We start from the raw sequence: 222,879 nt of genomic DNA on the forward strand, positions 1-222,879 counted from the left end.
ACGCTCTTCCGATCTCGACTGCCAGCTCAACCGCGTCCCGGCGGGCGGAGCGACGGCAGCCACCCGCTGCGGCGGAACGCTGATCGCCTGGGTTGCCACCCGGCGCGGCTGGTCGGCCACCGCAGGCTGGCGCACCAGATCGGTCGACGGGCGCACCGGCGCCGGGATCGCGGTGGCAGCGGGCTGGGTCGCTGCGGCCATCGAATAGGTGGGAATGACGACGTTCTGCCCAGAGGCGAAGGGCTGGTTGCCGGCGATACCGTTGGCCTGGGCGATGGCGCCGGCGGGAACGCCATAGCGGCGCGACAGGACGTCGGGCGTGTCGCCCGGCGCCGCCGTGATGGTCGTGCCGCCGGTGGCCGACCAGGCGCCGCGGCCCGGCGCGGCCGAAGCCGCCGCCATTTGCCGCACGGCCGGCGTTGCCGGACTGGAAGAGCCGAAGGGCTGGCGAGGCGTGACGGTTCCCGTGGTCAGACCGGCATCGGCACCCTGGCCGAAGGGTGCCTCCCCCTGCGGGATGCCGGCCGGCGGCTGTGCGACAACGAAGTCGCTGGCGGGGAGCGGCTGCGTTTCGACCCGCGCGACGGGCGCGGCCTCGACCTGTCGGGGCGGCGCGCTGCCGGCCACCTGCCGCGACGTGAAGGGGTTCTGATCAAACCGGGCGACGTCAGCGCTGCAGGCGGCGCCGAGACCGGACACCGCGATGACGAGGACGAGCCGGGACAAACCGGGGAACGCACGAGGACGCATGGCTACTCTCACGCGGTACGCAACAAGTGACGCGCTGATTTATGCCCTGTTCAGGTTAAGGTTCGGTTTGCAACGCAGGGCATCCGCCGGAAAATCACAGCCGGCGGGCCACGCCATGGACGGCCGGGTCGACCTGGGCGACGGCAAAGGCGGTGCGGGCCACCTGCGAATCCGCCTTGCCGGTCCGGACGATAACCCCGGCGGTCAGAGGCACCACCATGACGCCGTCCGGGGCGAGCTGGGCGAGGAGATGCGGCGGCGGATCGGACGCGGCACAGGTCAGGATGATCCGGTCATAGGGGGCGCGCTGGGCGTGCCCGTTGAAGCCGTCGCCGAAGATGGTCTCGACCATGTCATAGCCGAGCGCCCGCAGGCGCAGATGGGCGGCGTCGGCGAGGGTCCGCCACCGCTCCACCGTCACGACGCTGGCCGCCATGCGGCCGAGGATCGCCGCCGCATAGCCCGAACCGGTGCCGATGTGGAGGACGCGATGGTCGGGCGCGACGTCGAGCGCGTCGAGCATGGTCGCCAGCAGCGTCGGCCGCAGGATCGACTGGCCCATGGCGATCGGCAGGGCGACATCCTCATCGGCCAGGGAAAAGTGGCGCTCGTCGAGGAATGGCACCCGCGGCACCTGTTCCATCGCCTTGAGCACGCGGCGGTCCGACAGGCCGGACTGGCGCAGCATGAGGACGAATTCCGCAGCGGCCAGGAAATGATCCGGTCCAGGCGCCGCGTTCATCGCCGCTCTCAGGTGCCGGGGGCGCGGTCGCCGGCGAAGACGGCGGCGAGGCGCGTCATCGTCGGTTCGTCGGTCATGTTGATCTCAAGCGGGGTGACCGAGACATAGCCCTCGGCCATGGCCCACAGATCGGTGCCGTTCTCGATCCGGTGACGGTTGCGGACGAAAGCGATCCAGTAATAGGGGTTGCCGCGGCCGTCATGGCGCGGGTCGATGGTCAGGATTTCCTGGTCGCGCCGCCCCTGCGCCGTCACCTGGATGCCACGCACCTGATCGGGACTGCGGTTGGGAAAGTTGACGTTGATCAGCGAGCCCGGCCGCAATCCCTCCTCGAGAATGGTGCGGATGATGCCGGGCGCATGGGCCTCGGCGGTCTCGTAGGGCACGCTATGGCGGCTCTCGGGCCCATAGGCCTGGGACAGGGCGATCGAGGGAATGCCGAGGATCGTCCCCTCCATGGCCCCGGCGATCGTCCCGGAATAGCCGACATCCTCGGCGACATTCTGGCCACGGTTGACGCCGGAAATCACCAGGTCGGGTCCCTCCCCCGCCATGATGTGCTTCACCGCCATGATGACGCAATCGGTGGGCGTGCCGCGCACGGCATAGCGCTGCTCGCCGACCTCGCGCAGGCGCAGGGGGTCGTTCAGGGACAGCGAATGCGAGACGCCGGACTGGTCGGTCTCCGGCGCCACGACCCAGACGTCGTCCGACAGGGTGCGGGCAATCCTCTCGGCGGCGAGAAGGCCGGGAGCATGGATGCCGTCGTCATTGGTGACCAGGATGCGCATCAGGCTTTCTCGATCAGGGTGAGGCCGCCCATATAGGGCTGGAGGACGGCAGGAACCGCAATCCCCCCGCCCGCCTGCTGGTAGGTTTCCATGACGGCGATCAGCGCCCGGCCGACGGCCGTGCCGGAGCCGTTCAGCGTATGGACGAATTGCGGCGCCGGCTGCCTGCTGTCGGTCGCCTTCGGCCGGTAGCGGGCATTCATCCGCCGGGCCTGGAAATCACCGCAGACCGAGCAGGAGGAGATCTCGCGGAAGGCCTTCTGGCCCGGCAGCCAGACCTCGATATCGTAGGTCTTGCGCGCCGAGAATCCCATGTCGCCGGTGCAGAGCGTCACCACCCGGTAGTGCAGGTCGAGGCGCTTCAGCACCTCCTCGGCGCAGGCGAGCATGCGCTCGTGCTCGTCGATCGCCTGTTCGGGCGCGGTGATGGAGACGAGTTCCACCTTGAGGAACTGGTGCTGGCGCAGCATGCCGCGGGTGTCGCGGCCGGCGGCGCCGGCCTCCGAGCGGAAACACGGGGTGGCTGCGGTCAGCCGCAGCGGCAGCACGTCCTCGGCAACGATCTCCTGGGCGACGATATTGGTCAGCGTCACCTCGGCGGTCGGCGTGAGCCACAATCCCTCGCGCGTGACGAACATGTCGTCCGCCGCCTTCGGCAACTGGCCGGTGCCATAGACGGCGGCGTCCTTCACCAGGACCGGCGGATTGATCTCGGTATAGCCGTGGGTGTCGGTGTGCAGGTCGAGCATGAACTGGGCGAGAGCCCGTTCCATGCGCGCCAGATGTTTCTTCAGGAGGACGAAGCGGGCGCCTGAGAGTTTCGCGGCGGTCTCGAAATCCATCTGCCCGAGGGCTTCGCCGAGTTCGAAATGCTCCTTCGCCCCGTCGATGGGCCGCGGCGCGCCGAACCGGTGGTGTTCGACATTGGCGGCCTCGTCCGGACCGACCGGCACATCCGCCAGCGGCAGGTTGGGAATGATCTCGAGGGCGGCCGTGAGATCGGCACTGGCTGCCTTTTCCGCCACCTCCGCCTCGGCCATCCGGTCCTTCAGAGCGGCGACCTCGGCCTTCAGGGCATCGGCGCGGGCCATGTCCTTCTGGCCCATGGCCTGGCCGATCTCCTTGGAGGCGGCGTTGCGGCGCTCCTGGGCGGCCTGCAGCGTCGAGACCGCCGCCTTGCGGGCATCGTCCAGGGCCAGCAGGGAGGCGGACAATGCGGCGAGTCCACGGGTGGCGAGGCCGGCGTCGAAGGCCTCCGGATTGTCCCTGATCCAGCGAATGTCGTGCATGGTCGTCCCGCAGTCTGCGCGTGGCGGATTCTCGGCCGAAACCACCGTGCAAGCGGCTTAAGCGAGCGCCATCGTCAAGGCAAGCGCGCGTCTGTGCCGTTGCGTCAGGCCTCGAAGGGAAAACGGGCGAGGATGCTGAACCGCGCGGCCCTGTCGATCTGGCGGAACAGGCAGAGGGCATCGACCGCCAGCGGCGCAGCGATGGCACGATAATGCTCTGCCAGGGCCGCCGCGACCGGCTCGCGCCGGGCGTCCTCCAGACGGCCGGTCAGCGTCATGTGGAAGCGGAAGTCGGCGAAGACGTAGGGATAGCCCCAGGCCGCGAGCTGGGCGATCTGCCGGTCCGACAGCGGCGAGCGCATGCGTCGCGCCCGGTCGGCCTCGGTGAGCGGGGCCCGGAAGACATCGAACGCGCGCACGCAATCGGCAGCGAGTGCGTCGAGCGGATCGCAATCGCCGTCGGGGACGAGAGCGACAAAGGCCCCGAGCAGCGCGACCTTCAGCTGCGGGACCGTGAAGGCCTGCCGCCTTTCGGCGAACAGCATGGCGGCCTCGATGAGATCGGCCTCGCCGGCGCCGTCAGCGAGAGCGAAGGGCGCCTTCAGCGTGCCGTGGAACCCATAGCGGCGCGGATCCTCGGTCATCGCCGGCCAGTCGGGCGCATCGCAGGGCGCGCCGGCGGGAAAGGGCCGGTCGGCGGCCGCGGCGGCGTCATAGCCGATGACGGAGGAGCCGAACCGCCAGAGCGGCGTCTCGGGCGCCGGCGCGGCGTAAAGGGCATAACGGGCGGTCATGGGCCGGTGTTAGCGGGCGAAGGCGACCGGCTCAAGACCCTTGGCCGCGCCGGCGTCGCTGCAATCGGACGATCCCGCGAGCGAATGCTTTGCGGCGGCGGCGGCGCAGACTATATAGCGCGCTCAGACGAGAAACCCCGCGCGATGCTCAACAGCCTCGATATCGACAAGCCCCCCGCCGCGACCCGCGTCGTCGTCGCCATGTCCGGCGGCGTCGATTCGTCGGTTGTCGCCGGGCTGATGGCCGAACAGGGCTACGATGTCGTCGGCGTGACGCTGCAGCTCTACGACCATGGCGCGGCGATCCACCGCAAGGGCGCCTGCTGCGCCGGCCAGGACATCCACGACGCCCGGCGCGTCGCCGAAAGCCTCGGCATCCCCCATTACGTCCTCGATTACGAGGAGCGGTTCAGGAAGGCGGTGATCGACCGCTTCGCCCAGTCCTATGCCGATGGCGAGACGCCGATCCCCTGCATCGACTGCAACCGCCATGTGAAATTCACCGATCTCCTCGAAACGGCGCGCGATCTCGGCGCCGACGCCCTGGCGACGGGCCATTATGTGTCGAGCCGTCCCGGCGTCCATGGCCGGCGGGCGCTCTACCAGCCGGTCGATGCCGACCGCGACCAGAGCTATTTCCTCTTCGCCACGACACCGGCCCAGCTCGATCTGCTGCGCTTCCCGCTCGGCACCATGACCAAGCCCGAAACCCGGGAGCACGCGCGTCGCTTCGGCCTCGCCATCGCCGACAAGGCCGACAGCCAGGACATCTGCTTCGTCCCCACCGGGCGCTACACGTCGATCGTCGAGAAGCTGAAGCCCGAGGCGGCGGAAGCCGGTGATATCGTCCATGTCGACGGACGGGTTCTCGGCCGCCACGAGGGCGTCATGCGCTTCACAGTCGGCCAGCGGCGCGGCATCGGCATCGCCGCGCAGGAGCCGCTCTATGTGGTCGGCCTTGATGCCGGGCGACGGCACGTCATCGTCGGCCCGCGCGAGGCCCTGGCCATCCATGCGGTGACCCTGCGCGACTTCAACTGGCTCGGCGACGCAGCGCTGGCCGAGGGCGAGACGCTCGCCTGTTTCGCCAAGGTGCGGTCGACGCGGCCGCCACGGCCGGCGCGGCTGCGCCTGGTCGACGGCGAGGTCGAGATCGTCCTTCTCGACGGCGAGGATGGCGTCGCCCCCGGCCAGGCCTGCGTGCTCTATGACGGCGCCGACGGCATGGCACGGGTGCTCGGCGGCGGGTTCATCCGCCGACGCCAGGCGCCGGACCTGAGGCGTACCGAGACCACGCTTCAGGCCATGATCTGACCGGAGTTTCCATGCCAGCCGCCGAGCTCGACGCCCAGTCCATCCAGAAGGCCTATGCGCGCTGGGCGCCGATCTATGATCCGATCTTCGGCAGGATCACGACCACCGGCCGCAAGGCCGCGGTGGCGGCGGCCTCGCGCGTCGGCGGGCGTATCCTGGAGGTCGGCGTGGGCACCGGCATCGCCCTGCCCGACTACGGCGCCAACTGCCGTGTCATCGGACTGGACCTGTCCTTCGACATGCTGCGCATCGCCCGCAAGCGCGTCGACGAGGGGCTGACCAATGTCGAGGGCATCCTGCAGATGGATGCCGGACGGCTGGCCTTCGGCGATGCCAGCTTCGACTGCGTCGTGGCGATGTACCTGATCACCGTGGTGCCGGACCCGGAAGGCGTGATGGCCGAGCTGAACCGCGTCTGCAAGCCCGGCGGCGAGGTCATCCTCGTCAACCATTTCGCCGCCGAGGGCGGGCTGCGGGCCTGGATCGAGAAGGCCGCCGCGCCCTTCGGCGACAAGCTGGGCTGGCACCCCGACTTCTCCTTCGACCGCGTCATGGGCGAGAAGGACCTGACCCTGGTCGAGAAGAAGCCGGCCGGTTTCGGCGGGCTGTTCACGCAGGTGCGTTTCAAGAAGGCCGCCGCAGCGACCGTCTAGCGCCGCGGCTGCGGCTGGCGGCGCTGCAGCCAGAGGAGATAGGCGAGCACGTCCTGCTTCTCGTTCTCGAACAACCGGAAGGTTGTCATGGGGAAGTGGTCCTCGTGCAGCAGCCGGTTGAAGTAGGCCGCGTCCCGGCCCGGCCGCCTCACGATCGCCTCATAGGACGCCGCCATGCCCGGGCGCGGGGGCTGGCCGGCTCTCAGATGGCAAAGACGACACCATTCATCGACAACCCGCTTTCCGCGTCCCGGCGCGTCCGTGGCGCCTGCCGGCATGATCGCCAGGAGCAGCACCGCGGCTGCCACCATCTTCGTTGTCATGGGTTGTCCCCGTGCCGCATGGGGCGATGATGCCCGCTTTCGGCCGGCCCCCCATTGAGGCGTCTCAATTTCGCGGGACCGGCATCCCGCCTTGTCGGTCACCGCATCAATCGACGTCTCGGGAGCGCTTGACACCCCTTCGGCCCGGACCTTATATCCGCGCTCTCGCGGGCCGGTGCTCCGGTTCGCATGCCCTTTGGGGCGGGGTAGCTCAGTTGGTGAGAGCGCAGGATTCATAACCCTGAGGTCGGCAGTTCGACTCTGCCTCCCGCTACCAAACGGCCATGAGGCCTGACGTCCGTCCAACGGCGGGCCGCGCCCGACAAACCTTCATCAGTTCCGTGGCCCGGCCATGAGTGGCAGCTGAGCCCTCCAGGCAGGTCCCTTCAGGCGACGACTGCGGCCGTCCCGCCGGGGGTCGCTGCGGCGCGGCATGCCAGCCTCGCGGACGGGCTCCGTTTTGGCACAGGCCATCCTTGCCAGTTCGTTAAGGCCCCGTAGCGGCCGCTCCGAAATGACGTGATTGCCATGGCCGAGATAGACAAAAGGCGGCGAAAACAGCCGGATCGCGTCATTTACCCCACGGCGTCGTTCTTGCTGCAGGGCAACCGAGACCGTCGTGATGTCCCTCGGGGAAACAGCGCCCGGCAGGCCCCGCAACGGGCAGCCCGGCGCAACCCTCCCGCAAGGGCAAGCGCGGTTAACGCTATCGGTAATCAAACGTTGATTGCCTCGTTCAAATGCAACACACCGGTCCCGGGAACGGGGATCGGCTCCAAGGAGCGATCCGATATGAACATTCAGATTCGAGAGATCATCGCACGCGCAGTGGAACTGCCGGGTGGTGTCGGTGACCTGGTCGACACCAGCGATCTCTACGAGGCCGGAATGACCTCGTTCGGATCGGTCCAGCTCATGCTGGCGCTCGAGGAAGCCTTCGACGTCGAGTTTCCCGAGCGGATGCTGAACCGCCGGCTCTTCTCCTCCATCGCCACGATCCGCGCTGCTCTCGAAGAGCTGCGTTCCGAGAGCGTCGGGGGCTGATCATGCTCGACAGGTCGGAACCCCGGAGCGTGCCGCAAGGCACTGATTTCGCCGCCCGCAGCAAGCGCGTTGCGCAGGTGGCCGCGTCCCATGCGGATGGGGTGGACCGTGAGGGCCGCTTCCCCCACGAGGCCGTGGCGGCCATGCGCGAGGCGCGCCTGCTCGGCATGATGATTCCGACCCATCTCGGTGGCGAAGGCGCCGATTTCGCCGATGTCGCGAGGGTCTGCACCACGATCGGAGCCGCCTGCTCGGCGTCGGGCATGATCTTCGCGATGCACCAGATCAAGACGTCGAGCCTCGTCCATCACGGGCTGGACAGCGACTGGCACCGTGCCTTCATGGTCAGGCTTGCCGGAGATCAGCTGCTCCTCGCCTCGGCGACGACGGAAGGCGGCATCGGCGGCGACCTGCGCAACTCGATCTGCTCCATCGTGCCCGAGGGCGACATGGTGCGGCTGGAGAAGGACGCGACCGTCATTTCCTACGGGCTGGATGCCGACGCGATCCTGGCGACCGCCCGCCGCGCACCGGATGCCGCCTCCTCCGACCAGGTCATGGTCGTGATCGAGAAGGCGCAGGCGAGCCTCGAACAGACCTCGGTCTGGGACACGCTCGGCATGCGCGGCACCACCTCGCACGGCTTCAAGCTGGCGGCCACCGTGCCGGCCGCGCAGGTCTTCCCGAAACCCTTCGCGGAGATCGCCGCCCAGTCCATGCTGGCGAGCTCGCATCTGTTCTGGGCGTCGCTGTGGTTCGGCATTGCCGGCTCGGCCCTGTCCAAGGCGCAGGCGAGCGTGCGCGCCGCTGCCCGCCGCATGCCGAACGCCGTCCCGCCGGGCGCCGCCCGTCTCGCTGCCGCCGCCGCTGAACTCGCGGCGCTGAAGACCATCGTCCGCGACGGCATCAGCCGCTTCGAGGTGGCGCGCCACGACGAGGCGGCGATCAATTCCATGGCCTTCGCCGTGGCCATGAATGCGGTGAAGATCGAGGCCTCGCGCCGCGCCGTCGCCATCGTCCAGGAGGCGCTGACCATCGTCGGCATCCAGGGCTACAAGAACGACAATCCCTTCTCAATCGGCCGCCAGCTGCGCGACATCCTGTCGGCGCCGCTGATGATCGCCAATGACCGAATCCTCGCCAACACCGCGACCATGCTCCTCATGTCGCGTCTCGACACCGATCTGGAGGACTGAGACATGCTCGCCAAGACCGAGACCGCGACCTTCCTCGACGAACTCTTCGACCAGGGCCTGCTCATCGAAACCGGCGTCGACGGCCTCTATGGCCGCTCCGGCCTGTTCGAGGCCATCGGCGACGGGTTCCAGAACCTCGTCACCCGCTATGGCGGTGCCGACGATCCCGAGGTGGTGCGTTTCCCGCCCGCCATGTCGCGCCAGGTCTTCGAGAAGTCCGGCTACATGAAGAGCTTCCCCCAGCTCGCCGGCACGGTGCACTGCTTCTGCGGCAACCCGGCCGACCATGTCAGCCTGCTGCAGACGATCGAGCAGGGCGGCGACTGGACCGACGGGCAGAAGGCGAGCGAGATCGTGCTGACGCCCGCCGCTTGCTACCCGCTCTACCCGACGGCGGCGAAGCGCGGCACCCTGCCGGCCGAGGGTCGCCTGTTCGACCTGATGTCCTACTGCTTCCGCCACGAGCCCTCGAAGGACCCGGCGCGCCAGCAGTTCTTCCGGATGCGCGAATTCGTCCGCATGGGCACGCCGGATCAGGTCACCGAGTTCCGCGCCGCCTGGCTGGAACGCGGCCAGGCGATGATCGGCGAACTCGGCCTGCCCTTCATGGTCGACGTCGCCAACGATCCGTTCTTCGGCCGGGCAGGCAAGATGCTGGCCGTCAACCAGCGCGACCAGCGCCTGAAATTCGAGCTCCTCATCGCCATTGAAAGCGAGGAGAAGCCGACGGCCTGCCTGTCGTTCAACTATCACCAGGATCATTTCGGCAAGACCTTCGGCCTGACGACGGCGGGCGACGAGGTCGCGCATACGGCCTGCGTCGGCTTCGGTCATGAGCGGGTCATCCTCGCCCTGTTGAAGCATTACGGCACCAACGTGAAGCGCTGGCCAGCCTCGGTGCGCCAGTCGCTGGGGCTTTGAACCATGGCGGCGATCTTTCCCCAGCTCTCGGCGGCGACCTACCGGCGCCACGGCCTGCATGATGCCGGCCGGGCCTGGCCGGAAACCAACTGCCATACCGATCTCTTCATCGAGCTCCTGCACACGCTCGGCCGCGAGCCCGCGGCGGCCCTCGGCATGACCCTCGCGCAGGATTTCGAGGGCGACCAGTTCACCTTCTTCAAGATCCCCAACGGCGATCTCGACGCCCTGTTCGGGCTCGACCTGCAGGAGCTGTCGATCTACCGGCCGCTGGTCGACCATCTTGAGGAGCAGGTCGCCCGCGGCCGTATCGTCCTCATCGAGGTCGACGCGCATTTCCTGCCCGACACCCAGGGCGTGACCTACCGCACCGACCATTCCAAGACGACGATCGCGGTGAACCGCTTCGATCGCGCGGCATCCAGCCTCGGCTATTTCCACAATGCCGGCTATTTCGAGATGGAAGGCGCCGACGTCGCGCATCTCCTCGGCTTCGGCGCCGTGCCGGCGCCACTCCTGCCCCCCTATGCGGAATTCGTGAAGGTGGTCGGCCCGGGCCTTTCGGGTCGGGCCCTGAAGGAGGCCGCCCTCGCCCGCCTTGCGGCGCATTGGGCCCGCCGGCCGGCGGGCAACCCGGTGCGCGCCTACCGGGCGGCGCTGCAGCGCCATCTCGACTGGCTGGCGACGCAGCCGCCCTGCTCCTTCCACCCCTATGCCTTCAACACCGCCCGCCAGTTCGGCGCCAATGTCGCTTTGCTGGGCGACCACCTCGCCTGGCTCCGTGGCCAGGGCGTCACCGGCCTCGACGGTGCGGTTGCGACATGCGACGCCATGGCGAACGGCATGAAGACCTTCCAGTTCCTGCTTGCCCGCGCCCTGGCGCGCAAGAAGACCGAAGCCCTCGCCGCGGCGCTGGACGAGACCGCAGCGCTCTACGACCGGCTCATGGCGGAACTGGCCGAGGCCCTGCGCTTTCCCATGGCCGAAACCCGGACGCTCGTCCGGGCCGCCTCCTGAGGCTCAGATGGATCCGACCTGCAGCGACATGGACGACGACGTCGTCCCGCTCGATGCGGGCTGGATGCTGGCTATCATGGCGCCGGGGACAAAGGTCTCGCCGGCCGAGGCCGAGTCCAGCGGCGACTGGATCGAGGCCGCTGTGCCCGGAACGGCGGAAGCGGCGCTGATCGCCGCCGGCCGCCTCGTGCCCGGCACGTCCTCGGGCCTGCATGACCGCGACGTCTGGTATCGCTGCAGCTTCACCACCGCGGGGCCGGCGACGGTCGGCTTCGAAGGCCTCGCCGGACCGGCCGACATCTTCCTCGACGATGCGCTGGTGCTGGAAGTCCGCTCGATGTTCGCGGCGCATTCCTGCGCCATCGCCGCGGCCGGCCATCATCGGCTCGCCATCCGCTTTCATGCCCTCAACCAGGTGCTCGCCAGTGCCAAGGGTCCGCGGCAACGCTGGCGGCCACAGATGATCCAGCCCGGGGCGCTGCGGCTGGTGCGCACCACGCCGCTCGGCCATATGCCGGGCTGGTCGCCCGCAGTCGCCATCGTCGGCCCCTGGCAACCGGTGACGCTGCGCCATGGCGTCGGCCGGGGTCCGGTCGACGTCAGGCTCGCGGCGCGCCTCGATGGCAGCGCGGGTGTGCTCGATGTCGCCCTGCGCCTCGGGGGGCCCGCGGCCTCGCGGGTTGATATCCTCTGCGCCGGCCATGCCCAGAGGCTGGAGCCGGGCGAAGACGGCCTTCATTCAGGACGGCTGGTGCTGCCGGGGATCGCTCCCTGGTGGCCTCACACCCACGGAGAACCGGCCCTTCACCCCGTCCAGCTTCGCATCGGCGAGCGGCTGTTCCAATGCGGGTCCGTCGGCTTTCGGAGCCTCGCCCTCGACCGGGGTCCTGACGGCAAGGATTTTGCGCTCGTCGTCAATGGTGAGCGCATCTTCTGCCGCGGCGCCTGCTGGATGCCGCCGGATCCGGTCTCGCCGGGTGGCGGCGATCCGGTCCCCCTGCTGACACTGGCACGCGATGCCGGCATGAACATGATCCGCCTCTCGGGGACGGCGACGCCGGAGAGCCGCGCCTTTCACGCGGCCTGCGACCGGCTTGGCATCCTCGTCTGGCACGACCTGCCCTTCGCCAATTTCGACTATCCGGGCGACGATCCCGCCTTCCGGACCGCCGTCGCGGCTGAAACCCGCTCGCTGCTCGGCCGGCTGCAGGGCTCGCCCTCGCTCGCCGTCGTCTGCGGCGGCAGCGAGATCGCCCAGCAGGCGGCGATGCTCGGCCTCAGGCCCGAGCAGGCCACCATGCCGCTGTTCGAGGAGGTGCTGGCGGCGGTCTCGGCCGCGGTGGCCCCACAGGCGATCTACCTGCCGCACACACCCTGGGGCGGCCCCCTGCCCTTCGTCACCGATGAAGGCGTCACCCATTATTTCGGCGTCGGGGCCTATTGCCGGCCGATCGAGGACGCGCGGCGCGCCGATGTGCGCTTCGCCTCGGAATGCCTCGCCTTCGCCAATATCCCGGCCCCGGCGACGCTCGCGCGAGAGGGTCTCGCCTCCCCGCAGGCGGCCGGATGGCAGGATGGCGTGCCCCGCGACGCCGGCGCATCCTGGGATTTCGAGGGGGTGCGCGACCATTATGTCCGCACCCTGTTCGCCGTCGATCCCGTGGCGCTGCGACACGAAGATCCGGACCGCTATCTCGCCCTCGGCCGGGCCGCACCCGCCGAGCTGATGGAAGCCGTCTTCGCCGAATGGCGCCGCGCCGGTTCCCGCTGCGGCGGCGGCCTCGTCTGGTTTCTCAACGACATGAAGCCGGGCAGCGGATGGGGCGTGATCGACCGGCTCGGGCAGCCGAAGACGACCTGGCATGCATTGCAGCGCGCCTTCCGGCCGATCCATCTCGGCCTCACCGACGAGGGGCTCAACGGACTCGCAATCCACCTCGGCAACGAGACGCCGACGGCAAGGCGCGTGCGGCTGACGCTGGCGACCTATGGCGAGGGTGCCCATCCGCTTATGCGCGGCGAGACCACCATGGACCTCGCGCCGCGCTCGCAGATGAGCCTGTCCAGTTTCGCACTGGCCGGGCGGTTCTTCGACACGGCCCATGCCTATCGCTTCGGGCCTCTCGCCCACGATGCGACCCTTGCCCGCCTCATCGACGCCGAGACCGGGACGCTCCTGGCGGAGGCCTGCCACTGTATCGTGGGCCGAGCCGCCACACCCGGAGACATCGGTCTTGCGGTGCAGCCGGTGATCCTGGACGGCCGCCCGGCCCTCTCCATCACGACCGGCCGCCTGGCTCGCTTCGTCACCATCGACCATGCAGGGTTTCGTGCCGCTGACGAGGGTTTCAGCCTGGCACCGGGCGAAGCACGCGTGGTCGCGCTCCTTGGCGGACATGGTGACGCCCTCCCCCATGGCACCGTCTCGGCGCTGAACAGTCACCCCGTGCCCTACGAGTTCGCATCATGATCCCGGTTACGTTCAACGGACTGCTGGGCAAGCTCCATCTGCCGCCCCAAGGCAGGTCCTCGGGCCTCGGCGTCGTCATCGTGCCGCCGCACGGGGTCGAGGCCCTGGCGGCGACCAAGACGCTGCGGCGAATGGCAGAGGGCCTGGCCGCGGCTGGCCATGCCGCCTTGCGCTTCGATCTCCCGGGTACGGCCGATTCCCTCGGCGTCGATACGGATCCCGATCGCGTCGCCGCCTGGGTCGCCGCGACAGGCGACGCGGCGGCCGTCCTGGCGCGTCATGCGGGAGTTGGTGGGGTCGTCTATGCCGGCCTGCGCTTCGGTGCCACCATCGCCGCGATGGCGGCAGCGGATCGCTCCGACCTTGCCGGGCTGATTCTGCTCGATCCCGTCGTGAAGGGCCGACTCTATGCGCGCGAGCTCGCCATGACGGCCCGTGCTCTCGCCGAGGGAGCGCGGCTCGACCCGGACGCGACTGCCACGGAAGCCGGCCTGTCGATCGCCGGGCTGACCACCTCGGCCGAAACCCTGGAGGCGATGCGTGGCATCGACCTGCAGCGACTGACGGTCCCGGGAGCGCCCGTCCTTCTTCTGTCGCGCAAGGGGGCGGCCGATGCGCGCCAACTCGCCGGCGCCTGGGCAACCGGCATGGTCACGGCGGCCGAGGTCAAGGGTTTCGAGGCGATTTCCCTCAGCCCCACCATGGCCGCCACCCCCACGCAGATCCTTGCCGATACGGTGGCTTGGATGAACGGGCTTTCCGGCAAGGACACTGTCCTTCCCGTCCGCCCCCCTCCGGCCGTGCTGGCCGGACCGTACTTCCGCGAGGAGGGACTGGTCTTTGGCGAGGCGCAGCGCCTGTTCGGTGTGCTCTGTGAGCCCGCAACGGCGGCGCCCGGCCGCCCGGTTCTGTTGATCGTCAATGCCGGCCGCAATTCCCATGTCGGCTGGGCAAGGTCCGGCGTCCAGCTGGCGCGCGAACTGGCTGACCAGGGCATCGCCTCTCTGCGCATGGACCTCGCCGGCATCGGCGATGCCGGCGACCGGCCCGGCAGCCCGGACAGCCTCGACAGCGTCCTCTACAACAAGGCCAACGAGGCACAGGTCCGCGATGCGGTCGATCTGCTCGCCGGTCGCGGCTATGGCGACGTGACCCTCCTCGGCGCCTGCAGCGGCGCCTATCTGGCGCTGCACCAGGCGACGCGCGACGAACGGATCGGCGGGCTCATCATCGTCAACATCCAGCGTTTCGTCTGGCGACCCGGCGAGAGCGTCGAGGAAGCGATCGCCTCTGCCTATCCGCTGGCGGCCAGCTATGCCGCGAAGGTCTTCGAAGCACGCGCCTGGCGGCGCCTGCTGACCGGCGAGCGCCAGATCGGGCCGCTGATCCGGGCCTTCAGCAAGCGCGCCACCGACCGTCTGAGGGCGCTGCGCCCGAGCGAGGAGACGCGGCAGGCGCGGGCGATCATGCGCCGGCTCAGCGAGAGACGTATCCCGGTGGACATCATCTTCAGCGAGAACGATGCGGGGCTTGGCGACCTCGCGCTGCATTTCGGCTCCGGCGGGCGGTGGCTTGCCGGCCAGGATAATATCCAGCTGACGATCCTCCCGCAGGCCGACCACGACCTGACGCCGCCTGCGGCGAGGGACATCCTGATCGCCCATGCCGCCGCCACCGCCAAGCGAGGTCGGATCGCGTCCTGACCGGCCTCTCCCCGCGGGGACGTGGCACGGCATCTGCGATGGACCTGCCAAGGGCCCGACCGGCGTCCCCAAACGGGACAAGGCCGGGTACGCGAACCCAAAGGTTCCCGCCATGACTCTGAAACAGCTGGACTTTTCGGCAGATGTCGTCGCCCGTCGCGGCCGAGGCGGCTATGCCTGGATGCGGCTCGCGCTGAAGCTGTCCACGGCGGCGGTCGACTGGCTGATGATCGCGCTGACGAGCTATGTGACGTCTCTGCTCTACAGCCGTATCGCCAGCGGCGAGTGGTGGACCACACCCTCACAGGCGACGCTCGCCATGCTTGTCGCCAGCACCTTCGTCATGCTCAGCGCGGTGCGGAGCCAGTACCAGATCGGGAATTACATCGGCGCGCGACGTGCCTTCGGCACCACCCTGACGCTGTGGGCGGCCACCTTTGTCAGCCTGATCGCCTTCGCCTTCGCCACCAAGACGACCGATGCGTTCTCCCGCGTGGCGGTGATCCTGACCTTCGTGGTCGGCCTGCCGGTGGTTTTCGTCACCCGCGAACTGACGGGACGGCTGTTGACGCTCGGCTCCAAGTTCGGCGTCATTCCAGCCCGGCGGGTCATGCTGGTCGGCCACGAGGATGATGTCACGGATTTCGCCCGGCGCTACCAGCCATGGAATGCAGGCATGCATATCGCCGGCACTGGCCTGCTCTCTCCGGGCGACGGTCCGGTCGGCCGCGATGACATCGCCCGCATCGCCGGGCAGGCGCGCGAGATGCAACTCGACGACGTGCTGATCATCGTACCCTGGTCCCAGACCGAAACCATCGACAGGCTGGTGGACGGGTTCATGCGCATCCCCGTCACCATCCATCTGGGACCGGAGCGGATCTTCGACCGGTTTCAGGACGTTCACATCGCCAAATCCGGCGGCATTGCCAGCCTGCAGCTCGGCCGTCCGCCGCTGACCGCCGGCGAGGTGATGGCCAAGCGCGCCCTCGATGTGGTGCTCGGCTCCTTCGCGCTGTTCCTGCTGACGCCAGTCCTCATCCTCATCGCCATCGCCATCAAGCTCGACAGTCCGGGGCCGGTCCTGTTCATGCAGCGGCGGCTTGGCTTCAACCAGCAGGCGTTCCAGATCGTCAAGTTCCGCACAATGACCGTCATGGACGATGGCGACGTGGTCCGCCAGGCGACGCGCAACGACCAGCGGATCACCCGGGTCGGCCGTGTCCTCAGGCGCCTGAATCTCGACGAGCTGCCGCAGCTTCTCAATGTGCTGGCGGGCCAGATGTCGCTGGTCGGACCACGTCCGCATGCCATCGCCCATGACCGGGAGTTCGACCAGCGGATCGCTCTCTATGCGCGGCGCCACAACGTCAAACCGGGCATTACCGGCTGGGCGCAGGTCCATGGGCTCCGCGGCGAGACCGACACCGACGAGAAGATGAAGGCGCGGGTCGAGCACGACCTCTTCTACATCGACAACTGGTCGATCCTGCTTGATGTCGAAATCCTGTTCCGAACGGTCTTCTCCCGCAAGGCCTACGACAACGCCTTCTGACGAAGGCGCCGCCTGCCCCGGCCGCGCGCCGGCACGACAAGGCTGCGGCTCGCCCAGGGCGCCGCGGCCTTTTCTGCTTCAGCGGGGGATTGTCGCGGCTGGCGTGCCGGTCAGGCCGCCATGACCTGGTCGACGGCCGCCAGCGCATCGCGCCAGGACGCAGCGACGTCGAGGCGGGCGCCATGGCGCGGCAGGGCCGTCGCCTCCTCGACCGCTGCCGCGACCGCGTCCACTGTCGCATGCAGTGGTACCAGCCGGAGCTGGCCGCCGGCGAGCAGACGCTGGTAGGTGGGGTGGTGGTCAAAGGCGCCCGGTCGTTCCGGCGCATTGACGACCACGGGACGGCCAGACATGGCACAGGCGAGCACGCTGCCGCGCCGGCTGGTCAGGCCCTCGGCGAAGAGATAGGCGAAGACGTCGACCTCGGCGAAGAGCGCGAAGAGATCGGCATCGCTCGCGACATAGCCGGTGACAAGGACGCGGTCGGCGATCCCGAGGCTGTCCGCCCGTGCCCTGAACTCGTCCTCGACCCGGTCCTGGCCCTTGACGAAAGAGCCGATGAAGACCGCGAACGGGTCCTCGCCGCGCTGCTTCAGCGCCGCCGTCAGGTCGAGGATCTGCGTCGACTGCTTGCGCGGATAGATGGAGCCGAAGTGGCCGAGTACGAGCTGTCCGCCGCGACGCGCCTCGGCGAGGCGGCGGGCCGTCGCGTTCATCGGCAGGGTGTCCGGAGCAACCACGTTGGGCGGGATCGGAACGATGCCGCGCCGGCGCGGCGCGAGGCGCGACAACGGATCTGCGGCCAGCTGGTCGGCGACCTCGGGCGAGGAGACCAGGACGGCGGTGGCGAATGGCAGCAGCGGCGCGTAGCTGGCGCGGCGTTTCCAGTCGAGATCGGCCCATTCGTGCAGGATGACAAGCACGGGCCGGCCCTGCGCCCTGGCTTTGGCGGCGGCGAGGACCGGATCGGCAAGCCGGCGTTTCCAGGCGACCACCGGAAGGTTGATCACCAGGACGCCGTCGCCGCGCCCATGGCCGAGCTGGCGCAACGCGGCCCGGTCACCGGCGGTCGCGGCCAGCCTGCGGGCGAAGGCCTCCACGCCGCAGGGTGTCTCGGTGTCGGAGACGAGAATGTCGAGCCGGGCCTGTCCGCGGTCAGTCAGCGACATGAGGGCGCCTCGCCAGAAAATGCAGTCCGAAGACCGCGAACAGGAAAGTGATCCAGATCGGGTCGAAACGGACGAAAAGGAAGCTCTCCAGCACGGACAAATAAATCCCGAACAGCCAGATCTGCATCAGCATCAGCAGGAGCGCCGGATCGGCGCCTCTGGCGCGGGCGGCGAGAAAGTTTCGCAGCGGCCAGACCACGAAGACCGCCACGACCAGCACGAGACCGGGGATGCCCATGTTGAGCGCCGCATCGATATAGCCGTTATGGGCATGGGCCGCGAGACCGCCCCACTGGGTGCTATCCTCCTGGCCGAAGCGCGTCGATTCCAGCGCCCAATAGGCGGAATAGCCGAAGCCGGTCAGCGGCCGTTCGCGGATCCGGTCGAGGGCGAGTTCCCACACGTCGGCGCGGCCGGTGAAGGTGGCATCGACCGGCAGCATGCGGACGATGCCGGCGATCGCGTCGCTGACGACGGTGCCGGGCCCGAGGATCAGAAGAACTGCCAGCGGGGTGAAGGCGACGACGCCGGCCCGCCAACCGCTCCGGATGCGGCAGACCGCCAACGAGACCAGCAGGCTGACCACCAGGAGCATGGTCGAGCTCTTGGCCCCCGACATCAGCACGATGAGCAAGCAGAGCACGAGGAGCACGGATCCGCCCGGCACAAGGCCGGTGCGGATCGCGAAGATCATCATGAAGATGGTCATCGCGAAGATCGCGCCCGCCGTGTTCTTGTGCGCGAAGACGCCGCGCCAGTCGCCGGCGAGCTGGGGTTCGTTGATGTCGGAAAGCTGGTGGACGGCATATTCGGGAAAGAGCGCGATGCCGACCAGCGAGAGTGCGACGAGAACGCCCACCGCGACCATCAGCAGTCCCGCGAGATCGCGCCGGCCCTTCGGCATCAGGAAGAGCGATGCGGTCAGCGCGGCGATCAGGCCGAACAGGATGAAGCGTCGCAGCGACAGCGAAAAATCCGCCGAGGTGAGAACCGTGAAGGACAGCCAGGCCGCGAGCGCGATCCACAGCGGATGGATCAGCGTCGCCACGGCCCTGGGCTGCGTCAGGATCGCGATGACGGCGGCGATGCCTGCGAGGATTCCATAGGCCGCATAGGCGGTGCCCTCCTGGCCGAAGGCGAATTCCAGCGAGGCGTTGTTGCCGAGGTCCGCATAGGGCTCCAGCGTCACCCAGGCGAGCAGGAACGCACCGACGAAGACAAGCACCCGCGCCCAGCGCATCAGCTGGGCCAGATCGTCCGACGGCAGGCTGCGTGCCGAACCGGTGTCCGCGGCAGTGGTCATGAGGCGTTTCCTGCCCTGTAGGGCTGCTGCTCGACGCCGGCCCAGGCGGCGATGCGGCCGGCCGAGACGGCGAGCGGATGGGCGGCGACGACGGGGTTGCCGGTGCGGATGAGCGTCCCGACCGAACGCAGCACTGCGAGCGGCACGATCGCCATGTCCTTGGCGATGATCCTGAGACGTCCGGAGAGGCCTGGCGCATGTTTCAGGTCGACGGCCCGGTTGATGGAGCCGATCCGCATGCCCCGCCGCAGCACCCAGGCGATGCGCGCCCGATCGGCCGGCACGGTTTCGGTGATCAGTGCCTCCTGGACCCAGAAGGCGCGCAGCCCGGCCCGGCGGCAGCGGGTGAAGAAATCCATGTCGCCGCCGCCGAGAAAATTGAAGCGGGGATCGAGCGGCCGGTGCCCCAGCCGGTCGAAGACCCGCCGACGCATCAGGCAATTGCCGGTGCCATAGATCATCGGAACCGGACCCGAACGGTTATGGCTCGGCCAGAAGACCGGATGGCGGGCGAGCAGGCGCGGCGCGTCCTCGCGGAAGCGCGGCACGACGGGGCCGCCGACGACGTCGGCATCTTGTCCCTCGGCAGCGGCGACCATGGCGTCCAGCCAGCCGGGAGACGCGACCTCGTCGTCATCAATCATCAGGATGTGGTCAGCCCGCGGGAAGGCCGCCATGGCGCGGGCGAAGCCGGCATTGATCGCGTGGACATTGCCCTGCGCGGTCTCGACGAAAGCCAGGCCCTGGAGGCCGCACTCGGCCAGCCATTTGCGCGCCACGGCGAGCCCGGCACGGCCGGCCGCGTCGTTCTCCACGACCACCACCGCGAAGGGAACCGCGGTGCGCTGGGCAGCGAGCGAGGCAAGCGTCTCGGCCAGCATGGCGGGGCGCCGGAAGGTCGGGACGACGACGACGGCCAGCACCGTCTCGGCGATCAGCCCCGGACTCTGGAACAGTTCCGCCCCGGCGGACGTCTCGCTGCGGGACAGTTCCATGGGCACAGTCTCAACCTGGTTCACGATCAAGGCCTCACGCGGGTGCGGACAGGGATGGCTGCCCTCCCGCAGCAAACCGCTTGCCGCCGGAGGCCCGCCTGCACGCAGCCCTTTGCCAGACTGTGGTGCGGCTCTTGCCAGTCTGCGCCCGTTGAGCCGGTCCAGGGGCGACTCTGTCCGGAAACAGGCCAGTTCGCAGGAGGTGGGCGTGATCGAGGACAGCCGCAAGGTGGCGACGAATCCCGCGTCGGGGCAACAACGCCCCCAAGACAGCCAAGATGCGTCCACCGGATCTGACGACGTCGGCGCTGGCGGCCTGCTCCCGCGCCTCAACCATATGGCCGGTCGGCGCGTGCCGTTCCGCACGGCGACCCTCGGCCTCGACCAGCCGGTTCTGTCCGTCACCTTCGACGACTTCCCGCAATCGGCCTTCGATCCCGGTGCACGTATTCTCGACGACCACGGGGTCCGCGGCACCTTCTACGCCGCGTCCGGCCTGTTCGGGCAAACGAACAGCCGCTGGACGGTCGCCGGGGCGGACAAGGTCGCCGCTCTCCACGCGCGCGGCCATGAGATCGGGCTGCATGGCCACGCCCACAAGCCTGCCAACAGGATGCGGACCGCGGCCTTCGCTGCCGATCTCGCCGCCAACCGGGCAGCCTTGCGGCGCATTGTTCCAGGTCTGACGCGCGAGAACTACGCGTTTCCATACGGTCTTTGTGGCCTGATGCAGAAGAGACACCTGGCCGCGACGGTCAGAACCTGCCGCTCGGTCCAGCCGGGGGTCAATGCCGGACGCATGGACCTTGACTTCATCAAGGCCGTCGAGGTCAGCGTCCGCGGGCTCACAGCCGACAATCTGGAGAGCTGGCTGGACGCCGCCGAGGCCGCCAAAGGCTGGCTTGTCCTCTTTACCCACGACGTCTGCGACGCGCCCAGTCCCTATGGCACGACCCAAAAGGTGCTTGCCCGCGTCGTCGCCCGGGCCCTCGAGCGGCGCTTTGCCGTCCTGCCCGTCGATGCGGCGCTGGACCGGGCCGGTATCGCCTGAATCGATACAGCCCCCGGTGGTCCCGTCCTTGCGGAGCAACAGCACGAACGCAGTCCCGTGTTCCATTCCGGGACGCCTCACCCGCCGAGGCGATCCCGGACAGGCCCCAGAAAGGACCCGACCGTGTATGACGATGGTCGCCCCGAACGCCGCGATCCGCCGATTCAGGCGCCTGCAGCAGGCGCTCCGCTGTCCTCAACCGGTCTGGTCGCCGCCATTCTTCCGCACTGGCTCTCGATCCTGCTTCTCGCATTGGTCGGCACCGGGATCGGCTATGCCACCTCGCGCATGATGACGCCGCGCTTCATGGCGACCGCGCAGATCTTCGTTGATCCCCGCGGAATCCAGGTCTTCGACAACGAACTGACGCCGCGCCAGCAGGATTCCAACGCGGCGATCAACTTCGTCGAGAGCCAGGCGCGGATCGTCACGTCGCAAAGCGTGCTGTCGCGCGTCATCGACAGCGAGCGGCTGACCGACGACCCCGAGTTCAACGGCCAGGGTGGCGCATCCTGGGCCGTCAGCCTGCTCCGCTCGTTCGGCCTGCGCCAGGCCAGCGAGGAAAGCCTGCAGAACCGCGAGCGGCATGCGCTCAACGCCCTCTACGACCGTGTTGTCGTGCGGCGTCCCGAGCGGACCTTCGTCATCGAGGTGACGGTGCGCGCGGCCGATGGCGAAAAGGCCGCCCGGCTCGCCAATGCGGTGTCCCATGCCTATATCGACAGCCAGACAGCCGCCCGTGCGGATGCGGCACGCCGTGCCACCCAGTCCCTGACCAACCGTCTCGACGAATTGCGCAGCCGCGTCCGGACCGCCGAGGAGCGGGCGGAGGATTTCCGCCGCCGCAACGGCCTCGTCGGCACGCGCACGCAGCTCGTCAGCGAGCAGCAGCTGACGGATGCCAACAGCCAGCTCGCCCAGGCGCAGGCACGGGTGGCCGAAGCCCAGGCGCGCAGCGAGCAGATCCAGACGTCGCTGCGAACCGCCAGCCAGGCCGGCGCCCTGCCGGAGGCCGTGATGTCCCCGACGATCGCCGCCCTGCGCGGTCAGCAGGCCGAGGCGCGCCGCCGCCTCGCCGACGCCCAGACGGAGTTCGGCCCGCGCCACCCCACCGTTCGCAACGCCCAGGCCCAGGTGAGCGATCTCGACCGCGCCATCGCCGACGAACTCGGCCGTATTGCCCAGGCCGCCCGCGCCGATCTCGACCGTTCCCGCGCTGCGGAGCTGACCCAGCGCCGGACTGTCGAGCAGTTGACCTCGCTCGCCTCGGAAGCCGGACAGGCCTTCGTCCAGTTGCGCGAGCTGCAGCGCGAGGTCGACGTCAACCGCAACCTGCTCAACGCCTTCCTGGCGCGGTCCCGTGAGACCAGCGAGCTGGAGCGGCTCGACACCAGCAATGCGCGGATCATCACCGTGGCCCAGCCGCCGCGGGACCGTGTCTTCCCGCCGCGTGGCGTGGTCATGGCCTTTGCCGGCTTCGTGGTCGGCGCCGGCCTCGGCGTCGGCCTCGCGCTCCTGCTGGTCCTCCTCAAGGGGGGCAGCGGCCAGCCGGCATCGGTCACGGTCGCCCGCCAGTTCACCGCGCGCCGTCCCCTCGCCCGCCTGGTGCATTGAGATGAGCCAGTCCTTCGACACCGCCTTCGCCGCCATCCCGACCGTCACGGTCGGCGATGTCCCCATCGCCGTCCTCGACCGGGCGACAACCGCCGACTGGATGATCCGCGCAGCCCGCGAACGCCGCCGCGGGCGGCGGCCGCTTTACCTGACCTCGGCCAATGGCGAAGTGCTCGCCCGTGTCGCAGCGGAGCCGGACCTCGCGGCGCTGGTGCGCGCGGCCGACCAGATCGTCGCCGACGGCCAGCCGCTGGTGGTGGCCTCCCGCCTGCGCTGCCACACACCGCTGCCGGAGCGAGTGGCGACCACCGATCTTTTCCACGATGTCGCCCGACGCGCGGAGGAGACCGGCGTCAGCTTCTATCTCTTCGGCGCCACGTCCGAGGAGAATGCCAGGGCCGTCGCCAATGTCCGTCGCGCCTATCCGCGGCTGAGGATTGCCGGCCACTGCCACGGCTTCCTCGCCGGCGCGGCGCTTCAGGCGAAGATCGCCGAGATCGATGCCCTCGCGCCCGACATCCTGTGGCTCGCCATGGGCGTTCCCCATGAACAGCGTTTCGTGGCGACCCATGCCGACCGGCTGACCCGCGTCGGGATGATCAAGACCTCCGGCGGCCTGTTCAATTTCCTCTCCGGCACCAATCGCCGGGCGCCGGCCTGGATGCAGCGGGCCTCGCTCGAATGGGCCTACCGGATCTGGCTGGAACCGCGGCGCCTTTTCTGGCGCTATGCGGTCACCAATCCGAAGGCGATCTACCTGATGGCCCGGCGCTCGGCCTGACACCCATGACCTCATCCGGTTCGACTGGTTCCCCTGACGTCTCGCCTGCCCTTGCCGCCCGCGCGGCGGGTGCAGCCTCGAGCCAAACCCGCGCGCGCGTCGCGGTGACCGGCACCCGACCGGTCATGCTGCCGGACTTCACCGACGCCCGGCGCCAGCCGACGCGCCCGCCGGAGGCGCGCGACGCCGACTTCACCGTCAAGTTTGACGCCGAGACGCTGTTCTATGACGCCTTTGTCGGAACACGCGGGCACATCGTGCTGGCCGGCCCACCTTTCCTCAACCTGAAGCCCGCCCTTGCAGCGGCGACGATCGTGGCCCAACCCTCCGGCGCGGCCTGTCCCTTCACGCTGCGCGAACTAGACCGTCATGGCCAGATCCACGTCGCCGCCCCCGACGGGACGCGAGCGTTGACCCTGACCTCGGCGCTCGGGACGGTCACCATTGCGGTCCAGGCGAGCGAGGCCGACATCTTCGCCGGACGGCGTGTCCTTTTCACCCAGTCACGCGACAATGACCTCGCATGGATCCAGGACTGGGTGCGCTTTTCCCGGGACGTCCATGGCGCCGACGCCGTGCTGATCTACGACAACGCATCCACCCGCTACACGCCCGGCGACCTCGCCGAGGCCGTCGGGGCCCTTGCCGGAATCGCAGCCGTACGCATCGTCGACTGGCCCTTCAAATTCGGGCCGCAGGGGTTCGACGCCCGCAGCTACTGGGATTCGGACTTCGGCCAGCACGGCGCCTGGGAACATGCGCGACGCCAGTTCCTCGAGGCGGCCGCGAGCGTCCAGGTCTCGGACATCGACGAACTCATCCTGACCGAGGACGGGTGCAGCCTTTTCGAGGCGGTCGAGGCCTCGCCCTTCGGCCTGCTGCGCTACGAAGGGCGCTGGGTCGTCGGCCGCGAAGGCGCCACGGCTGACGGGGATGCCGCGCACCGGCGCCATCGCGACTATACCGTGGTCCTGCGCCAGCGGCCGGTGAAGCGTTTCGGCATCCTGACCGTCGACGGCGACCGCTGCCCGCCGAAATGGAGCCTCGTCCCGTCGCGCATTCCCGACAGCGCGCAGTGGAAAGTGCATTCGGTCGGCGGCTACCTGCCCTCCCGGGGCCTGACGCGGCGTTTCGGCTATCGCCACTTCCGCGAGATCACCAACAACTGGAAGTATGAGCGGACCAGCGCCGAGCAGTTCGACCCGGCCCTTCACGCAGTGGACGATCGCCTGAAGGCGCATTTCGACCGGGTCGACTGGACGTCGTGAGCCTCCCCCGGGCGCGCCGCCGCGGCCGCCGGTTCATCTCTTCACCACCCAGCGTCCCGTTTCGTCAGGACGGATCGCCGCCCGGGCGGATGCGCTGCATGACCAGCGTGCGCACGCCGGCGAGGTCAAAGGCGAAGGCCGCCGCGGCATAGGCGAGGACGCCCGTCACCACGGCGGCCGCGAAGGTCGCGATATCGCCATGGGCTCCGGTCCAGCCGACGAGGGTCGTCGGGACGGCCATCACAAGCACCGCCGCCACGACCTTCAGGACCGGCCGCCAGGTGAAGGGCAACGGATGGGCGCGGCGCGACAGCAGGTATCCGGCGACAACGCCCGACGCTTCGGCGATCACCAGCGACCATGCGGCGCCCTTCAGGCCGAAGGAGGGCACGAGAAGGGTCATGGCGACGACATTGACCACGAGGATCGCGGTGCCGTGCGCCACCATGAGCGAGGGCTTCTTGGCGAGGTGGAAGCTGATCTGGACGAATTGCTGCGACACGGCCTGGAACAGCCAGGCGAAGACGAGGATCGGGACCAGGACAGCGGCGGTATCGCGGAATTCCGGGCCGAGAACGAGAGCTGCGAAATGCGGGGCGACGATCGCCAGCCCGATCACGGCCGGCATGACGACGGCGAGAAGCAGTTCACCGCTGCGGGTGAGATGGGCGTCTGCGGCTGCCGGACCGTCCTCGGCCAACGCTCGGATGGCGAGCGGAACCACCGCCGATCCCACAGACAGCGCCGGAAACAGGATGATCTGGCGAACGAGATCGGCAGAAGCGCCATAGACGCCCGCAGCCGCATCGCCGAGCAGATAGGCGACGAGAAGCCGGTCGAGGGCCGAGTGGAGCGCGAAGACGCCGCCGGACAAGGCCATCGGCACGCCGAAACCGAGCATGGCGCGGAAGGTGACGGGATCGACGGGCTTGCGAGGGCCCTTCCAGATCGCGGGGGAAAAGGCCAGGGCTCCGATCACATAGGCACAGGCGACGCCGGCCACGAGACCGAACCCGCCCCAGCCCGCCTGAACCAGCGCAACGGAGATGCCAATCGCAGCGAAGGCGCGGACCACGGTCGCGCGCATGTAGGAGGTCGAGTCGAGCCGCGCGCGGAGGATTTCCTGGCCGAGTTCGAACAGGCCCAGCGCGGCCGCCAGCGCGATCGCCGCCAGCGCCTTGTCGAGGGGGACGGCCAGGGCCCAGACCGTGACGCCGAGGGCCACGGGGAGGGTCGCGGCCGAGGCGCCGTAGGCCAAGAGGGCGGTCAGGCGGATATCCGTCGCCTCCCCCTCCGATTCGAATCGCAGGACCGACAGCCTGACCCAGGTGAAGAGCAGCGCCGAGATGATGCCGGCGACCGACAGCGCCACGACGTAGATGCCGTATTCGGCCGGGGTCAGCAGGCGCGTGAAGAGAATCACCGACAGGAAGCCGAGGGCCGACGAGGTGCCGTGGGCCACCATGTAGGTGGACGTCTGCCGGATCAGCATCAGCGGCGGTCCCGCAGGAAATGGGCAATGACCTGCATCATCGGCTTGGGCTGATAGGCGGCGTCGAGCGGCAACGGACGGTTGATGAACCCGTCGGTGCGCTTGAAATAGATCGGCACCCAGGTGTGCTTGTCGGTAATGCCCCAGGTGAGGATCGAATCGAGCGGCGCGGCGACGCGGATCGCATCGAGGAAATCATAGACGCGCGACGCGACGAGGATGTCCCGGACTTCCGGGGGGCCGGGCAATTTGTCGTCGATGACGTCGAGTTCGGTGACCAGCACGGCGAGGCCCATGGCCCGGCATTCGGCGATGAAGGCGGAGAGCCCTTCCTTGTCGATGGCGAGCTCGCCGCGCAGGTGTCCCTGCAGTCCGACGGCATGGAGCGGCACGTTGCGCAGCTTCAGGTCGCGGATGAGCCGCAGGAAGGCCTCGCGCTTGCGGCGGAACCGCGCGCCGACGAACTCGATGTCATATTCGTTGATGACGAGCTGGGCGCCCGGGTCGACACGGGCCGCGGTGCGCAGGGCCAGCGCGATATGGCTCTCGCCGAGGCGCTGCTGCCAGATCGACGGCCGGATGTCCGAGCGGCTCGCGGGATCATCGGGGATCGCCTCGTTGACGACGTCCCAGCTCTTGATGCGTCCGCGATAGCGCCCCATCACCGCCTCGATATGGCCGACCAGCAGCCTCTCGGCCTCGGAGGCCGAAGCGATGGACTTGGTCCAGTCGGGCATGGCGCCGTACCAGACGAGCGTGTGGCCGCGCAGCGTCATGCCGTGGGCGGTGGCGAAGGCCATATGCTTGTCCGGCGCCGTATAGACGAACTGCTCGCGCGTCGGCCGGAGGTCATACCATTTCAGGCCGCCCTCCCCGACGATCTGGCTGCAATGGCGCACCAGCGCGGCGCGGTAATCGGCTTCCTGATCGAGGGGCCCGTCGCGCACCGCAGCGCCGTAAGGCAAACCCGCAACTGGCGAGGCCGCCTGGGCGGCGGCGTTGCCGGCGAGCAGAGTCCCCAATGGGGACGAAGCAGCAAGGCCAAGTGCGGTGGCGGCCTTCAGGGAGGACAGGATCGTTTCGCGACGGGACAGCATGGCGGCTCCTCGCCGATCCCTCGCAAGAGCCGTTCCCACAGCCGCCGGGGTGACAGCATGTCGCCGCGCCGATCGGCGCCCAGGACCCTTCGCCGGCAAGAATGACAGGTGACGGAAGAGGTTGGAACGCATTACAACGTCTTCAAACGCGGCAACCGCCTGTCGGAACGGCAGGTCCCTTGCCGCATTGGTGCAGGACCGGCACGACAGAGGGAATGGCGACATGGTGAAGGCGATCCGCATCCACAAGACCGGCGGACCGGATGCGTTGGTCTATGAGGACGTGCAGGTGAAGCCGCCCGGTCCCGGCGAGGCCTATATCCGACAGACCGCCATCGGCGTGAACTTCATCGACGTCTATTTTCGCAGCGGCCTCTACAAATTGCCCGCCCTGCCACATGGGATCGGCATGGAAGCGGCGGGCGTGGTCGAGGCCATCGGGCCGGGGGTCACCGAAGTCGCGTTCGGCGACCGCGTCGCCTATGCCGGCGGCCCGCCCGGCGCCTATGCCGAGAAGCGGATGATTCCGGCAGCGCAGCTCGTCAAGCTGCCGAAGACGATCGACGACAAGACCGCCGCGGCGATCATGCTGCAGGGCATGACCGCACGCTATCTCCTGAAAGAGACGCATCCGGTCAAGAAGGGCGACACCGTGCTCATCCATGCCGCGGCCGGCGGCATGGGCCTCTGGCTCTGCCAATGGGCCAAAGCGCTGGGCGCGACCGTCATCGGCACGACGTCGAGCGCGGAAAAGGCCGCCCTCGCCAAGAAGAACGGCTGCAAGTTCCCGATCATCTACACGGAGGAGGATTTCGTCGCCCGCGTGATGGAGATCACCGGCGGCAAGGGCGTCCAGGTCGTCTTTGACGGCGTCGGCAAGGACACGTTCCTGAAGTCCCTCGAATGCCTCGCCGTGCGCGGCCACCTCGTCCTGTTCGGCACCGCCTCCGGCGTGCCCGACCCCGTCTCGCCGGCAGCACTGGCGGCGAAGTCGGCAAGCCTGACGCGGCCCGGCCTCTACCATTACATCGCCACCCGCAAGGACCTCCTGGCCAATGCCAAGGACGTCTTCGAGGCTGTGGCCAATGGCACGGTGACGATCCAGAAGCCGAAGGAATATGCGCTCAAGGATGCCGCCAAGGCGCACAAGGACCTGGCCGGCCGGAAGACGACGGGGTCGATCATCCTGATTCCCTGACCGATCCTACCGGTTCGAGACAGATGAACGCCCGGCCGAAAGGACCGGGCGTTCGCCGTTCAGGCACCCCTGGTCAGCCGCCCTGCTGTTGCGGTGCACCGGGCTGGCCGCCGATGGCCTGCCCCCCCGCCGGGGGCACCGCCGCACGGCGGCGTTCGCCGAGGAGCTTCAGGCCATAGGCGCCGGCGATCCCGACAACGATCAGGATGATCGACATGATCGGACGGTGCCAGAACCAGGCGATGGCGAAGGTCGGCAGTGCGACCACCAGCGTCAGGGCCAGGGCGACGATCCCGGCCCCGGCAGCCATGGCCGATCCGAACAGCGGAATGACATCGGCGAGCACGACGAAGGGCCGCAGGATCATGTTGAAGCCCATCCACATGGCGATCAGCACCACGACCCGCAGGATCCAGGTCAGCATGCTGTTGGATTCATGGGCATGGGCATAGAGTTCCTGGGCCGTCTTGGTGCCGGTCTCGCCGAGGAACACCTCGCGGCCGTTCGATGCCTGGTAGGGACCGAACCCCTGGCCCACCTGGCGGGCGACCACCGTCACCGGCCCTTCGGGCAGGATCGTATAGGAGATGCGGACATCGCCGACGGCGGGGTTGCCGGTATCGTAGCCGACATAGACATTGCCGTCGCTCAGGCGGGCCTGGCTGCCGAAGCGCGACTGGTAGGACCGCAACTGGCCATCGGTGATCTCGAGGCGACGCTCGGTCGAGGTTCCGAACAGGCCGATGACACGGCTGTCGGCACGAAAGGCGCCAAGGGTGGCGTTGCCGGCCGTCTGACTGCGACCGGTCACCGTCATGGCCGGGTTCTCGTGGCCGTCCCGGCGGCGGAAGCGGCTCGAATCGATGGGGCGGTCGGACCAGACCCGGGTGTACTCATAAGTGGTGGTGCGCGTCTGCGAGCCGCCGGCATTGCTCCGCGTCTCGGTCCGCTGCTCCTCCTTCCACTGGTACATCTCGACCTTGCGGACGAGGCGCACCGCCTCCGTGGTGATCTGGAAGTCGCCGTCGGTCAGCCTGCCGCCGGCGCGCAGATCGCCCGCGACATGGACGAGCTTGCCCTCGTTCGCCGGATCGACGCGGGTCGGTGCCACCGTCAAGGTCACGCCGGCACCTTCGTTGAGGGCCCGGGTGGTTCCGATCGCCCGTCCCTCGTTCCAGAAGATGCCCCAGATCGTCGCGGCGATGAGCGCCAGACCGACGAGAATGCCGGTGATCGACTGCCACAATCTCTCAAGAAACCCGATATGCTCTGTGGTGACGTCGCCGCCCTCCGTCGGTCCCGTGCTCCACCCGTCCGAGTCCGTGCCCATTCCGATTTCCCCTTCCGTTAGGTGAGGGAAAAGGACCATGCCCGTGTTTCAACCCGCCCGCACACCGGCGGGCCACTGTTTCAAACACGCAATCAGGGGGTCGCGATCAGTCGGTAGCCGATGCCGCGGACAGTCTGCAGGTGCAGCGGATTGGCCGGATCAACCTCGATCTTTCGGCGCAGGCGGTTGACCTGGACGTCGACGGTGCGTTCGTTGATGTCGCCGCCGGGCGCCGCCAGATCGTAGCGCGGCACCGTTTCCCCGGGCTTCACCGCGAGCACCTTGAGCATGTCCTTCTCGCGATCGGTGAGGCGCACCACCTCGTCGCCCTTCCTGAGTTCCAGCCGGCTGATGTGGAAGTGGAAATCACCGAACTTCACCGCCTCGACGATCGGTTGGGGCGCGCTCATCGCCCGGCGGAGAATGCCGCCGATGCGCAGCAGCAGTTCGCGCGGCTCGAAGGGCTTGGGCAGATAGTCGTCGGCGCCGATCTCGAGGCCGGTCAGCCGGTCGGACAGGTCCGCAAGCGCGGTCAGCATAAGAATGGAGACGTCGCGGGACGGCCCTGCCGCGCCCCCCCGAATGGCCTTGGCGAGTTCGAAACCGGTCTCGCCGGGCATCATCACGTCGAGGATCAGCAGGTCGAAGGTCAGGCCGTTGAGCTTCTTGCGCGCGGCCGCCGCGTTGTTCGCCGTGGTGATGCGATAGCCGTTGTTCGTCAGATAGCGGGCGAGTGTCTGGCGGATGACGCGGTCGTCGTCGACGATCAGCAGGTGCGGCGCGTCGTCGGCCGGAGGCTTGGGCACGGCGGTCGACATGGCCTCAGCGCTCCTTGCCGCGCAGGGCGCGATCGGCCTGGGTGATCATCCGCGTCACGTCCTCGCGCCGCTCCGGATCGATCATCGCATAGAGGAAGCGCACCGCTTGGTCGCGCGTCGTGCCCGACTGGGCGATGGCGCGGGCGAATCGCTCCGTCTGCAGCTTGGCCAGTTCGAGGGCGAGCGCCTTGCCCTTGTCGGTCACGGCCAGCAGACGCTGGCGGCGGTCGACTTGGCCCTCCTTCTGAAGGATGAAGCCCTGATCGATCAGTTCCTTCAGGACCCGCGCCAGGCTCTGCTTGGTGATCTTCAGGATATCGAGCAGATCGGCGACCCGGATCTCGGGATGCCGGAAGACGAAATGGAGGACGCGGTGATGGGCGCGGCCGAACTGGTAGCGCTCCAGCACGTGGTCGGGATCGCCGACGAAGTCGCGATAGGCGAAGAACATCAGCTCGATGAGCTCGTAGGCGGGTTCACGACCTGCCGGTTCGGTTCCCGACGCCGCGGTGCCGGAAAGGGGCCGGCGCTGGGCCGGTGAGACATTTATGTCAGCCATGTTGACATATTCGATGCCGATTGTTACTCATCTGCCCGCATTCACGAAACGATCGTACCCAAAGGCTGCTCACCCCGTCGGGAATCGTCGCTCAGCGCCGCGTCTCCGACGACAAGGTTAGCCGGACCCGGCCCAGTTCGCAAAACGCGATATGGACGCCCGCGAAGCCCGGAGAGTACAGGAGGAAGACATGTCTCTGGTCCCGTTCCACGACCGCGATGGATTTATCTGGATGGACGGCAAGCTCGTCCCCTGGCGCGACGCGCAGGTCCACGTGCTGACCCACGGCCTGCACTATGCCTCCGCCGTCTTCGAGGGTGAGAGGGCCTATGGCGGGACCATCTACAAGTGCACCGAGCACTCGGCCCGGCTGCGCAAGTCCGCCGAACTCCTCGATTTCGAGATCCCCTTCTCGGTCGCCGAGATCGACGCCGCCAAGATGGCGACGCTGAAGGCCAACGGCCAGACCGATGCCTATGTGCGCCCTGTCGCCTGGCGCGGCTCGGAGATGATGGGCGTCTCGGCGCAGCACAACACGATCCACCTGGCTATCGCCACCTGGGAATGGCCGAGCTATTTCGACCCGGCGACCAAGATGAAGGGCATCCGCCTCGACATCGCCGATTACCGCCGCCCGGATCCGGCGACGGCCCCGTCGACCTCCAAGGCGGCCGGGCTCTACATGATCTGCACCATCTCCAAGCACCGGGCCGAGAAGAAGGGCTATGCCGACGCCCTGATGTTCGACTGGCAGGGACGCGTTGCCGAATGCACCGGCGCCAACGTCTTCTTCATCAAGGACGGCCAGGTGCACACGCCGATCGCCGACTGCTTCCTCGACGGCATCACGCGGCGGACGGTCATCGACCTCTGCCGCAAGCGCGGCTTCGAGGTGATCGAGCGCCGGATCATGCCGGAGGAGCTCGCCAGCTTCAACGAGTGCTTCATCACGGGCACGGCGGCGGAAGTTACGCCGGTCTCGGAGATCGGCCCCTATCGTTACACGCCGGGCAACATGTCCAAGACCATCATGGACGACTACACGGTCGAAGTGACGCCGAAGGCCGCAGCGGCCTGAGCGAGGCCCAACCGGAACCGCAGGGAGTGGCCGGGCGCGTCCCGGCCATTTCGTTTTGCGGGCGTCAGAACAGCCGGCCGCCGCGCGGCACGGCATGGCCCGGCCCGATCAGCACGACCTCGCCGTCGGCATCCGGCACGCCAAGGGTCAGCACCTCCGACATGAACTTGCCGATCTGCCGCGGCGGAAAATTCACCACCGCCAGAACCTGGCGACCGATCAGCGCCTCGGGCGCATAGTGCCGCGTGATCTGGGCGGAGGATTTCTTGCGGCCGATCCCCTCGCCGAAATCGATCACCAGCTTGATGGCCGGCTTGCGTGCCTCGGGAAAGGGTTCGGCCGCGACGATCTCGCCGACCCGGATGTCCACCTTCATAAAATCGTCGAAACCGATGGGCGGGCTGGGTTGGGTCGGCAACATGGGGCTCTCGTGACAAAAAGGCCGGGACGGACCTGGCCTTTCTCGCCCATCCCGGCGGAACGTCAAGCCGTGCTCAGACCGGCGTCACCTTCGGATCGCGGAAATCGTCGCCGCGCCAGCCGCGCTCGGGCCCGTCGCGCTCCGGTGTCGCTCCGCCCCAAGACGACGAGCGGCGGCGCCAGGACAGCGGCGCACAGAGGAGCGACCTGAGCGGCGCCGTGAGCTGCTCGACGGATTTCAGTGTCTTCGCCGCCCGGCCCGCCTTGACCAGTTCCTCATCGAGGACCCGCATGGTGCGCGCGAGCGCCGGATCCTCGTCGTCGAGCCAGGTCCGCACCACCTTGGCGAAGGCGATGGCCAGGCCCTGGGCGCGGATCATGCCGCCGGCTCCCGGCACCTCGACGCCTGCGGCCGCCAGCATCCAGCGCTGCGAGCGCCGGGCCACGCCGTTGAGGGCGAGCGCCAGCGCCGGATCGCGCATGGCGGCCCGTGACAGGTTGCGGATCGCCGTCTTGTGGGGGGCCAGCAGGTCGAGACGGCGCATCAGCACGTCGAACAGCCGCTCCTTGGTGTCCTGGTCGGCGAGATCGGCGTCGATCCCGTCGAGCACCGCCTTGTCGATGCCGGCGACGAAGGCCTCGACGATGGCGAAGCGCGAATCGAAGGCGGCGCGGATGTCGCCGAGGGACAGGCCCGAACGGTTGGCGATGTCGGCCAGCGTCACGGCATCGAAATCACGGTCGGCCAGCAGGCCCATGAAGGCCGCGACGATGGCGCCTTGGCGGTCTGTCCTGGCTTCGGTCCCGGTCGTGTCGGTCATCGCCGTCTCCCTCGCAAAGAATGCCTGGGGATAGAGATAGGTCGCCGGCGTCAGCCCGCCAGTTCCCGCGAGCGTTTCGTCGCAGCCGCGATGGCCTCGCCAAAGGCGGCATCGATGCCCTTGGGACCCATGAGGACCTGCAGCGCCGCATGGGTGGTGCCGTTGGGCGAGGTGACATTCTGCCGCAACGTCGCCGGCTCGGTGTCAGGCGACCGGAACATCAGTTCGCCGGCGCCCTCGACAGTAGCACGCGCCAGGCGGGCGGCGAGTTCTGCCGGCAGGCCCGCGGCGGCACCGGCCCGGGCCATGGTCTCGGCGAGAAGGAAGACATAGGCCGGTCCCGATCCGGACACGGCCGTGACGATGTCGATCCAGTCCTCAAGCATCAGCCATTCGACCCGGCCGACGGCGGCCAGAAGCGTCTCGACCGCGACGCGCTGCGCGGTGGTGACCTGGTCGTTGGCGGCGGCCCCGGTGATCCCGCGGCCGACCGCTGCGGGCGTGTTGGGAATGGTGCGGACGACGGCCGTGCCCGCGCCGAAGACCTGCTCAAGCCGGGCGATGGTCTTGCCGGCCATGACCGACACGACCACCGTCTGCGGGCCGACGACGTGGCGGACCCGCGGCATGACCTCGTCGGCGATCTGCGGCTTGACGGCGAGGATCAGTTCGTCGGCGATGGCAGGATCGGGGGGGTTCAACACGATGCCGCTGCCGTCGATGATCGCCTGGACATTGGCCGGCGGTCGCGGATCGATGACGGTGATGCGCGCCGGCGGCAGCCCGTTGTCGAGCCACCCGCGCAGCAGGGCGCCCCCCATCTGGCCGGCGCCGACGAGCACAACGTGGCCGGTGAAATCGGCGATGGAACGGGAAGCGGTGGCAACGGTCATGGCGTCCTCGGGGCTCGTCAGAGCCAACCGATAGCGGTCCGGGCGCCGGCTGTCACGCCTCGCCGGCCGTCTCGAACAAGGCGGAGTCCATCGCTTCGCGCGCCGACTTTCCAGCCCAGACGACGAACTGGAACGCCTGGTAATAGCGATCGCAGGCCTCCATCGCCGCGTCGAGCTGCGCCTCGCATTGGCGGCCCGAGGCCTCGGCTCCGCCGGCCAGCAGCAAGGCATGGCGGAACATGACCACCCCTTCCTGCGGCCAGAGGTCGAAGTGACCGAGCCAGAGCTGCTCATTGATGAGCTGGACGAGTTCCTTCACCTCGGCGCGGCGGCGGTCCGGCACCTTCAGGTCGAAGGCGCAGGCCAGATGGAGCGACTCGATATCGTCCATCCAGGTGAAGGAGGCGTGATAGTCGGACCAGCGGCCGGTGACGGACAGCGTGATCTCGTCATCGCCTGAACGGTCGAAGGACCATTCGTTCAGGGCGGCGAGATTCTCCACCAGATCGACGGGATTGACCTGGCGGTCGGTACTTTCAATATCGGTCAAGGACATTCCGCCCCCGTGCGGTTCGCTCGGTTGTCGGACAGACGCAACGGGACACAACTGGACCTGAGACCAACTGACAGCCGGCTACGACAGCCACCTGCAAGCTTTTGATTCGACTGTTCGAATCGATCTCTGAGCCAGACCCTAACGCAGGATGGCGGCGCTGCCTACTGACCCGACAAGCGATCTTGGATTCGTCATCGGGCCGCAATCGGGGCGGCGTCCTTATCCACACGGAAGGGCGATCGGTGGCCGGTCCTCCACCGTTTGGAATGTCCGCGCGGGAAACGGAGATTGCCGATTTTGCTCAAAATGCGGGCATGATGCTGAGGCGTGCGGCACGTGAAATCCAGCCATGCGCCCATTCCGGTTGTGCGCTGCACACGAACACGCCATGTTGGGAACGTCGATAGCGTTTTTTGGGGTCACGTCCTCCCTGTGATCTTCGCGTTGCTGTCGGCGTTCCCCTCTGGAAGGCGGCTTCCAGGTGTTCGTCATCGGAAGCCGAAACTCATAAGGCCGGGCTCCTGGAGCCCGGCCCTTTTTTTCGCGCGAACGAACCCGAGGCGCTCAGGCGGCTCGGCTCTGCACGATCCGCTCCGCCTCACGCCCGGTCAGTTCTGCAAGGTGATCGAATGCTGCGGTGAACGAGCCAACTCCCGCGGTGGCCGAACGGATATCGATGATCAGGTCACCGATCTCGGCCTCAGGCAGCAGGGCGGAGACCACGTCCCATCCGGGCCAATGTTCGCGGCTGTCGAAGCCGAGGATCTGGCCGCGCCTCGCCGATACGATGGCATTGATCCGCGCCGTGGCGTCCGAGGGCACTGCCACCGCGACCTGATGGATCGGCTCCAGCAAGACCGGGTGGCAGGCCCCGAGCGCCTCGTGAATGGCGATCCGCCCCGCTTGCTGGAACGCCATGTCGGAACTGTCGACGGTATGATAGCTACCGTCGGTCAGGGTCACCGCAATGTCCACCACCGGGAAGCCGAGCGGCCCCTTGCGCAGACCCTCGGCCACGCCGTCCCGCACGGCCGGAACGTAGTGTCGCGGCACCACGCCGCCGGCGATGGTCTCGTCGAACAGGAAGCCGGCGCCGCGCGGAAGAGGCTTCACCGCGATGACGACATCGCCGAACTGGCCGTGGCCGCCGGACTGCTTGCGGTGGCGGCCGCGCACCCCCGCGACGGCCTTCTTGATCGTCTCGCGATAGCCGATCGCGGGGCGCGTCTGGTCGACCCGCACGCCATGGCGGTTCACAAGCTTGGCAAGGGCGACGCGCAGCTGCATCTCCCCCTGCCCCGCCAGAACCATGTCGCCGCTATCGCCTCCATGGCTCACGGTGAGCGAGGGATCCTCGTCGCACAGCTTGGCCAGGGCGAAGCCGAGGCGGGCATCGTCCTTGCGGTCATGCGCCGACAGGGCGACGGACAGGACCGGCTGCGGCGACGCGACGGTGGTCAGTGGCACAGGCGCGACACGGCCCGTTGTGACCGTCTCGCCGGTCGAGACATGGTCGAGCCTGCCAAGGGCCACGGTCTCACCGGCCGTCGCCTCGCGCCGTTTCTCGACGCCGGGGCCGAAGAGGCGAAACAGGCCGGATGTCCGCTCCGGCATTCCCGCGATCCCGGTCAGCACGGCGCCTTCCGGCAGGCTTCCGGAGAGCAAGCGGACCACCGACATCTTGCCGCCATGGGCGGTATGGATGGTCTTGATCACCTGTGCGACCGTCTCGCCCGGGGGGACGCCGAGGCGGGCAGCCGCCGCCTTGACCGGCGGCACGTCGTGGCGAAGCGACTTGAGAAGGCGCAGCACGCCGTGAGTCTGGAGCGCGGATCCGAACAGCACCGGGACGATGAGACCGGCGGCGAGTTCCCGGCCCAGATCGTCGAAGACGCGGTCACGCGGCGGCTCGAGGTCCGACAGGAGCGTTTCCATCAACACGTCGTCATGGTCCGCCAGCGTCTCGAGCATGGTGAAGCGGGCTTCCTTCTCCCGGTCGAGATCGGCTCCGTGCAGGGGCACGACCTGGGATGCGGCGTGCTCGCGGTAGACGAAGGCCCGCTCAAGAGCGAGGTCGACAAAGCCGGAAACGATGCCGTTCGACCAGATCGGGATCTGGCGCAGGAGCAGCGGAACCCGGGAGGCGGGCCGCAGCACTTCGAGCGTCTCGCGCAGGCGGCGGCTGGCCCTGTCGATCTTGTTGATGAAGAGAATGCGGGGAATGCCGCGTTCTTCGAGTTCGCGCAGGATCAGCCCGAGGGCCGGCACCTTCTTCTCATCCGCCTCGCAGACGACGATGGCGGCATCGACCGCTGGGCAGACCGCCCGCATCTCGTGGAGGAAATCGACGGATCCTGGACAATCGATAAAGGTGTAGTCGTCGCCCATGAAGGTGGTCGTGGCGAACCCCGCCTCGACACTCATCTTGAACTGGCGGGATTCCGCGCTGGAATCCGAGACCGTGGTGCCATTCTCGGTGGAACCCATCCGCGCGATGGCGCCGGTGCGCTCCAGCACCGCCTCCAGCAAGGTGGTCTTGCCGCTCTGGAACGGGCCCACCAGCGCAACGCACCGGGGACCCGACTGTCTTCTGCCGGCTTGATCGCCCATGTCTGCAACCCCTCGTGTCGGGGCCCGGGCGAGAAGGTCGACCCGGAAGTGACAGGCCAAACGGAGGATCTTGTTGGTGGACCTCGCGTGGGGTCCATGCTCCACCCGCGCGACGTCACATGCAAGGGAGCCATCTCGCGCTGCAGCGTCGGGCCGACCCAGGTCAGCGCGGCGGCGGACGCCGGATCGTGCCGGTCCGGATGTCATCGTCGGCATGCGGCATGCGGGCGGTCTGCATGCCATCGGCGAGGTCCTTGGAACCGCGGTCGATGAACTGCGCGAGGACGACCGAGGCGGCAGCCACGGCGAACAAAACCCAGCGGGACATGAAAACCTCGGAACCCAACAACGCCTGACGACGTTTTGTCGCACAAGCGTGGTTAAGGTTGAGTTTCAAGCATTTGCCGTCCTTCAGGGCCGCCTTTGTCGGTTCCTTCACAGAACAGTGAGGCGCTGCCGCATTTTCGCCCGGAACCATCGCGCTACGACCATGGTTGCGGTCATTCTGAAACGCTCATCAGGCGGCGGGATCGGCAGTGATTCCCGCGCGCCTCCCCTGAGTTGAGGTCGACACATTGGGACGGAGTTGTTGAATGCTTCATTCACCGCAATCCTTCCGCATCGGTGCTCCCCGGGCGGGTTTCGGTCGCGGTTACCCCCGCGTCCCGACCATCGTGTCGGCTGGCATCGTCGCTGCGCTGATCCTGGCGCTCGTCGTGGCGGGGATCTCTCTTTCCACCGAGCTCGTCGGCCCCGCGGGACTTGAGGACGGCGCCGACGCCGAGACCCTGGTCCTCTCCGGCACCGTCGCGCTGCTGACCCTCGGCCTAGTCGGGTTGCTTGTCGCCATCCTGCGCCGCTATGTCTCGGTGAGTCAGGACCGTCAGGATCCGCCCTTCGCCGCATGAGCGGGAGAACGATGCCGACCGATCGCCTTCATCGCCGCGCTGTCCTGGCTCGGGGCCTCGCTGCTGCCGCCGTCGGCATGGGCGCGCTGAAACCCCGGCCGGCGTCGGCCCGCAGCGTCCGTGCCGATGCCCCCGGCCAGGCGCTCGCCGTCACGACCGTCGCCTCCGGGCTCGAACACCCCTGGGGGGTGGCGTTCCTGCCCGACGGATTCATGCTAGTGACAGAACGGCCCGGGCGCCTCCGGCGGGTGACACCGGACGGAACGGTGTCGCAGCCGCTGTCCGGCCTGCCCCAGGTCCATGCCGTCGGCCAGGGCGGGCTGCTCGGCATCGCCCTCGATGCTGACTTTGCCCGCAACCGGCGCGTCTATCTCAGCTTTGCCGAGCCGCGCGGCGGTGAGACCAACGCGACCGCGGTGTTCCGGGGTACGCTCAACGCCGCCGCCGACGGCCTCGACGCCGGGCGGGTCATCTGGCGTCAGCAGCCCGCCTTCGCCAGCCGGCACCATTTCGGCTCGCGGATCGTCATCGATCGGTCCGGGCATCTTTTCGTCACCACGGGCGACCGCTTCGGCCAGATGGACCTGAGCCAGAACCCGTCCAACACGATCGCCAAGATCGTCCGCATTACGACGGAGGGAGAGGCTGCTCCCGACAACCGGGCCGTCGTCGGCAAGGAGGGCTGGGACCCGGCCGTCTGGGCCATCGGCCTGCGCAACGTGCAGGGCGCCGCCCTGCATCCGCAGACCGGTCTCCTCTGGGTGAGCAACCACGGTCCGCGCGGTGGCGACGGCCTCTATGCCGTCCGGCCGGGCGAGAATTACGGCTGGCCGCTCATCTCCTGGGGCACCCATTACGATGGCCGGCCAGTCAATGGCGGCCTGCGCGAGCGCGCCGGGTTGGTGCAGCCGCTCGCCCACTGGACGCCGTCGATCGCGCCCGCCGGTCTGACCTTCTACACCGCCGACCTGATGCCGGGCTGGAAAGGCAGCGCCTTTTCCGGAGCCCTCGCCGGCCGGATGCTGGTGCGCCTCGTCCTCGACGGCGAGACGGTGGTGCGGCAGGAGCGGCTGCTGACCGATCTCGGCCACCGCTTCCGCGACGTCCAGCAGGGCCCTGACGGCGCGCTCTGGCTTTTGACCGATTCCCGCGAGGGCGCCCTCCTGCGCCTCGCGCCTCCGGCCTGAGTCCGCTTCAGACGTCGGCGATGCGCGGATGCGGCGTCAGCACAACGCAATGGTGGCCCATGGCATCACCGCCGAGGACGAAGTGCTGGGCCGCGAAGCTCTGCATCAGGTCGGCCTCGTAGAGCCTGACCGCGTCGCGCCGGCAGATCAGGAATTTCGGCGCGGCGACGATGTCCTCCCGGTCGATGACGCACATGACGCACATGTCCGGATGGGCGACGAGATAGGCATGCACCGTCACCACCAGGAACGGGTAACCGGGGTGGAGCATGTCGTCGAGGCAGATCAGGCCCTGCGGGTGCAGCCGCTCATGGGCGAGCGCAAGGTCATGGCTGAGCGCTTCGGGCGAATGCTCGCCGTCGATATGGATGAAGCGCAGCGGCCCGCGGCCGGTGAGCCCGGCGAACTCGTCGGTCGACAACGTGCCGGTATCGAAGGGGCGCGGCGTGAACCGGTCCGATGGCAGGCCACAACGGGCGGCATTGGCGACGAAGCGGTCGAGCACATGGTCGTCCGGCCAGGAGAAGATGTCGAAGCCGTAGGCGTGTTCGCCGGGGGCGAGCGCATGGCCCATGGCGATGAAAAACCGCCCTTCGAAGGTGCCGATCTCGGCGACGCTGCCGCGGATGCCCATTTCGGTCTGGCGGCGCAGAAGATGGCCGCAGATCGTCGCCGAAAAGCGCGACGACATGCCACGCACCGTCTCGAACCCATCGGCCAGATAGGCGTCAAGCGCCGGAATGCCGCTGTTGAAAGGCGTCATGCGGCCCTCCCCTGAAAGATGAAAAACGCGCCGGCCGCGATCAGGGAAAAGCCGATGGCATGGTTCCATGACAGCTGTTCCTTGAGCACCACGACCGAGAAGACAGCGAAGACGAGAAGCGTGATGACCTCCTGGATCGTCTTCAGCTCGGCAGCGCTGTAAACCGCATGGCCGATCCGGTTGGCCGGCACGGCGAGGCAGTATTCAAAGAAGGCGATGCCCCAGCTTACCAGGATGACGACAGCCAGCGGCGCGGCCTTGAACTTCAGATGGCCGTACCAGGCGAGGGTCATGAAGACGTTCGAGGCGAGCAGCAACAGGATCGGCGAGACGAAGGGCGAGGTCAGCGACGCCATGGGGTACTCCGACAGGTCCCTGCATGGCTAGCACGAAGTCGCGGCCCATCGCACGAGTCTCGGCATCGGCGCAGGCGGGTGAAGGCCGCGATCCGCCGCACGGCCTCAGCCGTATCTCAGCTTGAGACCGACAATGAACAGTTGCAGGCCGAGCGTCACCGTGTTGGACAGGATCAGCGGCAGGTCGCCCAGCGCGATACCGTACATCAGCCACAGGGCAATGCCGGCGGCAAAGGCGCCGTAGGCCGGCAAAGAGATCGCCCGGGTGTCGCGGGTCCGGATGATGCGGATGGCCTGGGGCAACCAGCAGAAGGTCGTAACGAAAGCGGCGGCGAGGCCGATATAGGGAACGAGGGTCTGCGGCAGCACGTGGGCCTCCAGGCGTCAAAGGGTCGACTCGCCATAGCGTGATTGGATGACTGGCCACTCGGCCTATAGCTTGTCGGAAAGACGAAGGGAGCCCCCATGCTGATCAAGTCGAAACGCGGATGGGAATTGCCGGAAACCGCCGTGACGCCGGAACATATCTTTCTCTCGCGCCGGACCATGATGGCGGCGGGCGCGGGCGTTGCCGCTGCTGCCCTGGTCGGGCGGGCGGAGGCACAGGCCGCACCCGACCCGACCGCCGATCTCTATCCCGTCCGCCGCAACGAGACCTACAAGGTTGATCGGCCGCTGACGGCGGAGAACGTCGCCGGCAGCTACAACAATTTCTACGAATTCGGTACCTCGAAGCATGTCGCCCATGCCGCCCAGGCGCTGCCGATCCGCCCCTGGACAGTGAAGATCGACGGCCTTGTCGAAAAGCCCCAAACGATTGACATCGACAAGCTCATCCGCTCCATGCCGCTCGAGGAGCGGGTCTATCGCCTGCGCTGCGTCGAGGCCTGGGCCATGACGGTTCCGTGGACGGGATTCCCCCTCAAGGCGCTGATGGACATGGTCCAGCCGCTGGGTTCGGCCAAATATCTCCGCATGGAGACATTCGACACGCAGAGCTGGGCACCCGGCATGCGCTCGCCCTGGTATTCGTGGCCCTATGTGGAGGGCCTGGCCATCGACGAGGCGGCCCACGACCTCGCCATCCTCGTCACCGGCATCTACGGCAAGCCGCTGCCTCGCCAGCACGGGGCGCCGCTGCGGCTGATGGTGCCGTGGAAGTACGGCTTCAAGTCTCTCAAGTCGATCGTTCGCATTTCCTTCACCGAACAACGTCCGCAGGGCTTCTGGGAGCGGATGCAGGGCAGCGAGTACGGCTTCTGGGCCAACGTTAATCCGGCGGTCGCCCATCCCCGCTGGAGCCAGGCGACGGAAGAGCTGATCGGTGGCGGCGGACGCGTGCCGACCCAGCTGTTCAACGGCTATGGCGAATATGTCGCATCGCTCTATCGCGGCCGCGAGCGCGAGCGCCTCTGGGCTTGAGGGGTCAGCCCTCGCCCACCGGAGCACAGCGGAACCCCTCGCGCCAGGACCTTATCCGTCCGACCGATGGCGAGGGGAAATGGGCCATGCAGCACAGGGTCTCGGTGTCGCAGTAGCGCTCCAGGAAGGCGCGGCGGGTCCGCGCCGCCTCCGCCTTGTCGACGTCGAACCGGGTCGACAACTGCGGATGGAGCGCCTGCAGCGGCGAGTGGATGAGATCGCCGGGCGCGACCGCCACGTCCCGCCCCTTGCCGAAGACGATTGACACATGACCCGGCGTGTGGCCGGGAGTCGGCATCAGGCGGATATGGTCGCCGATGGCGTGATCGCCGGCGACGATGTCGGCCCGCCCCGCCGCAACGACCGGGAGCACACTGTCCTGGAAGGGGAAGACCGGAGCCCTTTCGTCCGCCGCCCGCCAATGCTCGAATTCGCGGGCCTCGAAGATGTAGCGGGCCTTGGGAAAGGTCGGCACCCAGCGGCCGTTCTCCTGCCGCGTGTTCCAGCCGACATGGTCGGCATGCAGATGGGTGCACATGACGAAGTCAACCTCGGCGACCGACAGATCCGCTGCTGCCAGTCCGTCCATGAAACGGCTGTCACTCTTCCCGTGCCAGTCCGGACGGGTCGGCCGGTGCTTGCCATTGCCGATGCAACTGTCCACCAGAACGACATGGTGGGGCGTGCGCACGACATAGCTCTGAAAGGCCAGGCTGAGGCGATCATCGGCGGTCAGCGCCCCCGCGGCGGTCAACCAGTCGCGCTCGACGGACAAGGTCTCCGCGGAGAGATCGGGCAGCATGTCGAAGGCATCGAGGAACCCGCCCTCCTGCTCGACGATGCGATGGATGGTGAGATCACCGATGGTCCAGGCATGTGACATGGTGGATTGGCTCCGGCCGCTCGGGACAGGACATACGGGCAGGAGGGTGGCTGTCAACGCCGGCTCCACCGTGGCAACTCTCGCCAACGGCGTGCCGCAGATTGTCATAGCTCATAAGCTGTATTATCGGTGAGGCGCGTGGCCGCGTTGCCGGGCGAGATGGAAGAAGCCCGGCCGATGCGGCTGCCATGACCCGTCAGGATGGTGTTTTTATGCGACGTTACCTCTTCTGTGCCCTGGCCATGGTCGGCCTGGCCGGTTGCACCCCGGATCTCACGCTGGCCACCGCGCAGCCGTTTACGCCGGAATGGTGCCAGGCTGCCAAGGCTCAGACCAACAGCGCCAGTTCACTTCACGCCGTGGCGCGGTGTCACGAGCGCAATGTTCCGGGTTTCGCTCAGGACGAAAACATCATCGTCTTTTACCTGAACGAGGCCGCTCGTCGCGGGCATGTCGAGGCCGGCGCCGCCCTCGCCGCCAGAGGACAGCCCCTGCCCGACGACGATCTCCGGCGCGAGGCCGTCGCGCGCGCCGAGGCCGAGCGCAACCGTCAGGCGATGATCACGGCGCTGCGGCCGCCGCCGCCCCGCCAGCGCAACGATTCAATGATCTTCCGCGGCGGGCCTCCGAACATCATTCCGACCCGGGTGACGCCGACCCGCCCGACGCCGACCCCAATGGTGACGCAGCCGCCATCGCGGCCGATGACGGGCTTCACCTCGGTGCGCGAGAACAGGACGACGTCCACACGCCGCAACTGCGTGAACAACGTTTGCCGCATCGAGACGACGACCTGCGTCAACGGAAGCTGCACGACCAGCGTCTCGCAGTAGCGCATGACCACCGCCCGGGCATGGGGCCTCGCCACCGGCGAGAGCCCCATTCCCGTCTCATTTCGTCTCTAGTTTCTACCGTCGCTTGGCGTCTGGTGCGACTTTGTCCCAGCCGCTGGAACCCACCCGCGATCGGCCGCGTTGGCCTCCCGCGAGCAGAGACCCCCATCATGACATCCAGGCTTCGCTTCGCGGCGATCGGCGCCGCCTTGTTCGTCGTCGCCCCTGTCGGAGGGGCTCGCGCCGCTGAAGCGGTCGGCCTCGCCTCCTGGTACCAGTTGCCGGGGCGGACCGCCTGCGGCGGGCGGCATAATCCCGAGGCGATGACCGCCGCCCACCGCACCCTGCCTTGCGGCTCCACCATCAAGGTGACCAATCTGTCCAACGGCCGTTCCGCGGTCGTCACCATCGTCGATCGCGGCCCCTTCGTCCGCGGCCGCATCGTCGACATCTCGCGCGGCGCCGCCCGCAAGATCGGGCTGATCGACCGCGGTGTCGGCCGGGTGAGCATCGTGCGAAACTGACGACCGACCGCCTCAGGCATCACATGAAAAAGGCCCCGCAACAAACTGCGAGACCTTTGTTTTTTACATCGAGTACCGAACAACAGCGGTCCGGCCCATGAACCCGGACCCCTGTGGATAACGCGGATAACCCGCAGGGCGGTCCCGCGTCAGGCGGAGGCCTTGGCCTTCTCCATCATCGCCACGAAGCGATCGAACAGATAGTGGCTGTCCATCGGGCCAGGGCTCGCCTCGGGGTGATACTGGACCGAGAAGGCCGGCTTGTCGGTGAGCGCAATGCCGGCATTCGACCCATCAAACAGGCTGACATGAGTCGGCCGGGCATTGACGGGCAGAGTCGCCTCATCCACGGCGAAACCGTGGTTCATCGACGTGATCTCGACCTTGCCCGTATCCAGATCCTTCACCGGGTGGTTAGCCCCGTGATGGCCCTGATGCATCTTCATGGTGCGTGCGCCGACGGCAAGGCCGAGCATCTGGTGACCGAGACAGATGCCGAAGGTCGGGATCTGCCGGTCGAGAACCGCCCGGATGACCGGCACCGCATAGGTTCCCGTTGCGGCGGGATCGCCGGGGCCGTTCGACAGAAAGACGCCGTCCGGCTTCAGCGCCATGACCTCGTCGACCGTGGCGCTGGCCGGGACAACGGTGACCTTGCACCCGGCATTGGCGAGGAGACGCAGGATGTTGCGCTTCACGCCGTAATCCAGCGCGACGACATGGAACCGCGGCTCACCCGCTGTGCCGTAGCCCTCGTCCCATTCCCAGATCGTCTCCGACCAGGGATAGCGCTGCGACGAGGTGACGCCGGGCACGAGGTCGAGCCCGTCCATCAGGGGAAGGCCGGCGGCGCGGCGCTTCAGCGCATCGATGTCGAATTCACCGCTGGGCGCATGGGCGATGACGGCATTGGGCATGCCCTTTTCGCGGATCAGCGCGGTGAGCGCGCGGGTATCGACGCCGCACAGGCCGACAATGCCACGGCGCTTCAGCCAGAGGTCGAAATGGCTGCCCGAGCGGTAATTGGACGGGCTGGTGATCGCGGCCTTCAGCACGACACCGCGGACGCCGGAAGCGGCCGCCATGTTGACGGTCTCGATATCCTCGTCATTGGCGCCGACATTGCCGATATGCGGGAAGGTGAAGGTGATGATCTGCCCGGCATAGGAGGGATCGGTGAGGATCTCCTGATAGCCGGTCATGGCGGTGTTGAAGCAGACTTCGCCATCGGCGATGCCGTCCGCTCCAAGGCCGAAACCTTCGATCACCGTGCCGTCTGCGAGCACGAGCAGGGCCGTCGGCTTGGGATCCGTCCAGCCGGATTCGTCTTGTCTGTCTGTCATGAGGCGCCTACATAGCGACGACTTGGGCGGCGGTCAAAAGGAATGCGGGCTGTCGCCCCCCGAAATCCACTGCCGCCCGGCCCGCGATCCCATCGGCCCCTGCCCGCCACTCGTGAGCCCGGTCGACCCCTGCCTGCCCTAGCGAGGACTTGCCTGCCATGCTGCGCGACCGTTTCATGAGCGATCTGAAGGAAGCCATGAAGGCCGGCGAAAAGCCGCGCCTCGGCACGATCCGCCTGATCCAGGCGGCGCTGAAGGACAAGGACATCGAGGCACGGGGCGCCGGCAAGGGGCCGATCCCGGACGACGAAATCCTGCAGCTCCTGCAGAAAATGGTGAAGCAGCGCCAGGAAAGCGCCAAGATGTATGGCGACGGCGGCCGGCCGGAACTGGCGGATCAGGAAAACGCCGAGATCGCGATCATCTCGGTCTATCTGCCGCAACAGATGGACGAGGCCGAAAGCCGTGCCGCCATCGCAGCCGTTATCGCCGAGACCGGCGCGGCCGGGGTGAAGGACATGGGCAAGGTAATGGCCGCGTTGAAGGCCCGCCATGCCGGGCAGATGGATTTCGGCAAGGCCAGCCCCCTCGTCAAGCAATTGCTCGGCTGACCCATGGTGGAGGCGCTGGTCGGGCTGCTGGCCGGTCTCGGCCGGGTCAGCGGCGTCACCCTCTCGACGCCCGTCTATGCCGCCGCCTCGGCCCTGCACGTGGTGGGCATCGCCCTGCTCTTCGGCCCCATCGTGCTGGTCGACCTGCGCCTGGCGGGAGCCTTGCGGTCGCTCGATGTTGCCGCCCTGGCGCTGCTGCGAACCACCGGCACGATCGGTGCCGGGCTGGCCGTGCTGACAGGCATCCTCCTCGCCTCGGCGCGGCCGGACGAATATGTCGTCAATCCGACCTTTGTCGCAAAAATGGTGGTAGTGGCCCTCGCCCTGGCCCATGCTCTGGCGTTCGAGGTTGCGGTGCGGCGGTTCGGCCTCCCGGCCCTGCTGGGCCATGCGGCGGCCCGGGCCAGCGGCATCGCCTCGCTCACCCTTTGGCTCGCCGCCATCGGGCTCGGGCGCTGGATCGCCTTCACCTGAGTTCGACGCGCCGGCCGGCAATCTCGACCCATTCGGCCCGGTAGACATCGGGATTGCCGCGGTTCTGATAGGCATAGACCCGCAAGGTCTTGCCCGGCGCGATGTCCTCGGCGGTCAGGCCGCGGGCCTGCATGCGCGATGTCGGCGCCAGCTCGATGATCAACTCCCGGCCGTCCTTCTGCATGAACAGTGTCCCATGCGGGTTTGCATAGGTCGAGCGCGCCACCGGGCCGGAATGGTCGAGAACCTTGTCGCGGTCGAAACCGCCCCAGCCGTGATGGGCGGCGGCGGCCCCCGAAAGGATGACGGTGCCGGTGGTGGCAGCGGCGCCGAGGAAAGTGCGGCGGTTCAGCATGGTCAGTCTCCCGTTGAGCAGTCCGCCACCAGTCTAGCCTGCGGACCGGGCGGCGGGAGCACCCGGTATCCTCACGCCTGCGTGAGCGCGCCGTTCAGCGGCCGATCCGCAGGCGTGTCTGGGCGATACTCACCATCGTGTTGTAGTTGTTGACGATCCACATGCGCTCGTGGCCACCGGCACGGCGGGCATCGCCCCGGGCGCGGGCCAGTTTCTGGCGGTATTCTCGCAGGCTGCCCAGCCAGGAGCCGGCCTGGCTGTCAAGGATCGAGGCGCCGCCCGGATCGCTTTCCTTGAGCCTGTCGAGCTCGCGCAGGGCCGCCGAATAGCCGGCGATCGCCGCGTCGAAGGCGACGAGATCGACAACGGGCCGCGCTTCGGTGGGCATGAGGTCCATGACGCCGCGCGCCGCGATCATGACGTTGCGGATGTTCCAGCGGGCGGAACGGCCCTCGCGGCGCTCGATGTCGGCGAGTTCGCGCAGATTGAGGTCAGCCCGGAAGGCGCGCATGTGCAGTTCGACATCGGCGCGGTCCTTGAGGAAGGCCTGCGCCGCCGGAACGAGGTCACGGTGCAGTTCGCGGCCGAGCGCGGCGCCGTCATCCTGGTAGTCCTTGCGCTCGTAATAGACATTGGCGCGGGTGATCAGCGGCGCCAGCGCCGCATAGGACTGGATGTAGCGGCGCATGGCGTCATCCAGATCCGGCAGAGCCGGCTCCTGGACGACCGCCTGTTCGGCCTTCTGAATCTCGCTGCGCACGTCGTAGAGGCTGTAGAGCCCGTAGGTGATGTAGCGCTCGCGGCCCGTCGGCCCGCGCTGGATATTGACCCAGCTGCGGTAGCGGTCCCAGGATTCGACGGCCCTCAGGGTGCGATTGAGCAGTTCCGTATAGGCGTTGGACTTGGCGATAGCCGCCTGCAGTGCGGGATCCGGGGCGGGACGCGCCGGGGCCTGCGCCAGCGCTGGAGCAGCGGGAGAGAGGGCGGCAGCGGCGAGAGAGAACAGCAGGGCCCGGCGGTCGGGGCGAAGGGCGTGGCATGGGCGGGTCATGGCGGGTCCTCCTTCCATGACAGGGAGCCTCGCCGGCCGGCGTTTCAATCCGTCGGCGAGAGACCGTCCGCATCGTTTCAGGGCACCGGCGCGGCGCCGCAAAGCAAAGGCGCCGCCCGGCCGGGCGACGCCTTGACCATGCCGAACGGATCGGGCCGCTCAGCCCCAGCGGATCTCAAGGACCTCGTAGCTCTGGGCGCCCTTGGGCGTGTTGACTTCGACCACCGTGCCGGCCGACTTGCCGATCAGGGCGCGGGCCAGCGGCGAGGAAATCGAGATGCGGCCGGCCTTGGCGTCCGCCTCGCTGTCGCCGACGATCTGCCAGACGCGCTCTTCCTCGGTGTCCTCGTTGACGAGCTTCACCGTCGCGCCGAACTTGACGGTGTCACCCGAGAGCTTGGTGACATCGATCACCTCGGCCCGGGCGATCAGGCTCTCGAGCTCGGCGATCCGCCCCTCGTTGAGCGACTGCTGCTCCTTGGCCGAGTGGTATTCGGCATTCTCCGAAAGGTCGCCATGGGAGCGCGCCTCGGAGATCGCCGCGATGATGCGCGGGCGCTCGACTCGCTGGCGCTCCCTCAGTTCGGCTTCGAGCTTGGCGAAACCGCCGACGGTCATCGGAACCTTTTCCATGATGCTCGCCCTTGCCTTTCAATGACGAATAAAGGTCCGCGGGCCGAGGACGCCGGCCCCGCGAACCTTCATGGTGAAACCTTGCGTGTCCCGGCAGCGGCCGCAGATCAGGCCTTGCCGAAATAGCTCTGCAGCGCGCGCACCTCGAGGTCCCCCTCAAGATAGGCCTTGATGCCCTGTGCGGCCGCCACAGCGCCTGCAAGAGTGGTGTAATAGGGAACCTTCTGCAAGAGGGCCGCTCGGCGGAGCGACCGCGAGTCGGAGAGGGCCTGGGCGCCTTCGGTCGTGTTGAAGACGAGCTGGACCTCGCGATTCTTCAGTGCATCAACGATATGGGGCCGGCCTTCCAGAACCTTGTTGATCTTGCCGCAAGGAATTCCCTGTTCGACGAGATAGCGCTGGTTGCCGGAGGTGGCGATGATCTTGAAGCCGAGCGTGTGCAGCATGCGGATGGCTTCGAGGATGCGCGGCTTGTCGTCGTCGCGCACCGATACGAAGACCGTGCCGGATACCGGAACGATGGTCCCTGCCCCGAGCTGGCTCTTGGCGAAGGCGGTGGCGAAGGTCCTGTCGAGGCCCATGACCTCGCCGGTCGAGCGCATTTCCGGCCCGAGCAGGACATCGACGCCGGGGAACCGGGCGAAGGGGAACACGGCCTCCTTGACGCCGACATGGTCGAGGACCTTCGGCTTCAGACCGAAGGAGGCCAGGCTTTCGCCCGCCATGATGCGCGAGGCGATCTTGGCGATCGGCTCGCCCACCACCTTGGCGACGAAAGGCACCGTGCGGGAGGCGCGCGGATTGACCTCAAGCACGTAGATGTCGCCGTCCTTGATGGCGTACTGGACGTTCATCAGGCCGCCGACATCGAGAGCGAGGGCCAGCGCCTTGGTCTGGCGCTCCAGCTCGGCGAGCATGGATTCGGGCAAAGAATAGGGCGGCAGCGAGCAGGCGCTGTCGCCGGAATGGATCCCCGCTTCCTCGATATGCTCCATGATGCCCGCGACATAGCTGGTCTTGCCGTCGGCGAGGCAGTCGACGTCCACCTCGATGGCGTCGGACAGGTAGCGGTCGAAGAGCAGCGGATTCTTGCCGAGGACGGTGTTGATCTGGCCGGTCTTGTCGTTGGGGTAGCGGGCCTTGACGTCGGCCGGCACCAGTTCGGGAAGCGTGCCGAGGAGATAGTCGCCGAGCTGGCCCTCCTCGCGGATGATCTGCATGGCGCGGCCGCCGAGCACGTAGGAGGGCCGCACGACCAGCGGATAGCCGAGCTCGCCGGCGATCAGGCGAGCCTGTTCGACCGAATAGGCGATGCCGTTCTTCGGCTGCTTGAGGCCGAGCTTGTCGAGCAGTCGCTTGAAGCGGTCACGGTCCTCGGCAAGGTCGATGGCATCCGGCGAGGTGCCGAGGATCGGGATGTCCGCCTCTTCCAGCGCGCGGGCGAGCTTCAGCGGCGTCTGGCCGCCGAACTGGACGATGACGCCCTTGAGCCTGCCGTTCTGCTTCTCCCGCTCGAGGATCTCGATGACGTCCTCGGCCGTCAGGCTCTCGAAATAGAGCCGGTCGGAGGTGTCATAGTCGGTGGAGACCGTCTCCGGATTGCAGTTGATCATGATCGTCTCGAACCCGGCGTCCGAGAGCGCAAAACAGGCATGACAGCAGCAATAGTCGAATTCGATGCCCTGGCCGATCCGGTTCGGGCCGCCGCCGAGGATGACGATCTTCTCGCGGTCGGTCGGACGCGATTCATCGGCAAGAGCGCCGCCGAAGGGGGCCTCGTAGGTCGAGTACATGTAGGCGGTCGGGGACGCGAATTCCGCTGCGCAGGTGTCGATGCGCTTGTAGGCGGGGCGCACGTTGAGGGCGCGGCGGGCCTTGGCGACCTCCGCCTCGGTCTTCTGCGTCAGCACGGCGAGGCGCGCGTCCGAGAAGCCCATGGCCTTGAGGCGGCGCAGCGCGCCCGCGGTCTTCGGCACGCCCTTGGCACGGACCTCGGTCTCGACATCGACGATGCCGCGGATCTGCTCAAGGAACCAGGGATCGATGCGGCAGTAGGAATGGATCTCCTCGTTGGAAATGCCGAGGCGCATGGCCTGCACGACCTTGAGCAGGCGGTCTGGAGTCGGGGTGCCGAGCGCGGCGCGGATGGCGTTCTTGTCGTCGCCCTTGCCAAGCCCCTCGATCTCGATCTCGTCGAGCCCGGTGAGGCCCGTTTCCAGCCCGCGCATGGCCTTCTGCAGCGATTCCTGGAAGGTGCGGCCGATCGCCATGACCTCGCCGACCGATTTCATCGACGTGGTCAGGACCGGGTCGGCGCCGGGGAATTTCTCGAAGGCGAACCGCGGCACCTTGGTGACGATATAGTCGATGGTCGGCTCGAAGGAGGCCGGGGTCGCGCCACCGGTGATGTCGTTCTTCACCTCGTCCAGCGTGTAGCCGACGGCGAGCTTCGCCGCGACCTTGGCGATGGGGAAACCCGTGGCTTTCGAGGCGAGCGCCGAGGAGCGCGACACGCGCGGGTTCATCTCGATGACGACGAGGCGGCCGTCGGCCGGATTGACGGCGAACTGCACGTTCGAGCCGCCGGTTTCGACCCCGATCTCGCGCAGGACGCGGATCGAGGCGTCCCGCATCATCTGGTATTCCTTGTCCGTCAGCGTCAGCGCCGGCGCGATCGTGATGGAATCACCGGTGTGAACGCCCATCGGATCGAGATTCTCGATGGAACAGACGATGATGGCATTGTCCGCGTGATCGCGGACGACCTCCATTTCGAATTCCTTCCAGCCGAGGACACTCTCCTCCACCAGAACCTCGGTGGTCGGAGACGCATCAAGGCCACGCTCGCAGATCTCGATGAACTCGGCCTTGTTGTAGGCTATGCCGCCGCCGGTGCCGCCCATGGTGAAGGACGGGCGGATGATGGCGGGCAGGCCGATATCATCGAGAACGTCGATGGCCGCGCCGAGCGACTGGACGACATGGCTCTTCGGCGTCTGCAGGCCGATCTTCGCCATGGCCTGGCGGAACCGCTCGCGGTTCTCGGCCTTGTCGATGGCGTCAGCCTTGGCGCCGATCATCTCGACGTCGAACTTGGCGAGAACACCCATCTCCTCGAGCTTGAGGGCCGTGTTCAAGGCCGTCTGGCCGCCCATGGTCGGCAGCAGGGCGAAGCCGCCGGGAAGGACGTTCCGCTCCTTCTCGATGATCTTGGCGACAATCTCGGGCGTGATCGGCTCGATATAGGTCGCGTCCGCCATGTCCGGGTCGGTCATGATCGTCGCCGGGTTGGAGTTAACCAGGACGATCCGGTAGCCCTCCTCCTTCAGCGCCTTCACAGCCTGGGTGCCCGAATAGTCGAACTCGCAGGCCTGGCCGATGACGATCGGGCCGGCGCCGATGATCAGGATGGAGGAGATGTCGGTGCGTTTCGGCATGAGGCTCCGGCCCTTTGAAGGCTCGTCTGGATCTTCGGGGCCGCGCGGCGCAAAAAAAGAGGCCGGACCCCTATCGAGCCAGCCTCCCGCAACCGCATCCCCTGAACATCGGTTCGCGTGATTAGGCGGCCCTATAGACGTCTTTCCGACCGATGGGAAGCCGCGATGGCGCCCGGCACGACGGCCGCGCGGCAATGACAGGGGAAAAGAGCGCGGCATTCGCCGCAACGACGGGAAGCGGCATAACGAGAGGGATCCGCAGGCGGCCACGTCCTGCCCTGCCCCTTCACAGCCGAATCGCCGTCGATAGCCGTCATCCCTGGTCGAGGCGCTGAGCCCGCCCCATTCGCCAGCGCTGAGGATCCGTCAGGGACGGGTCGCGATCGCCCGCGGCGACAGTTTCTCGGCGAGGGTGCGGCCGATATTGACGCCGAGGCAGTGATAGCTGCCATCGATCAGGTGGTCGCCGGCGTTGGGCAGCATCTGGTCAAGACGCAGGCGGCCGGTTTCCATCAGGAAGCCGAACATCTCGCTGCGGCGAAAGACCGGCGTCTCGGTTTCCGCGGCGACCTCGTGGAGGGCGGCGACATAGCTGCCATAGGCCGGGAAGCGATCCGCACGCGGCAGGGGCACCTGATCCACGAGCATGACATCCGCACCGCCGTCACGGATCCTGGCGATGCCCTTGCGCAGGATCCGCTTGAACTTCTCGATGCCGATATCGTTGATCGCATCGAAGACACCGGTCTGCCAGATGACGAGGCGCGGCTGCTCGGAGAGCACGTCGGCATCGATGCGCTGATACATCTGGTGGGCGGAATTGCCGCCGACACCGGCATTGACGACATCGATCTCGTGCCCGGGCAGCAGACGCGCCAATTCCTTGCGCAGCACGGTCGGATAGGAGCGCTCCTCCGAAGAGGCGCCCGCGCCCAGCGTCGAGGACGAGCCCAGGGCGACGATTGTCAGCTTCTGGCCATCGGCGATGGCCGCCCGGGCCAGGGGCAGATCGGCCGCAAAGCCGCGCAGCGGCTCCGGGACGCTGCAGGTCGCATCCACCGGCAGGCGGCCATCGGTAGCGAGGGCCGGCTGACCCGCGAGAGCCAGCAGAGCCAGGCACGCACCGAAAAACCGGATGGACCGGGTGTGTGTCACGCCGCCTTCACCTCGCCGACGCTTGGCAGAGCCTTGGCCGGCGCCTTCGCTGTTGCACCACGATACCATTCAAGCACAGTCGCCGTACCGAGCAAGAGGGTAATGCCGACAACGTTGACGGCTACCTGCATCAGGGGGCCACGGCCGATCTCGGTGAGGGCGAAGGTTCCCAGCAGCGACAGGATGATGCCGAAGCAGAAGAGCGGAAGCGAATGGCGGCCGGCCTGTTCGAGCTGCCGCGCCACGGCTGAGCCGAGCCAGGCGGCAGTGCGCGGCACATGGGCGGCGATCAGATAGGCCAGCGACAGGGCATGGGCGAAGCGCCACAGCGAAAGATTGGTCTTGTCGAGGTCAAGGCGCCAATCGTCAGGCAGGATCAGCCCTTCCATCCCGGCGATGATGGCCCAGGGCGCCGCGCTGACGAGGCCGAAGAGGACGACGGCGATCGCAGCGGCGGTCAGGAAAGGCGAGCGCGGCAGCGCCACGCCGCGCAGAACCGCATGGCCTGCGACCAGTCCGACGGTGAAGATCAGCTGCCAGGCGAAGGGATTGAAGAACCAGACACCGGCGGTCGACATGTTGGGGATGGCGAGTCCGAGCATCCAGGCGGCGCCGTAGAGCCCCGCCGAGGCGGCGAGCGCCAGGACCGGCGCGACGCGCGCCAGCAGCCACAGCAGCGGCAGCATGGCCAGAAGCACGATGTAGAGCGGCAGAATGTCGAGATAGTTTGGCAGGAAAACGAGGGCGACGGTCTGCAGCAAGGTCGTGGCCGGGTCCTGGAAGAACGGCAGGATCGCGACATGCTCGTAATAGAGCGGGTTGCCGAAGCGCACGGCCATGAAGGCCACGGCGACGGCAGTGAAGACGAAGAGACCGAGATGGGCGAGATAAAGCTTCCAGATGCGGGCGACGATCTGGGCGGTGCCGGTCAACAGGCTCCGCCGGTCCATCACCGTTCCGTAGGCGAGCGCCGCCGAGAAGCCGGCGAGCAGCACGAAATATTCCGCCGCGTCGGAAAAGCCGAGAGAGGTCGGGGTGACGCGGATCAGGACGTTGCCCGCGACATGGTCGATGAAGATGATCAGGAGAGCGAGGCCGCGGAACACGTCGACGCGGACGTCCCTCTCCACACGCACCGGAGCTTGCGGTGACGCGCCGAGCCAGAACCAGGAGCCAAAGGACAAATGGGCGGACATGGAGACCAGAGCTTGAGGGACAGAACAGTGCGCAACTGCGCTTTTGCACTGCACCATCCCCTAAGCGAAAAACGTGGCTAAAGTTTTGATGACGCGATCACGAAAACAAACGGCCAATCACGACTGCGCGAGCGCTTCACGGAGCACGTCACGGACGCGGTCGGGGCGCTCCATCGGGAAGAAGTGCGAACTGTCCGGCAGCGTCTCGACGGGGATGTGGGGAGCGACCCGGGCGATACGCGCTGCGCCGCCATAGACGGTGGAGCGCATGCTGCCGGCGAGAATTTTCACCGGCACCTGCACCCGCTTCAGCGCCCCCCAGGGATTTTGGGTCTGCGCGGCGAAATTGGCGGCCTCCCAGGCCGGGGCGCAGGCGAGGCGGACGCCTTCGGACTCATCGACGAAGCCCCCGGCGACATAGCCCTCGAGGAAACCCGGCTGCCACGAGGCGAAGGTCTTGCGGGTGCGGTAGGTGGCGACCGCCTCCTCCCTGGAGGGAAAGACGGCGCGGCGCTTGGCCGCACCGAGAGCGAGATCGGAAACGCGCAGGCGGGCCGCGCCCCAGGGCGTGCGCGCGAAGAGCCAGAGCCAGGGATGCATCATGACGGGGTCGAGGAGAACGAGCCCGCGCACGCGGGCGGGCCGGCGCACCGCCGCCAGCAGGGCCGTCACCGCTCCCATCGAATGGCCGGCGAGAAGGGGCGGAGGAGCCCCCACTGGCACGATGCGGTCAAGCACCGCGACGAGATCATCGGCATAGGCGTTCCAGTTGGTCATCCGCGCCGGTTCGGCTGGCAGGGTCGACGATCCATGTCCGCGCATGTCGAGGGCGACGATACTCTGCCCGGCCCCCAGGGGCGCGAGCAGCGGGGCATAGGTGGCGGCATTGAAGCCGTTGGCATGAAGAAAGACGAGATCGGGATGCATGCGCTCCGGCCCCCAGCGCAGGCCGGACATGGCGCCGTCCGGCAGGGCGATCGACAGGCGGTCACCCGGGTCGGCGAAGGTCGTCGTCATCATGGCATCCGTGCTGTTCGCCCCCCGGCCCTCAGGCGGCAGGCGCGATCTCCAGTGGCACAGCCGCCTCGTCCTTCACCTGGCCGAGGGTCAGGACGGTGCGCACGTTGCGCACATTGGGCGTCGCGGTGAGTTCGGAGACGAAATGCTGGAAGCTCGCCAGGTCCGGCGCCACGCATTTCATGACAAAGTCGAAATCGCCCGAGACCGTGTGGCACTCGCGGATGACCGGCCAATGGCGGACCCGCTCGGCGAAGGCGTTGAGGTCGGCCTCGGCCTGGCTCGCCAGATGCACCATGGCGAAGACAGTGACGCCATAGCCGAGCTTGTCGCTCGCCAGCAGAGCGCGATAGCCGCGGATGACGCCCATCTCCTCCAGCGCGCGCACGCGCCTGAGGCAGGGCGGCGCGGAGATTCCGACCCGGCTCGCCAATTCCACATTGGTCATCCGTCCGTCGGACTGGAGTTCGCGCAGAATCTTCCAGTCGATGGCGTCCAGGCGGGCCTTCACGGGGCAGGTCTCCACGGCGGCGGGTATTTCAGCCGGATAGCCCAGACCCCCTGGTTGCGCAACAAAATTTCGCGCGATCACCGCTGCACCGGGAGCGCGAGGCGGAGATCAGCGCCAATGCCGCGCATGGACAAGAGCGGCCAGGCAACGGCAAAGAGGGTTCCGACGCGCGGAGCGACGCCGGTCATCCGCTCCCTCGCACTACCACGCGCCGATCCCGTCCTCGCCACCGAGCCAGGGCTCCACGGCTGCATCGCAAGACGCCCCGTCAGTATCGCTTTGCGATACATCTCATTCAGATTTGTGAGCGGTCCCATCAATCCATTTCGTTGACAAGATGATGAAGTCGGTGGAATGAGCCTTGCGGCAAGCGCATAGCTGTTCCAGATTGTCGGCCTGTTGGGCGTTTTTGGCGCCATCTTCGAGCTTCCCCGGCCGGACATCATGGTCATCCATCGCGAGCGCGTCGTCATCATCGGTTCCGGCCCGGCCGGCTATACGGCCGCCATCTATGCGGCCCGTGCCATGCTCAATCCGGTGATGATCCAAGGCATGCAGCCCGGCGGCCAGCTGACGATCACCACCGATGTTGAGAACTATCCGGGCTTCGCCGACGTCATCCAGGGCCCCTGGCTGATGGAGCAGATGGAGAAGCAGGCCGCCCATGTCGGCACCCGCATCGTCTCCGATCATGTCGCCGCCGTGGACCTTCAGCAGCGCCCCTTCCGCATCACCTGCGAATCCGGCGATGTCTACGAGGCTGAAGCGCTGATCATCTGCACCGGCGCCCAGGCCAAGTGGCTGGACCTGCCATCGGAGCAGAAGTTCCGCGGCTTCGGCGTATCTGCCTGCGCGACCTGTGACGGCTTCTTCTACCGGAACAAGGAGGTTCTGGTCGTCGGCGGCGGCAATACCGCCGTCGAGGAAGCCCTTTTCCTCACCAATTTTGCCTCCAAGGTGACCGTCGTCCATCGCCGCGACGCCTTCAAGGCCGAGAGGATCCTGCAGGAGCGCCTGTTCGCCCACCCGAAGATCGACGTGGTTTGGGACAGCGCGCTGGACGAGGTGATCGGCCGCGACGAGCCGACCGCCGTCACCCGCGTACGCCTTCGTAACGTCAAGACCGGCGAGACGCAGGAGCGCCCGGTCGACGGCGTCTTCATTGCCATCGGCCATGCCCCGGCCGTCGAACTGTTCGAGGGCCAGCTGCGCAAGAAGCCCTCGGGCTATCTGTGGACCGCCCCCGATTCCACCGCCACCGACGTTGCCGGCGTTTTCGCCGCCGGAGACGTCACCGATGACACCTACCGCCAGGCGGTTACCGCCGCCGGCATGGGATGCATGGCCGCCCTCGAAGCCGAACGGTATCTCGCGCACCACGCGACCATCCGCCAAGCCGCAGAATAAGACGGACACAGCAGCCGCCTCCGGGAGACTTCGATGGACTGGGACAAGCTGAGGATTTTTCACGCCGCTGCGGCAGCGGGCAGCTTCACCCATGCGGCCGATACGCTGGGACTGTCGCAGTCAGCCGTTTCCCGCCAGGTGTCGTCGCTGGAGCAGGACCTGAAGGTGCCCCTGTTCCACCGTCACGCCCGCGGCCTGGTGCTGACCGAACAGGGCGAACTGCTCTACCACACGGCGCAAGACGTGCTGATGAAGCTCGAGAGCGCCAAGATCAAACTGACGGATTCGAAGGAGCGGCCGAACGGCGAGCTGAAGGTGACGACGACCGTCGGCCTCGGCACCGCCTGGCTGGCGCCGCGCCTCGGCGAGTTCCTCGACCTCTATCCCGACATCCAGATCAAGATGATCCTCACCGACGAGGAACTCGACCTGTCGATGCGCGAGGCCGATGTCGGGATCCGCGTCCGCCAGCCGGTTCAGCCGGACCTCATCCAGCGCAAGCTGTTCCAGATCAAGTTCCACGCCTTCGCCTCGTCCGACTATCTCAAGCGCCACGGGTCGCCGAAGAACGCCACCGAACTCGATGGCCATCGCATCCTCGCTTTTGGCGGGCGGGCGCCAAACTACATGCAGAACGTCACATGGCTGTCGACGGCGGGCCGCAACGGCATGGTTCCCCGGTCCTTCGCCATGTCGATCAACAATATCTCGGGGCTGGTGGCGGCGGTGGAGAACGGCATCGGCGTTGCCGTCCTGCCGGATTATCTCATCCGCGACGGCTCGGGCCTGGTGCAGATCCTCGACGACGAGGAGATGCCGGTTCTCGACGCTTGGTTCGTCTATCCGGAGGAGTTGAAGTCGGTCGCCCGCGTGCAGGTGTTCCGCGACTTCCTCGTTGCCAAGGCGCAGCGCTGGCCGGGCTGACGGGCTCGCGCAGCCGATCCCCGCACCCGGTGCTGTGCAAGATCCAACGGCGTCCTTTGAGGCTGGCTGCCAGACGCAACTGCGGAATGCCGGGAAACCCGCTTGGGGTCACCCAGCAGACAGCCGAGCTTCCAGCGCCGCGATGCGGGCCTTCAGCGCCTCGTTCTCCTCGCGGGCCTTGACCGCCATGTCGCGCACAGCCTCGAACTCCTCGCGGCTGGGCAGGTCCATGTCGCGCAGCAGGCGCTCGGCCTGTGTCTTCACGAACGTGTCGGCCTCGCGCTTCATGCCCTGGGCGAAGCCCGCGGCGTCGGTCATGAACTTGGCGAACTCGTCGGCGATGCGGTCGCTGGTCTGGGTCATGGGGTCTCTCCGCTGCTGGGGAGGGTATGGGGTCGGCGCGGTCCCAGCGCAAGAGCCGGCAGGGGCTGCTTGACCTTCCCGGCCGGCGCGGGCAAACCCCGGCCATGGCCCTCCTCGCCCTGCCCTTTCCTGTCATTGACCCGGTTCTGATTGCCGTCGGCCCGCTGGCGATCCGCTGGTACGCACTGGCCTATATTGGCGGTTTCCTGCTCGGCTGGTGGCTGGCCAAGAAGCTCGTCGCGACAGATCGCCTTTGGCCCGCAGGCAGGGCGCCGTTTGCCCCCGCCGTCATCGACGACGCCATCGTCTGGGCGGCACTCGCTGGCATTCTTGGTGGCCGCCTCGCCTTCGTCTTCGTCTACAATCTGGACTATTACCTCGCCAACCCGGCGGCGATCCTGGCGGTCTGGGAGGGTGGGATGGCCTTCCATGGCGGCATCGTCGGAGCCGTCGTCGGCCTGCTCATTTTCGCGCGGCGCAATTCCCTGCCCCTCCTGCCGCTGATCGACCTCGCCGCCATCGTCGCGCCGATCGGCATCGCCCTCGGCCGACTCGCCAATTTCATCAAGCCGGAACTCTGGGGCCGCGTCACCGACGTGCCCTGGGGCATCATCTTTCCCGGCGCCGGGCCGGAACCGCGCCACCCCAGCCAGATCTACCAGGCGCTGACCGAGGGCCTGCTGCTGTTCGCAGTGCTTCTCCTCATCGCGCGTTCCGGCGGCCTGAAGCGGCCGGGCCTGCTCGCCGGCTGTTTCGGTATCGGCTACGGGTTAGCGCGCTCTTTCGGCGAACTGTTCCGCCAGCCAGACCCGCAACTGGGCTTTCTCTTCGCCGGTGCCACCATGGGCCAATTGCTGTCGGTGCCGCTGATCGGCATCGGACTCTGGCTGGTGCTCCGATCACGGCGCCAGCCGGCATGACGCCGCTGGCGGCGGAACTGAAGGCGCTGATCGCCACCGAAGGCCCCCTGCCCGTCGACCGTTTCATGGCGCTGGCGCTCGGTCACCCCCGCCACGGCTATTACATGACGCGCGACCCGTTCGGCCCGGCGGGCGATTTCGTCACGGCGCCGGAGATTTCCCAGGTCTTTGGCGAGTTGATGGGTGTCTGGGCGGCCAGCGCGTGGGAGGCCATGGGTCGGCCGGAGGCCGTCGCCCTTGTCGAGTTCGGGCCAGGGCGCGGCACGCTGATGGCGGACCTGCTGCGGGCTGCCGCGGCGCTGCCTGCCTTTCGTGCGGCTCTGGCCGTTCATCTGGTCGAGACCTCGGACCGGCTCGCGGCGCGCCAGCAGGACAGGTTGGCGGTCGCCAGCGTTCCCTGTACCTGGCATCGCGACCTGTCGACCGTCCCTGACGGACCGGCCATTCTCATCGCCAACGAGTTCCTCGACGCCTTGCCGATCCGGCAGTTCATCATGACGGCGTCAGGATGGCGCGAGCGCGTGGTCGGGCTCGTCGACGGCGCGCTTGCCTTCGGTCTTGCTGGCGACCCCGTACCCCCGTCCCTGGTTCCTGCGGCGCTGCGGCAGGCCGCACCGGGAGCGGTGATGGAAATCTGTCCTGCCTTCGGCCCTCTCGCCGCCGGCCTCGCCGCGCGGAATGCCCCGCTCGCCGGACTCTTTATCGATTACGGCCATGCTGCCTCCGCCCATGGCGAGACGCTGCAGGCCATGCAGGCGCATCGCTTCACCGATCCCCTTACCGCGCCCGGCGAAGCCGACATCACAGCCCATGTCGATTTTGCGGCCCTGGGCCACGCCCTCTCCGCCGCAGGCCTGTGCGCCGGTGCGCCGGTGAGCCAGCGCGCGCTGCTCTTCGGGCTCGGGCTGCGTGAGAGGGCCGAGCGGCTGGCGCGATGCCAACCGGACGCATTCGAGACGCTGCGCGCCGGCGTGGAGCGACTGATCGACCCGGCCCCTGCCGGTATGGGATCGCTGTTCAAGGCCATGACCGTCGCCTCGTCCGACGGGCTGTTGAGGGCCTTGCCGGCCGCCACCTGATTGTTGACCGTACCGCTCAACTTTTATACAAGATAACAGCCTCGTTTCGAGGCCCGCGCCAGCCCGCCAGCATCCTGCTCCGCCAGCCAGCCGCCCTGATAGCGCCCAAAGGTTGGATGATGACGATGTTGAAGGCTGAAGCCACCATTCCCACGACAGCAGGCCTCTCCTATGTCGCAGCGGTCTGCGCCAGGCTGGCGCAGTCGGATTTCGACGCGCGTGCCGAGGCGGGCCGCGGGCGTGTCGCCCTGGTCGATGACCTTGGCACCGGGACGCTGGAGGCTGCGCCCGACCGGCTTCATGTTCGCCTGGAATCACGGACCGAACAGGGCCTTTCCGTGCTGAAATTCCTGCTCAGTGCGCAGATCGAGGAGGTCGCCGCGGCGGAACATCCCGAGGTCGTCTGGAGCGGCGACGGTTGCGACAGCGCGGACCTGCCCAGCTTGCGCGAGATGACCGTGCGGCGCGTCGCCGATGTGACGCCGCATGTGCGCCGTATCACCCTGACCGGTCAGGATCTTGTGCGCTTCGAGGGGGACAGCCTGCACGTCCGCCTGCTCTTTCCACCCGAGGGCGTGCATCCGCCGGAATGGCCGAAGCCGGGAAAGAACGGCCGTCCGGTCTGGCCGCCCGAGGATCGTCGGCCGGTGCAGCGCGTCTATACGATCCGCCGCATCGACGCGTCGGCCGGAGAGTTGGACATCGACTTCGTGCTGCATGCGGCGCCGGGCATCGCCTCGGGCTGGGCGGCGGGGGCGCGACCGGGGGCGGTGATCGGTCTGATGGGGCCCGGCGGCCGCGAGGTCCGCCCGGCGGCCCATGTGCTGCTCGCCGGCGACGAGACCGCCATTCCGGCCATGGCGCGAATCCTCGCCCGCCTGCCGGAGGATACGGCCGGACAGGTGCTCATCGAGGTGGAGGACGAACGCGAGGTGCAGAGCCTTGCCCATCCCGCCGGCATCACGTTGCTCTGGCTGTTCCGCCGCGGACGGGAGCCGGGACGCAACGACCTCCTGGCCGACGCCGTCATGTCGGCGCCTTTGCCGGAGCACGGCGACGTCTTCTGCTGGCTGGGTGCCGAAGAGGCCATCGCGCGCCGCATTCGCAGCTACTGGCGCGAGGAAAAGGGCCTCGACCGGGCCAGGTGCCTGGCAGTCGGCTACTGGAAGCACGCGCTGACCCTGGACGAGGGCGGCTGAGTCCTGCCGATTGACAGCGGCGGGCGAAGCAGATTTCGCTTCGCCCATGTTTGTCACCTCCCCCGCCCTGACCGCCCTGCCCGGCATCCGCCATGCCTTCTTCACCCGCGAGGGCGGCGTGTCGGAAGGGCTCTACGCCTCGCTCAATGCAGGGCTTGGCTCGGGCGACGACGGGGATCGGGTTCGCGAGAACCGCCGCCGGATGGCCGCGGCGCTGGGCGTCGCCGACAATGCACTGATCTCCTGCTTCCAGATCCATTCGCCCGACGTCATCGTCGCAGACCGGCCTCATGACGGCGGCGACCGGCCCAAGGCCGATGCGGTGGTGACGCGGGTGCCCGGCATCGCCTGCGGCGTCGCCGCAGCCGATTGCGGACCGGTGCTCTTCGCCGATGCGGTTGCCGGGGTCGTCGGGGCCGCCCATGCCGGCTGGAAGGGGGCCATCGGCGGGGTGCTGGAGGCGACGATCGCTGCCATGGAAAAGCTCGGCGCCGACCGGGCCCGCATCCATGTCGCCGTCGGCCCGCTCATCCGTCAGCCGAGCTACGAGGTGTCCCAGGCCTTCGTCGACCAGTTCCGCGCCGCGGACGAGGCCTATGGGGGTTTCTTCGCTCCCGGCAGGCCCGGCCATGCCCAGTTCGACCTGCCGGGGTTCATCGCCGCCAGACTGTCGGCCGCCGGCATCGACCGGATCGACGATCTCGGCCTCGACACCTATGCCGACGAGGCGCGGTTCTATTCCTACCGGCGGACGACGCATCGCAAGGAGCCGGATTACGGCCGCCATATCGCCGGGATCGCGCTGGTCTCCTGACCCTGATCGTATCGCATTGCGGCACGACGCGGCCTTTTTCGCGTCACCCCGGTGTCACAGCCTGTTGATGGCCTCGTGCGGGAGGCGCGCGCGGCATTGTGGCGCGGTAGTTCGGTTGCTATGAGGGCGCCTTCATTGCCGCCCCGAGAGCTGCCTCATGTCGCGAAAACCCGGGATCAAGATCGTTTCCGGCAATTCCAACCGGCCGCTCGCCGATGCGATCGGGGCCTATCTCAACACGCCCCCGGCCAAGGCCTCGGTCCGCCGCTTCGCCGATATGGAGATCTTCGTCGAGATCCAGGAGAACGTGCGCGGCGAGGACGTCTATGTCGTCCAGTCGACGTCCTATCCGACCAATGACCACCTGATGGAGCTGCTGATCATCTGCGACGCGCTGCGCCGCTCCTCGGCCAAGCGCATCACAGCGGTGATCCCCTATTTCGGCTATGCCCGCCAGGACCGCCGGTCCGGCTCGCGCACGCCGATCTCCGCCAAGCTGGTCGCCAACCTGATCACCCGCTCGGGCGCTGACCGCGTCATGACCCTCGACCTTCATGCCGGGCAGATCCAGGGCTTCTTCGACATCCCGACCGACAATCTCTTCGCCGCACCGCTGCTGGCCAAGGACATCCGCGAGACCCGCAGCATCCAGGACGTCATGGTCGTCTCGCCCGATGTCGGCGGTGTCGTCCGAGCGCGCGCGCTCGCCAAGCGCATCGACGCCCTTCTCGCCATCGTCGACAAGCGCCGCGAGCGGCCAGGCGAGAGCGAGGTGATGAATGTCATCGGCGATGTCGAGGGCAAGAGCTGCATCCTCGTCGACGACATCGTCGATTCCGGCGGCACGCTGGTGAACGCCGCCGAGGCGCTGCTGGCGCGCGGCGCCAAGGACGTCTCGGCCTACATCACCCATGGTGTGCTGTCGGGCGGGGCTGTCGCCCGCATCACCGCCTCCAAGCTGAAGGAACTGGTGATCACCGATTCCATCCAGCCGACGGAAGCGGTCCGGGTCGCCCGCAACATCCGCACCCTCTCCATTGCCAGCCTGATCGGCGAGGCCATCGCCCGCACGGCGAGCGAGGAGAGCGTGTCGAGCCTGTTCGACTGAGGCTCAACGCAGCGCCGCTAGGCGTTTCTCCACCTTCCCGACAAAGGCCATCCGCTGATCGGCGGTGGCCCCGTCGATGCCGTGCAGCGCCAGCCAGAGCGTGCGGCAGCGCGGGTTCACCAGCGGCCTGAGGCCGCGCAGCAGCGTGCGGCGGCCTGGCTCGGACATGACGAGGCGCCACCACCACCAGGGCGAGCCGAGCGTCGATACCGCGCCGATGAACCGGATGTTGGTCAGCACCCGGCCGATGGGCTTGCCCGGTTCCGGCATCGTGAAAGTGGCATGCGGGATCCAGACACGGTCGAGCCAGCCCTTCAGCATCGCGGGAAGTCCGTACCACCAGGTCGGATAGACGAAGAGCAGGCCCTCGGCCCAGCGCAGGGCTTCGAGATGGGCGGCGACGGGCACCTCGTTGGCGCCGGCAGTGTGATAGGCGCGCCGCTCGTCGCTCCCCATGACGGGATCGAATCCCTCGGCATAGAGATCGATCAGCCGTGTCTGGTGACCCGCGGCGGCGAGGGCCGCCAGCGCCCTGTCACGCAGGGCGGCGGTCAAGCTCTCGGGACAGGGATGACAGTAGATCACCAGCATGCGCATGAGGGGCCCCGGCGGGAGAATCGTCAGGTGCCAGCGTGCACAGGTCGTCCAAGGATGCTAGACGGCGGGCCATGGCTCCTCCACTCCTGCAACTCCAAGACATCGCCCTCACCTTTGGCGGCACGCCGCTCCTGACGGCGGCCAACCTTTCCGTCGAGGCCGGCGACCGGCTCGCCCTGGTCGGCCGCAACGGCTCGGGCAAATCGACGCTGCTCAAGATCGCCGCCGGCCTGATCGAGACGGATGGCGGCAGCCGTTTCGCCCAGCCGGGCGCCACCATCCGCTATTTGTTGCAGGAGCCTGATCTCTCGGCCTTTCCGACGACTCTCGCCTATGTGGAGAGCGGGCTCGGGCCGAGCGACGATCGCTATCGCGCGCGCATGCTGCTGGAGGATCTCGGCCTGACCGGCGACGAGGGCACGACGGCCCTGTCCGGCGGCGAGGCCAAGCGCGCGGCGCTGGCCCATGCGATTGCCCCGGAACCCGACATCCTGATTCTCGACGAGCCGACCAACCATCTCGACCTGCCCGCCATCGAATGGCTGGAGAAGACGCTGAAACGACTGTCCTGCGCCATCGTGATGATCAGCCATGACCGCCGCTTCCTCGAGACGCTGTCGCGCGCCACGATCTGGCTCGACCGCGGTACGACGCGGCGGCTTGACAAGGGCTTCGGCCATTTCGAGGCCTGGCGCGACGAGGTGCTGGAGCAGGAGGAGAAGGACCAGCACAAGCTCGACCGCCAGATCGCCCACGAGGAACATTGGCTGCGCTACGGCGTCTCGGCCCGGCGTAAGCGCAATGTGCGCCGCCTTGGCAATCTGCAGGCCCTGCGCAAGGATTTCCGCGAGCACCGCAAGGCCGTTGGCACGGTGTCGATGACGGTGAGCGAGGCGGAAGTCTCCGGCAAGCGCGTCGTCGAGGCCCGCGCCATCTCCAAACATTACGGCGAGCGGACGATCGTCGACGATCTGACGATCCGGATCCTGCGCGGCGACCGGCTGGGCATCGTCGGCCCGAACGGCGCCGGCAAGACGACGCTGGTTCAGTTGCTGACAGGAACGCTGGCGCCTGATTCCGGCACGATCACGCTCGGCACCAATCTCGCCATGGCGACGCTCGATCAGAAGCGCGAGGACCTCGATCCCGCGATGCCGCTGACGGAGGCCCTGACGCGCGGCCGCGGCGACTATGTGACGATCAACGGCGAGAACCGCCATGTCATCGGCTACATGAAGGATTTCCTCTTCTCGCCTGAACAGAAGGGTACGCCAGTCGGCGTGCTGTCGGGCGGCGAGCGCGGCCGTCTCCTGCTGGCGCGCGCCCTCGCCTCCCCCGCCAATGTCCTGGTGCTGGACGAGCCGACCAACGATCTTGACCTCGAGACGCTAGACCTGCTGCAGGAAATGCTCACCGACTTTCCCGGCACGGTCATCCTCGTCTCGCATGACCGCGACTTCCTCGACCGGGTCTGCACCTCGGTTCTGGTCAGCGAGGGCGACGGGCGCTGGGTGGAATATGCCGGCGGCTATTCCGACATGCTCAACCAGCGCGGTACCGGAATCGCCGCGCGTACCGTCCAGAAGGCCGGAAAAGGCGAGGCAACGTCACCGGCGGCTGCCAGGACGGAACCGCAGGTCGAGCCCGCGCGACGGAAAATGTCGTTCAAGGACAAGCATGACCTCGACACGCTGCCCGCCCGGATGGAGGCGCTGCAGCGCGACATCGCAAAGCTGCAGGCGATCCTCGCCGATCCCGTGCTCTATGCGCGCGACCGCTCGGCCTTCGACAAGGCGAGTGCTGCCATGACCAAAGCGCAGGGAGCCCTGTCCGCCGCGGAAGACCGCTGGCTGGAACTCGAAATGCTGAAGGAAAGCCTCGAGGCATGACGCCGATCAGGCTGCTGCACCGCCGAACCGCTCGTTGAACGAGTAGCCGGAGCCACGCACCGTGCGGATCGGATCGATCTCCCGACCGCGCTTCACCGCCTTGCGCAGGCGCCCGATATGAACGTCCACGGTGCGCTCGTCGATATAGACGTCCCGGCCCCAGACGCCGTCCAAAAGCTGTTCGCGGGTGTAGACGCGGCCCGGCGACTGCATCAGGAATTCGAGCAGGCGGAACTCGGTCGGACCGAGATTGATCTCGCGGCCGGCGCGATGGACGCGGCGGGTCTCGCGGTCGAGCTCGATATCGCCGGACTTCAGCAGGCTCGACAGGTGTTCGGGCTTGGCCCGGCGCAGCAGGGCCCGGACCCGTGCCAGCAGTTCCGGCACGGAGAAGGGTTTCACCACATAGTCATCGGCGCCGATGGCGAGCCCCCGCACCCGCTCACCCTCTTCGCCGCGGGCGGTCAGCATGATGACCGGCAGGCGCTCGGTCTCGGGGCGCAACCGGATACGGCGGCACAATTCGATTCCGGACAGGCCAGGAAGCATCCAGTCGAGCAGGACGAGGTCGGGAACCGCCTCGCGGAGCCGGACCTCGGCCTCGTCGCCGCGGCCGACGACCTCGACCTGATAGCCCTCCGCTTCGAGATTGTAGCGCAGAAGGACCGTGATCGGTTCCTCGTCCTCGACCACCAGAATGCGTGCGGTCATGGAATAATCCCTGTCGTGCCTGGTGATGCGGTCAGAGGCCGACCGTTGCCATCGTGGTGGTGTCGAGCTTCGGACGCTCGTCGGCCAGGGTGACACCCTTGACCATGTAGTGGATCGTCTCGGCGATATTGGTGGCGTGATCGCCGATCCTCTCGAGGTTCTTCGCGCAGAACAGGAGATGGGTGCAGGAGCCGATATTGCGCGGATCTTCGAGCATGTAGGTGAGGAGTTCGCGGAACAGCGAGTTGTAGAGCGCGTCGATGTCGCCGTCGGCCTTCCAGACATCGAGCGCCGCCGTAACGTCACGCTGGGCATAGGCGTCGAGAACCTGCTTGACGCGCTCGAGGGCGAGGCGGGCCATGGCGTCGAAGCCACCGGTGACCTTCGCCAGCGGCGCTGACCCGCTCATGGCGGTGACGCGCTTGGCGATGTTCTTGGCGAGGTCGGCGATCCGCTCCAGGTCGGAGGCGATGCGCAGGGCACCGACGATCTCGCGCAGGTCGATGGCCATCGGCTGCCGCTTGGCGATGATGAGGATGCCGAGTTCCTCGATCTCGCGCTGCAGGGCATCGATCTGCGGATCGACCGCGCGTACCTGGTTGGCGAGTTCGAGATCGCTGCGGATGAGGGCGTCGATGCAGCCGACGATCTGCTTCTCGGTCAGCCCGCCCATCTCGGCGACGCGCTGCGCCAAGCCCTTGAGCTCGTTCTCGTAAGCGCTCACGGTATGTTCGGTCATGGCAGGCTCCTGCGAGAGGGCGAAGAGGGACTTGTGGAATAGCCCTGCGCCGCGACGGTTCTATGCCCGTCAGGTGACGCATCAATGACATTCATTGCGTCGATGTTTCAACATGTTGTCGATGTTGCGACAGAATGGCGGCAGACCTTGCCCGCCACCCCGGGGCGCCGGGCGGTCACGAAGCCGTCGGGACGGGCGCGTGGGCATTCTCGCCACGGTCGGCGGCGTCTATCCGCACAGTGAAGGTCGCTCCTTCACCCTGAACGCTCTCGACGGCAAGTCGGCCGCGGTGACGGTTGAGGATATGCTTGACCAAGGCGAGGCCGAGGCCGGTGCCGCCCTTCTCGCGGCTTGAGGCGACGTCGGCACGGTAGAATCGCTCCGTGAGGCGCGGCAGGTGCTCGGCGGGGATTCCCGGGCCGTGGTCGCGCACGCTCACCACGGCCTCGGCGCCGCGGCCGTCCCGGCTCTCGCGGGCGAGTGTAATGTCTACGCGTCCTCCCTCGGCACCATATTTGATGGCGTTCTGCACGAGGTTCTCGAAGAGGCGGATGAGTTCGTCCTGATCGCCCTTGACCGGCAGGGTCGCTTCTCCTGCCGCAATTTCGACCACCACGCCCTGGGCCTTCGCATAGGGCCCCAGCGTATCGCGCACGTGGCGCAGGAGCTGCACGAGATCGACCACGGTGACGGGCTGGACGTGCTCGTTGAGCTCGATGCGCGACAGCGAGAGCAGGTCGTCGATCAGGCGCGACATGCGGCGGGCCTGGGCCAGCATGATGCCGAGGAAGCGCTCGCGGGCATCGGGATCGTTGCGGGCGGGGCCCTGGATGGTCTCGATGAAGCCGACGACGGAGGCGAGCGGCGTGCGCAGTTCGTGGCTGGCATTGGCGACGAAGTCGGCACGCAGCTGTTCCAGCCGGCGTTCCTCGGTGAGATCGCGCAGCGACAGGAGGATGAAGTCGGCCCGGCCGCCGTCGCGTGCCTCCGGCGTGACAACGACCGGCGTCGCCTCGACGCTGAACCAGCGCGCCACCGGCACCCGCTCGGCATAATCGATGACCTGTACACTGTTGCTGGCAAGGGCCCGGCGCACGACCTCGACAACCTCGGGCGCCCGCAGCGACAGGGCCAAGGGCTCGCCGCGCCTGAGGCCAGGCAGCAGCGAGGCGGCGCGCGCATTGTGAGTGCGCACCGCGAGTTTCGGATCGAGCAGGATGGCGGGAACGGGCAGCGCCGCCATGAGGCCCTCGACCGACAGGTCCGTCAGCCGCGCGGCACGGCGGGCCATGACCTCGTCCTCCAGGGGCGCGCGCACGGGGGGGCGTCGGCGCATGAGCGTGCCGGCCCCGACGAGAGCGAGCCCGCCTCCCGCGGCGAGGGGCCAGGCGAGGTCTCCCCATGCGCCGAGGACCAGCGCGAGAAGGGCTCCGGACCCATAAAGGAACAGGGTGCCGCCCCACCGCTCGTTCCAACCGGCGTCGATGTCATCACCCACGTGTCAGCCCTGCCTTGACCATGCCGACGGCGAGACCACGATCGCGGGGGCCATCTCAATCGCGCCGGAAGACGACGCTCGCAGCCCATCCCGTGAACAGGGCGAGCATGGCGGCGGCAAGGCCGTAGAGAACCCCGTGATCGCGGGCCGCATTGGCGACGAAGGCCTCGAATCCGGTCTTCGTCACTTCGAAATTCGTACTCTCGCGGGCGAGGATAACCCCGCCTGACATCAGAAAGATGTCGACCTCGAAGGATCCGACCGGGGTGTTGGGCACGACGGGAATATTCGCCCGGAACAGGTTGGGGGTGAGAAAGGTGACGCCGGTCGGGTTCTCGCGATAAAGACCCTTGGCGCGGTTGATCCGCAGCAGGGCATCGCGAAAGGCCGGAGTTGCCGCGGGATCGGGTCCGAGCCGCGGCGTGATGGCGGTGATGGCGTCGACGCCGATCTGCTGGCGCGCCAGCAATTCGCGGTCGGCCAGAGCGGCCGCGGGCTTGTTCGACAGCAGCGCATAGAAGGACGGGATCTCGACGAACTGGCGGGAGTCGGTGTTCACCCAGATGCCGAAGACGCGCGTCTTCTGGCGCGTCACCATGAGCGCGCGGGGGCCGCGGACGACCACCGCGAGGTCATAGCCGCCGGGGCGGGAGATCGTCTGCGCATCGCGTTCGATCGAGCCGAACAGCACGATCTCCGATCCGACGAAATTGGACGTGATCTGCAGCCGGTGGGTGGAGAGAGAGGTCACCATGGTCTCGGCCCGTGCAGGCAGGACGGCGAGCAGGGCCAGGATGACGATGACGATGCGGCTCATGCCCGCACCACCCATTCGAGGACGGTGTTGGAGAAGGGATCGTCAGGCCGCACGACGAGATCGATGAGGAAGCGCATGCCGACCGCCAGCACGACGAGGCCGAGCAGCAGGCGGAGTTCCTCGCCCTTCATCGACAGCGAGGTGCGGGCGCCGAACTGGGCGCCGACGACGCCGCCGATCATCAGCAGCAGGGCAAGGACCACATCGACAGAGGCATTGGTGGCGGCATGGAAGACCACGGCCATCAGCATCGTCACCAGCGTCTGCAGGCTGGACGTGCCGATCACCACCGCGGTCGAGACACGCAGGAGATAGACCAGCGCCGGCACGAGCAGGAAGCCGCCGCCAATACCCATGATCGAGCCGAGGAAGCCGATCCCGAGCCCGATGGCGATGACCGGGATCGCCGAGACGGTGATGCGCGAGCGCGGGAAATGCATGACGAAGGGCAGCCCGGTGCCGACCCGGCGATCACGGGCCGGCAGCAGCTTCGGCGGCTCTCCCGAACGCGACCGGGCAATGGCCCGCAGGCTCTCGACCACCATCAGCATGCCGATGCCGCTCAGAAGCGTCACATAGGACAGGGCAATGAAGAGATCGAGCTGCCCCTCGCGCCGCAGCAGCGAGAAGGCAGCAACACCACCGGCCGTGCCAATGACGCTGCCGATCAGCAGCACCCCGACCAGTTTGGGATCCACCGCGTTCTTGCGCCAGTAGCTCAGGGTACCCGACAGGGACGAGGCGGCGATCTGGCCGGAGACGCTGGCGACCGCAATGGCAGGGGGAATGCCGATGAAAATAAGGAGCGGGGTCAGCAGAAAACCGCCGCCGACACCGAACATGCCGGAGATGAATCCGATCGCCAGTCCCATGCCCAGAATGAGGAGCATGTTGACGGGCAATTCGGCGATCGGAAGGTAAAGCTGCACGGTTGTCCCCGGCCAGGGTGTGCACCCATCGAAGGCCGGAAAACAGCCGTCGCGTCAAGGCCCCCACGGCGGCCGCGCGCGCATTTCGGCGCAGGGCTAGTATGACCGTGGCATGCCAAGCACATGCTCGCCGACATAGGCGAGGATCAGGTTGGTGGAGATCGGCGCCACCTGGTAGAGCCGCGTCTCGCGGAACTTGCGCTCGATATCGTAATCGGCGGCGAAGCCGAAACCGCCATGGGTCTGGATGCAGGCATTGGCGGCCTCGAAGGAGGCGTCGGCCGCCAGCAGCTTGGCCATGTTCGCCTCGGCGCCGAATTCCTGGCCGGCATCGCAGAGCGCCGCGGCCTGGAAGCGCATGAGATCGGCCGCGCGGATGTTCACATAGGCGCGGGCGATGGGGAACTGGACGCCCTGGTTCTGGGCGATCGGGCGGTCGAAGACGATGCGCTCCGAGCCGTATTTGCGGGCGCGGTCGATGAACCAGTAGCCGTCGCCGATACATTCGGCGGCGATCAGTGTGCGCTCGGCATTGAGGCCGGAGAGGATCGTCTTGAAGCCCCTGCCCTCCTCGCCGATGAGATTCTCGGTCGGGATTTCGAGATCGTCGAAGAAGACCTCGTTGGTCTCGTGGTTGACCATGTTGCGGATGGGGCGGACCGTCATGCCGCGTCCGATGGCCTCACGCAGGTCGACCAGGAAGACGGAGAGACCGTCGGACTTCTTGCGCACCTGGTCGATCGGGGTCGTGCGGGCGAGCAGCACCATGAGATCGGAATGCTGCACCCGGCTGGTCCAGACCTTCTGGCCGTTGACGACATAGCGGTCGCCCTTGCGCACCGCCGTCGTCTTCAGCTTCGTCGTGTCGGTGCCGGTCGTCGGCTCGGTCACGGCCATGCTCTGCAGGCGCAGCTCGCCAGCCGCGATCTTGGGCAGGTAGCGCGCCTTCTGCGCGTCGGAGCCGCCGCGCAGGATCGTGCCCATGTTGTACATCTGGCCATGGACGGCGCCGGAATTGCCACCGGACCGGTTGATCTCCTCCATGATGATGGAGGCCTCCGTCAGTCCAAGGCCGGAGCCGCCATATTCGGTCGGGATAAGGGCGGCGAGCCACCCGGCGCGCGTCAGTTCCTCGGTGAAGGCCTCGGGATAGCCGCGTTCCTCGTCGATCCCGCGCCAATAGGCATCGTCATAGCGGCCACACAGGTCGCGCACGGCGTCCCTGAGGTCGGCATGGTCGGCGGCGTCCGGGATGGTCAGCGGCATCGGAGATCTCCAGCGGCTGGGTTTATGGGTCGCTTCGGCGGGACTGGAAAGCCCCCCGGAGGGAGGACGGCGGCGCAATCCTTGCTTGCGTGAACCGGGCGTCCCCATCTCTGCCTTTGACCGGCCGGTCGTCACCCTTTACCCATCATTGCCATGGCCATTCTTGCGAAGCTGCATCACGTCACGCGATATCTCTACGACCGCCCGGTCATGCTGGGCCCGCAAGTGATCCGCCTGCGCCCCGCCCCGCACAGCCGCACCACCATCCCGAGCTACTCCCTCAAGGTGCTCCCTGAGCCGCATTTCGTGAACTGGCAGCAGGACCCGCACGGCAACTGGCTGGCGCGCTTCGTCTTTCCCGAGAAGACGACCGAGTTCTCGGTGACCGTCGACCTGGTCGCCGACATGGCGGTGGTCAATCCCTTCGACTTCTTCATCGAGAGCTATGCCGACACCTTCCCCTTCGCCTATGCGCCGGCGCTGGCCGAGGAGCTGGCCCCCTATCTCGCTATCGAGCCTACCGAGGCGCCGTTCGAGCGCTACCTCGCCGGGATCCCGCGCGGGCCGAAACAGACCATCGATTTTCTCGTTGCCCTCAATCAGCAGCTGCAGCAGGACATCCGCTACATCGTAAGGATGGAGCCGGGCGTCCAGACGCCCGACGAGACCCTGGAGAACGCGTCGGGCTCCTGCCGCGATTCGGCCTGGCTGCTCGTGCAACTGGCCCGGCGTCTCGGCCTCGCTGCCCGCTTCGTTTCCGGGTACCTCATCCAGTTGAAGCCGGACCTCAAGGCGCTGGACGGGCCGGCGGGCACGGACAAGGATTTCACCGACCTCCATGCCTGGACCGAGATCTATATTCCCGGCGCCGGCTGGATCGGCCTCGATCCGACATCTGGGCTGCTCTGCGGCGAGGGCCATATTCCTCTGGCGGCGACGCCCCACTACCGCTCGGCCGCGCCGATCTCCGGCGCCGTCGAGCCGGCGGAGGTGTCCTTCGCGTTCGACATGCGCGTCGACCGGATCGACGAGCGCCCGCGCGTCACCGCGCCCTTTTCCGACGACGCCTGGCAGCGCCTGGACGCCCTCGGCGAGCGCGTCGATGCCGATCTCGTGGCCGGGGATGTCCGCCTCACCATGGGCGGCGAGCCGACCTTCATCTCCATCGACGATTACGAAGGCGAGGAGTGGAACACCGCCGCCGTCGGACCGACCAAGCGGGACCGGGCCGACGCCCTCATCCGGCGGCTGCGCGACACATTCGCGCCCGGAGGCTTCCTCCATTACGGCCAGGGCAAATGGTATCCCGGAGAAAGCCTGCCGCGCTGGACCTTCGCCCTCTACTGGCGCCGCGACGGCAAGCCGGTCTGGCGCGACGAAAGCCTGATCGCCCGCGAGGCGGCGGCAACGCCGGCGACGATCGACGGCGCCGGGGCGCTCGCTGCAGGGATCGCCGAGAAACTCGGCCTCGACGGCGAGGCGGCGCTTCCCGCCTATGAGGACCCGGCGCACTGGGTGATCAAGGAGGCCGAGCTTCCGGTCAATGTCGATGCGCTCGATTCCAAGCTCGAGGATGCCGAGGCCCGCGCCCGCATCGCGCGCGTCTTTGCACGCGGCCTGACCCATCCCTCGGGCTATGTCCTGCCCATCCAGCGCTGGAACGCCGCACCGGCCAAATCCAACTGGATGACGGAGAAGTGGAAGCTGAAGCGCGAGAAGCTTTTTCTCGTGCCCGGCGACAGCCCGGTGGGCTACCGCCTTCCCCTCGCCTCCCTGCCCTATGTGCCGCCGGCCTCATATCCCTATGTCGTCGCCGCCGATCCCTGGACCGTGCCGGCCGACCTGCCCGATCCCCGCGAGATCGAGGGGCGGATAGCCCAGCGCGTCTCGGGCGAGCGCGAGCGCGAGGCGGACCGCACAGAGCAGGTCGAACAGGTCCTGACAGAGGACAATTCGGTCCGCACCGCTCTGGCCGTCGAGCCGCGCGACGGACGGCTCTGCGTCTTCATGCCGCCGACCGAGCGGCTGGAAGACTATCTCGAACTCCTGACCGCCACCGAGGCCACCGCCAAGGAGCTCGGCCTCACCGTCCATGTCGAGGGCTATCCGCCGCCGACGGATCCCCGTCTCAACGTCATCAAGGTGACGCCCGATCCCGGCGTCATCGAGGTGAACGTCCACCCCGCCGCCTCCTGGCGCGACTGTGTCGCGATCACGCAAGGCCTCTACGAGGAGGCGCGGCTGGCGCGCCTCGGAACCGAGAAATTCATGCTCGACGGCCGCCATACCGGCACAGGTGGCGGCAATCACGTCGTGGTCGGCGGGGCGCGGCCGGCCGATTCCCCCTTCCTGCGGCGACCCGATCTCCTGAAGAGCCTCGTCCTCTATTGGCAGCGTCACCCCTCGCTGTCCTATCTGTTCTCCGGGCTCTTCATCGGCCCGACAAGCCAGGCGCCGCGGGTCGACGAGGCCCGCCATGACGGGCTCTACGAGCTTGAGATCGCCATGGCCATGGTGCCGAAGCCCGGCGAGGGCGATGCGCCCGCGCCATGGCTGGTGGACCGGCTGTTCCGCAACCTGCTGGTCGATTCCACCGGCAATACCCACCGCACCGAGCTGTGTATCGACAAGCTGTTCTCGCCCGACAGCCCATCGGGCCGGCTCGGCCTCGTCGAGTTCCGCGGCTTCGAAATGCCGCCCGACCCGCGCATGAGCCTTGCCCAGCAGCTGCTGATCCGCGCCCTCGTCGCCTGGTTCTGGAAGGAACCGCAGGACGGACCGCTGGTGCGCTGGGGCACGGCGCTGCACGACCGGTTCATGCTGCCGCATTTCGTCTGGGAGGATTTTCTCGGCGTGCTCGGCGATCTCGGCCGCGCCGGCTATGCCTTCGACCCTGCCTGGTTCGAGGCGCAGTTCGAGTTCCGCTTCCCTCTGGCCGGCCAGGTCGACCATGCGGGGGTCCGCATGGAGATCCGGCAGGCGCTGGAACCCTGGCACGTGCTCGGCGAGGAGGGAGCGATCGGCGGCACCGTGCGCTTCGTCGATTCCTCCGTGGAGCGCCTGCAGGTGCGGCTCGTCGGCCTGCAGCCTGAACGCCACACGGTTACCTGCAACGGCCGGCCGGTGCCGCTGACCGCCACGGGACGCAGCGGCGAGTTCGTCGGCGGCGTGCGCTACAAGGCCTGGCAGCCGCCGTCAGGGCTGCATCCGACCATCCCTGTCCATGCGCCGCTGACCTTCGACATCGTCGATGTCTGGGGCCGCCGCTCGATGGGCGGCTGCGTCTATCACGTCGCCCATCCCGGCGGCCGCAACTACGATACGTTCCCCGTCAATGCCTATGAAGCCGAGGCCCGCCGCCGCGCCCGGTTCCAGGATCACGGCCATACGCCGGGCCTGGTCGATCCGCCGCGCGGCGAACGGTCGGGGGAGTTTCCCGCGACCCTCGACCTGCGGCGTCCACCGGTGCATTGAGACACCATGACCTTCCGGAGCCAACGCACGACCGATCACCGCGCCGAGCGCATCCTGGCGATGCTGGCGCGCTATCAGCCGGTGCCGGGTGTCTATGACGAGATCCTCGATGAGAAGGGTGAACCGCGCGCGCATTGGAAGCCGGTGCTCGCCACCCTCGCCGATCTCGGGCCGCGGGAACTCGAGAAGCGTTTCGCCGGCGCGGACCGCTTCATGCGGGATTCCGGCGTCTATTACCGCGTCTATGACGACCCGCAGAGCGGCGAGCGGGCCTGGCCACTGGCCCATCTGCCGCTGGTGATCGCCCCCGACGAGTGGAAAGCCCTCTCGGCAGGCTTGCGCGAGAGAGCCGAACTGCTCGAACTCGTCGTGAAGGACCTGTTCGGTCCCGCCGATCTTGTGCGCGACGGGCTGGTCCCCGGCGCGACCATCGCGGGATCCCCGGATTTCCTGCGCCCGCTGGTCGGCACCCCGCCGCGCGGCGGCGCGCATCTGCTCTACTATGCCGTCGATGTCGGCCGCGGCCCGGACGGCCGCTGGTGGGTGCTCGGCGACCGGGCCCAGGCCCCGTCGGGCGCCGGCTACGCGCTGCAGAACCGGCTCGCCATGGCGCGCTCGCTCCCCGAGATCTATCGCAACCTGCCGGTGGAGAGGCTCGCCGGCTTCTTTCAGGCGCTGCGCTCGGAATTCTCCTCGCATGCGACCGCGACGGATTCGCGCGTCGCGGTGCTGACGCCCGGGCCGCTCAACGAGACCTATTTCGAACATGCCTTCCTGGCGCGCTATCTCGGCTTCCTCCTGGCCGAGGGCGCCGATCTCACCGTGCGTGACGACACCCTCTATGTCCGCACAGTGTCGGGCCTGAAGAAGCTGGAAATGGTTTGGCGCCGCCTCGACGCCGATTTCGCCGATCCGCTTGAGCTCAATCCGCGCTCGCAGCTCGGCGTCGCCGGCCTCGTCCACGCCATCCGCTCGGGCAAGGTGACCCTGGCCAATGCGCTGGGATCGGGTGTGCTGGAGGCGCGATCCCTCCTCGCCTTCCTGCCCTCGGTCGCCCGCGCCCGCCTCGGCCGCGACCTCGCGATCCCGCATGTCGCAACCTGGTGGTGCGGCCAGCCGCTGGAGCGTGGCGCCGTCATCGCCGATCTTGACTCCTTCGTGATCGCGCCGGCCTTCACCCAGACCATTCCCGGGCTGCTCGACGAAGGGGCGGTGCTGGCCTCCAGCCTGTCGCCGGAGCACCGCCTGCGGCTGGCCGAGGAAATCCGCCTGCGCGGATCGGACTTCGTCGCCCAGGAGGTCGTCAAGCTCTCGACCATGCCGGTCTGGAACGACGGCTATCTGGAGCCGCGCCCGTTCATCCTGCGCCTGTTCCTGGCGCGGGTGGGTGACGGCTGGGAGGTGATGCCCGGCGGTTTCTGCCGCATCGGCGACCGGGTCGATGCCCGGGCCGTGACGATGCAGCGCGACGGCCGCTCGGCCGATGTCTGCGTCCTGGCTGAGGGGCCGGTCGCCGAGACGACGCTCCTGCCGACGCCCGACAAGATCGAACTGAAGCGATCGACCTCGTCCCTTCCCAGCCGCGCCGCGGACAACCTGTTCTGGCTCGCACGCTATATGGAAAGGGCCGAGGGGACCCTGCGCCTCCTGCGCGCGCTCGGCGACCAGGTCGGCAGCGGCGAGACGACAGGGCCCGACATGCTCAAGCGTCTGGTCGATCTGCTGGTGACCTGGGAGGCCCTGCCGAAGGACACCGTGCTCACCGAGCCACAGGCAGTCGCTGCAGCCGTGCTGCATGGGCGCGCGCCGGGCGGGCTGCTGTCGCTGGCGCGGGCGGCGCATAATGCCGCCTCCGTCATCCGCGACCGGTTCTCGCCCGACGCCTGGAAGACCATCACCGACATGGTCCATCTGGCGGAAAGCGACGATCGCCTCGAGGCCGGCGCCCTCGACCGGGTCGAGACCGGGCTCAGGCTTGCCGCCGTCTTTTCGGGCCTCACCCAGGAGAACATGAACCAGCTCATCGGCTGGCGCTTCCTGAAGATCGGCAAGCGGATCGAGCGGGCCCTGGCCATCTGCCGGTTCGGACGCAATTTCGGCGACGCGCGGTCGGGGACGGCGGGGCTCGACCTGCTGCTGGCCCTGGCGGACAGCCAGATCACCTATCGGCGCCGCTATGTGATGATCGCCGCCCGGGCACCGGTGCTGGACCTCATCGTGCTCGATCCCAACAACCCCCGCTCCGTCGCCTTTCAGGTCGAGCGGATCGCCGACCATCTCGCCCACCTCCCCGACCATGCCGCCGACGGACGGCTGAACGTGCCGGAGAAGCTGATCGCCCGGACGCGTGTCGACCTGCAGACGGCGGATGCCCATACGCTCGACAGCAGACAGATCCTCGCCATCGAGCAGCGGCTGATGGCGATCTCCGACGAGGTCTCCGAGCGTTACTTCACGCATCGCGACGGGGCGCCCCCCGTCGGTGCCGCCGCCAGTGATCTGTTCTGATGCGCTACCAGGTCCGCCAGGTCACTGATTACAGCTATGCCCGCCCGGTGGCATTCGCTCAGCACGTGCTGCGCATCGTGCCGGTTGACCGCCCGGGCCAGACCGTCTCGCATTGCGATATCGCCATCACCCCGAACCCGGCCATGCGCCGCGACGACACCGACTTCTTCGGCAACCGGCGCATCTTTCTCGATTTCGACCACCCGCACCGGGCCCTGACGATCGAAATGCGGGCGGACATCACCGTGGCGGGAACGAGCCGTCCGCTGCCCGGCATGGACCCGCCCTGGGAGCGCGTGCGCGAGACCGCCTTCGCCAGCGCCGACATGTCGCCGTCTTCGCCGGTACACGCGCTCTTCCCCTCGACCTACGTGCCGCGCGACCCGATGATCCGCGCCTATGCCAGCGCGTCATTCCCGCCGGGGCGGCCGGTTCTCGAAGCCGCCTTCGACCTGGCCAAACGCATCCGCGACGACTTCACCTATGCGCCGGGCACCACCGATACCTCGACGCCGGCCGCCAAGGCCTTCGCCATGCGCCGTGGCGTCTGCCAGGACTTCACCCACATCATGATCTCGGGCCTGCGCGGCCTCGGCCTGCCGGCGGCCTATGTCTCGGGCTTCCTGCGCACGATTCCGCCCCCGGGCAAACCGCGCCTGGAAGGCGCAGACGCGACCCATGCCTGGGTGTCGCTGTGGTGCGGACCTGAACTGGGTTGGTGGGGGCTCGACCCCACCAACGGGCTGATCGTCGGCGAGGACCACATCGTGCTGGCCATCGGCCGCGACTTCGTCGACGTCGCGCCGAATGGCGGCGTGGTCATCGCCGCCGGTGACCATGACATCGCGGTGGCGGTGGACGTGAAGCCGCTGGGGGCGTGAGCCGGATCCGGCGTCGCCGTTAACCCGCTGGTCGACATCGCATTACATCCTCATTTCCCTTCTATTTTCGCGTTTGTTTTATGGATTTTTGCGAAGATCATCTCGAAGGGAGGGTCTCGCAATGTCCCTGCTTCTGTCGCCGACCGCCATTATGGGACTTCCGGGAAAGGCCGCGCCGCAGCCGTTGCTCAGCGAACCGGATGAAGCGCCTCGCCACAGCGAATTGCTCAAGCGGCTGGGCATTCACAGCTGGTCCATCGACCTGAAGACCGAGCGGGTGCGCTGGGAGACCGTCGGTGCCAACGCGCGGACCGTCGTCATCAAGGCGACGCTCACGGATCTGCTGAAGCAGGCCCATGACGAGGATGCCGCCAAGTTCCGCGCCCATCTGAAACAGGCGATCGATGCCGGCAGCGCAGGGCCCGATCGATTCCGCTTCGACGACCTCGACCATGCCGGCAGCGAGATCGAATCGGTCTGCGTGCTGAAATGGCTGTCGGGACACCCGGTGGTGGTAGGCCTCTATCGCAAATGTGAGAAGGAAAGGCGCCAGGCCGCAATGGTTGGCGCCTTGCGGACCAGTCTCGACACTCTCATCGCCGAATCCACCAGCTGTATGGTTGTGCTCGCCCGCGACGGCACGATCCTCAACTGCAACGCCGCCTTCCTGAAGTGCCTCAATGTACGGGACCGGCGGATGGTGATCCGCCAGAACGTCCTCGGACTGGTCGAGAGCCTGTCCGAACGGCTGGAAGCCATCATTCGCGGTGCGCTGCTCTCGAGCGAGGCGCTCGCCGGCCAGTCCGTCATGACCTTCTCGGGCGGCCAGGTGCGCAATGTCCGGTGGAAGGCTTTCGGAATCGGCTTCCTCCGCGGAGACGGAGCGACGCGGGTCTTCTCCTTCGACCTGCGCCGTGTCGAGGGCGACGACCTCCTCGACTAGCCCGCCCGTCCCCAGAAAGCGCGCCAAGACGCCGGCAGGGATCCGGATGCCGGCCGGCCCGCCTCAGGATTCAAAGGTCATGCTCAGGCGCCGCCGAAACTCCGCATAATCACGCACGACGACCATCCGTGATGGCACCACCAGATGGGCGATGGTCGCCTCGTGGGCGCCAATCCAGATGGGAATATCCTCCGGCAGCCCGCGGTCCAGCCAGACCAGGTCTTCCTGCAGGGAACCGCCGGGCACGCTGTGCACGGCACTGATGACGAGGAGCGCGGCCGCGGACTCGGCCACGTCGACGGCAAGCGCGCGCGCCGGCATTCCGGCACCGAAATAGATCATGCGATGGCCGAGTGATGCGGCGAGATAGGCGCCGGCCAGAAGGCCGAGCTCATGGCGCTCATCGCCGAGGGTGGCGAAGGCGATCGGACGGCGATGGGCCGCAGGCGCCAGGGCGCTGGTGGCGGCGGTGAGGATGTCCCGCGCCTTGGCCGACAAGCGGTGCTCGCCGCCGACCCCGAGCTGGCCGTCCTGCCAGCGCTGACCGATATAGCGGACCGCATGGCCATAGACATCGACGGCCAAGGCCGGTGGGGATGCGGCGAAGACGAAGCGCAGGACCATGCCGAAGGCATCGACGTCGCAGTCGTCGACAGCCCGTTCGAGCTTGAGGACGATGTCCCGGTCGAAGGCACCGGCGCGGGAGATCGCGGGCTGCAACTGCTTCAGCTCGGCGATGGTCAGGCCGCGCAGTTCGGACAGCCGATGCCCGACGGCGATCAGATCCTTGACCAGCATGAGCCGCTCGACATCCTCGGCCGAATAGAGCCGATGACCGCCGACCGAACGAGACGGTGTGATCAGCGCGTGACGCGATTCCCAACTACGCAGGGTCGAGACGTTGACGCCCGTGAGCTGCGATAGCCGCGATATGTCGATGACCCTTCTCATGGGGTGCCCCGGACGCCGTTCAAATATACAAAAGCCGATGCGCGATTCTGCATGACCCTCATGACCGCTCCGCTCGCCGCGCAGCATCTGTACAGGTTCATACTGCACAACGAATACACATTTTACCACAGGAGTTGGACTGTCCCCGAGGAGTGCGCGCTGGTTGTCGTAACGTCACATAATGTGGTTTTTTGCGCCCGTTCGATTTATATTTTGTTTAATTGCGACAGCGATGAATGGCGCCAGGATGTACGCCAATACCAACCGGGAAACGTGATGACGCTGTTCCGTAACGACGCTTCTAACAAACTCGCAGCCATTGACCGCTCGCAGGCGGTGATCGAATTCGAACCCAACGGCAAGATCATCACGGCCAACGAGAATTTCCTGAAGACGGTCGGCTATCGGCTCGACGAGATCCGCGGACAGCACCACTCGATGTTCGTCGCTGCCGACGAGCGCGACAGCCATGAATATCGTCAGTTCTGGGACAATCTTCGCGCCGGCAAGTTCCAGGTCGCGGAGTACAAGCGCATCGGCAAGGGCGGCAAGGAGGTCTGGATCCAGGCCTCGTACAATCCGGTGATGGATTCCCGCGGCCGGGTCTACATGGTCGCCAAATATGCGACCGACGTCACCGAGCAGAAGCTCCGCAGTGCCGACATCGAGGGACAGCTTGCCGCCATTCACAAGGCGCAGGCGGTCATCGAATTCGACCTCGATGGCAAGATCATCACGGCGAACGAGAACTTCCTCGGCGCCGTCGGCTATGGCCTCGACGAGATCCGCGGGCGGCACCATTCGCTGTTCGTCGCGCCGGCGGAAGCGCATTCCAACGAATACAAAGCCTTCTGGGCCTCCCTGGCCCGCGGCGAGTTCCAGGCAGCACAGTATAAGCGTATCGCCAAGGGCGGCCGGGAGATCTGGATTCAGGCGACCTACAACCCGATTCTCGACATGAATGGCAAGCCGTTCAAGGTGGTCAAGTTCGCCACCGACATCACCGCCATGATCAAGGAGCAGGAACGCCGCGGCAATGTGCAGCGTCAGATCGACGGCGATCTGGGCAGCATCGGTGAAGCCGTATCCCGCGCCAAGCATGAGGCGACCCAGGTCGCCGCCGCCTCGATCCAGACATCGGGCAATGTCCAGGCGGTCGCCGCAGGTGCCGAAGAGCTGGCCGCTTCCGTCGGCGAGATCAGCCGTCAGGTCACGAGCGCCCGGGAGATTTCCGGTGGCGCGGTCGAGCAGGCGTCGCGGACCGGCGAGATCGTTTCGGGCCTGTCCTCCGCCGCTGCGCGGATCGGCGACGTGGTACAGTTGATCAACAACATTGCCGCACAGACCAATCTCCTGGCCCTCAACGCCACGATCGAGGCGGCGCGCGCAGGCGAGGCCGGCAAGGGATTTGCGGTGGTCGCAGCCGAGGTCAAGAGCCTCGCCACACAGACCTCGCGCGCCACCGAAGAGATCGGGGCCCAGATCGCCTCGGTCCAGGCCTCCACCGAGGGCGCGGTCAGCGCCATCGGCGACATCTCCACGACGATCATGCGGATCAGCGAGATCTCGACGGCCATCGCCACGGCGGTCGAGGAACAGAGCGCGGTGACCGCGGAGATGTCATCGAACATGCGCGTGGCCGCCGAAGGGGTCCAGGCCATCTCCAGCAGCATCAACATGATCGCCCGGTCGTCCGGCGAAATCGACGAGGCGACCGCCAAGGTCCGCACCGCGTCGCGCTCGCTCGCCTGATCGACTGCCCCCCGACAATCGCACCTCGGCCGCTCAGGCCGGGGTATAGAGCCGACCGATGTCGAAGCGCGCCATGTCGTCGAGCAGCTTGACGAATTCGGCCGCCTGCCACGCCGCGGTCGCCCTGCCCTTCCCGGCATTGGCGAGCGTCGCGTCCCCCGCCGCGCCATCCGGGTTGATATCCTGGGCCATCCAGCCGAAGGCGTGATTCAGGGTCGGCCGGAGATAGGTGAAGTCCTTTTCCATCGACACCATGACCGGCTCGAACAGCCTCGCCGCCCCCATATCGACCAGGTCGGGCCGGAAATGCAGCATGAGCGAGGTCTCGACATCGCCGGCATGGATGCCGTGCTTCACGTCGAGATCGCCGTAGAGGCCCGGCGGCCGGCCGAAAGCGGTCCAGCTCGTCACCACCGCAAGCTGCCGGAAGCGGATGCGTAATTCGCGCGCCACGACGCGCATCGGATCGAGATTGCCGCCGTGCGAGGTCAGGAGCACGATCTTGTCGATGCCGGCGCGCTTCACGCTCTCGCCGATCTCGATCCAGCCCTTCAGCGCGGTCTCCGCCGACAGGGTCAGGGTGCCCTTGGAGTGGAGATGCTCGTTGGACTTGGCGACCGCCTCGATGGGCAGGAACAGGGCCGTCACCGCCGCACCGACCAGCGGAAAGGCGGTCTCGATCATGCCTTGCATGATCGATGTGTCGGTAGAGACCGGCAGATGCGGCCCGTGCTGCTCGATCGCCGCCAGCGGCAACACGGCGACGGTCGTCGCCGGATCGAGGCGATCGAAATCGGTGGTCTTCAGGTCACCCCAGTGACGGGCCGGCATGGGAGGTCTCCGCAAGGCTCATGTCACGGCTGTTGGCAAGCCGCGCTCCGGCGCGCAATGTGCGCGCCGGACAAGGGCCGCGCAATGCACCGGCCCGGCCTTTCCAGCAAGCGGAGCCTTCGATGACTTTCGACCTGATCCTGCGCGGCGGCCGCGTGATCGACCCCTCGCAGAAGATCGACGGGGTGCGCGACGTCGCCTTCAGCGGCGGCAAGGTGGCTGCGGTGGGCAAGGATCTGAAGCCGACCCCGGGGACCGAAATCCGCGATGTTTCGGGCTATATCGTCACGCCGGGCCTCATCGACCTGCACACCCATGTCTATTGGGGCGGGACCTCGCTCGGGATCGATGCCGAAGAGTTCTGTCGCACGTCGGGCGTCACCACGGCCATCGATACCGGCTCGGCGGGACCTGGCAACTGGATGGGCTTCCGCAAGCATGTGATCGAGAAGAGCGAGGTGCGCATCCTCGCCTATCTTCATGTCAGCCATGCTGGCATCTACGGGTTCGACAAGAAGGTCATGGTCGGCGAGAGCCGCGAGATCGACATGCTGAACCCGTCGGACTGCGCCCGCGTCGCCGACGAGAACCGCGACCTGATCGTCGGAATCAAGGTCAGGGTGGGCCGGAATTCATCCGGCACAAATGGCGAGGCGGCCCTCGACATGGCGCTGCAGGTGGCGAACGAGGTGGGCATGCCGCTCATGGCCCATATCGACCATCCCCCGCCCTCCTATGAGCACGTCATCGGCCGCCTGCGCCCAGGCGATGTCCTGACCCATGCCTTCCGTCCGTTCCCCAACGCTCCCTGTACGGCCCAGGGCGCCGTGAAGCCGGAGGTGATCGCCGCACGGAAGAAGGGCGTCATCTTCGACATCGGCCACGGCAAGGGGTCGTTCTCGTTCAAGACGACGCGCGCCATGCTGGCCGGCGGCTTCGAGCCGGATGTCATTTCCTCCGATGTCCACACCCTCTGCATCGAAGGCCCCGCCTTCGACCAGGTCACGACGCTGTCGAAGTTCCTGTGCATGGGCATGCCGCTGGACCGGGTCATCGCGGCCTCGACCGTCAATGCCGCGATGGCGCTGAAGCGGCCCGAACTCGGCAGCCTGAAGCCGGGTTCGGCGGGGGACGCGACGATCCTGTCGATCAAGGACGGCAAGTTCGACTATGTCGACGTGGTCGGCGAACATCTGATCGGCGACAAGAAAATCGTCTCGGAAGGCACCGTGGTGGCCGGAAAATGGTGGCACCCGAAGCGCTCGAACAAGTTCCGCAAGCTCGCCACGGCCTGAACACGCGCCCCTGAATGCGAAAAGCCCGGCGTCTCCGCCGGGCTTTTCTGTCGTCTGGCGCGGCGCGCGGATCAGGCGGCGCGGATGCGGCCGAGGAAGCCGGCGACGGCGCGGTCCAGCTGGACGGAACCGTCCTTCAGGTGACGGGCAGCCTCGTTCATGGCATTGGCCGCCGCGCCGGTCTCGTCGGCGGCGCGGGTGACGCGGCCGATATCGGTTTCCACCGAGCGGGTGCCGGAGGCGGCGTCGGAGACCGAGCCGGCAATGCCGTTGGTGACGGCGGACTGCTCCTCGACAGCGGCCATGATCGAGAACGACACCGAGTTGATCTCACCGATGGTGCGGTTGATCGCCTCGATGGCCGACACGGCATCGCCGGTGACCGCCTGGACGGCGCCGATCTGGCTGGCGATTTCCTCGGTGGCCTTGGACGTCTGGGCGGCGAGGCTCTTCACCTCGGTGGCCACCACGGCGAAGCCGCGGCCAGCCTCTCCGGCACGCGCCGCCTCGATCGTCGCGTTCAGCGCCAGGAGATTGGTCTGTGCGGCGATGGCGTTGATAAGGTTGACCACGTCGCCAATTTTCTGGGTCGAGGTGGCGAGGGTGGCGACGATCTCGCCGGTCCGGGTGGCCTGCTGAACCGCCGAAGCGGCGATATGCTGGGCCTGGGCGGTCCGGCTGGAAATTTCGCCGATGGACGAAGCGAGCTCCTGGGCCGAGTTGGCGGCGCTCTCGACGCTCTGCGTCGCACCGGCCGAGGTGGCGGCGACCGTCTGGCCGAGATCGGAGACGTTGCGGGCGACCAGACCAACGCGGCTGGCATTGCCGACGATCTCCTCGGCGGAGCGGGTCACCGTGGCGACAACCGACTGGACCGTACCCGAGAACTCGTTGGCCAGGGCCTCCATCTCGCGGGCCCGCTGGACGCGGTTGTCGTTCTCGCGCTCGGCCTCGGTCGCCTTGAGGCGCTCGACCTCGCGGACATTGTCGCGGAAGACGAGGACCGACCGGGCCAGGCCGCCGATCTCGTCCTTGCGGTCGGTGTCGCTGACTTCGGCATCGGTCCGACCGTCAGCCACCGCGTCGACGGCGCTGGTGAGGCGCGAGAGCGGACGGGTGACGCCGGTGAGAATGGTCCAGAAGGCGGCAAGGCCGGCAAGGACGGCGAGGCCCACCGTCAGAGCGATGAGCCAGGTCAGCGTCTGGCGGGTCTGGTCCACTTCCTGAGAGAGAGCCGCGACACGCCGTGCATTCGACTGCGCGAAGGCGGCCATCTCGGCGTTGAGCCGCGTGCGGGTCTGCCGGTTGGCGTCATTGTCGCCGATCAGACGCGCGGCCTGGTTGCCGCTGGCGCGCCCTGCCTGCGCGAGCTCATTGCGCAGCCTGATGAAGGCTTCGGTCTGCTCGAGGAGGCGGTTTTTTAGAGCCGCGTCATCGGGATGGGCCAGGCCGGCCCATTCAGTGATCACTGTGCGGAGCGACGCGAGCTCGCGATCCTGGTTGGCGGCGAAGCGCTCGAGGGCTTCCTTCTGGGACGACATATAGATGCCGCGCGATTCCATGACGACCGCATAGATCAGGCCGTTGGCGCGTTCTGCGAGTTGGGTGACCCGTGCCGTGCGCTGGTTTTCCGTGACCGCGTGCTGATAGCGCTGAAAGCCATAGCCGGCGACACCCGCGACGATCAGCGAGGCGACCGTCAGACCGCCGACGATGGCGAACAGTTTCGTCTTAATCTGCATGAATAGTGCTCCCCAGACATATGCCGTGACGATACTGCATTATTAATTGTCGTAGCGTTAACGCATACGGTCTCTGGCCATTAACGGGCCTCACGGCATGACATGTGCCGCCGGAAGCGCTAGAGCCTAGCGGTTTGATGGCGAGACGAGCGACCCGATGAGACAGGAAGCACACCCTCCACGCGCCGAAGTGGACCTCGATGGGCTGCTGTCGCTTCTCGGTGACGTGCCGACCATCACCGAGCCGACCCTGGTGCGCCGGAAATCGCGCGACTTCTTCTGGTACTCGCCGATCCTGGCCGAGGCGCTGAAGCAGGTTGCTGCGGACATTATCGTTCGGCCCCGCGACGAGGCGGATGTGATCCGGACCGCGTCAGCCTGTGCTAGACTGCGTGTTCCGCTCACCGTCAGGGCCGGCGGCACCGGCAATTACGGCCAGGCCATGCCGCTGGCGGGCGGCGTGCTCCTGGACATGACCGAGATGACCGGAATCGTCTGGCAGAAGCCGGGATCGGTACGGGTGCGCGCCGGCACGAACATCCTGGCGCTCGACGAGGCGACGCGGCCGAACGGCTTCGAGCTCAGGATGCATCCTTCGACGAAGCGCACCGCCACCATCGGCGGCTTCGTTGCCGGTGGCTCGGGCGGGGTCGGATCAGTGGCTTATGGCGGCCTGCGCGAGCCGGGCAACATCCTCGCCGCCCGCATCGTCACCATCGAGGAGGAGCCGCGGATCCTCGAATTGCGGCAGGACGCCGCACAGAAAGTCAACCGCGCCTATGGCACGACGGGCATCATCACCGAGCTCGAAATGCCGACGGCGCCGGCCTGGCCGTGGATCGACGTGGTCGTCGCCTTCGATACATTCATGCAGGCCTTCGCAGCCGGGCGCGACATCGCCCATGCGGACGGGGTGGTGAAGAAACTCGTCACGCCGATCGCCTGGCCGATTCCAGCCCAGTTCACCGCCCTGAAAGACGCCTGTCCGGAGGGCAAGGCGATCCTCGTCTGCATGGTCGCCGGACCTTTCATGGAGAGCTTCCGCGCCATCCTCGGTGGACGCGGCACGATCACGCGTGAAGCGCCGTCACGCGAGGAGCCGACCGAGACCCCGCTCTACGAATATGCCTGGAACCACACGACCCTGCAGTGGCTGAAGACCGACCGGTCCATCACCTATCTGCAGTTGCTCTATCCGCATGATCGGCTCGAGGAGAGCGTGTGGGAGATGATGGAGCGCTTCGACGGCGAGGTCCTGCCGCATCTCGAATTCATCCGCTTCGCTGGCCGCATCACCTGTTCGGCCCTGCCGATCGTTCGCTATTCGACGCCCGAGCGGCTCTTCGCCCTCATCCGCGCGCATGAAGACAGCGGCGTCATGGTCGCCAACCCGCATGTCTTCGGCCTTGAGGGCGGCTCGCGCCACAAGCGGGCGGAGGCCGACCAGCTCGGGTTCAAGGCCGAGGTCGATCCCATGGGCCTGCTCAATCCCGGCAAGATGGAGAGCTACGTGCCGGTCCGCTGAGGACGGGCACGGGACTTGCTATCTGTGCCGCACCGCCCCTTCATCCGGTTTCTCCATGCGCGTGCTCTACCTTTACTGCCACCCCCTCCCCGAAAGCTTCCACGCCGCCATCCGCGCCGAGGCGCTGGCGGCGCTCGCGGCGGCGGGCCACGCGGTCGACCTGCTCGATCTCTATGCCGAGGGTTTCGACCCCGTTCTGTCCGAGGATGGCCGTCGCCGCTACCATGACGAGAGCCGCAACCAGCAGGGCCTGGAACCCCTTATCGTGCGTCTGCGCAATGCCGAAGCCCTGGTGGTGCAGTTTCCGACCTGGAGCTTCGGCCCACCGGCCATGCTGAAGGGCTTTTTCGACCGCATGTTCATGCCGGGGGTGGGGTTCGACATTTCCGATCCGGCCGCGGTCAAGCCGCTCCTCGGCAACCTGCGCTCGATCACCGGCATCGTCACCTATGGGCGGCCGTTCTGGTACGCGGTCTATATGGGCGACCCGCCGCGCAAGATCGTCATGCGCTATCTGTGGTGGTTCACCGGCTGGAAGGCACGCCGCCGCTATCTCGCTCTCTACCACCTGAATGTCGCCAGCGCCGACAAGCGCGCTGGCTTCATCACAAGGGTGAAGGCGGCGATGGCGGGGGTGTGAGCCGCCGAAGGATCAAGGCGCCGCCGGGCTGATGCCGGTCATTGATGCGCTGGACACCGCCGACGGAAGCGAAGGCGTCGATGCCCGGCGCAAGGCCGGGCACGCCTGATGCGGGATGCCCCTCAGTTCTCCCGCTTCAGGGCGCTTTCGTGCCAGCGGCGCAGGAGCAGATGCGATATCCAGCTGATCGTGAGGAAGATGGCAATGCCGGACATGGAGATCATGATCAGCGCCGCGAACATGCGCGGGATCTTGAGCTGGTAGCCGGCCTCGAGGATGCGATAGGCAAGGCCCGAGGCCGAACCGCCCGAGCCGGCGACGAATTCGGCCACGACCGCGCCGATCAGGGCGAGGCCGCCGGAGATCTTCAGCCCGCCGAGGAAATAGGGCAGCGCTGCCGGCAGCCGGAGGTAGCGCAGGGTCTGCCAGCGCGAGGCGCCGTAGAGTTCGAACAGGTTGCGGAGGTTGTGATCCGCCGAGTTGAGGCCAAGGATGGTGTTTGACAGGATCGGGAAGAAGGCGACGATCCAGGCGCAGATCAGCAGCGACAGGTTGATGTCGCCGACCCAGATGATGATCAGCGGCGCGATGGACACGACCGGCGTCACCTGCAGGATCACCGCATAGGGAAAGAGCGACTTTTCCAGCCATTTCGACTGGGTGAAGAGCACGGCCAGACCGACACCCAGGGAGACGGCGGCGATGAGCGCGGCAGCCGTGATCCTGAGCGTCACCCACAAGGAGGCCGAGAGCGTCGCCCAGTCGGTGACCAGGGTCTTGGCGATCAGCAGCGGGCCGGGCAGGATGAAATGGGGGATTTCCCGCCACCAGACGATGAACTCCCAGGCGGCGAGCGCCAGGATCCCGATCCCCAGCGGCGCGAGAATTCCCGGCCAGGCCTCGGTGGAGATGCCGAGCACCTTGCGGTCCTCGCGGAAGATCGGGCGGGCCTCGGCATCGGTGCCGTCATGGGGCACGGCGGCGGGGGACAGCGTCGCGTCGGTCATGCCGAAATCGCCTCCTTCAGCTTCTCCGATGCGATCCGGCACCAGTGTGCATAGTCGGCGGAGGTGCGGAACAGGTCGTCCCGCGGATAGGGCGCCTCAACCCTGAGATCCGCCATGACCCGCCCGGGGCGCGCCGCCATGACGACGATGCGCTGGGAGAGATAGACACTCTCGAAGACCGAATGGGTGACGAAGACGGCGGTGAACTGGTTCGCCTCCCACAGGCGCAGGAGATCGTCGTTGAGCTTGTGGCGGGTGATCTCGTCGAGCGCGGCGAAGGGCTCGTCCATCAGCAGGATCTTCGGATGGGTCACCAGGGCGCGGGCGATGGAGACGCGCATCTTCATGCCGCCGGAAAGCTCGCGCGGATAGCTCGTCTCGAAGCCCTTGAGACCGACGAGGGCCAGCATCTCGGCGCCGCGGGCCTCGGCCTCGCCCTTGTTCGTGCCGGACAGTTTCAGCGGCAGGATGACATTGTCGAGGGCCGTGGCCCAGGGCATCAGCGTCGGGTCCTGGAAGACGAATCCCAGTTCGCGGGCCGGCCTGCCCCAGGCGTCGTGATTCATCGTCGCCCAGTCGATGGTCCCGACGCTGGGATCGCCAAGGCCGGCGATCATGCGCAGGAGGGTCGACTTGCCGCAGCCGGAGGGCCCGAGCAGGCTGACGAACTCGCCGCGCGCCAGATCGAGGTTGACGTCGCGAACGGCAATGGTGCCGTTCGCGAACTGCTTGGACACATGGCGGACGGCAACGAGTGTTTTCGCGCCCTTCGCCGCCGGACGGTCTGCTTCAGCAAGGTTCACGTCAGGCCCTGCCCACACCCTTGTTGACGAAGCGCAGGTCATAGGCCCGCTTGACGTCGATCCCGGCCGGGAAGACGCCGGCGTCGCGCATCTGCACATAGAAGGCCTGCCAGCGAGCGTCTGTCATGGCACCGATGCCGAGCGTCGTCGCGTCGCCGGACATGACGATGCCGTTCTCGGTCATGACCTTGATCGCATAGTCGATCTTCTTCTGATCCATGTCAGGATTGTCGCGCATGATCAGCTTGTTGGCCTCGGCGATGGCCGGCCCGCCCTTCATGTATTCGGCCCAACCCTCAAGCGAGGCGGTGACGAAGCGCTGCACGACGTCTGTGCGCTCGTCGACCATCTTCCGCGAGATATTGATGGTGGTGTTGTAGTTGGCGAAACCGGCATCGGCGATGAGATGGACCAGCGGCTTGACGCCGCCCTGCTGCTCGATGGCGAAGGGCTCGGAGGACAGGAAGCCCTGCTGGCAGATGTTCTTGTCGGCAAGGAAGGGTGCCATGTTGAAGGTGTAGGGGCGCACCTGCTCATCAGTGAAGCCGAAGCGGGCCTTCAGATAGGGCCAGAACGACGTCCGCCCGCCGGCGCCAACCAGGATGGTCTTGCCCCTGAGCGCGGCAAGGCTGTCGTTGCCGACGCCAGGGTGGCAGATGATGACCTGCGGATCCTTCTGGAAGATCGAGCCGATGCACAGGAACGGCAGGTTCTCCTGCACGTAGCGGACGGCCTCGAAGGAGTTCGACATGATCATGTCGACACGCCCGCCGAGGAGGAGCTGCGAGGGGTTCTGCTGCGGGCCGCCCATGCGGATGTCAGCCTCGATCCCGTACTTCCGGTAGATGCCGGCGGCGACAGCCTGGTAGAAACCACCATGCTCGGCCTGGGCGCGCCAGTTGGTCTGGTAGGACACCCGGTCGAGGCCCTGGGCCGTGACGAGGTCCGACCGCATGAGATAGGCGGCGGAAACACCTGCGCCGAGCGCCAGCGCGCGGCGGCGGGTGATGCGGTTGGCGGGGGACGTGACGGACATGGCGACCTCTCCTGAAGCGGGCCTCGCAAGACCCTTGAAATCCATGACGGCGACCGGAGCAACGGGCGTGCCGGTTTATCCTACGATATCGTGAAGGCGTCCGGTTCGGTGTGCATAATTTTTGTGCACATCAACAGTTTGCAGGCGCAAAATGTCATCGTTCGAACGGCTCCCCTGGCAGATGACGGCATGGCGCCCGGCGATTCAATTTGGCACTGTGTCGCTTCATCGAACGGACAGAAACCATGAGCGCTCTCGACGACCTTCGGGCCGACCTTGCCGGCATCACCCTTGCGGAGGATGCCGCGTCCGTGCGGATGGCCAGCCGCGATTTCTTCTGGTTCTCGCCGATCCTGAAGCCTGAGCTGGAGGGCAAGGTCGCCGATCTCGTCGCCATCCCGGCGGATAAGGACGAACTCAGGCGGATCGCGGCGACCTGCGCCCGCCACCGCGTTCCCCTCGTCATCCGCGGCGGCGGCACCGGCAATTACGGCCAGGCCGTGCCGCTGGCCGGCGGGCTGGTGGTCGACATGCGCCAGCTCAACCGCATGATCTTCGCCCGGCCTGGCGGCGCCCGGTTCGAGGCGGGCGCCAATATGCTGGACATCGACAAGCTGCTGGACCCGCATGGCCAGGAACTGCGGTTCCACCCCTCGACGCGGGCGCAGGCGACCATCGGCGGCTTCGTCGCTGGCGGCGCGGCGGGCGCCGGCTCCTGCACCTGGGGGCAGATCGACAATCTCGGCGCCGTCACCGCGCTCGAGGTCATGACCGTCGAGGAGACCCCGCGCCTGGTCGAGTTGCGCGGCCGCGAAATCCTCAAGGTCATGCACGCCTATGGGGTCAACGGCATCATCACCGAAGTGGAGGTGCCGACCGCACCCGCCCATGACTGGGCCGAGCGCATCGTCACCTTCGACAGTCTGATGGCGGCAGCCCGGTTCGGCCAGGCCTTCATGGAATGCGACGGCATCGCCAAGAAGCTCGTCTCCGTCCACGACCCGCGCATCGTGCCCTATCTGAAACGCCTCGCGCCCTACCTTCAGGACGGCCGCGCCTTCGCCATCCTGATGGTCTCGGAGCCGCAGGCCGATACGCTCGACCTGCTGATCGGCGACCACAAGGGTGAGGTCACATTCCGGCGCGGCGCGGCCGAGGCCAAGGCGGTCGCCTTCGGCACGCACCGGGAACGCGGCGGCCCCGGCCCGCTTTACGAATACACCTGGAACCACACGACGCTGCACGCTCTCAAGATGGATCCGTCCATCACCTATCTGCAGCTGCGCTTTCCTGCCCCGAACAATCTCGCGCTGGTCGAATGGGCGGCGAAGGAGTTTGACGAGGACGTCTATTTGCACCTCGAGTTCCAGCGCCGCGAGGGCAAGGTCATCACCTCGTCGCTGCCGCTGGTGAAGTTCACCACGCCCGAGCGCCTGATGGAAATCATGGCCAGGGCGGCGGAAGGCGGCGTCCAGCCGTCGAACGCCCACAGCTTCGTCCTCAACAATGCCGGCTGGAAGCGGATCGACGCGCCGCAGCCGGAGTTCAAACGGCAGGCGGACCCGCATGGCCTGATGAACCCCGGCAAGCTGCTGGGCTGGGAGGCCGAGGCGCAGCAGGCGGCGGAGTAAGCCACTACCCGCCCGGGCCCACGGCGCCTCTCTGGTCTACGATCCGCCGGTACTGGTCCGGCTGGCGATGCATGTCGAAATTGAAGGTCGTGGCCTTGTAACTCCGGGTCAGGTCGAGGTCGCAGCGCGCGACGACGAGTTCATCCTCTTGCGTCAGGGCCTGGCCGATCACCTCGCCTGTGGGCGCGATGATGGAGGAGCCTCCAATCATTTCGCAGCCCTCCTCGACGCCGCATTTGGCGACGCCGACCACCCAGGTACCGTTCTGGTAGGCGCCGGCCTGCATGACCAACTGGTTATGGAATTCGCCGAGGCGGTCGTGGTCGGGGGCCGGCGGATTGTGGCGCGGCGTGTTGTAGCCGAGCAGGATCATCTCCACCGACTGCAGGCCCATGACGCGGTAGCTTTCCGGCCAGCGGCGGTCGTTGCAGATCATCATGCCCATATGGCCGCCTAGGGCGTTCCACACGCCCCAGGAGAGGTCGCCGACCTCGAAATAGCGCTTTTCGAGGTGCTGGAAGGCCCGCCACGGCTCGTGGCCAGCATGGCCCGGAAGGTGGATTTTCCGATATTTCCCAACGATCTCGCCGGACTTGTTCACCAGGATCGCGGTATTGAAGCGCCGCCCCTCGGGCGTCAGCTCGGCATACCCCATCGAGAAGCCGATGCCGAGCCGCACGGCCTCGTTGAACAGGGGCGCGGTCTCGTTGGAGGGCATCTCGCGCTCGAAGAAGGCGTCGATCTCGTCCCGGCTCTCCATCCACCAGCGGGGGAAGAAGGTCGTCAGGGTCAGTTCGGGAAAGACGACGAGATCGCAGCAGTGCGAGGCCGCTTCGCGCATCAGGTCGAGCATCCGGACCACGACCTCGCGGCGGGAATGGGCCCGCTGGATGGCGCCCATCTGGGCGGCGCCGACGGTGACGATACGGCTCATGCGGTCTCCTTCTCGACCTCGGCGGCATCCCTGCCGACGATCTCGCGGTAGATGGTGGGGTCGGTTGCCCCCTCGGTGCCGATGCACAGGATGCGCGAGGCTGCATCGAGCCCGAGAACGGCGCGCGCCTGTGGATCGGAGGCGGCAGCCACGAGGCCGGCAAGGCCGGCGACGCCGGATTCACCGGCAGCGATGCGCTCCTCCGCAAGCCGCCGCATCGTGTCGGCGGCGCGACCGTCGGGAATGGCCATGAAGGCGTCGGCGCCGGGCGACAGCAGGGCCCAGGCGAGCTCGGAGGGCTCGCCGCAGGCCAGCCCCGCCATGATCGTGTCGAGATCACCGCCGACCGTGGTCCAGCGCCGGGCCGCGGCACTCTCCAGCAGGCAGGCGGCCTCGTCCGGCTCAACGACGACCAGGACCGGGCGGTCGGCGCCAAGGCTCTCCCAGGTCCACGACAGGATGGCGGCGGCGATGCCGCCGACGCCGCCCTGGACGAAGATATGGGTCGGCCGGGCCCCCTGCGCCTCCGCCTCGATGCCAAGCACGGCATAACCCTGCATGACGTCGCGCGGGATGAGATCATAGCCCGGCCATGACGTGTCGGAGACGATGGTCCAGCCGTTTGCCGCGGCAGCCTCGGCGGAGGCGCGCACGGCGTCGTCGTAATTCCCGGGTACGCGGCGGACCTCGGCGCCATAGGCTGCAATGGCGTCGGCCCGGCCCTGGCTGACGGTCTCGTGGACATAGATGACTGCGCGGACGCCGAGGCGCCGGGCGCCCCAGGCAACGGCGCGGCCATGGTTGCCGTCGGTGGCGCAGGTCACCGTCAGGCCCTCGGCCGAACCGCGGGTCGCCACCAGTCGCTCGACCGCATAGGCCCCTCCCAGCGCCTTGAAGCTCTTCAGGACGAAGCGGTGCGCCTCGTGCTTGTAGAGGATGGATCCGACCCCGGCCTCGCGCGCCAGGGCGGCGAGCGAGAGGAGCGGCGTTGGCCGGTAGCCCTCCCATGCGGCGATGGCGGCATGGGCGGCGCGAGCCCCTTCCAGCGAGAGGATGGCGCGTTCCGCGGGTCCATAGGGACGCGCGCGGTCGAGATCCGGATTGGCGAGGAGGCGGCTGTCACCCGCGACTGTGAGGATGTCGGACATGCGGGGGGACGATCCTTCGCGCGGTTCAGCCGGCATAGCCAAATCCGACGGCGGGGGCCTCGGCGGTCTCGACCCAGACGCTTTTGGTGGTGGTGTAGGCGTGGAGAGCCTCGATGCCCGACGAGCGACCATAGCCCGACTGACCGAAGCCGCCAAACGGACTCATGACACTGATGGTCTTGTAGGCGTTCACCCAGAAGGTCCCGGCCCGCACCTTGGCGGCGACACGGTGGGCGCGGCCGACGTCGCGCGTCCAGACGGCGCCGGCAAGGCCGTAATCGGTCGCATTGGCGATGGCGACAGCCGCCTCCTCGCAATCGAAAGGCGTGACCGCCACGACCGGTCCGAACACCTCCTCGCGGGCGATGTCCATGGTCGGGCTGACGCGATCGAGCACGGTCGGAGCGTAGAAGAACCCGGCGTCACGGCCGGCGGGTCGACCACCACCGGCGGCCACCACCGCCCCCGCGTCGACACCGGCCCTGACCATGGCGTCGATCTTTCCCCACTGGCCGCCATGGACGATGGGGCCGATCTGGGTCGCGTCGTCGAGCGGATCGCCGACGGGGATCCGCGGGGCGGCCGCGGCCAGGCGCGCGACGAATTCGGCATGGATCGACCGGTGGACGAGCAGGCGCGAGCCGGCGACGCAGGACTGGCCGGCGCCGGAGAAGATCGCCGCCTGGGCACCGAGCACGGCGCGGTCGAGGTCGGCATCGGGGAAGACGATGTTGGCCGACTTGCCGCCGAGTTCGAGCAGGGTCGGGACGACGCGCTGAGCCGCGGTGGCGGCGATCCGGGCGCCGGTCTCCCGTGACCCGACAAACACGACAAGCCGGGTGAGCGGGTGGGCGACAGCGGCGGCACCCGTGGTGGCGCCATAGCCGGCAAGGACGTTGACGAGGCCGTCGGGAACCCCGGCCTGTTCGCAGATCACCGCCAGGGCGAGCGAGGTGAAGGGCGTCAGCTCCGAGGGCTTCAGCACCACCGCATTGCCGGCGGTGATGGCGGGCGCGATCTGCCAGCCGGCGGTGAAGATCGGCGCGTTCCACGGCGTGATCTGGACGACCGCACCGAGAGGCTCGCGCCGCACATAATTGAGGTGCGAGGTCGGCACGGGAATGACATCACCATGCAGCTTGTCGGCCCAGCCGGCATAGTACTCGAACATTTCCGCCACCTTGGCGACCTCGACCCGGGTGTCGCGGATGGGTTTGCCGGAGGCGAGCGTCTCCAGCTCCGCCAGCGCTGCGGCCTTGGCCCTGACCCCCTGCCCGATCGCCCAGATGATGCGACCACGCGCCGAGGCCGTCATGGCGGACCAGGCGGCCAGCGCATCGGTTGTCGCGGCCAAGGCCTGGCCCGCAGCCGCCTCGCCTGCGTCACGATAGCTGGCGAAAGTGAGGCCCGTGACAGGATCGACCAGGGTGATGGTCTCCCCCCGCCCCTCCAGCGTTGCACCGGCAATGCGGCTACCGACCACACCTCCAGGGACGAGTGCCGCGTAGAGATCGGCCACGCGGCTGGCGGTATCCGGACGTTGAAGAGCGGTCATGTCTGCGGCTGGTCCTGAACGATGCGGTTGAAGTCCTCGCCGTCGGCGAGCCGCGCGGCGCTGTCGGCCCACAGACCGGCAACCAGGCTGCTCACCGGCAGGTCGATGCCGACCTCCGCCGCCAGGGCGGCGGCGAGCCGCACATCCTTGCGCATGAGGCCCATGGTGAAGCCTGAGTCGAAGGCGCCGTTCAGGACCCAGCGTGGATAGTTGACCTCGGATACGGCCGAGCGCCCGGAGGCGGCATTGACCACGGCGAGCACATCCGCGGCCGGGACGCCGGCCGCCTCGGACAGGCGCACGGCCTCGGAAACCGTCAGCAGATGCGCGCCGACCAGAAGGTTGTTGACGAGCTTGGCGACATTGCCGGCACCGGGCGCGCCGACATGCAGGCGCCTGGCACTGATCGCCTCCAGAACCGGCATGGCGCGCGCGAGATGGTCGGCCGAACCGCCGATCATCATGGTGAGCGTGCCGGCCTCCGCCCCCGACGGGCCGCCGGAGACCGGGGCGTCGAGGAAGCCGAGCCCCTTTTCCGATGCGATGGCAGCAAGGCGGCGCGACACCCCCGCCTCCGAGGTGGAGGTGTCGACGAAGACGGCACCGGGCGGTGCCTGGGCGAGGAAACCGTCAGCAGCCTCGACCACGGCGCCGACGACCTCCGCCGTCGGGAGCGAGGCGATGACCACGTCGCTGGCGGCGAAAAGAGCGGAAAGGCTCGCCGCCTCCACGACGCCCTTCGCGGAGGCCAGCGCCATGCGCTCCGGCGCGTGGTCGCTGCCGAGCGTGCGGAAACCCTTGGCGGCACTGTTCGCGGCCATCCCGAGGCCCATCCGACCGAGACCGACGACGCCAATGGTCAATGCGCTCAACGCGAGACCCCTTCCCTGACTGCGAGGCATGCGCGGAACGGATGACCTCCGCGCCGCTGCATCCGTGGAAAAACACGCGCGCCCATGAAAGGGTCAAGGCGAAACGTTGGGCAGACCCTCGGGGGACACGGCAGCCATGCGCATCTTCACGGCCAGCATCGCGACGGAGACCAACACGTTCTCGCCCATCCCCACGGCAATGGACAATTATCTGACGTGCGTCGCCTATCGTCCGGGGGAACACCCGGTCGAGCAGCCGACCCTGTGCAGTGCACCGCTCTTCGTGGCCCGCCGCCGCGCCACCCAGGAAGGGTTCACGCTGGTGGAAGGCTCGTGCTTCTTCGCCCAGCCGGCCGGTCCGACGACCAGGCTCGCCTACGAGACCATGCGCGATGAGATCCTCGGCCAGCTACAGGCCGCGCTGCCGGTCGACGGTGTGCTCCTCGGCATGCATGGCGCGATGGTGGCCGACGGCTTTGACGACTGCGAGGGCGATGTTCTGGAGCGCGTGCGTGCGATCGTCGGACCGGATTGTGTCATCGGCGTCGAGCTCGACCCGCACAACCACATGACCAGGAAGCGCGTCGCTCTCGCCGACATCATCATCTGCTTCAAGGAATATCCGCATGTCGATATCGTGCCGCGCGCCGAGGAACTGGTGACGCTGGTGCTGAAGACGATCCGCAAGGAGATCAGGCCGGTGGCCTCGCTCTATGACTGCGGCATGATCGCCTTCTATCCGACGACCTCGGAGCCGAACACGTCCTTCGTCGCCCGCCAGAAGAGCTTCGAGGGCCAGGACCGTGTGCTCTCGGTCTCCTTCGTCCATGGCTTCCCCCATGCCGACGTGCCGGAGATGGGCTCGCGCATGCTGGTCTATACCGACAATGCCAAGGCGAAGGGCGACGCGCTGGCGGTCCGCCTCGGCGAGGAGATCGTCGCGCTGCGTGGCAAGACCGCGCCTCCCAACCTCGACTTCGTCGACGCCCTCGACCAGGCGTTGGCCACCAATACGGCGAGCGGCCCGGCCATCATCGCCGAGCCGGCCGACAATGCCGGCGGCGGCTCGGCCTCCGACAACACGCTCTCTTTGCGCACCCTCGTCGCCCGCGGCGTCGAGAATGCCGCGGTTGCGCCACTCTGGGATCCCCAAGCCGTCGCCTTCTGCCATGCCGTCGGTGCCGGGGCGCGACTGCGCCTGCGGATCGGCGGCAAGACATCGGAACTCTCCGGCGATCCCTTCGATGCCGATTGCGAGGTGCTGGCGGTAGCCAAGGACTGCCACCAGAGCTTCGGCGAGGCCAAGGGGCCGCTCGGCGACCTTGCGGCGGTCAGGATTGGCTGCGTCACCGTCATCATGAACACCAACCGCGCCCAGGCCCTCGGACGCGAGCTCTTCACGGCCCTCGGCCTCGACCCGGCCTCCTATCGGCTGCTGGTGCTGAAATCGGCGCAGCATTTCATGGCCGCCTATGGGCCGCTGGCGTCCCGGGTCTTCTATTCCGAGACGCAGGGCCCCTCGACCCAGCGCTACGAGAAGCACAGCTACAGCCGGATCGCCCGGCCGAAATGGCCGATAGACGCGCAGGCGTCGGGCGCGCTGATCCTCTGATGCGGGCTCAGCGGACCCTTTCGGGGTTCAGGTCCTTCTCGAGGCGCTGCGAGTAGCGGCTCATCGTGTAGCAGGCGATGAAATAGACGAAGGCCGCGTAGAGATAGGCCTCGGTGGCGAAGCCGAGCCAGTTCGAATCGCCCAGAGCCGAGCGCAGCGTTGTGAAGAAGTCGAAGATGCCGATGATGAGGACCAGCGTCGTGTCCTTGAACAGGCCGATGAAGGTGTTGACCTGCGCCGGTATGGTGATCTTCAGCGCCTGCGGCAGAACAATGAAGCGCATCGCCTGGGCATAGTTCAGCCCCAGCGAGTCGGCGCCTTCGAACTGACCCTTGGGAATCGCCTGCAGACCGCCGCGGAAGACCTCCGCCATATAGGCGGCGGCAAAGACGATGAAGGCGATCTGGGCGCGGATCAGCCGGTCGATCTCGACGCCCTGCGGCATGAAGAGCGGCACGATGAAGGTCGCAATGAACAGGAGCGAGATCAGCGGCACGCCGCGGATGAACTCGATCCAGGTGACCGACAGTGCCCGTACGATGGGGCGTTTCGAGCGACGGCCAAGCGCCAGCATGATGCCGATCGGATAGGCCATGGCGAGGCCGAAGACCGACAGGAAGATGGTCACCAGCCAGCCGCCCCAGAGCCGCGTTCCTACCGGTTCGAGGCCGGGGATCGGAATGCCGAGGACCGAGCCGCCCATCAGGCCCCACATAACCGCGAGGACGGCGAACCACGCATAGACCAGTTCGCGCCGCCAGAACAGGCGCTGGGTCGAGAGGGCCACCATGACAGCGAAGATCACCAGGACGGTGGCCGGCCGCCAGCGCAGCTCGAAGGGGTAGAGGCCGAATACCGAGAACCAGAACTTCTCGCCGATGAAGGCCCAGCAGGCCCCGCCGGCCTCGCGGCACTGGGCGGCGGTGCCGGTCCAGGTGGCGTTGATGAAGGCCCAGGACAGGAACGGCGGCAGGGTCCAGGCAAGGATGGCGACGCATGCCAGGGTGATCACCGCAGTGCCGGGGGTGCCGAAATAGGTTCGGAACAGCGCCAAGGGCAACGGCGGCAGAACGCTGGCCGGCGGCTTCAGGTCGGCCAGCTTTTCACTGGCGACATAGTGGACGAGGGCGTCCGGTGCGACGGGGCGGTTCATGGCATCAGCGCTCCCGGATCGCGACACGGCCGTTGTACCAATTCATGAAGGCCGAGGTCAGTAGCGAGATCGTCAGGTAGACCAGGGCGAAGACAAGGATCACCTCGACGGCGCGACCAGTCTGATTCATCGTCGTGTTGGAGACGTGCACGAGATCCGGATAGCCGATCGCCACAGCCAGCGACGAGTTCTTGGTGAGGTTGAGATACTGGCTGGTGAGCGGCGGGATGATCACCCGCAGCGCCTGTGGCAGGATGACCAGACGCATGATGCGCGGCGCCGGCAGACCCAGGGCCCGGGCGGCCTCCCACTGGCCCTTGTAAACCGAGACAATGCCGCCGCGGACGATCTCAGCGATGAAGGCGGCAGTGTAGAGCACGAGGCCGAGCAGAAGGGCGACGAATTCGGGCGAGAGTTCGATGCCGCCGGTGAAGTTGAAGCCCTGGAGGACCGGAACGCTCAGGGTCGCGGGGAAGCCCTGCGCAGCCAGTGCCAGGAACGGCAGACCGATGATCAGCGCGGCGGCGATTGGCAGGGTCGGCGGCGCGTCACCGGCGGCCTCGCGGCGCCGCCGCAGCGCGCGGGCCGCGATGAAGGCGCCGATGATGCCGGCGACGAGGGCCCAGATGACGGGCCAGAGCGCAGGCGACCATTCGACCCACGGCACCTTCATGCCGCGGTTCGACAGGAACATGCCAGGCCCCAGCGGCAGGGCCTGTCGCGGGCCCGGCAAGGTGTTGATGATGGCGTACCAAAGGAAGAGCTGCAGCAGCAGCGGCGTGTTGCGGACGACCTCGACATAGCCGGAGACCAGGCGCGCCAGCAGCGGGTTGGAGGACAGGCGCATGACGCCGAGCGCGACCCCGAGCAGGGTGGCGAGAATGATCCCGACCACCGCAACGCGCAGCGTGTTGAGAAGGCCGACGATCACGGCACGGCCATAGCTGTCAGTCGGCGCGAAGGGAATCAGACCCTCGCCGATGGCGAAATTGGCGGGGCGGTCGAGGTAGTCCCAGCCAAAGATCAGACCACGCGCCACCATATTGGCGGACATGTTGTTCCAGGCCGCCCATACGACGACGAGGACGAAGACGACGAGAACCGTCTGCAGTGCCAGCCCGCGCTTGACCGGGTCGTTCCAGAACGCAGTCTTGGTGGCTGGTGGGGTCTCGATCGTGCTCATGAGGACTTCCATGGTGCCGTGGCACGGAAGGAGGAAGGCAAGAGCCATGCCCGGCAAAGAGGAACCGGGGCGCTTACGCGCCCCGGTGGGTCATGGCTGCCGAAACTCGGCGAAACGGCCGATCAACGGGCCGGCGGGGCGTAAAGCAGGCCGCCTTTGGTCCAGATATTGTTCTGGCCGCGCTCAAGGCCGAGCGGCGTGTTGACACCGAGGTGACGCTCGAACATCTCGCCGTAATTGCCGAAGGCCTTGATGATGGTGCGGGCATACTGGTCGTTGGCCGCGCCGATCGCCGTGCCCATGCCGGGCTCGACGCCAAGCAGGCGACGGATGCGCGGATCGGTGGCGGAACCAGCGATCTGATCGACATTGGCCTGGGTGATACCGAACTCCTCGGCGTCGATCAGGGCAAAGACCGTCCAGGCGACGATGTTGGTAAACTCTTCATCGCCCTGACGGATGGTCGGGCCGAGGGGCTCCTTCGAGATGCGCTCCGGCAGGATCACGTGGTCGCGCGGGTTGCTGAGCAGCGTGCGCTGCGCGGCGAGCGCGGCGAAGTCGTTGGTGAAGAGTCGCAGCGGCCCTGGTCATAGGCGCGGCGCAGTTCGTCCAGCGCCTCGATGACGACGGGGCGGAACGTCATGTTGTTCTGGCGGAAGAAGTCCGCGAGGTTCAGTTCGGTCGTGGTGCCCGGCTGGACGCAGACGGTGGCGCCATTCAGCGCGCGGGCCGAGGTGACGTTGAGGCGGCGCGGCACCATGATGGCCTGACCGTCATAGAAAATGATGGCCGGGAAGTTGAAGCGGTTGACGCCAGTATCGCGGGTCAGGGTCCAGGTCGTGTTGTTCGACAGGACGTCGACTTCGCCATTTGTCAGGGCAGGGAAACGCGACTGCGTCGTCACCGGTACGAACTCGACCTTGGACGGGTCGTTGAAGATGGTGATGGCGATGGCACGGCAGACCTCGACGTTGAAGCCGCCCCAGACGCCCTGGGCGTTCGGCACACCGAAGCCAGGGTTGGACGGACCCTGCACGCCGCAGCGGAGCGTACCGCGGGCCTTGATGGCGTCGAGGTCGCGGCCGGCTTCGGCGGCCGTCGGGCCGAACACGAAGGCCGCAGCCGCGAGGCCCGCCAGGACGAAATTCCTGATCATTCGCTACTCTCCTGTGAAGACCTGCGGCCGACCGGATCGGTGGGCGCAGGGGAAACCTCTCGCTCCCGGGACGTCCGGCAGCAGCACGCAGTTCTGAAATCGATCCTTTACCTTTTCAACGGGGCCATCAATATCTGTGACAATTTGCATCAGGTCTGTTTATCGATTGCGCAGGACAGCCCGCATCTGCCGCATTGAGCGGCAAACGCTGTCAACGTTCGCCCCGAGGCGCGAAGCCTTCGCGGTTATCCGGCACGTTAAGCCGCAATAGCATGCTCACTGAACGGGCAGCGCAGCCGGCAACTCCCGGCTGGACCACGACCCTCGCGGCGATTGGTCGCACCTGTTGAGCGTGGCGCCATCGCTCACGGCGCAGGCGCAGGCCCTCTGCGATAGGCCCGAGCGTGGAGGCCGTGGGCCTTCAGACGCGAAGCTAAGGTGGTAGGGCGGATCCCGAGCCGCTCCGCCGCGCCACCCGGGCCTGAGACCTTGCCCCCCGCCAGTTCCAGCGCGGCGACAAGGTTGTGGCGATCGCGGAGCCGACGATGGTCATCGGTGAGAATTCCGGGGCCGGCAGTAAGGGCGAGGCCGGGCGACGGCAGGCGGACCGCTGCACCCGGCAGGTCGATCGACAGGCGGCCGTTGCGGGCGAGAATGGCCGCCCTTTCGATAACGTTCTGCAATTCGCGTACATTGCCGGGCCAGCCATAGCCGGCAAGGCGGCGGACATCGGCCTCGGACAAACCGAGTCCTGAGGTCTTCAGCTTGCGCTCGGCATGGCGGAGGAAATGCAGGGCGAGTGGCGCCACATCGTCCGCCCGCTCGCGCAGCGGCACCGAATGGATCGGGAAAACGTCGAGGCGGAAATAGAGATCCTCGCGGAAGCGCCCTGCCCTCACCTCGGCCCGAAGATCGCGGTTGGTGGCGGCGATGACGCGGACATCGACGCTGCGGGTGCGCTCGTCGCCGACGCGCTCGAACTGGCCCTCCTGCAGGATCCGCAGCAGCTTGCCCTGAAGTTCCAGCGGGATCTCGCCGACCTCGTCGAGGAAGAGTGTGCCGCCGTCGGCGAGTTCGAAACGGCCGACACGGTCGCGCAGCGCGCCGGTAAAGGCGCCGCGGACATGGCCGAAGAATTCGCTCTCGAAGAGTTCGCGCGGGATGGCGGCGCAATTGACGCGAATGAGTGGCCGGTCGCGCCGGCCACTGGCCTCGTGGATGGCACGGCCGATCAGTTCCTTCCCGGTGCCGGATTCGCCGGTGACCAGGACTGTCGCGTCGGTCGGGGCGACGAGGTCGATCTGGCGCAGGATCTTCTGGATCGCGGCCGAGCGGCCGATAATGCCGCGATGGTTGCTTTCCAGGCGGATCTCCTCCTGCAGATAGGCATTTTCCCGCTCCAGCCGCTGGCGCAGAGTATCAACCTCGGCGAGGGCCTGCCGCAGCTTCTCCTCGGCCTCGCGGCGCTGGCTCACGTCGCGAAAGACGATGACAGCGCCGATAATGGCGCCGCGCTCGCGGATCGGCGTCGAGGTATACTCGACCCAGAGCGGCGTGCCGTCCTTGCGCCAGAACACCTCGCCCGCCACGGTCTGGACGGCACCGTTGCGAAAGGCCGCATAGATCGGGCAGTCGTGGTTCGGATAGGGCGAGCCGTCAGCACGTTGGTGGTGCACCAGGGAGTGCATGTCCTTGCCGACCAGTTCCTCCGCTGTCCAGCCGAGCAGAGCCTCGGCGGCCGGGTTGACGAAGGTCGTCTTCCCGTCGGCGTTGACGCCGTAGATGCCCTCGCCGGCTGCCTTGAGGATGAGCTGGTTCTCCTTCTCGATCGTGTGGAAGAGCCGCTCGACCCGCTTCCACTCGTCGATGCCCTGGCGGAGCGTCCCGTCGGCGTCGGCATCGACGTCGCGGCGATGGCGCGCCGCCAGATCGGCCATGGTGAGAAGAACCAACGGGCCATCGGCGGCCTGCAGGACTGCGCCCGCATATTCCAGCTTCAACTCGCCGCCGCCGGCCTTCAGCGGCGTCAGGCTGCGGGTGAAGGCCCGGCCACGGTGCAGGACCTCCTCGGTGAAGACGACGAGCGCGGGACGCTGGCCACGGTGGAGATCGGTGATCTTCAGGGTGCGCAGCACGGCGACGCGATAGCCGAGCAGATGCTGCGCGGCGGCATTGGCGTCGCGGATCGCACCCGACCGTGGATCGACCACGATGGCCGCATCGGTCAGGCTGTCGAAGGCTGGGCCAAAAGACGACAACGCCGCAAGGGACTGTGCGGCGGATAAGGATGCAGCACTGGCCATGCGCGGGTCTCCCTTTTTCACGAATATTCGTGCTCTTGATCCCGATCTTTCGTCAATGATGATTTTTCGTTAGATCGGAAATCGTGAGGAATCCGTCATTTTGTCCGCTTTCGCACGGTCCCGCGCACTGGCCCCAACCTTGCTTAACCATCGTGAGTGAAGCCGAGGCGCCGAACGCCGGAACCCTGAGGACGACCCATGGCTCTGTTCGACAATCCCTTCAATGCCGCCAAGACATTCCTCAAGGGCTGCGTCTGCGGGCGCCACGCCTCCGCTAGCGAGCACGCGGCCGCGATCAAGGCCGAGGCGGTCGCCGTCGAGGCGGCCGGCGAGGAAAGCCGCTATCGCCGCATCGTCGAACAGGCGGTGATGCGGGCACTGTTCCCCCAGGACCACCAACGCCGTGCCTTCCTGAAGGCGGTGGGTGCCACCACGGCCGCAGCCGCCATCGCGACCTTCTTCCCCATCGGCGCGGCGACCGAGGCCCTCGCCCAGACCGGCCCGATCGAAAAAAAGGATCTCAAGGTCGGCTTCATCCCGATCACCTGCGCGACGCCGATCATCATGGCGCATCCGCTTGGCTTCTACTCCAAGCACGGGCTGAACGTCGAAGTGGTGCGCACTGCCGGCTGGGCGGTCATCCGCGACAAGACCATCAACAAGGAATATGACGCCGCCCATATGCTGGCGCCGATGCCGCTCGCCATCACCATGGGCGTCGGCTCCAACCCGATCCCCTATTCGGTCTCGGCCATCGAGAACATCAACGGCCAAGCCATCACGCTGGCCAACAAGCACCGGAACAAGCGCGACCCGAAGGACTGGAAGGGCTTCCGCTTTGCCGTGCCCTTCGACTTCTCTATCCACAACTATCTCTTGCGCTACTACCTCGCCGAGGCAGGGCTGGATCCTGACCGCGACGTGCAGATCCGCTCGGTGCCGCCGCCGGAAATGGTCGCCAACCTGCGCGCCGACAACATCGACGGCTATCTCGGCCCCGATCCGTTCAACCAGCGGGCGGTCTTCGATGGCGTCGGCTTCATCCACATCCTCTCCAAGGAACTGTGGGACGGCCATCCCTGCTGCGCCTTCGCGGCCAGCCGCGAATTCGTCACCACCATGCCCAACACCTACAGGGCGCTGCTGAAGGCCATTATCGACGCGACCGCCCATGCGCAGAAGGCGGAGAACCGCAGGGAGATCGCCGCGGCCATCGCCGCTCCGAACTACCTGAACCAGCCGGTCACGGTCCTGGAGCAGGTCCTGACCGGCACCTATGCCGATGGCCTCGGCCAGGTGAAGCGCGACCCGAACCGCATCCAGTTCGATCCCTTCCCCTGGGAAAGTTTCTCGGTGTGGATCCTCACCCAGATGAAGCGCTGGGGTCAGATTCGGGGTGACATCGACTATGACGGCATCACCCGTCAGGTGTTCCTGGCGACTGACGCCGCGGCGATGATGCGGGAACTCGGTCTCACGCCCCCGACGGCGTCAACCAAGACCTTTGCCGTCATGGGCAAGCCTTTCGATCCGGCGAAGCCCGAGGAGTATATCGCCTCGTTCGCCATCAGGCGGTGACGGGCACGCCAGGGACCATGCCCATGACCCGGCCTCCCGTTCCACCCTTCACGCTGGAAACGGCGCGCCAGAAGGTGCGCGTCGCCGAGGACGCCTGGAACACCCGCGATCCCGAGCGGGTGGCGCTGGCCTATACCGAGGGCAGCACCTGGCGAAACCGGTCGGATTTCTTTTCAGGGCGCCCGGCGATCCGCAGCTTTCTCGCCGCCAAATGGGCGAGGGAAAGGGACTACCGGCTGATCAAGGAGCTCTGGGCCTTCCACGAGAACCGGATCGCCGTGCGCTTTCAGTACGAATGGCACAACGCTGGCGGGGCCTGGTTCCGCTCCCACGGCAACGAACAATGGCAGTTCGACGCCGAAGGCTACATGGAGCGGCGCGAGGCCAGCATCAACGACGTCCCCATCGCCGAGGCCGACCGCCGCTTCACCTGGCCGCTCGGCATCCGCCCGGCCAATTGTCCCGGCCTGACGGAGCTTGGCCTGTGACCCCTTCCCTTTTCCGTCGCGAGACCCGGCCATGACCCGCTCCATCGGCGTGCGCGCCCTCGTCCTCTCGCTGGTGATTCTCGCCGTTTTCCTCGCCGCCTGGCATATCGCCGTCAGCGGCGGCGGCGGCGGCGGCCAGGCGGTGGATCCGGAATATGCCCGCCTCGTCGGTGCCGCCGCGGCGACCGGCGGGCAGACCCCGATGCCCGGGCCGATCGATGTCGGCAAGGCGATCTGGAAACACCTGTCCGACCCGTTCTATGTGCGCGGCACCAACGACATGGGCATCGGCATCCAGCTCGGCTATTCGCTCGCCCGTGTGCTCCTCGGCTTCGGCATCGCTGTGGCGGTCGCCGTTCCTCTCGGCTTCCTGATCGGCATGTCGCCGCTCGTCTATCGAGCCCTCGACCCCTTCATCCAGGTGATGAAGCCGATCTCGCCGCTGGCCTGGATGCCGCTCGCCCTCTACACGATCAAGGATTCCTCGCTCTCCTCGATCTTCGTCATCTTCATCTGCTCGCTCTGGCCGATGCTGATCAACACGGCCTTCGGCGTCGCGAGCGTCCGCAAGGACTGGCTGAACGTCGCGCGGACTCTCGAGGTCGGTCCATTGCGCAAGGCCTTCACGGTGATCCTGCCGGCAGCCGCCCCCACCATTCTCACGGGCATGCGCATCTCGGTGGGGATTGCCTGGCTGGTCATCGTGGCGGCCGAGATGCTCGTCGGCGGTACCGGCATCGGCTACTTCGTGTGGAACCAGTGGAACAACCTGTCGCTCACCGACATCATCACGGCCATCCTGCTGATCGGCCTCGTCGGCATGGTTCTGGACCAGATCCTCGCCCGCCTCACCCGTCTCGTGACCTATCCGGAGTGATGCGGATGGCCCGTTCCTACATCTCCATCGAAGGCATCGCCCGCCGCTTTCCTGCCCCCGAGGGTGGCCGGACGACGATTTTCGAGGACCTCTGGTTCGCCATGGAGCGCGGCGAGTTCGTCTGCGTTATCGGCCATTCCGGCTGCGGCAAGACGACGGTGCTGAACATCCTCGCCGGCCTCGACGAACCAAGCGAGGGGGCAGTCATCATCGACGGCAAGGCCATCGAGGGGCCGAGCCTCGACCGGGCCGTCATCTTTCAGAGCCATGGCCTCCTGCCCTGGCGGACCGTGCTCGGCAATGTCAGCTATGCCGTCTCGTCCAAGTGGCGCGACTGGTCGAAGGCCAAGGTCGAGGAGCATGCGCGCAAGGCGATTGCGACGGTCGGCCTGACGGGGGCCGAAATGAAGAAGCCGGCTCAGCTTTCGGGCGGCATGAAGCAGCGGGTCGGCATTGCACGGGCGCTGTCGATCGAGCCAAAGATCATGCTGATGGACGAACCCTTCTCGGCCCTCGACGCCCTGACGCGCGGCACCCTGCAGGACGAGGTGCGCGGAATCTGCCGCAATACCGGTCAGACCGTCTTCATGATCACCCACGATGTCGACGAGGCCATCTACCTCGCCGACAAGATCGTACTGATGACCAATGGACCCGACGCACGGATCGCCGAGATCGTCGCCAATCCTTTGCCGGCTGATCGCTCGCGCAACGAGGTGCACAAGCACCCGGCCTATTACCCCCTGCGCAACCACATCATCGATTTCCTGGTGGCGCGGTCGCGGAGCTTTGCCGAGGAGCTCGCCCAGCCCGGCAAGGTCTGGAACCGCCGCGCCCCGCCGATCGTCACCCCCGGCGCGCCCGACACCCCACCCCCGCTGGTTCGGGCCGTCTGAAGCCCGCCCCCCTTCCCCGTTGTACCCAAGGAGACGGACATGATCCGCGAAGAGCTCACGGAAAAGATTCTCGACATCAAGCGCGAGAAGGGCTGGACCTGGAAGCACATCACTGACGAGATCGGCGGCATGTCGCCGGTGCTGATCATCGGCGCGCTGCTCGGCCAGCACAAGCTGGTGAAGCCGCTCGCCGCCAAGGCAGCGGCTCTTTTCGGCCTGACGCCGATGGAGGAACGGATGCTCAACGAGGTGCCCTATCGCGGCACCGGAACGTCGATGCCGCCAACCGACCCGCTGATCTACCGCTTCTACGAGCTGGTACTCGTCAACGGACCGGCCTGGAAGGCGATCATCGAGGAGGAGTTCGGCGACGGCATCATGTCGGCGATCGACTTTAACATGGAATTCGAGCGCGAGCCGAATCCGAAGGGCGACCGGGTTAAGATCACCATGTCGGGCAAGTTCCTGCCGTTCAAATACTACGCCAACGAGCAGGGCATCCCCGACTACGGCTTCAAGGAGGCCTGACCGGCCCGGTGCGACGGCGGCGGCGGGAGACCGGCGCGGCCGTCGGCCGCCGCTCAGAAGCCCGCCTGGACCGCGATGATCGTCTCGCCGCGGATATCCTCGGTGAGCTGTTCCTCCAGGCGCCCGAAATCCGGTGTCGTTTTCAGCTTGTAGGACCGCGGGTGGGCGAAGGGGATGGTCACCTCGCTCTTGAAGCGGCCTGGCCTCGCGCTCATCACCAGCACGCGGTTGGCCATGAACACCGCTTCCTCGATATCGTGGGTGACGAAGAGCACGGTCTTGCGGTGCGTCTCCCAGATCGACAGCAGCAGTTCCTGCATCAGCGAGCGGGTCTGGTGATCGAGGGCACCGAAGGGCTCGTCGAGCAAGAGGACCTTCGGATCGTTGGCCAGCGCACGGGCGAGCGCGGTGCGCTGCTGCATGCCGCCCGAGAGCTGCTTGGGATAGTGGTTGGCGAACTGGGTGAGGCCCACCTGCGCCATCAGCTTTTCGGCGGTGGCGCGGCGTTCGGCCGCCGCCACGCCGCGTTCGCGCGGGCCGAACTCGATGTTCTCCACCACCGTGAGCCAGGGAAAGAGCGTGTAGCTCTGGAACACCATGCCGCGATCGGCGCCCGGACCCGGCACGGGCTTGCCGTCGAGGGTGACGGTTCCGGTGGTCGGCCGGTCGAGACCGGCGACGATGCGCAGGAGCGTGGACTTGCCGCAGCCGGAAGGCCCGAGGATAGCGACGAAATCGCCCTCCCCGACCGTGAGATCGACCGGTGCCAGGGCCTGGACCGGATCGCCGCCGCGCACCGACGGGAAGGTGCGCGAAACGCCCGAGACGACGACGCCGCTCATATCGTGCTCCAGGGAAACAGCTTCTGGTTCACCGCCTTGAACAGGAAGTCGGAGATGAGGCCGATGACGCCGATGACGATGATGCCGAAGATCATCTGGCCTGTGGCGAGCAGCGCCTGGCTCTCGATGATCATGTGGCCGATGCCCGAGGAAGAGCCGATCAGCTCGGCGACGATGACATAGGTCCAGGCCCAGCCAAGGACGAGGCGCAGGATCTCAGCGATCTGCGGCGCCGCATAGGGCACCATGACGCGGCCGACGATGCCCTGGTCGCGCGCGCCCAGGGTGAGCGCCGCCTCGACCAGATCGCGGCGGATCGAACCGACCGCCACAGCCACCATCAGCACGATCTGGAAGACCGAGCCGACGAAGATCACGAGCAGCTTCTGCTTCTCGCCGACGCCGGCCCAGAGGATGAAGAGCGGGATGAAGGCGGAGGCCGGCAGGTAGCGGGCAAAGGAGACGAAGGGTTCGAAAAAGGCCTCGACCGGCTTGTAGGCGCCCATGGCGAGGCCGAGCGGCACAGCGACGAGGGCCGCCAGGATAAACCCACCGACGACGCGCCAGACGGTGACGCCGATATCGACCAGGAAGCCGTGGTTGGTGATGAGATACCAGCCCTCCTGCAGCATCGTGACGGGATCGGCGAGGAAGATCTTCGGCACAAGGCCGCCGAAGGTTACCGCCGCCCAGGCGGCGAAGAAGATGACGAAGAAGGCGATGCCGAGGCCGACACGCGCGGTCGTCGATACGGGCTCGAGGGGTTTCATGGGGTTATCCGAAGGACGAAGGAAGCAGAGACGGCATGGAAAGCGTCATGGCTTGGAAAACGTTGTCGTCGCAAAAAGCGCCATGGCCGGGCTTGCCCCGGCCATCAACGACTTGATCACGACCTGGCAGGAATTCGTGGATGCCCGGCACGAGGCCGGGCATGACGTCGTGGGCGGTCGCGGCTTTCGCGCATGACCGCCACCTTGATCCGCCCCTACTGGATGAAGCGCGTGTCAACCATCGTGTCGAAATTCGGCTTGTTGCGGATGATGCCGAGCTCCAGCAGCAGGTCGGCCGCCTTCTCGGAGAAAGTGCGCCACTCGCCGGCGAAGAAGGTCCGGTTCGCCTCGCGGTCCTGCCAGCGCAGGTACTGAGCGGAATTGCCGAACTGCTCGGCCGTCTGGCGCACATCGGCGCCCATGATCCGAAAGGACTCAGCCTGGTTGGTCTTGATCATCTCGAGCGCCTCGAAATAGCTCTTGGCGAGCGCCCGGACGGCGGCCTCGTTGGCCTGGATGAAGGCCGGCGTGCAGCCGAACGTGTCCATGACCATGGGATAGTCGAGGGTGGTGGCGATGATCTTGCCAGCCTGTGGCGCATTGCGCACCGAGGACAGGAAGGGCTCATAGGTCATGGCGGCATCGTTCTGGCCGGCAACGAAGGCCTGGGCGGCGGCTCCCGGCTCCATGTTGACGACGGTCACGTCACGGATGGAGAGGCCGTTTTCCCGCAGCATCCAGGCGAGGGTGAAATAGGGCGCAGTGCCCGGAGCCGAGGCCGCCACCGTCTTGCCGCGCAGGTCGCGGATCGAGTTGATGCTGTTGCGCACGGCCATGCCGTCGGCGCCGTAGCTCTTGTCGAGCTGGAACAGCTGGGTGGTGGCGATGCCGTTGGCGTTCCAGACGATCCAGGTTTCGACCGTCGTGGCGGCGCACTGGATGTCGCCCGAGGCGATGGCGAGGTGGCGGCTCGCCTGCGGGATCTTGCGGATCGTCACATCAAGGCCGTTGCGGGCGAAGATGCCGGCTTCCTTGGCCAGTGTCAGCGGCGCGAAACCGGTCCAGCCGGAAATGCCGATATTGACCTTGGTCTGGGCGCTGGCAGGGCCGGCGAGAACCAGGCCGAGCGAAAGGGCCGCGCCGGCCAGAAGGCCGCGCAGGGTGGACGGTTGCAACATCGTCGTTCTCCTCTGGCGGCCCTGGCGAAGAGGACCGCATCTGATATCAGTCTAGGGGTGCTGTTCCACGGCGTGGCATACGGACATCTACGTAAGATACGCAGATTCCTGTGCAGCGCAGCACGAGGCGGCGCTGCCGGTCAGGACCTGGGGGCGCCGGCGCCGCCGGCACCCGGCTGAATCAGCTCTTCACCCAGCTCGGCGCGGCAAAGCGGAACTGGTCGAGGGTGTTCTCGGCGATGCGGAACCACAGGTTCGAATCGTCGGTGAACTTCTTCCAGCTGTCGTAGACGGTCTTGAATTCGGGGCTCTTGGCAGCGAAATCGTCGAGCGTCTCAACCGTCGCCTTCAAGCAGGCGTCGAGAACCGGCTTGGGGAAGGCGCGCAGCTGGGCACCGGCGGCCACCAGACGCCGCAAGGCTGCCGGGTTCTTGGCGTCGTAATTGGCCATCATCTGCACACATTGCTCGCTCGCCGCGGCCTCATAAGCGCCCTTGAAGGCGGGCGGCAGCTCGGCCCATTTCGCCTGGTTGACGAAGGAGGTGATCTGCGCCGCGCCCTCCCAGAAGCCGGGCGTGTAATAGAAGCGCGCCACCTTGGCGAAGCCGAGTTTCTCGTCGTCGTAGGGGCCGATCCATTCAGCCGCGTCGATGGTGCCGCGCTCAAGGGACGAATAGATGTCACCGGCGGGGATCTGCTGGGGCACGGCACCGAGCTTGGAGAGCACGCTACCACCGATGCCGCCAATGCGGAATTTCAGGCCTTTGAGATCCTCGAGCGTATTGATCTCCTTGCGGAACCAGCCACCCATCTGAACGCCGACATTGCCGCAGGGCACGGAAACCAGGCCGAACTTGGCGAAGACGTCGCGCATCAGCTCCTTGCCGCCGCCCGCCACCATCCAGGCCTGTTGCTGGCGGGTGTTGAGGCCGAAGGGCATGCCGCCGTCAAAGCCGATGGCCGGGTTGCGCCCGAAAAAGTAGCTGGAGAGCGTGTGGGAGCATTCCACCGTGGCATTCGACGTCGCGTCGAAGACCCCCAGAGCCGGCACGATCTCGCCGGCGGCGAAGACCTGGATCTGGAACTTGCCCTCGGTGATCTGGCTGATGCGCTCGGCCATCGCCGTGGCCGAACCGTGGATTGCGTCGAGGCTCTTTGGCCAACTCGTCACCATGCGCCAGCGCACAGTGGGAGTCTGGGCCAGGGCCGGCGCAGCGATCGTCGCTGCGACAGCGCCCGCCGTGCCGGCCAGAAAATGACGTCTCTTCATGATGGTCTCCCGTGTAATCGGCGTCGGTGGCACTTTCCCGTGCCTTCCTCGACGTTCCCCCAAAGACTGGTCGTGCGATGCGTCAGCGGCCGCCCTTCTTGTCGATGACCATGAAGCAATGGACATAGTCCATGGCGTGGCCGGCGGGGTTCTGGGCGACGTCTGCCTCGTAGGCGCCGTAGAAGGCGTCGATGATGGAGCCTCGCTCGTGCGCCGACCGCTTGGCGTCAAGAGCACCGGCGAAGACGGTCTCGGACCAGGAGCGCAGGGTCGGGACATAGGCGCTGGCGAAAGCCGCAGCGTCGCCGTGCCTCGCGAAATCGGCCGCATAGGGGCAGGCGGTCACAGCGGTTGAAAGATGCTTGAGCCTGAGGCCGGCGCGAGACACGGCCGATCCCTTGTCGCGGAAGGGCGCGGCGAATTCGTCCGGCGTCTTGTAGAACTGCTGGAAGGTCGCGCCCCGATATTCAGCCTCGGTGATGCGGCCCTTGGTCCAAAGGTCGCGCCAGTGGCGGGCGAAGGCGTCGAACATGTTCACGCCGCCGGTATGGCCGAGATAGCGGCCCTGCTCGTCGGCGCAGAAATTGGCAAGGACCAGCTTGCCGCCGGGGGCGAGTTCCTTCGCGCGGGCGAGCAGGATCGTGTCCCAGTCGGCCATGGCCTGGCGGCGGAACAGCGCCTGTTCGGCCACCGTCGCGCCGACCGCCTGGACATGGTCGGCAATGAGCCCAGGTCGCTTGCTCAGCCAATGCATGGCGGTGGCGGAAAAGCCGAGATGCAGCGAGCCGTCCGGAACGATCTGCTTGTAGAAGCTCGTCCCCGAGCCGGCGATATAGAGGTTCGGCGTCTCGGCGAGCGGCGTTTTCGACTGGTCGCCGAGAAGCCCCTGGGTGAGCCGGAACAGCGCCGAGAAATCGTTATGCGGCAGGTCGGTATAGGTGATCTGGATGGCGCGGTCGGGCGCCCTTTCCCGGACCTTCTCGACGAGTCGCCGCATCATGTCGAGGGAGGTGCCGCCGTCGGCAGCGCCATAGTCGCAGACCGAGAAGGCGGTCTTGGCCGGCTTGATCGCCATGCTCCCGAGGGCCGCGACGACGAGGTCGCCGGCCTTGTCGATGACGGCCTTGGCACCCACCGTATTGGAGGAATAGTAGCCGGCGCCGCGCATCGCGATCACCTGGGCCGAAGCCTTGCCTGCCATGCGCATTCCCCTTGGAGCGGCTTTCGAAGAACAGCCTATCTGCAATGCTTGCTGACGCAACGCCAAAACGTCTTCGGTATTCTCCGGATCAATCGTTGTCGGTCAGCCCTGCCCCGGCCCCCAGGACCCGCGAGCGCGCCGAGGCCGGGACATAGGTCCTGGCAGCCAGTGCCTCGAGTGCGGCGAGGATTGCAGGTGCCACGGCGGCGCGTGTCGCCTTGCCCTCGTCCAAAGCCTGAATCTCCGCCTCAAGCCGCGCCAGAACCTCCGCTTCCAGCGCCGGGGCGCCGGCCGCGGGGCTGTCGAGGCCGAGCACGAGAGATGGCCAATCGCCGCCCGCCCTGGCGATCCGGCGCGCCGCCCGGCCGATTTCCTCCGCGCCGCCCCAGGACAGCCCCGCCCCCCGTGCCGCTTTGGCAGCGAGTGTCTCGACCTCGTTGAGCGACATATCGATCAGGCCTGCCGTCACGAAGACAACCTCATGAGGCCATGCGCTCAGTTTCGCGCCTGCAGATATCCTCCGGGAAAGGCGCATCGGCGAAGAGGGAGATTCGCAGCCAGCGGTCGGAGCGCGGGTCGAAGCGGCTGGCGCCGAAAAAGGCGAGCTTGGCCCGCAGCAGATCGACCGGACGCATGGTGGCGGCGACGAGATTGTCGCGCACCTCGGCATAGGGGTGGGCGATCGCAACCTGCACCCGCCGCACGACATAGCGGAAGCTGGGATGCCGCATCAGAAAGGCGGCGACCGGTTCGTCGTGAGGCGCCGCCAGAAGGGCGGCCTCGAGCCGGCTCACGTCACGGGCGACCGCCAGGGGCTGCTCGCGATCGGCTCCATCCTCGGCGCCGCGCTCACCGAGCCGCGGCTCCAGTTTCTCCTCCGAGACATACCAGAACCTGGCCTCGCTGGCCGGATCGGAGAAGTCGAACCGTCGCACCCAGCCGTAATGGACGGCGAGCCGGGCAACGAGCGCGCCGACAGTCATGGTTCCGTCGATGCGGAAAACACTGTCCTCGTCGGCCTGCATGGTCTCGGCCAGATCGTCGACCAGGGCGCCGTGCGGCTCGAGCACCAACGCCACCACCGCTTCCTGCGCTTCCACGGAGAGGCCATCACAGGCGTGGCGATAGAGCGCATCCCAAGGCGTGGCGCCGGACAGGAGCCGGCGGGCAACAGCGGCCAGCGCGGCGAGGTCATCTGCCAGCACCGCGACCCGCGGCGCTTGAACCGGGTCCTCCGTGTGCCAGCGGCTCACGGTCTGGCGCATTGCCTCCAGCGCCGCAAGGAAAGCCGCCTGTTCGGCGGGGCCGGCGGCGGCCAGCCCGCGCACCCGCGCCAGGGCCGTCTCGCGGGCATGGAACCAGCGGTGGACCAGAAGGGGATGACGGACCAGGAAGGGCGCCATGCCGAGGCCGGTGGAGTTGCCGACTCCGAGGCTTCGCCGCAAGGCCGGATCGAGAGTGGTTGCCCGCGCCCCGCCCTGCGCCGCGGCAACATGTTCAACGAGATCGAGCGTGAATGCCCGGATCAGCCACACGGCGAGCATCTCGGCGCGGAAGGGGCCGGTCAGTTCGGCGCGACCGGCGATGCGGTCGCGGTCGGCGATGCCGAACTTTCCATTGCCATAGACCGCGGTGGTGCGCATCAGATAGCCGACGCTCGCCAGCAGATCCGCATCCGGCTGATGGCCGTTCGCGAGGCTTTCGGCCACATGAGCGAACAGACGGACGCTCTTGTTGGCGCGGGCCAGAACCAGATCCCGCTCGGTGAAGCGACCAGCCTCCTGGCGCGGGGCATTGGCGCGCAAACGGGCGATCTCGGCGGCGTCGGGGATGCCGTCATAGAGGACATAGCTCGTGTCCCAGGCCTCGGCGATGACGCGGTCGGTGCGCATCTCGTCGGCGAGCGGCGTCGAGAAGGCGACCAGCGAATAGGTGTTCGCCGGCGCGACGACGGTCAGCACGGCATGGCCGAAGCCTTCCGCGTCGATCTCCCAGGCGGCGCAACGATATGACCAGCCCTCCCCTTCCACCCGCCGCAGCAAGGCGCGCAGGAAGCTCAGACGCGTCGGATGGGCGGCACCAAGGCGGTTGAGCCGCATCACTTCGTCGGGCGGGCGGAGGTCCACCGTCATGCGCCCTGCCCCGCCAGCCGGAGCAGCATGGTTTGCGTCGCCTCGTCGACCTCGACGCCCTCGGTGGCGATGCGGGCACGCGCCGCGGCCCGCCGCCCACCGGGGAGCCGCCCGCCGGTCTCGGCGCCCAGCGCCTCCACAACGATGCCGAGCCGGTCGGCGAAGGCGCCGCCGGAGGAGATCTCAGGCGCCAGCGCGATGAAGAACTGGCCGGTCTTCGGCGGCCCGCCCGCGGGTCCGGAAAAGGGGCTCGCCTGGATGCCAGGCGTCGCGCCCGCGAGGCAGGCGGCGAAAACCTCCACCAGCAGCGCCGCTCCGACTCCCTTGTAGCCGCCCGAAGGCACCATCGTGCCCTTGAGGCCTTCCACCGGATCGGTGGTCGGCCGCCCCTCCGCGTCCAGCGCCCAGCCCTCGGGTATGGCCTCGCCGGATTTCGAACGCTTGATGACCTCGCTTTTGGCGATGACGCTGGCGCTCTGGTCGATGACGAACCGGGCGCCGCCGGCGCCATCCGGAACCGCCAGGGACCAGGGATTGGTGCCGAGCACCGCCTTGCGGCCGCCCCAGGGGGCGATCGAGGCCGGTGCATTGGTGAAGCCGAGACCGACGAGACCAGCCGCGGCGATCCGCTCGGTATGATAGGCGAGGATTCCGCAATTGTAGGAATTGCGGATGGCGAGGCTGGCGATCCCGTGGCTGCGCGCGGTGGCGATCAGATCAGGGAGGCCGAGGTCGATGGCGGCATGGGCAAATCCCGAGCCGGCATCGACGACTAGGCTGCCCGCGGCCTGCCGGGAGAGAACCGGCGCAGCCATGCCGACCACCTTGCCGCAGGTCAGATGTTCGCAATAGACGGGCAGATACATGAGGCCGTGGGAGCGGATGCCGTCACGTTCGGCGCCGGCGAGGCCGGCGGCCAGGGCCCGCGCCTGCGCCTCGCTCGCCCCGTGCCGGCGAAGCGCCGCGGCGGCAAGAGTTTCGATGGCATCGACTGTCATGCGCGGCATGTCATTCCCTCAACCCCTCGGGGGCCGGCAGCCCCACTGGCCGCCGCAACCCGCATGCATGGTCCGCGCCAAGGTCACCCCGGCGCAAGGGCCCGCCCCAGGAAGGCCATCCAGTTCTCGCCCATGATGCCGTCGACCTCGTCCTGTGCAAAGCCCGCGGCGCGCAGCCCGGCGGCAATGCCCGGAAAGTCGGCATTGCCACGAAACCAGACGGGCTGGGCCGGAAAGACCGGCGGTCCGTTGGGATTCGACGCGGTCTCGAAGGTCCAGCGCCCGTCGCGCATCCAGGCGACGGCGGAATCGGGCTGGTCCTGGCAGAGGTCGGAACCGATGCCGATGCGCTGCGGGCCGATCCGCTCGGCGAGCCGCGCCGCCATGGCAGCAAACTCGGCGAGGGTGCAGGCTGAGCCGCCGGCCAGGTGGTGCGGATAGAGCGACAGACCGAGGAGCCCGTCATGGGCGGCCAGCGCGTCGATGACGCGGTCAGAGACATTGCGTGGCGTGTCGCGCCACCAGCGGGGATTGGCGTGGGAGACCGTCACCGGCCGGGCCGAGCGTTCGAGTGCCTCGATGGTGGTGCGCTCGCCGGCATGGGACATGTCGATGACCATGGCGAGGCGGTTCATCTCGGCGATGACCTCACGGCCCATGCGGGTAATCCCGCCGTCCTCGAATTCCTGCCAGCCGGCACCGAGGAGCGACTGGTTGTTATAGGTCAGTTGGAGAAAGGTCAGGCCGCAATCGCGCAGCACCTCGATCAGGCCGAGATCGGCCTCGATCGGCGAAGGGTTCTGCATGCCGAAGAGGATAGCGGTGCGGCCGCTGGCCCGCGCCGCCGCGATATCGGCGACGGAGCGCGCCTTGACGATGAGATCGGCATGGTCGGCGAGCCGCCGGTTCCAGGCGACGAGCAGATCGACCGTCGCGCGGAAGTTCTCGTGGTAGCCGACGGTGGCATGGACCGCATCGACGCCTCCGGCCCGCATCTCCTCGAAGATCCGGCGTGACCAGTTCGCATATTGGGCACCGTCGACCACGAAGGGTCGCTGGCGGGAGGGTGGAACCGGCATGACGGAGGCCCGTTGGACTGGCGGGGACGGCAAGACGCCGCCACGTTAGAACGGTGCGCGCCCGGCAGACCAGTGCAGGACCTGCGGGTCAGGTCCCGTGCCGACGAGGTCCTCGAACGGCGGTGGTCGCCGGACCCGCCGTCAGACTCACTCGACAGCGCCCTGCCCTTGCGGCTTACTCCAACCGCCTTCGGGCACGGCCGGCATCGCGCCGCCGCGAACACTATCGAGGACAGATTATGGACATCCGCCGCTGCGGTTCGATCGATTCCCGCCGTCCCCCGGCCGACTGGTTCACCGGGAGCGTCTGGCAGGACCCCATCGTGGAGGCGGAAGCGCCGGCCCGCGTCCGCGCCGCGGTGGTTCGTTTCGACCCCGGCGCCCGCACAAACTGGCACACCCATCCGCTTGGCCAGACCCTCTTCGTCATCGAGGGCAGTGGCCTCGCCCAGACGCTGGGCGGGCCGATCCAGGAAATCCGGGCCGGCGACACGGTCTGGATTCCGCCGGGCGAGAAGCACTGGCATGGGGCGGCCCCCGGCACGGCGATGACCCATATCGCCATCCACGAGGCGCTCGACGGCAAGCATGTCGACTGGATGGAGCCGGTCACCGACGCGCAGTACTCCGGAAGCTGAGCCCGCAGCAGCGGTTCGCCGTTTCAGTACGGATTGCGTCCGTCGCCCTCGTCGACGTCGCGCGGTAAGGCCTCGTCCGGCCTGCGCGTGCGGTCCGGCACGCCGGCGGGCTGGTCGGTCGCCTGCCTGCCGCCGCCGGCGGGCCTCACACCCGGCCGGCCCGGCCTCTCATTCTGATTCCGGTCCATGGGCTGGTCGTCGTTGTCGCGACTGATCGCGTCACGCGGCTGGGTCATGGTCGCCTCCTGCTGTGGCAGGTAAACGGCCCCTGGTGTGCCGGGGTTCCCTCTCCGCAGCGGCCGCGGACCGGTCTCAGCCGAAACCGCAAGCCTCATCGGCCGGTGGGAATTGGCGGCCCCGGCAGGACTCGAACCTGCGACCAACAGCTTAGAAGGCTGTCGCTCTATCCAACTGAGCTACGGGACCGGACCCGGACGCCGCCTGCACCCTCAATGGGTCCAGGCGCCGACCCGGTTGAACTTGAAATTGTCGGAATAGGCAGCGAGCCGGCGCTTGGGTGCCTCGGCCTCGAAGAGCTGGTAGGCGATGCCGTTCTTCTCGGCATAGGCGATCGCGGCCTCGCGCGTCTCGAAGGATAGGCGCACCTGCTGGGCCATGTCGGTGGAGCTGGTATAGCCCATCAGCGGCTCCAGCGTTCGCGGCGTCTCGGGCTCGAATTCGAGACGCCACTGGTCGGTCTTGGCGAGACCGGACTGGGTGGCGGTCCTGGCGGGCTTGTAGATACGGGCGACCACGTCATTCCTCCGGATCTGGTCGGGGCGACTGGATTCGAACCAGCGACCTAGAGTACCCAAAACTCTCGCGCTACCAGGCTGCGCTACGCCCCGTCAGGCTTGGCAATAGCCGAGGGATGAGGCAGCGGCAAGCACGATGCGGATGGCTCAGCCGCGGAAGAAGGGATGTTCGACGCGGTCGCCTGCCGCGATGCCAAGGCGGCGCGACGTTCCGCCGATGACCTCGAGCACGCCCTTGACCGGACCGTTGGAGGAGATGGTCGCCTCCGACAGGGGTGTTGTGTTCTCGGCGATGTGGTTGATGACGCCATTGGCGCGGATGAAGATCATGTCCAGCGGGATGTAGGTGTTCTTCATCCACATGGTGACCTCGGTCTCGCGGGTGCCGAAGTCGAAGAGCATGCCGCGGCCATCGGGCAGTTCGCGGCGGAACATCAACCCACGCGAGCGGGTCTCGGGGGTGTTGGCGATTTCCAGCACGAAGGGATGGCTGGCACCGGCCCGCGTCACGATGGTCAGGCGGCCCGTATCGGCGCGCGCCAGGGCCGGGGCCACCGGCAGGACGAAGGCTCCAGCGAGCAGATTGCGGCGGTCGATCATCATGGCCGCTGTTCTAGCCCGTCAGTGGGAGGCTGGAAAGGGCGCTCCGTCCGGACGCACCTCAGCGGCCATCAGTCCCTTGGAGCCGTCGCCGAACCGGACCAGGACCCATTGTCCCGGCCGCAGCTCGGTCATCCCGTAGCGGCGCAGCGTCTCCATGTGCACGAAGATGTCCGGCGTACCCGGTCCACGGGACAGGAAACCGAAACCGCGCAGACGGTTGAACCATTTCACCTCGGCGCGCTCCAGTCCGCTGGTCGGAACCACAGCGACATGGGTCCGGGCCGGCGGCATCTGGGCGGGATGAATGGCGGTCGAATCGTCCATGGAGAGGACGCGGAAGGCCTGGAGCCCGCGGGCCCTGGCCGTCGCCTCAACGACGATGCGTGCCCCCTCGTGGGCGGTCTGGAAGCCGTCTCGGCGCAGGGTCGTCACGTGCAGGAGCACGTCCGATCCACCCTCGTCGGGAACGATGAAGCCGTAACCCTTGGCGACATCGAACCATTTGATGGCGCCTGAAATCTCGACCAGATCGACGGGTGCGGCTTCCGCAGCGGACGAAACCTCCGCCCGCATCGCCAGCGCGCCCTTTCCGCCGAGGCCGTCTGCATCGGAACCGTCCGACGTCATCACTCTCACCGCCGCGCTATCGGGATCGTGGCCTCGATCCCGCCCCACCTGATTCTTGGGACAAAGGATAGCACCCGTCCGGCGTCGGCAAAGCCCAAAATGCAGCCGTCGCGGGTCTTCCCCATCACTTTGGTGGATGAGCTGTTGATGACGTTACGACAGGTGTTCAATGCCGAGGCGACGGGCGAGACCTTGGAGGACTTCGCCGATATCGGCGCGGATGACGAGATGGGCTGCATGGTCGAGCGGCGTCTCCTCGCGATTGATGATGACGAGGTGAGCGCCGCTATCGCGGGCCGCGACCGGCAGGCCTGCGGCCGGATAGACCACCAGCGAGGTGCCGATGGCAAGGAACAGGTCGCAATCGATGGACCATGCGGCGGCCTGGCGCATCTTTCGTTCCGGCATGGCCTGGCCGAAGGAGATGGTGGCCGACTTCACCGGCCCGCCGCAGGCCTCGCAATCCGGCGGCTCGCCACCCGTCGCCTCGAAGCGTTGGCGCACCCAGGCGAGTTCATGGCGCCGGGTGCATGACAGGCAGGTCGCATAGGTGCCGTTGCCGTGAATCTCAATCAGATGGGCGTCGGAGACCCCCGACTCCTGGTGCAGGTTGTCGATGTTCTGGGTGATGATGCCGGCGAGCCGGCCGGCGCGGATCATGGCCGCGAGGGCCAGGTGGCCGCGGGCGGGCGCGGCGCCGCGATAGCTGTCGTCCATGGTGAACTTACGCCGCCAGGCTTCGGCCCGCGCCTCGCGGCTCGCGATGAAGGCCTGGAAGGGGATCGGCTTGTTCTGCGTCCACAACCCGCCGGGCGAGCGAAAATCGGGAATGCCGCTCTCGGTGGAAATGCCCGCGCCGGTGAAGGCCACCGCGCGGCTGGACTGCCGTAGAAGACTTGCCAGATGGTCCGTGGCAGTCTTCAACTCCGCTTCCGTCATCGACACCTCCGGCAAGAACGAGGGTTCCCCATGCGCTACCTGCACACCATGGTCCGCGTGACCGATCTCGACCAGTCGCTCGACTTCTACTGCAACAAGCTCGGCCTGGTTCAGGTGCGCAAGAACGATTTTCCGCAGGGAAAATTCACGCTCGTCTTCCTCTGCGCCCCGGAGGACAAGGCGGCGGCGGAAGCGGACATCGCCGCTGGCCGGCGCGACGCGCCCATGCTCGAACTCACCCATAACTGGGATCCGGAAGCCTATACGGGCGGGCGGAATTTCGGCCACCTCGCCTATGAAGTTGACGACATCTACGCCACCTGCGAGCGGCTGCAGAAGGCCGGCGTCACCATCAACCGCCCGCCGCGCGACGGCCGCATGGCCTTCGTGCGCTCGCCCGACAACATCTCCATCGAGATCCTGCAGAAGGGCGAGGCCAAGCCCGCCGCAGAGCCCTGGGCCTCCATGGCGAATACCGGGGTCTGGTAATCCCTTGCTGCCGCTCAACGTCAACGTTCTCGATACCGGCACGCCGCCGATCCCGGCGGCACGCGCCTGGATGACCTCCTATGACGGCGCCGCCGGGCTGCCGATCGACCTGTCGCAGGCCGCGCCGGGATCGCCGCCACCCCCTGCCCTGCTCGAACGCCTGGCAGCGGCGGCGGGTCGGCCGGACGTCGCACGCTACGGCGCCATCCTCGGCGATGCGCCGCTGCGCGAGGCCTATGCGGCAGAAGTCGCCAGCCTCTATGGGGGCGATGTCTCCTCCGCCGACATCGCCATCACCGCCGGCTGCAACCTCGCCTTTCTCGCCACCGTGCTGGCAGTGGCGGAGCCGGGCACCTCAGTGATCCTGCCGTCGCCCTGGTATTTCAACCACCAGATGACGCTGCAGATGCTCGGCATCGGCGTCCAGCCTCTCGCCTGCCGGCCCGCGGCCGGTTTCGTGCCTGACCCCGCGGCTGCCGAGGCGCTGATCGACGCCACCACGCGCGCCATCGTGCTGGTGACCCCGAACAATCCGACCGGCGCCATCTATCCGGAAGGCGTCGTCGCCGCCTTTGCGGCTCTGGCCCGCAGGCGGGGGCTTGCCCTGATCGTCGACGAGACCTATCGGGACTTCCTCGCGGCCGGAACCAACCGGGCCCATGGCCTCCTGGCCGCTTCCGACTGGCGCGAAACCGTCATCCAGCTCTATTCCTTTTCCAAGGCCTATGCGGTGCCCGGCCACCGCATCGGTGCAATCACGGCAGGGCCCCAGGCCATGGGACAGGTCCTCAAGGTTCTCGACAGTTTCCAGATCTGTGCCGCACGCCCGGCCCAGGAGGCGCTCGCCTGGGGGATTTGCGGCGTCGCCCAATGGCGGGCGGAGACGCGGGCGACGATCAATGGCCGGATCGCTGCCTTCGAGACCGTCGTTAAGGCCTGCGCGGGCTGGACCATCTCGTCCATCGGCGCCTATTTCGCCTATGTTCGACATCCCTTCGCAGGAATCGGGGCGGAACGGGTGGCCGAGGCGCTAGCCCGGGAGCGCGGCGTCCTCGGCCTGCCGGGCAGCTATTTCGGCCCCGGCCAGGAAGACCACCTGCGCTTCGCCTTTGCCAATGCCGACGAGGCCGCGATCGCCAGCCTCCCCCATCGGCTCGCAGGCCTTTCGCCCTGAAGGTGCCTACATCTCCATGACCGCCTGGACGCCGGGCACGGCCTTGATGGCGCCGGCGATCTGCGGCGAGACCGCGAAGCGGCCAGGCAGTTTCACCTCGACCTCGCTGCCGGCATCGGCAAGCCGGATGACGAGGCTCACCTCACCATCGCCCTTCACCGGCAGGCGGCGGGCGATCGAGTCGATGGCTCCGAGATCCTCGACGAAGACGCGGAAGCCCTTCTGGACACGCACGGCCGCGGCATCAAGCGGCTCGACCGACTGGATGCGCACGCGCACGTCATCGCCCTGCAACTCGGCACCGACGGCCAGCAACACCGCCTTGCCGGGCTCGAGCAGATCGCGATAGAGCGCCAGACCCTCCGAGAACAGCACGCCCTCGTAATGGCCGGAGGGATCGGAAAAGGTGACGATGCCCATCTTGTTGCCGGTCTTGGTGCGCCGCTCCTGTCGCGACGTGACGACGCCGGCCAGCCGCCCGGCGCTGGCGCCCTGACGGACGCTGCGGGAAAATTCCAGGAACGGCTCGATGCGCAGGCGCTTCAATGCTGCCTGGTAATCGTCCAGCGGGTGGCCCGACAGGAAGAAGCCGATGGCCTTGTATTCCTCGTCCAGCTTCTCGGCCGGCAGCCAGGGCTCGACCTTCGGCACGCGGATGAGCGGTGCGCCAGAGCCGCCGAAGAGCTCATCCTGGCCGAGCGCCCGCCCCTCGGCCTGACGCTGGGCTTCCGCCAGCACCTGGTCGATGGCGGCGAAGGCGGCGGCGCGGTTCGGCTCCAGATCGTCGAAGGCGCCGGCGGAGGCGAGGTTCTCCAGTGTCTTGCGGTTGAGCATCCGCGGGTTGATGCGCTGGGCGAAGTCGCCGAGGTCGCGGAACGGCTGCTCGCTGCGCGCCGCCACCACGGCCTCCACCGCCTGCTGGCCGACACCCTTCACCGCCGCCAGGGCATAGAGAATGCGGCCCTCGGCCACCTCGAAATGGACACCCGAGCGGTTGATGCTCGGCGGGTCGACGGGAATGCCGAGGCGCACCGCCTCGCGGCGGAATTCGGACAGCTTGTCGGTGTTGGACAGGTCGAGCGTCATGGAGGCCGCCATGAATTCGACCGGGTAATTCGCCTTCAGATAGGCCGTATGATAGGAAACGAGGGCATAGGCTGCCGCGTGGCTCTTGTTGAAGCCGTAATCGGCGAATTTGGCGAGAAGATCGAAAATCTCGTCCGCCTTGGCCTTGGGGATCGACCGCTCGACACAGCCGGAGACGAAGCGCTCGCGCTGCTTGTCCATCTCCGCCTTGATCTTCTTGCCCATGGCGCGGCGCAGGAGATCGGCCTCGCCGAGCGAGTAGCCCGACAGGATCTGCGCCGCCTGCATCACCTGCTCCTGGTAGACGATGATGCCGTGGGTCTCGGAGAGCACCTGCTCGAGCAGCGGATGGGGGTATTCGGCCTTTTCGTGGCCGTGCTTGCGGGCGCAATAGACCGGAATGTTGGCCATGGGGCCCGGGCGATAGAGCGCGACGAGGGCGATGATGTCCTCGAAGCGGCTCGCCCGCATCTCGACGAGGGCCTTGCGCATGCCGGCGCTTTCCACCTGGAACACGCCGACCGTCTCGCCGCGGGCCAGCATGTCGTAGGTCCTGGCATCGTCGAGCGGGATGGTGGCGAGGTCGATGGCAATGCCGCGCCGGGCGATCAGTTCCACCGCCTTCTGCAGCACGGTGAGCGTCTTCAGGCCGAGGAAGTCGAATTTGACCAGCCCGGCCTGCTCGACCCATTTCATGTTGAACTGGGTGACCGGCATGTCGGTCTTCGGGTCTCGGTAGAGCGGCACGAGCTCGACCAGCGGCCGGTCGCCGATGACAAGGCCGGCGGCGTGGGTCGAGGCGTGGCGGTTGAGCCCTTCCAGCTTGGTGGCGATGCCGAAGAGGCGGGAGACGACGGGGTCCTCGTCGCGGGCCGCCTGGAGCTTGGGCTCGCCCTCGATGGCCTTGTCCAGCGTGACCGGAGCCGCCGGATTCTGCGGCACGAGCTTGCAGAGCTTGTCGACCTGGCCATAGGGCAACTCGAGGACGCGACCGACATCGCGCAAAACGCCGCGGGCCTGCAGGGTGCCGAAGGTGATGATCTGCGCCACCTGGGCGCGACCATAGCGCTCCTGGACGTAGCGGATCACCTCGTCGCGGCGGTCCTGGCAGAAGTCGATGTCGAAGTCCGGCATCGACACACGCTCAGGGTTCAGGAAGCGCTCGAAGAGCAGCGCAAAGCGCAGCGGATCGAGGTCGGTGATGGTCAGGGCATAGGCGACGAGGGAGCCAGCGCCCGAGCCACGGCCGGGACCGACGGGAATGTTCTGCGCCTTGGCCCATTTGATGAAGTCCGCCACGATCAGGAAATAGCCGGGGAACTTCATGCCGGCGATGATCGAAAGCTCGAAATCCAGGCGGTCGCGATAGTCCTTCTCGGTGAGGCCCGGGGCCGGTCCATGGACGGCGAGCCGCCGGTCGAGCCCCTCGCGGGCCTGGCGGGCCAGTGCGGCGGCCTCGTCCAGCACTGCGCCGCCGGCCTCCTCGGTGAAGCTCGGCAGGATCGGCTTGCGGGTCTTCGGCCGGAAGTGGCAGCGGCGGGCGATCTCCACCGTCGAGGCCACGGCCTCCGGCAGGTCGGCGAAGAGGGCCACCATCTCCACCTGGGTCTTGAACCGGTGCTCGGGCGTCAGCTGGCGCCGTTCGGAATCGCCCAGCACTCGCCCCTCGGCGATGGCGATCAGGGCATCATGGCTCTCGTAGTCTCCCAGCGAAGCAAAATAGCACTGGTTGGTGGCGACCAGCGGCAGGCCGCGCGCATAGGCCTCCTGGATGAGGTCGGGCTCCACCGCCTTCTCCTCGTCGAGGCCGTGGCGCTGCAGTTCGACATAGAGCCGGTCTCCGAAGATCGATTCGAGCCGGTCGAGGCGGCTGCGGGCGAGGTCTGCCTGGCTGTCGCGGAAGGCCTGGTCAACCGGACCGCCCGGGCCGCCGGTCAGCGCAATCAGTCCGTCGCCATGGGCGGCGAGCACGGCGAGCGAAATGCTGGCATCGCCGACATCGGCGCTCTCCATGAAGGCCCGAGACGACAGCGCCATCAGGTTCAGATAGCCCTGCTCGCTCGCCGCCAGAAGGGCGATGCGAGGTTTGGCCGCCTGAAGATTGGGCCGTTTGGGATCGACGGCCCTGTCGCCGCAGTCGAGACCGAGGGTGAGGCCGATGATCGGCTGGATGCCCTCGCCTTTCATTTTCTCGGAGAATTCGAGGGCGGCGAAGAGATTGTTGGTGTCGGTGACGGCTACTGCCGGCATCCGGTCATGGCCGGCCAGCTTGGCAAGCTTGCCGATGCCCAGCGCACCCTCCAGCAGAGAGAAGGAGGAATGGACCCGCAAGTGGACGAAAGCCTGTCCTGCCATCCAATCCCGTGTCCCTGCCATGGCTCGCCCGCGCCGAGTCGCTAGACGGCCGACCTTGGCGGTTAGGCGCCCTCTCTCGCAAGGGGTGAGGCGCCCTGGTCACCGCTATGCACAGGCCGGTGTCGTCATCCCTGAAGCGCTTGCGCCCAGACGGTGATCATGCCGGTGAAGAGACCCAGGGCGACCAGGGCGGCGGCGTCTTCGATGAAGCTGCGGATCATAATGTCCTCCCGCGTTTCCGAAAGCCAGGACATCATGTTCTCATTTTGTTCACGGAACAATAGACCGGAACAAAATCGGAACAATCGGTGTTAACGGACCGTTACCAGCCTCACAACTCGACGATGAGGCCGTCGCGGATGGTCACCCGCCGGTCCATGCGGCCCGCGAGGTCCATATTGTGGGTGGCAACAACCGCGGCGAGGCGCGAGGCCCGCACCAGTTGCCCGAGCGCCGAGAAGACGTGGTCGGCGGTCTTCGGGTCGAGATTGCCCGTCGGCTCGTCCGCCAGCAGGAGGCGCGGCGCATTGGCGACAGCGCGGGCGATGGCGACGCGCTGCTGCTCGCCGCCGGACATTTCCGCGGGACGGTGAGTCTGGCGCTCGCCTAGGCCGAGATAGGTCAGGAGTTCGCTCGCCCGGGCCTTGGCCTCCTTGTAGGAGAGGCCGCGGATCATCTGCGGCAGGATGACGTTCTCCAGCGCCGAGAATTCGGGCAGCAGGTGGTGGAACTGGTAGACGAAGCCGATCTCCAGCCGGCGGATGCGGGTGCGATCCTTGTCGGCGAGCTTCGAGGTCGCGCGCCCGCTGATATAGACCTCGCCGCCGTCGGGGGCTTCCAGCAGGCCGGCGAGGTGCAGCAGGGTCGACTTGCCGGTGCCGGAAGGAGCGATCAGGGCCACGGTCTCGCCGGGCCAGATGGCGAAATCGGCACCCTTGAGGATTTCGAGCGGCGCGCCGGCCTCGGCATAGCGGCGCTCGACCTTCTCCATCCACAGGACGGGGGCCTCTTCGCCGCCAGCGGCGGCGACCGGGGCTTCGGCGGTCACGACATCACTCATAGCGCAGCGCCTCGACCGGATCGAGCTTGGCCGCCCGCCAGGACGGGTAGAGGGTGGCGAGCAGGGACAGGACCAGCGCCATGAACAGCACGGTCAGGGTCTCGCCCGTCGACATGTCCGCCGGGATCTGGGTGAGGAAGCGCACGGTCGGGTCCCACAGGGTGGTGCCGGTCAGCCAGGAGACGAATTCCTGGATCTTCTCGATGTTGAGGCAGACGACGACGCCAAGGATGAACCCGGCGATGGTGCCGACCACACCAATGGAGGCGCCGGTGATGAGGAAGATGCGCATCACGGCGCCGCGCGTGGCGCCCATCGTTCGCAGGATGGCGATGTCGCGGCCCTTGTCCTTCACCAGCATGATCAGGCCGGAAATGATGTTGAGCGCCGCGACGAAGACGATCAGCGTCAGGATCATGAACATGACGTTGCGCTCGACCTGGAGGGCCGAGAAGAAGGTGGCGTTGCGCTGCCGCCAGTCGACGATGAAGACCGGCCGCTCGACGCCTTCCGACACGGCGCGGCGGTATTGTTCGATACGGTCGGCATTGTCGGTATAGACCTCGATGGAGGAGGCATCGCCGTCGCGATTGAAATAGGCCTGCGCCTCGGTGAAGGGCATGAAGACGAAGGCGGAATCATATTCCGTCATGCCCACCTCGAAGATGGCCACGATCGGATAGGCCTTGATCCGGGGCGTCATGCCCATGGGGGTGGACGAGCCCTTCGGCGAGACGAGGGTCAGGCTGTCGCCGAGCCGGAGCGAAAGCTGGTTGGCGAGCCTCTGGCCGACCATGACCCCTTCACTCGTGTCGAAATCCTCAAGGCCGCCCTGCTTGATGTTGGTGGAGATCAGCGGCAGGCGGCGCAGGTCCTCGGCCCGCATGCCGCGCACGATGGCGCCGCCGGCATTGAAGGCGGAGGAGGCCAGCGCCTGGCCCTCGATGACCGGGGCCGCCAGCCGCACGCCCTGAATGCGCATGAGGCGCTGGGCCACCTCGACATAGTCGGTCAGCGGCGTGTCGATCGGCTGGAGAACCATGTGGCCCTGGACGCCGAGGATCTTACCGAGCAGTTCCTTCCGGAAGCCGTTCATCACCGCCATGACGATGATGAGCGTCGCGACGCCCAGCATGATGCCGATAAAGGAGAACCCGGCGATGACCGAGATGAAACCCTCCTTGCGGCGCGCCCGGAGGTAGCGCAGCGAGAGCATCCATTCGAAAGCGGAAAAGGGGCGTGTTCCGGTGGCTTCTGACATCGACCAATCATGGGGTTGAACCGCAGGGCGCGGGTCAGCCCACACAAACTATCTGATTCAGGCCTTCTCGCGACGGGGGAGCGGCGGAATTTCCGGGGCCCGGCGCTTCACGCCGCATTGACCCGCCGAAACCTGTTGAAAACGGCGAAGGCGGCGCCCGACAGCAGCACGTCGACATAGCGCAGCGACTGGAAATACCCGTTCAGCGAGACGCGTGGCAGGGCGGTCAGGTGGTCGCGGTGCTCGGGGAAGAGCAGACCGGGGCGGGTCGTCACGGCGGTCTTGAAGCCGAGGTCGCGGGCCATGGCGAATTCGCGCGGGCCCGCCGAAGTCGGATCCCCGACGGGATAGGCGAAATGATCGATCCTGCGGCCGAGCTCGGCCTCGATGCGCTCGCGCGAGGCGGCCATTTCCCGACGCACCGTCTCCTCAGGGAACTTGGCGAGCATCAGGTGGTCGATCGTATGGGCGCCGAAGGTGACGAGCGGATCGGAACCGAGCGCCCTCACCTCGTCCCAGGTCATGCACAGGTCCCGGCAGATATCGCGGAAGTCGATGCCGTGGCGGGCCGACAGGTCGCGGACATAGGCGCGCAATTCGGTCTCGGGCAGAGAACGCAGCCACCAGTAGATTTCGCCGAAGGCCTCGCGCTTGAGCTGGGCGTTGGAACAGTCGAAATGCACGGTCTGGCCAGCGATCGACGCGGTCACCGCCCGCTGGGTGCGGACCGTGTGCTCAAGAACCAGCCACCAGAGCTCGCCCTCATGGTCCATGAAGGAGGTGGGCAGATAGATGGTGAAGGGTACGCCGTGCTTCTTCAGGATCGGATAGGCGAATTCGGCATTGTCGCGATAGCCGTCATCGAAGGTGAAGGCGACGAAGGGCCGGCCCTCTTCGCCCGCCGCCAGCCGGTCATGGGCCTCGTCGAGGGTGACGATGTCGAAGCCACCGGCACGCACCCGCTCGACGACGCCCTCGAGATAGTCGGGAGTGATCTCGAGAAGCGCATTGGGGGCGAACTCCTGCTGCCGTGCCGGACGCACGTGATGCAGCATGAGGATGGCGCCGACGCCGCCGACATAGGGGCGCATCAGGCGGTGGGCGCTGGTGAGGTAGAGCGCTTCCAGACCGACCTTGAAGACGTTCATCCGCAGGCCGCTCATTCCTGGACTCCTCCTCGACCTGGCATTCCATGCGCAAAATCACGGACAGAGTGCCAACCATTTCTTGAGACTTCTTTGACAACCTCGTTCCTTCGACCGAGGCGCCCAGATGACTTCCATCGCCGAGACGTTGTCGCCCCAGCCCGCGCCGCAGGCCGGCCTGCAGACGTCGTCTTGCGCTGTCGGCGTGCGGGTCTTCGACCATTTCGACGCGGTTCGCGCCGACTGGCGCGTGCTCGAGGCCGAGGCACCGCACAGCGGCTACCAGCGTCTTGGCTGGCAGGAGGCATTCCTGCGCCATCTCGGTCCCGGCGAGGTCCCCTGTCTGGCGCTGCTGGACGATGAGGCCGGCCAGCCTCAGGCTCTGCTGCCCTTCGTCGTCAGGCGCCGGGCGGGCGTAACCATCGCCAGTTTCATCGGCGGCAAACACTCCAATTTCGGCATGGGCCTGTGGCGACCCGCCTTCGCGGCCAGCCTGACGGCGGCTGGCCTGATGGCGGCGCTGCGCCAGATCGCCCGGCAGTCGCCGATGCCCATCGATCTCTTCACGCTGACCAACCAGCCGCTCGCCTGGGGCGGGCACGCCAATCCCTTCGCGCTGCTGCCCCACCGCCCCTCCCCGTCCTTCGGCTATCATCTGGCGCTCGGACCCGATGGCGATGCGGTGCTCGACCGGGTCGTCTCCTCGTCATCACGCCGCAAGATCCGCCGCAAGGAACGCTCGCTCGCCGAGATGGGAGCGTTGTCCTTCGTCGTGGCGTGCGAGCCCGCCGCCATTGTCCGGTTCACCGACACGTTCCTCGCCTACAAGGCGACGCGGTTCGCCGAACTCGGCATCGCCAATGTCTTCGCTGTCAGCGGCATGCGCGACTTCATCATCGACGCCGCGTCTGGCGAGGCTCCGGCCCTCGAACTCAGTGCCCTCATGGTCGGCGACGAGCCGGTAGCGCTCTTCGCCGGCACCATCGCCCAGGGGCGCTATTCCGGCATGTTCAATGCCATGATCCCCGGGCCGATGCAGAAGGACAGCCCGGGTGAATTGCTGCTCCACCATCTGATCCGCGACTGCTGCGCCCGCGGCCTCGCGGTTTTCGACCTTGGGGCCGGCGAGGCTGGCTACAAGTCGCACATCTGCGATGGCATCGACCCGCTCTTCGATCAGGCGATTGCCACGACCGCCAAGGGTGCCGCCCTGGCGGCGGCGCTCGGAGCGCTGGGGCATGCCAAGCGACGGGTCAAGCAATCGCCTTTCCTGTGGTCGCTGGTCGGAAAGCTGCGCCGCCTGCGCGCCAAACCGGCGGCCCGGGATAACGCGGCCTGACTCAGGCGGCCGCCATCTCGTCGTCGATGGCGAGCATCACCACGACCGGCCGAAGCCCAGCACCCGTCAGCCGCTCATAGGCACTCTGGACACCGGCATCGCCAGCTTCGCCTTCGCTGACCACGACTGCATCATCCGCGAGGGCGACGAGGTCGTCGAAAGCGGCCGCAGCGGCGGGCAGAATGCCGCCCGACAGCACGATCGCGTCATAGCCGTGCGCCAGGGCCTCCACGGCGAAGGCCGCCATGTCCGCTGCGGGCGCGCCCACCGTGCCAACGGGGACGATATGCGCCGGCGATTGTGAATCGCGATGGATGATGTCGCCGAAGCCGGCGCGTCCGGCGGCGAAATCCGAGAGGCCGGCGGCCCGGAACCCCGCCATAGTCGACAGGAAAGCATTCTCGTCATCGAGATCGATCATCACCACGCGGCGGCCGGCGACCGCCAGCTCCCGCCCGAGCGCGAGGGTGACGCCGGATGCGGAGAGGCCGTCCCGGGTCGCGACCACCAGCGTGCGGCGGCAAGCGGCCTCTCCGGTGCCGGGGTCGAGCAGATGGGCAAGCGCGGCGATGCTCTCCGGTGCCACCGGCGTGAGGGTCTCCGGGAAGACCGATTGTTCGGCTGAGGCGGCGAGCGGCGGCGCCTCGACCTGCCGTCGCACATCGGCGGCCGGCGCCGCCGTCCCTTCGGAAGGGTCATCGCTTGCCGAAAACTCTGCGGGAGGCGTTCCGACCAGCAACGCCAGTGTCGCCACCGCGGTAATCGCCAGGATCAGTGTACCGAGGGTGACGATGAGGATGGTTGGAAGCTTCTTCGGGAAGGCCGGGACATTGGAAAGGAGGGCGCGCGAGATAACCCGGGCGTCGGCCGGCAGAGCGGAGAGTGTATCGCGGGCGGAGGCATCGCGGTAGCGGGCAAGAAGCGTCTCAAGCTGGTCGCGCAGCGACTTGGCCTCGCGATCGAGGACGCGCAGCTGCACCTCCTGCTCGCTGGCCTCCCCGGCCTGCCGCTTCACCTGATCGAGGTTCTGCTGCAGCGCCTCGACGCGAGCCCCGGCGAAGCGGGCATCGTTCTCCAGCACCCGGACAAGCTTTTCGGCCTCGGAGCGGATCTGCCCATCGAGATTGAGGCGCTGGGCCTGCAGCTCGGCGATGCGCGGATGGCGCGGGCCGAGGGTGGACGATTGTTCGGCCAGCTGGGCGAGCACGGCGGCGCGCTGCTCGTTGAGACGGCGGATGATCTCGGAATTGACGATTTCGCCCGATTCGATCGGCCGGCCGGACCTCAGGAAGTCACGCAGCAACCGGGCACGGGTCTGCGCGTCAGACTGCTGGGCCCGGGCGGCGGCGATCTGACTGTTGACCTCGGCGAGTTGCTGGGCGGTCAGGCTGGTATTGTTGGTGCCTACGAAGAGATTGGCGCGGGCCCGGAAGCTCTCGACACGGCCCTCGGCCTCCTCGACCTTGCGGCGCAAGCCGTCGACCTCGCCCGAGAGCCACTGACTGGCATTGCGGGTCTGGCTGCGCTTGTTCGCCTGCTGGGCCTCGATGAACTGGGCGGCGACCATGTTGGCGGCCTCGGCGGCGAGCGCCGGGTCCTGCGAATCGAACTGGATGGCAATGATGCGCGACCTGTCGACCTGATAGGCCGTCAGCTTCTCGAAATAGCTGCGCAGCACCCGCTCTTCGGCGGTCATGCGCATCGGATTCTCGGCAAGACCGAGGAAGATCAGCACCTGTTTGACGGGATTGAAACTGCGCAGGGCGGGATCGAATTCCGGCTTGCGGGCGAGGTCGAGCTTCTGCGCCACGGCCTTGGCGACGTCACGGGAGAGAATCAGCTGGACCTGGCTGAGAACGGCCTCCTGGTCGACGGCCGCGCGGTCGGCGCCACCGGAGCGATCGCTTTCCGGGCGGGTAAAGGAGCTCTCGCCGTTCTCGACGAGAATGCGGGCCTCGGAGCGATAGGTCGGAGCGGTCAGGCTGACGGCGGCGAAGCTGATGGCGAGCGCGGCCAGGGTCGGAGCAATGATCCAGAAGCGCGAAGCCCAGAGGGCGCGGGCCAGACCCGCGAGGTCGAGATCGACCAGGGAAGCCCTGTCGCGACCTGACGGTATCGTGTCTCCTGCCCCGACCATGATGCCGCCACCTCCTGCAACGTCCACGCAGGCTGAATAGAAATCATTAGGGTTGCCATCGGGTTAATCAGCCGAGGCCGGGACGCGCCCAGTCAGTCTTTCTTAACCACGCTGGCCGATGATCGCCGCCATGATCACGAGAGGTTTCGAGGTGCAGCCGTGAAGCGCTCTTTCCTGCTGGTTGCGGCGACAGCGCTGGTTCTGGCTGGGTGCGCCGGCCGTCCGGGCGCCGGCCCCGGCACGCTCGTCGATACGACGCGCGGTACGGCCGGGCCCGTCGGCCCGGAAGGCGCGCTGGTGCCGCACGAGCAGATCATGCCGCGCGGCCCCTATCTCCTCGACACCGGCGACCGTCTGCGGGTGGTGGTCTTCGGTCAGGAGGGCCTGACCAACTCCTATGCTGTGGATGCCACGGGCTCCATCGCCATGCCGCTGATCGGCCTCGTCCCGGCAGCCGGCCGCTCGACGGACATGCTGGCCCGGGACATCGCCGCCAAGCTGCGCGGCGGCTTCATTCGCGAGCCGAGTGTTTCCGTCGAGGTCGAGACCTACAGGCCCTTCTTCATTATGGGCGAAGTGACCGCCGGCGGGCAGTTTCCATTCGTCACCGGGATGACCGCGCAGAACGCCATCGCCATTGCCGGCGGGTTCACGCCGCGCGCCAACCGCTGGAATATCGAGGTCACCCGCAAGGTGAACGGCCAGCTCTACCGCGCCGACGTACCGCTGACCCACCCTCTCGCCCCCGGCGATACCGTCGTGGTGCGCGAGCGCTGGTTCTGACGCCTTTGTCCTTATCGAGCCTTGCGATCCTCCATGTCATGCGCGCGCCGGTCGGCGGGCTGTTCCGGCACGTGGTCGACCTTGCGGCGGCGCAGGCCGCCCGCGGACACCGCGTCGGCATCGTCGCCGACGCCTCGACCGGCGGCGATCGGGCGGCAGCGGTCTTCGAGGGCCTGAAGCCGGTGCTCGCCCTCGGCCTCGCCCGGGTGCCGATGAGCCGCGAACTCGGCCCGGCCGATTGGTCCGCCGGCCGCGGCGTCGCGCAGATCCTCGCCGCGAAGGACATCGACGTCGTTCACGGCCACGGGTCCAAGGGCGGCGCCTTCGCCCGTCTTGCGGGTGGCTCACGCCTCAAGGTCTACACGCCCCATGGCGGCAGCCTCCACTATTCGCGCACGACGCCCGTCGGCTTCGTCTACCTGACGCTCGAACGCCTGCTCGCGGCCCGCACCGACCTGTTCCTGTTCGAGAGCCTGTTCGGCCTCAACGCCTTCGCCGCCAAGGTCTGCAAGCCCCGCGGCGCCGTGCGCGTCGTGCATAACGGCGTCAGCGAAGGCGAGTTCTCATCCGTGCCATCGCGGCAGGGCGCGACCGACCTCCTGTTCATCGGCGAGTTGCGGCACCTGAAGGGCATTGACGTGTTGATCGACGCCATCGCCCTCCTGCGCGGGCGCGGGCGCGTTTTGACCGCGACCATCGTCGGTGACGGTCCCGATGCCGGCCACTTCCGCCAGAAGGCCGCGGATGCCGGCTTAACCGACGCCGTGACCTTTACGGGCGCGCTTCCCGCACGCGAAGCCTTTGCCCGCGGCCGCCTGCTCGTCGTGCCCTCGCGGGCGGAATCGCTCCCCTATGTGGTGCTGGAGGCCGGCGCGGCGGGACTGCCGGTGCTGGCGAGCGCCGTCGGCGGCATCGGCGAGATCTTCGGACCCGACGCGGACAGGCTGGTGGCGCCCAGCAGTGACTGGGCGCTCGCGGGTGCCATAGCCGCCGCCCTCGACGATCCCAACGAGACCCGCGCCCTGGCCGCGCGCCTGCGCGAGCGCATCCAGGCCGGCTTTTCCGTCGACGCCATGGCCGAGGGCGTGCTTGCCGCCTATGGCGAGGCCCTCGCACTGCGCCGCGCCGCCTGAGCACCAGGACGGATCAAGCGAAAAGCAACCTTTTGCGATTAAAGCTGGCCGCAGGGACGTGACGCGCACTGCGCGGGCGCGAAGGAGACAACCACATGCTGGGATTTACCGGCCGCGACATCATCAAGGAGGCGGAAGCGGCGCGCGCCAGCCAGCCGGCCAGCGACAACCGCCGCCCCTTGTCGGATCTCGCTGAGCGTATCGCCGGGGAGACGGTCGGGACGGTCTATTCGCCGGTCGTGCTGTCCGGCCTCGTCAGGCTCGCCGAGTTCGTCATCGTGATGGCACTGGGCGCGACGATCTATCTGGGATGGGTCTTTCCCCAGCATGGCGTGCAATGGCCCTCGCTCCTCGGCCTCGTCGGCGTCGCGGCGCTGGCGCTCGCGGCCTTCCAGGCGGCCGGGCTCTATGACGTCCACGTCTTCCGCACCCATGTCGCGCAGTTCAGCCGGCTGTTTTTCGCCTGGACCATGGTCTTCCTGGTGGCGATGGCCATCGCCTTTTTCGCCAAGGCCGGCGATTCCTTCTCGCGGGTCTGGCTTGGCTCCTGGTATCTGAGCGGCCTCGTCATCCTGATGGGTCAGCGCGTCGGGCTCGCCCAGTTGGTGCGCACCTGGTCGCGCGCCGGGCGGCTGCAACGCCGCGCCGTCGTCGTCGGCGGCGGCGAGCCGGCGGAGGAACTGATCCGCTCCATCCTCGCCCAGTCCGACAGCGACGTGACCATTTGCGGGACATTCGACGACCGGACCGACGACCGCTCTCCGGCTCATGCGGCTCATGTGCCAAAGCTCGGCACGGTCGATGACCTGCTGGAATTCGCGCGCCGTACCCGGGTCGATCTCGTCATCGTCACGATCCCGATGAGCGCCGAAAAGCGCGTGCTCGACATGCTCCGCAAGCTGTGGATCCTGCCGGTAGACATCCGCCTCGCTGCCCATACCGCCAAGCTGCGGTTCCGCCCGAGGGCCTATTCCTATATCGGCAACGTTCCCGTCCTCGATGTCTTCGACAAGCCGATCCAGGACTGGGACATCGTGCTGAAATGGGTGTTCGACAAGATCGTCGGCACCGCCGCGCTGATCGCCCTTTCGCCGATCTTGCTGGCCACCGCCATCGCCGTGAAGCTCGATTCGAAGGGGCCGGTCTTCTTCCGCCAGAAGCGTTACGGCTTCAACAACGAGATGATTGAGGTTTTCAAGTTCCGCTCCATGCATACGGAGATGAGCGACGCCACGGCCTCGAAGCTCGTGACCAAGGGCGACCCGCGCGTTACCCGCGTCGGCCGGTTCATCCGCAAGACCTCCATCGACGAATTGCCGCAGCTCTTCAACGTCGTCTTCAAGGGCAACCTGTCGCTTGTCGGTCCACGCCCGCATGCCGCCCATGCCAAGGCCGCCGACAAGCTCTATGACGATGTCGTCGACGGCTATTTTGCCCGCCACAAGGTCAAGCCCGGCATTACCGGCTGGGCCCAGATCAACGGCTGGCGCGGCGAGACGGACACGCCGGAGAAGATCCAGCGGCGCGTCGAGCACGACCTCTACTATATCGAGAACTGGTCCGTTCTCTTCGACCTCTATATCCTCGCCAAGACGCCGATCTCGCTCGCCCAGCATCGCGAGAACGCATTTTGACCCTCGCCCTCCCCGCGCCCCGCGCCGGGGGGATGCTCCAAGGCGGTGAGCCGTTCCGGCTCGCCGCCCTCTGGCTCATGATGGTCGGAGGTGCCTTCGTCTTCGCCGAGCCCTCGCCCTACGAGATCGGCGCGCTTGGGGCCATAATAGCTTTTGCCGTGACGGGCGGCCTACGGCTGCGGGCGGCACACGGCCCGTTGCTCATCGTCCTCGTCGTCTATTGCCTCGGCCTCACGATTGCGGCGATTCCCGTTCTCGGCGCGCCCCAGGTCGCGCCCTGGGTCGCCGTCTCCTGGTATCTTGCGGTCACCATGGTGTTCTTCGCCATCGTGGCGGTCGACAATACAGAAGCGCGGATGCGGGTGATCACCCGCGCCTGGACTCTGGCGGCACTGATCGCCGCCGTCGCCGGGATTGCCGGCTATTTCCGGTTGTTCCCAGGCGCCTTCGACCTCTTCACGCTCTATGGCCGTGCCAAGGGCACTTTCAACGACCCGAATGTGTTCGGTCCGTTCCTCATCCTGCCGCTCCTGGTCGCGATGCAGGCCTTCCTGCGTGCCACCTCCGGGTCGCTCATCCGCGCGGGGGCTGTCTTCGCGATCTTGCTCGTCGCTCTGCTGCTGTCCTTTTCGCGCGGCGCCTGGGTCCATTTCGCCCTGTCCGCGGTGATCATGGTCGGCCTGATGGTACTGACCGCCGAGACGGCAGCCCAGCGATTCCGGATCCTTCTCGTCGTCGCCGCTGGCTTCGTGCTGCTGATCGCCTTCGTCGGCGCCCTTCTCAGCATCGACAAGGTCGCCGAACTGATGCGGGAGCGGGCGAGCCTCACCCAGAGCTACGATGCCGGTCCGATGGGACGATTCGGCCGTCACGCCTATGGCTGGCAGATGGCGCTCGACGAGCCGCTCGGCATCGGGCCGCTGCAATTCACCCGATTCTTTCCCGAGGCCCCGCACAATGTCTATCTGAATTCCGTCATGGCCGGCGGCTGGACGGGCGGAATCGCCTATATCGTCCTGGTGGCGGCGACGCTGCTGGTTGGGCTGGTCGCAGCCCTCGGCCGGACGCCCTGGCAGCCCTTCACCATCGCCGTTTTCGCGACGTTCTGCGGCCTCGCCTTTGAAGGACAGATCATCGACAGCGACCACTGGAGGCATTTCTGGGTGCTGGCGGGCCTGCTCTGGGGACTGGCCATCACCAAGCGGGTTGCGGCGGCGCGCGAAACGTCCTAAATGCCACGCACGGTCGGAGTGTAGCGCAGCCCGGTAGCGCACTTGCATGGGGTGCAAGGGGTCAGAGGTTCAAATCCTCTCACTCCGACCAATTTTCCACCAATACTGGATTTCGCCCCGGATCTCGTTCGGTTGTGCAGGTGCCAGCTGTTTGGCGCCATGACCGGCGCTGTACTCAACCCGATGTCTCTTTACCTATCGATGGCACGGAACCGCAGTCCTTCCGGCAGGTTCATCTGGCAGGAGGATACCTGTCATGGCCCATATCGACCCCAACGACGACCGCCTCACTGTGAAGCCGACCCGGTGGGACAGGGAGCCGCGACCAGATGTCGACCCGCCGAGCGATCCGCGCATAGCGCGAAACACCTATGGCAACTGGGGCCTGATCGGCGGCGTCGCCGCGGTCCTGGTGCTCGGCATCGTCATTTTCGCGATGATGGGCGGCAATCCGAGCGGCCAGACCACGCGCGAGCAATCGCAGACGACCGTGCCACGCGCCGATCCGACCACCACCGGCGCGACGCCGCCTGCAGCCGCTCCGACGGCGCCCGGTTCTGCGCCGCCTGCGACCGCTCCCATGACGCCCGGCTCCACGCCGCCGCGGCAGTCGCCGTAACCCGGCCTTGCCACGGGTTCGCCTCTGCCCTTCCCGCGGGCCGGAGAGGCGCGAGATGGCTGGCGAGGCCGGCCTTTACCGAGAGCATGCGCGACGCGGCCGAAAAGCGGTTCATGTCGATCTGAGTACCGATCAGCGCATCCCCGTCTTGGGGCTTGCGCCTGACATGCCGACGCCCGCCCCGCCACCGGCATGCAATGAGTGGCGCTTGCAGGCTGCTACCGCAGACGCCAGCCGCAGACGCAAGCGGCCGGGCCTTCGCCAATGGTGCAAACGGCCTTGCCGCTGACCCTGTCCTCGTCCCACACTGATGCGAACGAGGCAGTCGAACGGGATCGGCGATGCAGCTCAACACGCGGTTCAGGCCACGGCTCGGTGGATGGCTGGGCATCGCCGTCGTCCTGCTGCTGCCGCCGGCCATCGGCGCCGCCTATGTCGGCGCGCTCAATGCCGCGACCTTCGACGACCGCAGCCTGTTGTGGCAGCTCACCATCGGGCTGCTGCTGTTCGTTCCGGTCGGGCCGCTGCTCATCCTGTACGGCAGCGAATGGGTCACGCGTCCCGATCCGGAGGCCCTGGCAAAAATCGACAAGATCATTTCCGAGCTCGAATTCGCCAATGTCCAGGCAGGGGAACTGGAGCGTGGTCTCGAGCCGGTGCGGGACGTCGCGGACCATATGCGTCGGCGCATCGAGGAAGCCGCCAAGGCGCCACCGCCGCCGTCACCGACCCCGAGCTGGCGCCGCTAGGCGATCAGCGCCCGTCGAAGGACGCATCAAGCCGCTTGCGGCATTCCAGGAGTTCATAGAGCGCGGCCTGCAGGCGACGGACATCGTCGGCGGCGAGCCGGGCAACCGCCGGCACGACCGGCGATGCCGGCGGGGATGGGACCGCGATCCGCATTGAGGGCATATCCACGACCGGGCGGACCTGCGGCGGGAGTTCCGGCACGGCGATGGGCATCGGCACCCGTGCGACAGGCCTTTCCGGCTCGGCCTGCACCGGCATGGGGCGCTGGACCAACGGATGGGCTGCAGGCGACGGGCGCGGCGCGATGACGGGTTCGCGCCGTCCAGGGTCGTATCCCGCATCATCGGGATCGTCGTCCTCGTCCTCCGGCGCGGCCGCCCGTGCGAAGGGCGGCGCGCCATAGGACGACGCGGCGAAGGCCGGAGGGCCGCCGGAGGCAAGGGCAAGAGGTCGGCCGTCGGCGGTTTCGTTCTCGTCGTCGTCCAGCAAGGGATCGATGATATCCGGACCCTTAGGCTTCGGCAGGGTCGCGGCCCCCTCGCCGCGCCCCAGTGCCTGAATCGCCTTGACGCCACTCTCCTTGATGATCCGCTGCACGCCACGGATCGTGTAGCCCTCGCCATAAAGGAGATGGCGTATGCCTTTCAGAAGGTCGATGTCGTCGGGACGGTAGTAGCGACGGCCGCCGCCGCGCTTCAGCGGCCTGATCTGGCTGAAGCGGGTTTCCCAGAACCTCAGGACATGTTGCGGCAGATCGAGGTCGTCGGCGACCTCACTGATCGTGCGATATGCGTCGGGGGCCTTGTCCACCACAATTCCGGCTCTGTGTGAGAATGCGCGATAACGCGATGGCATCGGGCAAAATCACGGTGGCGGATTCGTGGCGCGGCGGCAACCGCGTTGCGTGTTGCCGTCAGTCGCGCATGCCCTCGACGCTCTGGCCGTTGATCTTGGCCTTCAGGATGTTGGAGGGCTTGAAGACCATGACGCGGCGCGGTGCGATAGGCACCTCCTGCCCGGTCTTCGGATTGCGGCCGACGCGTTCCCCCTTGGAGCGGACGACGAAGGAGCCGAAGGACGAGAGCTTGACCGTCTCGCCATCGGCCAGGCAGTCGGTGATCTCCTTCAGGACCAGCTCGACAAGTTGTGCGGATTCGGTCCGCGACAGCCCCACCTTCTGATAGACGGCCTCGCAAAGATCAGCGCGCGTGACTGTCTTGCCCGCCATGTCGATCCCCCAACACTTGCCACTGGATATGGCGGCCTTGCTCCGGGCCGAGGCACCGAAACCGCTCTTATCACTCTGATTTTACTATCACTATGGGGTCAACTGGCAACGGTCAACCCATTGTAAGCGGAACAGGATGCCTCACCAGCGGATCAACGCGGAGCCCCAGGTGAAGCCACCGCCCATGGCTTCCAGCATGACCAGATGGCCCGGCTGGATGCGCCCGTCGCGAACCGCCACGTCGAGCGCGAGCGGGATCGAGGCGGCGGAGGTGTTGCCATGGCGGTCCACGGTGATGACGACCTTTTCCGGCGCGATCTTCAGCTTCTCGGCCGAGGCGTCGATGATGCGCTTGTTGGCCTGGTGCGGGACGAACCAGTCGAGATCGGCCGAGGTCGTGCCGGTGGCGGCATAGGCGTCGTTCATCACGTCGGTGATCATGCCGACGGCATGTTTGAAGACCTCGCGGCCCTCCATGCGCAGGTGACCGACGGTCTGGGTGAGCGAGGGCCCGCCGTCGACATAGAGCTTGGTGGTATGGCGTCCGTCGGAGCGCAGATGGGTCGTCAGGACCCCGCGGCCGGCGAGGCCGTCGGGCTGCTCCTGGGCCTCGAGAACGACGGCGCCGGCCCCGTCCCCGAAAAGGACGCAGGTGGTGCGATCGGTCCAGTCGAGGATGCGGGAGAAGGTTTCGGCGCCGATGACCAGCGCCCGTCTGTGGCTGCCCGAGCGCAGGAACTTGTCCGCCGTCGACAGGGCGAAGACGAAGCCCGAACAGACGGCCTGCAGGTCGAAGGCGACGCCGTGCCGGATGCCGAGGCGATCCTGGATCGTCGTGGCACTGGCCGGGAAGGTCCGGTCCGGCGTCGATGTCGCCAGGATGATGAGGTCGATGTCCTGGGCATCGAGGCCGGCGGCAGCGAGCGCCGCGCTGGCCGCGGCGAGGCCGAGGTCGGAGGTGGTTTCGCCATCGGCGGCGATATGGCGCTCACGGATGCCCGACCGCTGGACGATCCACTCGTCCGAGGTGTCCACGAGCGTCGAGAGTTCGGCATTGGTCATGACGCGGGCGGGCAGATAACTGCCCACACCGCGCACCACGGAACGAAGTGTCACGATGCGGCCTCAAGAGGGGCGACCGGCGGCGCCGGACGCGAAGCATGATAAGCGTCCAGCATGGAGCGGATCTTCGACTGGAGATCGTAGCGGGCCATGTCGTAGGCGAGATCGACAGCGCTGGCAAAGCCTAGCGGATCGGTGCCGCCATGGCTCTTGATGACGATGCCGTTCAGGCCGAGGAAGACGGCGCCGTTGCTCTTGCGCGGGTCCATCTTCTCACGCAGCGTCGAGAAGGCATTACGGGCGAGGAGATAGCCAAGCTTGGCTCGCCAGGTGCGCGACATGGCGGAACGCAGATACTCGCCAATCTGCTTGGCCGTGCCCTCGCCGGTCTTGAGGGCGATGTTTCCGGTGAAGCCCTCGGTGACGATCACGTCGGTGATGCCCTTGCCGATATCGTCACCCTCGACGAAACCGCGATAATCCAGCGTCTTCATGTCGGCATCGCGGAGGATCTGGCCGGCCTCGCGGATGAATTCGAGGCCTTTGACCTCCTCGACGCCGATGTTGAGGAGGCCGACGGTCGGCCGCTTGAGATCGAAGACGACGCGTGCCATGGCGGCGCCCATCACCGCCATGTCGACGAGGGCGGCGGCATCGGCGCCGATAGAGGCGCCCATGTCGAGGACGATCGATTCGCCGCGCAGCGTCGGCCAGAGGGCGGCGAGCGCCGGGCGTTCGACGCCGTCCATGACCTTGAGATTGAAGGCGGCCATCGCCATCAGCGCGCCGGTATTGCCGGCCGAGACGGCGGCCTGAGCCCGCCCGAACTTCACCTCGTCGAGGGCCCGCCACATCGACGAGACGCGGCGGCCATAGCGCAGCGCCTTGGAGGGCTTGTCATCCATGCGGATGGCAACGTCGGCATGGACGATCTCGCAACGCGCCCGGACGCGCGGATTGGCGGCGAGGAGCGGCGTGATCTGCCGCTCGTCGCCGACCAGCACGAATTCGATGTCGCCGTGGCGAGACAGCGCGATCTCCGCGCCCGGCACGACGACGGAGGGACCGAAATCGCCCCCCATGACGTCGAGGGCCAGCCGTACCTTCTCGGACATGCACCTATCCGTATGACCGACGCCCGAGGCCGGGGGCCCCGATGGACCGCGAGCCCCGACGGCGCGAGGAGCCGGGACAATAGCGTCTGGCACCGCCTGCACAAGGGGCAGGCACGCCGAACACCGAACCGGCGCCTGTTTAGGTGCCGCGCTTCAGTTTGGAAAGCCCCGCAAAGGGCGATGTCTCGCCACCATCGTCGGGCGGCTGAAAGGCGGCGTCGGGCTTGCGGGGATAGGGATCGACCCCGAGGGCCAGGAACTCGGCGGCGATGGCGGCGGCGTCGATGACGCCGCCGATGAGGGGATCATCCGCCGCGACCGCAGCATCGATGGCGAGGCCATCCTCCTCGTCATGGATGAGATGGGCTTTCAGCTTGTCCTCAGGACGGAAGCTCGCGTCTACATCCTCGGCGATGGTGTTCTCAACCGGGTCGAGGGTGACGACGCAGGTCTGCGTGACGGTCGCACTGACCCTGCCGGTGACCACCAGACCATCGCCGCGATAGGGTTTGACATGGATGTCGAGGTCGAAGGCCGACATCGCGTCGACACCGATGAAGGCTGCGAAGGTCGCGAGATCCTGATCCGCAAGCTGGCGGCGTCGAACATGGACGCCGGATGCCGAGACATCGACCAGCCGAATGGGCCAGAGCGGCAGCGGCGCACCTGGACGCCGCCCGCCATCGGCACGTTCACCGGTCATGACGCTCTCCGGGAGGCACGGCCGGAAACGCGATGTCTCCGGCGAGAAACAGTTCGTAGGGCTGCGCGGCGAGCGCCGCCGCCGCCTGGCGGACATAGGCGGCCAGGACATGGGTGTCGGCTGAGAGATCGGCGAGGACGTTGCGGGCGAGCGCGGCTTCGAGGGTTTCCCCATCCCCGCCGGCGAGGGCCTTGTCGTAGGCCTGGACGCGTCCATAGAAGGATTCGCCCATCTCGCGAATCTTCTTCGGCACCTTGGTGTCGGAGACGCCGAGTTCGCGCAGGCCGCGGTCGAAATCGAGGAACAGCATATCGAAGAGCGCCTGGCCGAGCTGGCGGCGTTCCTCGCTCTCTTCCTTCAGCCGGTGAAGCACCAGAAAGGCATGGAGCACCACCATCTCGAAACGGCCATGCACGGTATCGGGAACGCCATGGTCGCGGAAGAAGAGGGGATTGCGCGCCTGCGCCACGATGGCGCCGTAAAGCGTCTCGATGGTCGGGTCCTGCTTCTTGCGACGGAACAGGCTCAGAATCATCGGTTTTGCCGCCTTCGGGTTGAAATGGTTGCGGACGGGAGTTAAGTCAACGCGCCGGCGTCTTCAAGCGGCGGTTTACCGCCCTCGCCGGCGGCATCGGATTGAGAAGGTCGGCAGAGAATGATGCGCGTTACGTCACGTCCCGCCAAGGCAGCGCTTGTCGCAGGTCTCGCGGCACTCCTGTCGGCCTGCTCGCAGGGACCATCCGTGTCGTCCCTGACACCGAGCCTGCCGACTCCGACGCAATTCAGCATCGGCGAGACCTTCAACCGCGGCTATGTGGTCTCCGAGGAGGCCCTCGCCCAGGTGAAGGAAGGCAACAGCCAGGATCAGGTGCTGATCGCGCTCGGCACGCCGACGACGATCTCCACCATTAACGGCGACGTATTCTACTATATTTCAGAGAAGCAGACGCGAACCTTCACGTTCCAGCAGCCGCGGACCGTCGAGCGCAACGTGATGGCCGTCTATTTCAATTCCCGTCGCCAGGTTGAACGGGTCGCCAATTACGGGCTGCAGGACGGCAGGGTCTTCGACTTCATTTCCCGCTCCACCGTCACCGGTGGCGAAGAGGCCAACCTCCTGCGGCAGATCATCGCGGGCCCGCGCAGCTGATCGATCTGCTCGGGGTCATGTCCGTTTAGGTGTGTGGCCCCGCTCCAGCGGGGCCTTTTGTTTGTGCCCCGGCGCCCGGCATGGAAAAGCCCCGCGGGATCGCTCCCGCAGGGCTTTCTGTCACAGTTAGCGGCACTCAGCGGGCGAGGATCGCCAGCAGCAACAGCGCCACGATGTTGCAGATCTTGATGGCCGGATTGACGGCGGGGCCGGCCGTGTCCTTGTAGGGGTCGCCGACGGTGTCGCCGGTGACCGAGGCCTTGTGCGCTTCGGAACCCTTCAGATGGGTGACGCCGTCCTTGTCGACGAAGCCGTCCTCGAAGCTCTTCTTGGCATTGTCCCAGGCGCCGCCGCCCGAGGTCATGGAGATGGCGACGAAGAGGCCGTTGACGATGACGCCGAGGAGCGAGGCGCCGAGCGCGGCGAAGGCCGAGGCCTTGGAGCCCGACAGGGCCAGCACGCCGAAATAGGCGACGAGCGGCGCCAGGACCGGCAGCAGCGAGGGGATGATCATCTCCTTGATCGCCGCCTTGGTGAGCATGTCGACGGCGCGGGCATAGTCCGGCTTGTCGGTGCCGGCCATGATGCCCGGCTTTTCCTTGAACTGGCGGCGGACCTCCTCGACGACCGAACCGGCGGCGCGGCCGACGGCGGTCATGGCGATGCCGCCGAAGAGATAGGGAATGAGGCCGCCGAAGATCAGGCCGGCGACGACATAGGGATCCGACAGGTCGAAAGTGACCGGCGACATGCCCTTGAAGTAGGAATAGGTCGTCGCTCCCGCCTTGTTCGCCTCGGTGATGAAGTAGTTGAGGTCGTAGCTGTAGGCGGCGAAGAGCACGAGAGCGCCGAGGCCGGCAGAGCCGATGGCATAACCCTTGGTGACCGCCTTGGTGGTGTTGCCGACGGCGTCCAGGGCATCCGTCGAGTGGCGCACCTCCTTGGGCAGTCCGGCCATTTCGGCGATACCGCCGGCATTGTCGGTGACAGGGCCGAAGGCGTCGAGGGCGACGATCATGCCGGCGAGGCCGAGCATGGTGGTGACCGCGATCGCCGTGCCGAAGAGACCGCCAAGCTGGAAGGTGGAGATGATGCCACCGACGATGACGATGGCCGGCAGCGCGGTGGATTCAAGCGACACCGCGAGGCCCTGGATGACATTGGTGCCGTGTCCGGTGACGGAGGCCTGGGCGATGGAGACGACCGGGCGCTTGCCCGTGCCGGTGTAGTATTCGGTGATCCAGACGATCAGGCCGGTGACGGCGAGACCGACGAGGCCGCAGGCGAAGAGGGCCGAACCGGTGATGGTCTTGCCGCCGACGACGCCGATGGACCCCCAGCCGGTGACGAACTGCGTCGCCAGCGCCAGACCGCCGATGGACAGGACGCCGGTGACGATGAGGCCCTTGTAGAGGGCACCCATGATCGAGTTGTTGGCGCCGAGCTTCACGAAGAAGGTACCGGCGATGGAGGTGACGATGCAGACGGCGCAGATGGCCAGCGGATAGATCAGCGCCGATTCCAGCGCCGGGGTACCGGCGAAGAAAATGGCGGCGAGAACCATCGTGGCGACGACGGTCACCGCATAGGTCTCGAAGAGGTCGGCGGCCATACCGGCGCAGTCTCCGACATTGTCGCCGACATTGTCGGCGATCGTCGCGGGGTTGCGCGGATCATCCTCGGGAATGCCGGCCTCGACCTTGCCGACGAGGTCGGCGCCGACATCGGCGCCCTTGGTGAAGATACCACCGCCGAGACGGGCGAAGATGGAGATGAGCGAGGCGCCGAAGCCGAGGGCCACCAGACCGTCGATGACCGTACGGCTCGTGGGGGCAAGGCCTCCCGGACCGGTCAGGGCCCAGAAATAGATGGCGACACCGAGGAGCGCGAGGCCGGCAACCAGGAGACCGGTGACCGCACCGGCCTTGAAGGCGATGTCGAGGCCGGCGGCGAGCGACTTGGAAGCCGCCTGGGCCGTGCGCACATTGGCGCGGACCGAGACGTTCATGCCGATGAAGCCGGCGGCCCCCGAGAGGACGGCACCGATGAGGAAGCCGATGGCGACGATCGTGCCGAGCAGCCAGGCGACGAGCAGGAGGATGGCGGCGCCGACGATCGCGATGGTGATGTACTGGCGCTTGAGATAGGCGGATGCGCCTTCGGCGATCGCGCCGGCGATCTCCTGCATGCGAGCCGACCCCGCATCGGCAGCCAGGAGCGACTTGGTCGCCCAGGCGCCATAGACGACGGACAGGAGCCCGGCGCCGATGATGACCCACAATGCTGTATTCATCGATGTTTCCTCTGTCGCGGCGCCCCGTGGGGCGGCCGTCCAATCCCCGTGGAACTGGATGTCCCTGCTCGTTTCTTGTGTGGTGGTGATGGGCTGACGCCCGCCCCACGACGAGTCCGACGCATTTCTGCCAAAGTCCCGGGTCCGAAGCAACGGATGGGAGGGCTGCGCGGCTCGTCCTTTCGGCTGTAATCTGTGTTTTCCGGCGCATTCCGGCCGTGGGACGTCAGGCCAGTCCCGGTTTCGGCCGGGAACCCACGGCGAGCGCCACGGCCGCGATCGCGACGATGGGGAACACGACCCAGTTCACCATGTCCCAGCCGTAGGTCGTCACGATCTTTCCCGAGGAGAAGGAGCCGATCGCCATGACCCCGAAAACGCAGAAATCATTGACGGACTGGATGCGGGTGCGCTCCTCCGGCCGGGCCGTCGCAGCCACCATGGCACTGGCGCCGATATAGCCAAAGTTCCAGCCGAGACCGAGCAGGATCAGCGCGACGTAGAAGTGCGGGACGGTAATGCCCATCAGCGCCACCACCGCGGAGATGGCGGTCAGGGCGAGGCCGAGGGCGACGATTCGCGGCGCGCCATAGCGGGCGATAAGGCTGCCGGTGAAAAAACTCGGCGCATACATGGCGATGACGTGCCACTGGATGCCGTAGGCGGCATCATCGATGGAGTGGTTGCAGCCGATCATCGCGAGTGGCGCGGCGGTCATGACGAAATTCATCAGCATATAGGTGGCGGCCCCGCAGATCACGGCGGTGACGAAGGCGCGGTCGCGGAAATAGGCGGAGGTCGGCCGCGTCACGGTGCCGATCGGCGGCGCCTTGGGCTTGGGAATGTCGACGAAGGACAGGATCACGCCGGCCATCAGGGCCACGACCGCCTGGCCGATATAGGTGCCGGCGAAGAGCACCGGCGGCACGGCGTCCTTGGTCCAGACCACGAGTTGCGGTCCGACGACGCCGGCGAGGACGCCGCCCGTCATGACCCAGGAGATGGCCTTGGGCCGGAAGGCGTCGGAGGCGGTGTCGGCAGCCGCGAAACGGTAGCTCTGGGCGGCTGAGGCGTAGAATCCGGCGCAGAAGGTGGCGAGGCAGAAGACGGGAAAACTCGCCCACATTACCCCGAGATAGCCGAAGAGGCCGGTCAGGACACCGGCGCCGGTGGCGATCTGGTAGGCGGTCCGGCGACCATAGCGGCGCACCAGCATGCCGACCGGCAGCGAGGCCGCCGCGAGACCGACCACGAAGATCGAGATCGGCAGCGTCGCCAGCGAGCGGACCGGTGCGAGTTGCGCGCCGACGATGGCGCCGGTGGCGAACATCACGGTCGTGTTCGCGCCGGCCAATGCCGTCGCCAGCGCCAGGATGAAAGCGTTGCGCTTCGCGAGCCTGTCGCCGATGGCCAGGTCTTCGGGTGTGGTGCTGGTCATGGCGGCTTCACGCGATCAGGAAAGGCGGTCTCTCCGGCGGGCAGTCGGCATAACAAACGTACCGACGATCGTCATTGCAGGAGAAGCGCCGTCTCAATAGCCCGCTTTACCGCCTTTCGCCATCGATCCTGCGACGTGCAGGCCTGCAAGGCAGGCATGAGCGATCCGCCTTCCGCGCCACAGGGCTTGCGCTCCGCAGGGCTTGGCAGACGTGCCCTGCGCCCCAGGTGCTTGCCTAGGGGAAGCTGTTGCTGTCCCCTCGCCTTGTCCTTCCGTCTCAGAGACCGTCATGAGCCAGCTTTTCTCGCCCCTCGCCATCGGCCCCGTGACGGTGCCCAACCGCATCGTCGTGGCGCCGATGTGCCAGTATTCCGCCGATGATGGCTGCATGAACGACTGGCACCTCCAGCACCTCATGAACCTCGCCATGTCGGGCGCGGGCATGGTGGTGGTCGAGGCAACAGCCGTCGAGCGTCTCGGGCGGATCACCCATGGCTGTGTGGGCCTCTACAATGACGCTAACGAGCGGGCGATACGGCGCGTCATCGACGCGGCGCGCGCCGTGGCCCTGCCGGGCACGACCTTCGGCATCCAGATCGCCCATGCCGGCCGCAAGGCCTCGTCCGAGCGGCCCTGGGAGGGCGGCGGTCCGCTGAAGGACAATGCCGACCCCTGGCCAACGGTCGCCGCTTCGGCGACCGCCTTCGACGAGGGCTGGCATGTGCCGCGGGAAATGACCGGGCCGGACATGATGCGGATCGCCACAGCCTTCGTCGCGGCGGCGAAACGGGCCGTGCGGATCGGCTTCGACTCCGTCGAGCTGCACATGGCCCACGGCTATCTCCTGCACAATGTCATGAGCCCGCTGTCCAACATGCGCACGGATGGCTTTGGTGGCAGCCGCGAGAACCGCTTCGCCTGGCCGCTGTCGATCGCCGCCGCGGTCAAGGCGGCGGTGCCCGCCCATGTCGCGGTGGGGGCCCGCATCACCGGCCAGGACTGGACCGAGGATGGTCTTCAGGTGGCCGATGCCGTGGCGCTCGCCGCCGAACTCAGGGCCGTTGGCCTCGATTTCGTCTGCGTGTCGTCGGGCGGCGCGCATCCGCGCGCGCGGGTCCAGGTGAAGCCGGGCTACCAGGTGCCTTTTGCCACAGCGGTGAAGGCGGGATCGGGCATCACCACGCGCGCCGTCGGCCTCATCAACACGCCGTCGCAGGCGGAGGAGATCATCGCCAGCGGTGCGGCGGATCTCGTCGCCATCGGCCGCGGCCTCCTCGACAATCCGCGCTGGGGCTGGCACGCAGCCGAAGAACTCGGTGCCGAGCTGACCTATCCGCCGCAATATGCCCGCGTCGCGAAGAGGCTCTGGCCGGGTGCGGTGCTGGCACGGCCGTCATAGCTGCCGCCATCCACACCCGTCCCTTTGCTTCCGCCGCGCATGCGCCTATAAGGGCGCGCCCGCGGGCCTTTCCGGCTCCGTGGGTCGCAGGCGATTCACGGACCGATCGGTCCGGATCGCGGCACGGACCCTCGGAGCGGATCCAAGACCCCGGCGCATGAGCACCGTCCTCATCCTCAACGGCCCCAACCTCAACCTGCTCGGCACGCGCGAGCCAGCGATCTATGGCTCGACGACGCTCGCCGATGTCGAGGCACTGTGTCGCGCCGAGGCGGACAAACACGGCCTCGTCGCCGATTTCCGCCAGTCCAATCACGAAGGCGTCCTCGTCGACTGGATCCACGAGGCCGGCCGCGCTCATGCCGCCGGCACGCTGAAGGGCGTCGTCTTCAATGCCGGTGCCTATACCCATACCTCGCTGGCGCTGGCCGACGCCACCCGCGGCACCGGCATTCCGCTGATCGAGGTCCACATCACCAATGTGCACGCCCGCGAGGCGGTGCGGCATCATTCCTTCCTGTCACCCGTCGCGCGCGGCATCATCGTGGGGCTCGGCCCCATGGGATATGCGCTCGCCATCGCCGCCGTCGCGGCGCTTCCGGCCAAGGCGTGAGCGGTCCCCGCCGCGCCAAGCCACATGAGGGCCCTATGCTCAAAGGCAAATCTTCCATCGACACGGCGATGATCCGCGAACTGGCGCAGGTTCTGGCCGATACCGATCTCACCGAGATCGAGATCGAACTCGAGTCGCTGAAGATCCGCGTCGCCCGTCAGGTCACTGTCCATGCGACGGTGGCGGCGCCGGCGCCTGTCGCCGCGGCCCCGATGGCACCTGTTCCGGCCGCGCCGACGCTGGCGCGCCCGGCACCCGCCGGCGACGACGATCCGCGCAAACATCCCGGCGTCGTGCCATCACCCATGGTCGGCACCGCCTATCGCCGCCCCTCGCCCGACGCCAAGCCGCTGGTCGAGGTCGGCCAGGTCGTCAAGGAGGGCGAGCGCCTCTGCCTGATCGAGGCGATGAAGACCTTCAACGACATCGTCGCGCCGCGGTCCGGCACGGTGACGCGCATCCTGTTCGACGACGGCCGGCCGGTGGAATACGGCGAGCCGCTGATGATCATCGAGTGAGCGCCCCGATGTTCAACAAGGTGCTGATCGCCAACCGCGGTGAGATCGCGCTGCGGGTCCTCCGCGCGTGCAAGGAACTCGACATCGCCACCGTCGCCGTCCATTCGACGGCCGACGCCGACTCGATGCACGTAAAGCTCGCCGACGAAAGCGTCTGCATCGGCCCGCCCTCGGCCCGCGAGAGCTATCTCCATATTCCCTCGCTGCTGGCGGCCTGCGAAATCACCGGCGCGGATGCCGTCCATCCCGGCTACGGCTTCCTGTCGGAGAACGCGCGCTTCGCCGACATCCTCGAGAGCCATGGCATCACCTTCATCGGCCCCAAGGCGGAGCATATCCGCATCATGGGTGACAAGATCGAGGCCAAGCGCACGGCCAAGCGCCTCGGCATTCCCACGGTTCCCGGATCCGAGGGCGGCATCTCCGACGACGAGGAAGCCAGGGCTGTGGCCCGGGAGATCGGCTTTCCCGTCATCATCAAGGCGGCTGCCGGCGGCGGCGGGCGTGGCATGAAGGTGGCGCGCTCGGCGGACGAACTCGAAGTGGCCCTGCAGACGGCCAAGACCGAGGCCAAGGCGGCCTTCGGCGACGACGCCGTCTATATCGAGAAATATCTCGGCAAGCCGCGCCATATCGAGATCCAGGTCCTCGGCGACGGCCAGGGCAGTGCCATCCATCTGGGCGAGCGCGACTGCTCGCTGCAGCGCCGCCACCAGAAGGTCTGGGAGGAAGGCCCCTCCCCGGTGATCACGCCAGCGCAGCGCGCCGAGATCGGCGGCGTCTGCGCCCGCGCCATGGCCGACATGGGCTATACCGGGGCCGGCACCATCGAATTCCTCTATGAGGACGGCCAGTTCTTCTTCATCGAGATGAACACCCGCATCCAGGTCGAACATCCGGTCACCGAGATGATCACCGGCGTCGACCTCGTCAACGAGCAGATCCGCATCGCCTCGGGGCAGAAACTGTCGCTGAAGCAGTCAGACATCGTCGTCGAGGGCCATGCCATCGAATGCCGGGTCAATGCCGAGAACCCCGCGACCTTTCGGCCTTCGCCCGGCAAGCTCAACCTGTTCCACACGCCCGGCGGCATCGGCGTGCGCGTCGACAGCCACGCCTACCAGGGCTATACGATTCCGCCCTATTACGATTCGCTTGTCGGCAAGCTGATCGTCCACGGCCGCACCCGCACCGAATGCCTGGCGCGCCTGCGCCGTGCCCTGGACGAGTTCGTGGTGGACGGCATCGAGACGACATTGCCGCTGTTCCGCACCCTGGTCCGCAATCCGTCGATCATCGCCGGCGAGTACGATATCCACTGGCTGGAGAAGTTCCTGGCCGGCGAGGCGGCCAAGAACGCCTAAGGCGTCAGGTCCGCCACAGGCCCTTCAACACCACCGGCACGTCCTCGTAGGCACCGACGAGGGCGTGGGGCCGCGACCCGAGCAGCGCCCGTGGTGCGTGATAGCCCCAGGTGACGCCGATCGCGGCGACGCCGGCGGAATGGGCCATGTCGATGTCATAGGTCGTGTCGCCGATCATCACCGTGTCCTCGGGACGGGCGCCGACGGCCGCCATGGCCTGTTCGATCATGGCGGGATGGGGCTTCGACGGCGCGTCATCGGCGGTCTGGATGGTGGCGAAACGCTCCAGCAGCCCGTGATGGGTCATGACGATGCGCACGCCGCGCTGCGACTTGCCCGTGGCGATGCCAAGCGCGATCTCCTGCCCCGCCAGCCATTCCACCACCTCGCGGGCACCGTCATAGAGCGGCTCGGCATGTCCCGCCTTCTGCCGCTGGGCGTGGAAGGCACCCTTGTAGGCCTCGACGAGCACCGGAATATCCGCATCGTCAGCGCTCGTCAGTGCGGCGAAGGCTTCCGCGAGCGACAGGCCGACGATGGAGAGCGTCGCCTCACGCGCGGGCGCGGGGCGCCCCAGTGTGGCGAAGGCCTCGTTCATGCAGGCCATGATGAGATGCTGGCTGTCGACGAGGGTGCCGTCACAGTCGAAAATGACGAGTTTCACTGCACAGGCGCTCCGGGACCGGAGCGCCTTGTGGGTCATCCGCGCCTTCAGTTCAAGCGCCGAACCGGCAGGACCTGACAGCCATGCGGAATTCCGGTGTGCGGGGCATGTAGCCGCGCCCGCGCACGGCATCGCGGCACTGGACGATGCGGGCGAGATCCGGCCGGCGTGCCTGAAGGCAGGCGATCACGGCGCCGCGGACCTCGGGCCCCCGATAGCCGCGGGCGCGGGCTTCCTGGCGGCACTGGAAGCGCTCGGCGCGCAGTTCGGGATTGCCGGGGCCCATGCCCGGCCCCGGACCATCGCCATAGGGCTGGGCGGCGAGCGGCGAGGCGGCCAGTAGCGCGAGCATGCACCCAAAGGCGAGGCGTTTCATGGCAATCTCCGGTCGAGGGCGCGGCGAACGACCCTTGACGACCGGCCGCTGAGCCCCGGGTGAAGACCGGGTTCAGCCCTGGCGCCGCTCCAGCGTCTCGACCCGCGCCTCCAGCGCCGCAATGCGCTTCTCGGCGAGGTCGTTGGCCCGCCGCAACTCACCGACAAGATCTTTCATGGCCCGGCTGTCGCCGCCCGGCACGGTGCGGATCACCCGGCGCGTCACCATGACGATGAGCACGAGAATGATAGCGAGCACCACAGCGGTGACATAGATCCAGCCGGTCAGGGACATCACTCCTCCGGAGCCTCGACGATGGGATCGTAATGCGACACGTCCCATCCCAGCAGGTTGAAGGTCTGCTCCATATGGGGCGGCAGCGGCGCCGACACGTCGATCGTGCCCTTGCCGCGCGGATGCGGCACGACGAGACGGCGGGCGTGGAGATGCAGCTTGTGCTGGATGCCGCCGGGAATCTCCCAGTTCTCGACATCGAAATATTTGGGATCGCCGAGGATCGGATGGCCGATCTCGGCGGCGTGGACGCGCAACTGGTGGGTGCGGCCCGTCACCGGCTTCATCGAGAGCCAGGAGAGCTTCTGCGCCATCGTGTCGATGACGGCATAATAGCTCACCGCATGGCTCGCACCCTTGTCGCCGTGCCTGGCGATGCGCATGAAGCTCTCGTCCTCGCGCTCCTCCTTGGCGAGATAGGTCGAGACGCGGCCCTGCCGCGGCTTCGGCACGCCGGCGACCACGGCCCAGTAGATCTTTCGGGCGGAGCGGGTGCGGAAGGTCTTGGCGAGGGCGGCCGCGGCGAAGCGCGACTTGGCGACCAGCAGGCAGCCCGACGTGTCCTTGTCGAGACGGTGGACGAGGCGCGGCCGCTGCCCGTCCTCGTCGGTGAGGACCGCCAGCATGCCGTCGAGGTGCTTCTTGGTGCCCGACCCGCCCTGCACGGCAAGCCCGGCAGGCTTGGCCAGCACCATGACATCGGCATCCTCGTAAAGCGTGATGGAGGCGAGGAACCCGGCGACGTCCTCGCCGACCTTGGCGGACATCGGCCGCGCCTGGTCGAGCTTGAGCGGCGGCACGCGCACCGCCTGACCGGCCTCCAGCCGGTCCTTGGTCTCGACGCGGCGGCCATTCACCCTGAGCTCGCCCTTGCGGACGATGCGCTGGATGTAGCTGAACGAGAGCTGCGGGAAGCGGGCGGCGAGGAAACGGTCGACGCGCATGTCGGCCTCGTCCGCGGTGACGGTCAGGGTCTGGACGCCGGTCTGCAGCGTGTCGGTGGCTGCGGCCTTCAATTCCGCCCGGGTCGGGCCTGCGGGGGCCGCCACCGGTGCACGGCGCGGCGGGCGCGGCTCGGCACGCCCATCGGCTCGGACAGGTCCGCGACGGGGTGCCTCATCGCCAGCCGCCCTGTCACGCGGGGCCCGTGAGCGCACCGCACGGTCGGCGGCCCGGGCCGGGCGGCGCTCGTCCGATGCGGGCTCGCGGCCCATCCCGCGCGGTTCCTGGATGGCATCGATGTCGAGATCGGCCTCGGGCACCCAGGTCGCATTGTCGAGGTCCCAGTCGTCGGAGCGGCCCCGCCGCGGCGACCCGTCGAAGGAGCGCAGTTCCGTCGGCTCGCGCCGGACGCGCTCCCGGCGCGGGCGTTCCGAGCGGCGCTCGTCGGCATCGCGCTCCTCGGGGCGGCGGTCCTCGAAGCCGCGCTCCTCGCGCCTTGCGAAGGGACGGCCGCTGCGCACCGGACCGCGGGGCGTGCGCTCGGCCTCGGCGGCGAAGGGGGGGCGCTTGGCCGGCGGGCGGGCGCCCATGCGCGGCGTCTCGCCGGCTGTACCGGCGCTGCGCCCACGCGCAGGCTTGCCCGGGCCCTTGCCGGGTCCTTTGGCGAATCCTTTGGCCGGTCCCTTGGCCGCACCCTTGCCGCCGGAGCGCTTGGCGCCGCGGTCGACCGGTCCGTGACCGGGCGGTTTGCCCCTGCCCTTCATGAGAAACTCCTGATGACGGCGAGGCCGACCGCGACGGCTGCGATCGAAAGAAACACCGAAAGCACCACATAGAGGGCGGCGGCCCCGTAGTCACCCCGCTCGATCAGCGTCATGGCATCAAGGGAGAAGGCGGAGAAGGTGGTGAAGCCGCCGAGAATGCCGGTGGTCAGGAAAAGACGGAGCTCCTGGCTCCACGGCACGGAGACGCGGAAGGCGAGCCAGCCGGCGATAAGGCCCATGGCCAGGCCGCCCGCCAGATTGACGATGAGGGTGCCGGCCGGAAAGCCCGGCCCGAAAGCCTTCAGGGACCAGACGTTGACGCCGTAACGCGCTGCCCCGCCGATGCCGGACCCGAGAAAGACGAGGAGGAGCTTGGTCATGACCCAAGGGTTAGCGGATGTCGGCAGCGGCGTGAAGCGTCACCCACCGCGCTCCCGCCTGAGCTTCGCCCACCACTCCATCCGCTTTCCGATCTCGCGCTCGAAGCCGCGCTCGACCGGCCTGTAAAGCGACTGGCGGCCGATGGCCTCGGGCCAGTAATCCTGACCGGAGAAGGCGTCGGGCTCGTCGTGGTCGTAGCGATAGCCCTCGCCATAGCCTTCCGATTTCATCAGCTTCGTCGGGGCGTTGAGGATGGTCTTGGGCGGCGTCACGCTGCCGCGTTCCTTGGCCAGCGCCATGGCGGCCTTCCAGGCGGTGTAGGCGGCGTTGGATTTGGGCGCCGTGGCGACGTAGAGCACGGCATTGGCGAGCGCCAGTTCGCCTTCGGGACTGCCGAGGAAGTCGTAGGCGTCCTTGGCGGCATTGGCGACGACGAGGGCCTGCGGGTCGGCGAGGCCGATATCCTCGACCGCCATGCGGACGACGCGGCGGGCGATGAAGAGCGGGTTCTCGCCGGCATCCAGCATGCGCGCGAGGTAGTAGAGCGCCGCGTCGGGATCGGAGCCGCGCACCGTCTTGTGGAGCGCGGAGATGAGGTTGTAGTGACCCTCCTGCGCCTTGTCGTAGATCGGCGCCCGGCGCTGGACGATCTCCGACAGGCCGGCCGTGTCGAAAACCTCGCCCGCGCCGGCGGCCCGCCAGACCTCTTCCGCCAGCGTCAGGATGGCCCGGCCGTCGCCATCGGCCATGCGCACGAGCGCGAGGCGCGCATCGGCGTCGAGCGGCAGCGCCCTCGCCTCCAGCGCCTCGGCGCGGGCCAGAAGCTTCTCCAGCGCGTCGTCGTCGAGGGAGCGGAAGGTGAGCACGCGGGCGCGCGACAGCAGCGCCGCATTGAGTTCGAAGGACGGGTTCTCCGTCGTCGCCCCGACGAGGGTCACGGTGCCGTCCTCGACGACGGGGAGGAAGGCGTCCTGCTGCGAGCGATTGAAGCGGTGGATCTCGTCGACGAAGAGCAGCGTGCCGCGGCCCTGGACGCGCCGGGCGCGGGCCTGTTCGAACACCTTCTTCAGATCGGCGACACCTGTGAAGATGGCGGAGATCTGCTCGAAGGCGAGATCGGTCTCGCCGGCCAGCAGCCGCGCCACCGTCGTCTTGCCGGTGCCTGGGGGACCCCAGAAGACGAGAGAGCCGAGCGAGCGGGTGCGCAGGAGCCGTGTCAGCGCGCCGTCGGGGCCGGTCAGATGGTCCTGGCCGGCGACCTCGGCCAGGGTCTGCGGGCGGAGGCGGTCGGCGAGCGGACGCGGCGCCTTGGGATCGGGGCCGGCGGCCTCGAAGAGGTCCACGCCCTCAGCCGCCCATCATGGAATTGATGATCTGGCCGCCGCGGTCGATCTGGAAACGCCAGAGGCGGGCGCGCTGCGCGGTGGCCTCGCGCAGGTCGGCCGGCGTCCTGATCTCGCGGCCGTTGACGGCGACGACGACGTCGCCGGGCTGCAGACCCACCTGCCCCGCCGCCGAATTGGGCTCGACCGCCATGATGACGACGCCGTCGGTGCGATGGGCGACGCGCAACTCGTCGGCCATGCCGGGAGCGAGCGTCGCGACCCGCGCGCCGGCGAAGGGCGAGGGTCCGCTGAGGGTTATGGCGTCCTGGCCGCCGGGCGGCGCCGGTTGCAGCGCCACCGGCACGACGAGATTGCGGCCATTGCGGGTGACGGCGAGGCTGGCCATGCCGCCGATCGGCTTGACGCCGAAGCGGTAGCCGAAACCGTCGGGGTCCTCGACCACCTGGCCATCGACGGCGGTGATGAGGTCGCCGGCGCGCATCCCGGCCCGGGCGGCGGGCGAATTCGGCACCACCGACACGACCAGGGCCCCGGTCGGACGGGCGAGCCTCAGGCTTTCGGCAACATCGGCCGTGACGGTCTGCAGGCGACCGCCGAACCAGGGCCGCTGCACGGTCTGGCTGCCGGACCTCGCCGATTCCACCACGAGGCGGACCAGCGCGGTGGGGATGGCGAAGCCGATGCCGTGGCTGCCGCCGGACCGCGAGAAGATCGCCGTGTTGACGCCGATGAGGCGGCCGGACATGTCGACCAGCGCGCCGCCGGAATTGCCGGGATTGATGGCGGCATCGGTCTGAACGAAGGACTGATAATCGGCCACACCGACCTGGGTGCGGGCGAGAGCCGAGATGATGCCCTGTGTGACCGTCTGGCCGACGCCGAAGGGATTGCCGATGGCCAGCACGATGTCGCCCACCTCGAGCCCGTCGGACTCGCCGATGTCGATCACCGCAAGGTCGGTCGGCGGGTTCTTCAGCTTCAGCACGGCGAGATCGGTGCGCGGGTCGCGCAGGACGATGTCGACCTCGAACTCGCGCCGGTCGGCGAACGCGATCTTCACCTCCGTCATGTTCTGGATGACGTGATTGTTGGTGATGACGAGACCGGAGCGGTCGACGATGACGCCGGAACCGAGCGAGCGGGCGACCTCGGCGCGGCCGGGGCCCTGCTGCGGCCCGCCGCGGTCACCGAAGAAGCGGCGGAAGATCGGATCGTCGAAGAAGGGATGGGCCTGCACCTGCTCAACGCGGGCGCCATAGACATTGACCACGGCCGGTGCGGCGCGCTTCACGACGGGCGCGAACGACAGCTGCATCTCGGCGCGGCTCTGCGGCGCCTGACGCTGGGCCGATGCGGGCGAGGTGGCGAGGGCCGCGAGAGCGGCGGCAAGAACGAGGATGGTGAATCTGGTCATGGCCGCAATATAGCGACGGCGCCGCCGTCCCGGAAGGGAATGCAGGCGGCCGATGCACGCGAACGGATTGACCGGCTCCGGGCCAGCGACCACCCTCGGGTCAGAGGAAACGCGGAGACCCCCATGACACCGATCGACTTTGCCGCCGGCAATTACCGCTATGTGCCGAGCGTGTTCCAGTATTCCGCCGGTGCCGCCGCCCTGCCCGGCTATCACGTCGAGCGCGTGATGTTCCGCAACCCCGTGCCGCTGAAGGATGGCTTTGCCCGTATCGCTGCAATGATCAAGGGAGCCGGGCGGCCGCTGACCGCCTTCTGTGCCTGCGAACTCAGATCGCCCGCCCCCTTCGACGATGCCGGCTTCAAGGCCTTCAACGAGATCTATGTCGGGACACTCGCCGAATGGGGCATCTATGACCCCGCGACCAAGGCCAATCCCGTGGCACGGTCGAATGTCTGTCCGGAGATCGGCGGCCCGCCGGAGCCGTCCTTCCACGCCTTTTCCTATATTGCCGCGGGTGATGCCGGCGTGCCGCAATTCGTCATTTCCGGCTCCGGCGAGGCGCGCGAGGGATCCGGGCCCTATGCCGAACGCATCGTCCGCCTCAACGACACCAGCCCGCAGGGCTTGCGCGAGAAGGGCATCTTCGTGCTGGAGCAGATGGAAAAACGCATGGCGGCCTTCGGCCATGGCTGGTCGGTGACGACCGCGGCACAGGTCTATTGCGTGCACGACATCCACCCCTTCCTCGCCGACGAGATCGTCCGGCGCGGGGCGGCCCGCTGCGGCCTGACCTGGCATTTCAACCGGCCCCCGGTCGTCGGGCTCGATTACGAGATGGATTGCCGGAGCGTCGCCATCGAGCGCAGCATCTGATGCCACAGGCCTGGGGCTGGCGCGACTTCTTCGCCCCGGTCCTCGCCGGCTATTGCGGTCTTCTCATCGGGGTGGGCATGGGGCGCTTCGGCTATCCCCCGCTCATCCCCGCCATGGTGGAAGCGGGCTGGGCGAGCCCGACGACGCTGCATCTCGCCGGGGCCTTCAACCTCGCCGGCTATATCGTCGGCGCCGGAACGGCCCTGGCCACGGCAAGGGCGCTCGGGGTCCGGCCGGCGATCACGGTCGCGGCGGCATTCGCAGTGCTCGCTTTCGCGGTCTCGGCGACCCCGCTTCCGGCCTGGGCCTTCATCGCGCTGCGGGCGCTGTCGGGGGCCACCGGCGGCGTGTTGATGATCGTCATCCCGCCGGTGGTCGCCAATGTCGTGGCGCCCTCGCACCGGGGACGGGCCAACGGCCTCGCCTTCGCCGGGGTCGGAACCGGTTTCGTGCTCTCGGGGACCGCCGTACCGGCCTTTGCCGCAGGCGGGCCTGCCGGCGCCTGGCTCGCCCTGGCGGCGGCGCTGGCCATCGCCAGCGTCGTGATGATGGCCTTCCTGCCGCGCTCGGCTCCCCCCGTCGCCGCCAATCGCAACGCTCCAGCACCGGCCTGGCGCCGCGATCCCGCGTTCTTCGGCCTCGCGGCCGCCTATTGCGGCGCCGCGGCGGGCTATGTCCCGCATACGATCTTCTTCGTCGATCACGTGGCGCGCGATCTCGGATTCGGCCTGGCAGTGGGAGGCTGGATCTGGGTGGCAGCGGGCATCACAGCCGTCCTCGCCCCCATGGTTGCAGGGCTCGCCGCCGACCGATTCGGTTATGGGCCGGTGCTGCGCGTCATCGTCGCCCTGATGGCCATCGGCGCGGCCATTCCCGCCCTCACCCACAATCTCTTGCTGCTGACGCTCTCCGCCATGATGGCGGGAGGGCTGATGATCGGTTTGGGATCATCCACCTCCGGGCGCACCCGCGAGATCGTCGGTCCGGCCGCCCACACCGCCGCCTGGGCGCTGCAGACGGTCGCCTTCGCGGTCGTCCAGGCGGCGGCGGCCTATGGCTTCACGGCGCTGCTCGTGGCGACCGGCAGCTACGCCCTCGTCTTCGCCCTTGCCGGCGGCATCATGGCGACCGGGCTGGCGCTGGAATTGATCACGGCCCGCCGCGGCCGCGCACCGTCCCCTGACGCTCAATGAAAAAGGGCAGCCCCGGGGCCGCCCTTCCTCGGACCCGCCGCAAGGGCAGGCCGCCAAGCGACCGGCAGGATCAGGCCGCGGCCTGCTCCGGCTTCGCCTGGACCGGACCGGAATCCTTGCCCTTGGCGTCGACGTCGCGGTCGACGAACTCGATCACCGCGACCGGCGCATTATCGCCGTAGCGGAAGCCCGCCTTCAGCACGCGGGTGTATCCACCCTGGCGCGACTGGTAGCGGGGGCCGAGAACCTCGAAGAGCTTCTTGACCATGCCGAGGTCGCGGATCTGCGAGACCGCCTGACGGCGGGCATGCAGGTCGCCGCGCTTGCCGAGCGTCACCAGCTTCTCGACGATCGGACGCAGGTCCTTCGCCTTCGGCAGGGTGGTAACGATCTGCTCGTGCTTGATGAGCGCAGCGCACATGTTGGCAAACATCGCCTGACGATGCTCGGCCGTGCGGTTGAACTTGCGGTGGGCTTTGCCGTGACGCATCGCCTTGTCCTCCGGTGGATCGCGGACCTCACGGTCGGCGAGAATTGAAAAATCAGTAGTGGTCCTCGAAGCGCTTGGCGAGCTCTTCGATATTCTCCGGCGGCCAGCCCGTAACCTCCATGCCGAGGTGGAGGCCCATCTGGGCAAGCACTTCCTTGATCTCGTTCAGCGACTTGCGGCCGAAGTTCGGAGTGCGGAGCATTTCCGCCTCGGTCTTCTGGATCAGATCGCCGATATAGACGATGTTGTCGTTCTTCAAGCAGTTGGCCGAGCGGACCGACAGCTCCAGCTCGTCGACCTTCTTCAGCAGCGCCGGGTTGAAGGCCAGATCCGGGATCGACTCCTGGACGACTTCCTTGCGCGACTCCTCGAAGTTCACGAAGATTTCCAGCTGGTCCTGCAGGATGCGCGCCGCATAGGCGATGGCATCCTCGGGCGAGACCGAACCGTTGGTTTCGACCGTCAGGGTCAGCTTGTCGTAGTCGAGCACCTGGCCCTCGCGGGTCGGCGAGACCTGGTAGGACACCTTCTTGACCGGCGAATAGAGGCTGTCGACCGGAATGAGCCCGATCGGCGCGTCTTCGGCGCGGTTCTTCTCGGAGGGCACGTAGCCCTTGCCGGTGTCGACGGTGAATTCCATGCGGATCGCCGCGCCCTCGTCGAGGGTGCAGATGACCAATTCCGGATTGAGGACCACGACGTCGCCGACGGTCTGGATGTCGCCGGCGGTGACGACGCCCGGACCTTCCTTGCGCACGACCATGCGCTTGGGGCCGTCGCCCTGCATCTTGATAGCGATGTCCTTGATGTTCAGGACGATGTCGGTGACATCCTCGCGCACGCCCGGGATCGACGAGAATTCGTGCAGCACGCCATCGATCTGCACGGCAGAGACGGCCGCGCCCTGGAGCGAGGACAGGAGAATGCGGCGCAGGGCATTGCCCAGCGTGACGCCGAAGCCGCGCTCAAGCGGCTCGGCGGTGGCAGTGGCAATGCGCTTGGGGTCATCGCCGGGAACGATGTGGAGCTTCTCCGGCTTGATCAGTTCCTGCCAGTTCTTCTGGATCACGGGGTCTACCCTTCGCTTGGATCTGGCCGCTGTCTCGTCCCCTGCAGGACCCTGACGACCGGTTCCCCTCGCCGCGCGGCGGGGGATGGAAAATCGAGGACCGCCACAGGCCGGACCTCGATTGCGAGACGTGAAAACAACTCAGACGCGGCGGCGCTTGCGTGGGCGGCAGCCATTGTGCGGGATGGGGGTCACGTCGCGGATGGAGGTGACGGTAAAGCCGGCGGCCTGGAGGGCGCGCAGGGCCGATTCACGTCCCGAACCGGGACCCGACACCTCGACCTCGACGGTGCGCATGCCGTGCTCGGAGGCCTTGCGGGCGGCATCCTCGGCGGCGACCTGGGCGGCGTAGGGGGTCGACTTGCGCGAACCCTTGAAGCCCATGGTGCCCGACGAGGACCAGGCAATGGTATTGCCCTGGGCGTCGGTGATGGTGATCATCGTGTTGTTGAACGACGCGTTCACGTGGCAGACGCCGGAGGCGATGTTCTTTCGCTCGCGGCGGCGAACGCGGTTGGCTTCCTTGGCCATGGTCTGGTCCTTGTCCTTCAGGCGCGCCCGTAATGCCAGGCGCTCGGGAAACGAGCCGGAGCGCTAGAGGCGCCCCAGGTCATGATCACTTCTTCTTGCCGGCGATCGCCTTGGCCGGGCCCTTGCGGGTGCGGGCATTGGTATGTGTGCGCTGGCCGCGGACCGGCAGCCCCTTGCGGTGCCGCAGGCCGCGATAGCAGCCGAGGTCCATGAGACGCTTGATGTTCATCGAGACTTCGCGGCGCAGGTCGCCCTCGACCATGTAGTCGCGGTCGATGGTCTCGCGCACCGCGAGGATTTCCTGGTCGGTCAGCTGATTCACACGGCGCTCGGCCGGGATCTTGACCTTCTCGCAGATCTCGCTGGCGTATTTCGCGCCGATGCCGTGAATGTACTGCAGCGCGATTATTACGCGCTTGTTGGTCGGGATGTTGACACCCGCGATACGAGCCATATCTCGTCTCCATGTGATCCGCGTTGCCGCGGTGAGAAATGAACCCATGCGCCGGTGGAGGCCGGCCCTTGCATGGTTGTCCTTGAAACGGTTCGATCCGCCTGCACAGCAGACGGATCGAGATTACCGTCGATCGGACGAGATGGGGCGCATAGCCTGCCACCGCCCGCCCGTCAAGCCGAAACTGCCGGAAACCTCAGACTCCGAGGTGGGCCGCGATGGCTTTCGTGACGTCGTCGATCGGCGCCATGCCGTCGACCGTCTTCAGAGCCCCCTTCGAGGCATAGTAGTCGGAGACCGGTGCGGTCTGGGCGCGATAGGCGTCGAGCCGCTTCTTCAAGGCCTCGGCATTGTCATCGGCCCGTACCGCCTCGCCGCGGGCCGTCATTTCGGCGACACGCTTCTCGATACGGCCGACCAGGATGCCCTCGTCGACCTTCAGTTCGATGACCGCGTCAAGCCCCATGCCGGACTTGGCCAGCATGGCATCGAGAGCCTCGGCCTGGGCGACCGTGCGCGGGAAGCCGTCGAGGATGAAACCCTTGGCGCAATCGGGTTCGGCGATCCGATCCTCGATGATGCCGACGACGATCTCGTCGGAGACGAGTTCGCCGCGTGCCATGACGTCCTTGGCCTTCAGACCGATCGGCGTTCCCGCCTTGACAGCGGCCCTGAGCATGTCACCCGTGGAGAGCTGCACGAGCCCGTGGTGCTCCACCAGACGCTGTGCTTGGGTCCCCTTCCCCGCTCCGGGAGGCCCGAGCAGAATCAGCTTCATCGACGTTTCCCCCTGAGCTGCGACTTCTTGATCAGCCCCTCATACTGGTGGGCCAACAGATAACCCTGGACCTGCGCGACCGTATCGAGCGTCACGGTGACGACGATAAGCAGCGAGGTGCCGCCCAACAGATAGAAGCTTTGTCCAAGCTGGCCAATCAGCACTTCGGGCAATAGGCAGACCAGGGTGATATAGGCGGCGCCGACGACCGTGATGCGGGTCAGGACGTAGTCGATGTATTGCGCGGTCTTCTCGCCGGGCCGGATGCCGGGAATGAAGCCACCATATTTGCGCAGATTGTCGGCCGTTTCCGTCGGGTTGAACACGATGGCCGTGTAGAAAAAGCAGAAGAAGATGATCAGGAGCGCATAAAGCGCCATGAACAGCGGCTGCCCGTGGCCGAGAAGCTGGGCGGTCAGGCGCAGCCATTCCGCCGGATCCGTTTGGAACGACAGCGCGGTGGTCGGCAGCAACAGCAGCGACGAGGCGAAGATCGGCGGAATGACGCCGGCCGTGTTCAGCTTCAAGGGCAGATGGGACGAGTTCCCCTCGAAGACCTTGTTGCCCTGTTGACGCTTTGGATACTGGATCAGCAGCCGCCTCTGGGCCCGCTCGAAGAAGACGATCACGACGATCGTGAAGGCGATCAGCACGAGCAGCCCGAGGAGAAGCGGCGTCGCGATGACGCCCTGACGGCCGAGTTCGAAAGCCTGGGCGAGGACGCTCGGCAGTTCGGCGACGATTCCAGCGAAGATGATCAGCGAGATGCCATTACCGACGCCGCGCTGGGTGATCTGCTCTCCGAGCCACATCAAGAACATGGTGCCACCGGTCAGGGTGATCACGGTGCTCATGACGAAGAACAGGCCGGGATTAGCGACGACCGTCCCGGAGGACTGCAGGCCGACCGCGATGCCCCAGGACTGGAACACGGCAAGGACCACGGTCAGGTAGCGGGTGTACTGGTTGATCTGCTTGCGGCCCTGCTCGCCCTCCTTCTTCAGCTTCTCGAGCTCCGGCACGACGGCGGTCAGCAGCTGGATGATGATGGAGGCGGAGATGTAAGGCATGATGTTCAGCGCGAAGATCGCCATGCGCCCGACGGCGCCGCCGGCGAAGACGTTGAACATCGCCAGAACGCCCTGGTTGGCGTTGAAGATCTGACGCAGCGCTTCCGGATCGATGCCTGGCAGCGGGATATAGGTGCCGAGGCGATAGACCAGCAGAGCGCCGAGGGTGAACCACAGGCGCTTCTTCAGGTCCTCGGCCTTGCCGAAGGCACCGAAATTCAGATTGGCGGCCAGTTGTTCCGCTGCCGATGCCATGGTGGCTCCGATGCAAGAGGGACGGACGCGTCCATCCGGAAAAGTCGCATTCACTTAGCGGCCCGGGGCCGCCTTAGCCAGCCCCCCGGCGTCGCAGGGCGACGCGGGGCGGAAGGCTCGTACAGATGAAGAGGGGCCGGTCCTCGTCGAACCGGCCCCTCGAACCTTGAACGTCGCGCCCGGATAGGGAGGACCGGCCGGCCGTCAGGCCGCGGCCTCTTCCTTCGGCGTCAGGAGGGTGACGGTGCCGCCAGCCTTCTCGACAGCCGCAACGGCGCCGGCGGAAGCGCCCGTGACGGTCAGCTCGATCTTCGACGTCAGTTCGCCGGTGGCCACGAGGCGGATGCCATCGCGCGAGCGACGGATGACGCCGCTCTCGACCAGGGCGGCCTCGTCGATCTTGCCGGCCTTCAGCTTGCCGGAGTCGATCGCGCGCTGGATGCGGGCGAGCGTCACTTCGACGAACGAGAGGCGGAAGATGTTGTTGAAGCCACGCTTCGGCAGGCGGCGATGCAGCGGCATCTGACCGCCCTCGAAGCCTTTGATGGCGACGCCGGAGCGCGACTTCTGGCCCTTCACGCCGCGACCGGCGGTCTTGCCCTTGCCGGACCCGATGCCACGACCGACGCGCATCTTGCGATGCGTTGCGCCGTCGTTGTCCTTCATGTCGGTGAGTTTCATGAGATCAATCCACCACTTTCACGAGGTGAGCGACCTTCGCGATCATGCCGCGGACACTCGGGGTGTCCTCCAGCGTGGCACGACGGTGCAGCTTGTTGAGCTTCAGGCCGACGAGGGTCGCTTCCTGCGACTTCTCGCGGCGGATCGGCGAGCCGATCTGCTCGATGGTGACGGTTGCTTTATTGGCCATGGATCCGATCCTTACGCGTCACCCTCGCCTTCCTCCTGGCGGCGGGCCTGGAGGACCGACACCTTGAGGCCACGGCGAGCCGCGACGGAGCGCGGGCTGTCCTGGTTCTTCAGCGCGTCGAACGTGGCGCGCACCATGTTGTAGGGATTGGAAGACCCCATCGACTTGGCGACCACGTCGGCCATGCCGAGCGTTTCGAAGACGGCGCGCATCGGACCGCCGGCGATGATGCCGGTACCCGCCGGAGCTGCGCGCAGGATGACCTTTCCGGCGCCGTGACGACCGTGCACGTCATGATGGAGGGTGCGGCCCTCGCGCAGAGCGACGCGGATGAAGCCGCGCTTGGCCGATTCGGTCGCCTTGCGGATCGCTTCCGGCACCTCGCGGGCCTTGCCGTGGCCGAAGCCGACGCGGCCCTTCTGGTCGCCCACCACGACGAGCGCAGCAAAACCGAAGCGCTTGCCGCCCTTCACCGTCTTGGAGACACGGTTGATGTGCACGAGCTTGTCGGTGAATTCGCTGTCACGCTCTTCGCGGTTGCGCTCGCGTTCACGTTCCCGAGCCATGTTCTGTCCTTTCGGCGGTGAGAACCGCCCGTATCCGTTAGAAGCTCAGGCCGCCCTCGCGGGCGCCGTCGGCGAGCGCCTTGACGCGCCCGTGATAGAGATAGGCGCCGCGGTCGAAGACCACGGTGGAAACCCCCGCCTGCACTGCGCGCTCGGCGATGAGCTTGCCGACGGCAGATGCCGCGGCCTGATCGGCGCCGGTCTTCAGCGAAGACTTCAGGTCCTTCTCCAGTGACGAGGCACTCGCAACCGTCACGCCCTTCGAATCGTCGATGATCTGCGCATAGATATGCTTCGACGACCGGAAGACGCTCAGCCGCGGACGCCCATTCGCCGTCGAGCGCAGGGCCCGACGGACACGCGCCTTGCGACGCTCCGTTGCATCCTTAAAATTGGCCATAGCCAGCTCCTTTGATCGGATGCGCGCCTGACAGGCCACGCATCCCGGAAGACGGACAGGCCCCGACCCGGGGCCGCCCGCCTTACTTCTTCTTGCCTTCCTTGCGGAAGATGAACTCGCCCGCGTAGCGGACGCCCTTGCCCTTGTAGGGCTCCGGACCACGATATTCGCGGATCTCGGCGGCGACCTGGCCCACCTGCTGCTTGTCGTTGCCGGAGATGACAATCTCGGTCGGCTTCGGCGTCGCGATGGTGATGCCTTCCGGCACGGGATAGTTGATGTCGTGGCTGTAGCCGAGTGCGAGGTTGAGAACCTTGCCCTGCGCGGCCGCACGATAGCCGACGCCGGTGATCTCAAGCTTCTTCTCGAAGCCCTTGCTCACGCCGACGGCGAGGTTCGACACACGGGTGCGGGCCATGCCCCACATGGAGCGGGCGCGCTTGCCTTGGTCGCGCGGGTCCACCTTGATGACGTTGCCGTCGATCTTGACGGTCACGTCCTCCGGGCAGGTGAACGAGAGTTCACCCTTGGGACCCTTCATCTTCACGGTCTGGCCAGACACCTGGGCGGTAACGCCCTGCGGCAGGTCGACCGGCTTCTTACCGATACGAGACATTGGATATCGTCCTTTGTCGTGAGGGAGCCCTGCCAGGTCAGAAGACCGTGCAGAGCACCTCCCCGCCTACATTCTGTTCCCGGGCATCGTGGTCGGCCATCACACCCTTGGGGGTGGAGATGATCGTGATGCCGAGACCGTTGGACACGCGCGGCGTGTTGCCGACGCCGGCATAGACCCGGCGGCCAGGCTTGGAGACGCGCGAGATTTCGCGGATGACCGGCTCACCGTCGAAATACTTGAGCTCGATCTCGAATTCCGAACGACCGTTCGGATGCGTGACGGTCATGTAGTCGCGGATATAGCCTTCGGACTTGAGCACCTCGAGCACGCGGGCGCGCAGCTTCGAGCCCGGCGTCAGGACGCGGGTCTTGCGGCGCATCTGCGCGTTGCGGATGCGGGTCAGCATATCACCGAGCGGATCGTTGAGGGCCATGATCTGTCTCCTCTCACCAGCTCGACTTCACGAGGCCCGGAACGAGCCCCTTGTTGCCGAGGTCACGCAGAGCCACGCGGCTCATGCCGAGCTTGCGATAGAACGCCCGCGGACGGCCGGTGACTTCGCAGCGGTTCTTGATGCGGACCTTGGCGCCGTTGCGCGGCAGGCTCGCAAGCTTCACGGTCGCCGCAAAACGCTCCTCGATCGAGATCGACTGGTCCATCACGGTCGCCTTCAGCGCAGCGCGCTTCTTGGCATCCCGCGCGACCAGAGCGCGGCGGTGGTTGTTCTTTTCGATGGAGCTCTTCTTCGCCATCGGTTTCTCCTGGTTTCCGCGTCTGAGACGGGCTTCTAGTTCAAGAAACCCGGCTCACTGCCGGAACGGGAAGTTGAAGGCCTTGAGGAGAGCACGGGCTTCCTCGTCGGTCTTGGCGGTGGTGCACACGATGATGTCCATGCCCCACATCTGATCCACCTTGTCATAGGAGATCTCGGGGAACACGACGTGCTCCTTCAGACCCATGGCGAAGTTGCCACGGCCGTCGAAGCTCTTCGGGTTGAGGCCGCGGAAGTCACGGACGCGCGGGAGCGCGATCGTGACCAGGCGGTCGAGGAACTCGTACATGCGCTGCTTGCGAAGGGTGACCTTGCAGCCCAGCGGCATGTTCTCGCGAACCTTGAAGTTCGAAATGGCCTGACGGGCCCGGGTGATGACCGGCCGCTGGCCGGTGATCAACGCGAGATCCGCTGCGGCGACCGTCGCCTTCTTGGAATCGGCGGTGGATTCGCCGACGCCCATATTGACGACGATCTTTTCGATCTGCGGGATCTCGAAGGGGTTCTTGTAACCGAACTCCTCGGCAAGCTTCTGCCGGACCACGCTGTCGTAATGCGCCTTGAGGCGCGGGGTGTATGCCGCCTCAGCCATCGATGGTCTCCCCGGACTTCTTGGCCACACGCACCTTCTTGCCGTCGGCGAGAACCTTGAAGCCGATACGCGTCGGCTCCCCGGTCTTCGGGTCGGCATAGGCCAGGTTCGACAGATGGATCGGGCTCTCCTTGGAGATGATCCCGCCTTCCGACGTCTGGCTCTGGCGCTGATGGCGCTTCACGATATTGACGCCGCGCACGAGAGCACGGCCCTCGGTCGGCATGACCTGGATCACCTCGCCGGTGCGACCCTTGTCGCGACCGGTGAGAACGACGACCTTGTCGCCCTTCTTGATCTTCGCAGCCATCACAGCACCTCCGGCGCGAGCGAGATGATCTTCATGTGGTTCTTGGCCCGCAGCTCGCGCGGAACCGGTCCGAAGATACGGGTGCCGATCGGCTCCTTCTGATTGTTGATCAGAACGGCCGCATTGCGGTCGAAGCGGATCACCGAGCCGTCGACGCGGCGGATGTCCTTGGCGGTGCGAACGACGACCGCCTTCATGACGTCGCCCTTCTTCACGCGGCCGCGCGGAATCGCTTCCTTCACCGACACCACGATGATGTCGCCGACATGGGCGTAACGGCGCTTGGCGCCACCGAGCACCTTGATGCACATGACGCGGCGTGCGCCCGAATTATCCGCCACATCGAGATTGGTTTGCATCTGGATCATGACGCAACCTCTTCCTTTCGCGCCCGTCTCGGGTCTCCCCGACGGCGGCGCGCTGTTCTAACGATCACCGAAAGCTCACGCCTTCGGCAGCACGACCCAACGCTTCAGCTTCGACAAGGGCTTGGCCTCCTCGATGCTCACCACGTCGCCCGCCTTGAAGGCATTGCCTTCATCGTGGGCGTGATAGTTCTTGGTGCGACGCACCGTCTTCTTCAGCAGCGGATGGGTGAAGCGACGCTCCACCTTCACCACGACCGTCTTGTCCTGCTTGTCGCTGACGACGATGCCCTCGAGCACACGCTTCGGCATATGCCCTCTCCTTACTTCTTCTCGGCGCGCTTCTGCGCGGCGATGGTCTTGACGCGGGCGATGTCGCGGCGGACCTGACGGACGCGCGCGACGTTCTCGAGCTGACCGGTGGCCTTCTGGAAGCGCAGGTTGAACTGCTCCTTCTTCAGGTCACCCAGCTGGCCCTCGAGTTCGTCGAGGGTCTTGGTCCGGACTTCTTCGGCCTTCATGACGCCTCTCCTCACTCAGCGATGCGCTGCACGAAGCGCGTCTTGATCGGCAGCTTGGCAGCGGCCAGTTCCAGCGCCTTCTTGGCGACGTCGACGGGAACGCCGTCGAGCTCGAACATGATGCGGCCAGGAGCGACCTTGGCGGCCCAGTATTCGTTGGCACCCTTGCCGGAGCCCATGCGGACCTCGGCGGGCTTCTTCGACACCGGCACATCGGGGAAGATGCGGATCCAGACACGGCCGGCGCGCTTCATCTCGCGGGTCATCGCGCGACGGGCGGCCTCGATCTGGCGCGCGGTGATGCGCTCCGGTTCCATGGCCTTCAGGCCGAACTGGCCGAAGTTCAGGTCGGTACCACCCTTCGCGGCGCCGCTGATGCGACCCTTGAACTGCTTACGGTACTTGGTTTTCTTGGGCTGAAGCATGGTTCTAGACCTTCATCCTCACGCCGCGTCGCGGTCTTGACCGCGGGAACGGCGGGTCGATCCCTCGCCCTCGGACAACTTCTTGTCCTGGGCCATCGGATCGTGCTCCATGATTTCGCCCTTGAAGATCCACACCTTCACGCCGCACGTCCCGTAGGTCGTGAAGGCCGTGGCAACGCCATAGTCGACGTCGGCACGCAGGGTGTGCAGCGGCACGCGACCTTCGCGATACCACTCCAGGCGGGCGATCTCGGCGCCGCCGAGGCGGCCCGAGCAGTTGATGCGGATGCCTTCAGCGCCCAGACGCATGGCCGACTGAACGGCACGCTTCATGGCACGGCGGAAGGCGACGCGACGCTCGAGCTGCTGGGCGATCGACTCGGCCACCAGGGTCGCGTCGGTCTCGGGCTTGCGGATCTCGACGATGTTGATGACGACTTCGGCGTCGGTCATCTTCGAGACGGCCTTCTTCAGCTTGTCGATGTCGGCGCCCTTCTTGCCGATCACGATGCCCGGGCGAGCCGAGTGGACCGTGACACGGCATTTGCGGTGCGGACGCTCGATGACGATCTTGGAGACCGCCGCCTGCTTCAGCAGCTTCATCAGTTCACGGCGGATCTTGAGATCCTCGTGCAGCAGCTTGCCGTACTCGCCCTTGTTGGCGAACCAGCGGGAATCCCACGTCCGGTTGATGCCGAGGCGGAAACCGATCGGATTGATCTTCTGACCCATCGTTCTCTCCTCAGGCCTTGGCTTCCTCGACCTGACGAACAACGATCGTCAGGTGCGAGAACGGCTTTTCGATCCGGGCGCCGCGACCGCGGGCACGGGCGTGGAAGCGCTTCAGCACGAAGGCCTTGCCGACATGGGCCTCGGCGACGACCAGATCGTCGACGTCGAGGTCATGGTTGTTCTCGGCATTGGCGATGGCGCTCTCGAGGCACTTCTTGACGTCGCTGGCGATCCGCTTGCGCGAGAACTCCAGATCGGCGAGCGCGGTGTCGACCGGCTTGCCGCGGATCAGCGCGGCAACCAGGTTCAGCTTGCGCGGCGAGACCCGAAGCATGCGGGCGACCGCCTTGGCTTCGTTGTCGGCCAGCGCGCGGGGTGTTGCGGACTTACCCATGGCTCACTTCCGCTTCGCTTTTTTGTCGGCCGCATGGCCGTAGAAGGTGCGGGTCGGCGAGAATTCGCCGAACTTGTGGCCAACCATCTCCTCGGTGACCTGCACCGGGACATGCTTCTGACCGTTGTAGACGCCGAAGGTCAGCCCCACGAAATGGGGCAGGATCGTGGAGCGACGGCTCCAGATCTTGACGACCTCGTGACGGCCCGACGAGCGGGCTGCCTCGGCCTTCTTCAGGAGGTATCCGTCGACGAACGGACCTTTCCAGACGGAACGTGCCATGACGGGCCTCTGTTACTTCTTCTTCGAATGACGGCTCGACACGATAAACTTGTCGGTCCGCTTGTTCGAACGAGTCTTCTTGCCCTTGGTCGGGAAGCCCCAGGGCGTGACGGGGTGACGGCCGCCGGAGGTGCGGCCTTCGCCGCCGCCGTGCGGGTGGTCGATCGGGTTCATGGCGACGCCGCGGTTGTGCGAGCGCCAGCCAAGCCAGCGGTTACGACCGGCCTTGCCGATCGATACGTTCATGTGGTCCGGATTCGAAACCGCACCGATGGAGGCGAGGCAACGGCCGTGGACGAGACGCTGTTCGCCGGAATTGAGGCGAAGGATGACATAGCCCTCGTCACGGCCGACGATCTGGGCATAGGTGCCGGCGGATCGGGCGACAGCGCCGCCCTTGCCGATCTTCAGCTCCACGTTGTGCACGATCGTGCCCACGGGGATGTTGGCGATCGGCATCGCATTGCCGGGCTTCACGTCGGCGCTCTCGGCCGAGATGACGCTGTCACCAACGGCCAGGCGCTGCGGCGCCAGGATGTAGGACAGCTCGCCGTCGGCATATTTGATCAGCGCAATGAAGGCCGAACGGTTCGGATCATACTCAATCCGCTCCACCACGGCCGCCATGTCCGTCTTGCGGCGCTTGAAGTCCACGAGACGGTAGGAGCGCTTGTGACCACCGCCGCGGAACCGCGAGGTGATGCGCCCGAGATTGTTGCGGCCGCCGGTCGAGTGCTTGCCTTCCGTCAACGACTTGACAGGCTTGCCCTTGTAGAGGTCCGAGCGGTCGACCAGGACGAGCTGACGAAGGCTCGGCGTGATCGGCTTGAAAGTCTTGAGTGCCATGGTTTACCCCTCGCCTCACAGACCGGTCGTGATGTCGATGGAGTGCCCCTCGGCGAGGGTCACAACCGCCTTCTTCACGTCGGAGCGCTGGCCGAGCATGCCCTTGAAACGCTTGGTCTTACCCTTCTGGACGAGCGTGTTAACGCTCTTGACCTTGACGTCGAACAGCTTCTCCACCGCCGCCTTGATCTGCGGCTTGGTGGCTTCCAGGGCCACCTTGAAGACGACCTGGTTGTTTTCAGCGACCAGCGAGCCCTTCTCGGTGATCAGCGGCGCCTTGATGACGTCGTAGTGACGCGGATCGACGGTGCTCATTTGAAGCGCGCCTCCAGTGCGTCGACGGCCGCCCGGGTCAGGACCAGGGTGTTCCGGCGCATGATGTCGTAGACGTTGATGCCCTGCACGGGGAGGACATCGACGAGCGGGATGTTGCGGGCCGCGAGCGCGAAGTTCTTGTCGACCTCGGCGCCGTCGATGATCAGCACGCTCTTGAAGCCGAGCTTCTCGAACTGCGCCTTCAGCGACTTGGTCTTGGCAGCCTCGGTGGAGGCCTTTTCCAGCACCACGAACGAGCCGGCCTTCACCTTGGTGGAGAGAGCATGCTTGAGGCCGAGGGCACGGACCTTCTTCGGCAGATCGTGCTCGTGGGAGCGCGGGGTCGGACCGAAGGAGCGACCGCCGCCGCGGAAGAGGTTGGCACGCGCCGAGGAGTGACGGGCGGAACCCGTTCCCTTCTGCTTGTACATCTTCTTGCCGGTGCGGTGGATCTCGGCGCGGTTCTTGACGTCGTGGGTGCCGGCGCGGCGCTTGGCGAGCTGCCAGCGAACGACGCGGTGGAGGATGTCGGCACGGGGCTCGAGGCCGAAGATCTCATCCGAGAGATCAACGGAGCCGGCGTCGGCGCCTTCCAGGGTCTTGATTGTCAGTTTCATCTCAACCCTCCGTGGTTTCGGCGGCGGCAGCCGGAGCGGCGTCGGCACCCGGCAGCTTGAAGCCACCCGGCAGCGGCGCGTCCTTCGGCAGCGGCTTCTTCACCGCGTCGCGGACGAGAATCCAGCCACCCTTGGAGCCGGGGACAGCGCCCTCGACCATGATCACGCCGCGCTCCACGTCGGTGCGCACGACCTTGAGGTTCTGCGTGGTGACACGCACATCGCCCATATGGCCGGCCATGCGCTTGTTCTTGAACACCTTGCCGGGGTCCTGGCGGTTACCGGTCGAACCGTGGGAACGGTGCGAGACGGAGACGCCGTGGGTGGCGCGCAGACCGCCGAAATTGTGGCGCTTCATGGCGCCGGCAAAGCCCTTGCCCTGGCTGGTGCCCGTCACGTCGACGAACTGGCCGGCAATGAAGTGATCGGCGGAGAAGCGGGCGCCGACCGGCACGACCTCCTTCTCGCCGACACGAAACTCGACGATCTCGTGCTTCGGCTCGACCTTGGCGATGGCGAAGTGGCCACGCTGGGCCTTCGTCGTGTTCTTCACCTTGGCAAGCCCGGCGCCGAGCTGCAGCGCCAGATAGCCATCCCGCTCCGCCGTGCGGTGGGCAACGACCTGGCAGTCGTCCAGCAGAAGCACCGTCACAGGGACGTGCTCACCGCCATCGGTGAAGATGCGGGTCATCCCCATCTTCTTGGCAATCACACCGGAACGCATCGCGCGCATTCCTCGTTTTGGGGTCGTCCGTGCCCTGAGGGCGGACCGGAGAGGACCCGGGTTCAACGTGAGATGCGCCGGTCAACGGTGCATCGGCATATTTGTCGGCAGGCCGTCATCGGCCTGTCGCAGGACTCAGAGTTTGATCTCGACGTCGACACCGGCGGCGAGATCGAGCTTCATCAGCGCGTCTACCGTCTGCGGGGTCGGGTCCACGATGTCGAGAAGCCGCTTGTGGGTGCGGATCTCGAACTGCTCACGCGACTTCTTGTCGATGTGCGGCGAGCGGTTCACCGTGAACTTCTCGATCCGCGTCGGCAGCGGAATCGGCCCGCGGACCTGGGCACCCGTGCGCTTCGCCGTGTTGACGATCTCGCGCGTCGAGGTGTCCAAGACCCGGTGGTCGAACGCCTTGAGGCGGATCCGGATGTTCTGGCTCATTGGTTCGCCCCTTTAAGGCAAAGCGGGGAAGACGCGCGGCACGCCGCGCGTCCTCGGGAAATAAATCACTCGATGATGGCGGCGACGACGCCGGCGCCGACGGTGCGGCCGCCTTCACGGATGGCGAAGCGCAGCTTCTCCTCCATGGCGATCGGCACGATCAGGCTCACCGTCATGGCGATGTTGTCGCCCGGCATCACCATCTCCGTCCCCTCGGGAAGGGTCACGATGCCCGTCACGTCGGTGGTGCGGAAGTAGAATTGCGGACGGTAGTTGGTGAAGAACGGCGTGTGGCGGCCGCCCTCCTCCTTCGTCAGGATATAGGCCTCGGCCTTGAACTTCGTGTGCGGCTTCACCGAACCCGGCTTGCACAGAACCTGGCCGCGCTCGACGTCCTCGCGCTTCGTGCCGCGCAGCAGCGCACCGATATTGTCGCCAGCCTGGCCCTGGTCCAGCAGCTTGCGGAACATCTCGACGCCCGTGACGATCGTCTTCTGCGTGTCGCGGATGCCGACGATCTCGATTTCCTCGCCCACCTTCACGATGCCGCGCTCAACGCGGCCGGTCACCACCGTGCCGCGGCCCGAGATCGAGAACACGTCCTCGACCGGCATCAGGAACGGCATGTCAACCGGACGCTCCGGCTGCGGGATGTAGCTGTCGACGGTGGCCATCAGCGCCAGAACGGCGTCATGGCCGATCTCCGGATTGACATTGTCCAGAGCCGCCTTGGCCGAACCCTTGGTGATCGGGATGTCGTCGCCAGGGAACTCGTACTTCGACAGAAGCTCGCGGATCTCCATCTCGACAAGCTCGAGAAGCTCGGCGTCGTCGACAAGATCCACCTTGTTCATGAACACCACCAGCGCGGGAACGCCGACCTGGCGGGCCAGAAGGATGTGCTCGCGCGTCTGCGGCATCGGACCGTCAGCCGCCGAAACCACCAGGATCGCGCCGTCCATCTGCGCCGCGCCGGTGATCATGTTCTTCACGTAGTCGGCGTGGCCCGGGCAGTCGACGTGGGCGTAGTGACGGTTCGCCGTCTCATACTCCACATGCGCCGTCGAGATCGTGATGCCGCGCGCCTTCTCCTCCGGCGCCTTGTCGATCATGTCATAGGCCGTGAACGTCGCGCCGCCAGACTCGGCAAGGACCTTCGTGATCGCCGCCGTCAGCGACGTCTTGCCGTGGTCAACGTGACCAATCGTGCCGATGTTGCAGTGCGGCTTATTCCGGTTGAACTTTTCCTTGGCCATGACGGCCTCCTTCAATGTTCGCGATGCCGGAGGATCAGTGGACCCGGTCCGGCAAGAGACCGATGTTTACGCGTATTTGGCCTGAACTTCGGCGGCGACGTTGGACGGCGCCTGCTCGTAGTGGCTGAACTGCATCGTGTAGCTGGCGCGGCCCTGGCTGAAGGAGCGCAGCTGGTTGACGTAGCCGAACATGTTCATGAGCGGCACCTTGGCCTGGATCACGTTGGCATTGCCACGCATGTCCTGACCCTGGATCTGGCCACGGCGGGAGTTGAGATCGCCGATGACCGAACCGGTGTACTCCTCAGGGGTGACGACCTCGACCGACATGATCGGCTCGAGCAGCACCGAAGCGCACTTCTGAAGCGCCTCGCGCATGGCGGCGCGGGAGGCGATCTCGAAGGCGAGGACCGAGGAGTCGACGTCGTGGTAGGCGCCGTCGATGAGGGTCGTCTTGACGTCGACCACGGGGAAGCCGGCGATGATGCCCGCCCCCATGACCGAGTCGATGCCCTTCTCGACGCCCGGGATGTACTCCTTGGGAACCGCGCCACCGACGATCTTCGACTCGAAGGCATTGCCGGCGCCGGCTTCGTTCGGCTCGACGATGATCTTGATCTTCGCGAACTGACCGGTGCCGCCCGTCTGCTTCTTGTGGGTGTAGTCGATCTCGGCGCGCTTGGTGATCTTCTCGCGGAAGGCCACCTCGGGAGCGCCGACCGTGACGTCGACCTTGTGGGTGCGGCGCAGGATGTCGACCTTGATGTCGAGATGGAGCTCGCCCATGCCCTTGATCCGGGTCTGGCCGGACTCGGCGTCGGTGGAGACACGGAAGGACGGATCCTCCGAGGCCAGCTTCATCAGCGCCAGGGCCATCTTCTCCTGGTCAGCCTTGGTCTTCGGCTCGACGGCCATCTCGATGACCGGCTCGGGGAATTCCATGCGCTCGAGGATGACGGGCTTCTGCGGGTCGCAGAGCGTGTCGCCGGTGCGGGTGTCCTTGAGGCCGACGAGAGCGACGATGTCACCGGCATAGGCCTCGGCGATTTCCTCGCGGTTGTTGGCGTGCATGAGAACCATGCGGCCGACACGCTCGTTCTTCTCGCGGGACGAGTTCATCAGGGCCATGCCCTTCTCGAGCTTGCCCGAATAGATGCGGCAGAAGGTCAGGACGCCGTACTGGTCGTCCATGATCTTGAAGCCAAGGAGCGACAGGGGCTCGGAGTCGGACGACTTGCGCTCGATCTCGGCCTCGGTCTTGGGGTCGATCCCCTTGATCGCCGGCACGTCGACAGGCGACGGCAGATAGTCGACCACGGCGTCGAGAAGCGTCTGGACGCCCTTGTTCTTGAAGGCCGAGCCGCAGAGCACGGGGAAGAAGGCCGAGGTCAGGACGGCCTTGCGGATGAGGCGCTTCAGAGTCGCTTCATCCGGTTCGTTGCCCTCAAGATATGCTTCCATCGCGGCATCGTCGAGCTCGACGGCGGCCTCGACCAGCTCGTTACGATACTCGGCGGCCTTCTCCTTGAGATCGTCGGGGATCTCGAGATTGGCGTCGAAATCGGCGCCGAGCGACTCGCCCGACCAGACGACCGCCTTCATGCGGACGAGATCGACGAGGCCCTTGAAGTTGGATTCCGACCCGATCGGCAGCTGAATGGCGATCGGCTTCGCACCGAGGCGCTTCTTGATGTCCTCAAGGCACATGTAGAAGTCGGCGCCGGTCTTATCCATCTTGTTGGCGAAGACGATGCGCGGGACCTTGTACTTGTCGCCCTGGCGCCAGACCGTCTCGGTCTGCGGCTCGACGCCCTGGTTGGAGTCGAGGACGCAGACTGCGCCGTCGAGCACGCGCAGAGAACGCTCGACCTCGATGGTGAAGTCGACGTGGCCGGGCGTGTCGATGATGTTCAGGCGCTTGCCCGCCCACTGGGCGGTCGTCGCGGCGGACGTGATGGTGATGCCGCGCTCCTGCTCCTGCTCCATGAAGTCCATGGTCGCGGCGCCGTCGTGGACTTCGCCGATCTTATGGGACTTGCCGGTGTAGTAGAGGATCCGCTCGGTCGTCGTCGTCTTGCCCGCATCGATGTGGGCCATGATTCCGAAATTGCGGTAGTCCTCGATCGCGTGCGTGCGCGGCATGATCTCAGTTCCTTCGGTTCCGGATGAACCGTGACAGTTCGTTACCAGCGGTAATGCGAGAAGGCGCGGTTGGCTTCGGCCATCTTATGGGTGTCTTCGCGCTTCTTGACCGCGTTGCCGCGGTTGTTGGCGGCGTCCATGAGCTCGGACGAAAGCTTGTCGACCATGGTCTTGTCGTTGCGCGACCGCGCCGCCTGGATGAGCCAGCGGATCGCCAGGGCCTGGCGACGCTCGGGACGAACCTCGACCGGGACCTGATAGGTGGCACCGCCGACGCGGCGCGACCGAACCTCGATGGCCGGCATGACGTTCTCCAAGGCAGACTGGAACACCGTGAGGGGCTCCTGCTTCGCCTTGGATTCAATCTGGTCGAAGGCGCCGTAGACGATCTGCTCGGCTACGGACTTCTTCCCTTCGTACATGACCGAATTCATGAACTTGGCCAGCACGACATTGCCGTACTTCGCGTCCGGAATGACTTCCCGCTTTTCGGCCCGGTGACGACGAGACATCGCTCTCTCCGTTGATCCTGAAAGCCACCGTCCGCTCCAACCCGGCGCCTACGCGCCTCGGCCAGGAGCGGCCGGTGGAAACAATTCTTACTTCGGCCGCTTGGCGCCGTACTTGGAACGGCGCTGCTTGCGGTTCTTGACGCCCTGCGTGTCGAGAACGCCGCGCAGGATGTGGTAGCGCACGCCGGGAAGATCCTTGACGCGACCGCCACGGATCATGACCACGGAGTGCTCCTGGAGGTTGTGCCCCTCACCCGGAATGTAGCCGATGACCTCGAAGCCGTTGGTCAGTCGCACCTTGGCAACCTTGCGGAGCGCCGAGTTCGGCTTCTTCGGGGTCGTCGTGTAGACACGCGTGCACACGCCACGCTTCTGCGGGCAGCCCTCCATATGGCGGGACTTCTCGCGGTAGGTGCGCGGCTGACGCGGCTTGCGGATCAGCTGGTTGACTGTCGGCATCGGCGGCCTTGTCCTTGAACCATTGAGGCCCGGTCGCCCGGATCTCGTGTAAAGCCTTGCTGCGCCTGTCCCGTTGGCGGAACAGGCAACCGGGCGCTCGGTTTGCCCCGAAAGACAAACTGCGCCCGGCGAAAACAGAGGATCGCCAGTCCTTGCGGGCGGGCGATCGTGCGTTTCGATCTGACTGACGTCAGGCGATGCGGTCTCGGTTAGCCTCGGTCGGAACCGGCTTGAAGCCGTTCCCAGGACCGCGTGTGCAACCGACCTTCATCGGAAAGTCGGGTGGCAATACACGCTGAGTCGAGCCCCGTCAAGCACGACAGCCTATCCGGTTCTGCAAAGACCACATGTTTCGCGGGTCCCGCGCAATGCGACAGAAACATTCCCGTCCACACCCGGCATGATCCGTCATTATCGGGCGCTTAAGTCATGATCCGGCACCGCGGGACCGTCACCTGCACCGCCGTCCCCTTGCCAGTCTGACCGGGAATCGGAGTATCGCAGACGATGTGACTCGGGGGGGCATCTGTCGGACCGGGGGCAACCTGAACGTTTCACACTGTTGTAGTGATCTGACGTGAACTGGGTGCATTTGTGCAGCCCAAGATGAAAAGGATGAAGACCATGGCGTTCAGGAACGTCGCATTCGCAGCCATCGCCGCTGCCACTCTCGTCGGCGCCTTCGGTCTGCCGGCCCAGGCGCAGACCGACCGTGACGGTCAGCAGCGCTGGATCAACATCGTCAACCGTTCCGGCGTTACGATCCGCGAGTTCTACATGACCGACGTCGACACCCGTGGCTGGGGCGACGACCGTCTCGGGCAGAACGTGGTCGAGCCCGGCGACTCGCTCCGGGTGGTTCCGACCCCGCGCCAGCGCTCGCGCGGCTATTGCCAGTACGACATGAAGGTCGTCTTCGCCAACGAGCGCACCGTTGAGCGCCGCGGCGTCAACCTGTGCCAGACCACCAACCTCGTCTGCACCTCGACGGGGTCCTGCCGCGTCAACTGACACGGCCAGGCTCTTCCCTGCCGCAAGGCCGCCCGGACGGGCGGCCTTTTGCGTTTCGGGGCCGGATCACGGCCGCTGGCGCATGGGATGGTCGTCGATGTCGGGGATTGCACCGCCCTGAGCGGCCCCGTCCCCGCAAGCAAAAGGGCCGCCTTTCGGGCGGCCCTTTTCGTATGTCCAGGACAGGCAGGGGGTAGGCCCCCTGCCCTCGCCCCGCATCAGGGCTGCGGCGCCTCGATCACGGCCACCTCGGCGGGAGCACCGGCCGGCGTCCCCGCAGCCTTTTGCTTCTCGTCGAGGATGAGATCGTCGCGCTTCAGCGCGATCTCGCGGATACGGCTGATCATGGCACCGGTGCCCGCCGGGATGAGGCGGCCGACGATGACGTTCTCCTTGAGGCCCTCGAGCGTGTCCGACTTGCCGTTGACGGCGGCTTCGGTGAGCACGCGCGTGGTCTCCTGGAAGGAGGCCGCGGAGATGAAGGACCGCGTCTGCAGCGAGGCCTTGGTGATGCCGAGCAGAACCGGCGTGCCGGTAGCCGGCCGCTTGTTCTTGTCGTCCGCCATGGCGAGGTTCGCCTCTTCCATCTCGGAGGCGTCGACCTGGTCACCCTGGATGAGATCGGTGTCACCGGGATCGGTAATCTCGACCTTCTGGAGCATCTGGCGGACGATGACCTCGATGTGCTTGTCGTTGATGACGACGCCCTGGAGCCGGTAGACCTCCTGGATCTCGTTGACGAGGTAAGCGGCAAGCTCCTCCACGCCCTTGATCGCCAGGATGTCGTGCGGCGCCGGATTGCCGTCGACGATGAAGTCGCCCTTCTGCACCTCGTCGCCGTCCTGAAGGTGGATATGCTTGCCCTTCGGGATCAGGTACTCGGCCGTCTCGGCATCGGCCTCGAAAGGCTCGATCGTCAGGCGACGCTTCTGCTTGTAGTCCTTGCCGAAGCGCACGACGCCGGAGATCTCGGCGATGATCGCGGCATCCTTCGGACGGCGCGCCTCGAAGAGTTCGGCGACGCGCGGCAGACCGCCGGTGATGTCGCGGGTCTTGGCGCTTTCCAGCGGGATACGGGCGATGACGTCGCCGGCATGGATCTGCGCACCCGGCTCGAAGCTGATGACCGCATCCACCGCAAGCGCGTAGCGGGCATCCGTCCCACGCGGCAGCTTCTGAAGCTTGCCGTTGGAGTCGCGGATGACGAGCGACGGCTTGAGGTCGGCCGAACGGGTCGAGGTGCGCCAGTCGGTGACGACACGCTTGGTGAAGCCGGTGGCCTCGTCGGTGGTTTCCGCGAGGGACTGGCCGTCGACCAGATCCTCGAAGCCCAATACGCCGTCGATTTCCGAGATGATCGGGCGGGTGTAGGGATCCCACTCGGCGATGCGCTGGCCGCGCTTGACCTTCGTCCCCTCGTCCACACGCAGCTTGGCGCCGTACTGGATACGGTGCGTCGCGCGCTCGGTGCCGTCCGCATCGGCGATGATGACGGCCATGTTGCGGCCCATCGCGATGAGTTCGCCGTCCGAGTTCTTCACGATCGAACGGTTGCGGATCTTGATCGTGCCTTCGAAGGTCGCCTCGATGAACGAGGTGTCGACGACCTGGGCAGCGCCGCCAATGTGGAAGGTGCGCATGGTGAGCTGGGTACCCGGCTCGCCGATGGACTGCGCCGCGATGACACCGACCGCTTCGCCGATATTGACGGGCGTGCCGCGGGCGAGGTCTCGGCCATAGCACTGGCCGCAGACGCCGACCTTGGTCTCGCAGGTGAGCACCGAGCGGATCTTCACCTCCTGGATGCCGGCGGCGGCGATCGCCTCCACGTCCTTCTCGAGGATCATGGCACCGGCCTCGACCAGCACCTTGCCCGAGGACGGGTCGGTGACGGTGACGGCGGCCGAACGGCCAAGGATGCGCTGGCCGAGCGTCGCCACGACCTGGCCCGCATCGACGATGGCGCGCATGCCGATACCCTTTTCGGTATGGCAGTCACGCTCCGTGATGATGCAGTCCTGGGCCACGTCGACGAGACGGCGCGTCAGGTAGCCGGAGTTGGCCGTCTTCAGGGCGGTGTCGGCCAGACCCTTGCGGGCGCCGTGGGTGGAGTTGAAGTACTCCATCACGGACAGACCTTCCTTGAAGTTCGAGATGATCGGCGTCTCGATGATCTCGCCCGAGGGCTTTGCCATCAGGCCGCGCATGGCGGCAAGCTGGCGCATCTGGGTCGGCGAACCACGCGCACCCGAATGCGACATCATGTAGATCGAGTTGATCGGCTTGTCGCGACCGTTCTCGTCCTTCTTCACCGAGGAGATGCGTCCCATCATCTCCTGGGCCAGACGGTCCGAGCACTTGGCCCAGGCGTCGACGACCTTGTTGTACTTCTCGCCATAGGTGATGAGGCCGTCGAGATACTGCTGCTCGTAGTCCTTGGTGAGCGTCCGCGTCTCCTCGACGATCGGCCACTTGTTGTCCGGGACGACCATGTCGTCCTTGCCGAAGGAAATGCCGGCCTTGTAGGCGTGGTAGAAGCCCAGCGCCATGATCCGGTCGCAGAAGATCACCGACTCCTTCTGGCCGCAGAAGCGGTAGACGGTGTCGATCATCGCCGAGATCTCCTTCTTCGTCATCAGCTTGTTGGCTGCGTCGAAGGGAACCTTGGGCGACTTCGGCAGGAGCTGGCCGAGCAGGACGCGGCCGGGCGTGGTCTCGTACATGCGGCGGACATGGTTGCCGTCCGCATCGAGGCCTTCCCAGCGGTACTTGATCTTGGTGTGGAGCGTGACGACCTTGTTGGCCAGCGCATGCTCGAGTTCGCCGATATTGGCGAAGGCTTTGCCCTGACCGGGCATGCCGTCGGACATCAGCGACACGTAATAGAGGCCGAGAACGATGTCCTGCGAGGGCACGATGATCGGCGCGCCGTTGGCCGGATGCAGAATGTTGTTGGTCGACATCATGAGGACGCGCGCTTCCAGCTGCGCCTCAAGCGACAGGGGCACGTGCACGGCCATCTGGTCACCGTCGAAGTCGGCGTTGAAGGCCGAGCAGACGAGCGGATGCAGCTGGATCGCCTTGCCCTCGATCAGCACCGGCTCGAAGGCCTGGATGCCGAGGCGGTGGAGCGTCGGGGCGCGGTTGAGCAGCACCGGATGTTCGCGGATGACCTCGTCAAGGATGTCCCAGACTTCGGGACGCTCCTTCTCGACCAGCTTCTTCGCCTGCTTGACGGTGGCCGACAGGCCCTTGGCATCGAGACGGGCGTAGATGAAGGGCTTGAACAGCTCGAGCGCCATCTTCTTCGGCAGACCGCACTGGTGCAGCTTCATTTCCGGACCGACGACGATGACCGAACGGCCGGAATAGTCGACGCGCTTGCCGAGCAGGTTCTGGCGGAAGCGACCCTGCTTGCCCTTCAGCATGTCGGCGAGCGACTTCAGCGGACGCTTGTTGGCGCCGGTGATGACGCGGCCGCGGCGGCCGTTGTCAAACAGCGCATCGACCGCTTCTTGAAGCATGCGCTTCTCGTTGCGGATGATGATGTCGGGAGCACGCAGCTCGATCAGCCGCTTCAGGCGGTTGTTGCGGTTGATGACGCGGCGGTAGAGGTCGTTGAGGTCGGACGTTGCGAAGCGGCCGCCATCCAGCGGCACCAGCGGACGCAGGTCCGGCGGGATGACCGGAACGACGGTCAGGATCATCCATTCCGGCTTGTTGCCGGACTGGATGAAGGCCTCGATGATCTTCAGGCGCTTGGCGAGCTTCTTGGGCTTCAGCTCGGTGGTCGCCTCGGAGATCTCCTTGCGGGTATCGGCCGCCAGCTTCTCGAGGTCGAGGCCGCGCAGCAGCTCGCGGATCGCCTCGGCGCCGATCAGGGCAGTGAACGAGTCGTCACCGAACTCGTCCTGCGCCTTGATGTACTCCTCTTCGGACAGGAGCTGACGCTCCTTCAGGGAGGTCAGACCCGGCTCGATGACGCAGTAATATTCGAAATAGAGGATGCGCTCGAGGTCCTTGAGCGGCATGTCGAGAAGGAGGCCAATGCGGCTCGGCAGCGACTTCAGGAACCAGATATGGGCAACCGGAGCGGCAAGCTCGATATGGCCCATGCGCTCGCGACGGACGCGCGAAAGGGTGACCTCGACGCCGCACTTCTCGCAGATGATGCCCTTGTACTTCATGCGCTTGTACTTGCCGCACAAGCACTCGTAGTCCTTGATGGGGCCGAAGATCCGCGCGCAGAACAGGCCGTCACGCTCAGGCTTGAACGTGCGGTAGTTGATGGTCTCCGGCTTTTTGATCTCGCCGAAGGACCAGGACAGAATCTTCTCCGGGCTCGCGATCGAGATCTTGATCTGATCGAACGTGGCCGGCTGCGTGGTCGGATTGAAGAGATTTGCGATCTCTTGGTTCATCGCCGTCTCCTAAGCCCGGTGTCCCGGGGGGAAGTTCGGGGCCGGAATACAATTCCCGGCCGATGAAAGCGTCGTCAGGTGGAACGTCGGGGGAGCGGACGGACCCGATCCCCTAAGCAGGCACGAACGCCTTACTCGGCGGCCTGCTGTCCCACGTCGTCGTTGTCGGTGCGCACGGGCTTGGAGGTCGCCAGTTCGACATTGAGGCCGAGCGAGCGCATTTCCTTGACCAGCACGTTGAAGCTCTCGGGAATGCCAGCCTCGAAGGTGTCGTCGCCGCGGACGATCGCCTCGTAGACCTTGGTGCGGCCGGCCACGTCGTCCGACTTCACCGTGAGCATTTCCTGCAGCGTGTAGGCGGCACCGTAGGCCTCGAGGGCCCAGACCTCCATCTCGCCGAAGCGCTGGCCGCCGAACTGCGCCTTGCCACCCAGGGGCTGCTGGGTGACGAGCGAGTAGGGACCGATGGACCGCGCGTGGATCTTGTCGTCAACGAGGTGGTGCAGCTTCAGCATGTAGATGTAGCCGACGGTGACCTGGCGATCGAACTGCTCGCCCGTCTTGCCGTCGAACAGCGTCACCTGACCGGAATTGTTCAGGCCGGCCATGGACAGCATGGTCTCGATATCGGCCTCCTTCGCGCCGTCGAAGACGGGGGTCGCGAAATGGACGCCGCGCCGCGTGTTGCGGGCGAGTTCCACCAGGTTGTCCTCGTCGAGCGCGCCGATCTGCGGGTCACTGCCATAGATCCTGGTGAAGGCCTCCTTCAGCGGCTTCACGTTCTTCGACTTCATGTAGGCGTCATAGGCCTGGCCGACCATCTTGCCGAGGCCGGCGGCGGCCCAGCCCAGATGAGTCTCCAGGATCTGGCCGACATTCATGCGGCTGGGCACGCCCAGCGGGTTGAGCACGATGTCCGCATGGGTGCCGTCCTCGAGGAACGGCATGTCCTCGATCGGCACGATGCGGGACACGACGCCCTTGTTGCCGTGACGGCCGGCCATCTTGTCGCCCGGCTGGATCTTGCGCTTCACGGCAATGAAGACCTTGACCATCTTCATCACGCCCGGCGGCAGTTCGTCGCCACGCTGCAGCTTCTCGACCTTGTCCAGGAAGCGCTGCTCGAGGCGGCGCTTCGACTCGTCGTACTGCTTCCGCATCGCCTCGATCTCGGCCATCAGGGCGTCGTCGGCGACGCCAAAGGCCCACCACTGGCCGCGCGGATACTCGGCCAGCAGGTCACGGGTGAGGACCGTGTCCTTCTTGAACGCCTTGGGGCCCGAAATGCCGGTTTTGCCGTCGAGAACCTCGGCCAGGCGGCCGTAGACGTTGCGGTCGAGAATGGCCTGCTCGTCGTCGCGGTCCTTGGCGAGACGCTCGATCTCCTCGCGCTCGATCGCCATGGCACGCTCGTCCTTGTCGACGCCGTGACGGTTGAAGACGCGGACCTCGACGATGGTGCCGGTGACCCCCGGGGGCACGCGCAGCGAGGTGTCGCGCACGTCGGAAGCCTTCTCGCCGAAGATGGCGCGCAGGAGCTTCTCCTCCGGCGTCATCGGGCTCTCGCCCTTCGGCGTGATCTTGCCGACGAGGATGTCACCCGCCTGCACTTCCGCGCCGATATAGACGATGCCGGCCTCGTCGAGGTTCTTCAGCGCTTCTTCCGACACGTTGGGAATATCGCGCGTGATCTCCTCCGGACCGAGCTTGGTGTCGCGGGCGGAGACCTCGAACTCCTCGATATGGATCGAGGTGAAGACGTCTTCCTTCACGATCCGCTCGGAGAGCAGGATGGAATCCTCGAAGTTGTAGCCGTTCCACGGCATGAAGGCGACGAGGACGTTGCGGCCGAGTGCCAGATCGCCGAGATCGGTCGAGGGGCCGTCGGCCAGGATCTCGCCCTTCTTGACGATGTCGCCGACGCGCACCAGCGGACGCTGGTTGATGCAGGTCGACTGGTTGGAGCGCTGGAACTTCATCAGGCGGTAAATGTCGACGCCCGACTTGGTCGGATCGAGATCCTCGGTGGCGCGGATGACGATACGGGTGGCGTCCACCTGATCGACCACGCCGGTGCGGCGGGCGGCGATGGCGGCGCCGGAGTCACGGGCGACGACCGATTCCATGCCGGTGCCGACGAAGGGCGCATCGGCCTTCACCAGAGGCACAGCCTGGCGCTGCATGTTCGAGCCCATCAGCGCGCGGTTGGCGTCGTCATTCTCGAGGAACGGGATGAGCGCGGCTGCGACCGACACGAGCTGCTTCGGCGACACGTCCATGAAGTCGACGCGGTCCACGGGCAGCAGCAGCGTCTCACCCGCCTGACGGCAGATGACGAGGTCTTCCATGAACTTGCCGCTCTCGTCGATCGGCGCGTTGGCCTGGGCGACGGAGTACTTCCCTTCCTCCATGGCCGACAGATAGATCACCTCGTCGGTGACCCGACCGTCGCGGACCTTGCGGTAGGGCGTCTCGATGAAGCCGTACTTGTTGACGCGGGCGAAAGTGGCCAGCGAGTTGATCAGGCCGATATTCGGGCCTTCGGGCGTCTCGATCGGACAGATACGGCCGTAATGCGTCGGGTGCACGTCGCGCACCTCGAAGCCGGCGCGCTCACGCGACAGGCCGCCCGGTCCAAGCGCCGAGAGACGGCGCTTGTGGGTGATCTCGGACAGCGGGTTGGTCTGGTCCATGAACTGCGACAGCTGCGAGGATCCGAAGAACTCGCGCACGGCGGCGGCGGCCGGCTTGGCGTTGATCAGATCCTGCGGCATGACCGTGTCGATCTCGACCGAGCTCATGCGCTCCTTGATGGCGCGCTCCATGCGCAGCAGGCCGACGCGGTACTGGTTCTCCATGAGCTCGCCGACCGAGCGCACACGGCGGTTGCCGAGGTGGTCGATGTCGTCGATCTCGCCCTTGCCGTCGCGCAGTTCGACCAGCGTCCGGACCACGGCGAGGATGTCATCCTTGCGGAGGATGCGCACGGTGTCCTCGGCGGTGAGGTCAAGGCGCATGTTCATCTTCACGCGGCCGACGGCGGACAGGTCGTAGCGCTCGCTGTCGAAGAACAGCGAGTGGAACATCGCCTCCGCGGTCTCGACCGTCGGCGGCTCGCCGGGGCGCATGACACGGTAGATGTCGAACAGCGAGTCCTCGCGCGTCATGTTCTTGTCGGCGGCGAGCGTGTTGCGGATATAGGCGCCGATGGTGATGTGGTCGATGTCGAGCGTCGGCAGGGCTTCGTAGCCCTCCGCCACCAGCATCTTCAGCATCTTCTCGGTGATCTCCTCGCCGGCCTCGGCATAGATCTCACCGGTCTTCATGTTGACCATGTCCTCGGCGAGGTAGCGACCCGCCAGTTCCTCGGTCGACAGGCGGAGCGCCTTCAGGCCCTTCTCGGCGAGCTTCTTGGCCTCGCGGACCGAGAGCTTCTTGCCGGCCTCCAGCACGACCTCGCCGGTATCGGCGTCGATCATGTCATTGGCGGCCTTGAAGCCGCGCATGCGGGCGGCGTCGTAAGGCACGCGCCAGCCGTCCTTCTTGTCCTTCGTCACCAGAATGTGGTTGTAGAAGGTCGCCAGGATGTCCTCGGAGCCCATGCCGAGGGCATAGAGCAGGCTCGTGACCGGAATCTTGCGGCGGCGGTCGATGCGCGCATAGACGATGTCCTTGGCGTCGAACTCGATGTCGAGCCAGGAACCGCGATAGGGGATGATGCGGGCGGCGAAAAGCAGCTTGCCCGAGGAATGGGTCTTGCCCTTGTCGTGGTCGAAGAACACGCCGGGCGAGCGGTGCATCTGCGAGACGATGACGCGCTCGGTGCCGTTGACGATGAAGGTGCCGTTCGAGGTCATGAGCGGGATGTCGCCCATGTAGACGTCCTGCTCCTTGATGTCCTTGACGGACTTCGCGCCGGTATCGGCGTCCACATCGAACACGATGAGGCGCAGCGTCACCTTGAGCGGAGCGGCGAAGGTCATGCCGCGCTGACGGCACTCGTCGACATCGTATTTCGGCGGCTCGAACTCGTATTTCACGAACTCCAGCATGGCGCTGCCGGAGAAATCGGTGATCGGAAACACCGATTTGAACACGGCCTGCAGCCCCTCGTCGGAGCGTCCGCCCTTGGGCTCGTCGACCATCAGGAACTGGTCATAGGACGACTTCTGAACCTCGATGAGGTTCGGCATCGTCGCGACTTCCCTGATCTTGCCGAAGAACTTGCGGAACCTTTTGCGGCCGGTGAAAGTCTGAGCCATGTCGCCTCTCGCTTGGGCCGCCAGGCGTCGGCGGCGGCCCTGGTTCCAGCGACGGGCGGGCTTGATGAAGCCGCTCCCGTCGCAGACGCCTGACCGGACGGTCCACAGGCGGGTCGATAGGCGACCCTGGACCGTCCGGTCAAACGCTGACAACCCCTGTTATCCTCGCGGTGCCGTGAAGCCCCGCATGCGAATGCACGCCCGCCTGACGGCGGTCCCGCTCCGGTCACCCGGGGCGGATAAGCCCGCACGGGCGGCCCGAAGACCGCCCGCGCGGAGCCTGATCACTTCAGTTCGACCTTGGCGCCGGCGGCCTCGAGCTGCTTCTTCAGCTTCTCGGCCTCATCCTTGCTGACGCCTTCCTTGACGGCCTTCGGAGCACCCTCGACGAGGTCCTTGGCTTCCTTCAGGCCGAGGCCGGTGATGGCGCGGACTTCCTTGATCACCTCGATCTTCTTGTCGCCGGCGGCGGCAAGCATCACGGTGAACTCGGTCTGCTCCTCGACCGGGGCAGCGGCGGCGCCGGCACCCGGGCCAGCGGCGACGGCCACGGCGGCGGCGGCGGAGACGCCCCACTTCTCTTCGAGCATCTTCGCGAGCTCGGCGGCCTCGAGAACGGTGAGCGACGACAGTTCGTCAACGATTTTGGCGAGATCAGCCATTTGCATTTTCCTTTTGAACGGTTCGAACCGGGTTGGGTGAGAGGTGCCTCACGCGGCCTTGTCTCGGTCGGCATAAGCAGTGAACACGCGCGCGAGCTTTGCAGCGGGCGCGGTCGAGAGCTGGGCGAGCTTGGTCGCGGGAGCCTGGATGAGGCCCACGAGCTTGGCGCGCAGTTCGTCGAGCGACGGCAGTGTGGCGAGTGCCTTCACACCGTCCGGGTTCAGAGCGGTCGTCCCCATGGCGCCGCCAAGGATGACAAACTTGTCATGCAGCTTGGCGAATTCCGAGGCGACCTTCGGTGCCGCGACCGGATCCTGGCTGATGGCCAGAATCGTGGGGCCCTTCAGCAGGGCTCCGATGGACGCGACGTCCGTGCCTTCGAGAGCGATCCTGGCGAGGCGGTTCTTGGTGACCTTCACTGACGCGCCCTGGGCCTTCATCCTGCGACGAAGGTCCTGCATCTGCGCGACCGTGAGGCCGGAATAGTGAGCGACGACGACGACGCCGGAGGTCTTGAAGACCTCGTTGAGCGTGCCGACCAGCTCCTTCTTTTCCGTGCGATCCACGTTTGCTCTCTCTGGTCGGGGCCTCCTCGCGGAGAGCCCCGGGTTGCACCTGCCGATCATCGGCGCCGGCGAGCCGGCCTCCGAACGATCGACGTTCGGCCCTGTCCCCTCTGGAACACCGCGGGATGAAATCCCTCGGCCGAGGTGCCTTGAGTTCGAACCCTTCCCTCGGCGTTGCCGCCGGTGAAATGGTCTTCACCCGTCTGTGCAGGCTTTGGCGATTAAGAGGGGGTAACCCCTCGCCTGCAGTCTCGGACAGGACGATCCGGTCTCGCGATCCCGGGTCCTCGGACCCTCGTGGGACAACTCCACCGGCCTTGCCGCGCGGGTTTCCCTGCGCGGAAGCTCTTCACAAAAAACTCTTGCGGACTCCTGATCAGGGTCCGGGAACCGCTCCCGGCGTCTCCTGTGTCGACCGCGCCTCCGAAAAACGGCGAATCGCGATCCTTGGGCCAAACGCAATGAGGGCGTGGTTGCCCACACCCCAGCCGGCGTCGTCTAGCAAAGGCTGTTCCAGTTGCCAAGGGGGGCAGGCCATTTTTTTGGCCGGTCCTCCCTGGCATGCAGGGCTGCATCCCAGACACACGACGGAAGGAGGCGCACGCGCAATGCGTGCGCGCCCTGTCGGCATCAGGCGTTGAGCACGCTCGACGGATCGACCTTCACGCCGGGGCCCATGGTCGAGGAGATCGCGATCTTCTGCACATAGGTTCCCTTGGCGCCGGTCGGCCGGGCCTTCACGACGGCGTCGGCGAAGGCCTTGATGTTCTCCACCAGCTTGCCGGGCTCGAACGAGACCTTGCCGACGGCGGAGTGGATGATGCCGGCCTTCTCGACCCGGAACTCGACGGCACCGCCCTTGGAGGCGGCCACGGCCGACTTCACGTCCATGGTCACCGTGCCGACCTTCGGGTTCGGCATCAGGCCACGCGGGCCCAGCACCTTACCGAGGCGGCCGACCAGGCCCATCATGTCCGGCGTGGCGATGCAGCGATCGAAATCGATCTTGCCGCCCTGGACGATTTCCAGAAGGTCTTCGGCACCGACGATGTCGGCGCCTGCCGCCTTGGCCTCATCGGCCTTGGCGCCGCGGGCGAAGACGGCAACCCGCAGGGTCCGGCCGGAGCCGTTCGGCAGGTTGCAGACGCCGCGGACCATCTGGTCGGCGTGGCGCGGGTCGACACCGAGATTCATGGCGATCTCGATGGTCTCGTCGAACTTGGCCGTGGCACGCTCCTTGACGAGCTTCACGGCGTCGTCGAGCGCATAGGTCTTGGCGGCGTCGATGCCCTCGAGGGTCTTACGATAGCGCTTTCCGCTCATGGCTTACCCCACCACCTCAAGGCCCATGGACCGGGCCGAGCCTTCGATCATCGACGCAGCCGATTCGACCGTGTCGCAGTTCATGTCGACCATCTTCACCTTGGCGATCTCGGCGATCTGGCCGCGCGTGATCTTGCCGATAAAGCCCTTGCCGGGGGTCGTGTGGCCCTTGTCGATCTTGGCGGCCTTCTTCACCCAATAGGTGACAGGCGGCTGCTTCATCTCGAAGGTGAAGGAGCGGTCCTGGTAGGCGGTGATGACGACCGGAATCGGCATCCCCTTCTCCATCTGCTGGGTCTTCGCGTTGAAGGCCTTGCAGAATTCCATGATGTTGAGGCCGCGCTGACCGAGAGCGGGACCGATGGGCGGGGCGGGGTTAGCGGCCCCGGCCGGCACCTGCAGCTTGATGAATCCGACGATTTTCTTCGCCATGATGTCCTCCTGACGCGCCCTGTATCGGGCGGCCGGTTGGGTTTCGTGGTCGGGTTCGAAGCGGATGGCGAACCGCCGCTCCTCGCCTCCCACGGGTGAAGGAGGACCGGCGAACCGCCCCTCCGCCGCCAGCCCCAGGGGGCGGCGGTTGTCGCTGCCGGCCGATGGCCGGCGGCACGTTCAGGTCAGAGCTTGTCGACCTGACTGAATTCCAGCTCCACCGGCGTCGGCCGGCCGAAGATCGAGACGGCGACCTTGACGCGGGCGCGGCCGTCGTCGACCTCCTCGATGAAGCCCTCGAAGGAGGCGAAGGGACCGTCGTTGACACGGACCTTCTCGCCGACCTCGAAGGTGATCGTCGTCTTGGGACGGTCAACGCCCTCCTGGACCTGCTGGGCGATGCGCATCGCCTCGGCCTCGGGGATCGGCATGGGCTTCTTGTCGGCACCGAGGAAGCCGGTGACCTTCGGGGTGTTCTTGATCAGGTGATAGGCCTGATCGGTCATGTCCATCTTCACCAGGACATAACCGGGGAAGAACTTGCGCTCGGTGTCGATCTTGCGGCCGCGTCGCACCTCGGTGACGCGCTCCTTCGGCACCAGAATGTCCTCGAACAGTTCCGACAGGCCGCGCTGGGCCGCACCCTCACGAATCGCCTCGGCCACCTTGTTCTCGAAATTCGAATAGGCGTGGACCACGTACCACTGCTTCGCCACGGACGGGCTCCCTCAGCTGCCGAGCGAAAGGAGCGTCTGCACGCCCCAACGGATCACCGTATCGGCGATGAAAAAGAAGATCGCCGAGACGATCATGAAGATCACAACCATGATCGAGGAGATGCCGACCTCCTTGCGCGTGGGCCAGGTGACCTTGTTGGCCTCCTGGCGGACCTGCTGCATGAATTCGACAGGATTGGGTTTCGCCATGGTGAGAATCCGGACAGGGCCGCACACCGCTCCCACCCATGAGGGTGAAAGCCGGCGCGTCGGCCCGGAAAAAGGAAACGCGTCCCGCCGGATGTCCGTCACCGGGCCGGCAGGGAGTGGCGTCTGCTACCCGAAACGGGACGGGTCGTCAAGGAAAGCCGGCCAGGGGCTGCAACGAGAAAGGCCCGGCGCTTGCCGCACCGGGCCTTGTCGAAATTGGCAGGGGCTGGGGGATTCGAACCCACGACCTGCGGTTTTGGAGACCGCCGCTCTACCAGCTGAGCTAAACCCCTAGAGGAGAGCCGAGGATATAGTCCGCCCCGGCCGTCCGATCAATCATTGATCACTCGATGATGGCGGCGACGACGCCGGCGCCGACGGTGCGGCCGCCTTCACGGATGGCGAAGCGCAGCTTCTCCTCCATGGCGATCGGCACGATCAGGCTCACTGTCATGGCGATGTTGTCGCCCGGCATCACCATCTCCGTCCCCTCGGGAAGGGTGACGATGCCCGTCACGTCGGTGGTGCGGAAGTAGAACTGAGGACGGTAGTTGGTGAAGAACGGCGTGTGGCGGCCGCCCTCCTCCTTCGTCAGGATATAGGCCTCGGCCTTGAACTTCGTGTGCGGCTTCACCGAACCCGGCTTGCACAGAACCTGGCCGCGCTCGACGTCCTCGCGCTTCGTGCCGCGCAGCAGCGCACCGATATTGTCGCCAGCCTGGCCCTGGTCCAGCAGCTTGCGGAACATCTCGACGCCCGTGACGATCGTCTTCTGCGTGTCGCGGATGCCGACGATCTCGATTTCCTCGCCCACCTTCACGATGCCGCGCTCAACGCGGCCGGTCACCACCGTGCCGCGGCCCGAGATCGAGAACACGTCCTCGACCGGCATCAGGAACGGCATGTCAACCGGACGCTCCGGCTGCGGGATGTAGCTGTCGACGGTGGCCATCAGCGCCAGAACGGCGTCATGGCCGATCTCCGGATTGACATTGTCCAGAGCCGCCTTGGCCGAACCCTTGGTGATCGGGATGTCGTCGCCAGGGAACTCGTACTTCGACAGAAGCTCGCGGATCTCCATCTCGACAAGCTCGAGAAGCTCGGCGTCGTCGACAAGATCCACCTTGTTCATGAACACCACCAGCGCGGGAACGCCGACCTGGCGGGCCAGAAGGATGTGCTCGCGCGTCTGCGGCATCGGACCGTCAGCCGCCGAAACCACCAGGATCGCGCCGTCCATCTGCGCCGCGCCGGTGATCATGTTCTTCACGTAGTCGGCGTGGCCCGGGCAGTCGACGTGGGCGTAGTGACGGTTCGCCGTCTCATACTCCACATGCGCCGTCGAGATCGTGATGCCGCGCGCCTTCTCCTCCGGCGCCTTGTCGATCATGTCATAGGCCGTGAACGTCGCGCCGCCAGACTCGGCAAGGACCTTCGTGATCGCCGCCGTCAGCGACGTCTTGCCGTGGTCAACGTGACCAATCGTGCCGATGTTGCAGTGCGGCTTATTCCGGTTGAACTTTTCCTTGGCCATCGGTCGTGGTCCTTCGGCTGCCAAAATACGGGCGTGCCCGCGGTGGGCGGTCGGTTACGGGTTTTCGCGGCGCTGTTCAAGTGCAAATTGGCAGCACCGCCGCGACATGGCGCGCGGGCGAAGCGCCGACAGGCGGCCGCAAGCCTTCGGCAGCGCGTGCCGCCGCGCCCAAGCAGTTGATCAGGAAGGCGATGATGGCGATCCCGGTCGCGCCGGCGCCGTGCTTGCGTCGCGGCGGCCGCCTCTTCAAGATCGTCGCGCCGGCCACGCCGGTCGCTCTATCGCCTCGCTGCCGTCCGCGTCCCGCAAGGCCGCAGACCGGCTCCCATGCCCTTCCACCGCCACGGACCCGCCATGACCGCGCCCGCCGCGCCCCGCGGCACCAGGCCCCCCCGTATCGGCGCCATCGCGACCCTTCCGCTGTTCCACAAGCTGCGGGGGCGCCGGGTGGTGCTGGCCGGCGACAGCGACGGCGCGGCATGGAAGGCCGAGCTGCTGGCGGCGACCGGCGCCGACCTCCACGTCTTTGCTCCGGATGACGCGGCGCGGTTCGGCGACCTGGCCGCGGCCGAAGGCGGTACGGTCAATGTCCATGGCCGGCGCTGGATCCCGGCCGATCTCGACGAGGCCGCCCTCGCCGTCGCCGATGTCAGTTCGGACGCGGAGGCCGCAGCCTTCGTTGCGGCGGCCCATGCCGCGGGCGCCGTCGTCAATATCGTCGACCGCCCGGCCTTCTGCGATGCCCAGTTCGGCGCGCTCGTCAACCGCTCGCCGCTGCTCGTCGCCATCTCCACGGACGGCGCGGCGCCCGTCTTCGGCCAGGCCATCCGTGCGCGTATCGAGGCGCTCCTGCCCCCGGGCCTGCAGGCGTGGGCGCAGGCGGCGCGCGACTGGCGCGCGCGCGTGCAGGCGCGCGAGGCGCCCTTCGCCCTCCGCCGCGCCTTCTGGCAGCGCTTCACCGACCGCGCCCTCGCCGATCCGGACCGGCCGCCGGGCGAAGCCGACCGTGATGCGCTGATGGCCGATCTCGACCGGCTCGAGGCGGCGCCGCGCCGCGGCCGGGTGCTGCTGGTCGGCGCGGGGCCCGGCGACCCCGACCACCTCACCCTCAAGGCGCTGCGCGCGCTGCAATCGGCAGACGTCATCCTCTACGACAACCTGGTGACGCCGGAGGTGCTGGAACTGGCCCGGCGGGAGGCGCGGCGGGTCGCGGTCGGCAAGGTCGGCCATGGTCCCTCGGTCAGCCAGGCCGACATCAACGCGCTGATGATCCAGCTCGCCCGCGACGGCCAGACGGTCGTGCGGCTGAAGAGCGGTGACCCCGCCATTTTCGGCCGCGCCAACGAGGAGATGGCGGCGTGCCGGAGCGCCGGCATCCAGCTTTCCATCATTCCGGGCATCACTGCCGCGCAGGGCGCCGCGGCCTCGCTCGGCCTGTCCCTCACCGATCGCGATTTCGCCCAGCGGCTGCAATTCGTCACCGGCCACAGTCGCAAGGGGGAACTGCCTGATTCGATCAACTGGACGGCCGTCGCCGACCCGGCCGCGACCACCGTGATCTACATGCCGCGGCACACGCTGCGCCGCTTCGCCGCAAGGGCCCTCGACTCGGGCCTCGCCCGGTCGACGCCGGCGCTCGCCATCGCCTCAGCGACACGTGCCGAAGAGGTGCATGTCACCGCTGCGATTGCCGATCTGCCCGACCTGGTGGAAGGCCTTCCGGCCGCCCTCCCCGTCCTCGTCATCGTCGGCGAAGCGGTCCGCGGTCTCGCGAATGCCACGGCGGATCTGCCCGTCGCCGGGATCGACATGCAGGCGTGACGGCGTTCCGGCAAGGGCGGCGCATGGCAGGCGGCTGCTGATGGCAGGCGAATGGAGCGGGTAGCGGGAATCGAACCCGCGTATTCAGCTTGGAAGGCTGCTGCTCTACCATTGAGCTATACCCGCGCCGGAAGCGCGAGTGACCACATTTGCGCGCCCCGATCAAGAGGCGCCGGTCTGCCGTGCGCGCAGATCGCTTGCGGCGGTGCTCCGTTGCCGGCTTCATGACCGTCCCCTCCGCTCAACCGTCGACGCGCGCGGCACCCGATCTCCTTCATGCATGAACCCGTCCGCCCGAGGCCCGTCAGCGCCCATCTGCTCCTGCTCGCCACGCCCCTGGCGCTGACGCAGATGATCGGCTGGGGCACGACATTCTGGCTGCCGGCCGTGTTGGTCGGGCCGCTCATCCGCGATCTCGCCATCTCCTCCGAGGCGGTTTTCGGCGGCATCACCATCATGCTTCTCGTCAGTGCCGCGGTCGGACCGCGCTTCGGCCGGATCATCGATGGCGGCGGGACACGCTGGGCCATGGCGGCCGGCTCGGTCTGCCTCGCGCTCGCCATGGCCATCCTGTCGGTGTCACAGGGGCTCGCCGGCTATGTGCTGGCCTGGATCCTGATCGGAATCGGTACGCCGCTGGCGCTGACCCAGGCGGCCGCGGCAGCGATGGCGCAACTCGCCGGCCCGAACGCCCGGCAAGCCATCGGGATGCTGATGCTGCTCGGCGGTTTCGCCTCCACGGTCTTCTGGCCGCTGACCGCCTTTCTCGACGCCACCATCGGCTGGCGCACCATGTGCCTGGTCTTCGCCGCCCTGCACCTTGTCGTCTGCGCTCCCATTCACGTGATCTTCCTGGCGCCGCGCGACGAAGAGGAACCGGTACGGTCGCACCTGTCGCGGAGACCGGCCGCTCTGCCGCTCAATGCGGAGCGACGCCGTTCGGCCTTCATCCTGATGGCCATCGCCTTTTCGCTCCAGGGATTCGTCACCTGGGGACTGCCGCTGCAGGTCATCGAGATCCTCAAGGCTTATGGTCACACCGTGGCCTTCGCCATCTTCGCCGGCAGCCTGATGGGCCCGGCCCAGGTGATCTCGCGGCTGGCGGAGGTTGTTTTCGGACGGACGACCGGCATCCTCGCCGTCGGAGTAGTGACGGCCGCCGTGATGCCGGTGGCCGTCGTGCTGCCGGTCATCAGCCCCGGCTCCGCCATCCTCTGCGTTGGCTTCGTGATCGGCTACGGCATCTCGGCCGGCGCCATGACCGTCGTGCGCAGCGTCGCGCCGCTCGCCCTTTTCGGGCGGGAAACCTATGCGACGATGAACGGCTGGCTCAGCCTGCCGCAGAACCTCGTCTTTGCCAGCGCCCCGATCGTCTATGCCTTCGTCATGCGTCACTGGGGTCCGACGCCGACCCTGCTGATGTCCTTCGGTGCCGCACTCGTCGCGCTCGGCACCATGGTCATGCTGGAGCGCCGCTTCCGTCACGACACCAACGGCTGAATCCGCTCCCGCGCGAAACCGGAACGGGCTTCGCGTTTGACGATAGTTGCGGATGCAACTAAACAGGAGCGACGATAAGAACCGGAGGACGCCATGACCCTGCAATATGTGACGGGCTTCGTGCCCACCGACGGCCGCGGCGGCGGCACGCTCCAGTACATGTCGGGATTCGGCAATTCGTTCGAGACCGAGGCCCTGCCCGGCGCCCTGCCGATCGGGCGGAACTCGCCACAGAAGTGCAATTACGGCCTCTATGCCGAACAGCTCTCCGGCTCGCCGTTCACGGCGCCGCAGGCCACCAACCAGCGCTCGTGGCTCTACCGCATCCACCCCTCGGTGAAACATTCGGGACGCTACCGGAAGGTCGACAGGGGCCTGCTGCGCACCGCGCCGGAGGCCCGCGGCGAGAGCGACCTGCCGATCAACCAGTTGCGCTGGGACCCGACCCCGATCCCCGCCGAACCCGTGACCTTCGTCAACGGCCTGTGGACGGTGACAACGGCGGGCGATTCCGACACGCAGGTCGGCATGGCGGCCCATGTGCTGGTCATCAACCGCTCGATGACCAACGAGTACATGTTCAACGCCGACGGCGAGTTCCTCGTTGTCGCCCAGGAGAACCGGCTGCGCTTCCGCACGGAGTTCGGTGTCATCGAGATCGAGCCGGGCGAGATCTGCATCATCCCGCGCGGCGTCGTGTTCAAGGTCGAGCTCGTCGACGGCCCGGCCCGGGCCTATGTCTGCGAGAATTATGGCGGCGCCTTCACGGTGCCCGACCGCGGGCCGATCGGCGCCAATTGCCTCGCCAATTCCCGCGACTTCCTCACCCCGGTCGCCGCCTACGAAGACCGCGAGGAGCCATCGACCCTCTATGCCAAATGGGGCGGCGAGCTCTATGCCGCGTCCATTGGCCAGTCGCCGCTCGACGTCGTCGCCTGGCACGGCAACTACTATCCCTACAAATATGACCTGCGGCATTTCTCGCCGGTCGGGCCGATCCTGTTCGACCATGCCGACCCGTCGATCTTCACGGTGATGACGGCGCCCTCGGAGACGCCGGGCACGGCGAATATCGACTTCGTCATCTTCCCCGAGCGCTGGATGGTCGGCGAGAACACGTTCCGCCCGCCCTGGTATCACCGCAACCTGATGAGCGAGTTCATGGGGCTCATCTACGGCGTCTACGACGCCAAGCCGGAGGGCTTCGTGCCCGGCGGCATGAGCCTGCACAATTGCATGCTGCCGCATGGTCCGGACACGCCCGCCTTCGAACATGCGAGCAATGCCGAGCTCAAGCCGACCAAGCTCACGGGCACCATGGCCTTCATGTTCGAGACACGCTTCCCGCAGCGGGTGACGCGCTGGGCGAGCGAATTGTCGACGCTGCAGCCGAACTACACGGACTGCTGGAAGGACCTGAAGAAGCACTTCGACCCGACCCGCAAGGAGCCGAAGTGACGCGCCGGTGACGATCGGCCGTGGGACTGCACGCCATGCCCGGGATACGCCCGGACATGGCGGATCAGGCCGCGGCCCTTCCCCTCAGCTGACGACGGGCAGGTCGACGATGTCATAGGCATGGGCGATGGTGCGCTTGAGGACGGGATCGATCAGTTCCATCTCGAAGCGCGCCGCCGGGCGGATGCCGCCGATGGCCCCCAGCGTGCCGCCGAACATCAGGGTGGCGGGCAGCAGCGTGTCCCGGCCGGTCCATTTGCCGATCAGGTCGGCGGGCGGACGCAGCTGGGCGAGCCGGCCTTCCTGGTAGAGCACGCGCTCGCCGCCGATCACCGCATGGGCACGCAGCAACAGATCGTCCCAGTGCGGCGCGACCTCCTCGTATTTCCACAGGATGGTGCCGACCGGCTTGGCGCACATCTGCTTCGACAGGGCGATGCCGTAGGTCTCCGCCTTGCGATCGGTATGGTCCGAGCCGACCGTCACCCAGAGCCCGTCGGCCAGCGACAGGATGACCGGCTCGATCTCGCCGGAGGAATCCGGCCCCAGCACCTCGACGCGCCGGCTCTGCGTCACCAGTGCTGCGGCACCCCGGTAGAAGACCGGCACGGACGAGGGCGGCGGCACGCCGATGGCGGCGAGTTCGTGGATGTGGTGCTGGATCGCCGCCTCGTCGCGTCCGGCCCAGCCGGCGACGACCAGCGTCTCGAGTTCGATGGAGATGCGGTCTGAGCGGCCGGCGGCATGGCGGGTGAAGGTCAGCATGGCGGGAGATGTCCTCGAACGGGCGTCAACGACCGATAGCGCGAGACGGGCCGCGCCGCCATGCCTCCCCACGCGCTGCGCCCGTCGCAGGACTGCAAGGCAGGCCCGCTAAGCTTAACGACGGGCGGCGGTTGCCGTCGCCGGGGTCATGCGGTTTGATCCGCGCCGACGTCTTTCAGAAGGGACACGACAATGCAGCCGATGAGCGCCGGCATCACCAAGGCCGGAACCGGGATGGACGGGATCGTCTGGAACATTCTCGGCCAGACCTACGTGCCCAAGCAGGTCAGCGAGACCTCGATGTCCTGGCATGCCACCTTCCCGCCCGGCACCTTCGTGCCGCCGCACATCCATCCGACCCAGGACGAGTTCATCTACATGCTCGAGGGTCGCTTCGATCTCGTGCTGGAAGGAAAGGAATTCGTCGCGACCACCGGCGATCTCATCCGGCTGCCCATGGGCCTCGCCCACGGGATCTTCAACAAGACCGACCAGCCGGTGAAGTGCTTCTTCTGGGTCGCGCCGACGCGCAAGCTCTACGATCTGTTCTGGGGCATCCATTCCATGCCCGAGCAGAATCCGGACGCCGTGGTGGCGCTCTCCGCCAAGCACGAGGTGGTGTTCCTGCCGCCGCCGCCCGGCGCCTGATCAGGCGCGCTGCGCCCGCGCCTGCGCATAGGTGACGAGGGCGACACCGGCGACGACCACGACCGCGCCCGCCCATGTGGCGGGCGCATAGCTTTCGCCGAGGATGAATGTGCCGGCGACAAGCCCCACCGCCGCGGCTGCATAGCCGACCTGGCTGAGATAGACCGGCCCGCCGACCTGCTGCAGGCGGAAGAACATGGCGAGGTTGGCGCCCGTCGCCACCACCTGCGCGGCGATCAGCGCCGGCACGGCGAAGACCCCGCCGATTCCGGCCAGCCCCTCTCCGCTGGCGAAGACCGCCGCCAGAAGCACCCCGGTCGCGACGATGTTGATGGCCGAGGCCAGCGCCAGGGGATCGGCACCTTCGGGCCAGTTGTGCGACCGGTAGACATTGCCGGAGGCGAGGCAGACGGGGATGCAGAGGCCGAGCAGGACCCAGAGCAACGAGGCGTCTGCGCCGCCGCCATCGCCGCGGGAGGCGATGATGACCAGGACGCCGGCGAGGCCGACGGCAATGCCGACGACGCCGAGCAGGCCGGGCCGGCGCCGGGCGACGAGCGAGGCGACGGTCAGCGTCAGGATCGGCGACAGGGCGAACATGACGCCGGTCAGGCCGGCGCCGATCCTGGGGATCACCACGAAGACGACGAGATTGGGGACGACGAAGGAAACGAGCGCGGCGACGAGGTAATAGACCCGGTGGCGGGTCGAGGGCGGCCGGCCGGCCAGGACGGCGCCGATGGTGAGCAGGATGCTGGCCCCGAAGGTCGATACGAAGACCCAGGAGGCGGGCTGGACGCCCGCGGCCGCCGCCAGCTTCTGCAGGGGGAAGGTCGCGCCGAGACAGAGACCGCAGCCGAGAAGCAGGAGTGCGGCCTCGCGCATGCGGGCATTGGCGATCATGCAGGGTCCGTCCGGGAGCACGGCGCCCCCGACACTATCGCGGAATGTCAGGCCGCCTTGCGGTTGACCTTGTCCTGCGAGAAGCCAGCCGTCGAGGCATAGCCGCGCACGATGGCCTTGCGCTCCTCGAAGGACAGGACCGTCTCGATGTCGGTGAAGCCATCGGGCGCCCGCTCCTCGACCGCATCGATGACGCCCTCGGGGCCGCCCTTGCGGTTCATGCGGACGATCTCGGCGGTCGGGGGCAGGCGCGCGCACTCATAGGCCCAGAGCGCCTGGACGGGATGCTCGGCCGCGACCAGGAGGTCGGCGAGGCAGCGGGCATCGAGGATGGCCTGCGAGGCGCCGTTGGAGCCGACGGGATACATGGGGTGGGCGGCATCGCCGAGCAGCGTGACGCGGCCATGGCTCCAGCGCGGCAGCGCATCGCGGTCGCACATGGGATATTCCCAGAATTCCGGCGTCGCCTCGATCATGCGCTGCGCGTCGAGATAGGGCAGCGAGAAGCGCTTGAGATAGGGCATGATGTCCTCAAACCGGCCAGGACGCGACCAGTCCTCGCGGCGCGGCGGCGTCGCGTTGTTCTCGCCGATCTTGGCGGCGATAGCCCAGTTGGTCAGCTTTCGACCGGGCGCGAGGCCCTCGGCGATCGGATAGATCACCAGCTTGGCGCTCATGCCGCCGGCGATCACCATGGAACGGCCGGTGAGGAAGTCCGGCCAGTCCAGCGCGCCGCGCCAGAGCATGATGCCGTTCCACGCCGGCGGGCCTTCGTTGGGGAAGAGCGAGCGGCGCACGGTGGAATGGATGCCGTCGGCGCCGATCAGCACGTCGCCATGCGCCGTGCGGACATGGCGGCCATCGCGGTCGAAGAACCAGGCGGTGACGCCGCTGTCGTCCTGTTTCCAGGCGCCGAGGCGGTGGCCAGTGAAGATGCGGCTCTCGCCGAGCCGCGCCCGGACCGCCTGGTAGATGACGGTCTGCAGGCGGCCGCGGTGGATGGAGAATTGCGGCACGTCGAAGCCGGCCTCGATCCCGCGCGGCTCGCGCCAGATCTCCTGGCCGAAGCGGTTGGTATAGATCAGCTCGTGGGTGCGGATGGCGACGTCGTCAAGGCGCGGCAGCAGGCCGAGCCCGGCCAGTTCCTTGATCGCGTGGGGCAGCGTGTTGATGCCGACGCCGAGCTCGCGGACCTCGGGCGCCTGTTCATAGACCTCGCAGCCGATGCCGCGCGCGGCGAGCATGAGGGCGGTGGTCAGTCCCCCGACACCGCCGCCGACAATGATGGCCTTCATGGAACACTCCCCGACGCGAAGGCGAAAAGACGAGCCGGGATCATGGCTTGGGCCGGTCGGAGAGGCAAGGCCAGCGGCGCTTCCCGCCCCGTTGCGGCGGCCCTGCGGCGATGCGACCTCGCGGTAAGGTTACGCCGATGGCGCCGGCCGTCTTCCGCGGCGTCCCGGCCCCGTGTAGAGACGCCGCATGACACGTTCTCACGCTCTGCCCGACGACCCGGCCCTGTGGCGCGACCACGAGGGGCGGCCGACCTTCCGCCATCGCCCGAAGCTGATCGCTCCCGAGATCCAGGTCACCATTGAGGACCGGGATCTCGCCTGGTCGGACGGGCGCCTGATCGGCCGGCTGCCGCTGCACCAGATCGAGAGCGTGCGCCTCGTCTTCCGCCCTGCCAATCTCTACACCCGGCGCTACCGGGTCGAGGTCCGCCAGCGCATGGGCAAGAAGATCTGGTTCTCCAACATTTCCTGGCGCGGCATGGTCGAGATCGAGGCCCATGACGCGGCCTTCGCCGCCTTCGTGCGGGCGCTCTGTGCCAGGATCGGCCAGACCTCGCCGAACGCCCGTTTCATCGCCGGCGAGCCGGCCTGGCGCTACGCGGTCATTGTGGCGATGACCGGCGGTCTCGCCCTGTCGCTCGCCTATCTGGCGGTCCAGGCCATCAGCGCCGTCAACTGGGGGCTGATGGGCCTCGTCGTCTTCATCGGCGGCTACACGATCTGGCAGATGTCACTGTGGCTGACCAAGAACCGGCCCGCCAGTTTCGACCCGCTGGACCCTCCGGCCATCCTGCTGCCCGAGGTCAGTCCGCCTCGGGCCTGAGGGCCATGACCGAGCAGGTCGCATGGCGGACCACATGGGCGGCGTTGGAGCCGAGCAAGTAGGTCGCCAGACGTGGCTTGTGCGACGCCATGACGATGAGATCGGCATGGCAGGCCTGCGCCTCTTCCAGGATCTCGTGATAGGGCCGGCCGATGCGGACCCGCGTCTTGACGCGCTCCTGTGGCAGGCCGGACTTGGCGGCGATGCTGTCCAGGGTGGCGCGGGTCTCGGCCATCTGCGTCTTGTGGAAGTCGGCGGGCAGGTATTCCGCCGCCATGGCCGGCATATCGGGGACCACGGCCAGCAGGGTGATCGCGGCTTCGCCGGCCTCAGCCAGCAGCTTCGCGACTGCGAGGGCCTTCTGTTCGAGGCCAGGCTCGGTGGGGTCGATGGGGCAGAGAATGGATCGGAACATGGCGGTTCTCCCGTGCTGCCCCGTGACATTGCCCGTAAAGACCTTCGCGCTCCTTGATGCCGGTCAAGCCGGGTCCTGCGCCGCACCGCGCAGGGTAAGGGCGTCGCCGACGAGGTCGCGCACGTCCGGGCGCGGTGCGGCGATATAGGGCAGCGGCCGCGATACCGCGATGGCAGTGATGCCGAGGCGTGCGGTCAGAAGCCCGTTCAGCACCCCCTCCCCCAGCTTGGCCGAAAGCTTCGCCGCGAGGCCATGGCCGACGATCTGGTCCAGGACCGTGTCGCCGGCTGCCATGCCACCTGTGACAGCCATGTGGGCCAGGACCTGGCGGACCAGCTTGACCATGCCGAACGTGCCGGGCCGGCCACCATAGACCTCGGCGATCCGCCGGATCAGCCGCACCGCCGTAGCGAAGACCATGGCGAGATCGACCGCCGCCCGCGGACTGACCGCGGTGACAACGGAAACCCTGCGGGCTGCCTCGGCAACAAGCCGCGTCGCCTCGCGGTCGAGCGGCTCAAGAAGCTCGCGCTCGACGATGCGCAGGCGCTGGGCGCCATCGACGATGCCCTCCGCGAAAGCCGCCTGAACGGCAGTCCGGCCGCGTGCCGTGCGGGCATTGCCGGACATGGCGGCGAGGAGATCCGCGGCGACGCGGGCGGCGGCGCGGTCGTCCTTGTCGCGCAGCGCCTGCGCCGCACTTTCGCGCAGGCTGTCGAGCCGGGCAAGGCTGCGCAGGGCGACGATCTCGCGCAACAGCAGGGCGAGTCCGCCCGTGAGGAACAACGCCAGCGCGGCGATCCCGGCCCAGCCGAGCCAGGCGGCGCGGGTGAAGAGGTCATCGATGAGGGAGGAGACCGCGATGCCGAAGGCGAGCGACAGGAGGCCACCGAGACCGGCCCAGAACAGCCGCGTCCACAGGCTCGCCCGGGCGGGCGGCGGCGCGGCTTCTGCGGCGATCACCGCCTCGGTTCGGCGGTCCTCGACCGGCGCATCGCTCGGCGGCGCGATCTCCACCGCGTCGGAATCGAGCCGGAAGACCTGCGGCTTGGAGGTCGGGGCCTTGCTCATGCCAGGCGGTCTCCGATGAGAAACTCGACCGCCCGGTCGAGGCGGATATGCGGCAGGGCCTGGGCGGGATCGGCCTTCGGCGGCAGGAAGCGCACGAAGCGGTAATCCTCGCCACGGAAGGCCTCGGGGCCGGCGAAGAGCCCCGCCGGATCGACTGGCAACTCGCCGGGAAAGACCGCGACCTCACGCAGGCCGTCGAAGGTCTCGCCACCCGCCTGTTCGCTCGGCATCGGCGTTCCGACGATGCAGGCGAGGCTCCGGCCACGCTGGGTGACCGTCGTCTCGCGTGTCGCGCGCAGCGAGGCGAGCGCGATCGGCTCGACGCGCGCGCCGGCGAATTCGGCGCGGCGGATGGCCCGGTCGGTCAGGCGCCTGAGCAGCCCCTCGAGACGGTCATGGCTCGTCTGGTGCAGGTGGTCAGCCTTGGTGGCGGCGAAAAGGATGCGGTCGATCCGGCGCGCCAGCAGCGAGGACAGGATCGAATTGGCGCCGGGACGGAAGGCCGTCAGTACGTCGGCGAGCGCCAGATCGAGGTCGGACAGCGCCGCCGGACCGGCATTCAGCGCCGCGAGTGCATCGACCAGCACCACCTGGCGGTCGAGGGTGGCGAAATGATTGGCATAGAAGGGCATCACCACCAGCCGCTTGTAGCTCTCGAAGCGCTTGTCCATGAGAGCGGCCAGGCTGTCGCCGGCCGGCTCGCGGCCAGCGAGGTCGAGAGGGGCGAAGGTCAGAGCCGGCGAGCCCTCCATCTCTCCCGGCAGCAGGAAACGCCCCGGCGGCAGGGTGGACAGGGACACCCGTTCGTCCCGGCAGGATTTCAGGTAGCGCGTGAACCGGTCGGCGAGGCGCCGGGCCTCGGTCTCGTCGGCCTTGCCGAAGGGATCGGTCTCCGCAGTCGCGGCGAGCCATTCCTGCGCCAGGGCCGCGCGCGGCGGCCGCCGCGCCGCCTCGACGCTGCGCCGCGACCATTCCGCATAGGACTGGGCGAGCAGCGGCAGGTCGAGCAGCCATTCGCCGGGATAGTCGACAATGTCGAGGGTGAGCGTCTTCTCGGTGCCACGCATGAAACCGGAATTTGACGCGAAATCAATCGCTAACCTGATTTCGCTAATGCGCTTTGTTCCCTCGGGCCACTCCCGCGGACCGGTCAGGGTCGCCAGATGGTCCTCATAGGGAAAGCGCGGGACGCCGTCATCGGGCTGCGGTTCGAGACGGACGCGGGCGATCCGCCCCTGCGCCTGTGCCTCGAAGACCGGCCAGCGCGCGGCTGTCAGCAGGCCGTGGACGAGGGCGGTGATGAACACCGTCTTGCCGGAGCGCGACAGGCCGGTGACGCCGAGGCGCAGGGTCGGATTGACCCAGTCGGTCGCATAGGCCGCGATGGAGCGCGCCGCGAGCCGCGTCTCGTTGATCCAGCCTGTCCAGACCATCTATTCGGCCTCGCTGTCGAGGTCGCGGGGCACCGTGAAGGACACAAGCGTGCCGCAGCGGGGGCCGAGATCGCGCCAGTCGTCGATGGCACAGTCGATCACCGCGAGGCCTCCGGTCGGGAATTTGCGCGACAGGCGGCGTCGCTGGTCGGCGGGGCCGTCGGCGACGAGGTCGCCGCACAGGGTCTCGATGCCGGGATTATGACCGACGAGCAGGAGGGTACCGACCTCGTCCGGCGTCTCGCGGATGACGTTGGCGAGTTGGTAGGCTGGCGCTTCGTAGATCCGTCTGTCCTGCGCGCCTGGGGGAAGCTGGAGGAAGCCAGCCCTCGCCAGCGCCCAGGTCTCTACAGTGCGGGCGGCGGGCGAAACGATCACCTGAGCCGGGACGAGCCCGCGATCGACCAGCAGCTGCCCCATCAGCGGGGCGGCACGACGACCGCGTGCCGCGAGCGGGCGTTCGAAATCGCGCATGCCGTCCGGCCAGTCCGACTTGGTGTGCCTGAACAGGATCAGCCGGCGCATCGCATCCCCCTCAACGCCTCCCATGTGCCCCCTCGCCGGTGCAGGGGCAAGGGCTCGCCTTCACCCGGCGGACCGCGGCCGGCGTTCCGACCAGATGAGATAGAGGCCGCTGAAGACGATGATGGCGGCACCGAGGAAGACGTGGGGGCCCGGCATGACCGAGAAGATGAACCAGCCGGCAGCGACCGACCAGAGGAGCTGGGTGTATTGCACTGGCGCCGAAACCGAGGCCGAGGCGAAGCGGAAGGCCATGAGCATGAAGGACTGGGCGACGAGTTGAATGACGGCGTTAAGCCCGATCACGCCGAGCAGCCAGAGCGGGACGGGCTGCCAGCCGGGAAGCGCGAAGACCAGTGCGATCAGACAGATGAAGAGGTTGAAGTAGAACAGGACGGCCAGCGTGCCCTCGGTCTTGCCGAGAGCCCGGATGGCGACCATGGCGGCGCCCCAGGTGGCAGCGGAGAGTACGGCGAGCAGGGCGGCGATGGACACACCGCCAGGACCGGGACGGATGATCACCAGCGCCCCGAGGAAGCCGATGGCGACGGCGATCCAGCGGTTGAGGCCGACCGGTTCACGCAGCACGAGGCCCGAAAGCGCCACGACGAAGAAGGGCGTGATGAAGAGGATGGCGGTGGCGACGGGGAGATCGAGTTCGCGCAGGGCCTCGAAATAGGCGAAGACCGACACCGCCGAAAGGCTCGCCCTGAACAGATGCGCGCCGGGGCGCCGGGTGACGATGGTGCCGCGCCCCCGCATCATCTGCACGAGGATGATCGGGGTCAGGATGGCGAGACCGAAGGCGCTGCGAATGGCCATGATCTGCCAGCTTGGCAGTTCGGACACGATGATCTTCAGGATCGTGTCGGCCGCCGATATCAGCATGAAGCAGACGAACTGGGCGGCGATGGCGGCGAGGGGGCGCTCGGCCGGCTGAGCAGGCATGGCGCTTGTCTCCGCGCGTCGGCCTGCCATGAAGCCGGATCAGGGCGCCTTGCCAAGCCGGATCGACACATGGGGCCCCTGCAGGGCTGTTGTCCCTGCGGGATGAGGCTTTGGGGGTGGTGCCGACCTGGCCGGGTCAGCCCTGGCGCTCAGGGGTATGGATGACCAGCCCGTTCATGGCCTCGGTGACCTTGATCTGACAGGACAGACGAGAGGTCGGCTTCACGTCGAAGGCGAAATCGAGCATGTCCTCTTCCATGTGGGAGGGTTCGCCGGTCGCGGCCTTCCAGGCGTCGTCGACATAGACGTGACAGGTGGCGCAGGCGCAGGCGCCGCCGCATTCGGCGACAATGCCGGGAATGCCGTTCTTGATAGCGGCTTCCATGACGGTGGCGCCGCTGGCGGCTTCAACCGGACGCTTCTCGCCCGCGTGGTCGATGAAGATGATCTGCGGCATCGGCTCCCTGCCCTTCGCGTGACCTCAGCGGGCGCCCGCAGGGCCCGACACGAAGAAACCGCCGCTTCACCGCGCGGCGGTTCCCATGGGAAATCACATAGCGAAAGGCGTGCCCGTTCGCCAGAGGCCGGCGGGCATGATCGCTTCCCGCCAGACCGCGGCCCGCTCAGGCGGCGCGCAGCAGCGTCGCGATGAAGCCGTTGGCCTCGTTCACCGCATTTTCCAGACGCGCGAGGTCGTCCCAGGCCCGCGATGAGAGATGATCGACCTGGTCGCATTCGACCGCCTCGGCCGCCTGGGCCACCCCGAAGGCGCCGATACCCAGTGCCGAGCCCTTCAGGGTATGGGCCGCTTCCGCCCAGGTCTTGGCGTTGGTGGCATTGCGCAGCCGCTCCAGCATGGTTCGCGACTGGCGCTCAAAGAGTACCAGCACCTCGCGCTCCAGATCGTGATCGCCGAAGGTCTGTCGCGACAGATGGGTGAGATCGACGGGCAGGCTGCTGCCCAGATATTCGTCCGACATGATACGCGCCATTGTCTTGGTGTCCCCTGCTTGACCGATCGCCCGTCCCGGGGCGTGTTTGTCTTCGGGGGAGGTTGTCCTCCCCTCTTCCCTGCAGGTTCACGATGGCGGCGGAGCGGCGAAAACGGAGTTAAAACGCGGCTGACCCTGCCCCCGACCTGGCATTGAGGTTGATCGGTGGTAAATCGTTGCCCGACCGCATCGCATGGGAGAGCTATCGCATGGTTTTCGAACGATCGCGTGGGATCGCCCTGCGCACCACGCTCATCCGGCTGGCTGTCGAACTGGCGCTGTGCACAGCGGTGGGGCTGGTCATCGGCAAGGACCGCATCCTCACGACGGTGGCGGCGCTGATGATGGCGATCTATGTCGCTCGGGCCGTGCTCTGGTTCATCACCGCGGCATCCAACGCGCTTCTGTGGCGCTGGGGGCGCCGCGCGCGCATCGACCGCTTCGCCGAGGCGCTGCAGGCCGTGCGGCTGCCGGTGGATCCGGCGATGCGCGGCACCCGCGACGTGTCGCAGAGCCTGGCGCGCGCCCTATTGTCGCCAGACATCAGCCGCGAGGCCGCAGCCTTCGCCTATTCGACGCAGGGCTTCGTCGAGGCGGTCCATGTCCACACCGATCCCCTGACGGCGGCGATGATCGCCTCCGACATGGCGCGCGGCATGGATCTGCACATCGACCGGACGACCGGCGGGGATGCGGCCCCGCCCTCAGGAGGCTGAGGGGGGCGCGTCGTCGGCGCCCGGCGCGATCACCCGCCGCCCCTCGGCGGTCAGTTTGCAGACGAGCCAGTCGGGCTTCACCGGATTGGCGAACCAGGGCTCGACCCAGCCGGCGGCGAGGCAGGCCCGGATCGTCGCGCGCGGAACCTCCCGCCCCTCGGCATCGAAGAGAGGAAGTTTTCCACCGGGCTGGGCGGCGCCGCGCAGCAGCCAGCGGCGCTGCACGGGAGTGGGTTTCGGCGAGGAAGACGCGAGGGCACCCTGTCCCTTCCGCGCTCTTGCAAGGTGCCCATCATCGGTCATGGTTACCCATCCGTTAACGATGAATCCGAAACTGCGGCTCCGACAGGTTTCAATCCTTAGGACCCCCCGGTAGATTACATGCTGCGGCGGACTGTTGTCTGCCATCCGTTGTCTTTGCGTCCAAGAGGCACTTGGGGCGCGTCGATCCGGGTGGATACAGGGCAGGTCGGCAGTCAAAGGATGCGGGCGACACCATGGCGAACACTCCCAAGAAGGCGCAGGATCCGGCCGAAGCGGCGCTTGCGGCCATCCAGGACGCATTGAACCTGGCCAGCGACGACCAGACCAAGGCGACGGCGCGGACCGCCGGGCGCGAAGCCGGATCGCGCCAGTCGAGCGATTCCATGCGGGTCGACGAGGATCTCTTCGCCGATACGCGCCGCTCCGACCAGGTGGTCTCGCCGTCGCAGCCGCCGGCCAATGACGACCGCCGCGATCTCGCCCAGATGCTCGAGCGCCTGTCGCGGCGCCCCTCGGCAGCGCCGCTGTGGACCGCTGCCCTGCTGTCCCTCGGCTGGCTCGGTGCGGGCCTTGCCATCGCCTCTCGGCTCTACGGCACAACCCTGCCCGACCCCTATGCGCCGCAGACGCTGACGCTGGCGGCGGTGCTGCTGCTGCCGGTCATGTTCTTCTTCGTCATGGGTGCGCTGATCCGCCGCTCGCAGGAAATGCGCATCGTCGCCCAGGGCATGAGCGAGGTCGCGCTGCGGCTCGCCGAGCCCGAGACGGTCGCCCGCGAGGCCGTGGTCTCGGTCGGCCAGGCCATCCGCCGCGAGGTTGCCGCCATGGGCGACGGCGTCGAGCGGGCGCTGGCACGGGCCGGCGAGCTCGAGACCCTCGTCCACAACGAGGTGGCCTCCCTCGAGCGCGCCTACAGCGACAACGAGCTGCGCGTCCGCGCGCTGATCGAGGAACTGGTCACCCAGCGCGAGTCGATCGTCTCCAATGCGGAGCGCGTGCGCGCCTCGATGACCGGCGTCCACGAGCAGGTCGCCAGCCAGATCGCCGATGCCGGCGACCAGCTTGCCCGTCGCATCGACGAATCCGGCATGCGCGTCACCTCCTCGCTCGGCGAGAAGGCCGAGGCGATCACCATGGCGCTCGGCCGGGCCGGCGACACGATGATCGACCAGATCCAGCTGCGCGGCTCCGACATTGTCGATCGCCTCGCCTCGACCAGCGACGAGGTCACCCGCGCCCTGTCGACGACCGGCGACCGCGTCACCTCCGTTCTGACCGATACCGGCAATATCGTCACCGTCACCATGGCCGAGACCGGTACCAGCATGGCGGCGAAGCTGTCCGAGACGGGCACGGCGATGACCCACCATCTCGCCCTGACCAGCGCCGAGATCACGCAGGCCATAGCCTCGCGCTCGGACGACGTATCGGCCCGCCTCAAGGAAACCGGCGAAAGCCTGGTGGCCGAGCTCACCGCCCGCACCGGCGAGGTGTCCCAGACCCTGCGCTCGACCGGCGAGACGCTCATCTCCGAACTCGCCTCCCGCAGCGGCGAGGTGTCATCGACCCTGCGCGAGACCGGCGAGGCGCTGATCACCGAGATGTCGGACCGCGGCGGCTTCGTCACGGCGACCCTCAAGGAGACCGGCGAAAGCATTATCACCGAGCTCTCGACCCGCGGCGACTATGTCGCCTCGACCCTGCGCGACACCGGCGACAACCTCATCATCGAGCTGTCGACCCGCGGCGGCGAGGTCACCACCACGCTGCGCGAGACCGGCGAGGCCTTCGTCTCCGAACTGTCGCTGCGCGGCAACGAGGTCACGAGCCGCCTGAAGGATACCGGCGAGAGCCTCGTCTACGAACTCTCCAGCCGCGGCGGTGAGGTCAATTCCGTGCTGAAGTCGACCGCCGAGACCCTGGTCTACGAGCTGGCGACCCGCGGCGGCGAGGTGACCACGACCCTGCGCGAGACGGGCGAGGCCTTCGTTTCCGAACTGTCACTGCGCGGCAACGAGGTCACCACGCGCCTGCGCGACACCGGCGAGCGCCTGGTCGGCGAACTCACCGAGCGCGGCTCGGAGGTCGTCAACAAGCTCGACTCCACCGGCAGCTATGTCGCCGAGACCATCACCGTACGCGGCGGCGCCCTCGCCGACCGCATCGCCGAGACTGGCGACAAGCTGCACCAGACCGTCACCACCCATGGCGACGAGCTCGACAAGCGCCTGGCGGTGACCGGCCAACTGATCGCCGAGGCCATCACCCAGCGGACCGCGGAAGCCAAGAACGCCATCGGCGACGTGGGCATCCAGGTCGTCGAGAGCCTGACCGAGAAGGCCCAGGACGTGCAGCTTGCCCTTCGGCGGGCCAGCGAGACCGTCACCACCGCCATCTCCGAACGCACCGCCAGCCTGCGCGAGGAGATCGAGCTGGCCGGTACCGACGTGCTGTCGACCTTCGCCAGCCAGGGCACGGACCTGACGCAGCGCATCGGCGACATCGGGGCCCAGGTCACCAATGCCCTGGCCGCCCGCGGCGACGAGGTCACCATCCAGCTGCAGCGCGTCGCTGGCCAGATCACCGAGACCGCCACCGCCCATGGTGAAGCCGTCGTCACCCGCATCGCCCAGAATGTCGTGGCACTCGATGACGCAATCAACCGGCACACGTCCGGCTTCGAGTCCCGCGTCGCGTCCCATGCGGCGCATCTTGAGGATGCAATCGGCCGCTACACCAGTGGCTTCGAGACCAGCGTCGCCGCCCATGCCACAGGCCTAGAGGACGCTTTTGGCCGCTACACCAGCGGCTTTGAGACACGGATCGCCTCCCATGCCGCCAGCATGGAAGACGCCTATTCCCGCTACACCAACGGCTTCGAGACACGGATGGGCGAACAGGCCGCCCAACTCGAGGATGCCTTCATCCGCTACACGTCGGGCTTCGACACCCGGATCAGCCAGCATGCGGTGAACCTGGAGGACGTCATTGTCCGCCACACCTCGCATTTCGAGGGCCGCATCGGCCACTATACGAGCACGCTCGACGAGACGATGGGGCGCCACACGTCGCATTTCGAGGGCCGCGTCGGCCATTATGCGAGCGCGCTCGACGAGACAATGGGACGCCACACGGCGCAGTTCGAGGGCCGCGTGTCGCAGCATGTCACCGGGCTTGACGAAGCCATGCTGCGCCACACCGCCTCCTTCGAGGGCCGCGTCGCCCATTATGCGACGACGCTGGAGGATTCGGTCGGCCGCCACGCCGTCAATCTCGAGGATGCGGTGAACCGCCTCACCGGCGATTTCGAGAGCCGCGTCGGCGCCCATGCCTCGCTCCTGACCGAACAGGTGGCCAACCATACGGCCCTCCTCGATCACAAGCTGACCGGCCACATCTCCGTCCTCGACGAGACGATCTCCGGCAAGGGCATCGCCCTCGCCGACCGGATCGCCAGCGATGCGCGGGAATTCGCCGAGCGGGTGGCCCAGCAGTCAGGCCAGATCACCGATGCCCTCGACGGACGCCTCGCCCGCATCGACCAGGCCCTCGACACCCGCGCCCAGGCCTTCAACGAGACGCTGGCCAGTCGCACCCTCGAACTCGCCAAGGTCCTCGGCGAGGGTGGCAAGGCGGTGACCGAAGCGCTGGAGAACAAGTCGGCAGAGATCACGTTCAACCTGACATCGAAGTCGGACGAGATCACCCATACGCTGACCTCGAAGTCCGACGAGATTGCCAACAATCTCGCGACGCGCTCGGTCGAGATCGCGTCCAATCTGACTTCCAAGTCGGACGAGATCGCCTCGAACCTCACCTCAAAGTCGGACGAGCTGGCCCGCCTGCTCAACGACAAGTCTGACCAGATTGTCTTCAACCTGACCTCGCGGTCCGAGGAAATGGCGCGCAACCTCGCAACGACCTCCGAGGACATCGCGCAGACCCTCGCGGCCCGCTCCGAGGACATCACGCGAATCCTGTCCGACAAGTCGGCCGACGTGACGTACACGCTCGCCTCGAAGTCCGGCGAGATTACGCGCCTCCTCACGGACAAGTCGGAGGAGGTCGCCTATTCGCTGGCGGCCAAGTCCGATGAGATCACCCGCCTGCTGTCGGACAAGTCGATCGAGGTCACCTATACGCTGACGTCGAAATCCGACGAGATCACCCGTCTGCTCAGCGAGAAGTCGGACGAGGTGACCTATACGCTCACCGCCAAGTCGGACCTCATCACCGCAACGCTTTCGGACAAGGCTGACGAGATCAACCGCACGCTCGGCGGTCGCGCGCTGGAAGTGGCCGAGACCCTCGACACCCGCGTGGCCCGCTTCGAGGAGGTTGTCGTCGGCCGGCTGGAATCGGTCTCGCAGACCCTCGATGCCCGCGGCTCGCATATCGCTGAGACGCTCACCGACAAGGTCGAAGCGGTCACACTGACGCTGCGCGCCAATGCGGACGACGTGGAACGCACCCTGTCCACGATCTCCAACGACATCACGCAGGGCCTGTCGACCCGCGTCAACGAGATCAACGCCGTCCTCGGCGCCCGCTCGGCCGAACTCGCCTCGCTGCTCGACGATCGCGGCAGCAACCTCATCACCCGCCTTGGCGACAATGGCCTGCAGATCACCAACGAGGTCAGCCGCGTCGGCGACATCGTGGTCCGTGCGCTGGAGAACCGCGGGGGCGCGATCACCGAGGTCATCGGCCAGAAGGGTGCGGAAATCACCCGCGTCCTGTCGCAGACCGGCATCGACGTCACCCGCGGCATTTCCGACTCCAGCGAGCAGGCTGCCCGCATCCTGTCGGAAAGCTCGGAACTGCTGCGCAACCGGATCGAGACGGACACCCGTGAATCGGTGCTCGCTCTGACCGCCACCAACGAGCAACTGCGCGGCGAGATCGCGTCGGTCCTCGCCCGCCTCGGCGAGACCAACGGGTCGATCCGCGAGGTCGCAGCCCAGACGGAGCAGTCGCTGGCGGCGATCAACGACCAGCTGGGTGAGAGAATCGGTCAGTTCGCGTCCTCGGCGGAGACCGCCTCGACCGCGGCGGAAACCTCGACCCGGATGCTCAACGGCCAGATCGGCCAGCTGACCAATGTCGCCGGCACCGTCCTGCGTGACGTTTCCTCGCTGACCGAGCGCTTTGACAACCAGGCACGCCTCCTCGGGGCGGCGGCGGAACAGGTGGAGGAGATGCAGCAGCGTCTCGACGCCTCCTTCGATGCCCGTCGCGAGGTCATCGAGGCGCTGGTCCACCACCTCGCCTCCAAGACCGAGGACATGGACAACCTGGTGAAGAGCTTCACCGGCCTCCTCGACGACAATCTTGGCCTCGCCGAGAATCGCGCCCGCGAGATCGGTCGCGTCCTGGTCGAATCGACCAACCAGACGACGCAGGCGATCGGCGAGCAGGCGGAAACGCTGCGCCTCGCCACGGGCAAGGAGCGCGAGCGCACCACCCATGCCATGCGCTCGGCCTATGAGCAGGCGACACACGAGATGCACGCGCTGTTCCGCGAGGCCGCCGAGCGTTTCGAGACCCTGACTTCGGGGATGAAGGCGATGAGCAGCGAGATCCAGCGGGAGCTCGCGGAGACGCGGGACCAGCTGTCGCGCGGCATGATCGAGATCCCGAAAGAGACGCAGGAAAACGCCGCGGCGATGCGGCGCGTGGTGGCCGACCAGATCAAGGCTCTCGCCGAACTGAACGACATCGTCGCCAAGTCGGGCCGGGCCTTCGATGTCACCGAGCCCTCGCCGGCAGCCTCCCGTCGCGCGGCCCGCGAGGATGCCCCGCTGCCGCTGCGCGGTGGTATCGCCGACCTGCCGCGCACAGAACAGCGCGCCGAGCCGGTCCGCGAGGTCCCCAAGGCCCGGATCGCCGAGCCGCGGACGCCCGAGCCGCGACGCGAGGCCGCGGTCCGCACCGAGGCTCCGGCCCGCACGGAAGCAACGACCCGCGCCGAGGTGCCGAAGGCTGCCGACCGTTCCGGCGGCTGGCTGTCGGACCTCCTGGCACGGGCATCAACCGAAGACCAGGCCGGACAGCCGATGCGCCCGGCGCAGCGCCGGACCCCTGCCCCGACCGCGCTCGACAACCTCGACGCGCTGTCATCCGACATCGCGCGGATGGTGGAACACGAGGCCGTCGCCGACCTGTGGGATCGCTGGCGCCGCGGCGAGAGGAACGTCTTCTCGCGCCGGCTCTATACGACCCAGGGCCAGCAGACCTTCGACGAACTGCGTCGCCGCTATCGCCGCGACACCGAATTCCGCGAGACGGTGGACCGCTATGTCGACGAGTTCCAGCGGCTCCTGGCCGATGTCGACCGCAACGACCGCGACGGGTCGCTCGCCAAGTCCTACCTGACCTCGGAAACCGGCAAGGTCTTCACGCTCCTCGCTCATGCTAGCGGCCGCTTCGACTGAGGCGGGCCCAAAAGACTCATCAAAAAGGGCGCCGCGCGGCGCCCTTTTTCTTCGGCGAGAGGCAGATACCGGGGCGCGAGCAACAGCCGGTCGCGCGATCGTCAGACCTGGCCTGTCGACCAGAGCACGATCTCGCGCATCAGGCTCTGCACGGCACCGTTGAAGGCAGCTGAGACGTTGATCGCGTCGGTTCCGGCGGCGGGTGCACGGGCCGAGAAGACGCGGCCGGAAAGGATACGTCCCGAGCGGTCGTTGACGAGCTTCACGGACATCTCGACCACCACTTCGGTGGAGCCGGTGACCACGACCTCGAAGGCACGGACGTCCGCCAGCAATTGCCAGTCGGAGGCCAGTCGATCGCCGGGACGGCCGACGGATCGCAACCGGTTGGCGTTCTCGAAGGACTGGATGAGCCGCGCCTGCAGCAGCTTGGGCAGACGATCGGCCCAATTGCCGTCGGTCAGATAGGAATAGGCACCGCCGGGACCGCGCACCGCGATGCGCTCGGTATCGAGGCTGGCAATGGCCTTGGGCTCGACGACAAGCAACTGGCCGCGGACGGCACCGGCCCGCGTCGGGAAGGTGGAGGGGGCCGAAATGTCGAAGCTGCGGGGAACGCTGGAGGACGATGCACAGCCGCCGAGGGCCAGCGCGAGCACCAGCGTGGCCGCAAGCCCCGTCGACCGCCCTGCCCGCCTCGATCCCGTTCCGTCGCCGTTGTGCTGCACGCCCGAACCTTCAGTTTCGCCCTAGCGGCGATTGTATTCGGGCACGCCCGATCCGCCGAAGATGAACCTCTGCGGGTTGCGCTCCAGCGAGCGCAATGTCCGTTCGAGCTCCGTCAGCGTCCGCCGACCATCGGTCGACAGCGACTGAATATCGCGGATCGTGCGATCCGTGAAGCCGGAGATCGAGGTCGTCAGCTGGGCCGTGCGGGAGTCGAGCCGTTCGGCGAGTGTGCGCACCGACCGCGCCGTCGCAGTGAACTCGGCAAACATATTGTTGGTTCCATCACCGGCGAAGCTCTTCAGCAGCCCGTCGATCCGGTCGGCCATGGCGTTGAGCTTGCCGGAGACCTCGCCGGCATTTTTCAGCAGGAGGTCGACATTGGCGGAATTGTCGCCGAGTGCCTGGGTGAAGCGATCGATATTGGCCATGGCCCGGCCAATGCGCTCGCTATCCAGGGACTGGATGACCCGGTCGGCCCCGGCGAGGGTGCGGTTGAGGGCGCGCACGTCGAAAGTGGCGGCGACCTCGTTGACGGTGCCGAGCGTCTGGGTGAGCGAGCCGGCGGCCTGGCGTGCATCGCGCAGGAGGTCGGCGAAACTCTGGCTCTGGGCATTGAGGCCGGCGGTCAGCTCGTCGACATTGCGCAGGATCGAGGTGATGCGACCGGGCTGCGCGCCCTCCATCATGCCTTCGATCTGCGTCGTGACCCGGTCGAGTCGCTGGGCGAGGGCCGCGATCTGCCGGGCCGCCTCGCCGGTCTGGCTGAGGAAATTGCGGACATTGTCAGTATTGTCGCCGAGCGCCGCGGTGAATCTCTCGACATTCTCGAGGCTGCGCTGGAACGAGCCCTGGCCGCCGGCGATGACGCCGTCGAGACGCTCCACCAGCCCGTTCAGCGTGTTCATCGTCTGCTGGGCGCTGGACATGATGTCGGAGCCGCCGGGCACGTCGGGGCCGATCTGCGGCGGCGGCGCGCCGGCAGAGCGCGACAGTGGCTGGGGCGTTTCAGGCCCATTGGAGAGGCCGACCGAGGCGATGCCCGACAGAAGCTGGACATTCAGTCTGGCACGGGTGGCCGAGGAGACCGGCGTCCCCGGCTGGAGGGCGACGACGGCGACGACCTTGCGCGGATCGTCACGGTCGATGTCGATGCGCCGGACCTCGCCCCTGCGGATGCCGTTGAAAAAGACCGCCGAACCGGTGCGCAGGCCGCCGACAGGCCCGGTGAAGACGACACGGAAATCCTCGCGGTTGCTGCTGTCGCCGACACGCAGGAACCACCAGATGAACAGGCCGAACGCCGCCAGAATGCCCAGCGTGAACAGGCCGATCAACGTCGTGTTGGCCTTGGTTTCCATGCGCCTGGGCTCATTCCTTCACGCCTTGACCCGGGCGGCACGGGCGCGTTCGCCGCCGAAATACTTCTTCAGCCAGGGATGTGGATGGCGGAGCATATCCTCCATCGTCCCCGTGGCGATGACCTTGCCTTCGGCGAGCGCCGCGATGCGATCGCAGATTCGCGCCAGGCTATCGAGATCGTGGGTGACCATATACACCGTCAGGCCCAGAGTGTCGCGTAACGTCCTGATGAGCGTGTCGAATTCCTCGGCGCCGATCGGGTCGAGGCCGGAGGTCGGCTCGTCGAGGAAGACGATCTCCGGATCGAGAGCGAGGGCCCGGGCCAGCGCGGCACGCTTGATCATGCCGCCCGAGAGTTCGGAGGGAAATTTGTCGGCGGCATCGGGCCTGAGCCCGACCATGGCGATTTTCAGCCGCGCGATCTCGTCCATCAGCGGCTCGGACAGCTTGAGATATTCGCGCAGCGGCACCTGGATGTTCTGCTTCACGGTCAGCGAGGAGAACAGCGCACCGTGCTGGAACAGGACGCCCCAGCGCCGTTCGATCGCCTTGTGCTCGGCGCGGGAGAGCGTGTCGAGGTCCTGGTCGAAGACGGTGATCTTGCCGCGGCGCTTCGGCACGAGGCCGATGATGCAGCGGGTCAGGACCGACTTGCCGGTGCCCGAGCCGCCGACGACGCCCAGCACTTCGCCGGCATGGACGTCGAGATCGAGACCATCGATGACCAGACGCTCGCCGAAGCCGATGGCGACATCGCGCACCGAGATGATGATGTCGCCGCTCGTATAATCTGCCACGTCAGCCCCTTTCGTCAGTAGCCGAGACTGGCGAAGAAAATGGCGAAGAGACCGTCCAGGACGATGACCAGGAAGATCGCCTTCACCACGGAGGCGGTGGTCTGCTGGCCGAGGCTCTCCGCCGAGCCCTTGACCCGCATGCCCTCGATACAGGCGACCAGGCCGATGATCAGCGCCATGAACGGCGCCTTGATGAGGCCCACCCAGATGTGGCGCTGCGATACCTCTTCCTGCATGCGTGTGAAGAAGATGTCGATCGGGATCTGGCCGTAGAACTGCGCCACCATGGCGCCGCCGGTGATGGCGGAGATATTGCCAATGAAGGTGAGGATCGGCAGGCCGATCACCAGGGCCATCAGGCGCGGCAGGACGAGCACCTCGACGGGGTTGAGGCCCATAACCCTCAGCGCGTCGATTTCCTCGCGCATCTTCATCGAGCCGATCTCGGCGGTGAAGGCCGAGCCGGTGCGCCCCGCCACCATGATCGAGACGATCAGCACGCCGATCTCGCGCAGGGTGAGGATCGAGACGAGGTCGACGACGTAGGTGTCGGCGCCGAAATCGCGGAAGAAGAAGATGCCCTGCTGGGCGATGATCCCGCCGATGAGGAAGGTGATGAGCGCCATGATGGGCACGGCCCGGAACGCCACATGGTCGAGTTGGTTGACGACGGCGGCGAGGCGGAAACGGCCGACACCGGTGAAGATGGATCCGATGGCGGCGACGACCTCGCCGAAGAACGAGACCAGTGCCACGAGGTCGCGGCCGGCCTCGACCATCTGCTCGCCGATCTTGTCGAGACCCTGGACGATGACGGGCTTGGGCTTGGCCGGTGGCGGCGCCGGCTCGGCGAGGCCGTCGGCGATCTCGGCATAGATGGCAGCGGCGGCCTGCGACAGCCCTGCCCGCTGCACCGGGATTCCGCGCGCGCCGAAGGCCATCTCGATCCCGCGCACCAATGTGCCGCCGAGCGTGTCGAGGCGCTGGACGGCGGTGAAGTCGAGCAGCACGCTCTGCGGCGATCCGCCTTGGGCAATGAGGCTGGCGACACGGGGCTCCATGTCGCCGGCGGTTTCGGCGGTCCAGGCCCCGCCGAGGGCGACCGTCAGGCGGCTGCCGTCCACTTTGCTCGCCAGTTGGGCTTCAGGCACGAGGCTCTTCCTGCTCACGGCCGCGATTTTCGATAAGTCGCATGCGCCGGTCCAACTTGGCACGCGCCCTCGGTCCCTCCATAAAGGACCCGCCCGGCGCCGTCGAGGTCGCCGTCCCTTTCATTCTCCGCTGCAGGCCGCCTCATGGAACTCGCCAAGCCCTATCTCCTCTTCCTCGGGGACGTCCACGACCAGCTCGCTGCCAAGACCGCGCAGGGAATCGTCGACTGGCGCCGCGACTGGTGCGTCGGCCAGGTGCGACTGGACGGCTGCAAGGCGGATACGGGCCTGAAGGACATGTCGATCAGCCAGGGCGCCAAGGCCGGCGCCAAGACCTTGGTGGTCGGTGTGGTCAATGCCGGCGGCGTGCTCCCCGAGCACTGGATTGCCAGCATCGTCGAGGCGATCGAGGCGGGCATGGACATCGCCACCGGCCTGCATGCCAAGCTCTCGGACGTTCCGAAGATCGCCGCCGCCGCCAAGAAACACGGCCGGCAGTTGCACGACGTGCGCCACCCCAAGCAGACCTTCGCCACCGGCAAGGGCGGCCTGCGCGCGGGCAAGCGGCTGCTGACGGTCGGCACCGACTGTTCCGTCGGCAAGAAATACACGGCGCTGGCCATGGAGAAGGGCATGCGCGAACGCGGCTTCGACGCCGATTTCCGCGCCACGGGCCAGACCGGCATCTTCA

216 protein-coding genes, 6 tRNA genes and 2 pseudogenes (1 of these 224 only partly in view) are annotated in these 222,879 nt (G+C 67.0%); 74 read left to right on the forward strand and 150 right to left on the reverse strand.

Annotation, left to right across the window (positions count from 1 at the left end; all coding sequences use genetic code 11):
* The 5 genes from Q0C57_RS00005 to Q0C57_RS00025 all read right to left on the reverse strand — a co-directional run.
* Positions 1-750 (reverse strand): LysM peptidoglycan-binding domain-containing protein (locus tag Q0C57_RS00005; protein ID WP_366937786.1); only part of this gene is annotated, 750 nt, incomplete at its 3' end.
* A 94-nt stretch (positions 751-844) separates the two neighbouring features.
* On the reverse strand, positions 845-1,492 hold the full coding sequence (locus tag Q0C57_RS00010; protein WP_296570305.1) for a protein-L-isoaspartate O-methyltransferase: 648 nt from the start codon (positions 1,490-1,492) through the stop codon (positions 845-847).
* 8 nt (positions 1,493-1,500) lie between these two features.
* The gene (surE, locus tag Q0C57_RS00015) at positions 1,501-2,283 is read right to left on the reverse strand and encodes a 5'/3'-nucleotidase SurE (RefSeq protein WP_296570308.1); all 783 of its coding nucleotides are present in this window, start codon (positions 2,281-2,283) and stop codon (positions 1,501-1,503) included.
* Complete coding sequence (serS, locus tag Q0C57_RS00020) at positions 2,283-3,572, reverse strand: serine--tRNA ligase (RefSeq protein WP_296570311.1); 1,290 nt, start codon at positions 3,570-3,572, stop codon at positions 2,283-2,285. Before serS ends, surE begins: the two co-directional genes overlap by 1 nt.
* 104 nt (positions 3,573-3,676) lie before the next feature.
* Positions 3,677-4,366: a DUF1045 domain-containing protein gene (locus Q0C57_RS00025; RefSeq protein WP_296570314.1), complete on the reverse strand. Its 690-nt coding sequence runs from the start codon at positions 4,364-4,366 to the stop codon at positions 3,677-3,679.
* A 144-nt stretch (positions 4,367-4,510) separates the two neighbouring features.
* Between Q0C57_RS00025 and mnmA the strand changes: the two genes are divergently transcribed.
* Positions 4,511-5,680 carry a tRNA 2-thiouridine(34) synthase MnmA gene (gene mnmA / locus Q0C57_RS00030; RefSeq protein ID WP_366937787.1) on the forward strand — a complete coding sequence of 390 codons (1,170 nt, stop codon included), beginning with the start codon at positions 4,511-4,513 and terminating at the stop codon, positions 5,678-5,680.
* Between the two features lie 11 nt (positions 5,681-5,691).
* Positions 5,692-6,333, forward strand: a complete 642-nt coding sequence (locus Q0C57_RS00035; RefSeq protein WP_296570317.1) for a class I SAM-dependent methyltransferase — start codon at positions 5,692-5,694, stop codon at positions 6,331-6,333.
* Here the strand turns inward: Q0C57_RS00035 and Q0C57_RS00040 are convergent.
* Complete coding sequence (locus tag Q0C57_RS00040; protein ID WP_296570321.1) at positions 6,330-6,656, reverse strand: hypothetical protein; 327 nt, start codon at positions 6,654-6,656, stop codon at positions 6,330-6,332. The two genes, Q0C57_RS00035 and Q0C57_RS00040, sit on opposite strands and share 4 nt — an antisense overlap.
* Positions 6,657-6,856: 200 nt before the next feature.
* Here Q0C57_RS00040 and Q0C57_RS00045 point away from each other — a divergent pair.
* The 8 genes from Q0C57_RS00045 to Q0C57_RS00080 all read left to right on the forward strand — a co-directional run bounded on the left by Q0C57_RS00045 (position 6,857) and on the right by Q0C57_RS00080 (position 16,562).
* Positions 6,857-6,933 (forward strand) — tRNA-Met (locus Q0C57_RS00045).
* 515 nt (positions 6,934-7,448) lie between these two features.
* Entirely contained in the window at positions 7,449-7,700 is a 252-nt protein-coding gene (locus Q0C57_RS00050; protein ID WP_296570324.1) for an acyl carrier protein, read from the forward strand.
* Between the two features lie 29 nt (positions 7,701-7,729).
* Complete coding sequence (locus Q0C57_RS00055; RefSeq protein WP_296570326.1) at positions 7,730-8,896, forward strand: acyl-CoA dehydrogenase family protein; 1,167 nt, start codon at positions 7,730-7,732, stop codon at positions 8,894-8,896.
* 3 nt (positions 8,897-8,899) lie between these two features.
* On the forward strand, positions 8,900-9,817 hold the full coding sequence (locus Q0C57_RS00060) for an amino acid--[acyl-carrier-protein] ligase (RefSeq protein WP_296570328.1): 918 nt from the start codon (positions 8,900-8,902) through the stop codon (positions 9,815-9,817).
* Between the two features lie 3 nt (positions 9,818-9,820).
* The gene (locus tag Q0C57_RS00065; protein WP_296570330.1) at positions 9,821-10,834 is read left to right on the forward strand and encodes a DUF1839 family protein; all 1,014 of its coding nucleotides are present in this window, start codon (positions 9,821-9,823) and stop codon (positions 10,832-10,834) included.
* 7 nt (positions 10,835-10,841) lie between these two features.
* Complete coding sequence (locus Q0C57_RS00070) at positions 10,842-13,304, forward strand: glycoside hydrolase family 2 protein (RefSeq protein WP_296570331.1); 2,463 nt, start codon at positions 10,842-10,844, stop codon at positions 13,302-13,304.
* Positions 13,301-15,007, forward strand: coding sequence for an alpha/beta hydrolase (locus Q0C57_RS00075; RefSeq protein ID WP_296570334.1), 1,707 nt, complete (start codon positions 13,301-13,303; stop codon positions 15,005-15,007). The genes Q0C57_RS00070 and Q0C57_RS00075 overlap by 4 nt, the downstream gene beginning before the upstream one ends.
* A gap of 112 nt (positions 15,008-15,119) precedes the next feature.
* A complete protein-coding gene (locus tag Q0C57_RS00080; RefSeq protein ID WP_296570337.1) occupies positions 15,120-16,562 on the forward strand; it encodes an undecaprenyl-phosphate glucose phosphotransferase in 1,443 nt (480 codons plus the stop codon).
* A gap of 110 nt (positions 16,563-16,672) precedes the next feature.
* On the opposite strand, the gene Q0C57_RS00085 is transcribed toward Q0C57_RS00080, so the two are convergent.
* Genes Q0C57_RS00085 through Q0C57_RS00095 form a run of 3 tightly spaced genes read right to left on the reverse strand, consistent with a single transcriptional unit; the run spans position 16,673 to position 20,029 of the window.
* Entirely contained in the window at positions 16,673-17,731 is a 1,059-nt protein-coding gene (locus Q0C57_RS00085) for a glycosyltransferase (protein WP_296570339.1), read from the reverse strand.
* Positions 17,718-19,034, reverse strand: a complete 1,317-nt coding sequence (locus Q0C57_RS00090) for an O-antigen ligase (RefSeq protein ID WP_296570342.1) — start codon at positions 19,032-19,034, stop codon at positions 17,718-17,720. Before Q0C57_RS00090 ends, Q0C57_RS00085 begins: the two co-directional genes overlap by 14 nt.
* Complete coding sequence (locus Q0C57_RS00095; protein WP_296570345.1) at positions 19,031-20,029, reverse strand: glycosyltransferase; 999 nt, start codon at positions 20,027-20,029, stop codon at positions 19,031-19,033. Before Q0C57_RS00095 ends, Q0C57_RS00090 begins: the two co-directional genes overlap by 4 nt.
* A 208-nt stretch (positions 20,030-20,237) precedes the next feature.
* On the opposite strand from Q0C57_RS00095, the gene Q0C57_RS00100 reads away from it, so the two are divergent.
* The 4 genes from Q0C57_RS00100 (at position 20,238) to Q0C57_RS00115 (ending at position 24,743) form a co-directional block, all read left to right on the forward strand.
* Positions 20,238-21,080: a polysaccharide deacetylase family protein gene (locus Q0C57_RS00100; RefSeq protein WP_296570348.1), complete on the forward strand. Its 843-nt coding sequence runs from the start codon at positions 20,238-20,240 to the stop codon at positions 21,078-21,080.
* A gap of 123 nt (positions 21,081-21,203) precedes the next feature.
* On the forward strand, positions 21,204-22,694 hold the full coding sequence (locus Q0C57_RS00105; RefSeq protein ID WP_296570352.1) for a GumC family protein: 1,491 nt from the start codon (positions 21,204-21,206) through the stop codon (positions 22,692-22,694).
* Position 22,695: 1 nt separating this feature from the next.
* On the forward strand, positions 22,696-23,475 hold the full coding sequence (locus Q0C57_RS00110) for a WecB/TagA/CpsF family glycosyltransferase (protein WP_296570355.1): 780 nt from the start codon (positions 22,696-22,698) through the stop codon (positions 23,473-23,475).
* Between the two features lie 104 nt (positions 23,476-23,579).
* Positions 23,580-24,743, forward strand: a complete 1,164-nt coding sequence (locus Q0C57_RS00115) for a hypothetical protein (RefSeq protein WP_296570357.1) — start codon at positions 23,580-23,582, stop codon at positions 24,741-24,743.
* A 64-nt stretch (positions 24,744-24,807) separates the two neighbouring features.
* Here the strand turns inward: Q0C57_RS00115 and Q0C57_RS00120 are convergent, their stop codons facing one another.
* The gene (locus tag Q0C57_RS00120) at positions 24,808-26,235 is read right to left on the reverse strand and encodes an oligosaccharide flippase family protein (protein WP_296570360.1); all 1,428 of its coding nucleotides are present in this window, start codon (positions 26,233-26,235) and stop codon (positions 24,808-24,810) included.
* On the reverse strand, positions 26,235-27,332 hold the full coding sequence (locus tag Q0C57_RS00125) for an endo-1,4-beta-xylanase (RefSeq protein ID WP_296570368.1): 1,098 nt from the start codon (positions 27,330-27,332) through the stop codon (positions 26,235-26,237). Before Q0C57_RS00125 ends, Q0C57_RS00120 begins: the two co-directional genes overlap by 1 nt.
* Positions 27,333-27,555: 223 nt before the next feature.
* Between Q0C57_RS00125 and Q0C57_RS00130 the strand changes: the two genes are divergently transcribed.
* A complete protein-coding gene (locus Q0C57_RS00130) occupies positions 27,556-28,530 on the forward strand; it encodes a quinone oxidoreductase (protein WP_296570371.1) in 975 nt (324 codons plus the stop codon).
* Positions 28,531-28,603: 73 nt separating this feature from the next.
* Here Q0C57_RS00130 and Q0C57_RS00135 read toward each other — a convergent pair whose 3' ends face one another.
* The 3 genes from Q0C57_RS00135 to Q0C57_RS00145 all read right to left on the reverse strand — a co-directional run bounded on the left by Q0C57_RS00135 (position 28,604) and on the right by Q0C57_RS00145 (position 31,237).
* On the reverse strand, positions 28,604-29,860 hold the full coding sequence (locus tag Q0C57_RS00135) for a TMEM43 family protein (protein ID WP_296570374.1): 1,257 nt from the start codon (positions 29,858-29,860) through the stop codon (positions 28,604-28,606).
* A gap of 92 nt (positions 29,861-29,952) precedes the next feature.
* Positions 29,953-30,678 carry a response regulator gene (locus Q0C57_RS00140; RefSeq protein WP_296570376.1) on the reverse strand — a complete coding sequence of 242 codons (726 nt, stop codon included), beginning with the start codon at positions 30,676-30,678 and terminating at the stop codon, positions 29,953-29,955.
* A gap of 4 nt (positions 30,679-30,682) precedes the next feature.
* A complete protein-coding gene (locus tag Q0C57_RS00145) occupies positions 30,683-31,237 on the reverse strand; it encodes a MarR family transcriptional regulator (RefSeq protein ID WP_296570379.1) in 555 nt (184 codons plus the stop codon).
* A 190-nt stretch (positions 31,238-31,427) separates the two neighbouring features.
* Here Q0C57_RS00145 and Q0C57_RS00150 point away from each other — a divergent pair, with 190 nt between their 5' ends.
* Positions 31,428-32,315, forward strand: a complete 888-nt coding sequence (locus tag Q0C57_RS00150; RefSeq protein WP_296570382.1) for a branched-chain amino acid aminotransferase — start codon at positions 31,428-31,430, stop codon at positions 32,313-32,315.
* A gap of 64 nt (positions 32,316-32,379) precedes the next feature.
* Here the strand turns inward: Q0C57_RS00150 and Q0C57_RS00155 are convergent, their stop codons facing one another.
* From Q0C57_RS00155 to Q0C57_RS00180, 6 genes are all read right to left on the reverse strand, one after another.
* A complete protein-coding gene (locus Q0C57_RS00155; protein WP_296570385.1) occupies positions 32,380-32,736 on the reverse strand; it encodes a tRNA-binding protein in 357 nt (118 codons plus the stop codon).
* Between the two features lie 73 nt (positions 32,737-32,809).
* A complete protein-coding gene (locus tag Q0C57_RS00160; protein ID WP_296570389.1) occupies positions 32,810-33,556 on the reverse strand; it encodes a TetR/AcrR family transcriptional regulator in 747 nt (248 codons plus the stop codon).
* A gap of 50 nt (positions 33,557-33,606) precedes the next feature.
* Positions 33,607-34,449, reverse strand: coding sequence for a pyrroline-5-carboxylate reductase (gene proC, locus Q0C57_RS00165; RefSeq protein WP_296570392.1), 843 nt, complete (start codon positions 34,447-34,449; stop codon positions 33,607-33,609).
* 52 nt (positions 34,450-34,501) lie between these two features.
* Positions 34,502-35,005 carry a YbjN domain-containing protein gene (locus Q0C57_RS00170; protein ID WP_296570395.1) on the reverse strand — a complete coding sequence of 168 codons (504 nt, stop codon included), beginning with the start codon at positions 35,003-35,005 and terminating at the stop codon, positions 34,502-34,504.
* A 564-nt stretch (positions 35,006-35,569) separates the two neighbouring features.
* A complete protein-coding gene (locus Q0C57_RS00175; RefSeq protein ID WP_296570400.1) occupies positions 35,570-37,615 on the reverse strand; it encodes an elongation factor G in 2,046 nt (681 codons plus the stop codon).
* Between the two features lie 163 nt (positions 37,616-37,778).
* Complete coding sequence (locus Q0C57_RS00180) at positions 37,779-37,943, reverse strand: hypothetical protein (protein WP_296570404.1); 165 nt, start codon at positions 37,941-37,943, stop codon at positions 37,779-37,781.
* A 265-nt stretch (positions 37,944-38,208) separates the two neighbouring features.
* On the opposite strand from Q0C57_RS00180, the gene Q0C57_RS00185 reads away from it, so the two are divergent.
* Both Q0C57_RS00185 and Q0C57_RS00190 read left to right on the forward strand, forming a co-directional pair.
* Complete coding sequence (locus tag Q0C57_RS00185) at positions 38,209-38,523, forward strand: hypothetical protein (RefSeq protein WP_296570407.1); 315 nt, start codon at positions 38,209-38,211, stop codon at positions 38,521-38,523.
* 11 nt (positions 38,524-38,534) lie between these two features.
* The gene (locus tag Q0C57_RS00190; RefSeq protein WP_296570409.1) at positions 38,535-39,710 is read left to right on the forward strand and encodes a PQQ-dependent sugar dehydrogenase; all 1,176 of its coding nucleotides are present in this window, start codon (positions 38,535-38,537) and stop codon (positions 39,708-39,710) included.
* 7 nt (positions 39,711-39,717) lie between these two features.
* Here the strand turns inward: Q0C57_RS00190 and Q0C57_RS00195 are convergent, their stop codons facing one another.
* The 3 genes from Q0C57_RS00195 to Q0C57_RS00205 form a co-directional block, all read right to left on the reverse strand.
* Entirely contained in the window at positions 39,718-40,473 is a 756-nt protein-coding gene (locus Q0C57_RS00195; protein ID WP_296570411.1) for a class I SAM-dependent methyltransferase, read from the reverse strand.
* The gene (locus Q0C57_RS00200) at positions 40,470-40,829 is read right to left on the reverse strand and encodes a DMT family protein (RefSeq protein ID WP_296570413.1); all 360 of its coding nucleotides are present in this window, start codon (positions 40,827-40,829) and stop codon (positions 40,470-40,472) included. The genes Q0C57_RS00195 and Q0C57_RS00200 overlap by 4 nt, the downstream gene beginning before the upstream one ends.
* A 105-nt stretch (positions 40,830-40,934) precedes the next feature.
* Positions 40,935-41,198 (reverse strand): SemiSWEET family sugar transporter, encoded by a 264-nt coding sequence (locus tag Q0C57_RS00205; protein ID WP_296570415.1) that lies wholly within the window; start codon positions 41,196-41,198, stop codon positions 40,935-40,937.
* 96 nt (positions 41,199-41,294) lie between these two features.
* On the opposite strand from Q0C57_RS00205, the gene msrP reads away from it, so the two are divergent.
* Positions 41,295-42,251, forward strand: coding sequence for a protein-methionine-sulfoxide reductase catalytic subunit MsrP (gene msrP / locus Q0C57_RS00210; protein ID WP_296570417.1), 957 nt, complete (start codon positions 41,295-41,297; stop codon positions 42,249-42,251).
* Positions 42,252-42,255: 4 nt separating this feature from the next.
* Here msrP and Q0C57_RS00215 read toward each other — a convergent pair whose 3' ends face one another.
* Positions 42,256-43,134 carry an MBL fold metallo-hydrolase gene (locus Q0C57_RS00215; RefSeq protein WP_296570419.1) on the reverse strand — a complete coding sequence of 293 codons (879 nt, stop codon included), beginning with the start codon at positions 43,132-43,134 and terminating at the stop codon, positions 42,256-42,258.
* 188 nt (positions 43,135-43,322) lie between these two features.
* Between Q0C57_RS00215 and Q0C57_RS00220 the strand changes: the two genes are divergently transcribed.
* Together Q0C57_RS00220 and Q0C57_RS00225 are read left to right on the forward strand one after the other, a co-directional pair.
* A complete protein-coding gene (locus Q0C57_RS00220; RefSeq protein WP_296570421.1) occupies positions 43,323-43,967 on the forward strand; it encodes a hypothetical protein in 645 nt (214 codons plus the stop codon).
* 170 nt (positions 43,968-44,137) lie between these two features.
* Positions 44,138-44,491, forward strand: coding sequence for a septal ring lytic transglycosylase RlpA family protein (locus tag Q0C57_RS00225; protein ID WP_296570423.1), 354 nt, complete (start codon positions 44,138-44,140; stop codon positions 44,489-44,491).
* Positions 44,492-44,640: 149 nt separating this feature from the next.
* Here Q0C57_RS00225 and carA read toward each other — a convergent pair whose 3' ends face one another.
* A complete protein-coding gene (gene carA, locus Q0C57_RS00230; protein ID WP_296570425.1) occupies positions 44,641-45,834 on the reverse strand; it encodes a glutamine-hydrolyzing carbamoyl-phosphate synthase small subunit in 1,194 nt (397 codons plus the stop codon).
* 158 nt (positions 45,835-45,992) lie between these two features.
* Between carA and Q0C57_RS00235 the strand changes: the two genes are divergently transcribed.
* Together Q0C57_RS00235 and Q0C57_RS00240 are read left to right on the forward strand one after the other, a co-directional pair.
* Complete coding sequence (locus Q0C57_RS00235; RefSeq protein WP_296570426.1) at positions 45,993-46,445, forward strand: GatB/YqeY domain-containing protein; 453 nt, start codon at positions 45,993-45,995, stop codon at positions 46,443-46,445.
* A gap of 3 nt (positions 46,446-46,448) precedes the next feature.
* Positions 46,449-46,919: a DUF2214 domain-containing protein gene (locus tag Q0C57_RS00240; RefSeq protein WP_296570428.1), complete on the forward strand. Its 471-nt coding sequence runs from the start codon at positions 46,449-46,451 to the stop codon at positions 46,917-46,919.
* Here the strand turns inward: Q0C57_RS00240 and Q0C57_RS00245 are convergent.
* The 8 genes from Q0C57_RS00245 to Q0C57_RS00280 all read right to left on the reverse strand — a co-directional run bounded on the left by Q0C57_RS00245 (position 46,912) and on the right by Q0C57_RS00280 (position 56,274).
* Positions 46,912-47,274 carry a DUF6152 family protein gene (locus Q0C57_RS00245; RefSeq protein ID WP_296570429.1) on the reverse strand — a complete coding sequence of 121 codons (363 nt, stop codon included), beginning with the start codon at positions 47,272-47,274 and terminating at the stop codon, positions 46,912-46,914. The two genes, Q0C57_RS00240 and Q0C57_RS00245, sit on opposite strands and share 8 nt — an antisense overlap.
* 94 nt (positions 47,275-47,368) lie before the next feature.
* Positions 47,369-48,325 (reverse strand): YiiG family protein, encoded by a 957-nt coding sequence (locus Q0C57_RS00250; protein WP_296570431.1) that lies wholly within the window; start codon positions 48,323-48,325, stop codon positions 47,369-47,371.
* A gap of 159 nt (positions 48,326-48,484) precedes the next feature.
* Positions 48,485-48,961: a transcription elongation factor GreA gene (gene greA, locus Q0C57_RS00255; RefSeq protein ID WP_296570920.1), complete on the reverse strand. Its 477-nt coding sequence runs from the start codon at positions 48,959-48,961 to the stop codon at positions 48,485-48,487.
* A 104-nt stretch (positions 48,962-49,065) separates the two neighbouring features.
* A complete protein-coding gene (gene carB, locus Q0C57_RS00260) occupies positions 49,066-52,395 on the reverse strand; it encodes a carbamoyl-phosphate synthase large subunit (protein ID WP_296570433.1) in 3,330 nt (1,109 codons plus the stop codon).
* A 366-nt stretch (positions 52,396-52,761) separates the two neighbouring features.
* Positions 52,762-53,550 carry an SGNH/GDSL hydrolase family protein gene (locus Q0C57_RS00265; RefSeq protein WP_296570436.1) on the reverse strand — a complete coding sequence of 263 codons (789 nt, stop codon included), beginning with the start codon at positions 53,548-53,550 and terminating at the stop codon, positions 52,762-52,764.
* A complete protein-coding gene (locus Q0C57_RS00270) occupies positions 53,547-54,746 on the reverse strand; it encodes an OpgC family protein (protein WP_296570437.1) in 1,200 nt (399 codons plus the stop codon). Before Q0C57_RS00270 ends, Q0C57_RS00265 begins: the two co-directional genes overlap by 4 nt.
* A gap of 117 nt (positions 54,747-54,863) precedes the next feature.
* A complete protein-coding gene (locus Q0C57_RS00275; protein WP_296570440.1) occupies positions 54,864-55,763 on the reverse strand; it encodes an alpha/beta hydrolase in 900 nt (299 codons plus the stop codon).
* A 31-nt stretch (positions 55,764-55,794) separates the two neighbouring features.
* The gene (locus Q0C57_RS00280; RefSeq protein WP_296570443.1) at positions 55,795-56,274 is read right to left on the reverse strand and encodes an Lrp/AsnC family transcriptional regulator; all 480 of its coding nucleotides are present in this window, start codon (positions 56,272-56,274) and stop codon (positions 55,795-55,797) included.
* A gap of 444 nt (positions 56,275-56,718) precedes the next feature.
* On the opposite strand from Q0C57_RS00280, the gene trxB reads away from it, so the two are divergent.
* Positions 56,719-57,681, forward strand: coding sequence for a thioredoxin-disulfide reductase (gene trxB / locus Q0C57_RS00285; RefSeq protein WP_296570445.1), 963 nt, complete (start codon positions 56,719-56,721; stop codon positions 57,679-57,681).
* Between the two features lie 33 nt (positions 57,682-57,714).
* Complete coding sequence (locus Q0C57_RS00290; RefSeq protein WP_296570448.1) at positions 57,715-58,605, forward strand: LysR family transcriptional regulator; 891 nt, start codon at positions 57,715-57,717, stop codon at positions 58,603-58,605.
* A 108-nt stretch (positions 58,606-58,713) separates the two neighbouring features.
* On the opposite strand, the gene Q0C57_RS00295 is transcribed toward Q0C57_RS00290, so the two are convergent.
* On the reverse strand, positions 58,714-58,968 hold the full coding sequence (locus Q0C57_RS00295) for an accessory factor UbiK family protein (protein ID WP_296570451.1): 255 nt from the start codon (positions 58,966-58,968) through the stop codon (positions 58,714-58,716).
* Between the two features lie 104 nt (positions 58,969-59,072).
* Between Q0C57_RS00295 and lgt the strand changes: the two genes are divergently transcribed.
* The 5 genes from lgt to Q0C57_RS00320 all read left to right on the forward strand — a co-directional run bounded on the left by lgt (position 59,073) and on the right by Q0C57_RS00320 (position 64,088).
* Positions 59,073-59,888: a prolipoprotein diacylglyceryl transferase gene (gene lgt, locus Q0C57_RS00300; RefSeq protein WP_296570454.1), complete on the forward strand. Its 816-nt coding sequence runs from the start codon at positions 59,073-59,075 to the stop codon at positions 59,886-59,888.
* The gene (locus Q0C57_RS00305) at positions 59,885-60,967 is read left to right on the forward strand and encodes an SAM-dependent methyltransferase (protein WP_296570457.1); all 1,083 of its coding nucleotides are present in this window, start codon (positions 59,885-59,887) and stop codon (positions 60,965-60,967) included. The genes lgt and Q0C57_RS00305 overlap by 4 nt, the downstream gene beginning before the upstream one ends.
* Positions 60,968-61,092: 125 nt before the next feature.
* Complete coding sequence (locus Q0C57_RS00310) at positions 61,093-62,166, forward strand: siderophore-interacting protein (RefSeq protein ID WP_296570460.1); 1,074 nt, start codon at positions 61,093-61,095, stop codon at positions 62,164-62,166.
* Positions 62,167-62,212: 46 nt separating this feature from the next.
* Entirely contained in the window at positions 62,213-62,980 is a 768-nt protein-coding gene (gene pgeF / locus Q0C57_RS00315) for a peptidoglycan editing factor PgeF (protein WP_296570462.1), read from the forward strand.
* 157 nt (positions 62,981-63,137) lie between these two features.
* On the forward strand, positions 63,138-64,088 hold the full coding sequence (locus tag Q0C57_RS00320; RefSeq protein ID WP_296570464.1) for a ribose-phosphate pyrophosphokinase: 951 nt from the start codon (positions 63,138-63,140) through the stop codon (positions 64,086-64,088).
* 3 nt (positions 64,089-64,091) lie between these two features.
* On the opposite strand, the gene Q0C57_RS00325 is transcribed toward Q0C57_RS00320, so the two are convergent.
* Positions 64,092-64,685: an NAD(P)H-dependent oxidoreductase gene (locus tag Q0C57_RS00325; protein ID WP_296570466.1), complete on the reverse strand. Its 594-nt coding sequence runs from the start codon at positions 64,683-64,685 to the stop codon at positions 64,092-64,094.
* A 71-nt stretch (positions 64,686-64,756) separates the two neighbouring features.
* On the opposite strand from Q0C57_RS00325, the gene Q0C57_RS00330 reads away from it, so the two are divergent.
* Complete coding sequence (locus Q0C57_RS00330; protein WP_296570469.1) at positions 64,757-66,574, forward strand: ATP-binding cassette domain-containing protein; 1,818 nt, start codon at positions 64,757-64,759, stop codon at positions 66,572-66,574.
* 6 nt (positions 66,575-66,580) lie between these two features.
* Here the strand turns inward: Q0C57_RS00330 and phoB are convergent, their stop codons facing one another.
* From phoB to Q0C57_RS00360, 6 genes are all read right to left on the reverse strand, one after another.
* On the reverse strand, positions 66,581-67,285 hold the full coding sequence (phoB, locus tag Q0C57_RS00335; protein WP_296570473.1) for a phosphate regulon transcriptional regulator PhoB: 705 nt from the start codon (positions 67,283-67,285) through the stop codon (positions 66,581-66,583).
* Positions 67,286-67,316: 31 nt separating this feature from the next.
* The gene (gene phoU, locus Q0C57_RS00340) at positions 67,317-68,024 is read right to left on the reverse strand and encodes a phosphate signaling complex protein PhoU (protein WP_296570477.1); all 708 of its coding nucleotides are present in this window, start codon (positions 68,022-68,024) and stop codon (positions 67,317-67,319) included.
* 175 nt (positions 68,025-68,199) lie between these two features.
* Positions 68,200-69,522 carry an ATP-binding protein gene (locus Q0C57_RS00345; RefSeq protein ID WP_296570480.1) on the reverse strand — a complete coding sequence of 441 codons (1,323 nt, stop codon included), beginning with the start codon at positions 69,520-69,522 and terminating at the stop codon, positions 68,200-68,202.
* Between the two features lie 55 nt (positions 69,523-69,577).
* On the reverse strand, positions 69,578-70,339 hold the full coding sequence (locus Q0C57_RS00350; RefSeq protein ID WP_296570483.1) for a TIGR02186 family protein: 762 nt from the start codon (positions 70,337-70,339) through the stop codon (positions 69,578-69,580).
* Positions 70,336-71,268, reverse strand: a complete 933-nt coding sequence (locus tag Q0C57_RS00355; protein WP_296570488.1) for a sulfite exporter TauE/SafE family protein — start codon at positions 71,266-71,268, stop codon at positions 70,336-70,338. The genes Q0C57_RS00350 and Q0C57_RS00355 overlap by 4 nt, the downstream gene beginning before the upstream one ends.
* 96 nt (positions 71,269-71,364) lie before the next feature.
* Complete coding sequence (locus tag Q0C57_RS00360; RefSeq protein ID WP_296570491.1) at positions 71,365-72,534, reverse strand: acyl-CoA dehydrogenase family protein; 1,170 nt, start codon at positions 72,532-72,534, stop codon at positions 71,365-71,367.
* A gap of 153 nt (positions 72,535-72,687) precedes the next feature.
* Here Q0C57_RS00360 and Q0C57_RS00365 point away from each other — a divergent pair, with 153 nt between their 5' ends.
* The 4 genes from Q0C57_RS00365 to Q0C57_RS00380 all read left to right on the forward strand — a co-directional run bounded on the left by Q0C57_RS00365 (position 72,688) and on the right by Q0C57_RS00380 (position 80,340).
* Positions 72,688-76,008 carry a DUF2126 domain-containing protein gene (locus Q0C57_RS00365; protein ID WP_296570494.1) on the forward strand — a complete coding sequence of 1,107 codons (3,321 nt, stop codon included), beginning with the start codon at positions 72,688-72,690 and terminating at the stop codon, positions 76,006-76,008.
* A gap of 6 nt (positions 76,009-76,014) precedes the next feature.
* The gene (locus Q0C57_RS00370) at positions 76,015-78,516 is read left to right on the forward strand and encodes a circularly permuted type 2 ATP-grasp protein (RefSeq protein WP_296570497.1); all 2,502 of its coding nucleotides are present in this window, start codon (positions 76,015-76,017) and stop codon (positions 78,514-78,516) included.
* Positions 78,516-79,397, forward strand: coding sequence for a transglutaminase family protein (locus Q0C57_RS00375; protein WP_296570502.1), 882 nt, complete (start codon positions 78,516-78,518; stop codon positions 79,395-79,397). Before Q0C57_RS00370 ends, Q0C57_RS00375 begins: the two co-directional genes overlap by 1 nt.
* 121 nt (positions 79,398-79,518) lie before the next feature.
* On the forward strand, positions 79,519-80,340 hold the full coding sequence (locus Q0C57_RS00380; RefSeq protein ID WP_296570504.1) for a hypothetical protein: 822 nt from the start codon (positions 79,519-79,521) through the stop codon (positions 80,338-80,340).
* Between the two features lie 63 nt (positions 80,341-80,403).
* Here the strand turns inward: Q0C57_RS00380 and Q0C57_RS00385 are convergent, their stop codons facing one another.
* Positions 80,404-81,291: a MerR family transcriptional regulator gene (locus Q0C57_RS00385; RefSeq protein WP_296570505.1), complete on the reverse strand. Its 888-nt coding sequence runs from the start codon at positions 81,289-81,291 to the stop codon at positions 80,404-80,406.
* Between the two features lie 276 nt (positions 81,292-81,567).
* Between Q0C57_RS00385 and Q0C57_RS00390 the strand changes: the two genes are divergently transcribed.
* On the forward strand, positions 81,568-83,043 hold the full coding sequence (locus Q0C57_RS00390) for a PAS domain-containing methyl-accepting chemotaxis protein (RefSeq protein WP_296570925.1): 1,476 nt from the start codon (positions 81,568-81,570) through the stop codon (positions 83,041-83,043).
* Positions 83,044-83,076: 33 nt separating this feature from the next.
* Here Q0C57_RS00390 and Q0C57_RS00395 read toward each other — a convergent pair whose 3' ends face one another.
* Entirely contained in the window at positions 83,077-83,874 is a 798-nt protein-coding gene (locus Q0C57_RS00395; RefSeq protein WP_296570509.1) for a creatininase family protein, read from the reverse strand.
* Positions 83,875-83,996: 122 nt separating this feature from the next.
* Between Q0C57_RS00395 and Q0C57_RS00400 the strand changes: the two genes are divergently transcribed.
* Entirely contained in the window at positions 83,997-85,169 is a 1,173-nt protein-coding gene (locus tag Q0C57_RS00400) for an amidohydrolase/deacetylase family metallohydrolase (RefSeq protein WP_296570512.1), read from the forward strand.
* A gap of 71 nt (positions 85,170-85,240) precedes the next feature.
* On the opposite strand, the gene Q0C57_RS00405 is transcribed toward Q0C57_RS00400, so the two are convergent.
* Positions 85,241-86,911, reverse strand: a complete 1,671-nt coding sequence (locus tag Q0C57_RS00405) for a methyl-accepting chemotaxis protein (RefSeq protein ID WP_296570516.1) — start codon at positions 86,909-86,911, stop codon at positions 85,241-85,243.
* Between the two features lie 157 nt (positions 86,912-87,068).
* On the opposite strand from Q0C57_RS00405, the gene Q0C57_RS00410 reads away from it, so the two are divergent.
* Both Q0C57_RS00410 and Q0C57_RS00415 read left to right on the forward strand, forming a co-directional pair.
* Positions 87,069-88,436: an FAD-binding oxidoreductase gene (locus Q0C57_RS00410; RefSeq protein WP_296570519.1), complete on the forward strand. Its 1,368-nt coding sequence runs from the start codon at positions 87,069-87,071 to the stop codon at positions 88,434-88,436.
* A gap of 55 nt (positions 88,437-88,491) precedes the next feature.
* On the forward strand, positions 88,492-89,076 hold the full coding sequence (locus Q0C57_RS00415) for an NAD(P)H-dependent oxidoreductase (RefSeq protein WP_296570521.1): 585 nt from the start codon (positions 88,492-88,494) through the stop codon (positions 89,074-89,076).
* 122 nt (positions 89,077-89,198) lie between these two features.
* Here Q0C57_RS00415 and Q0C57_RS00420 read toward each other — a convergent pair whose 3' ends face one another.
* The 3 genes from Q0C57_RS00420 to Q0C57_RS00430 are packed head-to-tail and all read right to left on the reverse strand — an operon-like array spanning position 89,199 to position 91,922.
* Positions 89,199-90,083, reverse strand: coding sequence for an ABC transporter permease (locus tag Q0C57_RS00420; protein ID WP_296570523.1), 885 nt, complete (start codon positions 90,081-90,083; stop codon positions 89,199-89,201).
* Positions 90,080-90,886, reverse strand: coding sequence for an ABC transporter ATP-binding protein (locus tag Q0C57_RS00425; RefSeq protein WP_296570526.1), 807 nt, complete (start codon positions 90,884-90,886; stop codon positions 90,080-90,082). Before Q0C57_RS00425 ends, Q0C57_RS00420 begins: the two co-directional genes overlap by 4 nt.
* Before the next feature lies 1 nt (position 90,887).
* Positions 90,888-91,922: an ABC transporter substrate-binding protein gene (locus Q0C57_RS00430; RefSeq protein WP_296570529.1), complete on the reverse strand. Its 1,035-nt coding sequence runs from the start codon at positions 91,920-91,922 to the stop codon at positions 90,888-90,890.
* A gap of 245 nt (positions 91,923-92,167) precedes the next feature.
* On the opposite strand from Q0C57_RS00430, the gene Q0C57_RS00435 reads away from it, so the two are divergent.
* Complete coding sequence (locus Q0C57_RS00435; protein WP_296570531.1) at positions 92,168-93,553, forward strand: FAD-binding oxidoreductase; 1,386 nt, start codon at positions 92,168-92,170, stop codon at positions 93,551-93,553.
* Between the two features lie 4 nt (positions 93,554-93,557).
* Here Q0C57_RS00435 and Q0C57_RS00440 read toward each other — a convergent pair whose 3' ends face one another.
* The 4 genes and pseudogenes from Q0C57_RS00440 to Q0C57_RS00455 form a co-directional block, all read right to left on the reverse strand.
* Positions 93,558-94,487: an N-carbamoyl-D-amino-acid hydrolase gene (locus tag Q0C57_RS00440; protein ID WP_296570533.1), complete on the reverse strand. Its 930-nt coding sequence runs from the start codon at positions 94,485-94,487 to the stop codon at positions 93,558-93,560.
* Positions 94,484-95,635 carry a diaminopropionate ammonia-lyase gene (locus Q0C57_RS00445; RefSeq protein ID WP_296570536.1) on the reverse strand — a complete coding sequence of 384 codons (1,152 nt, stop codon included), beginning with the start codon at positions 95,633-95,635 and terminating at the stop codon, positions 94,484-94,486. Before Q0C57_RS00445 ends, Q0C57_RS00440 begins: the two co-directional genes overlap by 4 nt.
* A 25-nt stretch (positions 95,636-95,660) precedes the next feature.
* Positions 95,661-97,190 (reverse strand): aldehyde dehydrogenase family protein, encoded by a 1,530-nt coding sequence (locus Q0C57_RS00450; protein ID WP_296570539.1) that lies wholly within the window; start codon positions 97,188-97,190, stop codon positions 95,661-95,663.
* Positions 97,187-98,098, reverse strand: a pseudogene (locus Q0C57_RS00455) (NAD(P)-dependent oxidoreductase); the annotation flags it as partial. The pseudogene Q0C57_RS00455 and the gene Q0C57_RS00450, both read right to left, overlap by 4 nt.
* 100 nt (positions 98,099-98,198) lie before the next feature.
* Between Q0C57_RS00455 and Q0C57_RS00460 the strand changes: the two are divergent.
* The gene (locus Q0C57_RS00460) at positions 98,199-99,674 is read left to right on the forward strand and encodes a M81 family metallopeptidase (protein ID WP_296570543.1); all 1,476 of its coding nucleotides are present in this window, start codon (positions 98,199-98,201) and stop codon (positions 99,672-99,674) included.
* Between the two features lie 7 nt (positions 99,675-99,681).
* Here Q0C57_RS00460 and Q0C57_RS00465 read toward each other — a convergent pair whose 3' ends face one another.
* The 5 genes from Q0C57_RS00465 to Q0C57_RS00480 form a co-directional block, all read right to left on the reverse strand.
* Positions 99,682-100,827, reverse strand: coding sequence for an amino acid ABC transporter permease (locus tag Q0C57_RS00465; RefSeq protein ID WP_296570546.1), 1,146 nt, complete (start codon positions 100,825-100,827; stop codon positions 99,682-99,684).
* Positions 100,828-100,831: 4 nt separating this feature from the next.
* Entirely contained in the window at positions 100,832-102,010 is a 1,179-nt protein-coding gene (locus Q0C57_RS00470; protein WP_296570549.1) for an ABC transporter permease subunit, read from the reverse strand.
* 122 nt (positions 102,011-102,132) lie between these two features.
* Positions 102,133-102,516: a hypothetical protein gene (locus Q0C57_RS21090; protein WP_366937788.1), complete on the reverse strand. Its 384-nt coding sequence runs from the start codon at positions 102,514-102,516 to the stop codon at positions 102,133-102,135.
* Positions 102,513-103,166 carry a transporter substrate-binding domain-containing protein gene (locus tag Q0C57_RS21095; RefSeq protein ID WP_366937789.1) on the reverse strand — a complete coding sequence of 218 codons (654 nt, stop codon included), beginning with the start codon at positions 103,164-103,166 and terminating at the stop codon, positions 102,513-102,515. Before Q0C57_RS21095 ends, Q0C57_RS21090 begins: the two co-directional genes overlap by 4 nt.
* Positions 103,167-103,531: 365 nt before the next feature.
* Entirely contained in the window at positions 103,532-105,469 is a 1,938-nt protein-coding gene (locus tag Q0C57_RS00480; protein WP_296570554.1) for a sigma 54-interacting transcriptional regulator, read from the reverse strand.
* Between the two features lie 198 nt (positions 105,470-105,667).
* On the opposite strand from Q0C57_RS00480, the gene Q0C57_RS00485 reads away from it, so the two are divergent.
* From Q0C57_RS00485 to cynS, 5 genes are read left to right on the forward strand one after another with little or no spacing between them, the layout of a single operon-like run.
* A complete protein-coding gene (locus Q0C57_RS00485; protein WP_296570557.1) occupies positions 105,668-107,047 on the forward strand; it encodes a CmpA/NrtA family ABC transporter substrate-binding protein in 1,380 nt (459 codons plus the stop codon).
* Between the two features lie 17 nt (positions 107,048-107,064).
* A complete protein-coding gene (locus Q0C57_RS00490; protein ID WP_296570560.1) occupies positions 107,065-107,535 on the forward strand; it encodes a nuclear transport factor 2 family protein in 471 nt (156 codons plus the stop codon).
* 31 nt (positions 107,536-107,566) lie between these two features.
* Positions 107,567-108,412: a nitrate ABC transporter permease gene (gene ntrB, locus Q0C57_RS00495; protein ID WP_296570563.1), complete on the forward strand. Its 846-nt coding sequence runs from the start codon at positions 107,567-107,569 to the stop codon at positions 108,410-108,412.
* A gap of 5 nt (positions 108,413-108,417) precedes the next feature.
* A complete protein-coding gene (locus Q0C57_RS00500) occupies positions 108,418-109,308 on the forward strand; it encodes an ABC transporter ATP-binding protein (protein WP_296570566.1) in 891 nt (296 codons plus the stop codon).
* A 39-nt stretch (positions 109,309-109,347) separates the two neighbouring features.
* Positions 109,348-109,836 carry a cyanase gene (gene cynS / locus Q0C57_RS00505; RefSeq protein ID WP_296570570.1) on the forward strand — a complete coding sequence of 163 codons (489 nt, stop codon included), beginning with the start codon at positions 109,348-109,350 and terminating at the stop codon, positions 109,834-109,836.
* 53 nt (positions 109,837-109,889) lie between these two features.
* Here cynS and Q0C57_RS00510 read toward each other — a convergent pair whose 3' ends face one another.
* Both Q0C57_RS00510 and Q0C57_RS00515 read right to left on the reverse strand, forming a co-directional pair.
* Positions 109,890-110,678 carry an ABC transporter ATP-binding protein gene (locus Q0C57_RS00510; RefSeq protein WP_296570573.1) on the reverse strand — a complete coding sequence of 263 codons (789 nt, stop codon included), beginning with the start codon at positions 110,676-110,678 and terminating at the stop codon, positions 109,890-109,892.
* Positions 110,675-111,448, reverse strand: a complete 774-nt coding sequence (locus Q0C57_RS00515) for an ABC transporter permease (protein ID WP_296570576.1) — start codon at positions 111,446-111,448, stop codon at positions 110,675-110,677. Before Q0C57_RS00515 ends, Q0C57_RS00510 begins: the two co-directional genes overlap by 4 nt.
* 52 nt (positions 111,449-111,500) lie before the next feature.
* Here Q0C57_RS00515 and Q0C57_RS00520 point away from each other — a divergent pair, with 52 nt between their 5' ends.
* Positions 111,501-111,644 (forward strand): hypothetical protein, encoded by a 144-nt coding sequence (locus tag Q0C57_RS00520; protein ID WP_296570580.1) that lies wholly within the window; start codon positions 111,501-111,503, stop codon positions 111,642-111,644.
* A 19-nt stretch (positions 111,645-111,663) separates the two neighbouring features.
* On the opposite strand, the gene Q0C57_RS00525 is transcribed toward Q0C57_RS00520, so the two are convergent.
* The 7 genes from Q0C57_RS00525 to Q0C57_RS00555 form a co-directional block, all read right to left on the reverse strand.
* A complete protein-coding gene (locus Q0C57_RS00525) occupies positions 111,664-112,608 on the reverse strand; it encodes an ABC transporter substrate-binding protein (RefSeq protein WP_296570927.1) in 945 nt (314 codons plus the stop codon).
* A gap of 199 nt (positions 112,609-112,807) precedes the next feature.
* Positions 112,808-113,896, reverse strand: a complete 1,089-nt coding sequence (gene dctP / locus Q0C57_RS00530) for a TRAP transporter substrate-binding protein (protein ID WP_296570582.1) — start codon at positions 113,894-113,896, stop codon at positions 112,808-112,810.
* Positions 113,897-113,978: 82 nt separating this feature from the next.
* Positions 113,979-115,097 carry an SAM-dependent methyltransferase gene (locus Q0C57_RS00535; protein WP_296570584.1) on the reverse strand — a complete coding sequence of 373 codons (1,119 nt, stop codon included), beginning with the start codon at positions 115,095-115,097 and terminating at the stop codon, positions 113,979-113,981.
* A gap of 88 nt (positions 115,098-115,185) precedes the next feature.
* Complete coding sequence (locus tag Q0C57_RS00540; RefSeq protein WP_296570587.1) at positions 115,186-115,566, reverse strand: DUF3726 domain-containing protein; 381 nt, start codon at positions 115,564-115,566, stop codon at positions 115,186-115,188.
* Positions 115,567-115,576: 10 nt separating this feature from the next.
* Positions 115,577-117,229 carry a hypothetical protein gene (locus tag Q0C57_RS00545; RefSeq protein WP_296570589.1) on the reverse strand — a complete coding sequence of 551 codons (1,653 nt, stop codon included), beginning with the start codon at positions 117,227-117,229 and terminating at the stop codon, positions 115,577-115,579.
* Complete coding sequence (locus Q0C57_RS00550; protein ID WP_296570592.1) at positions 117,226-118,227, reverse strand: Ldh family oxidoreductase; 1,002 nt, start codon at positions 118,225-118,227, stop codon at positions 117,226-117,228. The genes Q0C57_RS00545 and Q0C57_RS00550 overlap by 4 nt, the downstream gene beginning before the upstream one ends.
* Before the next feature lie 83 nt (positions 118,228-118,310).
* Positions 118,311-119,306 (reverse strand): membrane dipeptidase, encoded by a 996-nt coding sequence (locus Q0C57_RS00555; protein WP_296570595.1) that lies wholly within the window; start codon positions 119,304-119,306, stop codon positions 118,311-118,313.
* Positions 119,307-119,545: 239 nt separating this feature from the next.
* Between Q0C57_RS00555 and Q0C57_RS00560 the strand changes: the two genes are divergently transcribed.
* Positions 119,546-119,944, forward strand: a complete 399-nt coding sequence (locus tag Q0C57_RS00560; RefSeq protein WP_296570597.1) for a cupin domain-containing protein — start codon at positions 119,546-119,548, stop codon at positions 119,942-119,944.
* Between the two features lie 23 nt (positions 119,945-119,967).
* On the opposite strand, the gene Q0C57_RS00565 is transcribed toward Q0C57_RS00560, so the two are convergent.
* The 7 genes from Q0C57_RS00565 to Q0C57_RS00595 form a co-directional block, all read right to left on the reverse strand.
* A complete protein-coding gene (locus Q0C57_RS00565) occupies positions 119,968-120,180 on the reverse strand; it encodes a hypothetical protein (protein ID WP_296570600.1) in 213 nt (70 codons plus the stop codon).
* 113 nt (positions 120,181-120,293) lie between these two features.
* Positions 120,294-120,370 (reverse strand) — tRNA-Arg (locus Q0C57_RS00570).
* A gap of 23 nt (positions 120,371-120,393) precedes the next feature.
* A complete protein-coding gene (locus Q0C57_RS00575; RefSeq protein WP_296570603.1) occupies positions 120,394-120,699 on the reverse strand; it encodes an ETC complex I subunit in 306 nt (101 codons plus the stop codon).
* A 16-nt stretch (positions 120,700-120,715) separates the two neighbouring features.
* A tRNA-Pro gene (locus Q0C57_RS00580) sits at positions 120,716-120,792 on the reverse strand.
* Positions 120,793-120,846: 54 nt separating this feature from the next.
* Positions 120,847-121,299: a DUF192 domain-containing protein gene (locus Q0C57_RS00585; RefSeq protein ID WP_296570929.1), complete on the reverse strand. Its 453-nt coding sequence runs from the start codon at positions 121,297-121,299 to the stop codon at positions 120,847-120,849.
* A 21-nt stretch (positions 121,300-121,320) separates the two neighbouring features.
* Complete coding sequence (locus Q0C57_RS00590) at positions 121,321-121,875, reverse strand: cold-shock protein (RefSeq protein WP_296570931.1); 555 nt, start codon at positions 121,873-121,875, stop codon at positions 121,321-121,323.
* A 207-nt stretch (positions 121,876-122,082) separates the two neighbouring features.
* Complete coding sequence (locus tag Q0C57_RS00595) at positions 122,083-122,868, reverse strand: Sir2 family NAD-dependent protein deacetylase (protein WP_296570606.1); 786 nt, start codon at positions 122,866-122,868, stop codon at positions 122,083-122,085.
* 30 nt (positions 122,869-122,898) lie between these two features.
* Between Q0C57_RS00595 and gloA the strand changes: the two genes are divergently transcribed.
* Both gloA and Q0C57_RS00605 read left to right on the forward strand, forming a co-directional pair.
* Positions 122,899-123,357 (forward strand): lactoylglutathione lyase, encoded by a 459-nt coding sequence (gene gloA / locus Q0C57_RS00600; protein ID WP_296570609.1) that lies wholly within the window; start codon positions 122,899-122,901, stop codon positions 123,355-123,357.
* Positions 123,358-123,361: 4 nt separating this feature from the next.
* Positions 123,362-124,531, forward strand: coding sequence for an aminotransferase (locus Q0C57_RS00605; RefSeq protein WP_296570612.1), 1,170 nt, complete (start codon positions 123,362-123,364; stop codon positions 124,529-124,531).
* A gap of 6 nt (positions 124,532-124,537) precedes the next feature.
* Here Q0C57_RS00605 and dnaE read toward each other — a convergent pair whose 3' ends face one another.
* The 4 genes from dnaE to Q0C57_RS00625 form a co-directional block, all read right to left on the reverse strand.
* Positions 124,538-127,972: a DNA polymerase III subunit alpha gene (gene dnaE, locus Q0C57_RS00610; RefSeq protein WP_296570616.1), complete on the reverse strand. Its 3,435-nt coding sequence runs from the start codon at positions 127,970-127,972 to the stop codon at positions 124,538-124,540.
* A gap of 331 nt (positions 127,973-128,303) precedes the next feature.
* Positions 128,304-128,963 carry an ABC transporter ATP-binding protein gene (locus Q0C57_RS00615; RefSeq protein WP_296570934.1) on the reverse strand — a complete coding sequence of 220 codons (660 nt, stop codon included), beginning with the start codon at positions 128,961-128,963 and terminating at the stop codon, positions 128,304-128,306.
* A gap of 61 nt (positions 128,964-129,024) precedes the next feature.
* The gene (locus Q0C57_RS00620) at positions 129,025-130,293 is read right to left on the reverse strand and encodes a lipoprotein-releasing ABC transporter permease subunit (RefSeq protein ID WP_296570619.1); all 1,269 of its coding nucleotides are present in this window, start codon (positions 130,291-130,293) and stop codon (positions 129,025-129,027) included.
* Between the two features lie 107 nt (positions 130,294-130,400).
* A complete protein-coding gene (locus Q0C57_RS00625) occupies positions 130,401-131,456 on the reverse strand; it encodes a polysaccharide deacetylase family protein (RefSeq protein ID WP_296570623.1) in 1,056 nt (351 codons plus the stop codon).
* A 109-nt stretch (positions 131,457-131,565) separates the two neighbouring features.
* Between Q0C57_RS00625 and Q0C57_RS00630 the strand changes: the two genes are divergently transcribed.
* Positions 131,566-132,777, forward strand: coding sequence for a GNAT family N-acetyltransferase (locus Q0C57_RS00630; RefSeq protein WP_296570626.1), 1,212 nt, complete (start codon positions 131,566-131,568; stop codon positions 132,775-132,777).
* Between the two features lies 1 nt (position 132,778).
* Here the strand turns inward: Q0C57_RS00630 and Q0C57_RS00635 are convergent, their stop codons facing one another.
* The gene (locus tag Q0C57_RS00635) at positions 132,779-134,914 is read right to left on the reverse strand and encodes a Wzz/FepE/Etk N-terminal domain-containing protein (protein ID WP_296570629.1); all 2,136 of its coding nucleotides are present in this window, start codon (positions 134,912-134,914) and stop codon (positions 132,779-132,781) included.
* A gap of 159 nt (positions 134,915-135,073) precedes the next feature.
* On the opposite strand from Q0C57_RS00635, the gene Q0C57_RS00640 reads away from it, so the two are divergent.
* From Q0C57_RS00640 to Q0C57_RS00670, 7 genes are all read left to right on the forward strand, one after another.
* Entirely contained in the window at positions 135,074-135,697 is a 624-nt protein-coding gene (locus Q0C57_RS00640) for a polysaccharide biosynthesis/export family protein (protein WP_296570632.1), read from the forward strand.
* Positions 135,698-135,735: 38 nt separating this feature from the next.
* Positions 135,736-136,830 carry a glycosyltransferase family 4 protein gene (locus Q0C57_RS00645; RefSeq protein WP_296570635.1) on the forward strand — a complete coding sequence of 365 codons (1,095 nt, stop codon included), beginning with the start codon at positions 135,736-135,738 and terminating at the stop codon, positions 136,828-136,830.
* A 95-nt stretch (positions 136,831-136,925) separates the two neighbouring features.
* A complete protein-coding gene (locus tag Q0C57_RS00650) occupies positions 136,926-138,464 on the forward strand; it encodes an undecaprenyl-phosphate glucose phosphotransferase (protein WP_296570637.1) in 1,539 nt (512 codons plus the stop codon).
* The gene (locus tag Q0C57_RS00655) at positions 138,461-139,696 is read left to right on the forward strand and encodes an O-antigen ligase family protein (RefSeq protein WP_296570640.1); all 1,236 of its coding nucleotides are present in this window, start codon (positions 138,461-138,463) and stop codon (positions 139,694-139,696) included. The genes Q0C57_RS00650 and Q0C57_RS00655 overlap by 4 nt, the downstream gene beginning before the upstream one ends.
* 14 nt (positions 139,697-139,710) lie before the next feature.
* Positions 139,711-139,787: transfer RNA gene (locus Q0C57_RS00660), tRNA-Pro, on the forward strand.
* Positions 139,788-139,952: 165 nt separating this feature from the next.
* Positions 139,953-140,315: a hypothetical protein gene (locus Q0C57_RS00665; protein ID WP_296570642.1), complete on the forward strand. Its 363-nt coding sequence runs from the start codon at positions 139,953-139,955 to the stop codon at positions 140,313-140,315.
* A 341-nt stretch (positions 140,316-140,656) separates the two neighbouring features.
* Positions 140,657-141,064, forward strand: coding sequence for a hypothetical protein (locus Q0C57_RS00670; RefSeq protein WP_296570645.1), 408 nt, complete (start codon positions 140,657-140,659; stop codon positions 141,062-141,064).
* A gap of 556 nt (positions 141,065-141,620) precedes the next feature.
* Here the strand turns inward: Q0C57_RS00670 and Q0C57_RS00675 are convergent.
* The 6 genes and pseudogenes from Q0C57_RS00675 to Q0C57_RS00700 form a co-directional block, all read right to left on the reverse strand.
* Positions 141,621-141,875 (reverse strand): annotated as a pseudogene (locus tag Q0C57_RS00675) (MerR family transcriptional regulator); the annotation flags it as partial.
* A 103-nt stretch (positions 141,876-141,978) separates the two neighbouring features.
* Complete coding sequence (locus Q0C57_RS00680) at positions 141,979-142,293, reverse strand: integration host factor subunit alpha (protein WP_296570648.1); 315 nt, start codon at positions 142,291-142,293, stop codon at positions 141,979-141,981.
* Between the two features lie 141 nt (positions 142,294-142,434).
* Positions 142,435-143,412, reverse strand: coding sequence for a beta-ketoacyl-ACP synthase III (locus Q0C57_RS00685; RefSeq protein ID WP_296570936.1), 978 nt, complete (start codon positions 143,410-143,412; stop codon positions 142,435-142,437).
* Positions 143,406-144,470, reverse strand: coding sequence for a phosphate acyltransferase PlsX (gene plsX / locus Q0C57_RS00690; protein ID WP_296570651.1), 1,065 nt, complete (start codon positions 144,468-144,470; stop codon positions 143,406-143,408). The genes Q0C57_RS00685 and plsX overlap by 7 nt, the downstream gene beginning before the upstream one ends.
* Before the next feature lie 139 nt (positions 144,471-144,609).
* On the reverse strand, positions 144,610-145,173 hold the full coding sequence (locus Q0C57_RS00695; protein WP_296570656.1) for a DUF177 domain-containing protein: 564 nt from the start codon (positions 145,171-145,173) through the stop codon (positions 144,610-144,612).
* Positions 145,163-145,708: a ubiquinol-cytochrome C chaperone family protein gene (locus Q0C57_RS00700; protein WP_296570659.1), complete on the reverse strand. Its 546-nt coding sequence runs from the start codon at positions 145,706-145,708 to the stop codon at positions 145,163-145,165. Before Q0C57_RS00700 ends, Q0C57_RS00695 begins: the two co-directional genes overlap by 11 nt.
* A 120-nt stretch (positions 145,709-145,828) precedes the next feature.
* Here Q0C57_RS00700 and bamE point away from each other — a divergent pair, with 120 nt between their 5' ends.
* Positions 145,829-146,323 carry an outer membrane protein assembly factor BamE gene (gene bamE / locus Q0C57_RS00705; protein WP_296570662.1) on the forward strand — a complete coding sequence of 165 codons (495 nt, stop codon included), beginning with the start codon at positions 145,829-145,831 and terminating at the stop codon, positions 146,321-146,323.
* Between the two features lie 136 nt (positions 146,324-146,459).
* Here the strand turns inward: bamE and Q0C57_RS00710 are convergent, their stop codons facing one another.
* Positions 146,460-148,616, reverse strand: a complete 2,157-nt coding sequence (locus Q0C57_RS00710) for a sodium-translocating pyrophosphatase (RefSeq protein WP_296570665.1) — start codon at positions 148,614-148,616, stop codon at positions 146,460-146,462.
* Between the two features lie 226 nt (positions 148,617-148,842).
* Positions 148,843-150,054 carry an MFS transporter gene (locus Q0C57_RS00715; RefSeq protein ID WP_296570669.1) on the reverse strand — a complete coding sequence of 404 codons (1,212 nt, stop codon included), beginning with the start codon at positions 150,052-150,054 and terminating at the stop codon, positions 148,843-148,845.
* A 289-nt stretch (positions 150,055-150,343) separates the two neighbouring features.
* On the opposite strand from Q0C57_RS00715, the gene Q0C57_RS00720 reads away from it, so the two are divergent.
* The 4 genes from Q0C57_RS00720 to accC all read left to right on the forward strand — a co-directional run bounded on the left by Q0C57_RS00720 (position 150,344) and on the right by accC (position 153,948).
* Entirely contained in the window at positions 150,344-151,453 is a 1,110-nt protein-coding gene (locus Q0C57_RS00720; RefSeq protein ID WP_296570671.1) for an NADH:flavin oxidoreductase/NADH oxidase, read from the forward strand.
* 157 nt (positions 151,454-151,610) lie between these two features.
* Complete coding sequence (aroQ, locus tag Q0C57_RS00725; RefSeq protein ID WP_296570673.1) at positions 151,611-152,066, forward strand: type II 3-dehydroquinate dehydratase; 456 nt, start codon at positions 151,611-151,613, stop codon at positions 152,064-152,066.
* A 35-nt stretch (positions 152,067-152,101) separates the two neighbouring features.
* Positions 152,102-152,584 carry an acetyl-CoA carboxylase biotin carboxyl carrier protein gene (gene accB, locus Q0C57_RS00730; RefSeq protein WP_296570675.1) on the forward strand — a complete coding sequence of 161 codons (483 nt, stop codon included), beginning with the start codon at positions 152,102-152,104 and terminating at the stop codon, positions 152,582-152,584.
* An 8-nt stretch (positions 152,585-152,592) separates the two neighbouring features.
* Entirely contained in the window at positions 152,593-153,948 is a 1,356-nt protein-coding gene (gene accC, locus Q0C57_RS00735) for an acetyl-CoA carboxylase biotin carboxylase subunit (RefSeq protein ID WP_296570937.1), read from the forward strand.
* Positions 153,949-153,952: 4 nt separating this feature from the next.
* On the opposite strand, the gene Q0C57_RS00740 is transcribed toward accC, so the two are convergent.
* The 7 genes from Q0C57_RS00740 to Q0C57_RS00770 form a co-directional block, all read right to left on the reverse strand.
* Positions 153,953-154,612, reverse strand: a complete 660-nt coding sequence (locus tag Q0C57_RS00740) for an HAD-IA family hydrolase (RefSeq protein ID WP_296570678.1) — start codon at positions 154,610-154,612, stop codon at positions 153,953-153,955.
* Positions 154,613-154,664: 52 nt separating this feature from the next.
* Positions 154,665-154,988: a hypothetical protein gene (locus Q0C57_RS00745; RefSeq protein ID WP_296570679.1), complete on the reverse strand. Its 324-nt coding sequence runs from the start codon at positions 154,986-154,988 to the stop codon at positions 154,665-154,667.
* Positions 154,989-155,060: 72 nt separating this feature from the next.
* The gene (locus Q0C57_RS00750; protein WP_296570682.1) at positions 155,061-155,282 is read right to left on the reverse strand and encodes a hypothetical protein; all 222 of its coding nucleotides are present in this window, start codon (positions 155,280-155,282) and stop codon (positions 155,061-155,063) included.
* Positions 155,282-156,988, reverse strand: a complete 1,707-nt coding sequence (locus Q0C57_RS00755) for an RluA family pseudouridine synthase (RefSeq protein WP_296570684.1) — start codon at positions 156,986-156,988, stop codon at positions 155,282-155,284. Before Q0C57_RS00755 ends, Q0C57_RS00750 begins: the two co-directional genes overlap by 1 nt.
* A complete protein-coding gene (crcB, locus tag Q0C57_RS00760; protein ID WP_296570687.1) occupies positions 156,985-157,368 on the reverse strand; it encodes a fluoride efflux transporter CrcB in 384 nt (127 codons plus the stop codon). Before crcB ends, Q0C57_RS00755 begins: the two co-directional genes overlap by 4 nt.
* A gap of 39 nt (positions 157,369-157,407) precedes the next feature.
* On the reverse strand, positions 157,408-158,712 hold the full coding sequence (locus tag Q0C57_RS00765) for a replication-associated recombination protein A (RefSeq protein ID WP_296570689.1): 1,305 nt from the start codon (positions 158,710-158,712) through the stop codon (positions 157,408-157,410).
* A 4-nt stretch (positions 158,713-158,716) separates the two neighbouring features.
* A complete protein-coding gene (locus tag Q0C57_RS00770) occupies positions 158,717-160,129 on the reverse strand; it encodes a DegQ family serine endoprotease (RefSeq protein ID WP_296570692.1) in 1,413 nt (470 codons plus the stop codon).
* Between the two features lie 123 nt (positions 160,130-160,252).
* Between Q0C57_RS00770 and Q0C57_RS00775 the strand changes: the two genes are divergently transcribed.
* A complete protein-coding gene (locus Q0C57_RS00775; RefSeq protein WP_296570695.1) occupies positions 160,253-161,005 on the forward strand; it encodes a hypothetical protein in 753 nt (250 codons plus the stop codon).
* A complete protein-coding gene (locus Q0C57_RS00780; RefSeq protein ID WP_296570698.1) occupies positions 161,005-162,198 on the forward strand; it encodes a YbfB/YjiJ family MFS transporter in 1,194 nt (397 codons plus the stop codon). Before Q0C57_RS00775 ends, Q0C57_RS00780 begins: the two co-directional genes overlap by 1 nt.
* Before the next feature lie 70 nt (positions 162,199-162,268).
* Here Q0C57_RS00780 and rplQ read toward each other — a convergent pair whose 3' ends face one another.
* The 31 genes from rplQ to rpsL all read right to left on the reverse strand — a co-directional run bounded on the left by rplQ (position 162,269) and on the right by rpsL (position 181,006).
* A complete protein-coding gene (gene rplQ, locus Q0C57_RS00785; RefSeq protein ID WP_106748034.1) occupies positions 162,269-162,688 on the reverse strand; it encodes a 50S ribosomal protein L17 in 420 nt (139 codons plus the stop codon).
* A 52-nt stretch (positions 162,689-162,740) separates the two neighbouring features.
* The gene (locus Q0C57_RS00790; RefSeq protein ID WP_296570704.1) at positions 162,741-163,757 is read right to left on the reverse strand and encodes a DNA-directed RNA polymerase subunit alpha; all 1,017 of its coding nucleotides are present in this window, start codon (positions 163,755-163,757) and stop codon (positions 162,741-162,743) included.
* 141 nt (positions 163,758-163,898) lie between these two features.
* Entirely contained in the window at positions 163,899-164,288 is a 390-nt protein-coding gene (gene rpsK, locus Q0C57_RS00795; RefSeq protein ID WP_296570707.1) for a 30S ribosomal protein S11, read from the reverse strand.
* 85 nt (positions 164,289-164,373) lie between these two features.
* Positions 164,374-164,742, reverse strand: coding sequence for a 30S ribosomal protein S13 (gene rpsM / locus Q0C57_RS00800; protein ID WP_296570711.1), 369 nt, complete (start codon positions 164,740-164,742; stop codon positions 164,374-164,376).
* A gap of 196 nt (positions 164,743-164,938) precedes the next feature.
* Positions 164,939-165,520, reverse strand: coding sequence for an adenylate kinase (locus tag Q0C57_RS00805; protein ID WP_296570715.1), 582 nt, complete (start codon positions 165,518-165,520; stop codon positions 164,939-164,941).
* Positions 165,517-166,845, reverse strand: a complete 1,329-nt coding sequence (gene secY, locus Q0C57_RS00810; protein ID WP_296570718.1) for a preprotein translocase subunit SecY — start codon at positions 166,843-166,845, stop codon at positions 165,517-165,519. Before secY ends, Q0C57_RS00805 begins: the two co-directional genes overlap by 4 nt.
* 204 nt (positions 166,846-167,049) lie before the next feature.
* Positions 167,050-167,526 (reverse strand): 50S ribosomal protein L15, encoded by a 477-nt coding sequence (rplO, locus tag Q0C57_RS00815; RefSeq protein WP_296570721.1) that lies wholly within the window; start codon positions 167,524-167,526, stop codon positions 167,050-167,052.
* A gap of 4 nt (positions 167,527-167,530) precedes the next feature.
* Complete coding sequence (gene rpmD / locus Q0C57_RS00820) at positions 167,531-167,716, reverse strand: 50S ribosomal protein L30 (protein ID WP_296570726.1); 186 nt, start codon at positions 167,714-167,716, stop codon at positions 167,531-167,533.
* 11 nt (positions 167,717-167,727) lie between these two features.
* Entirely contained in the window at positions 167,728-168,282 is a 555-nt protein-coding gene (rpsE, locus tag Q0C57_RS00825; RefSeq protein ID WP_106748026.1) for a 30S ribosomal protein S5, read from the reverse strand.
* Between the two features lie 37 nt (positions 168,283-168,319).
* A complete protein-coding gene (gene rplR / locus Q0C57_RS00830) occupies positions 168,320-168,682 on the reverse strand; it encodes a 50S ribosomal protein L18 (RefSeq protein WP_296570729.1) in 363 nt (120 codons plus the stop codon).
* An 82-nt stretch (positions 168,683-168,764) separates the two neighbouring features.
* The gene (gene rplF / locus Q0C57_RS00835; protein ID WP_296570732.1) at positions 168,765-169,298 is read right to left on the reverse strand and encodes a 50S ribosomal protein L6; all 534 of its coding nucleotides are present in this window, start codon (positions 169,296-169,298) and stop codon (positions 168,765-168,767) included.
* A 37-nt stretch (positions 169,299-169,335) separates the two neighbouring features.
* Positions 169,336-169,734 carry a 30S ribosomal protein S8 gene (rpsH, locus tag Q0C57_RS00840; protein ID WP_296570735.1) on the reverse strand — a complete coding sequence of 133 codons (399 nt, stop codon included), beginning with the start codon at positions 169,732-169,734 and terminating at the stop codon, positions 169,336-169,338.
* Positions 169,735-169,747: 13 nt separating this feature from the next.
* A complete protein-coding gene (rpsN, locus tag Q0C57_RS00845; RefSeq protein ID WP_106748022.1) occupies positions 169,748-170,053 on the reverse strand; it encodes a 30S ribosomal protein S14 in 306 nt (101 codons plus the stop codon).
* A gap of 54 nt (positions 170,054-170,107) precedes the next feature.
* Complete coding sequence (gene rplE, locus Q0C57_RS00850; protein WP_296570740.1) at positions 170,108-170,665, reverse strand: 50S ribosomal protein L5; 558 nt, start codon at positions 170,663-170,665, stop codon at positions 170,108-170,110.
* Positions 170,658-170,975: a 50S ribosomal protein L24 gene (rplX, locus tag Q0C57_RS00855; protein WP_296570745.1), complete on the reverse strand. Its 318-nt coding sequence runs from the start codon at positions 170,973-170,975 to the stop codon at positions 170,658-170,660. Before rplX ends, rplE begins: the two co-directional genes overlap by 8 nt.
* Entirely contained in the window at positions 170,975-171,343 is a 369-nt protein-coding gene (gene rplN, locus Q0C57_RS00860; RefSeq protein WP_296570747.1) for a 50S ribosomal protein L14, read from the reverse strand. Before rplN ends, rplX begins: the two co-directional genes overlap by 1 nt.
* Positions 171,344-171,418: 75 nt before the next feature.
* Positions 171,419-171,652, reverse strand: a complete 234-nt coding sequence (gene rpsQ, locus Q0C57_RS00865) for a 30S ribosomal protein S17 (protein ID WP_296570752.1) — start codon at positions 171,650-171,652, stop codon at positions 171,419-171,421.
* Between the two features lie 11 nt (positions 171,653-171,663).
* The gene (gene rpmC / locus Q0C57_RS00870; RefSeq protein ID WP_296570754.1) at positions 171,664-171,861 is read right to left on the reverse strand and encodes a 50S ribosomal protein L29; all 198 of its coding nucleotides are present in this window, start codon (positions 171,859-171,861) and stop codon (positions 171,664-171,666) included.
* Between the two features lie 11 nt (positions 171,862-171,872).
* Positions 171,873-172,286: a 50S ribosomal protein L16 gene (gene rplP, locus Q0C57_RS00875; protein ID WP_296570757.1), complete on the reverse strand. Its 414-nt coding sequence runs from the start codon at positions 172,284-172,286 to the stop codon at positions 171,873-171,875.
* An 18-nt stretch (positions 172,287-172,304) separates the two neighbouring features.
* Complete coding sequence (gene rpsC / locus Q0C57_RS00880; RefSeq protein WP_296570760.1) at positions 172,305-173,018, reverse strand: 30S ribosomal protein S3; 714 nt, start codon at positions 173,016-173,018, stop codon at positions 172,305-172,307.
* 10 nt (positions 173,019-173,028) lie between these two features.
* Positions 173,029-173,412 carry a 50S ribosomal protein L22 gene (gene rplV / locus Q0C57_RS00885; RefSeq protein WP_296570764.1) on the reverse strand — a complete coding sequence of 128 codons (384 nt, stop codon included), beginning with the start codon at positions 173,410-173,412 and terminating at the stop codon, positions 173,029-173,031.
* 3 nt (positions 173,413-173,415) lie between these two features.
* Complete coding sequence (rpsS, locus tag Q0C57_RS00890; RefSeq protein ID WP_106748013.1) at positions 173,416-173,694, reverse strand: 30S ribosomal protein S19; 279 nt, start codon at positions 173,692-173,694, stop codon at positions 173,416-173,418.
* Between the two features lie 12 nt (positions 173,695-173,706).
* A complete protein-coding gene (gene rplB, locus Q0C57_RS00895; protein WP_296570767.1) occupies positions 173,707-174,540 on the reverse strand; it encodes a 50S ribosomal protein L2 in 834 nt (277 codons plus the stop codon).
* 15 nt (positions 174,541-174,555) lie between these two features.
* On the reverse strand, positions 174,556-174,855 hold the full coding sequence (locus Q0C57_RS00900; RefSeq protein ID WP_296570769.1) for a 50S ribosomal protein L23: 300 nt from the start codon (positions 174,853-174,855) through the stop codon (positions 174,556-174,558).
* Positions 174,852-175,472, reverse strand: coding sequence for a 50S ribosomal protein L4 (gene rplD, locus Q0C57_RS00905; RefSeq protein ID WP_106748010.1), 621 nt, complete (start codon positions 175,470-175,472; stop codon positions 174,852-174,854). Before rplD ends, Q0C57_RS00900 begins: the two co-directional genes overlap by 4 nt.
* A gap of 1 nt (position 175,473) precedes the next feature.
* Positions 175,474-176,196 (reverse strand): 50S ribosomal protein L3, encoded by a 723-nt coding sequence (gene rplC / locus Q0C57_RS00910; RefSeq protein ID WP_296570772.1) that lies wholly within the window; start codon positions 176,194-176,196, stop codon positions 175,474-175,476.
* A 135-nt stretch (positions 176,197-176,331) separates the two neighbouring features.
* Positions 176,332-176,637: a 30S ribosomal protein S10 gene (gene rpsJ, locus Q0C57_RS00915; protein WP_296570773.1), complete on the reverse strand. Its 306-nt coding sequence runs from the start codon at positions 176,635-176,637 to the stop codon at positions 176,332-176,334.
* Positions 176,638-176,702: 65 nt separating this feature from the next.
* Entirely contained in the window at positions 176,703-177,893 is a 1,191-nt protein-coding gene (gene tuf / locus Q0C57_RS00920) for an elongation factor Tu (protein WP_296570776.1), read from the reverse strand.
* Between the two features lie 66 nt (positions 177,894-177,959).
* Positions 177,960-180,035, reverse strand: coding sequence for an elongation factor G (gene fusA / locus Q0C57_RS00925; RefSeq protein ID WP_296570778.1), 2,076 nt, complete (start codon positions 180,033-180,035; stop codon positions 177,960-177,962).
* Positions 180,036-180,076: 41 nt separating this feature from the next.
* Entirely contained in the window at positions 180,077-180,547 is a 471-nt protein-coding gene (gene rpsG / locus Q0C57_RS00930) for a 30S ribosomal protein S7 (RefSeq protein ID WP_296570779.1), read from the reverse strand.
* 87 nt (positions 180,548-180,634) lie between these two features.
* Complete coding sequence (gene rpsL / locus Q0C57_RS00935) at positions 180,635-181,006, reverse strand: 30S ribosomal protein S12 (protein WP_038312203.1); 372 nt, start codon at positions 181,004-181,006, stop codon at positions 180,635-180,637.
* A 624-nt stretch (positions 181,007-181,630) separates the two neighbouring features.
* Between rpsL and Q0C57_RS00940 the strand changes: the two genes are divergently transcribed.
* On the forward strand, positions 181,631-182,017 hold the full coding sequence (locus tag Q0C57_RS00940; protein WP_296570781.1) for a hypothetical protein: 387 nt from the start codon (positions 181,631-181,633) through the stop codon (positions 182,015-182,017).
* A 218-nt stretch (positions 182,018-182,235) separates the two neighbouring features.
* Here Q0C57_RS00940 and rpoC read toward each other — a convergent pair whose 3' ends face one another.
* The 11 genes from rpoC to Q0C57_RS00995 all read right to left on the reverse strand — a co-directional run bounded on the left by rpoC (position 182,236) and on the right by Q0C57_RS00995 (position 196,412).
* On the reverse strand, positions 182,236-186,438 hold the full coding sequence (gene rpoC, locus Q0C57_RS00945) for a DNA-directed RNA polymerase subunit beta' (protein WP_296570782.1): 4,203 nt from the start codon (positions 186,436-186,438) through the stop codon (positions 182,236-182,238).
* Between the two features lie 131 nt (positions 186,439-186,569).
* Positions 186,570-190,700, reverse strand: a complete 4,131-nt coding sequence (gene rpoB / locus Q0C57_RS00950; RefSeq protein WP_296570786.1) for a DNA-directed RNA polymerase subunit beta — start codon at positions 190,698-190,700, stop codon at positions 186,570-186,572.
* 284 nt (positions 190,701-190,984) lie between these two features.
* Complete coding sequence (gene rplL, locus Q0C57_RS00955; protein WP_296570788.1) at positions 190,985-191,362, reverse strand: 50S ribosomal protein L7/L12; 378 nt, start codon at positions 191,360-191,362, stop codon at positions 190,985-190,987.
* Positions 191,363-191,410: 48 nt separating this feature from the next.
* Positions 191,411-191,929 carry a 50S ribosomal protein L10 gene (rplJ, locus tag Q0C57_RS00960; protein ID WP_296570790.1) on the reverse strand — a complete coding sequence of 173 codons (519 nt, stop codon included), beginning with the start codon at positions 191,927-191,929 and terminating at the stop codon, positions 191,411-191,413.
* A 630-nt stretch (positions 191,930-192,559) separates the two neighbouring features.
* Positions 192,560-193,252, reverse strand: a complete 693-nt coding sequence (rplA, locus tag Q0C57_RS00965) for a 50S ribosomal protein L1 (RefSeq protein WP_296570792.1) — start codon at positions 193,250-193,252, stop codon at positions 192,560-192,562.
* 3 nt (positions 193,253-193,255) lie between these two features.
* The gene (gene rplK / locus Q0C57_RS00970) at positions 193,256-193,684 is read right to left on the reverse strand and encodes a 50S ribosomal protein L11 (protein WP_296570793.1); all 429 of its coding nucleotides are present in this window, start codon (positions 193,682-193,684) and stop codon (positions 193,256-193,258) included.
* Positions 193,685-193,869: 185 nt separating this feature from the next.
* Positions 193,870-194,400: a transcription termination/antitermination protein NusG gene (gene nusG / locus Q0C57_RS00975; protein ID WP_296570796.1), complete on the reverse strand. Its 531-nt coding sequence runs from the start codon at positions 194,398-194,400 to the stop codon at positions 193,870-193,872.
* Positions 194,401-194,412: 12 nt separating this feature from the next.
* On the reverse strand, positions 194,413-194,610 hold the full coding sequence (gene secE / locus Q0C57_RS00980; RefSeq protein WP_296570798.1) for a preprotein translocase subunit SecE: 198 nt from the start codon (positions 194,608-194,610) through the stop codon (positions 194,413-194,415).
* A gap of 217 nt (positions 194,611-194,827) precedes the next feature.
* Positions 194,828-194,903 (reverse strand) — tRNA-Trp (locus Q0C57_RS00985).
* 50 nt (positions 194,904-194,953) lie between these two features.
* Positions 194,954-196,144, reverse strand: a complete 1,191-nt coding sequence (gene tuf / locus Q0C57_RS00990; RefSeq protein WP_296570776.1) for an elongation factor Tu — start codon at positions 196,142-196,144, stop codon at positions 194,954-194,956.
* Positions 196,145-196,220: 76 nt separating this feature from the next.
* Entirely contained in the window at positions 196,221-196,412 is a 192-nt protein-coding gene (locus Q0C57_RS00995) for a hypothetical protein (protein WP_296570801.1), read from the reverse strand.
* An 86-nt stretch (positions 196,413-196,498) separates the two neighbouring features.
* Here Q0C57_RS00995 and cysG point away from each other — a divergent pair, with 86 nt between their 5' ends.
* Positions 196,499-197,965, forward strand: coding sequence for a siroheme synthase CysG (cysG, locus tag Q0C57_RS01000; RefSeq protein ID WP_296570804.1), 1,467 nt, complete (start codon positions 196,499-196,501; stop codon positions 197,963-197,965).
* Between the two features lie 52 nt (positions 197,966-198,017).
* On the opposite strand, the gene Q0C57_RS01005 is transcribed toward cysG, so the two are convergent.
* A tRNA-Gly gene (locus Q0C57_RS01005) sits at positions 198,018-198,091 on the reverse strand.
* A 150-nt stretch (positions 198,092-198,241) separates the two neighbouring features.
* Here Q0C57_RS01005 and Q0C57_RS01010 point away from each other — a divergent pair.
* Together Q0C57_RS01010 and hmgA are read left to right on the forward strand one after the other, a co-directional pair.
* The gene (locus Q0C57_RS01010) at positions 198,242-199,465 is read left to right on the forward strand and encodes an MFS transporter (RefSeq protein ID WP_296570807.1); all 1,224 of its coding nucleotides are present in this window, start codon (positions 198,242-198,244) and stop codon (positions 199,463-199,465) included.
* Between the two features lie 93 nt (positions 199,466-199,558).
* Complete coding sequence (hmgA, locus tag Q0C57_RS01015) at positions 199,559-200,923, forward strand: homogentisate 1,2-dioxygenase (protein ID WP_296570809.1); 1,365 nt, start codon at positions 199,559-199,561, stop codon at positions 200,921-200,923.
* An 84-nt stretch (positions 200,924-201,007) separates the two neighbouring features.
* Here the strand turns inward: hmgA and Q0C57_RS01020 are convergent, their stop codons facing one another.
* Complete coding sequence (locus Q0C57_RS01020) at positions 201,008-201,688, reverse strand: DUF2848 domain-containing protein (RefSeq protein ID WP_296570811.1); 681 nt, start codon at positions 201,686-201,688, stop codon at positions 201,008-201,010.
* A gap of 192 nt (positions 201,689-201,880) precedes the next feature.
* On the opposite strand from Q0C57_RS01020, the gene Q0C57_RS01025 reads away from it, so the two are divergent.
* Positions 201,881-202,336, forward strand: coding sequence for a cupin domain-containing protein (locus Q0C57_RS01025; protein WP_296570813.1), 456 nt, complete (start codon positions 201,881-201,883; stop codon positions 202,334-202,336).
* Here Q0C57_RS01025 and Q0C57_RS01030 read toward each other — a convergent pair whose 3' ends face one another.
* Both Q0C57_RS01030 and Q0C57_RS01035 read right to left on the reverse strand, forming a co-directional pair.
* Positions 202,337-203,239: a DMT family transporter gene (locus tag Q0C57_RS01030; protein ID WP_296570814.1), complete on the reverse strand. Its 903-nt coding sequence runs from the start codon at positions 203,237-203,239 to the stop codon at positions 202,337-202,339. It lies immediately after the preceding gene.
* A 47-nt stretch (positions 203,240-203,286) separates the two neighbouring features.
* Complete coding sequence (locus tag Q0C57_RS01035) at positions 203,287-204,534, reverse strand: flavin-dependent oxidoreductase (protein WP_296570815.1); 1,248 nt, start codon at positions 204,532-204,534, stop codon at positions 203,287-203,289.
* Between the two features lie 187 nt (positions 204,535-204,721).
* Here Q0C57_RS01035 and Q0C57_RS01040 point away from each other — a divergent pair, with 187 nt between their 5' ends.
* Complete coding sequence (locus Q0C57_RS01040) at positions 204,722-205,357, forward strand: hypothetical protein (protein WP_296570817.1); 636 nt, start codon at positions 204,722-204,724, stop codon at positions 205,355-205,357.
* On the opposite strand, the gene Q0C57_RS01045 is transcribed toward Q0C57_RS01040, so the two are convergent.
* The 7 genes from Q0C57_RS01045 to Q0C57_RS01075 form a co-directional block, all read right to left on the reverse strand.
* Positions 205,338-205,772 (reverse strand): universal stress protein, encoded by a 435-nt coding sequence (locus Q0C57_RS01045; protein ID WP_296570818.1) that lies wholly within the window; start codon positions 205,770-205,772, stop codon positions 205,338-205,340. The two genes, Q0C57_RS01040 and Q0C57_RS01045, sit on opposite strands and share 20 nt — an antisense overlap.
* A gap of 63 nt (positions 205,773-205,835) precedes the next feature.
* The gene (locus Q0C57_RS01050) at positions 205,836-206,843 is read right to left on the reverse strand and encodes a YcjF family protein (protein ID WP_296570821.1); all 1,008 of its coding nucleotides are present in this window, start codon (positions 206,841-206,843) and stop codon (positions 205,836-205,838) included.
* Positions 206,840-208,276 carry a YcjX family protein gene (locus Q0C57_RS01055; RefSeq protein ID WP_296570823.1) on the reverse strand — a complete coding sequence of 479 codons (1,437 nt, stop codon included), beginning with the start codon at positions 208,274-208,276 and terminating at the stop codon, positions 206,840-206,842. The genes Q0C57_RS01050 and Q0C57_RS01055 overlap by 4 nt, the downstream gene beginning before the upstream one ends.
* Positions 208,277-208,801 (reverse strand): histidine phosphatase family protein, encoded by a 525-nt coding sequence (locus Q0C57_RS01060; protein ID WP_296570825.1) that lies wholly within the window; start codon positions 208,799-208,801, stop codon positions 208,277-208,279.
* 60 nt (positions 208,802-208,861) lie between these two features.
* A complete protein-coding gene (locus Q0C57_RS01065) occupies positions 208,862-209,746 on the reverse strand; it encodes a DMT family transporter (RefSeq protein WP_296570827.1) in 885 nt (294 codons plus the stop codon).
* A 136-nt stretch (positions 209,747-209,882) separates the two neighbouring features.
* Positions 209,883-210,203 carry a 2Fe-2S iron-sulfur cluster-binding protein gene (locus Q0C57_RS01070; RefSeq protein ID WP_296570829.1) on the reverse strand — a complete coding sequence of 107 codons (321 nt, stop codon included), beginning with the start codon at positions 210,201-210,203 and terminating at the stop codon, positions 209,883-209,885.
* Positions 210,204-210,369: 166 nt separating this feature from the next.
* Positions 210,370-210,738, reverse strand: coding sequence for an Hpt domain-containing protein (locus Q0C57_RS01075; RefSeq protein ID WP_296570832.1), 369 nt, complete (start codon positions 210,736-210,738; stop codon positions 210,370-210,372).
* A 209-nt stretch (positions 210,739-210,947) separates the two neighbouring features.
* Here Q0C57_RS01075 and Q0C57_RS01080 point away from each other — a divergent pair, with 209 nt between their 5' ends.
* The gene (locus Q0C57_RS01080) at positions 210,948-211,454 is read left to right on the forward strand and encodes a hypothetical protein (protein WP_296570834.1); all 507 of its coding nucleotides are present in this window, start codon (positions 210,948-210,950) and stop codon (positions 211,452-211,454) included.
* Here Q0C57_RS01080 and Q0C57_RS01085 read toward each other — a convergent pair.
* The gene (locus tag Q0C57_RS01085) at positions 211,443-211,757 is read right to left on the reverse strand and encodes a hypothetical protein (RefSeq protein ID WP_296570835.1); all 315 of its coding nucleotides are present in this window, start codon (positions 211,755-211,757) and stop codon (positions 211,443-211,445) included. The two genes, Q0C57_RS01080 and Q0C57_RS01085, sit on opposite strands and share 12 nt — an antisense overlap.
* A 194-nt stretch (positions 211,758-211,951) precedes the next feature.
* Here Q0C57_RS01085 and Q0C57_RS01090 point away from each other — a divergent pair, with 194 nt between their 5' ends.
* Positions 211,952-218,152, forward strand: coding sequence for a hypothetical protein (locus tag Q0C57_RS01090; RefSeq protein ID WP_296570837.1), 6,201 nt, complete (start codon positions 211,952-211,954; stop codon positions 218,150-218,152).
* Between the two features lie 101 nt (positions 218,153-218,253).
* On the opposite strand, the gene Q0C57_RS01095 is transcribed toward Q0C57_RS01090, so the two are convergent.
* The 4 genes from Q0C57_RS01095 to Q0C57_RS01110 are packed head-to-tail and all read right to left on the reverse strand — an operon-like array spanning position 218,254 to position 222,188.
* Positions 218,254-218,880, reverse strand: a complete 627-nt coding sequence (locus tag Q0C57_RS01095; protein WP_296570839.1) for an ABC-type transport auxiliary lipoprotein family protein — start codon at positions 218,878-218,880, stop codon at positions 218,254-218,256.
* Positions 218,881-218,901: 21 nt separating this feature from the next.
* A complete protein-coding gene (locus Q0C57_RS01100) occupies positions 218,902-220,239 on the reverse strand; it encodes an MlaD family protein (protein WP_296570840.1) in 1,338 nt (445 codons plus the stop codon).
* Between the two features lie 18 nt (positions 220,240-220,257).
* Positions 220,258-221,037: an ABC transporter ATP-binding protein gene (locus tag Q0C57_RS01105; RefSeq protein WP_296570841.1), complete on the reverse strand. Its 780-nt coding sequence runs from the start codon at positions 221,035-221,037 to the stop codon at positions 220,258-220,260.
* A 14-nt stretch (positions 221,038-221,051) separates the two neighbouring features.
* Complete coding sequence (locus Q0C57_RS01110; RefSeq protein ID WP_296570843.1) at positions 221,052-222,188, reverse strand: ABC transporter permease; 1,137 nt, start codon at positions 222,186-222,188, stop codon at positions 221,052-221,054.
* Between the two features lie 144 nt (positions 222,189-222,332).
* Here Q0C57_RS01110 and dgcN point away from each other — a divergent pair, with 144 nt between their 5' ends.
* Positions 222,333-222,879: the 5' portion of an N-acetyltransferase DgcN gene (gene dgcN / locus Q0C57_RS01115; protein WP_296570844.1), read on the forward strand. 512 nt of this gene lie beyond the right edge of the window; the window shows 547 of its 1,059 coding nt (coding positions 1-547); its start codon is at positions 222,333-222,335; the stop codon falls past the right edge of the window.

The sequence above is a fragment of the Phreatobacter sp. genome (assembly GCF_022843985.1).
GTDB lineage: Bacteria > Pseudomonadota > Alphaproteobacteria > Rhizobiales > Phreatobacteraceae > Phreatobacter.

What these genes read in the sequence shown, in the direction of transcription:
- Q0C57_RS00010 (WP_296570305.1), bottom strand. Translation starts at nt 1,492, where the DNA reads ATGAACGCGGCGCCTGGACCGGATCATTTCCTGGCCGCTGCGGAATTC.
- surE (WP_296570308.1), bottom strand. Translation starts at nt 2,283, where the DNA reads ATGCGCATCCTGGTCACCAATGACGACGGCATCCATGCTCCCGGCCTT.
- serS (WP_296570311.1), bottom strand. Translation starts at nt 3,572, where the DNA reads ATGCACGACATTCGCTGGATCAGGGACAATCCGGAGGCCTTCGACGCC.
- Q0C57_RS00025 (WP_296570314.1), bottom strand. Translation starts at nt 4,366, where the DNA reads ATGACCGCCCGTTATGCCCTTTACGCCGCGCCGGCGCCCGAGACGCCG.
- mnmA (WP_366937787.1), top strand. Translation starts at nt 4,511, where the DNA reads ATGCTCAACAGCCTCGATATCGACAAGCCCCCCGCCGCGACCCGCGTC.
- Q0C57_RS00035 (WP_296570317.1), top strand. Translation starts at nt 5,692, where the DNA reads ATGCCAGCCGCCGAGCTCGACGCCCAGTCCATCCAGAAGGCCTATGCG.
- Q0C57_RS00040 (WP_296570321.1), bottom strand. Translation starts at nt 6,656, where the DNA reads ATGACAACGAAGATGGTGGCAGCCGCGGTGCTGCTCCTGGCGATCATG.
- Q0C57_RS00050 (WP_296570324.1), top strand. Translation starts at nt 7,449, where the DNA reads ATGAACATTCAGATTCGAGAGATCATCGCACGCGCAGTGGAACTGCCG.
- Q0C57_RS00060 (WP_296570328.1), top strand. Translation starts at nt 8,900, where the DNA reads ATGCTCGCCAAGACCGAGACCGCGACCTTCCTCGACGAACTCTTCGAC.
- Q0C57_RS00065 (WP_296570330.1), top strand. Translation starts at nt 9,821, where the DNA reads ATGGCGGCGATCTTTCCCCAGCTCTCGGCGGCGACCTACCGGCGCCAC.
- Q0C57_RS00070 (WP_296570331.1), top strand. Translation starts at nt 10,842, where the DNA reads ATGGATCCGACCTGCAGCGACATGGACGACGACGTCGTCCCGCTCGAT.
- Q0C57_RS00075 (WP_296570334.1), top strand. Translation starts at nt 13,301, where the DNA reads ATGATCCCGGTTACGTTCAACGGACTGCTGGGCAAGCTCCATCTGCCG.
- Q0C57_RS00080 (WP_296570337.1), top strand. Translation starts at nt 15,120, where the DNA reads ATGACTCTGAAACAGCTGGACTTTTCGGCAGATGTCGTCGCCCGTCGC.
- Q0C57_RS00085 (WP_296570339.1), bottom strand. Translation starts at nt 17,731, where the DNA reads ATGTCGCTGACTGACCGCGGACAGGCCCGGCTCGACATTCTCGTCTCC.
- Q0C57_RS00090 (WP_296570342.1), bottom strand. Translation starts at nt 19,034, where the DNA reads ATGACCACTGCCGCGGACACCGGTTCGGCACGCAGCCTGCCGTCGGAC.
- Q0C57_RS00095 (WP_296570345.1), bottom strand. Translation starts at nt 20,029, where the DNA reads ATGGAACTGTCCCGCAGCGAGACGTCCGCCGGGGCGGAACTGTTCCAG.
- Q0C57_RS00110 (WP_296570355.1), top strand. Translation starts at nt 22,696, where the DNA reads ATGAGCCAGTCCTTCGACACCGCCTTCGCCGCCATCCCGACCGTCACG.
- Q0C57_RS00120 (WP_296570360.1), bottom strand. Translation starts at nt 26,235, where the DNA reads ATGCTGATCCGGCAGACGTCCACCTACATGGTGGCCCACGGCACCTCG.
- Q0C57_RS00125 (WP_296570368.1), bottom strand. Translation starts at nt 27,332, where the DNA reads ATGCTGTCCCGTCGCGAAACGATCCTGTCCTCCCTGAAGGCCGCCACC.
- Q0C57_RS00130 (WP_296570371.1), top strand. Translation starts at nt 27,556, where the DNA reads ATGGTGAAGGCGATCCGCATCCACAAGACCGGCGGACCGGATGCGTTG.
- Q0C57_RS00135 (WP_296570374.1), bottom strand. Translation starts at nt 29,860, where the DNA reads ATGGGCACGGACTCGGACGGGTGGAGCACGGGACCGACGGAGGGCGGC.
- Q0C57_RS00140 (WP_296570376.1), bottom strand. Translation starts at nt 30,678, where the DNA reads ATGTCGACCGCCGTGCCCAAGCCTCCGGCCGACGACGCGCCGCACCTG.
- Q0C57_RS00145 (WP_296570379.1), bottom strand. Translation starts at nt 31,237, where the DNA reads ATGGCTGACATAAATGTCTCACCGGCCCAGCGCCGGCCCCTTTCCGGC.
- Q0C57_RS00150 (WP_296570382.1), top strand. Translation starts at nt 31,428, where the DNA reads ATGTCTCTGGTCCCGTTCCACGACCGCGATGGATTTATCTGGATGGAC.
- Q0C57_RS00155 (WP_296570385.1), bottom strand. Translation starts at nt 32,736, where the DNA reads ATGTTGCCGACCCAACCCAGCCCGCCCATCGGTTTCGACGATTTTATG.
- Q0C57_RS00160 (WP_296570389.1), bottom strand. Translation starts at nt 33,556, where the DNA reads ATGACCGACACGACCGGGACCGAAGCCAGGACAGACCGCCAAGGCGCC.
- proC (WP_296570392.1), bottom strand. Translation starts at nt 34,449, where the DNA reads ATGACCGTTGCCACCGCTTCCCGTTCCATCGCCGATTTCACCGGCCAC.
- Q0C57_RS00170 (WP_296570395.1), bottom strand. Translation starts at nt 35,005, where the DNA reads ATGTCCTTGACCGATATTGAAAGTACCGACCGCCAGGTCAATCCCGTC.
- Q0C57_RS00175 (WP_296570400.1), bottom strand. Translation starts at nt 37,615, where the DNA reads ATGGGCGATCAAGCCGGCAGAAGACAGTCGGGTCCCCGGTGCGTTGCG.
- Q0C57_RS00180 (WP_296570404.1), bottom strand. Translation starts at nt 37,943, where the DNA reads ATGTCCCGCTGGGTTTTGTTCGCCGTGGCTGCCGCCTCGGTCGTCCTC.
- Q0C57_RS00185 (WP_296570407.1), top strand. Translation starts at nt 38,209, where the DNA reads ATGCTTCATTCACCGCAATCCTTCCGCATCGGTGCTCCCCGGGCGGGT.
- Q0C57_RS00190 (WP_296570409.1), top strand. Translation starts at nt 38,535, where the DNA reads ATGCCGACCGATCGCCTTCATCGCCGCGCTGTCCTGGCTCGGGGCCTC.
- Q0C57_RS00195 (WP_296570411.1), bottom strand. Translation starts at nt 40,473, where the DNA reads ATGACGCCTTTCAACAGCGGCATTCCGGCGCTTGACGCCTATCTGGCC.
- Q0C57_RS00200 (WP_296570413.1), bottom strand. Translation starts at nt 40,829, where the DNA reads ATGGCGTCGCTGACCTCGCCCTTCGTCTCGCCGATCCTGTTGCTGCTC.
- msrP (WP_296570417.1), top strand. Translation starts at nt 41,295, where the DNA reads ATGCTGATCAAGTCGAAACGCGGATGGGAATTGCCGGAAACCGCCGTG.
- Q0C57_RS00215 (WP_296570419.1), bottom strand. Translation starts at nt 43,134, where the DNA reads ATGTCACATGCCTGGACCATCGGTGATCTCACCATCCATCGCATCGTC.
- Q0C57_RS00220 (WP_296570421.1), top strand. Translation starts at nt 43,323, where the DNA reads ATGACCCGTCAGGATGGTGTTTTTATGCGACGTTACCTCTTCTGTGCC.
- Q0C57_RS00225 (WP_296570423.1), top strand. Translation starts at nt 44,138, where the DNA reads ATGACATCCAGGCTTCGCTTCGCGGCGATCGGCGCCGCCTTGTTCGTC.
- carA (WP_296570425.1), bottom strand. Translation starts at nt 45,834, where the DNA reads ATGACAGACAGACAAGACGAATCCGGCTGGACGGATCCCAAGCCGACG.
- Q0C57_RS00235 (WP_296570426.1), top strand. Translation starts at nt 45,993, where the DNA reads ATGCTGCGCGACCGTTTCATGAGCGATCTGAAGGAAGCCATGAAGGCC.
- Q0C57_RS00240 (WP_296570428.1), top strand. Translation starts at nt 46,449, where the DNA reads ATGGTGGAGGCGCTGGTCGGGCTGCTGGCCGGTCTCGGCCGGGTCAGC.
- Q0C57_RS00245 (WP_296570429.1), bottom strand. Translation starts at nt 47,274, where the DNA reads ATGCTGAACCGCCGCACTTTCCTCGGCGCCGCTGCCACCACCGGCACC.
- Q0C57_RS00250 (WP_296570431.1), bottom strand. Translation starts at nt 48,325, where the DNA reads ATGACCCGCCCATGCCACGCCCTTCGCCCCGACCGCCGGGCCCTGCTG.
- carB (WP_296570433.1), bottom strand. Translation starts at nt 52,395, where the DNA reads ATGCCGAAACGCACCGACATCTCCTCCATCCTGATCATCGGCGCCGGC.
- Q0C57_RS00270 (WP_296570437.1), bottom strand. Translation starts at nt 54,746, where the DNA reads ATGTCCGCCCATTTGTCCTTTGGCTCCTGGTTCTGGCTCGGCGCGTCA.
- Q0C57_RS00275 (WP_296570440.1), bottom strand. Translation starts at nt 55,763, where the DNA reads ATGACGACGACCTTCGCCGACCCGGGTGACCGCCTGTCGATCGCCCTG.
- trxB (WP_296570445.1), top strand. Translation starts at nt 56,719, where the DNA reads ATGGTCATCCATCGCGAGCGCGTCGTCATCATCGGTTCCGGCCCGGCC.
- Q0C57_RS00290 (WP_296570448.1), top strand. Translation starts at nt 57,715, where the DNA reads ATGGACTGGGACAAGCTGAGGATTTTTCACGCCGCTGCGGCAGCGGGC.
- Q0C57_RS00295 (WP_296570451.1), bottom strand. Translation starts at nt 58,968, where the DNA reads ATGACCCAGACCAGCGACCGCATCGCCGACGAGTTCGCCAAGTTCATG.
- lgt (WP_296570454.1), top strand. Translation starts at nt 59,073, where the DNA reads ATGGCCCTCCTCGCCCTGCCCTTTCCTGTCATTGACCCGGTTCTGATT.
- Q0C57_RS00305 (WP_296570457.1), top strand. Translation starts at nt 59,885, where the DNA reads ATGACGCCGCTGGCGGCGGAACTGAAGGCGCTGATCGCCACCGAAGGC.
- Q0C57_RS00310 (WP_296570460.1), top strand. Translation starts at nt 61,093, where the DNA reads ATGTTGAAGGCTGAAGCCACCATTCCCACGACAGCAGGCCTCTCCTAT.
- pgeF (WP_296570462.1), top strand. Translation starts at nt 62,213, where the DNA reads ATGTTTGTCACCTCCCCCGCCCTGACCGCCCTGCCCGGCATCCGCCAT.
- Q0C57_RS00320 (WP_296570464.1), top strand. Translation starts at nt 63,138, where the DNA reads ATGTCGCGAAAACCCGGGATCAAGATCGTTTCCGGCAATTCCAACCGG.
- Q0C57_RS00325 (WP_296570466.1), bottom strand. Translation starts at nt 64,685, where the DNA reads ATGCGCATGCTGGTGATCTACTGTCATCCCTGTCCCGAGAGCTTGACC.
- Q0C57_RS00330 (WP_296570469.1), top strand. Translation starts at nt 64,757, where the DNA reads ATGGCTCCTCCACTCCTGCAACTCCAAGACATCGCCCTCACCTTTGGC.
- phoB (WP_296570473.1), bottom strand. Translation starts at nt 67,285, where the DNA reads ATGACCGCACGCATTCTGGTGGTCGAGGACGAGGAACCGATCACGGTC.
- phoU (WP_296570477.1), bottom strand. Translation starts at nt 68,024, where the DNA reads ATGACCGAACATACCGTGAGCGCTTACGAGAACGAGCTCAAGGGCTTG.
- Q0C57_RS00350 (WP_296570483.1), bottom strand. Translation starts at nt 70,339, where the DNA reads ATGAGCCGCATCGTCATCGTCATCCTGGCCCTGCTCGCCGTCCTGCCT.
- Q0C57_RS00360 (WP_296570491.1), bottom strand. Translation starts at nt 72,534, where the DNA reads ATGCCGCTGACCATCCCGGACGCCGCCGACCATGCCGACCTCAGGGAC.
- Q0C57_RS00365 (WP_296570494.1), top strand. Translation starts at nt 72,688, where the DNA reads ATGGCCATTCTTGCGAAGCTGCATCACGTCACGCGATATCTCTACGAC.
- Q0C57_RS00370 (WP_296570497.1), top strand. Translation starts at nt 76,015, where the DNA reads ATGACCTTCCGGAGCCAACGCACGACCGATCACCGCGCCGAGCGCATC.
- Q0C57_RS00375 (WP_296570502.1), top strand. Translation starts at nt 78,516, where the DNA reads ATGCGCTACCAGGTCCGCCAGGTCACTGATTACAGCTATGCCCGCCCG.
- Q0C57_RS00380 (WP_296570504.1), top strand. Translation starts at nt 79,519, where the DNA reads ATGTCCCTGCTTCTGTCGCCGACCGCCATTATGGGACTTCCGGGAAAG.
- Q0C57_RS00385 (WP_296570505.1), bottom strand. Translation starts at nt 81,291, where the DNA reads ATGAGAAGGGTCATCGACATATCGCGGCTATCGCAGCTCACGGGCGTC.
- Q0C57_RS00390 (WP_296570925.1), top strand. Translation starts at nt 81,568, where the DNA reads ATGACGCTGTTCCGTAACGACGCTTCTAACAAACTCGCAGCCATTGAC.
- Q0C57_RS00395 (WP_296570509.1), bottom strand. Translation starts at nt 83,874, where the DNA reads ATGCCGGCCCGTCACTGGGGTGACCTGAAGACCACCGATTTCGATCGC.
- Q0C57_RS00400 (WP_296570512.1), top strand. Translation starts at nt 83,997, where the DNA reads ATGACTTTCGACCTGATCCTGCGCGGCGGCCGCGTGATCGACCCCTCG.
- Q0C57_RS00405 (WP_296570516.1), bottom strand. Translation starts at nt 86,911, where the DNA reads ATGCAGATTAAGACGAAACTGTTCGCCATCGTCGGCGGTCTGACGGTC.
- Q0C57_RS00410 (WP_296570519.1), top strand. Translation starts at nt 87,069, where the DNA reads ATGAGACAGGAAGCACACCCTCCACGCGCCGAAGTGGACCTCGATGGG.
- Q0C57_RS00415 (WP_296570521.1), top strand. Translation starts at nt 88,492, where the DNA reads ATGCGCGTGCTCTACCTTTACTGCCACCCCCTCCCCGAAAGCTTCCAC.
- Q0C57_RS00420 (WP_296570523.1), bottom strand. Translation starts at nt 90,083, where the DNA reads ATGACCGACGCGACGCTGTCCCCCGCCGCCGTGCCCCATGACGGCACC.
- Q0C57_RS00430 (WP_296570529.1), bottom strand. Translation starts at nt 91,922, where the DNA reads ATGTCCGTCACGTCCCCCGCCAACCGCATCACCCGCCGCCGCGCGCTG.
- Q0C57_RS00435 (WP_296570531.1), top strand. Translation starts at nt 92,168, where the DNA reads ATGAGCGCTCTCGACGACCTTCGGGCCGACCTTGCCGGCATCACCCTT.
- Q0C57_RS00440 (WP_296570533.1), bottom strand. Translation starts at nt 94,487, where the DNA reads ATGAGCCGTATCGTCACCGTCGGCGCCGCCCAGATGGGCGCCATCCAG.
- Q0C57_RS00445 (WP_296570536.1), bottom strand. Translation starts at nt 95,635, where the DNA reads ATGTCCGACATCCTCACAGTCGCGGGTGACAGCCGCCTCCTCGCCAAT.
- Q0C57_RS00450 (WP_296570539.1), bottom strand. Translation starts at nt 97,190, where the DNA reads ATGACCGCTCTTCAACGTCCGGATACCGCCAGCCGCGTGGCCGATCTC.
- Q0C57_RS00460 (WP_296570543.1), top strand. Translation starts at nt 98,199, where the DNA reads ATGCGCATCTTCACGGCCAGCATCGCGACGGAGACCAACACGTTCTCG.
- Q0C57_RS00465 (WP_296570546.1), bottom strand. Translation starts at nt 100,827, where the DNA reads ATGAACCGCCCCGTCGCACCGGACGCCCTCGTCCACTATGTCGCCAGT.
- Q0C57_RS00470 (WP_296570549.1), bottom strand. Translation starts at nt 102,010, where the DNA reads ATGAGCACGATCGAGACCCCACCAGCCACCAAGACTGCGTTCTGGAAC.
- Q0C57_RS21095 (WP_366937789.1), bottom strand. Translation starts at nt 103,166, where the DNA reads ATGATCAGGAATTTCGTCCTGGCGGGCCTCGCGGCTGCGGCCTTCGTG.
- Q0C57_RS00480 (WP_296570554.1), bottom strand. Translation starts at nt 105,469, where the DNA reads ATGGCCAGTGCTGCATCCTTATCCGCCGCACAGTCCCTTGCGGCGTTG.
- Q0C57_RS00485 (WP_296570557.1), top strand. Translation starts at nt 105,668, where the DNA reads ATGGCTCTGTTCGACAATCCCTTCAATGCCGCCAAGACATTCCTCAAG.
- Q0C57_RS00490 (WP_296570560.1), top strand. Translation starts at nt 107,065, where the DNA reads ATGCCCATGACCCGGCCTCCCGTTCCACCCTTCACGCTGGAAACGGCG.
- ntrB (WP_296570563.1), top strand. Translation starts at nt 107,567, where the DNA reads ATGACCCGCTCCATCGGCGTGCGCGCCCTCGTCCTCTCGCTGGTGATT.
- Q0C57_RS00500 (WP_296570566.1), top strand. Translation starts at nt 108,418, where the DNA reads ATGGCCCGTTCCTACATCTCCATCGAAGGCATCGCCCGCCGCTTTCCT.
- cynS (WP_296570570.1), top strand. Translation starts at nt 109,348, where the DNA reads ATGATCCGCGAAGAGCTCACGGAAAAGATTCTCGACATCAAGCGCGAG.
- Q0C57_RS00510 (WP_296570573.1), bottom strand. Translation starts at nt 110,678, where the DNA reads ATGAGCGGCGTCGTCGTCTCGGGCGTTTCGCGCACCTTCCCGTCGGTG.
- Q0C57_RS00515 (WP_296570576.1), bottom strand. Translation starts at nt 111,448, where the DNA reads ATGAAACCCCTCGAGCCCGTATCGACGACCGCGCGTGTCGGCCTCGGC.
- dctP (WP_296570582.1), bottom strand. Translation starts at nt 113,896, where the DNA reads ATGAAGAGACGTCATTTTCTGGCCGGCACGGCGGGCGCTGTCGCAGCG.
- Q0C57_RS00535 (WP_296570584.1), bottom strand. Translation starts at nt 115,097, where the DNA reads ATGGCAGGCAAGGCTTCGGCCCAGGTGATCGCGATGCGCGGCGCCGGC.
- Q0C57_RS00545 (WP_296570589.1), bottom strand. Translation starts at nt 117,229, where the DNA reads ATGACGGTGGACCTCCGCCCGCCCGACGAAGTGATGCGGCTCAACCGC.
- Q0C57_RS00550 (WP_296570592.1), bottom strand. Translation starts at nt 118,227, where the DNA reads ATGACAGTCGATGCCATCGAAACTCTTGCCGCCGCGGCGCTTCGCCGG.
- Q0C57_RS00555 (WP_296570595.1), bottom strand. Translation starts at nt 119,306, where the DNA reads ATGCCGGTTCCACCCTCCCGCCAGCGACCCTTCGTGGTCGACGGTGCC.
- Q0C57_RS00560 (WP_296570597.1), top strand. Translation starts at nt 119,546, where the DNA reads ATGGACATCCGCCGCTGCGGTTCGATCGATTCCCGCCGTCCCCCGGCC.
- Q0C57_RS00565 (WP_296570600.1), bottom strand. Translation starts at nt 120,180, where the DNA reads ATGACCCAGCCGCGTGACGCGATCAGTCGCGACAACGACGACCAGCCC.
- Q0C57_RS00585 (WP_296570929.1), bottom strand. Translation starts at nt 121,299, where the DNA reads ATGATCGACCGCCGCAATCTGCTCGCTGGAGCCTTCGTCCTGCCGGTG.
- Q0C57_RS00590 (WP_296570931.1), bottom strand. Translation starts at nt 121,875, where the DNA reads ATGCGGGCGGAGGTTTCGTCCGCTGCGGAAGCCGCACCCGTCGATCTG.
- Q0C57_RS00595 (WP_296570606.1), bottom strand. Translation starts at nt 122,868, where the DNA reads ATGACGGAAGCGGAGTTGAAGACTGCCACGGACCATCTGGCAAGTCTT.
- gloA (WP_296570609.1), top strand. Translation starts at nt 122,899, where the DNA reads ATGCGCTACCTGCACACCATGGTCCGCGTGACCGATCTCGACCAGTCG.
- dnaE (WP_296570616.1), bottom strand. Translation starts at nt 127,972, where the DNA reads ATGGCAGGACAGGCTTTCGTCCACTTGCGGGTCCATTCCTCCTTCTCT.
- Q0C57_RS00615 (WP_296570934.1), bottom strand. Translation starts at nt 128,963, where the DNA reads ATGGAGAAGGTCGAGCGCCGCTATGCCGAGGCCGGCGCGCCGCTCGAA.
- Q0C57_RS00620 (WP_296570619.1), bottom strand. Translation starts at nt 130,293, where the DNA reads ATGTCAGAAGCCACCGGAACACGCCCCTTTTCCGCTTTCGAATGGATG.
- Q0C57_RS00625 (WP_296570623.1), bottom strand. Translation starts at nt 131,456, where the DNA reads ATGAGCGGCCTGCGGATGAACGTCTTCAAGGTCGGTCTGGAAGCGCTC.
- Q0C57_RS00630 (WP_296570626.1), top strand. Translation starts at nt 131,566, where the DNA reads ATGACTTCCATCGCCGAGACGTTGTCGCCCCAGCCCGCGCCGCAGGCC.
- Q0C57_RS00635 (WP_296570629.1), bottom strand. Translation starts at nt 134,914, where the DNA reads ATGGTCGGGGCAGGAGACACGATACCGTCAGGTCGCGACAGGGCTTCC.
- Q0C57_RS00645 (WP_296570635.1), top strand. Translation starts at nt 135,736, where the DNA reads ATGCGCGCGCCGGTCGGCGGGCTGTTCCGGCACGTGGTCGACCTTGCG.
- Q0C57_RS00650 (WP_296570637.1), top strand. Translation starts at nt 136,926, where the DNA reads ATGCTGGGATTTACCGGCCGCGACATCATCAAGGAGGCGGAAGCGGCG.
- Q0C57_RS00665 (WP_296570642.1), top strand. Translation starts at nt 139,953, where the DNA reads ATGGCCCATATCGACCCCAACGACGACCGCCTCACTGTGAAGCCGACC.
- Q0C57_RS00670 (WP_296570645.1), top strand. Translation starts at nt 140,657, where the DNA reads ATGCAGCTCAACACGCGGTTCAGGCCACGGCTCGGTGGATGGCTGGGC.
- Q0C57_RS00680 (WP_296570648.1), bottom strand. Translation starts at nt 142,293, where the DNA reads ATGGCGGGCAAGACAGTCACGCGCGCTGATCTTTGCGAGGCCGTCTAT.
- plsX (WP_296570651.1), bottom strand. Translation starts at nt 144,470, where the DNA reads ATGTCCGAGAAGGTACGGCTGGCCCTCGACGTCATGGGGGGCGATTTC.
- Q0C57_RS00695 (WP_296570656.1), bottom strand. Translation starts at nt 145,173, where the DNA reads ATGACCGGTGAACGTGCCGATGGCGGGCGGCGTCCAGGTGCGCCGCTG.
- Q0C57_RS00700 (WP_296570659.1), bottom strand. Translation starts at nt 145,708, where the DNA reads ATGATTCTGAGCCTGTTCCGTCGCAAGAAGCAGGACCCGACCATCGAG.
- bamE (WP_296570662.1), top strand. Translation starts at nt 145,829, where the DNA reads ATGATGCGCGTTACGTCACGTCCCGCCAAGGCAGCGCTTGTCGCAGGT.
- Q0C57_RS00710 (WP_296570665.1), bottom strand. Translation starts at nt 148,616, where the DNA reads ATGAATACAGCATTGTGGGTCATCATCGGCGCCGGGCTCCTGTCCGTC.
- Q0C57_RS00715 (WP_296570669.1), bottom strand. Translation starts at nt 150,054, where the DNA reads ATGACCAGCACCACACCCGAAGACCTGGCCATCGGCGACAGGCTCGCG.
- Q0C57_RS00720 (WP_296570671.1), top strand. Translation starts at nt 150,344, where the DNA reads ATGAGCCAGCTTTTCTCGCCCCTCGCCATCGGCCCCGTGACGGTGCCC.
- aroQ (WP_296570673.1), top strand. Translation starts at nt 151,611, where the DNA reads ATGAGCACCGTCCTCATCCTCAACGGCCCCAACCTCAACCTGCTCGGC.
- accB (WP_296570675.1), top strand. Translation starts at nt 152,102, where the DNA reads ATGCTCAAAGGCAAATCTTCCATCGACACGGCGATGATCCGCGAACTG.
- accC (WP_296570937.1), top strand. Translation starts at nt 152,593, where the DNA reads ATGTTCAACAAGGTGCTGATCGCCAACCGCGGTGAGATCGCGCTGCGG.
- Q0C57_RS00745 (WP_296570679.1), bottom strand. Translation starts at nt 154,988, where the DNA reads ATGAAACGCCTCGCCTTTGGGTGCATGCTCGCGCTACTGGCCGCCTCG.
- Q0C57_RS00750 (WP_296570682.1), bottom strand. Translation starts at nt 155,282, where the DNA reads ATGTCCCTGACCGGCTGGATCTATGTCACCGCTGTGGTGCTCGCTATC.
- Q0C57_RS00755 (WP_296570684.1), bottom strand. Translation starts at nt 156,988, where the DNA reads ATGAAGGGCAGGGGCAAACCGCCCGGTCACGGACCGGTCGACCGCGGC.
- crcB (WP_296570687.1), bottom strand. Translation starts at nt 157,368, where the DNA reads ATGACCAAGCTCCTCCTCGTCTTTCTCGGGTCCGGCATCGGCGGGGCA.
- Q0C57_RS00770 (WP_296570692.1), bottom strand. Translation starts at nt 160,129, where the DNA reads ATGACCAGATTCACCATCCTCGTTCTTGCCGCCGCTCTCGCGGCCCTC.
- Q0C57_RS00775 (WP_296570695.1), top strand. Translation starts at nt 160,253, where the DNA reads ATGACACCGATCGACTTTGCCGCCGGCAATTACCGCTATGTGCCGAGC.
- Q0C57_RS00780 (WP_296570698.1), top strand. Translation starts at nt 161,005, where the DNA reads ATGCCACAGGCCTGGGGCTGGCGCGACTTCTTCGCCCCGGTCCTCGCC.
- rplQ (WP_106748034.1), bottom strand. Translation starts at nt 162,688, where the DNA reads ATGCGTCACGGCAAAGCCCACCGCAAGTTCAACCGCACGGCCGAGCAT.
- rpsK (WP_296570707.1), bottom strand. Translation starts at nt 164,288, where the DNA reads ATGGCCAAGGAAGCCAACCGCGTTCGCCGCCGCGAGCGAAAGAACATC.
- rpsM (WP_296570711.1), bottom strand. Translation starts at nt 164,742, where the DNA reads ATGGCTCGTATCGCGGGTGTCAACATCCCGACCAACAAGCGCGTAATA.
- Q0C57_RS00805 (WP_296570715.1), bottom strand. Translation starts at nt 165,520, where the DNA reads ATGAAGCTGATTCTGCTCGGGCCTCCCGGAGCGGGGAAGGGGACCCAA.
- secY (WP_296570718.1), bottom strand. Translation starts at nt 166,845, where the DNA reads ATGGCATCGGCAGCGGAACAACTGGCCGCCAATCTGAATTTCGGTGCC.
- rplO (WP_296570721.1), bottom strand. Translation starts at nt 167,526, where the DNA reads ATGAAACTCACCGACATGAAGGACAACGACGGCGCAACGCATCGCAAG.
- rpmD (WP_296570726.1), bottom strand. Translation starts at nt 167,716, where the DNA reads ATGGCCAATAAAGCAACCGTCACCATCGAGCAGATCGGCTCGCCGATC.
- rpsE (WP_106748026.1), bottom strand. Translation starts at nt 168,282, where the DNA reads ATGGCTCGGGAACGTGAACGCGAGCGCAACCGCGAAGAGCGTGACAGC.
- rplR (WP_296570729.1), bottom strand. Translation starts at nt 168,682, where the DNA reads ATGGCCAATTTTAAGGATGCAACGGAGCGTCGCAAGGCGCGTGTCCGT.
- rplF (WP_296570732.1), bottom strand. Translation starts at nt 169,298, where the DNA reads ATGTCTCGTATCGGTAAGAAGCCGGTCGACCTGCCGCAGGGCGTTACC.
- rpsH (WP_296570735.1), bottom strand. Translation starts at nt 169,734, where the DNA reads ATGGCCCTCAACGATCCGCTCGGTGATATGCTGACCCGCATCCGCAAC.
- rpsN (WP_106748022.1), bottom strand. Translation starts at nt 170,053, where the DNA reads ATGGCGAAGAAGAGCTCCATCGAAAAGAACAACCACCGCCGCGCTCTG.
- rplE (WP_296570740.1), bottom strand. Translation starts at nt 170,665, where the DNA reads ATGGCTGAGGCGGCATACACCCCGCGCCTCAAGGCGCATTACGACAGC.
- rplX (WP_296570745.1), bottom strand. Translation starts at nt 170,975, where the DNA reads ATGGCTGCGAAGATCAAGAAGGGCGACAAGGTCGTCGTTCTCACCGGT.
- rplN (WP_296570747.1), bottom strand. Translation starts at nt 171,343, where the DNA reads ATGATCCAGATGCAAACCAATCTCGATGTGGCGGATAATTCGGGCGCA.
- rpsQ (WP_296570752.1), bottom strand. Translation starts at nt 171,652, where the DNA reads ATGCCGAAGCGTGTGCTCGAGGGCATCGTCGTCAGCGACAAGCAGGAC.
- rpmC (WP_296570754.1), bottom strand. Translation starts at nt 171,861, where the DNA reads ATGAAGGCCGAAGAAGTCCGGACCAAGACCCTCGACGAACTCGAGGGC.
- rplP (WP_296570757.1), bottom strand. Translation starts at nt 172,286, where the DNA reads ATGCTTCAGCCCAAGAAAACCAAGTACCGTAAGCAGTTCAAGGGTCGC.
- rpsC (WP_296570760.1), bottom strand. Translation starts at nt 173,018, where the DNA reads ATGGGTCAGAAGATCAATCCGATCGGTTTCCGCCTCGGCATCAACCGG.
- rplV (WP_296570764.1), bottom strand. Translation starts at nt 173,412, where the DNA reads ATGGGTAAGTCCGCAACACCCCGCGCGCTGGCCGACAACGAAGCCAAG.
- rpsS (WP_106748013.1), bottom strand. Translation starts at nt 173,694, where the DNA reads ATGGCACGTTCCGTCTGGAAAGGTCCGTTCGTCGACGGATACCTCCTG.
- rplB (WP_296570767.1), bottom strand. Translation starts at nt 174,540, where the DNA reads ATGGCACTCAAGACTTTCAAGCCGATCACGCCGAGCCTTCGTCAGCTC.
- Q0C57_RS00900 (WP_296570769.1), bottom strand. Translation starts at nt 174,855, where the DNA reads ATGAGCACCGTCGATCCGCGTCACTACGACGTCATCAAGGCGCCGCTG.
- rplD (WP_106748010.1), bottom strand. Translation starts at nt 175,472, where the DNA reads ATGAAACTGACAATCAAGACCCTGGAAGGCGCCGACGCCGGCTCCGTT.
- rplC (WP_296570772.1), bottom strand. Translation starts at nt 176,196, where the DNA reads ATGCGTTCCGGTGTGATTGCCAAGAAGATGGGGATGACCCGCATCTTC.
- rpsJ (WP_296570773.1), bottom strand. Translation starts at nt 176,637, where the DNA reads ATGAGCCAGAACATCCGGATCCGCCTCAAGGCGTTCGACCACCGGGTC.
- tuf (WP_296570776.1), bottom strand. Translation starts at nt 177,893, where the DNA reads ATGGCCAAGGAAAAGTTCAACCGGAATAAGCCGCACTGCAACATCGGC.
- fusA (WP_296570778.1), bottom strand. Translation starts at nt 180,035, where the DNA reads ATGCCGCGCACGCACGCGATCGAGGACTACCGCAATTTCGGAATCATG.
- rpsG (WP_296570779.1), bottom strand. Translation starts at nt 180,547, where the DNA reads ATGTCTCGTCGTCACCGGGCCGAAAAGCGGGAAGTCATTCCGGACGCG.
- rpsL (WP_038312203.1), bottom strand. Translation starts at nt 181,006, where the DNA reads ATGCCGACAGTCAACCAGCTGATCCGCAAGCCGCGTCAGCCGCGCACC.
- Q0C57_RS00940 (WP_296570781.1), top strand. Translation starts at nt 181,631, where the DNA reads ATGGCGTTCAGGAACGTCGCATTCGCAGCCATCGCCGCTGCCACTCTC.
- rpoC (WP_296570782.1), bottom strand. Translation starts at nt 186,438, where the DNA reads ATGAACCAAGAGATCGCAAATCTCTTCAATCCGACCACGCAGCCGGCC.
- rpoB (WP_296570786.1), bottom strand. Translation starts at nt 190,700, where the DNA reads ATGGCTCAGACTTTCACCGGCCGCAAAAGGTTCCGCAAGTTCTTCGGC.
- rplL (WP_296570788.1), bottom strand. Translation starts at nt 191,362, where the DNA reads ATGGCTGATCTCGCCAAAATCGTTGACGAACTGTCGTCGCTCACCGTT.
- rplA (WP_296570792.1), bottom strand. Translation starts at nt 193,252, where the DNA reads ATGAGCGGAAAGCGCTATCGTAAGACCCTCGAGGGCATCGACGCCGCC.
- rplK (WP_296570793.1), bottom strand. Translation starts at nt 193,684, where the DNA reads ATGGCGAAGAAAATCGTCGGATTCATCAAGCTGCAGGTGCCGGCCGGG.
- secE (WP_296570798.1), bottom strand. Translation starts at nt 194,610, where the DNA reads ATGGCGAAACCCAATCCTGTCGAATTCATGCAGCAGGTCCGCCAGGAG.
- tuf (WP_296570776.1), bottom strand. Translation starts at nt 196,144, where the DNA reads ATGGCCAAGGAAAAGTTCAACCGGAATAAGCCGCACTGCAACATCGGC.
- cysG (WP_296570804.1), top strand. Translation starts at nt 196,499, where the DNA reads ATGACCGCGCCCGCCGCGCCCCGCGGCACCAGGCCCCCCCGTATCGGC.
- Q0C57_RS01010 (WP_296570807.1), top strand. Translation starts at nt 198,242, where the DNA reads ATGCATGAACCCGTCCGCCCGAGGCCCGTCAGCGCCCATCTGCTCCTG.
- hmgA (WP_296570809.1), top strand. Translation starts at nt 199,559, where the DNA reads ATGACCCTGCAATATGTGACGGGCTTCGTGCCCACCGACGGCCGCGGC.
- Q0C57_RS01020 (WP_296570811.1), bottom strand. Translation starts at nt 201,688, where the DNA reads ATGCTGACCTTCACCCGCCATGCCGCCGGCCGCTCAGACCGCATCTCC.
- Q0C57_RS01025 (WP_296570813.1), top strand. Translation starts at nt 201,881, where the DNA reads ATGCAGCCGATGAGCGCCGGCATCACCAAGGCCGGAACCGGGATGGAC.
- Q0C57_RS01030 (WP_296570814.1), bottom strand. Translation starts at nt 203,239, where the DNA reads ATGATCGCCAATGCCCGCATGCGCGAGGCCGCACTCCTGCTTCTCGGC.
- Q0C57_RS01035 (WP_296570815.1), bottom strand. Translation starts at nt 204,534, where the DNA reads ATGAAGGCCATCATTGTCGGCGGCGGTGTCGGGGGACTGACCACCGCC.
- Q0C57_RS01040 (WP_296570817.1), top strand. Translation starts at nt 204,722, where the DNA reads ATGACACGTTCTCACGCTCTGCCCGACGACCCGGCCCTGTGGCGCGAC.
- Q0C57_RS01045 (WP_296570818.1), bottom strand. Translation starts at nt 205,772, where the DNA reads ATGTTCCGATCCATTCTCTGCCCCATCGACCCCACCGAGCCTGGCCTC.
- Q0C57_RS01050 (WP_296570821.1), bottom strand. Translation starts at nt 206,843, where the DNA reads ATGAGCAAGGCCCCGACCTCCAAGCCGCAGGTCTTCCGGCTCGATTCC.
- Q0C57_RS01055 (WP_296570823.1), bottom strand. Translation starts at nt 208,276, where the DNA reads ATGGTCTGGACAGGCTGGATCAACGAGACGCGGCTCGCGGCGCGCTCC.
- Q0C57_RS01060 (WP_296570825.1), bottom strand. Translation starts at nt 208,801, where the DNA reads ATGCGCCGGCTGATCCTGTTCAGGCACACCAAGTCGGACTGGCCGGAC.
- Q0C57_RS01065 (WP_296570827.1), bottom strand. Translation starts at nt 209,746, where the DNA reads ATGCCTGCTCAGCCGGCCGAGCGCCCCCTCGCCGCCATCGCCGCCCAG.
- Q0C57_RS01070 (WP_296570829.1), bottom strand. Translation starts at nt 210,203, where the DNA reads ATGCCGCAGATCATCTTCATCGACCACGCGGGCGAGAAGCGTCCGGTT.
- Q0C57_RS01075 (WP_296570832.1), bottom strand. Translation starts at nt 210,738, where the DNA reads ATGGCGCGTATCATGTCGGACGAATATCTGGGCAGCAGCCTGCCCGTC.
- Q0C57_RS01080 (WP_296570834.1), top strand. Translation starts at nt 210,948, where the DNA reads ATGGTTTTCGAACGATCGCGTGGGATCGCCCTGCGCACCACGCTCATC.
- Q0C57_RS01085 (WP_296570835.1), bottom strand. Translation starts at nt 211,757, where the DNA reads ATGACCGATGATGGGCACCTTGCAAGAGCGCGGAAGGGACAGGGTGCC.
- Q0C57_RS01090 (WP_296570837.1), top strand. Translation starts at nt 211,952, where the DNA reads ATGGCGAACACTCCCAAGAAGGCGCAGGATCCGGCCGAAGCGGCGCTT.
- Q0C57_RS01100 (WP_296570840.1), bottom strand. Translation starts at nt 220,239, where the DNA reads ATGGAAACCAAGGCCAACACGACGTTGATCGGCCTGTTCACGCTGGGC.